The following is a 230686-nucleotide window of genomic DNA, read 5'->3' on the forward strand; positions in this document are numbered from 1 at the left end:
CCGCATTGCGCCAGTAAACCCCGAATAAATAGGCGTCGTTCGTTTCCAGCCGTTGATCGTATTGTCCCGCCGCGGTCTGCTGCCCCCAGAAGCACACCGCCAAAGCCAACAGAACCGTCTGCCAATGCCACACTCTTTTCATCATTCGCGTCCCCACTCGTTAGACTGCTTTTGTTGCTCTTCCCACTCGATAAAACGCTTATCCAAAAGATAAGCCGGCCGGACATCCTGCATCGAACGCAGCATCTGCTGCCGGACATGCGGAATCCGCTTTTCCAACCGCTCCAGCCAATTCCCGAAAAATGCCCGGTCCCCCCGCTCTTTCAGTTGTTCGGCATACCGGCAAGCTCCGGCTTCCGGCCAATCGAACCCTTCCGCCGCTTCCCGCACCAGCGACTCCGGAACCAGCGCCAGAGGACGGATCAACCGCAATGCCGCCTCATCCGCCGGAACATTCGGCCCCATCGTCGTCACCCCCTGCCCCCGGAACAAGCCGATCAGCAACGATACGGCAATGTCGTCCAGATTGTGCCCCAACGCCAGTTTATCGGCCTGCCAATCCGCTGCGGCACCATATAATTTGCCGCGGCGCAGCCGCGAACACAAAACACAGGGACGCCGTTCGGCCTGACACTCTTTCAGCAACGGCTCCAGCGCCATCGCCACAGTCCGATGTTCCCAGCCCCGTTCCCGGCAATATCCGGCCACCGCCGCCGCATTGAACCCGGCAAAGCCCGGATCGAAGGTCACCGCCAGAATGGCAAACTCCACCGGCGCCCGGCGCCGCAACTGCTGGAGCACCTCCAACAGCATCATGCTGTCCTTGCCGCCGCTGACGCCGACGGCAATCCGGTCACCGGGGCGAATCATCCGGTACTCGGCAACCGCCCGGCCGGCCAGCCGGCACACTTTCTTGAAGGCCGCGGCGCTCTTTGTCATAAAATCAGCCTATTCCCGAACTCGCCGACAAAAAAACCGCGTCCATCGAAGGGGACGCGGTTTTTTGCCTGCTCCATAAGCCGCAATCGCAGTTTACGGCATCTGCTGGTAATTGTCTTTCGTATAGAACGCATAGCGCAGGTCGAAGATGTCCTGCTGGCTCGACGGCAGGGAAGTCACTTCATAGTTGGCATCCTTGCGCGGCACCACCACGGCGGTCACATTGCCTTGCGCCAAACCAAATTTCGCCACATCGCTATTCATCACCGAGCCGAGCATGATCAGCTTCGGAGCGCCTTCCTTGTACTTATTCTTGATGAAGGAGACACCGGCCGGGCCGTTCATCGGCAGGCCAACCAGCGTGATCACCACGTTGCAATCCGAATGCTTCTTCACCGCCTTGTCAAAATCCTGCGCGCTCATCCGCATCATCACCGGCATCGACGGTCCCATCGGACGGCCGTCCGGACCGGAAACGTTGGCCGGCTCCAGCACCAGGTCAAAAACGATGTTGGACTCCGGAATGCCGTTCTCGATCAACATCTGCTTCAACGCCTGCGTACGGGAGTTGTCTTCATACCCTTCGTCCGCCAGGATCAAAATCTTTTCCTTGTCCATGTTGTTCTTCTTCAGGTGCTCGGCAACTTTGTACCCCTGGGAGGCATAGATCGCGGTTTCGATATCGCGGATTTTTTCCGTTTCGCTCTTGCCGATGCCGATCTCGCCGAGCCAGCCGGTATTATAGAGGAAGAAGCCGCCGCTGACCACGACAACCAACAGCAACAGCAACGCCAGCCCCTGGGCATTCGGATTGGTCGCCTGCTTCTTATTGCAGATCATCATACCAATCAGACCGCCCACCATCAAAACGATGAGTACGCCATTGAGCAATATTGACATCATTTTTTCAATCTCCTTTTGTGGTTTTTTAGGTTCACAGCATAAACAATATTCCCCTATCTGCGAAAAATCAACTCTTTTTCCGGGGATTTTACGGCTTATTCTTGAAAAAAAGAAGTTTTTTCACCATAAACCGGGATTTCATTCAAAAATTTTCATTTCTTTCTCAACATTCCCGGCCGACGGCCGGGCGCCCCCGACTGGATTCGCAGCGGAATATTGACGCTTTCCGCATGGACCGCCCCGGCCGCCTCCATCAGGCCTTCGGCCAGCGTCGGGTGGGCGTGAACGATTGCGCCGAGTTGCCGGGCGGACAATCCCGCCTGCATCGCCGTTGCCGCTTCGGCAATCAGCTCGGTGGCATGCGCACCGATGAGGTGAACTCCCAGGATGCGGTCGGTGGAAGTCTCGGCAATCACCTTGAAAAATCCTTCGGTCGAACCGGCCGCCGCCGCCCGTCCCAAGGCGGCAAACGGGAATTTTCCGACCCGGCAGTCGATCCGCCGTTCCCGGCATTGCGCTTCGGTCAACCCGACCATGCCGATTTCCGGCGCGGTAAAAACCGCCCCGGGCACCAGATCGCTCCGGCACGCCGCCGGAACCCCGGTCAGATTGTCCACGGCAGTCAACCCCATCGCCGTCGCCCAATGCGCCAATTGAACACCGCCGGTCACGTCACCGGCGGCATAAATGGACGAATTGCCGGTCCGGCAATGTTCATCCACCGGAATCCAGCCATGTTCATCGGTCGCCACTCCGGCGGCGGCCAGATTCAACGGATCGGCCGTCGACCGGCGGCCGACGCTGACCAGCAGATATTCCGCCTCGACCCGCTCTCCGCCGACCCGGCCGCCGATCAAACGGCCGGAGCTCTCCAGCGCTTCCAGAGGAGCGCCGGTAAATACGACAATGCCATCCTTCGCCATCCGCCGGCGCAACAATGCGGCCACGTCCGGATCGCCCGCCGGCAAAATCTGCGGCAACCTCTCGACGACGGTAACTTTGACTCCGAGCGCGGCGAACAGACAGGCGAATTCACAACCGATGACGCCGCCGCCCAAAATCAACAGACTCGCCGGCAATTGCGGCAGAGCCAGCAATTCGGTCGAAGTCAATACCCGCGGATCGCGCGGAAGAAACGACGGCACTGCGGCAGCCGAACCGGCCGCAATCAGGAAATGTCGCGCTTCGATCCGCTGCGCCTCGCCGTCCGGCGCGACAATTTCCAGCTGTTTTTCACTCAGAAACCTTCCCCGGCCCGCCAGCAACGTCACTCCGGCGTCTTTCAGCAATGCGGCCACGCCGGAACGCAGCCCGGCAGTCACCGCGTCCTTCCTGGCCTGCATCGCCGGCCAATCCACGGCCGCTTCACCGGCAAGGCGAATGCCGAAATCCGCGGCGCGGCGCAACTGGCGCCACACCTCCGCGCCGGCAACCAGCGTCTTGGTCGGAATGCATCCGACGTTCAAACAGGTTCCGCCCAGTTGACCGGCTTCCACCAATGCCACCTTCATACCGCGCCGGGCGGCGCGGATCGCCGCCGGATAGCCGCCCGGGCCGGCTCCGATCACCCCCAAATCATAATTGTCCGCCATTCGGCTTTTCCCTCCCATGTAGAATTTTTCCGGCCCGGCCTCGTTATTTTTCACCATTTTTCCGCAGACGGCTGCTCAGCGCCTGCGGCGTAATGCCCAACTGCTTGGCGGCCAGGCTCTGATTGTTGGAACTGCGCCGCAGCGATTCGGCAACCAGCTTCTGAGTCATCTCCTTGATGGTCGGCAAAGCCGGCAGCGCCTGCAGGAAATCTTCCACTTCCGCCACCGGTCCGACCAGACCGCCGGCATTTTCCGACGCGGTATTGCGTTTCATCTGCTCAAGAAAAGGCTGGAGCGGCAACGTCCGGCCGGCGCAGCGGCTGACCGCATCAATGACCATGCCTTCCAGTTCGCGCACGTTGCCGGGAAACGAATAACCGCGCAGCAGCAACAGCAGCTCGTCGGTATAAGCGGGACATTTGCGCCCCAGTTCCGAACAGATGCGCCGGATGAAGCAATCCAGCAGCAGCGGCAAATCGTCCAGCCGTTCGCGCAACGGCGGAACGTGAATGGTATGGGCGGCAATCCGGTAGTACAAATCGCGGCGGAACCGTTCGTCGCGCTGCAACTCAGACAGATTGCGCAGGGTCGACAACACGATGCGGGCCGAGGAAATTTTCACCTCGTCGGTACCGAGCGGCGAATACTCATGCTGTTGCAGCAATCGCAACAGTTTGACCTGGGACGGCAGGCTCATGTCACCGATTTCGTCGATCAACAAGGTGCTGCCCTGCGCTTTCTCCACCGCCCCGGGACGGCTGGACAACGCGCCGGTGTAAGCGCCCTTGACATGGCCGAACAAATTGTCGGACATCAGGTTGTCATCCATGCCGGCGATATTGATGGCCACCAGTTCACCGGAACGGCCGGAAAGTTCATGCAATGCCCGGGCAAACAGCTCCTTGCCGGTCCCGGTTTCGCCGGTGATCAGCACCGGCTGGTTGTACGAGGCAATCGCCATGCAGTATTCGAACAATTCGAACATGCGCGGATCGCGGGTGACGATCGGCGCGAACGCTTTCGGCCGCTCGTTGACGCTGCCCTGCAGCAACTGCTGCCGCAGCAATGAATTTTTCCGCCGCAGGTCCCGCAACACCAGCGTATCCCGGATGCGCCGCAACCAATTTTCCGTATTCAGGGGTTTCGGCAGATAATCGACGACGCCCAGCCGGATGCAATCGATCACCAGCTCGATATCCTGCCGGCTGGAGACGACGATAATCGGCACTTCGGCGTACTCTTTCAGGGTCTGGCGCAAAAATTCGATGCCGCCGGCGCCTTCCATCGCCACTTCCAGGACCAATAATTCAATCGGATGCGTTTTCAGGGCGGCACGCGCCTCCGCCAGCGTGGAACATTTGATCAACGAACGAATCCCGGCCGCGTTCAACTGCTGTTCGTAAAAATTCAGGACCGCTGTTTCGGCATCCACCAGCATCACCGGAAATTCCGTCGCCAATTCACTGATCATTCGCGTGTTCCCTCTTCAAAAAATTAACTTCAGCACCCTAATTCCGCCGATTCCGCCGGGCAAAATGCGGCGAGTCGCCCCATTGTCCATAGTCGATGGCTTCGCCGACCGAGGCGACACTTTTTTCCAATTTCTCCCGGCTTTCCGAGGAATTCTCATCAATTCCCGGTTTGCCGTTGTACAATTGATAGCTGGCCCGGTAACGCGTCGCCGTGACGTTCGGCATGATGACATTGCCGCCGGCCAGCAACCCCAGTTCCCGCCCGTTCGGCGCCAGCGCCTGCAGCGCGGTAGTCGAGGCGATATTGACGTCGCGCAGATAGAGACGGGTCACCGCGATCATCTTCAAGCCGGCCTGAAGCTGTTTGCCGCAATCATTGCCGACCTCCGGATAAGCCGCCGTCAACGGCGCCTGATCGTGCGGCAGGTACGGCCCCATGCCGATCATGTCCAAATCCGTCCGGCGGAAAAACTCCAGATCGTCCACCAAATCGTCCGTCGTCTGGGTCGGCAAACCGATCATCACGCCGCTGCCGACCTGATAACCGGCCTGCCGCAGCAAACCGAGACAGGCCAGCCGCCGGTCATAAGAGTGGTCCGCCGGAGGCAGCCGCCGGTAAAGTTCCGGATTGCTCGCCTCCAGCCGCAGCAGATAACGGTGCGCACCGGCGGCAAACCAGCGCCGATACACTTCCAAGCTCTGCTCACCCAGCGACAGCGTGATGCCGAGCCGCCCCCCGGAAATCCGTTTGATCGCCTCGACCGCCCCGGTGATGAAATCGACAAAAGCCGCATCGCTGCGTTCGCCGCCCTGCAAAACGACCGAACCGTAACGGAATTCATCCGCCTCCCTGGCCATCTCGACGATCTCCGGCAACGCCAGTTGAAACCGCTTGAGCCGGCGGTTGCCGCGGCGAATGCCGCAATAATAACAATTCTTGCTGCAGAGATTGCCGATCTCGATCAATCCGCGCAGATGAACCAGACAACCGACTTCCCGCCGCTTGACTTCATAAGCGGCCTCGAAAAGCTGCTGCGCGTCCGCCGGATCGGTCAATTCCAACAGCCGGCGCAATTCCGGCCGGGTCAAATCCCGCCCATTGTCCACCGCTTTGCGCAACAACTCCGGCAACCGCATCGGTCATTCTCCTTTGAAAAAATCCTGAATCCGGCGCACAATCTCTTCCACCGCCGCCAACCGGCCCACCCCGGCCGCCCCGCAGGCCACCGCCCCGGCGTCCGGCCCGACCAGCGCAACGCCGCGCGATTCCAGCAACCGGACATTGGCCTGCACGGCGGCGTTGCTCCACATTTTCGGATTCATCGCCGGCGCCAGCAAAACCGGTCCGGCATGGGTGACCGCATAAGTGCTCAGCGCATCATCGGCAAGCCCGTGCGCGAATTTGCCGATAAAATTGGCCGTGCACGGCACCACCGCCAGCAATTCCGCCCGGTCCGCCAGCGCCACATGCCCCGGCTGCCACTGCGGCAATTCCCACAACGAAGTAATCACCGGCCGCCGCGACAAGGTTTGAAAGGTCAGCGGCGTCACCAATTTACAGGCGCCGGCGGTCATCAAGACATTGACCTCGTAGCCGGCCTGGGTCAGCCGGCTGGTCAAATCCGCCGCTTTATAGGCGGCAATGCCGCCGGTCACCCCCAGTGCAATACATCTATTTTTCATCGAAATACCCGTCCGGCAATCTGGACGTCTTCCGCCGGAACGCTTCCAGCAGCAATTCCAGCTCGTCGACCGCCCGCTCCAACACTTCATTGATCACCAAATAATCATAACGCGGCCAGAACGCCAACTCTTCCCTGGCTTTGCCCAGCCGCAACGCAATCTGCCCGGCGGAATCGGTCGCCCGGCTGCGCAGCCGCCGTTCCAGCTCCGCCAGCGACGGCGGCGCCAGGAAGATGAACTCACAACAGCGCCGCAGCAGTTCCTCACGCTCCAACGCCTCACGAATCTGCATCGCCCCCTGGACATCGATATCCAGGCAGACATCTTCGCCAGCCAGCACCGGATCGAGCAACTCCCGCTTCAACGTCCCGTAGTAATGTTCAAAAACCGCCGCATGTTCAACAAATGCCTGTTCGGCCAGGCGGCGTTCAAATTCCTCCGGTTCCAGAAAATAATAGTGAACGCCATGCGTCTCCCCGCGGCGCGGCGGCCGGGTCGTGCACGAGATTGAAAAACGCAGCGCCGGATGGCGGCGGCGCAAGGCGGCCAGCAGCGTCGATTTGCCAACGCCGCTCGGCCCGGAAATGACCACCGCAGTTCCCAGGCGCGCGGTCCGCACTTCTCTTCCCTTTACCATATTCTTACTCTTATCCTTCCACACCATTGCGTCCGGAGACAAGCATAACACACTTCCCGGCAAATATCAACCTTCAACTGGATGATTTTACAAAATACTTCTTTTCAGTCAGCCAACCTTTTCCCATCCCGGAGCGGTTCTTCGTTTTCCTCCTCCAGGGAACCGGCGCAGACTTCACGCCACCCCGGGAAGTTCCAGCGCAATGGAAATTCCCGGCATTGCCGGGGCTTCACCGGTTCAATCCGGCAACCGGCCGGATTCTCTTCCAGAAAAATGCAACTGCCATTTTCCCGTTCGATCAGCGACAAACCGCCGCGATCGGCCGTCAACCGGCAATATTGTCCGGTAAACTCCAGCACCGTCATCCCCAGAAATGCGGCAATCCGGTCGATTTCCACCTCTTTCAGCCGGACGTATCCTTCCCAGCGGCAGCAACTGCCGCAACGCGCGCAATGAAAAATCATACCATCCCCGACCGTAAAAAAAACGGCGGAAGCCGTCAGGAGAATTGCCGCTTCCGCCTCAATTTTTCGAATTCGCCGAACAGCGAACCGCTTCAGTTCTGAAAATCTTCGAACGTAATATCGTCGCCCTTCAGATCGATAAAGAAGACCCCGGCCACGAAATCGGCAATTTCCACCGGATGAATGTAAACTTCCGCCTCGACGCCGAGTCCGAGCGCTCCGCCGATCTGCCAGAAGTCGCGTTCACCGGTGTAAAGGTCGTAAATGCGCAGATCCGGTGACGGACAGCCTTCGAAATTCTGCTGATAGTTCTTGACGTAGCGGGTGCATTTCGCCCGTTCCATATTCTCCTGGCCGATGCAGAGGAACGACCAGTACCAGCCGTTGTTGATGCCGATACCGTATTGGCGGTTGTAATCCTTGATCAATTTCGGGGAAATGCCGATACCGCCGCCGAACTTGCACACCTGCGTCGCCATCAACTCGATGCGCACCGACGGCCCGAGGCCGACGTCGCAGGTAAAAGTGTCCAGCGCGTCGATCAGCCGATTCGGGATGTAAAGCGCCAGTTTCTCCACCACCTCATTGGCCCGCACCGCGGAAACGCCGCAGAACATCAACGCCAACACCACCAATACGATCGTCTTCTTCATGCTCAATCTACCTCTCAGCTAAATTGATTGACCTTGTTCTTCCAAATCACCTGTATAAACTCAAGTTAAAGCCATACAATGTTACAATAAATGCCTCTTTCGGCTTTTCAAGTAGATAATAACGCTTTTTTCCAACCAAAAGCCGGTAAAATGCCCTCTTCCGATATCCCGGACGCCTTTTCCGGTGCCGCCGGCGGAAATTTTCCATCGGCGGAATCTTTTTGACCCGGCATGATTTTCCCATGTTGACAAAAGAACTCCGACCGATTATATTGTAAAATCATCCGTCGTCGGTTTAGGGTTTCATCGTGAAAAAAATCAATTCTGGAGTTGTTCACAAATGAAAAAATTGTTGTTGCTCGTCACCGTCGCTCTGACCGGAATCATCCTTTCCGGCTGTGCCTTCACTCCGGTTGCGCCCCCGCGCGGCATCTTCTTCACGGCTCAACGGGCGCCGCTTTTCCCGTCCAACCAGATCGGCCACGCCGTCGGCACCGCCTCGGCGCACAATGTGATGTTTCTGGTCGGCTGGGGCGACTGTTCGCTCGCCACGGCGGCTTACAACGGCGGCTTGACCAGCATCAAAAACACCGAATATGAATTGACCAACTATTTCATCTTCTACCAGTGTTTCACCACCGTCGCCTATGGCGAAAAAGGCAACGTGGCCCCTGACAGCGCCCGGCGTTAACCGTGAATGAACGAATAGTTTAAGGAAATCGCCATGATAAAAACACTCAAACTTTTCGCGGCGGCCGGCACGCTTTTCTGTCTGGCCTGCGGCTGCCAGACGCAGATGGGAGTGGGATTATCGCCGGCGCAGGGGCTGGATCTGTCCCGGGGCACCTTTTATACCGCCCCGGACATCGCCGAAACATTCAATTACGAAATGTTGGCGGCGCCGGCCGTTACCCGCGCCTATAAAATCACCGTGCCGTTTACCTTCGGTCTGCTCTCCTGCGGCTGGGGAAACGTCGATATGCACAACCTGATGGTGAAAAACCGGATGGAAAAGATCGAATACGCCGATTACGAGCGTTTCTGTTTCCTCGGCGTCGTCGAATATTACAAAATCCTGGCTTACGGTCCGCGCAAACCGCAACCGCTGTTGTAGCGCGCCACCCGACGCCCGACCATTCCAGCGCCCGGCCGCCGCCGGGCGTTCTTTTTTTTGGGGGGGATCGCTGCCGATGATGGCAGCCGGCAATAATTAAGCCAAATATTTTTTGTCCGAAAGATTGCAATCGGCCAATCTAACGCTATACTAAATTTAGTAGAAATTTCATCCATGACATTTCGTACCCCGGCAAAAGAATCTAATAAAATTGTTCGCCGCGGTCCGGACATTTTTCCAGAAAAAATGATTCGATATCGGGAATCGGACAAGGAAAATGGCCAAACCAAACGATTGGAAGACATTCCTCGGCGGCTCCGGAGCCGTGCTGGGCTATTTCGTCCTGCTGACGTTCTGGGGCGTCGACTGGACGGATACCGGCTATAATTTGGTATTGCAGAACGCGCTGCTGGATTCCGGCTGCACGTCATCGCCGATGATGTTTCTTTCCAATCTGGCCGGCGGCTTGTGGTTGCGCCTGTCCCCTTATCATCCATGGTTCTGGTGATCGACGCTGGCCGGCTTTCTGCCCGGGCTGCTGGGTTTCGGCGCCTTGTATTTCTTCCTGAAATACGGGGCGCCTCCGGACGAATTCACGCCGCTCGGCGACAATCTGCGCCTGGCCGCCGGAAATGTCATGATCTTTTCCCGGGCTTTCATCCATCAGCAATTGTACGGCATGGCCATCATCGGCTTATGGACCATCGCCTGGCAAATCACCGAAGCCAGGCCGCGCAGCTGGGAGCGTTACACTGTCACAGCCGGTTCGATTCTGCTGGAGTTGCTCCTGCTGTGCCAGGCCTGGCTTCAACAGGAACCGCTGGAAAACTGGCTGCTGGTCGTCATCAGCGGCCCGGTAGCCCTGCTCGCCGGCTTGCTGACCGACTTTCATCGTTATGCCGATACCGATTGCCGGCCGGCATCCGACCGTTTTCTGCGTCGCTTCAATACGAAAAAACGCAAAGCCTTTCTGGCCACCTTGTGCCTCACCGTTTTTCTATTCCCGCTCGGCACCAATACCGGCAGCATCAAGATGCACTACCTGACTCCGATCGTCATCGCCGTGATTTTCCTGCTGCTGAAGGCGATCGCCGGCGCCGGCCGCAAGTTCCGCTGGGTTTACGGCTGGCTGGCGATTCTGCTCGCCGCCGTTCTGTTCGTGCCGGTAGTCGCCTACCGGGAAGCCCGCCGGGTGGACTGCACAAAATTTTTCCAGGAGCCGGAATTGCGCTGGACGGCCACCTCGCCGGCGCATTACCGGGAACTTCATCAGGCCTTGCAGGAACTGCGCCGCTATATTTCTCCCGGGGAAAAAATTCTGCTGTGCAGTCCGCATGCCCTGCTGGTTTATCTGTTGGACGCGCGGCCGGCCTGGGGGACGACCACCGTGTATGAGAGTCCCGACGCCGTCAAGGGCCGCTACAACTATTACTGCCGGAAAAAGAAGGATTGGCCGAAATACGCGCTGGTCAGCCTGGAGTCGGAACGCCCCGGCACCATGTGGTTGATCGATCACTTTGTCAGGAAAAATTATCGACAGGTCTGGTGCAACGGCCAGGTCAGCCTCTGGCAGCTCGATACGCAGCACCGCAAATCGTCCCCCCGGCCATAAAAAAGCCAGGTTCCTTTTCGTGAAATGAACTGCCAAACCAGTTCCCTCTACCGTAAAACCGGCAGCCGCTGGTATTCCGAACCGCAGCCAGAGAAAATAACAGAACTTTCCTTACGGGCGAATCCGCTGACCGCCAGAAAACTGCGCAGGACTGTAATCAGTGCGGCAACTTGTGCAACCTTTCCCGGAATCAGCAAACGCAGATTTTGTTGAGTTATTTCAGCGGACATTCGACCAACTTCCAATAAATTTCAACCGCGTCACAATGGCACCATTTTCCGGTTCCTCAAGAGTTGGTAAAATAGATTCTATAACAAAAAGATTTACCAAACCGTTGACAGGAGAAAATAACTGCAGTTGGAGATGAAATTTTGCGGACGCCCCGGCCCCCTGACGCCTGAAAATGACGAAACACGATGGCGCACCTCCCCATCTCCGGGCAATAGCGCGGGAAACTTTTTGAGCCGGGTTCAGGTTTGGCCCGTATTCGGATCGGATTTCTGTTGCCGGCTATTGAATATCTGAAAATTTATCCTGAATCTTTTCGCGGAAAGCTTCGGCGGCTTTGGAAAAAACCTGATATTTTTTCCAGACGACGCAGGAACCGGATTCCAGAGCCGGCTTCAAGGGACGAAAGCAGAGTCGGCCGTGCGCGATATTATTGCCGGGTTCCAGCGTCAACGCGCAGCCGAGTCCCCGCTCCACCAGCAGCGAGGCGTTGTAAACCAGGTTGTGCACCGCCACCACATTCAGTTTGTCAAAGTGCCCGCCGAACCACTCGGCGTAAGGATTCCGGACCGACTTGTTGCGGAGGTCGCGCCGCGAACAGATCAGCGGCAGCTCCCGCAGCTCCTCCGGCGTGACGGATTCCTTTTCCGCCAAAGGGTTGTCCCGGCGCATCAGCACCCCCCATTGATCCCTGGCCGGCAGAACGATGCTGTCGTATCTGGCGATATCGACCGGCTGGAGAAGAATGCCGAAGTCAAGCAATCCGTTGTCGAGACGCTCCATCACATCGTCCGCCACTCCGGTATATAAGTGGCAGCGGATGTCGGGATACTCCCGATGGAGTTCACAGACCGCATCGGCAATCAGGTTCATCGCTTTGCTCTCCCCGCCGCCGATGTAGATATCCCCGGCGATGCTTTCTCCGATGGAGCTGAATTCGGCCTCGGTTTTCCGCACCATCGCCATGATCTCCTCGGCGCGCTTGCGCAGAAGCATCCCCTCCGGCGTCAGCGTGATATAGTGCGTCTCGCGATTCAAAAGCTTCTGTCCGAGTTCCTCTTCCAGATCCATCATCTGCCGCGAAAGCGTCGGCTGGGTGACATGAAGATACTTCGCCGCCCTGGTGAAGCTGTTCTCCCGCGCCACCGCCAGAAAATAACGTAACAGTCTGAGCTCCATGATACAGTCTCCTTCCGGCCCGGGGATACCATATCATTTGTCATTATGCTTTTCAAGCATTAATTACTATAGGAAGAAAGTATTTGCTATAATTGTTCTTCGCATTACATTTACTCACAGCATCGGAAATCAACCCAAGGAGGTGAACCGGGTGGCTGAACCTGACGAAAAGGCCGTTCTGCTCCTCCGCAATCTGAAAGATGCGGGCTGCGATACGGCAATGACGGAACAATTCCTGGCGTATGAACGCGAAGGAAGGTCCAAAGATCAGCGAAGACTCCTGTTCCGGCAGAGAAATTCGCTGCTGCAAACCGTCCACAAGAATCAGGAGCGGATCGACTGTCTCGATTTCCTGCTGCATTCCGTGGAACAAAAAATCAAATCATCAAGAGGAGAAAACTGAAATGATCAGAAAGGCAATGGTGTACATGATGGCAGGTGCGATGTTTTCGATGTTCGGCTGTTCGGCGGCGGAACCGGCCCCGGCGGCCAAAGTGACGGCGGAACCGGGCAAGATTCTGGTCGCGTATTACTCGTACAGCGGCAATACCCGGTTCGCGGCGGAACGGATTCAGCAGGCGACCGGCGGCAAACTCTTCGAGATCAAACCGGTCACGCCGTATCCGGCCGATTATGACGCCTGCGTCGATCAGGTGAAAAAAGAGATCAGCGACGGATTCAGGCCGGAACTGGCGGAGAAGGTGAAGGAGTTCGACCAATACGAGGTGATCTTCGTCGGCACGCCGAACTGGTGGAGCACGATGGCGCCGCCGGTGCTGACCTTTCTCGCCAGCTATGACTTCAGCGATAAGACCGTCATCCCGTTCGTGACGCACGGCGGCGGCGGCATGGCGCGCTGCGAAAGCGATATGCGCCAGGCAATCCCCAAGGCGAACTTCGGCAAAGGCGGCGCATTCTCCGGCCGGAACATCAAAGATTCCGAAGCGGCGCTGGCCGAGTGGCTCGATGAAGTCATCACCGTCAAAAAGTGAGGGATGGCATGAAAAAAATCACATTGTTTGGAATCATACTCTCATTCTTCTGCATCGTCAACGATTCGGAGGCAAGCGATAACATGGACGCTTTGAATCAGAAGGAACAAAAACTCGTCGCTATCTGCATGCACACCGCGCGCGGCGACCTGCCGGAATTGAAAAACGCCCTGAACGCCGGACTCGACGCCGGACTTGCGGTCAATGAAATCAAGGAAATTCTGACCCAGCTCTACGCCTATTGCGGCTTTCCGCGCAGCCTGAACGCGCTCGGCTACTTCATGGCGGTGGCGAATGAGCGCGAAGCCAGGGGAATCAAAGACGCCGCAGGCGAACTTCCCGGACCGCTGCCGGCCGGAAAACGCCTTGACTTCGGCACTGCCAACCAGACGAAGCTCTGCGGCGCGCCGGTTGCCGGGGCGCTGTTCGACTTCGCCCCGGCAATCGACGAATACCTGAAAGCGCACCTGTTCGGAGACATTTTCGGACGCGACAATCTCGACTGGAAAACCCGTGAAATCGCCACCATTGCCGCACTCGCCGCGCTGCCCGGCGTCGAAAGCCAGCTGAATTCCCACATTGCGATCGGCAGGCATAACGGCGTGACCGATGCGCAGATTGAAGCGATTCTGGCAACGGTGCGGGGAAATTCCCTCGGCGTACCGTACATCAGCGCGTTTCCGGTCGGAGCCGAAAACAGCGCCTACGCCGAATACTTCAGCGGCAAATCCTACCTCGCGCCGCTGGCCCAGGACAAACGGCTGAATGTTCCGGTCGCCAACGTGACCTTCGAACCGGGCTGCCGCAACAACTGGCACAGCCACACCGGCGGGCAACTGCTGATCGCGGTCGGCGGAGTCGGCTACTATCAGGAGCGCGGCCAGACGGCGCGGCGGCTGGTTCCCGGCGATGTGGTGGAAATCGCTCCGGACGTCGAACACTGGCACGGCGCGGCGCCCGACAGCTGGTTTTCGCATCTGGCGATCGAATGCAATCCCGGAACCAACCAAAACACCTGGCTCGAACCGGTGAACGACGCCGCCTACCAGGCCGCAACGGCAGCGGAGAGATCCGGAGGGCGGATACGAAAAAGTGTCGAGGCCGTCATGGGCGCATTGTTTATGCGTTATGACGGCCAAGAGCGGCGCGGGATCACACCAGAATCGGCTCGGAGGTAGACGTTTCGGATCAGCATGAGGGAAACTTCTCCTGAAGCTTTTCGAGGAAAATCCCGGCGGCTTCCGGGAATACCTGATACTTTTTCCAGACGATGTCGAGGCCGGATTCCAGACGCGGCGCGAACGGACGGAAACAGAGATGGCTCAGGTTCGTCGCGTTCACCAGCTTATCCAGGCCGATGGCGCTGCCGACTCCGGCCTCCACCATCAGCGCCGCGTTGTAGATCAGATTGTAGGTGGCGACGATATTCAGTTTTTCCACCTTGCCGCCCAGCCACTCCACGCAGGGATTCCATACTCCGCCGGGGCGCAGGATTTGTCTTGAACAGAGCAGCGGAATGTCCGCGAGGTCTTTTCGCTCGATTGCCTCCTGCGCCGCAAGCGGATTATCCCGGCGCATGACCAGACCCCAGACATCCTTGACCGGCAAAGCCAGATGATCGTATTTCGAAATGTCAACCGGTTGAATCAGCACGCCGAAATCCAGGATTCCTTTGTCGAGACGCTCCATCACATCGTCCGCATTGCCGCTGAACAGATGAAATTTGATCTCCGGATACTCTTCGCGCAAAGCTCTGATGATTTCCACGATCTGCCGCATCGCCTCGCTTTCGCCGCAGCCGATGTGGACGTCGCCGGAAACATTCTCGCCCATGGAACCGAATTCGGACTCGGTCTTGTGGACCATTTCCATGATTTCCTCCGCCCGCTTGCGCAGCAGCATCCCTTCCGGCGTCAGCGAAACATGGTGACTGCCGCGCCTGAAAAGTTTCTGTCCCAATTCGTCTTCCAGATCCTTCAACTGCCGGGACAGGGTCGGCTGGGTGACGTTCAGCGTCTGCGCCGCGCCGGTGATGCTGCCTTCTCTCGCCACCCCCAGAAAATAGCGCAACACTCTCAATTCCATAAGTCGGCCTCCCTGGTTGGTGGAATTACCATAGCATTATGTGATATGCATTTCAAGCATATCATGACATAGAAATAAAGTATTTGCTATTTGACAAGCAAGCGATACATTGAATTACAGAACCGAACCACAGGAGGTGACCCGCTTGAATAATACCACAGCATCGCCGGAAACTGCTTCAAACCTTGCACGGAAGTCAATCCGGAATCGACCTGTCTGGATTACCTGATTCACCCAATCAAACAAAAACAGTTGCTATGGTAAAAAGGAATGAGGTAGCGGTTATGAAATGAAAGAGGCTGATTCTCAAAGATGTGATACTGTAAAATAAGACATCGGCTCTGACGGACAGAGTCATGCAGACAGTTAAAACATCACAAAAGGAGACATCAGCCATGAGAAAATGTAGCACGGTATCGTTCGAAGGTCAAGTGATATTTGTCGGAATTGATGTGCACAAGGAAAGTTGGGTGGTGAATTTGCGGCATTGCCACCGTGAACTGGACAAGTTCAGCATGAATCCGAGCCCTGAGATGTTGGCGAAGTATCTGAAGATGAACTATCCGGGCGCCGAGTACCGGAGCGTTTACGAGGCAGGATTCAGCGGATTCTGGGCGCACCGGCGATTGTGTGAGCTCGGGATTGAGAATATCGTAATCAACCCGGCGGACGTGCCGACCAGCGGCAAGGAGCGCGACCGCAAGAACGATGCGGTGGACAGCCGAAAATTGGCGCGGGAACTGGAGAACCGGACATTGGAAGGGATCTATATTCCGCCTGAAGATAATTTGGAATTGAGAAACCTGGTCAGACGTGAAACGAAACTGACCGGCAATATAACCAGGGTCAAAAACCGGATCAAAGGACACCTGAATTTTATGGGGTTGAAGTTTGGAAGTTGGTCTGGAAGTTCTTTGAAAATGATGTATGCGGACGCGGCAAAGCGTTACGATTATGCCTTGCAGAGCATGTTGCGGGAACTGCGTTTTCTCAGAGAAGAGAAACTGCATGTGATCCGCGATGAACGGCGGTGTCTGAAGCGTTTGAAGCGCGACAAAGTACAGAAGCATCTACAGAGTATACCTGGCGTCGGGTTTCATACGGCGGTGATGCTGCAGGCCGAATTGTGGGACTTGCTGCGCTTTGAAGACAAGGATTCGCTGAGCTCGTATGTGGGATTCGCACCGAGGTTGGTCGGCAGCGGCGAACACGAGGCCGTCAAATCCGCCGGGAATCGCAAGAAAAAGCAACTGCATGCCATCCTGATCCAGTCGGCGTGGAGGTCGGTGTCGTACAATCTGGAGATTCGGGCCAGATATGGAGCCTTGCTTCATAAGGGGGCCAGTCCACAACGGGCTATTTCGATCATCGGCAAGAAATTGCTCTATGCGCTTCGGGCCGTGTGGCTCCAGGAACGTGATTACATGGTATCCGCAAGTGAATAAGATTTAAGTAGTTTCGGAGATTCTGTTTGCTGTGACTGTGAAATTCGGTTCTTTTTAGCACGTCGTTCGTTTGCTCCTTGATCCGAGGGGATCATGTAAAACAGTTTGCGAGTGCTATTTCAGAGTGGAACAGCAAAATGCGAAACCTTGAATTCATTCAAGAGTTGTCGTCAATAATAGTGTCCGATTTTTGCCCGAACCGCAACCAGAAGATAATCTTTAATTGGAAGACTGTAAAAATATTTACAGATGGAAGTCCTCTGCCCTTTGAGGCGGAGTTTCGCAAATAACAACAAATAACAGGAAAAATACAAACAAAGAAAGAGTCAGTCTCTTGACTTTTTCATAATAGGAGAAAAAATAATGAGTTTCAACATGTACGTGCCGACCCGCTTCCTTTTCGGAGCCGGGAAACGATGGGCAGACTCTTTCACGCCAATCCCAGTGAACTCGACCATGCCGGTTGTGTGGAAATTCTCAGAAAATCTTATCGCTGAAAGGAAATAATATCATGAAAAAAATCATCACGACAGCACTCGGAATCGCCGGAATCGCCGGCGCCGCGTTGGCGGCAGGCATCCCCGCCGACGCCGACAACTTTTACCAGAGCGACAAAGTGACGGCGAAGGAAGTCGCGTTCAACAACCAATACGGGATGAAGATGGCCGGAAACCTCATCGTGCCGAAAAGTTTGAAAGACGGCGAAAAACTTCCGGCGATCATCGTCGGGCATCCGATGGGGGCGGTCAAGGAGCAGAGCGCCAACCTCTATGCGATGAAGATGGCGGAATACGGTTTCGTCACACTGGCGGTCGACCTCGCCTTCTGGGGCGGCAGCGAAGGCAATCCGCGCAATGCCGTTTCCGTGGAACTGTATGCGGAGACCTTCAGCGCGGCGGCGGATTATCTGCGGACGCTGCCGTTGGTGGAAAAGGATAAAATCGGCGTGATCGGCATCTGCGGCAGCGGCAGCTTCGCAATCAGCGCCGCCAAGATCGACCCGAGATTGAAAGCGATTGCCACCGTCAGCATGTACAACATGGGCGACGCGGCCCGGTATGCGCTGAAAAAGTCGCAGACGCTGGAACAGCGGAAGCAGTTCATCGCGGAAGCCGCATTACAGCGCGATGCGGAGTTCGCCGGGGGAGAAAAGAAATATACCAGCGGCACAATTCACGAGCTCACCGAAAAATCCAATCCGGTCGAGATTGAATTTTTCGAGTTCTACCGCACGCCGCGCGGCGAAGTCACCCCGGAAGGCTCCTCACCGCTGCTGACCACCCATCCGACGCTGACCGGTATGGTCAAGTTCATGAACTTCTACCCGTTCAACGACCTCGACCTGATCTCGCCACGCCCGCTGCTTTTTATTACCGGGGCAAACGCCCACTCCCGCGAATTCAGCGAGGACGCTTATCAACGCGCCTTCGAGCCGAAGGAGCTTTACATCGTCCCGAACGCCGGACATGTCGATCTCTACGACCGCACCGGGCTGATTCCGTTCGACAAGTTGAATGAGTTTTTTTCCGAATATTTGAAATAAAGAGTGAATCCCATGAAAGGCCTGAATAGGAAGAATGTATTGATCATCTCCTCCACGCCGCGCAGCGGCGGCAACTCCGACGTGCTCTGCGATGAATTCGCCCGAGGAGCGCGCGACTCCGGCAATGCCGTGGAAAAAATCCGGCCCAAAGACCTGAAGCTGCATTTCTGCACCGGCTGCGGCGTGTGCAATCACACCCACAAATGCGTCCAGAACGAATATGATATCTAGCCTGATCTTTTACGGCGTCTTACCGCAACAAAGATCGGACCGGGAAAGACGTTGTCGTCAACAAACTCTTCCCGGCCCGATTTACTGCTGATTCGTTCCGTACCTGCTCAGCCCGTTTCGTTACCACTCGGATTCGGCTTGCAATTCCGGCCGCTCCGGTTTTATCGGAGCGGCCGGCGTTTCTCCGCCGGCGCAGGAGTGAACTGGCCTGCGCTGCGGCTCAAACGACCTTGAGCTATTTTAGGAATTTATGAAAAAAACGAAACAACCTTATTCCGCCAGCAATTTCACCACCGCACTGGACGGTTTTTCCGGGAAACGGAAGGCGATGCCTTTTTCCATCAGTTCCCGGCCGGAAAATACGCCGGGCGTGAAACGCGGTTCGTCGTCCGGATTGACCTCCGTCAAACGATACGTCCCGTTCGGATCCAACCCCTTCATCACCAGCGTTTCCGTCCTGGCTCCGCTGTCACGCTTGAACGCGAAAAAGACCGCTTCCTTTTTATCCGGCCCGACGAAGGTCAGCTCAGTGGTCTGCGAATCGAACGGCGAACGACCGCGATACAAGTCCGCACTGTGCAGAAAACCGCGCAATTCCTTATAGGCGGCGATGCCGCGCTTGACCACTTCATGATCGGCCTCCGAGAGCACCTCCGGATCCAGTTCGATTCCCAACCGGCCGGTCATCGACACATCGGCCCGCAATTTGAAGTCCCCTTCCCCGTAACGGCCAATGTGCGAAGCCATGGCATTGGACGGAAAGAAATGACTGACACCCCACTGAATCGGAATCCGTTTGATGGCGTTGGTTTCGTCGCTGGTCCAAAATTCATCGCTGTATTTCATCGCGCCGTAATCGATGCGGCCGCCGCCGGAAGAACACAACTGGAACATGACATCCGGGAAATCCCGCCGCAACCGTTCCATGATCCGGTAATAAGCCTGATTGTGCTTGTCGGACAACGCGCCCTGGTTGTCGCCGAGATGAGCGGCGCCGCCGTTGAGACCGGGCATGTTGTGATCCCATTTGATGTATTTGATGCCCGGATGCGCCTTCAGAATATCGCTGACAGCCCGATAGATGAACTCCTCGACTTCCGGCTTGCTCATATCCAGCAGATATTGGTTGCGTCCGCTATAGGTCTCCCGGTTCGGAATCCGCATCACCCAGTCCGGGTGCGCCTCATAAAGATTGCTGGCCGGATTGACCATTTCCGGCTCCACCCACAGCCCGAACTGCAGACCGCGCTGGTGCGCCTCCTCGATCAACTTTTCCAGCCCGCCCGGCAATTTGGATTTGTTGACCTGCCAATCGCCCAGGCCGGCTTTGTCATTGTTGCGCGGATGTTCGTTGCCGAACCAGCCGTCATCCAGCACGAACATTTCGGCGCCGAGCGCCGCCGCGCCATCCATCATATCGATCAGCTTCTTCTCGTCGAAAGTGAAATAGACGCCTTCCCAACTGTTCAGCACCACCGGGCGTTCCTTTTCGCCATTCATGATGCCGTAACGGCGGGCAAAACGGTGCAGATTGCGCGACGCCTGGCCTTTTCCGGCAGTGGAATAAGTCATGATCACCCGCGGCGTCCGGCAACTTTCACCAGGGGCCAGTTTGATCGGGTCGGCCACCGCCCCGCCGCTGAAGAAAATACGGTCGTCCGGCAGACGGGTCACCTTGTACTGCCAATTGCCGCTCCAGGCGATCGCGGCGGCAAAAACATCGCCACTGTCCTCTTCGGCCGGCTGCCCGAAACTCAGGAACATCCCCGGATAATCCGGCCAGGCAGTCTGATCCAGGCCGAAATGATGGTGCTCGACGATGCCGCGCGGCACCTTGTCCTCGCTCCAGCCGGTCAATTCCGCGCCCCAGGTGCCGTTGAAATTGGTCAGATAAGCCTCCCGAGCCGGAAAGGCGACAAAAACCGAGTCGCGGTCCATCACTTCGATCGGCCGGTCGCCGCGGTTGGTGATCGCCACCACCGATTCCAGCACATCTTCCCGCTGATAGGCGGTGACGATCAAATCGACCGCCACCGGATATTTCGGATCGACCAGGTGATAGGTCTGCCGCACGACGTCGTCGGATACATTCTCGATTTCCTGCGACTGAAACTGCAGCGACAGATTGTAGGAACCGTCCGCCTGGGCAACCTTCAGATTCGACGGCAGTATGAAGCCCTCGCTGTAGCGCGGCGGAAAAGTGACCAGCGCGTCGATCATTTTGATGCCGTTGTCCTGCATCTGCCCTTCCAGGCCCCACTGCAGCAACCCGCCGCCGGGAGTTCCTTTCAACATCCACTGCAGATGGTCCGTCGTCACCACCGTCTGGTCCGCCAGGGCCACCGGCGCCGCGCCGTCGTAATCAATCTTGACCTCCAGCCAATCGGCATGGTCGTAACCGTTGCCGTCGCCACCGTCGGCGGTCACCAGTTCCAGCTTGTTCACCCCGGCCAGCGTTACGTCGAAAGGCTCCGCCGCCATGCCGCTTTTCAGCAACCGGGATTGCCACAGCACCCGGCCATCATCGCCATTGACAATCCGGAAAATAACCGAACCGGAACCGGAACCGACCTCATCATCGACGCCGACCAGGCCGGAAATGCGGTTCGCCCGGCCATCCAGCTGCAAACCGATGAAACCGGCCGCATGGGTACCGATCCCATTCTCGTAGGTCACTCCGCCGACTTTCAACGGGTTGCCTTCCACCGACCGGTTGCTCCACGCTATGCCCCACTCCTGCATAATATGCTTTCTCGGCACCTCCGACAACAACCAACTGTCCGCATAGGCTCCGGAAGCCATTCCGGCCAGCAATCCACCAAACAGCGCCGACACGACAAAACGATTCTGCATCCTTCTCTTCTCCTACGTTTAACGATTGAAATATAAAAACAGGTCGTCCCTTCACTTCTCCAGCCGCAGCCGGCCCGGCAATTTCATCTGCACGTTTTCGCTTCGCCCCTCCACCAGCGCCAGCAACTGCCCCACCGCCAGTTCACCGATCTGCTCGTCATCCGGAACCACACAGCAAATGCCGTATTCGGCCGCATCCGCGTCGAGGCCGTCCAGCGCCGACACCGGCAGCTGCCGATTGCGTTCCCGCAGGCAACGCAACGCCCCGACCGCAATGTTGGTATCGGCCGCGATGACGGCATCCAGCGCCATCCCGGTTTCCAACAACCGGCTCATATTCGCGTAGCCGGCCGCCGGCTGATAATCGCCGTAAAACTTCGGCACCGCGGCAAAGTCAATACCGGCCGCCGCCAGGGTCCGGGCCATGCCCTCCTCCTGCCAGCGGGTCGGCGAAATTTCCGGCTTGCCGCCCAACCAGCCGAACCGGCGACAGCCCTGCGCCAGCCAAACCGCCAGCAGGCGGCCGGCATCTCCGGCAAAATCGCTGCCGATATAATTCCACTGCTTCCGGTCCCCCGGCAGATTGGTGAGGAACAGATAGGGAAATTGCGCCGCCGCCAACTCCGTCCATTCCTGCTCGTCCCCGTAAACGCCCCAGATCAGCAGGCCGTCGATATTGTGTTCTTGAAACAGGCTGATAAACCGCCTCCGGCGGCGAAAATTCTCATCGTTGAACAGCAGCAGCAAATCACAATCGCCCCGCGTCAGTCCGACTTCCATCCCGGCGAGAATACCGACCAGATGACGATCGTCGAACAGCCGGCTTCCCAGCCGGCGGTAGGAAGGCACCACCAGGCCGATCACCCCGCTATGCTGGCGAAACAGCCGACGGGCATGGACATTGGGCACGTAATTCAATTCCCGCGCCGCCGCCAGAATCCGATCCCGGGTTTGCGACGCGATGCGGGCATTGCCCAACCGGCAGCTCAATACTTTTGAAGCCGTACTCGGCGAAACTCCGGCCAAAGCCGCCACGTCACGCAGCCGCCCATTGCCGAATTTCGTCATTTTCCCGCCTCTTCGTTACCGATATCGTGCTTTTGTCATTTTATTTAAATAATGCAAGTCGCCGAATTATCCAATTATAAAATTGTTTTTTTTCAATAAAAAAACCGCCGACCGGCGTAGTTGTTTACGCCTTCGGGTCAAAAATTTTCCGCATGCCTTCCCCGGTGAAGTTGAAGGCGGAAACGGCAATGAACAACGCCAGCCCCGGCCACAGGGTCAAATGCCAGTAGGCGAACGGATCGTTGAACGCCTGGCGCAACAAACCGCCCCAGCTCGCGGTCGGCGGCTGAACGCCGAAGCCGAGGAAACTCAAACTGCTCTCCGACAGGATCGCCCCGGCCACCGCAAAAGAAAAGGAGATCAGAATCGGGCCGGAAACATTCGGCAGCAGATGGAACAGCATCGTCCGCCAGACCGGCAGCCCGATCGCCTCGCAACTGCGGATATAGGGCAAAGTCCGGTGCTTGAGCACCTCGCCGCGCACCAGCTGGCACAGTCCGATCCAGCCGGTCAACCCGAGGACGCCGATGATGATCAGAATCGATTGTTCGAACTTCCAGTCGCGAAAGATCGCCATCAGGATCAGCAGCAGCAGAAAAGTCGGAAAGCAGATGATGATTTCCACCATCCGCATCGTCACCAGGTCGAATTTGCCGCCGAAATAACCGGTACACAACCCCAGCGCCGTACCGATCACCAGCGCCACCACCGTCGCCAGAATGCCGACCGCCAGCGACACCCGGCCGCCGTACAGCATCCGGGCGGTGACGTCGCGGCCGATATCGTCGGTTCCCATCCAGTGTTTGGCCGAAGGCTTTTCATAGGGCGACGCCACCAGTTCATAAGGGCTGTACGGCACTGGCGCGAACAACGCCCAATTCGCCGGGTCCGCCGCCAGCACGGCCCGAAAATCGGTCTTGTCCATCACCGGTTTCGTCCAGACAAACGGCGCCAGGCACAACAGCGCCACCGCCGCCGACAGCCACCACCGCCGTTTCGGCCGCCGCCGGCTCAGCCGGCGGACCGCCAGCAGCAGAGGAATCAGCAGCAAGGCATAGTTGAACAACTGCTCGATCAACACTTCAGTCGTATCCGGCGCAAAAAAATAACGCAGGAAAGGCATACTCCAGCCCTCCGACGTCCGCAACAGCAACGGCCGGCCGTTGACCAGAAACGGCGCCAGCAGCGACGGCACGAAAAGGAGCAAAATTCCGGCGACCCCGATCCGGGCGACCGGATCGCTCCAGAAACGCCGCCAGGCCGTCCGCCGGAACGAAAACGCCTCTTCCGGCGGCGCGCTCCCCTCCTCCGGCGGCAATTCGCCATCGGCATCCGCCGGAACGGGCGGCCAGTTCGCCCATTCGAACAACAATTTCAATTCCTCAAGCAGATTCGGCGTCATCCGCTGCCGGTTGGCCGGATCAAGCAGCTCTTCCCGCGTCCAGAACCTCAGTTCGTCGATCTCCTCCGCCTGCGCTTCGAACGGCCCGGCATAAACCAAACCGAACACGCCGACCTCCTCGGTCTCCACCGGATTGGCGATGGTCAGCTCGAACAAGCGGAACAACGGCAGATCGGCGGCGATTCCCAGCTCTTCGTGCATTTCGCGGCGGGCGCCGGCCTCATAATCTTCGCCGGGCCGCAAATGCCCTCCGACTGCGGTATCCCATTTGCCCGGCTGAATGTCCTTCGTCCCCGCCCGTTTCTGCAGCAGCAGCCGGCCGTCCGGATGAAATACCGCGACATGGCTGGTGCGATGCCGCAATTCCGGATGGCCGTGACAATCGCGCCGCAACGCCCGGCCGACGACGTTGCCGGCCGGGTCATACACCTCGAAATATTCGTCGTTCTCCGCCACGGTCCGTCTCATTCCTTCGCGTCACCGCCGGCCGGTTTCCGCCGGGTCCCGCTGCGCCTGGCCCGCGGCTTTTTCTCCCCGGCCGGCGACGCCGGTTCACTCCCCTCCCGGAACAGCGGCTCATCCGCCGCCAGCGGGAAGAACAGCAATTTCTGATTGTCCAACGTCACCTGGATGCCGTTCGATTCGGTGAAACGCCCCTTGAGAATCTCCTCGGCCAGCGGATCTTCCAGATAACGCTCCACCGAACGGCGCAGCGGACGGGCGCCATATTCCGGCTCATAGCCTTTCTGGATCAGGAACTCCTTGACGTCGTCGTCCAGTTTCAGTTTCAAATTGCGGCCGGACAGCCGTTCCTTGACCTTTTCCAATTCGATGTCGACGATCGAAATCAAATCCTTCTTTTCCAGCTTGCGGAAAATGATCACGTCGTCCACCCGGTTCAGAAATTCCGGCTTGAAGAATTTGCGGGCCAGCTCCATCAGCCGTTCCCGGGCCTTGTCCTCGCCGCCGGAAACATCGCCGCCGAAGCCGAGCGACTTATTGCCCTTCACCAACAGTTCGGCTCCGACATTGCTGGTCATGATGATAATCGTATTGCGGAAATCGATCCGCCGGCCCAGCGTGTCGGTAATTTTACCCTCCTCAAGAATCTGCAACAGCATGTGCATGACATCCGGATGGGCTTTCTCGATTTCGTCGAACAGCACCACCGAATAGGGCCGACGCCGCACCCGCTCGGTCAATTCGCCGCCCTCGCCGTGGCCGACATAACCAGGCGGCGAACCGATCAGCCGGCTGACATTGAATTTTTCCATATATTCGGACATATCCACCTGGATCAACGCTTCGGAATCGCCGAACATGAACTCCGCCAGCGCCTTGGCCAGCAAAGTCTTGCCGACGCCGGTCGGACCGAGGAAGATGAACGACCCGATCGGCCGGGCCGGATTTTTCAAATCGGCCCGCGAACGGCGCAGCGCCCGGGAGATGACCGCCACCGCTTCATCCTGGCCGACCACCACTTTGCGCAATTCATCCTCCATGCGCAACAGTTTCTGCGATTCCCCCTCCTCCATCTGCTGCACCGGCACGCCGGTCAGCTTGGCCAGCACCTCGGCAATCTCCCGGCGGGTGATCAACGGCACCTTCTGATCGCAGGCTTCGCGGTGCGCTTCCAGCAATGCTTCCAGCTCCTGCTTCAACCGCCGCTCGCGATCGCGGCACTCCGCCGCATCTTCGAAATGCTGGTCGGCAATCGCCTCCTCCTTCGCCTTGCGGGCCGCCTCGATGGCGGTTTCCAGCTCAGTGGTATCCGGCGGCGGCGTCACATTGGCAATCCGCGCCCGCGCCCCGGCCTCATCCATGACGTCGATCGCCTTGTCCGGCAGGAAACGGCCGGAAATGTAGCGGTCGGCCAGTTTCACCGCCGTGATGATGGCGTCGTCGGTATATTTGACATGATGGTGCGCCTCATAAGTCGGCCGCAATCCCATCAGAATCTTGATCGCATCCTCAACCGACGGCGGATTGACGATAATCGGCTGGAAACGCCGCTCCAGCGCCGCATCTTTTTCAATGCCTTTGCGGTATTCATCCATCGTCGTGGCGCCGACGCACTGCAGTTCGCCGCGCGACAGCGCCGGTTTGATGATATTGGCGGCATCCATCGCCCCTTCGGCGCCGCCGGCGCCGACGATGGTATGCAGTTCGTCGATGAAGAGAATCACTTTCCTGGAGTTGCGCACCTCGTCGATGACCGCTTTGATCCGCTCCTCGAACTGGCCGCGGTATTTGGTGCCGGCCACCATCAGCGGCAGATCCAGCGCATAAATTTTCTTGTCGGCCAGAATTTCCGGCACATGATGCGCCGCGATCGCCTCGGCCAACCCTTCGAGAATCGCCGTCTTGCCGACACCGGCTTCACCGATCAATACCGGATTGTTTTTCGTTCGCCGGCACAGCACCTGGATCACCCGCTCGATCTCGTCCTGCCGGCCGATGACCGGGTCCAGTTCGCCGCGCGCCGCCATGTCGGTCAGATTCCGGCCGAACGAATTCAGGGCCGGCAATTCCTGATTGTCGCCGCCCGACTCGCCGGCGCCGGCATTCGCCTCCGGCTGCTCGTCGGATTCCGGGACGTAGTCGGCATCCAGCGCCCGGATCACTTCCTGGCGCACCTTGTCGACATCCAGCTTCAAATTGGCCAGAATCCGCGCCGCCGAACTTTCGCCGTCCCGCAGCAGAGCCAGCAGCAGATGCTCCGTCCCGATGAAATTGTAATTCATCGCCCGCGCTTCGGTCGCCGCCAGGATCAAAATCCGCTTCAGCTGCGGGGTGAAAGGAATCAGGCCGGCAGTTTTCGTCGGTCCGCCGACTCCGCAAACCTTTTCCACTTCGATGCGCAGCTTGTCGAGGTTGAGTCCCATCGCCTTCAGCACCGAGACCGCCACGCCCTCGCCGAGCACCAGCAATCCCAACAGCAGATGCTCCGAGCCCACTGCGTCATGATTAAATCGTTCCGCCTCCTTCTGGGCCAACACCAGAACGTGCCGCGCCCGCGGCGTGAAATTCTTCATGCCGCCAAATTCTTCCGATCCAGCCATGGTATTTTCCTCCTCGCAATGAACTGAATTGTCAATTTTTTATCCCATTGAAAAGTAATATATCTTGACACGCCGAAAAAGCAAAAGGCCGGCGATAAGTTTGAAAAATCATTCCCGGCCGGGACCTTTCAATTCGGGCAACTGCACTCCAAATTTCCGCATCCTGCTTGTTTTGCGCCGTTCCGTCGCCGGTCATGGAAACATAAGGGCCGATCCTCCGCCAGTCAAGCGCCGGATGAAAAATTCCCAGCCGAATCCACCGCGGAAGGTTTGATTTCGACGGCGGCAACGTTATATTATTCGATTTCGATAAACAGCCAAGCCAGGGTAGTTATGACGACAGCAGCAATCCAGACCACCGAAGAACTCGGTCACGATTCCATTTTCAAATTATTGTTGAAATTCAGCATTCCGGCCGCCATCAGCAATTTCATGTTCACCACCTACAACGTGGTCGACCGCATTTTCATCAGCACCGCGCTCGGCACCGAAGCGTTCGCCGGCGTCGGCATCACCTTCTATCTGTTCATGATCTGCATCGCCGTCGGACTGATGTTCGGCATCGGCGGCGGCACGCTGGTTTCGCTGCGGCTCGGGGAAAACGATCAACCGGCCGCCGAACGCATTCTCGGCAATGTAATCATGATTTTCCTGATCGGCGGGGTGCTGACCACCGCGCTCGGTTTTCTTTTTCTGAAGCCGTTGCTGTACTGGTTCGGCGCCGACGAAGCGACCTATCCCTACGCGGCCGCCTACATGAACGTGCTGTTGTGGTTCATGGCGCCCGATTTCCTGTCGCTGGGCGTCAGCAACCTGATCCGGGCCGAAGGCAGTCCGAAATTCTCGATGTGGAACATCGCCGCCGGTTGCCTTGCCAATATCGTGCTCGACTATCTTTTCATTTTCGTTCTGGACTGGGGCATCGCCGGCGCGGCCTGGGCGACCGGGATTTCCAAGCTGCTGTCCACCCTGCTGATGTTCTGGCATTTCACGCTCAGCCCGTTCCGGCTGCTGACGCTGCGGCTGCGCAACCTGCGCATCGACTGGCCGCTGGTCAAGGCGATGGCGGCCATCGGCCTGTCGCCGCTGATCCTGCAGAGCATCATCTCGGTCATCAACGCCCTGATCAACCAGTCGCTGCGCGCCCACGGCGGCACCCAGGCGGTTGCCGCGATGACCATCGTCTCAACCGTCATCATGCTGATGATGATCCCGACTTTCGGCGTCATCATGGGCTACCAGCCGATTGTCGGCTTCAACTACGGCGCCCGGCAGTTCCGCCGGGTAGCCGACACGCTGAAAGGCGCCTTTCTATTGAGCATCGCCTCCACGTCGGTACTCTATCTGCCGGTGATGATCTTCACCGCTCCGCTCGTCGCGTTGTTCAGCAAAGACGATCCGGCGGTGGTACAACTGGCGACGCACGGACTGCGGCTGTTCGTGCTGCTGCTGCCGCTGTGGCCGATCTTCGGCATCGGGTCCAACTTTTTCCAGGCGACCGGCCGGCCGCGCAATACCATCTGGCTGACATTGTTCCGCAATGTCTTCTGCTTTATCTCGCTGGTGCTGATTCTGCCGCACTTCCTCGGGCTGAACGGCATCTGGCTGACGGCGCCGATCGCCGATGCCAGCGCCGGCGCCGTCACCCTCTGGCTGCTGTACCGTGAATTCGGCAAATTACGGCAACTGGAAATCCGGGAACGCCGGGAAACCCGTTCGCTTCGCCGCCGGGAACCGCCGCCGTCCGCCGATTACGAACCGGAACTCGGCTTGCCGGACCTGCAACTTTAACTTCGATTTTTCAGGAATGATTTCATGAAACTGCTCATCGCGCCGGACTCCTACAAAAACGCCCTGTCCGCCCGCCAGGTCGCCGCGGCGCTCGCCGCCGGCTGGCGGCAAACCAGCCCGACCGCCGAAATCATCGAATTGCCGCTGGCGGACGGCGGCGAAGGGACGCTTGACGCCGCCGGCCGGATTCCCGGCGCGACCCGGCTGGAATTGCCGGCAACCGGGCCGGACGGCCAGAAGCGCGATGCCGCGGTACTGCTGCTGCCGGACGGCGTCACCGCACTGGTCGAACTGGCCAGTTGCGCCGGCCTGGAACTGTTGACGGCGGAACGGCGCAATCCGCTGCACACCACCACCTTCGGCGTCGGCGAACAAATTGCCAGTCTGCTCGATCGCGGTTACCGGAAAATCATGATCGGCCTCGGCGGCAGCGCCACCGTCGACGGCGGCGTCGGCCTGGCCCAGGCGCTCGGTTTCCGCTTTTACGACCGGCAGAACTGGCTGCTGCCGCAGCCGGCCACCGGCAGCATGCTGGGAGCCATTCACCGGGTCGATCCTTCCCGCCGCCATCCGGCTTTGGAAAATGCCGAACTGCTGATCGCCGGCGATGTCACCGCGCCGTTGTGCGGGCCGGAGGGAGCCGCCCGGTTGTACGGCCCCCAGAAAGGCGCCGACAATGCCGCGGTAGAACAATTGGAAAAGGCGCTGCACAGCTACGCCGCTCTGCTGGTCCGGCAGGGACTGGCCGACCGGGCGGACGCTCCCGGCGACGGTGCGGCCGGCGGAGTCGGCTTCACTCTGCGGACGCTTTGCCGAGCCCGGTCGGCTTCGGGAGCCGAACTGATGCTGCAATTGACCGATTTCGACCGGTATGCCGCTGCCACGGACCTGGTCATCACCGGCGAAGGCTGTTCCGACCGGCAGACCGGACATGGCAAACTGCCGAGCGTCGTCGCCGCCCACGCGGCCAAATTCGGCAAACCGACGTTGTTGATTTCCGGTGCGTTGAAAGAGCCGTTCAACCACACTCCGGCGCCGTTCGCCGGCGCGTTCAGCATCTCGACCGGCGCGGAACCGTTGGAAAATGCGCTCTCCAATACCGCCGTAAACCTGACCCGCCTGGCCGCCAGCCTGGCGGCGCTGACGCTCATTCCGGCGAACCGGAACCTGCCGCCGGACGCTTCGGCAGACTGACGTAGCAACCGGGCCGCCGTCGGCGCCACCCCAGCAGAGCAAACCCGGCGGCGGCGCAGACGCCCGGCAAAGTGACCAGGCCCCAGAACAACATGCCGTTCCGGCCGAATTGATGAACAAAACCGCCGCAAACAGCCAGAACGGCGCGTCCTGCCACGCCATCAGGGCCAGGACGACGAAAATGCCGCCGCGCCAGGAAGTGCCGCCGATCAGCACCCTGCGGCGGCCGAGACGGTCGACCAGCATGCCGGCGAACGGCGGCCGATCATCGCCCCGACCGCCATGCAGGGAAAGCTCAGGCCGACCAGTTTCATGTCGATGCCGTGGTACTGGTGCAGATACAACGGCAGAAACGGGTAGATGATCGAATAGGCCAGCGAATTCAGCAGCCAGCCGATCGACAGGTGAAAGATTCGATTGATCAACATTTTTTCAAGACAGGGAACTCCGTAATTTCGCGGCTGACTTTCGCCGGCCTCCGGGAAATCGTCATTATAGCCGCCACCGCCGAATATTCAGGAACGGATCGCCAAAAAACTGCCGCCGCCGGTCCAGAATCCATTTTTTTTCGATAAATCTAAATGATATCGGCCGGTCATAACTTGAAAAAGCCCCAACATGTGTATAACTTAGACATATTAAATGTGTAAAATACAGTTGACTCTGGAGCTGGGCAAATAAATGGAAAAGAAAACACTGCGCGATGTTCATGTCAGCATTCGCGATTTGTACACCCGGGCTATCGACGGCAGCAGTCACGGTAATTTCGATTATGCCGTCAAATTGATGAAGGAAGTGGTCAAGAAGGTTCCGGCTCTGGAAGAAGCGCGGACCAAGTTGCGGGAATTCGAAAAGGAAAAGACCAAAAAGCTCGGCCTTTTCGCCAAACTCTCCGCCAGCATGGGGGCCGGTGCCGCCAAGAAGAAGATCGCCGAAGCCCTGGAGAGCAATCCGCTGCAGGCGTTGAGCATGTGCGAGGAAGAGCTGGCCAAGAACCTCAACAATCCGGACGTGCTGAAACTGCTGGCCGATGCGGCGGAAAAGATCGATGCGCCTTTCATCGCCATCGAAGCGTTGAATACGCTGCTGGAATATTCGCCGAACAACGAGAATACCTTGCGCCGCCTGCTCGAGCTCTACCGGCAGGAAGACAATATCGTCAAGGTCGAGGAGATTCTGCAGACGCTGTCCAACCGCCATCCGGACGATCTGGCATTGCAGGCGGAATGGCGCACCAGCACCCTGCAGCTCAAGGCATTCAGGAGCGAACAGGAACGCCGGGAAATCAAAAAGCGGGTGAAAGAAAACAAAGACGCCGTCACCTTGCAATTGGAAGACGCCACCATTCACGACGAACGCCAGGCCAAAGCGCTGATTACCAAATACACCCGGGAATTGCAGAAAGGCGACTCGCTCGATGTCCGCCGGAAACTGGCCGAAGCCTATCTGGTGGCCCAGAATTATGATGCCGCGATCCGGGAATTGGAATATGTGGCGGAAAAACTCGGCGCTCTGGACCCGGTGCTGGACAAGAATATCGAACGGGGTTATCTGGCCAAATTCGACGCGGTGATCGCCGATCTGGAAAAACGGCCGGAGGCGTATGAAAACGCCGAGGCGCAGGTCGCTCAGTTCAAACAGCAGCGGGAAGAATACCGCATGGACCGCGCCTTGCAGCGGCGGCAGACGTATCCGAACGACACGATGCTGCGTTTCGACCTCGGCGTGCTCTATTTCGAACGCGGCCAATACCGCGAGGCCATTGCGGAATTTGCCGAAGCCGAACGCAGTCCGCAACGCAAGGGGCCGAGTCTGGTCTACATCGGGCGCTGCCATATGGCGCTGGAGGAATATCCGCAGGCGGTGGAGGCTTTCGAGCAGGGCGTCCAGGAGCTGTTCCGGATGGACAAGCGGAAACTGGAAGCGATGTATTTCCTGGCGGATGCGCTGGAGCACTGCAACGAGAAGGAACGCGCCATCGGTTACTTCTCCGAAATCCAGGAAATCAATCCGAATTTTCAGGATGTCGGGGAGCGTTTGATTCGGCTGAAATGATCGCGCGGCGGGCTTGACTTTTTAAAAAGTCGATGTTATATTCCGTGTTATGAATAGGTAAAATCGGTCTGGCAATTGGAAGGCATAGTCTTAAAATAGGGAAAAAAATATGGCTGATCAGGAAAATAAAGCGCCGGTCAACGAGGCCGGCAATGGCGGGTCTTCAACGGAAACCGGCAGCGTGCCGAAGGTCGAAGATACTCGTACGCGCAAAACAGTGAGACTTTCGGCCAACGGCATGATTCCATCGGTCAAACCGGGCGCGCCGATTCCGCCGCCGGTTTCCCGTCCGGGCGGGATGGTGCCGCCGCCGATTCCGGGCCGCCAGCCGGCTGTTTCCAGCGATACCGGCAACATTCCCAAAGTGACCGAAGACACTAAGACCCGCAAGACCATCAAACTCAAACCGATGGCTCCCGCCGATCATAAACCGATTTCCCTGGACAGCCTGACGGCGAAACCGGCCGCTTCGGCCCGGTCGACCGATACCGGCAGCGTTCCCAAAGCCGTCGAGGAAGATACCAGAACCCGGCGCACCGTTAAATTGACCAATGCGCCGGCGGTGGACGGCGTCCGTTCCAGCATCGGCACTCCGGTGGCGCCTCCGGTCGCCAAACCGGCCGCCTCGGCCCAGTCGACCGATACCGGCAACGTTCCCAAGGCGGCGGAAGACACCAGAACCCGGCGTACCGTCAAGCTGACGCCGGCCGCTCCGGCCGGTGGTTCCGGCAGCAATGACAGCACGGTGCGCCTGACCAAGCCGAGCGCCGCGCCTTCCGCCCAGCCGGCCGCCACGGAAGCGGAGCCGGCTACCATCAATTTGAAGATGCGGCCCTCGCAGCAGCAGCCCGCCAAACCGGCGGCGGCTCCGGCCGCCCAGGCCGCCAAGCCGGCAGCAACTCCGGCGACGCCGGCTGCCGCGCCCGCTCCGGCCGCCGCCAAGCCGGCAGCCGGAAAAACGGCTGGCGACAAAAAAGCCGTCGCGGTCAATACCAAAGCGATGGAAGGCGGTCCGAAAGGTCCGCCGTCGGCGGAAGCGATGAAAGACATGACCGCCAGCAAGCTGGCGGCGAAACCGGCCTCACAGGCCTCGCCGATTTATCTGGCCCTGGCGGTCGTCACGCTGCTGCTGCTGGCGGGCACGACGGTTTTCACCTTCTTCTCCTATACCAATACCTGGGAAACCGGCTGGACCGGAGGCAAGAAAGTGGAATTGATTTCCACCAAATAAAATGTGGAACGCAATGGAATCAACCGGAGGAATCGAGCCATCGATTCCTCTTTTCGTATTTTCGGCATGACATGCAGATTCAGGGCATCATCTTCGACATGGACGGTACGCTGACGATGCCGTTGCTGGATTTCAGGCCGCTCCGCCGGGAGTTCGCCGTTCCAACCGGCGCCGACCTGATCGAAGCGTTGAACCGGCTGCCGGAGCCGGAACGCTCCCGCGGTTGGGCCAAAGTCGATGAACTGGAGCGTTATGCGCTGGAGCACAACCAATTGCAGCCCGGCGTCGCCGAAGCACTTGAACAATTCAGCGCCGCCGGCCTCAAACTGGCGCTGTTGACCCGCAACAAACCGGCCAGCCTCGCCTGGCTGCACAGCCAGTTGCCGATTCATTTCGATCCCATCCTGACCCGGGATTTCCCGGCGGTCAAGCCTTCCCCGCTTCCGGCGCTGCATATCCTGCAGCAGTGGGACCTGCCGCCGGAGGCCTGTTTGCTGGTCGGCGACAACATCGATGATTTGACCTGTGCCCGCAATGCGGCGATCCCCGGAGTATTTTTCCGCAATCACCTCAACTGGCGCTGTGAGGAAATTGCCGACTACATTGTCGGCAGTTATGCCGAATTGGCCGAATTGGTATTCAAGGCCAACCGCGCGGCGGCGGATTAAGGCCGCCTCTCCCCTTCCCGGCTCCCGCCGGCGGCGGAATGCCGAATTTTCCTCTTTTCTTTTTTTGCTTTTTTCCATTTTACCAGTATCGTAACTTGTGAGGAATCAATATCCACTAAACTATGGAGGAAATAGAAAATGTTGAGCGAAAAATTAACCCAGGAACTCTGTGATCAAGTCCGTTTCGAGTATTACTCGGCCTATCTCTATCTCGGCTTGTCGGCGCAGTTGGACCGGATGAGCTATTACGGGATGTCGTCCTGGCTGCGGCTGCAGGCAACGGAGGAAGTGACGCACGGGTCGAAAATTTTCGATTACCTGCTGCGGCGCGACAAACCGGTGGAGCTCGGGCCGATCGACCAGCCGCCGATGAATTTTGCCTCCCCGCTGAAAGCGTTCGAAGCGGCGCTGGCCCACGAGCAGAAGGTCAGCGTCCGGATCGACAAACTGGCGCAGCAGGCCGAAGCGGACCACGATTACATGACCGGCAGTTTTCTGGAATGGTTCTTGGACGAACAAGTGGAAGAGGAGCGTACCGTCCGCCAGATCGTTGATCGTTTGAAGCTGGCCGGCGATTCGGTGCAAAGCCTGTTCATGATCGATGCCGACCTCGCCAAACGAAACGCCTGATTCTCCTGTCACCGCCCCGGTTTCCAAGCGCGGCAAAGCAAGCATTTTGCCGCGTTTTTTTTAATTGCAGCCGACAGGAAAATTTGGCTTCTGCGGTATGCACCCGCCAGCGCCAGCGGGATTTTGAAGGCGGCTTACAGGCAAAAAAAGAGGATGTCTTGCCGGAGCAGGCCTTGGCATCATCAATTGGTGAAAAGTGATTTTCCGCTAAAAAAATATCCCGGCAATTCCGGGATAAGCGAAGCCGGGACAAATCCGGCCGGATCATCGAGGTTTGACCGTTCAATTCTTCATTGCGCCGGTTCACCGGGAATCTCGATGATTTCGACCGCTTCCGCCCGGCCGCTGCGGGCCGACCGGATTGCCGCTTCGGCGAAAGCGACGGTCCGGGCTCCTTCCGCCGCATCGGTCGGGCAGGGCCGCCGGTGACTTAACGCGTCGACGAAGTCGGCCAATTCCGCCTGAATATTGTGGGAAGATACGGAAATCGGCACGGTGGCAAACTGCAGTTTTTCCGGCGTTTCACAAAGCGCCTCCTCGCAGAGCAGCAGGTGATCGCTGGTGTTGTCGCAGATGATGGTGCCGCGGGTGCCGTAAATGACCGTGCGCATCGAATAGGGACGTTTGGCGCCGGATGAGACCAGAACGCGTCCGATGACGCCGTTCGGAAATCTGGCGACGGCGATACCGGTGTCCGGCAGCGGCCAGTCCGGCTGCAGTTTGTGGTTGAAGTAGGCGAACACTTCGACCGGATCGCCGGCCAGATAACGGGTCAGGTCCAGGGCATGGCAGCCGCCGCCGAGAAAGCTGTAGCGTTGGCTGGCCGGATCGCGCCGCCAGTTGCGGTAACCCGGCGCCAGCCGGTAATCATGGGCGTATTCACTCTCCAGACAGGCAATTTCGCCGATATGACCGGCCAGAATCAGTTGGTGCGCCAACTTGAAGCCGGGAGCGTAACGGCAGACCTGGCCGGTCATGAAGGTACGGCCGGCCTGCCGGACGGCGGCAACGATTTGCCGGCATTCGGCCAGGGTGGGAGCCAGCGGTTTCTCGCAGATGACGTGCTTGCCGGCGTCTAAGGCTTTGAGGACCTGTTCGGTATGAAAATGGTCCGGCGAGGCGACGACGACGAAATCGGCAGCGGAACGGTAAATGTCCTCCTCGGCGGCGGCGACCGGAATCCGGTGGGCGGCGAACAACGCTTTGTTGATCGTTTCGTTTTCTTCATAATATTTGTCGTAAACCATGACCAGTTCGACCTCCGGGAGCGCCAACGCCGCCCTGGCCCAGGCTTCGCCGATTTTCAAGCCGATGACGGCTGCTTTGAATTTCATTTCCAGCCTCCTTCTTCTTAACGCAGTTTGCAGTCGGTGATTACTTCTCCGGCATCTTCCGTCCGGTAGATTCTGGCAGTGATATCATCGCCTTCGATGATGAACTTCACAAACATCTCGTGTTCGATCAATGCTTCGCCAATGCCCAATTGATACAGTCGGCCAGCCGGCAGGACGCCGAAGCTGTGGGTGTGACCGCAGACATAAGCGACCACCCGGTCGTCCGCTTTCAAACATTCCCAGAGGGCATTGCTTTCGCCGGCGGCGCAATTGATTTCACCGCATGACCGGGCTCCTTCCTGCCAGCGCTTGATGCCGTCGAACTGTTTGAGCGGTTCATGGGCGAAAACGAAGATATATTTCTGACCGGTTCGCCGCAGGTCCTCCCTGACCCATTCCAGCAGCGCCTGATCCACCTGCCCCTGCCAGCTCTGCTCCGGGGTCTGGGCGCTGTAGAGGTCCAGAATGATGAAGTGGCATTGTTCATAATCAAATGAAAAGGTGGTGCAGCCCGCCCGGTCCGGCTGGTATTCGGCAAGTCCGGAGCGGGATTGGGGACCGCGATTAACGATGCCGGGAACGGCGGAGTTGCGGGCGATAATCCGCCGGATGTTGCGTCCGGATCCATCGCAATTGCGTTGTTTTTCATTGGCGTTGCCTTCCGGTTCATGATTGCCGACGACGACATACCAGGCATACGTTCTGCCCTGCCGGGCCAGCGGTTCAAGCAAATAATGGCTGACAGCCGCTTCCGCTTCCGGAAAATTGTCATAATCGCCGCCGGTGATCAGAAAGTCGCCGGCTCCGATTCCCAGGATTCTCGCCGCCAGTTTCCGGAACCCTGCCTCCGGTACCTTATCCTGATAAAAGTGCAGGTCGGTCATGTAAAGGAACTCCAAACAGAAACCGGCCGGAGCAACCGCCAGCAGCAGGACTGCCAATAGAAATTTCAAGTGCTTTTTCATCATTTTTTCCTCTCCTGTTTTTCTTTGACTCGAAAAGCGACGCCATTTCGGGGCAAGTCCCCGGCCGGCGGGATTGCCGCGGCAACACTCGGCATTTGCTTGACCGGCAGATCGGAATACCAGGCCAACTGCTCGATGCTGAATTTTCGTTCGCAGCTCTGGCGCTGCAGCCAGAATTCCAGTTGTTCATAGTGGCCGGGCGTTATTTCGATGTATGCGGATTCCGTGCCGGCCGGCGGCAAAGCGATTTTATAAAGTTCAAAACTTTTGTCCCGGTCGTGCAGTTTGAGAAATATTTCGGTGAGCCGGGCGGTGTGATTGCGCAGGACGACATGGAGATAACGGCAGTTGGGACCGAGTGGAATGCGCAGATTCGGAAAGTCGCAATCGGCCGGAACGATCAGCTGCGGCGCTTCCCGGAGCGGACCAACCAACTCCAGATGATTCAGGCTCAGCAATCCGATGGTTTCCGGCGCATTCCAATCCAGGATATTTTCCGCAACCGGTTCAACCGAGGGAACGCTGAAACGCCGGAGCAATGCGGTGGAACCGGCCTGAATGCGTAACTCGGTCGGGCCGGGCGGCAAGGTCAGCTCAAACGTATATTTCCCATCGCCGCCGGACAGCGGCAACGATTGCCCGTTGACCGTTGCGGCCGGCCGGATTGCCGGCCGGGTATGGAGCTCGCCGGAAACGACGGTGCCGGCCGGCCGGGTTCCTTCCGGTTCCGAAAGGGTCAGCAATGCCGGTTCACCGTTCGTCAAGGCGGTCAATTCCCGCAACAATTCCTGCCGCAATTCCGTAATACCGGCGGCGGAACGGTCGAAGACGGTGAGCGAGGGAGCGATCCGGTTCACCGCCTGTTCGATGCGGCGGTCGGCGTCGTAATTGCAATGCAGCCGGTCCGCCGCGGCCTGCATGGCTTTCTTCAGCAGCATCAGCAGTTCAAAATCCTCATTGCCCTGCCGGATCATTTCCAGCCGCAGGCTGGGAACCGGCCGGGCCGCGGGAGAAGTTCCCGGATAGATCAGGAAGCCGTCGCCGTTGCCGCCCGGATAAGCGAGCGGATCGTTCCAGATATCGCGCGGCACGTAACGGTTCGATTGCCAGTCAAACTTCTGCCAGATGTTGACCGCCCAATAGAGGCTGCCTTCCACCCGGTACCGCGCCTGCAGCCAGCCAAGCAGCCGCGGCGCCGTCGCCGTGTCGTTGACAAGATAGGTCGGATAGGGCGGCGGCGGCCAGACACAGGTGTACCACCAGACTCTTTCGCCCAGTTGCTGGCGGGCCTGGAAATAGGCCGGAGAATAGTGGTTGAGATTGGGGCACCAGATGTCGAGCTGTTTTTCCAGCAGCGGAGCAACCGGGTGGTTGGTCGGAATGACGACCCGGGCATCCGGCGCCAGACGATGGATGGCTTCAATGGTCCGGACGCACATCTCGTAAGCGGACGGCTCGGGTTCGTCGACGGGATAGACGAATCCCCTGGACAACCATCCCCGTTCTCGAAGGTAATCACAGCAGGCGACGAATTGCTCCGGCCGCTGCAGGTCACAGGGTATCGAGAAGGTATTCACCCGGGGATCAGCCAGATAGGCTTCCGCTTCCGGCGATTCGAGCGGCACCGGCAAACCGCCGGCATTCAACCGGTAATCGAGTAAAAATTCATAGATATTTTCTTTCAACCGCTGATATTCCGGCGATTCTTCCGTCAACTCCGGGTAAGGGACGAGCAGCTGGTTATCCCAAATGGCAAAGGCGGATTGATAACTTGGCGTTTGCGGCAGAACGGGCGGATAGACGGTCAGCGTCAGCGGTATCTGCCATCGTTCCGCATCGATTTGCACCGTCACGCAGCCGGAATAAATTCCCGGCGGCGTTTCCGGCGCGATGAACCAGTCGAAGTAGAACGACTGGTTCTGGCCGGCGGCCACGGCAAACGGCGAGCCATCGTACGGCATCAGTGCGTCCGGCAATTCCACCGGCTCCGGTACCTGTTCGGTCAGTTTCAGATAACGGGCCTGCCGGACAGTGACGGCGGCGGCCGGAAATTCAGCGCCGTTCGCCTGCGTCAGCGCCTGAACCGTGATCGAAGCAGCCTCAATACCGGCGGAGCCGCCGGTGAAGACCAGTTGCGTCAGTTCATGTTCATTGCGCAACGCCGCCAATTGCCAGACTGCCGGCTCCCGTTTTTCAACCGGTGCCGAGCGGGCGATTTTTTCCATCGCCTCGACGACGGCGACTCCGCCGCCGAAGAGCGCCGGCCGGCAGCCGGCCAACAGTAATATTGCCAGAAATTTCATCATTCCAGAACCCAGACTTTGCCGCCGTCGTCATAATAGGGGCGGAAGTATTTGATATAGTCCAGCTTGCCCTCGGTCCGGGTGATCGACCGGGCGCTGCCGTCGATCAGACAGGCGTTGAACGCCATACTGTGGATCAGGTTGACCGGATACCAGGAATCCGGCTCCATCGTCCCGTTCATCCGGTAACCGCGGTCGGTGTAATTTTTGTTGAAGGCGCTGCTGTCGATGATGATGCCCCAGGTATGACCGCCATACGATTGAGGAACCGAATCGGCAGCCAATACTGTAGTGCTGCCGCTGGCGGCCGCCTGTTGGGAAATGGCACTCCAGCTCTTCGGCGGATTGGAGTGGCCGGCTTTGTTGGAAGAACCGGCAATTCGATAGTTGAGTCCGACGGAAACATCGGCATTCATGCCCCATTCCGAGGCGGTCCAGTCGCGGATGGATTCGCTCGGGCAATAAAAATTCTCCTTGGCCAGAGAGTAATCCCGATGCAGTTGCCAGGTCCAATCCCACCAGCCGCCGGTGGCGCCGTCCAGCGCGTAAGGAATACAGAAATCATCGTTATCCATGCCGTACATGACGATGCCGAGGTGGATCTGTTTCAGATTCGACAAGCAGGAAATCGCTTGCGCTTTGGCTTTGGCTTTACTCAACGCCGGCAATAGCATGCTGGCTAAAATAGAAATAATTGCAATCACGACCAGCAATTCAATCAATGTAAAATGTTTTCTGGCGCTCATGATCAATCTCCTGATGGTTGAAAGTAACGGTGAAAGAGGAAAGAAAAATGTTGCCGTTCCCAAAAAAAACGGCGCTGGAGAAGGAAAATTTCAGGTGGCGGAGAGTTCCTTTCTGGTTGGGTTGACGGGATCAAGGATATGGTTTTTCCGCGCGGATCGGTACGCTTATTTGAACCGGGCTCAGCGCCGGATTGCGAATTTTCGCCAGCAGCAGCCCGACGATCGAAGCGGCCACTTCCTCAATGTCGAGCTCGTAAAAAAAGACGTTGTCAACCGGCAGCAATAGCGGGATCTGGCGGTTGCGGAGCGCAAAGATGACCGGATGCCAATCGGCGTGGCACCGGACCAGTTGGCAGCAGAAATCGGCGGTAGTGGTGTCATCATAGAAAATCAGCGCATCCGGCCGCACCGCCTGCCGCAGATAGTGATTGACCAGTTGTTCGCCGGCCAGCGGCCGGTATTCCATCCCGACCGCCCGCAGGAAAGCCGAGGCGAAAGGATCGCGTTGCCGGGCCTGCTCGAAATAGCGCATTTCCGGGAAAATGGCTTCGGGCCGGCTCAAGCCGAGCCGGCGTATATCCCGAAGCGCAGCCAGAGTGTAGTCGGTGACGGCGGTAGTGACGGTCAACGGAAATCCTCCACTGTGGCCGCAATAGCAAACCTGCACGCCGGTCGTTTCCAACTGCTGCCAATCGTTCAAAGCAAGCCGTTCGGTAGTGATGAAGCCGCTGAGCTGACCATGCTTCAATGCATAATCCAAACCGGGAAACGAATGAATGGTGGCGTCTTCACTGCCGTAGTTGCAGAACAGCATCGCCCGGCAGCTCTGTTTCTGCAATTCGCTCTGCAGGTAATAGATCAGCATGCTGTTGTATGGACTGCCCTGGACCATGCTCAAACCGATGCCGATCAGCCGGGCGACCAGTTCGCCGGGTTCGTGGCGCCGGACGAAAATGCCGACTTTGTTGCGGACTTCCAGGATGCCTTCCTCCGCCAGAGCATGAATGGCGTTGGCAATGGTTTCGGTACCCAGCAGCAATTTGAGCCGCAGTTGATCCTGGGTCGGCAGGCGGTCGCCGGCTTTCAATTGGGAATCCAGGATATAACAGAGCAACTTCTGCCTGGCCTGGTCGGCTTTGCGGCCGAGTCCGTTGGTCAACTTGAGCATTGTCTGGCATCTCCGATATTTTTTATGTAAACGGAAAACTGTTTATATTGTAAGTATAGCAAAATTTTACATAAAAGTCAACCCTCCCGATGAAGAATTCATGTGCATTCTGCGAAATACATTAAATTATTTATTTTTAACTATTTACAATGCATTGAAATTTGAAAAATCCTCCAACTGAAATTATATTGTAATCTTCTAGCAATCAAAATCATAACTCCAGAAGGAGGAATAAAAACCAATGCAACTATCTTTATTCTGCGATTATCGCGGGTACGCCAACTCCAAATACGAGAGCCTGTTTCTTGCGCTGGAAGAATCTCATACTAGTGTCGCTAAGAAGAAAGGTCCTGGTCGTATCGGCTATGGAGATTTGGCTTACCTCAAAGCATACGTTTACAAGCACGCGGAGGAAATCAAAAGCATTCCGGAGCTCTTGCGCAATCTGCAACGGAATCCGGTGATCTGCGAAATGATCGGTTTCCAGTATGATTCGCTGCCGGACTCGTCCCGTTTTTATACATTCCTGAGCAAGACAAAAAACTCCGAAATCCAGGCGATTCATCATGCGGCGGTTCAGTCGCTGATCGGCGGCGGCGTGGTTTCGCTTGACGTCCTGATCGTCGATTCCAAACCGGTCATGGCCAATACCAAGCACAACAATCCCAAAAATCCGAGTCGCTCATTGGATAAAGAGGATAAAATCCCCCGCAATCCCAAAGCGACTCTCGGCTATTATTCTTACTTGAAACAGCCATTCGGCACGGGCAAGCAATTCAGCTTTTTCTGGGGCTTCCGGACGCACGTATTGGTCTCCGAAGAAGGCGTTCCGCTGGTCGAAATCACCAAGCCGAACAACATCTCCGACGAACAGATTGCGCACTCGCTCTTACGCAAACTCAAACGGGTCTACGGACAGAAGAAAGGCCGAGTTTTTATCGCCGATTCCGCCTATGACCACCGCCAATTCTACGACTTTATCAAGGACGAAATCAAAGGCCAAGCATGCATCCCAATCAATCCGCGCAACCAGCAAGCGGCCAAACTTCTCGGCGAAAAAGGCTGTCCCATCTGTCCCGGCGGACTCGAAATGAAATATTCATGCATCACCAAGAGCGAAGGCCGCACCCGCAAGAAATTCCGCTGTCCGATCATCGCCGGAACGCGCCCGGAAAAAGCCGAATTACCTGGCCAATGCCCTTGCAATCATCAACGATTCTGTACCGGCAGCCGCTATGGCTGTACCGCTTACATCGACGTTACCGATGATGCACGCGCCCAGGTCCCGCGCCAAAGCGCATGGTACAAAGAGACTTATACCAAACGTACCGGCGTCGAACGCTATTTCTCGCGCCTCGGCTCGCGCGAGGTCGAACAGACCACGCATTTCAATTACCGAGCCATCCGCAACCAGATGAGCATTGCACATCTGACGCTCGCGCTCACCGCCGTCGCCGCCGCATTCATTCTCGAACAGCCGGACAAAATCCGCTGTTACAAATCGTTTGCTGACGCCGCATAGCTTCGCGATAATCTCAAATTTTTCAATCAACCCCGGCGAATTCACATCCGCCTTAATTCTTCACGCCTTTTTTCAGCGATTTTTTACCCAATTCTGCACCAACTCGTACTGTTTGCTTGTTTTCAAAGCTTTTGCCGGTGGCTCAAACTGCTTCCTGTTCACTTTTCCTCTATTTCGCAGAACTCATAGAATTCATGGAATTCAAATCAAAGAAAAAAACTTTTTTTAATACGCAGCAGTAGCATAACGGCAGCGGCAAGCTCCGCGATGGGACAAATCCGCCGCTCAAAGCGGCATGATAAAAAAAATGTCCCGGCGATCGGCCGGGACAAAATTCGGCGAAGAAACCACTCCGGCTTCAGTCGTTGAAGCTGAACTGGAATGCGTGACGGGCTTTGATCACTTCCTTGATCTTGTCGACGATCAGCTCCGGCACTTCGACGCCAGTCTTGATGACCGCCAGCGACATGCCGCGCTTGACATCCTGCGGGGCCCGGATGTCGACGATATTGATGTTCTTTTCGCCGAGGATGCTGGCAATTTTACCGATAACGCCCGGTTCGTCGGCATATTCGACAAACAAATTGTTGCCGGTCGGCTCCAGGTAGAGGCTGTCGAAATTGTTGATCCGGGAAATCATCAGGTGGTTTTCGGTCAAGGTGCCGCGGACGCTGGCCTTGGAAACCGATTCGTTGCCGGCAAAGAGGTCGACGGTCATCGATTCACCGTAATGCTTGCTGTCATCGACGTCGCGGTTGATCAGTTCCACGCCGCGGGTCTGCAGAAAACCGGCCGCGTCGTTGATCGCATGGAACGCGTTGTAATCATCGATGATGCCGGCGGCGATCGGCGTGGTCAGCCATTTGGCGTATTTGTTGAGTTCGCCGTAAAAGCTGGTTTCGATCCGGGTCGGCTGGCTTTCCTTGCCGAGATAGCCGTGGGCGATGCTGGTCAGCACATAGGCCAGTTTCTGGTAATGCGGGTCCAGGCCGTCCGGCAGCTCCTTGTTGACGACATAGGTGGTAACGCCCTGCTCGAAATAAGCGATCGTCTGCTCGGCGGAACGCCTGGCGGCGACGAAATTGGCTTCCCTGGTGTTGGCGCCGATGTGCGGCAGCATGATGTCGGCGACATCGGCAACCGATTTCGGACCGGCCTCGTCCTTCGGGTAAACGTCGTTGCAGTAGATGATCTGCTTTTCCGCCTTGATGGTTCGCAGGTCGTTCTCGTTGAGGATGCCGGCACGGGCGCAGTTGACCAGCACGGCGCCGTCCTTCAGCAGCGACAGCAGCCGGTAATTGATCATGCCGCGGGTTTCGTCATTTTCCGGAATATGCAGGGTAATGAAATCGGCATTCTTGAAGATCTCTTCAACGCTGTTCAATTCGACACCGAGCTTGTCGGCCAGCGCCGGCGACATCATCGGATCGTAACCGAGCACTTTGACCTCAAAGCCGGCCAGCCGTCTGACCACCAGCTGCCCGATGTTACCGAGTCCGAGAATCCCGACCGTCTTGCCGGTCAGTTCACGGCCCATGAATTTCTTCTTTTCCCAGTTGCCGGCGCGCGTCGAGATGTCGCCCGGAATCAGGAAACGGACGGCGGCGAGCATCATTGCGATGACCTCTTCGGCGACGGCGTTGGAATTGGCCCCCGGCGTGTTCATCACATCGATGTCCCTGCTGCGGGCATATTTGGTGTCGATGGTGTTGAACCCGGCGCCGGCGCGGACGATCAATTTCAGGTTCGGCAGCGCGTCGATGACGGCCGGCGTGATTTTTTCACTGCGGACGATCATGCCTTCGGCGTCGGCGTTGGCGGCGACCAGTTCGGCCAGCGGGGTGTCGGCGTCCTGAACGACGGTATAACCGTTGTCGACCAGCAGGCCGGCGGCGAATTTATCCAACTTGGTGGGGATCAATATCTTTTTCATACTAGTTTCTCCTGATTCCAGGGTTCCGCAAAATAATGTTATTGAACTATTAAGATACTCCGGAAAAGCTCTTTTTCAATGGCCCGGCGGTAAAATAGTTCGTTTTTCGGACCGCCGGCGGAAGCTGCCCGGCAGGAACCGGGCGCGGCTCGAAGCGGAAAGCCGCCGGTTCAGCAGGTAGTTTTTTTATTCACTTCGATTGTAATTTTTTGAAAAAGCAATTTGCTTTCACGGCCGTTTTCTTCTATTTTAATTAAAATTCAGGAATAAAAAATTGGTAACCTTCGGGAGGATGAAATGAAACGGTTCCTGGTATGGATGTTGATGCTGGCAGTGTCGGCCGGCTCCCTGGCCGACGAGGCGGTGACGGCAGTGAAGGTGATGCAGTTGAACATCTGGCAGAGTGCCGCGAATGTGCCGGATGCCCAGAAGGGAATCATCGCCGAGATCAAACGTCTGAAACCGGAGATCGTTGTATTGTGCGAAGCGGGAAAGGACGGTACGATTGCCGAACTGACTGAAGCATTGGCCAGGGAGGGGCTGCATTATCAGGCGTCGAAAACTCAGAACGATTGCCAGGTGTTGTCGGTTTATCCTTTCATCGAGGAACAGAATATCTCCAATCACCAGAAAGTGGTGCTCGACGGCGGGGCGCTGGGGCGGCTCGTCGTCTACTCGGTTCATTTGAATTACCTGGATTACGCCTGTTATCTGCCGCGGGGTTATGACGGCAACACCTGGCAGAAATTGCCGGATGGCCCGGTTCATACGGTCGAACCGGTTTCCCGGATGAATCTGGCCAGCGGCCGGCCGGAGGCGATGGCGCAGTTGATAAAGGACGCCCAACCCTATCTGAAAGCCGGCGATATCGTTATTCTCGGCGGGGATTTCAACGAACCGTCCCATCTGGACTGGACCGAGGCGACCGCCGATTTATTCGGTCACAACGGCATCGTGATGCCGTGGCAGACGACCAAATGCCTGGAAGAGGCCGGCTGGATCGATACCTACCGCCAACGCTATCCCGATCCGGTAAAATATCCGGCCGCGACTTTCCCGTGCAACAATCCGCATGTCGAAGTGAGTGCGTTGACCTGGGCGCCCGAAGCCGATGAACGGGACCGGATCGACTTTATTTTTGTCGGCCCCTCCAGGCGGCTGACGGTGGAAAAGGCCGGTTTGATCGGCCCGGAGACGATGATCGTCAAAGGCCAGCGCAGTGATGAAACCACCGATGATCCCATTCTGCCGCCGGTGTCGATCTGGCCGACCGATCATCGCGGGACCTACGCCGTGCTGGCCGTTACCCCCCGCCGCTAGCGGATCCGGCTGCCGGACGGCCGGCAGCTGGCCCAATGCGGAAATGCGGAACTTCTTCGGGAATCGTTGAACAGGTTGGTGAGCCTCACCGTTCCGGCCGGAGCCATCCCTCTTTGGCTCCAGGCCGAAAAACCTGTCCCTGGCATCAATGAAGCGTCGCAAACAATTTGCGGCGCAGCGTATCGACCGCCGCCGGGTCATCCGGATATTGATACGGCGCCGGATAAACCTCGCGGACCGCCGCCAGCACCGTTTCGCGGCCGTCCTGTTCGGCACAGGCCTCGAACAACGCCCAGTCTTCCAGGCTGTCCCGCAACCGGGCCAGCCGGACCGACGCCAGCGGGGGCTGAAAGCCGCTGGCCGGAGGTGCGGCGATGAAATCTTCCGCCGGATAGAGCAGCACGCCGTCGCCGGCGGCAAAGGCCGGATTGAATGCCGGCAGGCCGCCGGGAACGGCCGCCCGGCCGGAGAAGGCATTCACCGCCCAGTAAAGAAAGCCGCTGGCATTCTCCTTCCAGGCGCGCCAGAGGACGAAACGGTGCTGTAAACCGGACATGCCCAGGAAATAATTCGGCGCCGGCTCGCCGGGACCGCAGCAGACGTAAGGCCAGACCTCCGGCCGGCGCGGTTGTCGGCGCAGCCGGTCGATGAAGCCTTCATCCTCGCCGATCGCCCAGTAACTCATGGAGTGAATGTCGCAATCCTCGCCGAAGGCGTCGTAGACCTCCCCGAGCGACTCCCGTTCCCTGTCCGGGCCGCAGAAGTAGGAAACCAGCACCGGAATGGCCGGGTCGATGGCCCGCAACCGGGCGGCGCGTTCATGGACGGCCGGATAATATTCATCGGTCGGCTCGTCGAATACGTAGCAGAAACTGCGGTCATGCCAGTTGCGGGCGGCCAGCAAATCGGCAAACCGGCGCAGTTCTTCGGCGTCCGGGTCATCCGGATTGCAGAACGGCACCGCGAAAGCGACCTGGCGCGGATCGGCCAGCAACGCAGCGGTGCGCGGGTCATCGGCCGGCCACGGCGACGGATAACAATAGTTCAACGGCGTTTGGCCTTCTTCATAGACCGGCCGCCAGAAATAGGGAGAAAGGCCGTATTCCAGACATTTTTCATGCCATTGCAGCAGAATATTGCAACCGGCCTCGCTGTCGAGCTCCCGGTGGTAGATGTCGGCAACCTGCCGGTCCATAATTCCGGCCGCCACCGCGATCGGCGGCGCCGCCGGCATCGTAAAACCGGTCACCTCGATTTGCAGCGGAACATGCAATGCCGTTTCCGGCGCCGTCACGGTCAAAGAGACCGGATAGCCGCCGGGCTCCGCATGGACGGCCGTTTTGACCGTCAGCCAGAAATAGGCCGGTTGACCGGCGGCCACTTCCACGCTGCCGCCCTCCGGCAGCGGCACCAGTACATCCGGCACCCCGCCGGCTTCGGCGATTCGAAACAATGAGAAAGTCAGCCCCGGCACTGCCGGCAGCGAAAAAGCCAACACGACCGGTTCCGAAGCGGCAACCGCCAGTTGCACGCTTTCATATTCATTGCGCGCCATCGTCAGCGCCAGCGTGCCGCCGGGAACCGCCTCGGCCGGGTCGCGCACGTCGGCCAGCGAATGGAACACCTTGATTTCAACGCCGGCCAGCGCCGAAGCGGTCAGCATGCCGGAGAGAAGGGTAGTCAGAACCGTCTTTTTCATGTCAGCAGAACTTTCTCTTTTGCTATGGAAGATTGATGGCAATCGCCGATGCACGGCTATTTCAACAATTCGGCGGCCCGGCGTTTGAATTGACGCAACGCCTCGGAACCGGGAAAGAACGAATTGGTTTCCGCCGGCGACCGGTAAAATTCATCCAGCAGCGCCCTGGCGGTTTCCCGGCCGTGCCTGCGCTCAACCTGGATCAGCAATTCGACATCTTCCGCTCCGTCCCGCCAGCGTTCCAGCCGGGTCGAGGCCAGAAGGCCGGGCACGCCGAAATACGGTCCCGGATAAACCAGGAACCCGTCGCCGTCCGGCAAGCCGGAATTGGAATGAATGCCGCCGTCCCGCAGCGTCTGGTAGTTGGCACTCCAATAGAGGAACCCGGTCGCCTCCTCCTGCCAGGCCCGCCACCAGACCGCCCGGTTCTGCACGCCGGTCATGCCGAACAGCAAATTGGGTTCGTCGCCGCCCGGCCCCATGCAGACATAGCTCCAATGCTGTTCCTTTTCCGGCCGCAGCAGCGCATGGAATTCCCGGGCGAAATCGCTCTGTCCCAGCCAGGCGTATTCGCCCCAGCAGAAAATCTGTCTTTCGCCGGTAAACGCTTCATGAACCTTGCGGAATCCTTCCGGCGTATGTTGTTCGCCGGCACCGATGAAAAAGGTGTTCAGCGTGTAACAATCCGGCGCTTCCCGGTCGATGACCGCCATCACCGCCTTGATCCGGCGATACATCTCCTCGGTGGTGGATTCATCGGCGATATAAAAAATACCGGTTTTGCCGGCCGCCCGGATCGCCGCCAGATTGCGCCGCAGCTCCTCCGGATCGTAATTGGCCGGGTCCAGCAACCGCGCCGAATCCCGGTAGAACGGCACCATCACATGGGTATAACGCTCGTCGGCGAGCAGTTCCCGGCTCCGTTCGTCGTACCACGGCCACGGCGAACCGGTCATCATCATCGGCCCGCCGCCTTCCGCATAGGGGCAGAACCGGTAATCCAGCAGAAAACGAATGTACTCCGCCACCTTGTCCGCCACTTCCGGCGAACCCGGCTCCAGCCACCAGAGCGGCGCCAGCGGAATCGAAGTGACGGTCACCACCGACGGATAGGTCGGCACCCGCGGCACCGCGGCATCAAGGACCTCCAGTTCGATCGGAATTTCTTCGGCGAAATCGTCGCCAGTCAAAGTCAGCGCGGTGCGATATAATCCCGGAACGGCGGATTCCGGCACTTTGACGGTAAAGTAATTGTCGGTCGGACGGTCATCGCGCAGCAGCACCCGGTCGACCGGAATCAACACGTCGCCGCCGACCGTCCCGTTCAATCCCACCGTCCGGAAGCTGCCGGCTTCCCGGGGCAGCATCACGCCGTCCGGACCGGTGAATTCTCCCCAGTCGACCTTGACGAACGGCATCGTCAGCAACGTGGTTCCCCGCGCCAGCCGTTCCGGCGTGATCGTCAGACGAATCTGCAGGTGCTCGGCCTCGCCGCGCGCCGCCACCAACACCGGCGGCGCCGCTTCGGCATGGGCCGCGATCTCCCGGTCCGACCAGACGCTGTCGGCAAAAACCGTGGTCCACTCCGGTTCCCCGCCGGGGAGCGCCCAGGCGCCGCCCAATAGCAGCATGCTCAAATTGAAAATTTTCATTCCATTCATTTTGTCATCACCAGCCGGTTCAGTTCTCTCAATAATATAGCACGCTCATCGGCCACTTGTAATCCTCATAGAATTTACCGTCCGGATCGTGGAACCACCCCTCCTCGTGGGCCCGGGCCGAACCGTCGAGATGGCCGCAATTCGCCCGCCGGCTGTGCCGCAGGCCGATAAAGCCGATCCACCAGTCCACCGTGTAATACTGCTTCCCTTCGTAAACGTCGCCGGAACCCGGCGCGCCGGTGGTGTCCAGATAGATCACGCAATCGGACGGATTGGTTTCGCTGCCGGTTTTGATGGTGCCGTTCCAGGCATCGAAACCATCGCGATTGGTCCGCAGCGGCATGCCGTAGCACTGCCGGCGGTATTCCCATTTCCAGTCGGACGGCATCTGGTCATTGGTGGTTTTCCAGGTGAATCCGGCGCCGGGCGGATTGTTCGCCGGACACATCAGGGTTCTCGGCGGATTGTCGACATAACCGAGGTCGACCAGGTAACTGCTCCATTCGCCGCCCCATTGATCCATCACCACCGGCGGACAGTTGTCGTCATAATCGTTGGCATACATCTGGGTGGACAGCATCAACTGTTTGAGGTTGCTGATGCAATTGACCGCGATCGCCTTGGCTTTGGCCTTCGACAACGCCGGCAGCAACATGCTGGCAAGAATGGCAATAATAGCAATAACTACCAGCAATTCAATCAATGTAAATTTCTTTTTCATCGGTTCCACCTTTCTTGGTTGGTTGAAATTTCAATAACTTTCCGCGATGATTTCAATCCGGTTGTCCTCGTCCCGCACCTTCGTTCCGGCCGGAACGCCGGCGGATTCGCGCCAGACCAGCGACGGCACCACCCGGCGGCAGCGCTGCTCCGGCGGCAACTCCTTTTTTTCGATCAAAGCCAGCAGAAGTTCAATCAGATATTTACTCTGGATTGCCAAATTTTCATCGATGGTCGCCAGCGCCGGAATCAGCAACCCGGAGAAGGGTTCATTGTCCTGGCCGATGACGGCGATGTCCTCCGGCACCCGAATCCGCCGCCGGTGAAGCTCCTGCAGCAGAAAGGCGGCGAAGAGATCGTTCTGCATACAGATCGCGTCGATCCGGTTCGGCAGCAGCAGCTCTTCTATCGCCCGCCGGACGATGCGGCGCGTCTCGTCCAGATCGTTGGAATAATCAATCCGGAAGACGAAAGCCTCCCGCCCTTCCCGGCAACCGGTGGCCGCCAGCGCTTCCCGGAAGCCGTCGACCCGGGTTTCGATCGAGTAATAGGGCAGTTTGTCGACCACCAGTGCGACCCGGCGCCGGCCGCATTTGATCAGATATTCCGCCGCCCGCCGGGTTCCGGCCCCCCAGTCGACATCGACATAGACCGCGTCCCCGACGATCGGTTTGCCGAGAAACACCACATTTTTCATTTCCGCAAACTGCCCCCGCAACTCCTCATTCTGGAGCGGAAAATCATGCTTCAGATAGACGACGCCAGTGACGCCGTATTCGCAAAAGGTCCGGTAGGACTGCAGCAGTTCATCCGAGCGGTCGGAATTCTCGTTGATCATCAGCCGGTAACCGTATTTTTTCGCCTCCCGTTCCATCATCGACAGCCGGCGGAAATAGGCCGGCCCGGAATGACTGTCGATGCTGACGCCGATGATCTGGCTGCTCTTGCCGACCAGCATTTTCGCCGCCCGGTTGGGCTGATACCCCAGCAGCTCGGCCGCCTGCCGCACCTTGTCCCGCGCCTCTTCGGAGCCGGTCCGCACCGCCGAATCGCTTAAAATATAACCGACCAGACTCTTCGACATGCCGCAATATTCAGCGATATCTTTGATGGTCACCCGCTTATCCGATGGCATACCGACTCCTGTTCCGTTTGATCCATTTTTCCCGTGGAACGTTCCACATAGATAATTATAGCGAAATTTTTATCAAAAGTCAATAGCCGGCCATAAAAAAAATAAAATTTTCCGGCGGATGAATTCGGCGGCAATTTCCGTCCGGTCAGAAAACCCGGCACTGCGGCGACTCATCGTCCGGGCGGCGGAAGAGTTCCCGGTTCCTCCACGCGTCCAACAGTTGGCGCAGCTTGGCCAGCGAGACCGGCTTCCGCAGGACGCCGTCGAAACAGACCATCGAAAAAGAGCCGTCCGTCTCGGTATCGGCGGTCACTGCAACGAGAACGAGCTGCCGCCCCTGCGGCAGCCGGCGGATTTCGGCAGCCAGTTGCGCGCCGTTCATCCCCGGCATCCAGAGGTCCGTCAACACCAATTCAGGCGAGAAATCGTCCAGCCGGCGCAACGCCTCCTCGCCCGACGACGCCATCAGGCATTCGGCGCCCAGTTGGCGCAACATGGCATTGAGCACCTTCAAATTCATCGCCACATCGTCGACCAGCAGGATTTTCGGCGGCTGCTCCACCGCGGCGGCGACCTCGACCGCCGGCCGGTCGATCCCGGCGGCCTCCTGGCGCTTTTCATAACGCACCCCGGTCAAGCGCATTGAAAAACAACTGCCCTTGCCCAGTTCGCTCTCGACGGCAAGCTCGCCGCCCATCGTCCGGATCAGGCGCTGGCAGATCGACAGCCCCAGGCCGGTCCCTTCATAGGCCCGGTTCCGGGCGTTGTCATCCTGAACGAACGGCTGAAAAATCTTCTGCCGATACTCCGGAGAAATGCCGATGCCGGTGTCGCGGACGTCGACAGTCAACTTTCCTTCGGTATCATTGCCCGGTTGGAAGTGCACTTCCAGCGCCACAGTGCCGCGCTCGGTGAATTTGATCGCATTGCCGATCAAATTGAGCAGGATCTGCCGCACCCGCTGGCCGTCCAGGCAGAGCAGCGGCAAATCATCCGGACAGAGCAACTGCAGCGTCAACCGTTTCTCGGTCGCTTTCCGGCTGAAGATCGCATTGATTTCGCGGCACAAGACGACGAAGTCCATCTTTTCCTCGACAATCTTCATCTGTCCGGCCTCAATCTTGGACAGATCCAGAATGTCGTTGATCAGCCGCAGCAGCGCCATCCCGGCAAAATTGATCGACTGCAGATATTCCAATTGTTCTTCCGGCGCCAACCTCTGATTCTGCAGCAACTCGCTGAAGCCGATCACCGCATTCAGCGGCGTCCGGATTTCATGGCTCATCGTCGCCAGGAAGAAACTCTTGGCCCGGTCGGCCGCCTGGGCATCCTCCATCGCCTGCTGCAACTGCTCCTGCTGCTGCCGCACTTCAGTGATATCGACGAAGCTCTGCAGCACGTTGACAATCTTGCCGTCAGCCAAAAACGGCAACGTCGCAATCCGGTAAATCCGCCCCCTGATCTTCCGCTCCAGCAACTGCGCCTGGCCGGTCTGCAGCGTCAGACGGACCGAACACTCTTTGGCGGGGCCGCCCTGCTGGCAGAAACTGCGGTAACAGGGCTCGGACATGATCTCCGCCTCGCTGCGTCCCACCATCCGGGCGGCGGCCGGATTGATCCGGACGATATTGTTCCGGCAGTCGAACAGCACCAGCGGGATTTCCAGCATATTGAAAATCAACTTCTTCTCCGCTTCGCTGCGGGCCAGTTCCTGCCCGACCCGCTCCCGTTCGATCAACACTTCAATGATGCGCGCCGCCGCATGCATCATCCGGGTTTCAGGCGCCCCGAACGCCTTTTCCGGCGCGATGAATTCCGCGCCGATATGTCCCCAGTAGCGCCCCTGATGGTAGATGCCGATCGCCAGCAGAGCGCCGGAACGGCGGCCGAGCAGATAATTCTGCAATTCCCGTTCCAGCGGCGTGGCCTCCGCCTCCCGGAACCGGTCGGTCCGCCAGGAAATGATGCCTTTCTGGTACAATTCGTTCCAGGACAGCGGCAGTGGAGCGATATCCAGCTCCATAAATTTCCGTTCCTCCCTCAACGCTTCGGTCCGGGCCCAGCCGGCCAGGGCAACCAGGCGGTGCCGCTCCGCATCCATCCGGAAAACGGTGGTGGTGTCCGTCCCGAGCTGTTGACCGATCTTGTCCACCACCTGCTGCAGAGCATCGGCGAAATCGCTGTTGAACACCAAAGTTTCCATACAGGCATTGACCGTTTCATCCTGTTCGATGTAAGTTTTCAGCAAATCGTTGCTCAACTGCAGTTGATTGCGGCTCTGCTCCAGCGCCTCCTGCTGCCGATAGGGGTCCGTCATATCCACCGCCGCCTCGAAAACGAACTGCACTTCGCCCCGACGGTCGAAGATCGGCTGGCTGGTCAGGCGGAAACTGTGGCCGCGCGATACGAAGTCCGCCGTTTTCGCCTGGCCGGTTTTCCACACCTGGACATGCGGGCACCACGGCGGCGGCTCCGACTGGCCGCAAAGCGTCTCATAACAGCGGGAACCGATCAACTCCTCCAGCGGCATCGGCACCGTCTCCGCCGCCGCCGCATTGGCGGTGACTACCCGGAAATCATGGTCGAAAATGGCGATCGGAATGCTGATGTTGTCGACCAACTGCTTGCGCAGCGAAACGCTGTCGGCGACCAATTCCACCTGCCGTTTGCGCTTCTCCGCCAGCAACACCAGGTTGCAGACATTGCGGAGCACTTCCCGGTCCATGCCGGAAATCGGATGCAGCGACCGCACGAAATCCATGCCGATAATCCCCCAGAGCCGGTCGCCGTCCCAGATGCCGCACAACAACAACGACTGGACATCCGGCGCTTCGTCCAGCTTCGCCTTCAGCAACTGCCGCCACTCCGCATTCCGGGCGACGTCGTCGATGGCGATCTCCTGCCGGGAGCAGATGATCTGCTGCAGTTTCCAATATTTATCGATTTCAAAATTCCGGAAAAACATCTTCTGCGACGCGATGCCGTCGCGCGTCCATTCATAACAATTGTCCAACCGCCGGTAATCGTCGGAATAACGGAAAACAAAACAGCGGTCGGCGCCGCGGTTGTCACAGACATTGGCCAGAATCGCTTCGATCGCCCGGTCGAAGTCGTTTTCAATGGTGATGATCTGCAGACAGCGGTTGAACATCTTCTCCTGCTGGATATGCGCATTCAACTGGGCGATCACCTCCCGCTGGTCACGCTCCAGCAGCCACTCTTTGGAAATATTGACGCACAGCCCGAGCAGATATCTCCGGCCGTCCTCGAATTCAAGCGGAATTTTATGGGTATGATAAACCACCTGGGAACCCAGGCAGGTCGGCAGCTCCTCGACGAACGTCAGCGCCGTCCCGTCCCGCAGCGCCGTCATATCCTCTTCGCGGAATTTCTGCGCGCATCCCCGGAAAGGATAAATGTCCGCTTCGAAATCGGTCTTGCCGATCACCTTCTCGGCCGGCACGCCGGAAATCCGGGCCAGCGCTTTGTTCCAGATGACATAACGGAACTCGCTGGCGGGATCTTTCAGCAGGATACCGACCGGCACATTGTCCAGAATCGCCTGCAGCAGCCGGCGGAATTCTTCCTCCCGCCGTTTGGCCTCCTCCATCTCGGTGATTTCGGCAGCTATGCCGCACAGCAGCAGCCGGCCATCCGGTTGGCGGACCACTTCTTTGACGCCATGCAGATAACGCACCCTGCCGTGGGAGTCGATGACGCGCTCAAGCGAATCGATCGGCCCGGAAGCGGCCATCGCCGCCGAATCATCCCGCCGGAAACGTTCCACCAGTTCCGGGTCGTTGAAAATTTCGCCATCGGTCTTGCCGACCATCTCCTCCGGCGTGCGCTGCAGGAATTCGGCGAAATAACGGTTGGCCACCAGATAGCGGCCCCGGTTGGACAAATCTTTGATGAACACCAGACACGGCAGCGCTTCGACCATTGTTTTCAACAGGGCGTCGGTATCCCGGCATTGCCGTTCCCGTTCGGCAGTGGCGGTGACATCCTGCAGGATGCCGAAAATCCGCGGCTTTTCGCCGGAGGGTTCCAACAGTTCGGCCGCGAGGCGGAAATAACGCAGCCCGCCATGAAAAGCGGAACGGTATTCAACCTGGACCTCCCGCCGACGGCCCGCCAGCAACGCTTCCTGCGCCTCCCGGAACCGCGGCAAATCCTCCGGCACAATCCAGCGTTCGGCGGCGATCGGCCGGCCATTTTCCCATTCCCAATTGCCCATCGCCGGACAACTGCCGTAAAACTCCGTCGCCTGCCGGTTGCAGCAGAAATAACTCAAGTTGGCCATCCTCGCCGCCGCCTGCAGCATTTTCAAGGCACCTTCGCAACGGTCGCGCCGCTCATATTCGCCGGAAACATCCCGGAAGACCACCACCACGCCGGACAACGCGCCGTCCGCTTCGTGAATCGGCGCCGCGCTGCCGGCAATCCGGCAACGGCCGCCGTCTCCGGAAGTCAGCTCGGTATGGCCGGCCAATTCGACGACCGTTCCGGTTTCCAGCACCCGTTCCACCGGAGAAACAACCAATTCATCGTCCGGTTCACTGACGATATGCCAAACCTCGGCGAATTTCCGGCCGAGTGCCGCCTCCACAGCGCAACCGGTCAGGCCTGCCGCCACCGGATTGATCAAAGTGATATTCATCTTCGCATCGGTGACAATCACCGCCTCGCCGATCGAATGCAGCGTCATCCGCAACTGCGCGGCAACCGTCTGCAGCTCGGCCAGTTGCTGCCGCTCTTCCTGCCGCCGCCGACGGGACAGCGCCCGGAGACGGACGGCGTAGACCGCCGCCGCCGCCAGCAATCCGATCAGCGCCGCCAGGCCCGCCGCCGCCGCAATCAAAGGCCGACGGTATTGTTCCCAGATCGTCGGCGGCCGGTTCACCACTACGACGTCATCCGGCAAACGGTCATCGGTCAACTGCTCCTGCCGCAGTTGCGGCCAATCGACGACCGCCTCCACGCCGCCGACGGCAAACGGCAACTCCGCCGCCGACGAACCGGCCAGAAGCCGGCCGACCAAGTCGGCCGCTTCGCGTCCATGCCGTTCCCCCCGGCACATGACGCCGCCCACCATCCCCCGGCCCAGCCAATTGTCCATCGTGGCGAACATCGCCCCGCGGTCCAGCGCCGCCAGTTGACTGCCCAGCCCGCGACAGGAGGCATAATCGCTCAATCCAGCCCGATACCAGCCGGTATAGACCGCCAGTGAATCCGCCGGCAATTGCTCCAGCGCGGTAAAAAGCTCCGCCGAACTGTAATCTTCGCCGCGCCAGAAGTCGACCGGCGGCAACGTCCGGCCCTTCAACCATTCGACCGTGTCACAGTAAATCCGTTCTCCGGCCGGTCCGCGATCGACGATCACGACGATGCGCGACGGCGGCGTATCGCAGCACTGCAAAGCCAGCTCGATCGTCCGGGCCACCGGCACCGGCTGGATCAGCCCGGTCGAATTGGGAAATTCCCGGCGGATTTCCGGATCGTACCCGACCCAGCCGAGAAACACCACCGGCACCTCAGCCGGAAGCCGGCGGGCATTCTGCCGGAACAGTTCAATGCCGTCGTCATCACAGACCGCGACGACATCGTAATCGCCGGCCTCAACCCGCCTGGCGATATTTTCAAACGTCGTCCGGGGGTCGGCGCCCGGACGGAAAAAATCCAGATAGGCGACCTCCACGCCGGCTTCGGGAACAAGCTCGGCCAGCCGGGCAAGAAACCCGCCGGTGACCTGATCGGTCCAGCGAAAACTGCTGGAATAAGAGTGCATCAGCAGGACCCGGCTTTCCGGCTCCCGGGCTTCCGAAGCCCGCCAGCCGCCGAAAACGATCACAACCGCCAACAGCCAGCTCTTTAACATCCATGCATTGAAGTTCATGCGTCTCCTCTTCCCAACCGTCGTCACGCTGTCACTTTCCCGTCCCGGAAGAGTCCCGCCGCGAATCGGCAATCGAAAAAGAAATGGCAACCGTCCATCCATCAACTTTATTGTTTATTGTCTTCGCCAAGCCCCCCACTGAAATCATCTCAGTCGCCGGGTTTTCAATAGTTTGGCAAAAAGCATTTTCGACATCGATAATTTATCCCGCCGAACCACCAATTGCAACCATCTGGTTTCCGGTTTGCTGAAAATATCTTTTCCCATCAATGCGCCGAATTTCTCCGGAGAACGCCGGGAGAGAAGATTTTAAATAATTTTTAACATTTTGTTATAAATACTATTGACTTTTGAAATTTTTTTTGATATAATAGTAACTATGATGAAAACGACGACCATTTTCAACAATTTCAAACCGGTCCTGCCGGCGACGGATCTGAGTCCGGCCCGCCAGAGAGAAATCCTGCGGCTGTTCTGGCGGCAGCCCGGCCTGTCCCGGAAGGAATTGGCCAAACAGTTGCACTGTTCGCTGGTCAGCGCCGGCCGCTATACCGACAGTCTGCTCGCCGCCGGCTGCCTGGAGGAACACAACCAGACGGTCACCGGCCCCGGCTGTCCGCCCGGTGCGCTTTATCTGCATTCCAGGCTGTTTTTGCTGGCCGGACTGCATTTTCACGACGGCGACAACATCACTGCGGTGCTGTTGAACACCAATGGCGCCACGCTGTTCCGCCGCACGCTGACCGTGCCGGCGTCGACCCCGGCCGAAGCCAAAGTCGACAGCGCCATCCGCCTGTTGGAAGAGCTGCTCGCCGCCGCCCGGGTTCCGCCGGAACGGCTGCCGGGCATCGGCGTCGCGCTCACCGGCATTTCCAATCCGGCCACCGGCGAAGTGGTCAACTCCTTCCAGTTCCGCGACCTGCGAGCGCCGCTGCCGCTGCGGGAACGGCTCAGCCGTCATTTTCACAAGCCCTGTGTTTTATGCAATATTTCCCATCTGCTCGCCTGGCTGGAAAAACGCCGCGGCGGCGCCGCCGGACTCGACGACTTCATCTATGTCCACGAAGGACTGGGCATCGGCCTTTACCTCAACGGCCGTCTTTATCAGGGGCATCAGGAGGGCGCCGGAGAATTCGGTTTAATCCAGATCGCCCGGGAAAGCGCACCACACCCTTATGACGGACGGCACGGCACGCTGGAAATTCTCGGCGGCATCAACCGGCTGCAGAAAATCTACCGGGCCATCCGCGGTCCCGGCTGGCAATTTACCGATTTTCTCCGGGAAGTCCGCCAGGGCGACCGGCAGGCAATCGAGCTGTTGCGCGACTGTTACGGCTATATTGCCCGGGGGGTGGTCAATCTGGCTTACCTGCTCAACCCGGAAGCTATTTTCCTGCCGCCGTGGACCGCTGAATTCCCGGAATACACGCTGCAGGTCGTGCAGGAGGCCATGGAACATTACGGCAATGCCGGCTGGGGATTGCGCTGTGCGGTCCAGCCGGCGCATTGCGGCGACGACCAGTTGCCGTTGGGCGCCGCAATGCTGCCGATGGAATACTTTTTCGAAAATGAATTGAATTGAGCCGGAGTTACCAAGCAATGGAACACGCATCCGTCAAGCAACAGGAAAGGATCACCTCATGCAACGAAAATTTTTCACACTGATCGAACTGCTGGTCGTCATCGCGATAATCGCCATTCTCGCCAGCATGCTGCTGCCGGCGCTCGCCAAAGCGAAAGCGGCAGCGCAGAACATCAAATGCGTCAGCAATCTCAAACAGATCGGCCTCGGCCAGGCGCTTTATCAGAACGACTATGACGACTGGGTGCTGTCGCCGACAACGCTGAAGGAAAATGACGTCTGGGTATTCTGGTGGGAAACGATGCTCGACTACGGGTTCGGTCCGGCCTCGATGTGCTGTCCGGCCGCGCCGGAAAACATCGGCGACCGCGACGGGCTGCTGGTCGACCAGCACGGCAGCTACGGGGTGAATATGACCAGCTTCGGCAATCTGGCCCAATTCGCCCCGGCGTTGACCGACGGCTGGACGAAAGTGCACAAGGCCGCCGAGTTCGACAAATTCGGCAAGACCTCCGACTTGATTTATGCCGGCGATTCGGTGCCGCAGGACCAGGCGCTCGCCGATGCCGTCCGTCTGCAATGGCATTCGCCGATTTACATCAAATGCGACGCGCCGGTCTATCCGCAGATCGACGGCATGCGCAGTTATCCGATCACCGCCCGCCACAACAACCGCGCCAATGCGGTACTCCTCGACGGCCATGTCGAAGGAATCCATTACCTCGACCTTGCGCCGTGGTACCTGCACTGGGCGCCGCTGAACAATGCCTCCGGCCTCTACATGCCGACCTGGTAAACCAACCGGAACAACTCCCATGACCGAATTCATCCTGTCTTTGAGCATCCTGCTGGCCGCCGCCGGAAGCGCGGCGGCGGTCGAACCGGAAACCGAAAATGCACGCCACGGGCAGACCCGGGAACCGCCTCTGGCCGTCCGCTGGGAATTCCAGGCGCCGGACAATGCCGGATTGCAGGCGGAGCAACAGCCGGACGGCACCTTGACCATCGACGGCGACATCGGCGACGCCCCCGCCTTCTGGCAGAGCGAGCCGCTGCCGCTGTCAGCCGGCCGCACCTACGGCCTGCGCTTCGAAGCGCGCGGCAACACCGGCGCCGGCTGTCTGATCGGCGGCACCGCGCTGGTTAACCGCGACCGGCGGCAATTGGGCGGGGAATGGCAGGAGTACGTTAACCGCTTCATCGTCCCGACGCCGGCGCCGGAAGCGGCGCGGCGGTTGCAGTTCGGCGGCTGGCGCACCGGCGACCGGCTGGCGTTCCGGAATCCGGTACTGTTCGAAAGCATCCCGGTTTTCGTATCCGCCGGCCAGCCCCTAGCGGAAGAGGAATTTTACGAAAACGGCGTTTATCATTTCGAGCCAAGCTGGAATCAGGAGAGTTCCGCCTGCAGATTGTCCGGCATCGCCGGCCGGGTTGCGTTCAATACAACCGTCTGGCGCTTCGAACCGAATGGCTCGCTCGAATATCGCTTCGACAACGGGCCGTTCACCGCGGCAGCCGTCAGCGTCGAATCCTCCTATGCCGCCGACGGCGGCGTCCTGCTCCTCGAAGCCGCCCGGAATGACGAAGCATTCCGACCGGTCGGCGAATTGAGCGGGACCGGCGCATTCTCCGCTCCGCTGCCCGCCTCGCTGCTGCCGGCCAAACAGCTCCGGCTGCGGCTGCGGGGCAAACAGGGCGTCATTCAACTCAGCCGGCTGGCGTTCACCGCCAGGCCGGCCGAACCGCCGGCCGACGACGCCGGGCGACAATGCGGCGAACTGGAATTCTCGGCCGTCGATCCGGCCATCCGGCTGCCGTCCCCCCTCTTCCTCAACCCCGAAACCCGGCAATTGCCGTTGCAGTTGCCGGACGGCCGAACCGGACCGTTCCGCTTTGAAATCGTTGTGTTGCAGGAAGAGGAATTGCAGCGGACGGAACTGCGGCTTGAAGCGGACGGCCCCCGGCTGGAACTGCCGTTGCCGGCACCGCTCAGTGAACTGGACGGCGTACTGATCCGTTCTGCGGAACTGGAACTGCAATTGGTTTACCGCAGCAAAACCTCTCCCGGCCTGCGGCGCGGCAACGCCACCGGCGGCGCGCTGCTGCTGGCCCGCCCCGACGAACTGGCGGTCTGGACGGCACCGTCAACCCAGAAAGTCGCCGTCGATTCGCCGCTGCCGTCACCGCGCACCGAATGCCTCCAACTGACCGCGGCAGCCAATGAAACCGAAGCGGTTCAATTGCTGATCACTCCGATCCGGCCGCTGGCCCGAGTCAAAATCACCGCCGATCCATTGCGGAATACGGCTGGAAGGCAACTGCCGGCGGAAGCGCTTTCGATCGACCGGGTCGAATACGTCAAAATCACGATGCCGACCGATTCCTCCGGCATGATCGGCGAATGGCCCGATCCGCTGCCGCCGCAACCGGCCGGCGGCAGCGACCTGCCCGCCGGACGGAACGCCGCCTTCTGGGTCAGGGCCAAAATTCCGGCCGGGACGCCGGCCGGCTTCTACCACAGCCGGTTGCACATCACCGGCGCGTCCCTGGAACCGATCGTCATTCCGCTGCAACTGGAAGTCTATGACTTCGCGCTGCCGGACCGGGCCAGTTGCCGGACCGCCTTCGGACTGGGCATCGACCGGCTGCTGCGCTATTACCGGCCGGTAACCGACGACGAACGGCGCGGCATCGCCCGCCAATATCTGCAACTGCTGGCCGACAACCGGATTTCCAGTTACGGCGGCAGTTTCAACCGGCTCGATTACCGGCTCGAGCTGTCAGACGACCCGCCGCAGTGTCCCCGCGTTCAGTTCGACTGGACGGAATTCGATGCCAATATGACCATGTTGTTCGATGAATTTCATGCCAACAGCGCCGTCGTGCCGGTCGAGGGCCTGGGCAGCGGCACCTTTCACGCCCGCCACCCCGGTTCGATCGGCGGCATCACCGCCGACGATCCGCGTTACGAGCCGGTCATCGCTTCCTATCTGGGCCAGCTCGACGCGCATCTGGTCGAAAAAGGCTGGGACCGATACTGCTACACCTATACGTTCGATGAACCGGAGGAAAAAGATTATCCGTTCGTCATGGAGCAGATGGCGCTGCTGAAAAAATACGCCCCCCACCTGCGGCGGTTGCTGACCGAGCAGCCGGAAGCGCCATTGTACGGCGGCCCGAACATCTGGTGCCTGCCGACTTATTATCTCGACGCCGAACGCGTCGCTGCCCGGCGTAATGCCGGCGACGAGCTATGGTGGTACATTTGCACCCAACCGCGGGCGCCGTTCGCCGGCGAATTCATCGACCACCCCGGCACCGCGCTGCGGGTCTGGCTGTGGCAGACCTGGCAGTACCGCCTCACCGGCATCCTGATCTGGGAAACCGTCTACTGGACCAGCGAAACCGCCTATCCGGACTCCCGGCAGAACCCCTACCGCGATCCGGTCGCCTGGATGACCGGTTACGGCACGACGCCGGGCACCCGCACCAGTTGGGGCAACGGCGACGGCCGACTCATCTATCCGCCGGAACCGGCCAGAAACGGCGAACTTTGCGAGCCGGGCGACCGGCCGGTGTCGAGCTTCCGGCTGGAAGCGCTGCGCGACGGGCTGGAGGATTTCGAATATCTGACGATGCTGCAGAAGTTGCTGGCGGAAAAGCAGGCGGTCCTGACACCGGACGAATACCGCGACTACCGGCAATTGCTGGCGGTTCCCGAATCGATCAGCCGGTCGCTGACGGAATACACCTTCCGCGCCGCGCCGATCGCCAGCCGGCGGGACGCCATCGCCCGCGCCATCGTCGAACTGCGCCGGCGTTAAAAAAAAACAGACGGTGCCGCCGCAACGACCGTCAAAGCATAAAAAGGCGACCGGATTGCCGGCCGCTTTTTTATTTTATCGCGAAACACCCGGCCGCTCACTTGTTTTTGTCGCGGAATGAAATTATATTCTAGAGGTAAATTATTTTAAGGCAATGGATCAGAAATCAAAAAAAGTTTCTAACGGAGGCTGAAATGATGAAGAATATTTGCATGGCAACTGGAGCGGCATTGCTCATCGGCATCGGCGTGGTCGGCTGCAGTCCGCAATTGGCACAGACCCCCTTGAGCCCACAGGAACAGCAGTGGGAAACGATTATCAAAGAGAATTATCCGAGCTGGCAGGCGCCGCCGACGGTGCCGCCGAGCCTGTACGACGTCGAACAGCAGCGTTACAAATCGACCGTCGTGCCGGTCGTGCCGGAAACTCCGCCGCCGGCGACGACCGGAGCGCAGGCGGCTCCGGCCGAGTTCGAAGAGGTGCCGGCCGGGTATATGATGGAAGCGGTTGAAATTGTCGAAGCGGATGTCGAGCCGCTCGACGAACCGGCAGTCAGCACCGCCGCGCCGGCGACCGAACCGGCGGCGGCCGCCGCGGTTCCGGCGACCGACACCAAATTCGAAATTTACACCGTCCAGCAGAGCGACAGCCTGAGCAAGATCGCCCAGAAATTCTACGGCCGGCAGTTGTGGCAGAAAATCGCCGACGCCAACCAGGACGTCTTGAAAGGTTCGACGGTCATCAAGCCGGGCATGAAGCTGAAAATCCCGATGCCGTAAGGAAATTGTCGTCACAGCATGAGTGTAAAAATTTACCTGGATTACGGTTTGACGCCGCATACGGTCTTTGCCGGTGATCCCAACCGTAATCTGCCGCTGGCCGAGACGGCATTGTCGGTCCGGCTGGTGGCGCGGGACAGTTGGGTGCAGCTCGACGGCAGCGAGGTTGATATCGAGCGGGCGCAACGCTTTTTCAGCGAATTGTCGACGCTGCACCAATTGCGCGGCGGCAATCTGGAACAGGCCGATTTCGAGCAGGTGCTGAAAGCCTACCGGGACCGGCGGGACGGCGAATTGCGCGCCCTGTTCGCGGAGCGGGTGCGGGTCAGTCCGAAAAAGCGGGAAATCCTGCCCCGGACCAGAATGCAGTTGGAATATCTGAACGCGATGCGCACCAGGGATGTCGTATTCGGCATCGGTCCGGCCGGCACCGGCAAGACTTACCTGGCGATGGCGATGGCCGTTTCGGAATTTCTGAAGGGCAATTATTCGCGGATCGTCCTGACCCGGCCGGCCAAGGAGGCCGGTGAAAATCTCGGTTTCCTGCCCGGCAATCTGGAAGAAAAGATCATGCCGTATCTGCGGCCGCTCTATGACGCGCTGTACGACATGCTCGACTTCGATGAAGCGGCCGGTTTGATTTCCCGCAATGTCATCGAAGTGGCGCCGCTGGCCTTCATGCGCGGCCGGACGTTGAATCACGCCTTCATCATCCTGGACGAAGCGCAGAATACGACCTGCGACCAGATGCTGATGTTTTTGACCCGCCTCGGTTTTCATTCGCGCTGCGTAATCACCGGCGACCCGTCCCAGGCGGACCTCGGCCGCAACGAGGCGTCCGGACTGCTGCATGCTGAAACGACCCTGCGGCAGATACCGGAAATCGGCTTCTGCCGGTTCGGTACCGCCGACGTCGTCCGGCACGCCCTGCTGGAGAAAATCATCAACGCCTACGCCGGCCAGCCCAATTCCCGGTGACGGTTCGCCGCCGGAGGAATGATCTTGAACTTTAGAATGCGGAGTTTGTCATGTTCACTTTTCTGATCAACTGGATCAAGCGTCAGGTGCATCTGCACCGGATGGAGCAGAAAGGCCAGATCGGCACCCGCAAACGCAAGACCGACAATGCGCTCATCACGGCGGCGGACAGTTCCAAAGTGCTGGGCATCTTCATGCTGGTGCTACTGTGGGCGGTCAGTGCGCTGCTGCTGACGCTGCCGTCGCTGCGGCCGGTCAAATTTCCGCTGATCGTCAACCAGCAGGCGCCGCGCACCATCTTCGCCGATTTCGATTTCGCTTATGAGGACACCCCCAAAACGACCGAACTGCGCAAACAGGCGGCCGAGGGCGAACCGGTCTATTTCAAAATGTCGGACAAAGCGAACAGCCTGATCCGGCAGAACGCCGACAATCTGTTTTCGGAAGTGACCAAACGGATCGGCCAGTTGAAGCTCCAGCAGCCCTATCAGTCGGACGGCAGCGCCGCCGGCAACCTGGTCGCCGGTCTGAACGACAACACGCTGAACGCGCTGTATGCGATGCTGCAGGACCAGCATTTGCTGCAGCTTTTTTACGAAGAACTCGATTCCCTGCTCGGCCAGGGTATCGTCGCGCCGCCGGAACAGGCGAAATACAAAGTCGGCCAGCGGGTCCGGGTCATCGACGCCCAGGGACGCGACCGCCTGCCCAAACCGATCGAAGACCTGCTGCTGCCGGACAAGGCGGCCGACCTGTTGACTGAAAGCGTTCTGAACAACTATTCCCCCGGCGGCGACCGCAACCTTTTCCGGCAAAACCTGCTGCAGTTGTCGCAATGGATCGTCGGCACCGGCAACCTGGAGCCGGACCAGGAGTTGACTGCCGCCCGCCGGAAGGCGGCTTCGCAGGCGATCGAACCGGTGATGGTCGGCATCAAGCAGAACCAGCCGCTGGTCATCAAAGACCAGACCGTCACCCCGGAAATCCTCGCCTGCATCAAAGCCTACGAATACGACTACCAGGCCCGGCTGAAAGAGACCAATACCGTTCAGAAGTTCTTCCAGAACACCATCTGGGGCCTGGTGCTGGTGCTGTTCGTCGGCCTCTACATGTATCACATCCATCCGGACGTGGTCAAGAGCAACCGGAAACTCAGCCTGGTCGGCATCGTCATCATCCTGTCGCTGTTCATCGATTATCTGAGCATGGAGCTGTTTTTCTTCGTCAGCGCCTCGATCGGCATCTCGCCCGGTTTGTTGATCGAAGCGCTGCCGATCGCCCTGCCGGCGGTACTGCTGGCGGTCATGCTCGGCTACCGGGTGGCGCTTTACGTCGGCTTTTACGTCTCCAGCATCGTCGCGCTGATGCTCGGCTATTCTTTCGACGTCGCGCTGGAAGGCATGGTGGTTTGTTCGGTTTCGGCCATCCTGGTCCGCAGCGCCACCAATTACCGTTCCTTCTTCGTCCGGACCCTGCTGGCCGCGGCGCTCTCGTTCTGGCTGCTGGATTTCAATCTGCTGCAGCACATCTTCCTGCAGGCCGAACTGCTGCCGTGGGCGGCGGTCCTGGCGATTTACAACGGCGTCATCACCGCAGTGCTGGCGCTGGTGCTGATTTTCGTCTTCGAACTGCTGTTCAACGTCAGCACCAACATGTCGCTGATGGTGCTCTGCGATTTCAATCATCCGCTGCTCAAGGAGCTGCAGCTCAAAGCGCCGGGAACTTCCCATCACAGCCAGAATGTGGCGATGCTGGCCGAAGCGGCCGCCAAGGAGGTGGGCGCCAATCCGATCCGGGCGCGGGCGGCGGCACTCTACCACGACATCGGCAAACTGAACAAGCCGGAATATTTCACGGAAAACAACATCCAGACGACCAATCAGCACGTCGGCCTGCACCCGCAGATGAGCAGCATGATCATCCGCGGCCATGTCAAGGACGGCCTGGACCTGGCGCACCGTTACAAGCTCTGCCGGCTGATCCGCGACACCATCGAACAGCACCACGGCACCGACCTGATGCAATTTTTCTACCAGCGGGCGCTGCAGGAGCAGACCAACGACGCGCCGGTGCTGGAAAGTCAATACCGTTATCCGGGACCGCTAGCCCACGAAAAAGAAGTGGTGATCGTCAGCCTGGCCGACGCCTGTGAAGCGGCCTGCCGTTCCCTGGAGAAACCGACCGCCTCCAAGATCGAAGCGATGGTCGATGAAATCTTCCGCAAGCGCATCCGCGACGGCCAGTTGAACAATGCCGACATCACGGTCGGCGACCTGGCCAAATTGCGCGAAAGTTTCATCCGCACCCTGACGACGATGTATCACGGGCGAATTGCCTACCCGAAAGGACCGGAAAAAGAAGATGAAGACGACCTGTTCCTGGCGCCTGCCAAACCGGCCGCGCCCGAACCGGAAGCTGTTGCGAGCGGCAACTCGGCTGGCGGCCCGGCTGGCCCGGCTGCCGATTGACCCCGGCCGGGAGTGGACGTTGAATCTGATCTTCGTCGACGACCGCGAAATGTGCCGCGCCAACAGCGATTACGTCGGGCACGAGGGTACCACCGACGTCATCACCTTCTGTTACCTGGCTGAGCCGGAATCGCTGTTTCCGGGCGACATCGGCATTGAACTGATCCTCTGCGCCGATGCGGCGGAACGCGAAGGCGCCAAGCGCCGCAATTCCTCGTACAGCCGCGAACTGCTGCTGTACCTGGTGCACGGGCTGCTGCATTCGGCCGGCGAAGACGATCTCGATCCGGTTTCGCGCCGCCGGATGCGGCGGCGCGAACGGGAAGTGATGAAAGTTCTGCTTCAACATTACGATCCGGCCGAACTTTTCCCGCCCCGGGAAACTCCGCCGCAAACGAAAGAGGTAATCTGATGTTTTTTCCTGCCCTGAAATCGGCCGGCCTGGCGCTGACGGCACTGCTGTTCGCCGGTTGCGCCGCCACCGGCCACCGCTGCGGCCACCGCCTGGAGCTGTCGTTGACGCCGCATGACGACGACACTTTCGGCTACACCTTTCAACTCCATTGCGATGCGCTTGGCGGCGACGGCCTCTGCAGTAGCGGTCAGGGTGACCGGCTCCCGCTCGGCCGGCCGGTTTTGCTGGACGGCAGCAATATCGCCAGCTCCAGTTGCGGCAACTGGGTGCTGCAGCATCCCGGCAACGAACTGACCGTCACGTTGACGCCGGTCGAGCCGGCGCCGTTTCTGCTCGACTGCACCTGCCTGGAAGGCGTCGGCTGCAGCCAGAGCTTGACCCGGCACAACCTGCCCGCCTGTACGGCGCTGACTGCCGGCGAAACGCCGAAACAGCTGAATGTCCATGTCCGCTGGCGGCAACTGGCCGTCGGCGGCGCACCGGCCGATTTGATTCTGGAATTCGACCGCGTCATCGGCTGGGGCGGCCGACTGAGCGCCGCGATCGACACCACCTGCCAGCCATTGCCCGAAGAACCGCAGGCCCCCGCTTCCGCCGAAACGGCGGCACAACCGCAACAGACCGGAGAAACACGATGAACTATCCGCCGACTGCCGAATCGTTACAGCAAATCCTCGAAAAGCTCCGGGCCCCGGACGGCTGCCCGTGGGATCGGGAACAGACCGCCGAATCGCTGAAGCATTATCTGGTCGAAGAATGTGCCGAACTGCTCGACGCGATCGACGAAGGCGATCCGCAGCACATCTGCGAGGAGCTCGGCGACGTTCAGATGAACCTGATCTTTCAGGCAGTCGTCGCGGCCGAACAGCACCAGTTCACCTACCGGGACGTGATGGCGGCGATCATCGCCAAAATGCTGCGCCGCCACCCGCACGTTTTCGGTGCAGTCAAGGTGAATTCCGCCGACGACGTCGCCGAAATCTGGGCGAAAGTGAAAGCGCAGGAAAAAGGCGGAGCGGCCGACCGACGCCCCGTCTCCGTCATGGACGATATTCCGCGGCAACTATCTGCCCTGATTACCGCGGAAAAGCTGCAGAAAAAGGCGGCGAAATGCGGCTTCGACTGGAGCGACACCGCCGGCATCGTCGACAAGCTGGACGAGGAGCTCGCCGAATTGAAGGAAGCCATCCGCAGCGGCGACGAAGCGCACATCGACGAAGAGCTCGGCGACCTGATGTTCGTAGCGGTCAACCTGGCCCGGTTCCGCCGGCGCAACGCCGAAGACATCATGCGGCAGGCCAATGCCAAATTCAAACGGCGTTTCCAGTTCATCGAAGCCAAATTACAGGAACGGCAACTGGCTTTCGATCAGGTTTCGATCGACCAGATGGAATGCTGGTGGCAGGAAGCCAAAAAACTGGAATAGCGGCGGAAAACGGAAGCGGACCAGTCTGGACGGGGCTTTCAGAAATAATACTCGATAATCGCTTCGGAACGCAATTTCCCGGTGTATTCCCTGAAGGCTTTCCTGCGGGCCTCCTCTTCCAGTTTCCGCTTCAGCTCCACCATCGCCTGCTCAAACGGCACCTCCTTCGCTTCGTGCCGACCTTCCACCCGCAAATAGGCGACGTCCCCGCCCAGGTCGACCGGCCCGTACCAGCGCTGCAAGGCCGGCGCCTCGCCGAGCGCCGCCGCGAATTCCGGCCGCAGACTGTCCTGGGCGATCCAGCCGAGATCGCCGCCGTTTTCCGCGTTCGGCCCGTTCGACCAACGGGCGACCAGGCCGATGAAATCCGCTTCGCCGGCCGCCGCCGCGGCGGCCACCTGCTTCAAAGCCTCCTCCCGGTCCGGATGCCGGGCGGTGATCAGCAGCAAATAGAGGTGCAGCTCCTCCGGCCGGTTGAATTCCGCCGGATGGGCCTGATAATATTCATAGAGCTCGCGCGGGGTCAGGTTGACCCGCACGTAATAACAGTAATCGATCATCCCGCTCAGAATCAACTGTTTCCTGGCATTTTCCCGCACTTCGGCCATCGTCATGCCGGAAGCGCGCACCAGACGTTCGAACTCCTTCCGGTTGCCGCTGGCCGATTCCATCACCATCGAATCGAGCAGATTCTCGATGTACTGATCCGGGATGTTGAACGGTTTGCGCTCGTATTCCAGCAGAATCAATTTCCGGTCGATCAAATCGTCGACGACCCGCTGCCGGATGGACCGGATCTTCTCCTCCAGCTCCTCGCCCCGGCTGACCGCATGCGCCACCGCTTCCTCGCGGCGGCTCTCCGGCAATACATCGCTCAACGTGATCGGATCGCCGTTCACCGTCGCCAATATCGAATCGACCATCACCGCCGCCGCAGTTTCCGGCTTCGCCGGCGTTGCCGGCCCTTCTGCCGCCCGGAGCACGCCGCCAGCCGCCGCCAGACCAATTGCCAAAATCGACTTCCACATCGTCTCAATCACCTCCGTTACCGACTCCATCAAGCCCGCAATGCGGTCGGCAACTGCATCAACAGATAACCGACCGGCAACCAATACCAGCTGCCGCCGGCCACCAGCAGCGCCATCGTCAACAATATCCCCAGCCAGGCGCCGCTCAGCAACAGCGGCACATTGGCCACACTCAGGCGCTGGCGGATGCCGTCGACGGCCAAAGCGCCCGGAATGATCGCCAGCACCAGATAACCGGGCTGAAACAACAACCACAACGCCAGCAGCAGCAATCCCAGGTTCACCCAGCTTCTGGTCCGCCTTCGCGGCAACGCCAGGGCGCCCAGGCCGAACAGCGCAGCCGGCAGGGCGCTCACCGGCAGCAGCTCCGCCGCCGTCAGACGCACCAGCACCGCCAATGCCAACAACGACAGCGACAAACCGCATTCGAACTCATTGAACCGGCCGTGCCACATGCCGTGGCGGCCGGCCACCACCCGGAGCGCCAGATAACCGGCCCAGAGCAGCGCCAACTGAACGACCCACCAGGAAATTTCCGGCAGCGGCTTCAAAACCGGATAAGCCGGAAAAGTGAAACGCGGCAGCAGTTCGACCGGCCGCGGCGGCGAAATCGCGTACAGAATGTCAAAGCAGCCCAGCAAATATTCATCCGCTTCCGGCGCCCGCTCCTTCAACCGCGCTCCCAGCGTCGCCAACTCCGTTTCCAACGGCCGCTTGCTGAACGCCCGCAGCGCATCCGGCCCCGGCAGCGGCATCGTATAGGAATAGGTCTCAAGCAGCGCCGGCTGCCACGCCTCCAGCTCGAACCAGGCTTCCGGCAGCACCAGCACCGCCTCCGGATAGCTCCGCGCCAGCCGCGCCAGCAAATCCAGGCTCGCCGTCAACCCGGCCGGATGCTCCAGCCAGACGATCAATTGATACGGACCGGCCGGCCACCGCGGCGGCCGGACCGGCTGCCGCGGCCAATAATGCAGCCGGGTTCCGGACTGCAATGTCAAAGCGTCGAACTGGTTCAGCAACCATTCCGCCGGGTTGAGCATCCAGTCCAATCGTTTCACCGCCGGCAGCCGGCCGTAAATCAGCGGCCAGTTGTTGTGCTGCGCCCCGATGAACAACACATCGGAAACCGTCTCTTCCGGCAGCAGCAGAGCCGGCAGCGCCGAACCGGTGACCACTTCAGTCGGCGGCACCGCCTCTTCCAGACCAAGCTGCCGCCAATTGCAATAGGCATTCAAGCGCAATTCCGGCAGCAGATTGCGCTGCTGACGCCAACGCCCGCCCTGCTGGAAACTGCTGAAGAGCAAAGGAGCGATTCCCAAAAGCGCCGTCAGTAGCAACAGCAAAATACCGCCCCGCCGCCAGCGCCGCCCTCCCCAGGCCGCCCAGCAGCTTTTCAGCAGGCCGATGGCCAGATAACTGAACGCGACCAGGTCGCACCACCACGGCGCCGCTTCGACAAAAGCCAGCGTCACCACGCCGGACACCAGATAGCCGGCGCCAAACCAACGCGCCAGCCGGCCGCCGGACGGCCGGGCCGCTGTCGCCGCCGCCCACAGCCCGACCAGCAAACCGCTGCTCATCGTCAGGCCGGCGGTCGCCAGCGGCAGCCAGTGACGCGACCACGAGTATTCACCGAACACAATGTAATCCAGAAAAAACTGCCAGAGCGCCAGATAAACGCCGAGGTACCACAGCAGATGGCCATAATCCCGGTCCGGCTTCCAGCAGCGGCGGCCCAGCACCCACCCGAACAACGTCCAGCCGAGGGAAGCGCTCAGACCGATGAAAAAACCGGGCAGCACACCGGGCAGCGGTGTCGTCAAATTGACCAGAGCGGCCAAAGCGGCGAAATGCAGACTGAACACCAAGGCTCCGGGCAAAAAACCGCAAGTGGTAAAACCGGGCCTGGCTTCGCTCAATTCCCCACCTCGAGACGATGAGCGGCCCGCAAGGCGGCAGTCCGGATGGCGGCAGAAAGGCTGCCGGAATCGGCAATGCCGCGCCAGGCGATCTCAAACGCGGTCCCGTGGTCGACGCTGGTCCGGATGATCGGCAGTCCCAGCGTCGAATTGACGCCGCACTCGAAAGCCAGCATTTTAAACGGTATATGCCCCTGGTCGTGGTACATCGAGACGATGCCGTCATACCCGGAACGGATTTTTTCGATGAACAGCGTATCCGGCGGGAAAGGCCCGTCGACGGCGATGCCCTCCTCCCGGAGCTGCTGCAGCGCCGGTTTGACGACCTGCTCATCCTCCAATCCCATGCAGCCGTTTTCGCCGGCATGCGGATTGATCGCCGCCGCCGCCAGTTTCGGCGCCGTCACGCCTTCGGCCTTGACGACCTCGTTCAACAACCGGGCAACCTTGACAATCCGCTCGCGGCTGATCCGGCCAGCCACCTCCCGCAGGGGAATATGGGTAGTGACGAACGCCACCCGTAAATTGCCGGCCGACTGCATCATTGCAAAATCCGCCGCGCCGCACAGTTCGGCGATCCGTTCGGTATGCCCGGTAAACGGAATGCCGGCCAAATTGACCGAATATTTGTTGACCGGCGCCGTCACCAGCGCATCGACTTTACCGGACAAGGCGTCCAGCGTCGCCGCCGTAATCGTCTCATAAGCCGCCAGACCGCAACAGCCCGCCGCCACGCCGCAGCGGAATTCGGCCGGTTGCAGGCGGCCGACCGGCCGCACTACCGGCCGCGACCCGGGCGCGAAACGCTCCGCCGCCTCGGCTATCACCGCCTCCGGTCCATAAATGACCAACTCCGCCAGCGCTCGAAACACCGGGTCGGCAGCCGCCCTCACCACCAGCTCCGGCCCGATACCGGCCGGATCTCCCATCGTCAGGGCGATGACAGGCAAGCGCTTTCGCATGAAAATCCTCCAGAAATGCTGTCGATGTTGCAAATATTGCACAATATATCATGGCAGCGACATGCCGTCAAGACGAAAAAAGCCGTTGCCGAAACCTTTCGGCCAATTATTTCCGTAAAGTTTGCCGATAAAAAAGACCGAATCGGCAAAAATCGATTTGCATTTTCACAATTGCCAACTAACTTAGCAAGTTAAAGGATTTTTGGAATTTTCGTAACCTCCCGTCTAAACGGGAGAAAATCATTCAACCCAATAAATAAACAGAACCAACAACACAAAACATGGTAACAGAAGCAAAAACTCAGGCCGCCGAATCGAAGTACGTTGATTTGGACAACATGCCCTCCATGGACGAGCTGCTGCAAGGCACCGTCAAAAGCGACTTCGTCGAAGGTTCCATCATTCCGGGTACGATCGTCGAAAAACGCAACGACGGCGCGCTGGTGGACATCGGCTACAAAGCGGAAGGCTTTGTGCCAGCCGGGGAATTCTCGAAATGGAACGACGTCAAGGTCGGCGACACGATCGACGTATTCCTCGAAGAAATCGAGAATGAGAACAGCATGCCGGGCATCAGTCTGTCGAAAGCCTGTGCCATCAAGGCCTGGAACCGGATCACCGACGAATGCGGCGAAGGCAGTGTCGTCAAAGGCCTGATGAAACATCGCGTCAAAGGCGGTATCATCGTCGACATCGACGGAGTGGAAGCGTTCCTGCCGGGTTCCCAGATCGATATCGGTCCGGTCCGCAACATGGATGATTTCATCGGCAAGGAGTTCGACGTCAAGATTCTCAAGATCAACAGCGAACGCCGCAATATCGTCGTTTCCCGCCGTGAGCTTCTGGAAGAATCGCTGCGCGACCGCCGCAGTAATCTGCTTAAAGAGATGGAAATCGGCCAACTGCGTAGCGGCGTGGTCAAGAACATCACCGATTTCGGCGCGTTCATTGACCTCGGCGGTGTCGACGGCCTGCTGCATATCACCGATATGTCCTGGGGCCGCATCAGCCATCCGTCCGAGCTGCTCGAAGTCGGCCAGCCGGTGGAAGTGGTCATCCTCGACATCGATTACAACAAAGAGCGCGTTTCGCTGGGTTACAAGCAGAAATCGCAGAATCCGTGGGAAGCGGTCGAAGAGAAATATCCGGTCGGCAGCCGGGTCAAGGGCCGGGTCGTCAACATTATGCCGTACGGCGCATTCGTCGAAATCGAAGATGGCGTCGAAGGTTTGATCCACGTTTCGGAAATGTCATGGACCAAACGCATCACCAAGGCCGGTGAAGTGGTCAGCGTCGGCGAAGAAGTCGAAGCCGTCGTGCTGGACATCGATAAGAACAATAAGAAAATTTCCCTCGGCCTGCGCCAGAAAGAACGCAATCCATGGGAAGTGTTGTTGGAAAAATATCCGGTCGGCAGCCGCATTCACGGCAAAGTCCGCAACATGACCAGCTATGGCGCTTTCGTTGAAATCGAAAACGACATCGACGGCATGATCCACGTTTCCGACATGTCCTGGACGCGCAAGATCAATAACCCGAGCGAAATTCTCAAGCCGGGCGATGAAGTCGCCGCGGTCATCCTGGATATCAATCCGGAACAGCAGCGCATCAGCCTCGGCCTGAAGCAGACCGAATCCGATCCGTGGGAAAATATCGATAAATTGTATGCGGTCGGCGACGTGGTCACCGGCAAAGTGACGAAGATCACCGCGTTCGGCGCCTTTATCGAACTGTCGCACAAGATCGACGGCTTGATCCACATTTCCCAGATCAGCAAAGAACATGTCGACAAAGTCAAAGATGTCCTGAACATCGGCGACGAAGTCGAAGCCCGGGTCATCAAAGTCGACAACGACGAACGCCGGATCGGCCTGAGCATCAAAGCCGCCAGCGAACATTTCTCGGAAGAGGAGTTGAAGCAGGCCGGCGAAGAGTATACCGCGGCTCTGAAGCCGGGCGATGAAATGGTGGCGATGGGCGAAGCCTTCGGCGACGTCTTCGGCAACAAATAATACCATCGTTCCCAATCGGTTTCTGACGACTGCCGGAAAGTTTCCGGCAGTCGTTTTTTTTGTTTATAAAAAATAGCGGCTCGACATAATCGGGGCATTCCGGCCCGCGGCACAGTCCAACGGTCGGAACCCGGTACTCCGGCACTCTCCGGAACGAAGCTGATATTCCCCATCGCGGAGCAATTCCATCCGAAGAGGCCGGAACGACCGTAAGGTAGGATATTGTCCGGAACCGGCAAGTTTACGAGTCAATTCCGGCCCCCCGGCTACGCCGAGTTCGAAAACGATTGACAAAAACACGCCTTATCCCAATGGAGCAAAATATCATTTCCCCCGACTACGGCCTCTCGATTTCATCGGACTGTAAAAAAAGGCAAAAAAAATGAGCACCGGAAATCCCGGTGCCCAATGTCGAAATCTCTATGCCCCAATCAGGCAAAACGCTTGAAAACAAGCGCGCCATTGTGGCCGCCGAAACCGAGGTTGATGTTGAGCGCCACATTGACTTCGCGCTCTCTGGCGGTATTCGGCGTAACATCCAGATCACACTCCGGATCCGGCGTTTCATAATTGATCGTCGGCGGCACGATACCGCTGCGAATGGCATTGATGCAGACGATCGATTCCACCCCGCCGGCGGCGCCGAGCGCATGGCCGGTCGCCCCTTTGGTGCTGCTGACCGCCACCTTCTTCGCCGCCGCTTCCCCCAGGCCCGCCTTGATCGACAGGGTTTCGTATTTGTCGTTCAATTCGGTGCTGGTGCCGTGCGCGTTGATATAATCGACCTCATCCGGCCGCAGGCCGGCATGCGCCAGGGCGACTTTGATCGCCCGCGCCATTCCATCGCCGGCCGGATGCGGCGCAGTCACATGATGCGCGTCTCCGGTGGCGCCATAACCGACGATTTCCGCCAAAATATTGGCGCCGCGCTTCCTGGCGTGTTCCAGTTCTTCAATCACCAGCACACCGGCGCCTTCGGACATGACGAAACCGTCGCGGCCCAAGTCGAACGGCCGGCTGGCATGCTGCGGGTCATCGTTGCGCTGGCTCATCGCTTTCAACGAACAGAAACCGGCGAAGCCGAGCGGCACGATGGAAGCTTCCACGCCGCCGCAGATCATCACGTCGGCATCGTCGCGCTTGATCATCCAGAACGCCTCGCCGATTGAATGGCAACCGGTCGCACAGGCCGTCACCAGTCCCAGATTCGGCCCGCGGGCGCCGTAACGCATCGAAATATTGCCGCTGGCCAGATCGCCGATCATCATCGGAATCAGAAACGGCGAAACTTTGTTCGGTCCACGCTCGAACAGGACTTTCGCCTGCTCGCTGATCGTCGCCAACCCGCCGATGCCGCTGGATACCAGCACCCCGACCCGGGTGGAATCGAACGGACTGTTGGCCAAATCGTGCGGCAGCCCCGCCTCGTCCATCGCTTCGTCGCAGGCGGCAATGGCATATTGACAGAAGAGATCCAGACGCTTCGCCTCTTTGACAGACACGTATCTGGAAACATCGAAATTCTTGACTTCGCCGGCAATCTGCGTTCGATACTCGCTGGCGTCGAAACGGGTCACTTTGTCGATGCCGCAGCGGCCGTTGATCAGTGAATCCCAGAGTTCCTTGACGCTGTTGCCCACGCAGGACAGCGCCCCGCTGCCGGTTACCACTACGCGTCTGTCATTCATATATCAACCTTGCAATTTTGTTCGATATTAACAAATAATGGGTCACCGCCACGACGGGCGAGACCCATCCCAATCTATACCGTACGCCAATGACGCCGGAGCTTATTCAGCTTTGCTTTCGATATAGCTGATCGCCTTGCCGACGGTGGTCAGCTTCTCGGCGTCTTCATCCGGAATGTCCGAACCGAATTCCTCTTCGAAAGCCATCACCAGTTCGACCAGGTCGAGAGAGTCCGCGCCCAGGTCTTCGATGAATTTCGCTTCTTCGGTAACCTGATCTTCCGCAACGCCCAACTGATCAACCACGATTTTCTTAACTTTTTCCGCAACTGAAGACATTTTTGTCATCCCTTAATATTTGTTTATACTGCTAGTTGAGTTTCTTTTCGATAAAAGCCAACTTCTCGTATTAAAATGTACCAATTTTCCAAAATTTCAAACGGAATTGTCGATATTGTCTAAAAAAACAATGCCATCCCAACCCTTCGAAGCCGCTTACATCAACATTCCGCCGTCGACGTTGACGACCTGTCCGGTGACATAATCGGAGTCCGGCGAGCAGAGGAAATAGACCACATTGGCGACGTCTTCCGGCTTGCCGCCGCGCTGCATCGGAATCACCTTCAAAAACGCCTCGGTCGCTTCGGCCGACAGCTTGCCGGTCATATCGGTGACGATATATCCCGGCGCCACCGCGTTGGCCTGGATGTTGCGCGATGCAAACTCCTTGGCCACCGTTTTGGTCAGGCCGATGACACCGGCCTTGGAGGCGGAATAGTTGGCCTGTCCGGCATTGCCCATCCGGCCGACCACCGAGGCGATGCTGACGATTTTGCCGGAACGGGCCTTCATCATCGGGCGGCAGACCGCCTTCGTAAAATTGAAAGTCCCTTTCAGATTGACGGCCAGTACGGCATCCCAGTCGGCTTCGCTCATCCGCATCAGCAGATTGTCGCGGGTGATGCCGGCATTGTTGACCAGAATGTCGACCTTGCCGAAATCATCCATCACCCGTTTGACGGTCGCTTCGGCATCTTCCAGCTTGGCGACGTTCGCCGCATAAGCCCTGGCGGTCACGCCGGCGGCGGCAAATTCATCGGCGGTCTGCTGAGCCACCTCAAGCATGATATCGACGATCGCCAGCGAAGCGCCTTCGGCGGCCAATCGTTCACAAATCGCTTTGCCGATGCCGCGCGCACCGCCGGTGACGATGGCGACTTTGCCATCCAAACGTTTTTCCAAACTCACTTTCGTTGTCCTTCCTGGTTTTACAATGTGATACTTTGAAGCGTTTCCATGCTGTTGACATTGAAATATCCGATATTGCCGTCGGTCCGCCGCAAGAGGCCGGTCAGCACCGAGCCCGGACCGAATTCGATCATCGTGTCGCCGCCGGCGGCGATCATCCGGCGCACACACTCTTCCCAGCGGACGGAACCGGCCACCTGGCAGGCCAGATTGTGCTTCAACTCTTCGACGCTGCCGGCCGGGGCGGCGGTATAATTCTGGTAAACCGGCACCTCCGGCAGCCGGATATCGCTCGCGGCCAGCACCTGTTTCAAGGCGTCACCGGCGGAAGCCATCAACCGGGAGTGAAAAGCGCCGGCCACATTCAGCGGAATCACCTTGCGCATGCCGCGCGCTTTGAGTTCATTGACCGCGGCGGTCACTTTGCTCTTCTCGCCGCTGATGACGATCTGGCCGGGACTGTTGTAATTGGCCACGTCGATCCCGCACGCCTGGCAGACTTCCCGGATGACCTCGGCGTCGCCGCCGAGCACCGACGCCATGCCGCCATCGGTGGAGCGGCAGGCGGCATCCATCAATTCGGCCCGTTTGGCCAGCAGCCGCAGGCCGGCTTCGAACGAAAAAGCCTGGCCGGCGTAGAGCGCGCCGTATTCACCGAGGCTGAGGCCGGCGCAAGCCACCGGCTCCACCGCCGGAAAAACCGTCCGGAACGCCGCCAGCGCCGCGCAGCTGGTCGTATAGATGGCGACCTGGCAATACCTGGTCTGGGTCAGATTTTCCTCGGGCCCGTTGAAACAGATATCGCTCAGCGCATAACCGAGCGTCCGATCGGCGGCGTCAAAAATCGCCCTGGCCGCACTGTTTTCGGCATAAAGATCGCGCCCCATGCCGACGGCCTGGGCGCCCTGTCCGGAAAAGACAAAAAAAGCTTTCAAATGGTTTTTCCTTTCCATTCCATCTCATCATGATAAAAATGCGCCGCCTCCCCGGCCGAACCGGGCTGAAAAACGGCGGCAATTCCAGCCAGGAATCCGATCCGACCGGAATGCACATATCTTTTATTATACAGCCCGAAGCCCTAAAAAGCAAATCTCCGGCGCAGTCCCGGCCGGCGCCGGAAGGCTTTTTCTGCCGTTGCGACGGTTTGAACGATTGAAAATTGCGCTCCGGAATGATAACTTATCAAATTATATATGTATTGTAACGATAAAACGTTGAAAGACGGAATGGAAAAATGAGAGTTCTATCAGGAGTACAGCCATCCGGAACGCCTCATATCGGCAATTATTTCGGTATGATGAAACCGGCTCTGGAACTGCAGCAACAGGGCGAAGCGTTCCTGTTCATCGCCGACTATCACGCGTTGACCACCTCGCCGGAACCGTCGGCGCTGCGCGAACGCACCATCGAGCTGGCCGTCGATTTTCTCGCCTGCGGGCTGAACCCGGACAAGACGGTCTTTTTCCGTCAATCCGATGTGCCGCAGGTGACCGAATTGACCTGGATACTGAACAACATCACGACGGTCGGCCTGCTGGAACGGGCGCACAGCTACAAGGACAAGGTGGCGAAAGGTTTCATTCCGAACAACGGCTTATTTTCCTATCCGGTGCTGATGGCGTCGGACATTCTGATCTACCAGAGCAACATCGTGCCGGTCGGCCGCGACCAGAAACAGCATCTGGAAATCACCCGCGACCTGGCGGTCCGCTTTAACAACACTTACGGCGACATCTTCACGATTCCGGAGGGATTCATCCAGGAATCGGTGGCGGTGGTCCCCGGCACCGACGGCCAGAAAATGTCCAAAAGCTACAACAACATCATCCCGATCTTCGACAAGGAAAAAGCCATCCGCAAGACGATCATGAACGTCGTCACCGATTGCAAGGGCCTGGAGGACCCCAAAGATCCGGACAGTTGCAATGTGGTGGCGCTGTACAAATTGATGGCGACGCCGGAACAGCTTGAGGAGATGCGGGCGAAGTACCGGGCCGGCAACTACGGTTACGGCCATGCCAAGCAGGCGCTGTTCGAAGTGCTGTGGGATTATTTCGCGCCGATGCGGAAACGCCGGGAAGAGCTGCTGAACAATCTCGATTTTGTCCATGCCGTGCTGCGGAAAGGCGCGGCGCGCGCCCGCGAGGAGGCCGACAAGACGATGGAACTGGTTCGACGGGCCGTCGGCCTGCGCTGAGGCGGAATTGCCCGGCGGAAAATTTCACTTTGGGAAACAGGAGTATTTTTACATGAGCAAAATCGTTGAGAAATTCACCGAACTGTACGGCCGGAAGCCGGTGGTGCGGTCGGCCGCCCCCGGCCGGCTGGAGATCCTCGGCAACCATACCGATTACAACCAGGGGTTCGTCTTGAGCTGCGCCGTCGGCCAGCATACCGAATTCGTCCTGGCGCCCTGCGAAGGGCGCCGGTGCCGGATGGCCGACTTCCGTGACGGCAGCCGGGTGTCGTTCGAGCTCGACGACATCGACACCGCCAAACCGCGCGACTGGACGAACTACATCAAAGGGGTCATCGTCGAATTGCGGAAGCGCGGCATTGAAATCGGCGCATTCGACGGCGCCATTTTAAGCAGCGTGCCGCTGTCGGCCGGCATGAGCAGTTCCGCCGCCCTGGAAATCGCCGCCGGATTCGCCTTCCGCGAAGTCTGGAACATCGACCTGCCGCTGGCAGACTGGGCGCGCGTCGGTCAGGGCGTTGAAAATCATTACATGGGACTGAAAAGCGGTCTGCTCGACCAGTTCAGTTCGATTTTCGGCAAACGCGACAGCCTGATCCTGTCCGATTTCCGGACGGTCGAAGTGGTTAAAAACGTCGCTCTGCCGCACGGTTACGTGCTGGCGGTGATCAACTCGATGGTCAAACACAACCTGGTCGATTCGGAATACAACACCCGGCGGCTGGATTGCGAAGCCGCCACCGCCAAACTGGTGCGGCGCTACCCCGGCGCGACGACTTTGCGCGATATTTCGACGGCGCAGTTGGAAGCCGCGAAGGAAGAGCTGACGCTGATGGAATACCGCCGCGCCAAGCACGTCGTCGGCGAATGCGAGCGGGTCATGCAGGGGGTGGCGGCCCTGGAGCACCACGATATCGCCACTTTCGGACGGCTGCTGTTCGAGTCGCACCAGAGTTCGATCGACAATTTCGAAAACAGCACGCCGGAACTGGACTACCTGATCGAACTGGCCCAGTCGCTGCCCGGCTGTATCGGCGCCAGATTGAGCGGCGGCGGCTTCGGCGGCATCACCATTCATCTGCTGAAAGCGGACGCCGCCGAGGCCTACTGCCGGCGCATCCGGGAGGGATTCCGGCTGAAGTTCAACGTCAATCCGGAAGCCATCATCTGCGATATCGGCGACGGCGCTTCCGCGCATCGGTTGTAACCGGCGAAAATTTTACAGCATTTCGATCGGTTTACCGGGAACAAACCGATCGAAATGCCGGTCAATGGGAAAATCGTGCGGAATGAAACCCGGAAAACGGCAAAAGCCGTTTATTTTTTTATGAGTCCGCCTTTCCCGTTGTCGCGACGGGATTTCCGGAAAGACCGGCAAACCTCCGGTTGACGGGGTTGCCCAAAGTGAAAAAATTTGACAAATCGGTGATTCACGTTAAATTATAGTGTCCGCGACACGGGATGGAAAGAGTGTTTTAATCCATAGGGTAGAAAAATGTGGAGAAAAAAGAAAATGGCTGAAGATAACATCGATCCGAAAGATATCGAAACGCCGGCCGATTTGCCGGCTGAGGAGCCCCGGCCGGCCGACGCCGGAGAGTCCGAAGCGCCAACGGCGCCGGAACCGGAAAAGAAGAAGGCGAAGAAACAGTCGGCCGAAGAGAAATTGACTGCCGAACTGGCGGAGTTGCAGGACAAATTTCTGCGCCTGCAGGCGGATTACAGCAATTACCGCAAGCGGATGGCCAAGGATCTCTCCGGCGCCAGAATGATGGGTGTCATGGAAACGGTGACGCCGTTTCTGCAGGTGTTCGACCTCTTTGCCATGGCGGTGAAGGCGGCGGAAACCAGTGACAATATCGCGGCAATCCAGCAGGGCTTGTCGATGATCGGCGTCGAATATCAGAAAGCGCTCGATGAACTCGGCATCATCAAATTCGATGCCGTCGATCAGAAATTCGATCCGGAACTCCATGACGCGGTCGCCAATGAAACGAGCGACATGCCGGAGGGCACGGTGATCAAACAGTGGAATTGCGGATATAAAATCGGCGACCGGCTGCTGCGGCCGGCCCGCGTGGTGGTCAGCAGCGGCCCCGCAGCGGAATGAGGTGAAAATCGGTTATTATGGCAAAAGACTATTATGAAATTCTCGGGGTCGCCAAGACGGCGACACCGGAAGAAATCAAGAAAGCCTATCGCAAACTGGCGGTAAAATATCATCCGGACAAAAATCCGGGCGATAAATCGGCGGAAGAAAAATTCAAAGAGGTGTCGCAGGCGTACGAAGTGCTCAGCGACGCCGGCAAACGTGCCCAGTACGATCAGTTCGGTCACGAGGCGTACACCTCCAGCGGTGGCCACGGTCCGGGCGGCGGTTATTCCGGCGCCGATCCATTCGATATCTTCAGCCAGGTATTCGGCGGCGGAGGTGGTGGATTCAATTTCGAAGACCTCTTCGGCGGCGGCGGTCACAGCCGGCGGCGGCAATCGCCGAACGGCGCGGTGGACGGGGCCGATTTGCGCTACGATATGGAAATCAATTTCGAAGACGCCGTTTACGGTGCCGACCGCAAGATCGTCATTCCGCGCCTGGTCGGGTGCGATGCCTGCAACGGCAGCGGCTGCGAACCGGGTTCCGGCCGCAAAACCTGCCCGAAATGCGGCGGTTCCGGCCAGGTTGCGATGTCCCAGGGCTTCTTCAGCATCCGACAGGCCTGCCCGACCTGCCGGGGCACCGGCCAGATCGTCGAAAAACCGTGCAAGAAGTGCCGCGGAGAAGGCCGGGTGCGGGTGGAAAAAACCCTGCAGATCCATATTCCGCCGGGGGTGGACACCGGTTCCCGGCTGCGGGTGGCCGGAGAAGGAGAAAGCGGCGTGCGTGGCGGCCGTAACGGCGATTTGTACGTGGTCATCCATGTCCGGGCCCATGAAATTTTTCATCGCGAAGGCAACGATGTCATCTGCGAACTGCCGGTCAGCTATTCGGTCGCGACGCTTGGCGGCGTCGTCGAAGTGCCAACCGTCTCCGGGGTCGCCAAAATGAAAGTGCCGGCCGGCACCCAGACCGGAACGATTCTGCGGATGCGCGGCAAAGGAATGCCGGCGCTGCGCGGCGGGGTGCGCGGCGACATGCACGTCCGCATTTTCGTCGAAGTGCCGGCCGGATTGAACCGGGAACAGCAACAGTTGCTCGAACAATTCGAGGCATCGCTGAAAGCGGACAAAAATTATCCGCTGAAGAGTGAATTTCTGAATAAGGCCAAACGTTTCATGACTTGACTGACCGGTTGGTGGTCACGGCTCCGGAACGGGTATTTGAGGTATTTTCATGGCAGATAAAAAAATGAAAGAGCATGGCAATGTGCTGGCGGACAACCGCAAGGCGTTGCATGATTACTCGGTGCTGGAGCGTTGCGAGGCCGGCGTGGAGCTGGTCGGTACGGAAGTCAAGAGCTGCCGGGCCAGGGCGATCGCCCTGGCGGATGCGTTCGTGCGGCTGGAACGGGGACAGGCGTTCCTCGAAAACGTCCATATCGCCGTTTACGATCACGGCAACCGTTTCAACCATGCGCCGAAACAGAAGCGGCGGCTGCTGCTGCATAAAAAGGAAATTTTGAAACTGTCGCAGCAGGTGCGGGAGCGCGGCTTGACCGTCGTGCCGTTGAAATTCCTGTTGAAAGGCGGGTTGGTCAAAGTGGAGCTCGGCCTTTGCAAAGGCAAGACGCACGAAGATAAACGCCAGACGCTGCGTGAACGGCAGGATGATCTCGACGCCCGCCGGGCGATGCGGGAACATTGAGTCCAAGCTTTTCAAAAAAGACAAACGTTCCAGGGCGTCCCCGGACGCAGTCCAGCGGGCCGAATCCGCTGGTCGCCCGGCTCCAACGGGTGAAGTTAACTCCAGCAAGCGCCGGTATTTCCGGCGCTTACCTCAAACAACTGGCTGGTCGCCGCAGCGACACTGGCCTTCACTGTCCGTTCCGGCAATTTCATCCTGTTGGCGGCACCGGCCCGCATCACCATCTTCCGGGGAAAAGAAGCGGCCGCCGGCATGCGGCACCCGATTGACGCAGGGCGCCACATCCTGCCGAGCACCTTCGATTGCTTCCGGTAAATGTTCCATTGAGCTTGACAGATCACCCGATGACGGTTATATTATGTGCATATGCACATAATGTAGGAATTAACGATGGCGCGTTGCCGAAAAGAACGTCAAATTTGTCTTGAAGTTCCCTGCCGCTGCTTCCGGACCGAAACCGAGGCACTCCCGGTCGAACTGCAACTGGAAGAGCTGGAAACGCTGCGCCTGGTCGATCTGGAAAATTTCGACCAGAGCACCGCGGCGGAGCGGATGGGCATTTCCCGGGGAACTTTGCAGCGCATCCTGTACCAGGCGCACCGCAAGGTCGCCCGGGCGCTGGTTTTCGGTCAAACCATCGTTATCGCCGAACAAGCGGCAGTCAACCGGCCAGCCGCTTGCCGGCGGCAGCAACGCTGCCGGCATTGTTGCTGTACAACAACCATCATGGAGGATCAATCGATGATCATTGCAGTCACCTGTCAGGACAACCAGGTTTTTCAACACTTCGGCCATACGCCGGCATTCGCGGTTTATGAAGTTGCCGACGGCAAAGTCGTGCAAAAACAACTGCTTTCGACCGGCGACAGCGGCCACAGCGCACTGGCCGGCGTTCTGGCCGACCGCGGCGTCAACGTGCTGTTGTGCGGCGGCATCGGCGCCGGCGCTCAACAGATGCTGGCGGCAGCCGGCATCAAACTGGTCGGCGGCGTCAGCGGCGACGTCGACGCCGCACTGGAGGCATATTTGAACGGAACGCTGGCGGCCGACCCGAATTTCAGCTGTCAACACCACCATCATGACGGCGAAGCCGAACACGAACACCATTGCCACTGCGGCAATCATTAAACCGAAAGGAAAACGATCATGAGTGAAGCCTGCTCCGGCAGTTGCGGCAGTTGCGCCTCGGGAAGCAATTGCAATGAGAAATTGAACCGCCGGCTCGATGCGGTCAAACACAAACTGCTGGTGATGTCCGGCAAAGGCGGCGTCGGCAAAAGCACCGTCGCCGCGGCACTGGCGGTGACGCTGGCCCGGCAGGGACTGAAAGTCGGACTGCTCGACGTCGACTTTCACGGGCCTTCCCAGCCGACACTGTTCAACCTGCAGCATCTGCGGCTGGAAGCCGGTCCGGACGGCGTCATTCCGGCCGAAGCCGGCGGCATTCAACTGGTCTCGCTCGGCTTGCTGCTGGAAAACAACGATCAGGCGGTCATCTGGCGCGGCCCGGCCAAGATGAGCGTGCTCAAGGAGTTGTTGGAAGAGAGCAATTTCGGCGAACTGGATTATCTGGTGCTGGATTTTCCGCCCGGCACCGGCGATGAGGTCCTCTCCGCCTGCCAACTGATTCCCGGCGACAAACAGGCGCTGGTCGTCACCACGCCGCAGGAAGTTTCGCTGGCCGACTGCCGGAAGTGCCTCGACTTCTGCCGGCAACTGGAAGTGCCGGTCGCCGGCATCGTCGAGAATATGGCCGGCTACGTCTGTCCGGGCTGCGGGGCGCGCCACGCACTGTTTTCCAGCGGCGGCGGCGCGGCGCTGGCCAGCCAGGCGCAAGTGCCGTTGCTGGCCAGCCTGCCGCTGGACCCGCAATTCCTGCAGGCCTGCGACCACGGCAATCTGCCGGAAGGCCTGGCGGCTTCGACCCCGATCCGGGAAGGCTTGGAACAGGCGGTCGGCGCGCTGCGGAATGGAACGCGATAAAATTGGCGGCGTTGAAACATTTGACCTTCATCCGGCACGGCGCGCTGCCGGAAGCGTTTGCCGACTGTTTCGCCGGCCGGCGGGATGTGCCGCTCAGTCCGGAGGGAGAAAAGGAAGCGGCGGCGCTGGGCAATTACCTGGCTTCCCGCCGCTTTGACCGCATCTATTCCGGCACGCTGCGCCGGGTGGTCGATACCCGGTGCCTGGCCGGGCGCCGGGCGCCGTTCCTGACGGACGCGGTCAGCGACACCCGGCTCGATGAACTGGATTTCGGCGACTGGAGCCTGCGGCCCTTCGCCGAACTGCGGCAGGCGTGTCCGGCCGAATTCGCGGCCTGGAATCTCGGCAATGCCGCTTTCCAGTTTCCGAATGGCGAAAGGATCGGTGATTTCATCCGCCGTACCCGTGCCTTCCTGGCGGAACTGCAAACCGGGTCTGCCGAAACGGTCGCCGTCTTCTCCCACGGCGGCGTCATCATGTCGCTGCTGGCCGACCTGGTCGGTTTGCCGCGCTCGCAGGCGTTTTCGCTGTGGGTGCCGCGCGGCGGGCTGGCGGAACTCAGGATCCGGGCGGACGGCGGCGGACAATTATTAAAACTGGTGCGGCCGGCCGAATTTCTCACCTGACTTCCGGTTGCGGAAAATATTTAAATATTTTTTCCGTTTTTTTCTCGATTGCCTATTGCCTTTTTGAGAAAATTTTGCTATACTTTTAATAACGCGCTCTATTAAGAGTTCCACGAATCGGGCAATTGAACAATAATAAATTGGAATTCAAATGGTTACCATGTCAGACATCGCCAAAGCCGTCGGCGTCAGCCGTTCGACGGTGTCCTTTGCTCTGAGCGACAAAAAATATTCCAATGTTCAAATTCCGGAAAATACCCGGCAGCGCATCCGCGAAACCGCCGTCAAAATGGGATTTCAGCGCAATGTGCATGCCGAATACCTCAGCCGCGGCCAGACGCCGACCATCGGCGTCTTCCTGCCGAACATCAACGACCGGCTGATCGCCGACCTGGTCATCGGCCTGTCCCGGAAAATCGCCAACAGCGGTTTTCCGCTCGAATTTCACTTCGATTTGAGCGCCACGCCGGAACGCTGCGTCACCGACGCCTACTCCGCCTACAGCAAATTCATCGAAAAAGCGCTGCGCGAACATCGCTGCGGGCTGATCACCTATCGCTATTTCTATTACGATCCGCAAATTGTCAAATTGATCGAGGAGTTCCAGAAACAAGGCGGCAAGATGCTGATGATCAATTCATTCGGCCACTTCCCGGAGGTACCGAGCGTCTGCATCGACGACGCCCGGGGAGGCGAGCTGGCGGCACGTCACCTGCTGGAAAAGAATTGCGATCACTTCATCTACTGCGATCCGACCGATGAACCGCGCAGCGCCGGCTTCATCGAAGCGCTGAGCACTGCCGGCCGGCGGCGGCAATTGAAGATCTTCGAGCAGCGCGATTATACCGCGGCGGTATTGACCTACCTGCTTTCGCTGCCTCGTTCGGCGCGTCCCGGCATCTTCATGCCGAGCGACGTCGACGCCATCCGTTTCCTCTCCGCCGCCCGCGAACGCGGTTTGGAAGTGCGCAAGGACTTCCTGCTGATCGGCTATGACGGCCAGTTGCTGACCGACATGCTGGCGACGCCGTTGAGCACCATCTTCCAACCATTCCTGGAGCTGGGGGAAAAGGCGGCGGAAACGATATTGCAATTGATTGAAGGAAAAAGTGTTAAAAACAGCCTGATCGAGCCGTACCTCATCGAGCGGGACAGCAGTCGGCCGTTGTAAAGTTTTTTTTCGCATTTTAATAACGCGCTCTATTAAAAAAGTTTCAGTCATTTCAACCAAGGTGAAGCATGAGTAAAACAGAAGCCATTCAACCAGCGCTTGAGGCCAATTTCCGGTGGTTCGAACGCTCCGGCATCATGGATCCGCCGGACGGCAGTTGGGGTGTCGCCGAACGCATCCTGCTGACCAGAAACAACACGGCGCTCAGCAAGACGCTGCAGGAATTTCCGGCCCGGCGCAATTTCGGCGATTATCTGGCCATCGAGCACCGCCGCCCGGACTGCAATTTCCAGACGGCGCTGGCCTACGCGCTCGACGGCGTTTTCGGCGATCATCCGGAACGCCTGAAAACCGCCGAGGAGCTGCTGACGTTTCTCTACTGCCGGACCGCGGCGCGCAACACCCATTCGCCGGCCTTCCCGTACGGCACCTGGCGCTGGTCGGACGACCGTTGGAACGTGCCGGTCTGGTACGACGACAACTCCTGGTGCACGTTGATCCCCATTCTGCTGGCCAACCTGGTGCCGGAATGGGATGAGAAATTCCAACTGAAGGAAAGCGCCGCCGTCACCGCCCATGAACTCTACCGGGCAATGATTCTGGCCGAAGACCGGTTCGGCAATTTCGCCCGGGCGGAATTCGTCCCGTTGTGGAACGGCTTCCCGCAGAAACCGCATTTCGGTTCGCTGGCCTGCATGGCGCTGGCCGCGGTAATGCTGCAGAACCCGCGCGACGATTACCGGCACTTGATCGAGAGTTACCACCGTTTCCTCGAACGCGACTACGGCGGCCTGAACACCAGCGAATGCTCTTACGCGCTGATCGGCGCAACCCTGAGCGCCGCCGCCGGCTGCGATACGCTGGATTTCGCCCGCCGCACCGCCAGAATGCTGCTGGGCCACGTCGTCGAAGCGACCGGCAATCTGCCGAGCGAGAACGGCCGGGAAGCGCCGGTCGGCAAACATCTGGTCGATTTGATCTACACATTCAACTGGGCGGTGCTGGGCTTCCAGATGCTCCAGACGCTCGAACCGGCGCCGGAGTATCAGCAGTTTCTCGACCGTTCCGTCGCTTTGCTGCTGGAAATTCAGGACCATACCGATTGTCCCGGCCTCAACGGCTGCTGGCGCGGCATGTTCGATCTTGAACAGCGCGCCTACGGCGGCGGCGACTGCTACGAAGGGGGAGCCAACAGCATCTATTCCGGCTGGACCAACGCGCCACTGAATTGCTTTTTGAATTTGTATCGGCAAAATAGTTCGTTTGTTTCCCTGGCTAACAAAACTTTATTCCAAGGAGTAAAAAAATGAAAAAGAGAAGATTCACACTTATCGAACTGCTGGTTGTCATCGCCATCATCGCCATCCTGGCCAGCATGCTGCTGCCGGCGCTCACCAAGGCCAAAGACGCCGCCATGACCATCAAGTGCGTCAACAACCTCAAACAGCTCGGCCTGGCCGAAATCATGTACGCCGGCGACAACAACAGTTACTACACGCCGTGCCTGGCGCCGAACGCCGCCGAATTCTGGTCCGGCATCCTGGCGGAAGGCGGTTACGTCTCCAAGGGCAGCGACGTGCTGTGGTGCCCGAACTGGGGCAGCGGCCCGCACGACAAAGGCCGGATCGACAATGACTTCTATGCCGGCTACAGTCCGGCGATGCTCTACAGTACCGAAAACAGCGGCCAATGGTACGACGGCGGTTTCTATTACCAGCCGATCAATGACGCGCTGGTCGCCAAAGCCGGCGCCTCCACGTTGAACATGCTCGCCGAAGGCAAGCCCGGCGGCACCGGCGACGTAGCCGGTTCGTTCGCCCATGAATACACCGTATTGATGATGCATGCGCCGGTCTATGAGCAGAATGTCCTCGACGGCATGCGCCACAAGAGCGGCAAGGGCTTCAATCTCGCGTTCTACGACGGCCACGTCGAAACCGTCACGCAGGGGCAGTTCCAGGCCTGGAATGACGACAACTGGTGGAACTGCCGCGTCAACAAGTAACTGAACCATCTTCCAGTGGAGTAACCTTTCATGAATCTCCTTCGTACCTCCTGCCTGGTGACCCTGAGCTGTCTGGCGCTGCGGCTGGCGGCGGCCGATCCCGTCGCCGCAACCGTCCTGCTCTGCGGCCCGCCAGATCAGATCGACGAATTCAAACGCGTTTACGATCACTGCGGCGTCAAGGTCCACAGCCTGAACGATCCGCTCCGGCTGGCGGAATTGCCCCTTGAGCAATTCAACGCCGTGACGGTCTGCTTCGACAACCTGGCGCAGTTGACAGCGCTGCCGGCCACGGCCGGCGAGGCGCTGAAAACTTATCTGGCCGGCGGCGGCACCGTCTATCTGGAAAGTTGCGGCAACTTTCAACTGCCCGGCTGGGAATTCGGCAGTGAAAGCCTGCTGATGAAGGATGAGCGGCTGCTGGTCACCACCGATGAATGGAGCCGGAACGGCTTGCCCCCGGACACTCTGCTGGAAGAGCAGAATTCCTACCGGCAGCCGGTCGCCTGCCCCGGCGGCGATCGGCTGCTGACCTACGGCCTGTGGCTCGGCACCGGCAAATTGTATCCGATCGAGATCAAGGATTATTATGAAATCAAACTGACGCTGCCGGAACCGGCGGCAATCAAAACGATCACTCAGTATTACGGCGGGCTGCAGCCGAATTACACGCCGGACAAAGTGGAACTGTTCCTCGGCAACAGATCGGAGGCGCAACGTTCCATCGGCGTGGTCGACAACGCCGACTTCGTCGACAACCAGTTGGTCTTCACGCTGCCGGAGCCGGTCGAAGCTCAAGTTGTCACCTTTCGCATCACCAAGCACCGGAAATCGGCGGCCACCGACTTCCTGGTGCTCAATTCGCTGCAAATCCTCGACGCCGACGGCAACAACCTTTCCGAAGGGCTGCCTTATGAATTCATCGTCCGCGGCACTTCGCAAGGCACCCACTACGGCACATTGACCCGCAGCAAATACCCGGATTCCTACGGTGTCGAACGGGATTATTTGCTCAGCGCCGGTCCGGCCAACCACCTCAACGAAATGGTGGCGCCCGGCCTGATCCGCGCCGCCGTCGGCAAAGGCACGCTCTATTACGCAGCGACGCCGCTGAGCCGTTTCCGGCTCGATCACTACCGGCTGACCTCGCAATGGGAAACCCTGTTCGAAGCACTCGGCTGTCAACTGCTTGGCCCGGCATTGCAGAAGCAGGCGGAAGCGAAATTCCTGCCGATGACGGCCCGCACCCGGCCGCGCCGCTGGACGCGGCCCGGCGAGACGATCACACTGCTAATCGACGCTCCGGCCTCTGCCGCCGTCACCATCGACGCTCCGTGGCAATTCACCGAACAAGCGCCGCGCGACGACGGCACCAGGGTGTTCACCGCCGCGGCAGCGGAAGCCGGCGACGGCCTTATCCGGGTCAAGGCAGCCGACGGCGGGAGCTGGCGGATGCGGGAACTGCCCTATTCAGTGGCCAGCCGCGCCGCTTATTACCGGCGGGTGCTCGACCGCAATATGCAGTGGTATCTCCAAGCCGGCGTCCTGCCGGCTCCGGACGGCAGCGAAGGAATCGACAACACCATTGAAATCGGCGCCTTCCGCGGCGGAGACGCCGAATACATCGGCGCCCAGCGGATCGACACCCAACTATTTTCCGCCAAAGCATTTTACCTGTATTATCTGTTGAACGGCGACCCAAGCTGGCGCGACCGGGCGCTGACGCTGGCCGACCGGGTGCTGAAGTTGCAGAATCTCGACCCCCGATCGGCCACCTACGGCGTCTGGCCGTGGCTGGTCGAGAACAACGACGGCTTTTATCCGCAGGACGACCACACCCGGATCATCGAAACCTACATTTTCCTTTTCGGCCAGACCGGCAATCGCGATTATCTGGCCGCCGCTTTACGGGCGATCGAACTGATCAACGACCTGGCCGGCGAGGACGGCAGCGTAGCCTGCTGGTGCACCTTTCCGGACCTGATCGAGCAGATCGGCCGCACCGGCATCCGGGAAATTTATGAAACCAACTGCGTCTACTGGAGCCTTTACCGGCTGGACGCCGGTTATCGCGGCACCGCCGATCCGCTCTACCTGAACCACCTGGACACGCTGCTGCGCTGTTACCTGCCCTATCCCGGCCCGGGCTGGGAGAACCTGGGCACAATGGGTCTGGCGGTCGCCGCCAAATACGCGAACCGCCTGACGCCGGAATTGCAGCAGGAGCTGCAGAACCGCATCCGGGCGCTCTGCCTGCCCTATCTGACCGATCCGGACGTCCAGGAGTACGGTTCCTTCCGCCAGAGTCACGACCTGGCCGGCGGCGATCTCGACCGGGTGTTCTACAACGATTCGACGATGCACACGCTGGCCGGCGAACCGATCTCCGATCTGCTGTATTCGGTCAGCAGCGAAGCCTACTGGCTGCTGGCGCTGCTGCGCAACGCCGACACTCCGGAGCTGCGGCAGGCAACGTTGAGCGTACTCGACTACCTGGCCGGCATCCAGTGCGAAGACGCCGATCCGCGCCTCGACGGCTGCTGGATGCGCGGTTACGATTTCGAGCACGACGAATACTACGGCACCCGCTACGATCCGAATTACGGCGCCTATCACGCCTACGTCGGCTGGACCAACACCCGGATCGCCGCGGCGCTGGCCTGCTATCTGCTGGATTTGAATCCGCTGGCCGATTACTGCGACAAACCGGACGCCGAGGCGGCGCTGCTGGACGACATTCGGAAAACCGGGCAATTCACCTACTTCCGGGAAAAAAATGAGCTGGCCGGCGTGCAATTCCACTGCGCAGCGCCGCCGACGCTCGGTTCCGCCACGGTCGCCACACTGACCGACGGCGTCATTGAAGGGGTCGTTTCCGATCAGTTATCCGCCGGCTGGCAATTGAATCCGGCCACAACCGAACAGACGCTGACGCTGGAATGCGACCTGCCCGAACAACCGGAAGCCAATTATTTCAGCATCCGGCTCGGCGGCCTGGAGCAGCGTTATATGGCGCAACTGGTCAAACTGTTCATCGACGATCGACTGGTGCTGGAAAAACCGCTGCGCGCCAACAACGGCTCCAACCAGTTCCGGTTGCCCGAAACAGTCAAAGCCGGCAAACTCAGGATTGAGCTGTTGAAAAATGATGTATCGCCGGACAACGACCGGCTCTATATCGGTGAAATCCGGCTGCTGAAAGCCGGCAAACCGGATACCGAATAACGATGGCAAAAGCCGGGCAACCGGCTCCTTTTCCCTGTCAAACAAATCACAAAACCGTGGAATCGACGATGAATCTCCTCCCAATCGCCGGATTGCTGTTCGCCGGCTGCCTGCCCTGGCAGTCGGCGGCCGCCGAAGCGCTGCTCTGTGGCCCGGCCGGACAAACGGCTGAATTCAAACAGCTTTACGACCACTGCGGGGTCGCAACCCACAGCGTGGCCGATCCGCACCAATTGGCGGAATTGCCGCTCGATCACTTCGACGCCATCGCAGTCTGTTTCGACAACCCGGGCCGGCTCTCGCCGCTTCCCGCCGCCAGCGCCGAAGCGTTACAGAATTACCTGGCCGGCGGCGGCACACTATATCTGGAAAGCTGCAGCGGTTTCAGTTTGCCGGGCTGGTCGTTCGGGACCGACAGCATGCTGATGAAAGACGAACGGCTGCAAGTCACCGGCGACACCTGGAGCCAGGCCGGCCTGCCGCCGGAGACCCTGCTGGAAGAGCAGAACTCCTACTGCCAGCGCGTTGACAGCCCGGACGGCGACATTTTGCTGACCTATGGCGTCTGGCTCGGGACCGATACGCTTTTTACGCCGGAGCAGCAGGATCAGTATGAAATCAGATTGGCTTTGCCGGAACCGGCCGCCATCAAGACGATCACCCAGTATTACGGCGGACTGCAAGCCAATTACACCCCGGATACCATCGAAATCCGGTTGGGCGATTCGCCGGAATCCCAGCATGCCGTGGCAACAGTCGCCAAGGCCGATCTGGTCGACAATCAAATGATTTTCACACTGCCGACACCGGAAACCGCCCAATACGTCACCCTGTGCATCAATAAATACCGGGACTCCCTGCAAACCGACTTCCTGATTCTCAATTCCCTGCAAATCCTGGACGCCGGCGGCAACAATGTGGCGCTGCATCTGCCTTACGAATTTTTCATTCGCGGCGTCTCCCAGGGCATTCATCCCGGCGTCCTGACCCGCGGCCTGCCACCGCAATCCTATGAGATTGAGCGGGACTACCTGTTGAGCGCCGGTCCCCGCGCCGACCTCAACCGGGCGGTGATGCCCGGCTTGATTCGAGCCGGAGTCGGTCAAGGGACCCTCTATTACGCCGCCACCCCGTTGAGCCGTTTCCGGCTCGACCACTACCGGCTGACCTCGCAGTGGGAAACCCTGTTCGAAGCGCTCGGCAGCCAACTGCTCGGCCCGGAGTTACAGGCTGAAGCGGCCGCGAAATTCCTGCCGATGACGGCCCGCACCCGGCCGCGCCGCTGGACCCGACCCGGTGAAACAATCACCTTGCTGGTCGACGCCCCCGCCGAGGCCGCCGTCAGCATCGAAGCGCCGTGGCACTTTACCGAGCAAAACCCGCGCGACGACGGCACCAGAGTGTTCACCGCGACCGCGGCAGCAGCCGGCGACGGCGTCATTCAGGTCAAGGCGGTCGCCGGCGAAGGCTGGCGCAGCCGGGAATTGCCCTATACGGTAGCCAGCCGCAAAGATTATTACCGCCGGGTGCTCGACCGCAATATGCAGTGGTATCTCCAGGCCGGCGTCCTGCCGCAGCCGGACGGCAGCGCGGGAATCGACAACACCATTGAAATCGGCGCCTTCCGCGGCGGTGAGGCCGAGTACATCACCGCCCAGCGGGTCGACACGCAATTGTTTGCCGCCAAGGCGTTCTATCTGTATTATCTATTGAGCGGCGACGAAAGCTGGCGCGACCGGGCGCTGGCGCTGGCCGACCGGGTGTTGAAGTTGCAGAACCTCGATCCGCAGTCGGCCACCTACGGCGCCTGGCCGTGGTGGATTGCCGGCAATGACGGCATTTTTCCGCAAGACGACCACAGCCGGATCATCGAAGCCTATCTCTTTCTGTACGGCCAGACCGGCCGCCATGACTATCTGGCCGCCACCTTGCGGGCGATCGAAATGATCAACGACACCGCCGGTGAAGACGGCAGCGTCAGTTGGTGGTGTGCGTTCCCGTCGATGATCGCCGACCGCGGCCGCACCGGAATGCGGGAGCTTTATGACACCAACTGCGTTTATTGGAGCCTCTACCGGCTGGATACCGGTTACCGGGGTACTGCCGACGCCGTTTACCGGCGCCAACTGGATACCCTGCTCCGCTGTTATATTCCTTTCCGGGGGCCCGGCTGGGAACTGCTCAATACGATGGGACTGGCGGTGGCGGCCAAATATGCGGACCGGCTGGAGCCGGCCTTGCGGCAGGAACTGCAAAACCGGCTCGACAGCCTCTGCGCCCCCTACCTGACCGATCCGGAGCTCCGGGAATCCGGCGCCCGGCGCCAGCCCGCCACCCTGTCCGACGGCGATCTGGACCGGGTTTACCTCGGGGACTCCGGCATTCATACCCGGGCCGGCGAACCGATCGCCGATCTGCTGTACACGACCAGCCATGAAACCTACTGGCTGCTGGCGCTGATGTGCAACACCGCTGACCCGGTCGCTGAAAAAGCCGCGTTACAGCAGCTCGACTTCATCGCCGGCATCCAGTGCGAAGACGCCGACCCGCGCCTCGACGGCTGCTGGATGCGCGGTTACGATTTCGAACACGACGAATATTACGGCACCCGGTACGATCCCAGCTACGGCGCTTATCATGCCTATGTCGGCTGGACCAACACCCGGCTGGCCGCCGCATTGGCGTATTATCTGCTCGACCTGAACCCGCTGGCCGATTACTGCCGCGAACCGGGCCGTGAAGCCGAGTTGCTCGCGGCAATCCGGCGGCAGGGAAATTTCAATTACTACCGGGAACACAATGAACTGGCCGGCTGCCGGTTCCGCTGCGAAACACCGCCGACGCTCGGCTCCGCCAGTCCGGCCACCCTGACCGACGGCGTCATCGAAGGCATCGCCGCCGACAACTTATCCGCCGGCTGGCAATTGCCGCCGACGCCGGCCGAACAGACCGTGGTGCTGGCGTGCAGCCTGCCGGCCGCGCCGGAAGTCAACTACTTCGCGATCCGGCTCGGCGGCCTGGACCGGCGCTATATGGCGCAACAGGTCAAGCTTTTCATCAACGATGAACCGGTTTTGACAAAACCGCTGTGGGCCGGCAACGGCTCCAACCGCTTCCGGCTGCCCGGAACAGTCAAGGCGCGAACGGTCCGGATTGAACTGTTGAAAAACGACGTATCATCCGACAACAACCGGCTTTACATCGGTGAAATACAACTCATGAAAGTCGGCGGAACCGACGGGGAATAATCTATGCATTGGATCGACTGGAGCATCGTCATCGGCATGCTGGTTCTGCTGCTTGTCATCGCCGTTTACTGCAAACGCTATGTGCGGAGCGTCGCCGATTTCCTGGCGGCCGACCGGCTGGCCGGCCGCTATCTGCTGACCGTCTCGGTCGGCTTCGGCGGCGCCATCAGCATCATTTCCTGGTGGGAGATGTACTACCAGGCCGGTTTCACCTCCTCCTGGTGGGGGATGATCAACCTGCCGATCGGCATGTTCCTGGCGTTGACCGGCTTTATCGTCTACCGCTTCCGCCAGACCCGGGCCTTGACGCTGGCGCAATTTTTCGAAATGCGCTACAGCCGCCGCTTCCGTTATTACTCCGGCATCCTCTGCTGGGTTTCCGGGGTGCTCAACTACGGTATTTTCCCGGCGATCACCGCCAAGTTCATCGTCGTCTTTTTCCAGTTTCCGACCGCCATCCAGCTCGGGCCGCTGTCGATCGCCACCGTCCAATTGATCATGCTGGCTTATCTGGCGCTGGCGGTTTACATCGCCGTTTCCGGCGGCCAGATCACCATCATGATCACCGATTTCATCCAGGGCTCGATCCTGCTGCTCGCCTTCGTCGCCTTGATGGCCTATCTGCTGCACGTCTTTTCCTGGGAAAGCATCGTCACCGGTTTGTCCGCCGCGCCGCCGGGCCAGTCGAAAATCAATCCGTTCGACAGCGGCGGCGAGGAAAATTTCAACCTCTGGTTCTTCCTGATCGGCGCGTTCAGCCTGATCTACAACGCCCGCTCCTGGCAGGGCGCCAGCGGTTACAATTCGGCGCCGCGCACTCCGCACGAAGCCCAGATGGCCGGCATCATCGGCACCTGGCGGAATTTCGTTTCCGGGCTGTGCTTCATGCTGATTCCGATCATCGCCTACGCGGTGCTGAACGGTTCCGGTTATCTGGAACTGGCCGCCAACATCAACGCCGAATTGACCACCCTCGATCCGCAGAGCCAGATCCAGATGACCGTGCCGATCTTCCTGCGTCACACGCTGCCGCCCGGCCTGCTCGGTATCGTCGGCGCCATCATCCTGGCCTGTGCGATCAGTTGCGACGACACCTTTCTGCACTCCTGGGGCTCCATTCTGATCCAGGACGTCATCCTGCCGCTGCGCGACAAACCGATCACCCCGGAAAAACGGCTGCGGCTGATCCGGCTCTCCATCGTCGGCGTCGCTTTGTTCGCCTTCGTCTTCAGCAGTTTCTTTGAACTGAAAAACTACATTCTGATGTATTTCGCGCTGACCGGCGCCATCTACCTCGGCGGCGCCGGCGTCGTCATCATCGGCGGTCTCTACTGGAAATACGGCACTACCGCCGCCGCTTTCACGGCGCTGACCGTCGGCACCGTCCTCGGCTTCGGCGGCATCGTCATCGAACAGCTCTGGCAGCCGATCGCCGTCAATCTGCTGAAATGCTTTCCTGATTCCGCCTGGCTGCTCAGCCATCAGGAACACTTCCCAATCAACGGCCAGTATGTTTATTTTTTCGCGATGCTCACCGCCACGATCAGTTATATCGTCATTTCGCTGGCCGGGCAACGCCGCAGCTTCAACATGGACAAACTGCTGCACCGCGGCGCTTATGCGGTCAGCGGAGACGTCGTCCACGGCGACGAACCGGAAACGGTCCGCCCGGGCCGGATGGCGAAACTGTTCAAGCTGCTCGGCCTGACCGAGGAGTTCACCCGCTTCGAACGCTTTCTCTTTTATGCGACGCTGGTCTGGACGCTCGCCTGGTGGCTGCTGTTCCTGGCCGGCTGCCTGGTGCGCTGTTTCCACGACATTGCCGATGCGAGCTGGAGCCGTTTCTGGTGGCTGCAAACAATGTTGAGCTTCGGGCTGGGGTCAGTCTGCTCGATCTGGATTTTCTGCGGCGGGCTGCGCGATTCGCTCCAGTTGTTCCGTGACCTCAAACACCGGAAAATCGACCGGACCGACGACGGCAGCGTGTAAGAAGAAATCCATGCCGTTTCATCCTCAATGTTGTCAGTTGACAGCTTCGTGCCATGCGAAGGCAACAATCTATGAGATCGCCTGGCGTTACGGCATTTCTCCGGCCTGAGTCCGGTCCGCCGGCAATTCAAGCAATTGCTCGATATCCGGCAGGTAAGGCAGGTAATTCCGCAAACAATAGGTGTTGGGCGGCCGGTCGAAATCAGCCGGGTCGGCAGTACAACTGCCGGAGCAGAACGCCAGGAACGGACAGTCGCGGCAAGGCCGGAACCGCCGCAGTTCGACCGACGACCGTTCACGCAACTGCCGCCAGACCGGGCTGTGCCGCCATAATACGGCGATATCGTCACGCAGCGCGTCGCCGGTCACCAGGTGCATCAGCGCCGTACACGGCGCGATCTTGCCGTCGGCCCGGATGACCATCCGGGTAAAATACGCCTGGCAGCTTCCCAGCGATCCGCCGGCGCCCCGGCCGGAATCGGCCGACCGGCATTTCCAATCGCCATAAATTCTGCGCCAGGACCGCAGGATTTCTCCGCAATTGCCGCCGAACCGCACCCGGTACCGCCGGGCGGCCGCGTCGATTTCGCGCAGTGCCGCCACCTGCTGCGCCGGAGTCAACTGCAGTCGCCGCAGGGTATCCCGCGCTCCGGGAACTGTTCCCAGCAACGAAAATTCCAGCGACGCTGCCGGAATGAACTCCAGCAGGTGTTCCATCGTTTCAGCCAGGCAGCTGCAATTATGCGGCCCGACCGTACAGCGTACCGCACAGGGAATCCGATGGCGGCGCAACAATGCCAGCGCCCGCACCGTCTGTTGGTAAGCACCGATGCCGCGCATGGCGTCATTGCACGCTTCCGGCCCGTCCAGCGACAGATGAACCTGTTCGCAACGGCCGGAAACGGCCAAAGCCGCCACGATTTCTTCGGTCAGCAACACGCCGTTGGTGGTCAGCACGAACCGCCAGCGGCCGTCCCCCACCCGCCGGAGAATTTCGGCAAACCCCTCGTGCAGCAGCGGTTCACCGCCGGTCAGGATCAGTTTGGCCACCTTCAGGCCGGCCAATTTATCCAGGATGGCAAGCCATTGACCGGTATCCAGTTCATACGCGGTTTTGCCCGGCCCCTGACTGTAATAGCAATACCGGCAAGCGAGATTGCAGCGGTTGACCAAATTCAGGTAAGCGATCAACGGCGTCCGCAACTTCAATGATTTATCCGGAACTTCCCGCGAAGCCACTGTATTCCCCTCCCCCGCACCGGCTCGCCGACCGGATGATCCGCTATTTTATACCACTGGCCAGCCAACTAAAATCACTTCTAAAAATCAGTTGGATCAGCAGCACAAATCATCGAATCTCCATGCAATATCTGCGCCCACGGCTGAAATTGTTCCAGTTCCGGTTTCTGGTAGACAATTTTTTCTTCCATCGCGACGGCATCCTCCCAATTGTTTCAAAATATTTTAAGCTAACATTCAAAAACAGGAAAACATCAAAAAGAAGCTTAATATCATTAAAACAAATAAAATAGCGAAATAATTCAAAATAAATTTTTCTTATTTCACTTAAAAATATCACCAAAATACGACAATGCCAAGTGGAGTAAAAAAATTATGGTGAAAAATTTTAATTGATAAGGTGGAGCAGCGCCGTCAATTTCCGGCCCGGGCAGTAAAGACGCTACATGCACGGCAAGTCACCCGGGAATACTCCGGACGGAATAAAACGACCGTAAAACGGTCTTGCAGGGAACAGTGGAATTTCAACCATGTGGAAATGGCATCCCCACGGGGATTCGAACCCCGGTTGCCGGGATGAAAACCCGGTGTCCTAGGCCTCTAGACGATAGGGACATACCGAAACGACAACGATTTCTTTCCGACCAAAAAAATGGCATCCCCACGGGGATTCGAACCCCGGTTGCCGGGATGAAAACCCGGTGTCCTAGGCCTCTAGACGATAGGGACGTCAGAAAGATTGGTTTTACAATACAGGAAAAAGATGAAATGTCAAATCGAAAGCCGAAGATTTTGACAGAAAGCCGGCAGCGGCCCGGTTGCGCCTGAAAAGAATTCCGGAACTGCAAAGCATCCATCTCTCCCAAAAAACACCGACCAATTGCTTTACAGTCCCGGAATTAAAAATTCCCTCTCTCTGGATCATTTTCACCTAATATGACGAGCCGGCGAATGTTTTTCTTGGCCGTTATTCAAGAAAAAATACTTTTTTTTCGAAAAACGGCAAATCCCGATGCTTTTTTCTTCGCCGTCTTTGACCGGTATTTCGGGAAACCGGCGGATTCAACCTTGTAAAAAAGCCATCCCCATGTTATATTCTTCAACGGCGAAATCATGGGGAAAATTCATAGGCGGAACGAGAGATGGCAGTACAGACTCGAAAAGCCGCACAACCGTTGTGGCAGGTGATTTTCTTTCTGGCGGACGGCCTGCGCGAATCGGCGTCGGAAGTTTTGAAGGACGATCCGCGCGGCATGTTGAATCAGATGACGGTAAATCAGGTTCGAATTATCGTCAAGCTGGGGCATTTGCTCAAGCAGCATCCGGAAGGCGTCAGTTTGAAACTGCTGGCCGCCAATTTGAAATTGAGTCCGGCCGCCACCTCTGAGATGGTTGACAGTTTGGTTCGCAAAGGTTGGCTGTCGCGGGAAGTGAACAGTGCAGATCGGCGTTCGATCGCCATCAAACTTTCTCCGTGCACCGAGAACACCCTGTTGTTGCGCAATCACTTTTTTGACCGGGTTACCGATGAGTTTCTGGCCGGTGTTCCGCCGGAAAAGCTGGCGCTGCTTCAGGAGCTCCTGGAGGATTTCCTGGCCAGAATCAGCCCGCGCTGATGCTCCCACCTTCCCCGTTCGGCGGGAAAGTGTCCTTTTTTCCGGGAATATTGCTTGCAAATATTTACGCATACTATATATTATGGTTTCCCTAACTATAATAAAACAAAGCAAGCTTTATTGAAGGATAACAAAATGGCCGCTCATCCGAGTCCCAACAGTTTATGGCAACTGTTGTTCACTCTGACCGACCGGTTGCGAGAGCTCGAGAACGGCGAATGCAGTCCGAAATTTCTGGAGGAAACATTCAGCTTGACGATCAACCAAACCCGGGTGATTCGCATGGTAAAAGAGCTCCAGGAAGCCCGGTTCGGCGAAATCACGCTGAAAATCTTATCGGAACATTTGAAAATCACCGCTGCAGCCGCATCGGAGATGGTTGAAAATTTAGTACAGAAAGGAGTTTTGAAACGAACTCCCAGCAGCAATGACCGCCGGGCGATTTCATTGGCCCTGTCCGATGAAGCGCAGGATTTCATCCGCCGCCGTCAAAACGGGTTCGACAGTGTGACCGCGGATTTTTTAAACAGCAACGGCAAGGAGGAAAACTTGCAGTTGTTCAACTTATTGGAAAAATTCAACAAACAACTGAGCCGGCTCCAGCCGGACTCGAAGTCGAATAGCAAGGAAGCCAAAGAAAAATGATGAAACGAGCGAATCTTGTGCAATTAACTCTCGCCGGACTGGTATTGGGCGCCGGTTCCCTCCAGGCGGCAGACAAAGCAACGGAAAAAACGCCGGCGGCGCAGTCGCAGGAAATACCGGCGGTAACCGTCTCAGAGGTCACCGAACTGGACCGGACGGAGCCGAAACGTTACGTCGGCGTCATCCGGGCAATCGAAGAAGTCTCCATCCCGGCCCGTATTTCCGGCTGGATTGAAAAAATCAATTTCACCGAAGGCAGCATGGTCAAAAAAGGCGATCTGCTGTTCGAGCTGGAAGATACCACCTATCAGGCCAACGTTTTGTCGGCCAAAGCGATTCTCGCCCAGGCCGAAGCGGAATTCGATTACGCCCAGAGCGAATTCGACCGGAAATCCGGACTGTATGAAAAAAACGCCGTCGCCAAAACCGAACAGGAAAATGCCTCCCGGCTGGTGAAATCGACCAAAGCGAAAATCGAAGAGGCCAAGGCGGCCTTGATACAGGCCGAAAACGAGTTGTCCTACACCAAGATCTATGCGCCGATCACCGGCCGGATCGGCAAGCGCACCTATAGCGAAGGCAATTACGTGACGCCGCAGAGCGCGGAACTGGCCGACATCGTCCAGATCGATCCGATCCACGTCAGTTTCTCGATCAGTGAACGTGATTTCCTGGACAGCTTCAACAAAGCCCAGGCCAGCACCACCGAATCGGTCATCACCATCGTGCCGGCCAACCACGAAGAATTCAAAGGCGACATCAAAATCGATTTCATCGACAACCGGGTCGACAAGGCGACCGGGACGATCACCATCTACCTGGAATGCACCAATCCGGACGAGCGGCTGGTGCCCGGCGGTTTCGTCACCGTGAAGCTGGCGGATAAATTCGCCGAGCCGGTTCCGGCGATCAACGTCACCGCCGTCATGACCGACCAGAAGAGCAATTACGTTTACGTCGTCGACGCCGACAATATCGTCGAACGCCGCGACATCAAACTGGGTAATGTCGTCGAAGGCATGCAACTGGTCACTTCCGGTTTGAAAGTGGGCGAGCAAGTCGTCATCGACGGCGTCCACAAGGCTGCTCCCGGCAGCAAGGTCAATCCGGTTCCGGTGGCCCAGCCGACTCAACAGTAAGGTGAAATAAGATGATTTCAAAAGTTTTCATCGACCGGCCGAAATTCGCCATCGTCATCTCGGTGGTGATGGTGCTGGCCGGAACGATCTGCCTCTTTAAAATGCCGGTGGCGGAATACCCGGAAGTCGCCCCGCCGACCATCGTGGTCAACGCCAGCTATCCCGGCGCCAGCGCGCAGGTCATCGCCGACACGGTGGCCGCGCCGATCGAATCGGAGATCAACGGCGTCGAAGATTTGATCTATTACTCGTCGCAGTCGGACAACTCCGGGAACTATTCGCTGTCGATCACCTTCAAATCGGGCATCGACAGCGACATGGCCCAGGTGAATGTGCAGAATGCCATTCAGCGGGCGGAGCCGTCGCTGCCGCAGGAGGTCAAGGCGCTCGGCGTCAACGTCTACAAGCGTTCCGGCGACATCCTCGGCATGCTGGCTTTCACCAGCGAAAACGGCAAACTCTCCAAGCTCTTCATGAGCAATTACGTCAGTATGAACGTCAAAGACGCCCTCGCCCGTATCGACGGCGTCAGCCAGGCGGTCATCTGGGGCGAACTCAACTACAGTATGCGCCTCTGGCTGGACCCGCTGCGGATGACGGCGCTCGGCGTCACCCATGAGGATGTCAAAAACGCGATCAGCACGCAGAATATCCAGGCGGCGGCCGGCGCGGTCGGCACCGAAGAGAGCAGCGAGTTCATGCAGTACAAGCTCAACGCCGAAGGACGTTTGAAGGAGGTCGGCGACTTTGAGCAGATCATCGTCAAATCCGGCAGCGACGGCCGGCAGATCCGTTTGAGCGACATCGCCCGCATCGAGCTGGGCGCCGAAACCTATAACGGCACCAACTATTTCAACGGCGAACCCTGCGTCATGATGGCGCTGTTCCGCAACAACGATGCCAACGCGGTGGCGGTCATCGACAACATCAAGTCCGAAATGGCCAAGCTCGCCCAGAATTTTCCGGAGGGGCTCTCCTGGCATCTCGGCTACGACTCGACCGAATTCGTCCGGATCACGATGGAGGAAATCGTCGTCACGCTGATCCTGACCTTCGTGCTGGTCGTGGCGATCACCTACATCTTCCTGCAGGACTGGCGCGCCACGCTGATTCCGTCGATCACCATCCCGGTTTCGCTGCTCGGCACGTTCATCTTCCTCTATCCGATGGGTTTCAGCGCCAACGTGCTGACGATGTTCGCCCTGATCCTGGTCATCGGTTCGGTGGTCGACGACGCCATCGTCGTCGTCGAGAACTGCATGCGACTGATCGAAGAAGAACACCTGTCGCCTTACGAGGCGGCGGTCAAGGGCATGGGCCAGATCACCGGCGCGGTCATCGCGACGACATTGGTGATCCTGGCGATCTACGCGCCGGTCGCTTTCTACGGCGGCATGGTCGGCACTATTTACAAGCAGTTCGCCGTCACGATGTGTATCGCCCTGGTGCTGTCGTCGGTCAACGCCCTGACATTGAGTCCGGCCCTGTGCGCCATCGTGCTGCGTCCGCAGAAGCAGGCCCGCGGACCGTTCAAATGGTTCAACATCGGGCTGAATTTTTCGCGGGACGGTTACGTGTCGCTCTCCGGCATTCTGGTGCGCCGCGGCCTGTTGACGGCCATCCTGTTCGCCGGCGTGCTCTACCTGAATTATCATCTGTTCAACAAAGTGCCGACCTCCTTCCTGCCAGACGAGGACAAAGGCGCCATCTTCTGCGATGTGCAACTGGCGCCGGGCTCCACGCTGTACCGGACCGGCCAGGCGCTCGGTAAAATTTCCGGCATCATCCGCGGCATCGACGGCGTCAAGGACATGCTGGTCATCTCCGGCCACAGCATGACCGCCGGCAGCGGTGAAAATGTCGGCATGGTCATCGTCGTCCTGAAGGACTGGAGCGAACGGAAAACGCCGGAGCTGCAGGTCAAATACATCCAGCAGCAGATCATGCAGAAGTGCGCGACCATTCCGGAAGCCAACGTCCGGGCCTTCCTGCCGCCGGCTATCATCGGGCTGGGCGCCACCGGCGGCGTCAGCTTTGCGCTGCAGGCCACCGGCGACCAAACGCCGCAGGAACTGGCGCAGGCGGTGCGCAGTCTGATCGGCCAGATCATGGCCACCGGCAAGGCGGTTTACGCCACCAGTTCGTTCGAAGCCAATACGCCGCAGTTGGAGCTGGTGATCGACCGGGCCAAAGCGGAAGCGCTGAACATTCCGGTCAGCCGGATTTTCGGCACCCTGCAGAGTCAGCTGGCGGCTTATTACATCAACGATTTCAACCTGAACGGTTATACCTTTCAGGTCAAGATGCAGGCGGACAGCGATTACCGCAAAAACATCAACATGATCGAACAGTTGAACGTCCAGACCGATGCCGGCCAGATGGTGCCGTTGAGCACCATCGCCCAATTGAAATGGATCACCGGCCCGCGCCAGATCGAACGTTTCAACCAGTTTTCGTCGGCCAGCATGAACACGCAGAGCCTGCCGTCGGTCAGTTCCGGCGAAATGATGAATACAGTCCAGCAACTGGTCAACGACACCCTGCCGAAGGATTACCAGATCAGCTGGACCGACATGAGCTACCAGGAGCAGAACAATCAGGGGCAGATCATCTACCTGATGGCGCTGGCGCTGATCTTCGGCTATCTCTTCCTGGTCGCGCAATACGAAAGCTGGACCGTGCCGATTTCGGTAATTCTGTCGGTCGCGGTGGCGACGCTCGGCGCCATGGTGGCGCTGCTGGTCACCGATATGCCGTTGAGCATCTACTGCCAGCTCGGCTTGATCATGCTGATCGGCCTGGCCAGCAAGAATGCGATCCTGATGGTGGAATTCTCCAAACAGGAACGGGAAGCCGGCCGGACCATCGAAGAGGCGGCGCTGAACGGCGCCCGCACCCGGTTCCGGGCGGTGATGATGACCGCGCTCTCGTTCGTCATCGGCGTGTTCCCGATGGTGATCGCCAGCGGCGCCGGTGCCGGCAGCCGGCGGGCGATCGGCGTGACGACTTTCTGGGGCATGGTCGCGGCCACCGCAGTCGGCATCTTCTTCATCCCGGCGTTGTACGCGTTCTTCCAGCGCGGCCGGGAAGCGCTGCAGCGGCTGCGCGGCACGCATCCGGACGGCAAAACGCAGCGGTAGCTGCCGGGAAAAACGGCAAACGGTCTTTGCCGTGGTCATTGAAATATCCGATTCCAACGATTATAGTGTGGAATCGGATATTTTTTTTCAACCGCAATTGGCAACAATTCCGGTTCAAACCATGAAACGAAACGCGAGGTAGAACGATGTCGGAAAAAGGAAAAGTGGCAATGCTGGTCGCTCCCGGTAAGTTTGAAATCCGGGAATATCCGCTCCCGCCGATCGGCGACGACGAGATGCTGCTCAAAGTCGAAGGATGCGGGATTTGCGGCACGGACGGACACGAATACAAGCGCGATCCCTTCGGACTCTGTCCGGTGGTGCTCGGCCATGAAGGTTCCGGCGCCATCGTCAAACTGGGGAAAAATATCACCGCCGATTCCGCTGGCGTGCCGGTCAAACTCGGCGACAAGATCGTCACCTGCATCATTCCGTGCGGCAAATGCAACGCCTGCAAAAATACGCCGGCTCGCACCAATCTGTGCGAAAACTGCGGCGTTTACGGCCTGTTTCCGGACGACGACATCCACTTCAACGGTTATTTCGGCGAATATTTGGTCATCCGCCCCGGCTCGACCTTTTTCAATGTCACCGGCATGACGCTGGACCAGCGCATGCTGGTGGAACCGGCCGCCGTGGCAGTTCACGCCGTCGAACGCGCCAAGAGCACCGGATTGTTGAAATTCAACACTGTCGTGCTGATCCAGGGCTGCGGACCGATCGGCCTGATGGTCATGGCGGTATTGCGGACGATGGGCATCGAAACCATCCTGGCCACCGACGGCAACGACAGCCGGCTGGAATGGGCCAAACGGATGGGGGCCAGTCAGACCTTCAACTTCACCCAGTACCCGGATTTCCCGGCGCTGCTGGCCGATGTCAAGGCCGCCACCGACGGTCTGGGCGCCGAATTCGTCTTCCAGTGCACCGGCGTCGGCAAGGCCGGCGGCAACGCCTGGAAACTGGTGCGGCGCGGCGGCGGCCTGTGCGAAGTCGGCTTCTTCATGGACGGCGGCGACTGCACGATCAACCACCATTATGACCTGTGCAACAAGGAAATTTCGGCGGTCGGCAGTTGGGTCTACTCGCCGCAGGATTATCCGACCACCTTCGCCTTCCTGAAACGGGCGGCCGGCATCGGTCTGCCGGTGGAAGAACTGGTCACCCATAAATTCCCGCTGTCCCAGATCACCGAAGCGCTGGAAACCAACGTGCAGATGAAGGGCATCAAGGTGGCGGTCATCGTCGAATGAGACGGTTCAGCCGGGCAGAAAAAATCTTTTGAGGGAAAATTTTCTCTGCTCGCATGCTTCCTTTTCCGAACCGTCTGGTCGCCTTTTTCCGTCGGTAACGCCAGGTGGAAAAAGGCGATGCCGGTCATCCCCAACCTAATGCCGATACCAACGCCGCGCTATTGAGGGAAAAGACTTGCATATGGCGCGAATTGAAAGAAAGAATGCTCCGCCGGCTTGAAACCGGCGGAGCATTCTTTTCTTCGTCAATGCGGCAAATCCGTCCGGATCTGCCGGGCCGGGGCGGCGGAAACCGTTTCCCGCCGCGCCGGCAAGGTCTGGCAAAACCGGCCCGATTAGGGCGCAGTGGTAACCCAACCGGAGTTGGTCAGCACCGGGCGGCAATACTTCGTGGCTTCCGCCTGCAACTGCCGGCCTTTGACGCTGTGGGCGCTGCCGTCGGACAGAGCGATGTTCGAAGATTCATTATGAACCAGATACATCGGATACCAGGCATTGGCCAGCGTCTTGTTCAACGGGTACAGACCGGTGACGTCCGACTCGCTGATCTGCGACGGATTGAGCAGGTGACCGGAGATCGCCGAAGCGCCGGTGAAGCCATTGTCGGTGGAGGTACCATCGCCGAAGACGAACGGTGTCGAACCTTCTTCCTGGGCGGCAGCCAATACCGTCGCCAATTTATGGGCACGCCGATCGCCGCTCTCGCCTGCAGAGTTGCCGAAAGTATTGTAATTCATACCGATAGAGACCGTATCCTGCGCATAGCTGTCTTTGTTGTAATGGCCGGCGCTGGCTCCGCAGAGGAATACATCCTCTCCCACGCCATATTGCAGATTATAAACCGTCGGCCAGTTGGCCTTGTTGGCAAATTCCGGAATTTGCACATGTGCGGCACAAACCCAGTCGTCATTGTCCATCGTGTACATGGTGAAAACCAGGCCGAGTTGTTTCATGTTGCTGCGGCATTTGATTTCCTGCGCTTTTGCTTTCGCTTTGCCCAACGCCGGCAACAACATACTGGCGAGGATGGCGATGATCGCGATGACCACGAGCAGTTCGATGAGGGTGAATTTCTTTTTCATTTTTTCTTCCTTGATTAAGGTTGTTTCGTTTCGACATCCGTTTTCTTTTACTTCATCCCGACACTGTAAAATGGTAAATCGATTTACTGTCATCACCATATAGTATAGTAAATCGGTTAACAAAAAGCAATAGGCAAACGAAAAAAAATCGAATTTTTTTTGAAAAAAGTTAGTTTTCGGTCGAAAAAACGTCAGTTTTCAAGAAAAAATCACTTTTTTACGGTGCGATATTGATTTTTTTTCAACATATGCTGTCCGGATCCAAAAAACTGGAATCCTCCGCTTTTTTGGCCGGATCGTAACCTTCGCCGTAACCTCTTTTGGGGATAAAATGAATCGAGAAAGTAACTGCTCCCAAAAAAGATTTTCTTCTATGCCCCCTTCTCTTTCAGTAGTCCGCCGGACTGAATCATCCATCGCGTTTTTCGTTTCCATTGCCCGGCCGGTTGCCGCTCCCCGACCTCGACTCCAACGGCAAAATTTCGCAAGCCGGCACCAGAAAGCCGCGGCCGTAACCGGAGAGACGATCCCGGCCCGGCAGAACGGCAGCTTCCGGAATGGCGGGATTGGAAAAAATCGGCGGCGGACCGGCACTTGCCGACAGTTGATTTCGTGCCGGCGCGATCGAAGCGGCCAGTGGAATCCGCCCGGCGGGACGCATTCAGAGACAAATCGGAATGTTAACTTTTTTTATTTTTCAGTGATGTTTGCCAACTACTCATTGTCTGCTATATTACTAAATGTATTATTGTAGAGCAAAACGATCAAGCAGATTGGTAAGCATTATTGATGAATAACTTATATACAGTGGAACTTGACAACGGTTCCCGTTATCAAGCGCAGGCGCCCGCCGAGCTGGAGCTGAAAGTCGGCAATTACTGCATCGTCCGCAAGGATTTCTATCTGGATTATGCCAGAGTCATCCACCGGTATCCGCCGGCGGAGGAAGAAAATACCAACAGCAGCCTGCCGCGCATCGAACGGGCCGCTACTGCCGCCGACCGGGAAACCGCCGCCGGCAATCAGGAGCGGGGCAAAAACGCGATCGCCACCGCATATCGTTTCGTCGAATTGCTGAAACTGGAAATGAAGCTGTTGAACGCCCACTATTCATTCGACTGCAAACAGATTGTCATCCAGTTTACCGCCGACGGACGAGTTGATTTCCGGGAATTGGTCAAAGAGCTGTCGCGGGCGCTCAGCGCCAGAATCGAATTGCGGCAGATCGGCGTGCGCGACGAGACCAGCATTTGCGGCGGCATCGGCATCTGCGGCCAGGAGCTTTGCTGCCGCCGCTTTTTGAAAGAGTTCAATTCCATCAACGTCCGGATGGCCAAGGACCAGGATCTTTCGCTGACGCCGAGTACGATTTCCGGCGCCTGCGGCCGTTTGAAATGTTGCCTGAAATTCGAACACGCCGGTTACCTGGAACTGGAAAAAGGAATGCCGCATCGCGGCGAATATTGCGAGTGCCCGGAAGGACGCGGCCGGATTTATGACCGAAACCTGCTGACGCAAAGCGTTTCGGTGCAATTGGAATCCGGCAATCTCGTTCATTATACCCGCGACGAAATCACCATCGTTTCGCAGGAAAAGCCCCGGCCGCCCAAACCGAAAAAAGCGCCGCCGGAAGCCGCTCCCCGGAAAGACGGCAGGAGCGACAACGCCGGCCGGCCGCCCAGAAACTCCGGCAACCGGAAAGCGGAAAATAATTCCGAGAAGCAATGAATGTGCTGAGCCGCAAATTTCTGGCTGCATTGACGCCGGATAATCCGGCGGCGTTGCTGCGTCTCGACGATAACGGCATTTTTCCGGCGCCGGAAGAGTCGCTGGAAGCATTCCGCGCCCGTCTGGAGGAATTGTTGCGGGAAAAAGAGGCGCTGGACCATGCTCTGCGGGACGAAGCGCCGGTGCCGGTACTCAGCGACCTGTACGTCAAACGCAGCGAGCAGATCGAACCGGATACGCTGGCTGAAGCCGCCGGTGTCACCGAGCGGCTCTATCAATTCCACATCGACTGGGTGCCCGGCTTCTTCCTGTCCGGGGAAGTCGGCTGGCTGTGGGGCGGCTGCGCCGTTTCCGAACCGGGCAGACAACTGCCGGCCATCTTCCTGAGGCGCAGTTTCCAGCGCCGCCGCCGCTGGTTCATCTACCGGCGGCAGGAGCTGGTCGCCCATGAACTCTGCCACGTTGCCAGAACGCCGTTGAACAATCTCCGCCTGGAGGAATTTTTCGCATATCAAACCAGCAACAGTCCGCTGCGGCGTTATCTGGGCAACTGTTTTATCGGCCGCTGGGACGCGCTCTACTTTCTGCTGCCGTCGCTGCTGGTGCTGGCCGCGCAAATCTGCCAGCTTTATTTCGCGCTGCCGCTTCCCGTCTGGCCGTTCTGGCTGCTGGTCGCCGCCGGTTTCGGCTGGCTGCTCGGCCGCAACCATCTGGCACGCCGCTGCTGCCGGCAGGCGCAACGGCGGCTGCGGCAGGCGCAGACCGCCCGGCCGCTGGCCGTCCTGTTCCGCTGCACCGATGCTGAAATCGGCGCCATCGCCAAACTGCCGGACGGCGATGGAGTGCGCGATTATGTCCGGCGAAAAACCCAAGAGCAATTGCGCTGGCAAATCATTGCCGCCAAATTTTTCCCGGGAGTTTCGGAACCATGATCACTTTGAAGGCGCTGACCAACTATCTGGATGAACAACTGAATGTTGCCGCATTCGGCCACGACTATTCCAACAACGGGCTGCAGGTCGAAGGCAACGCGTCCGTACGACGCGCCGTTTTCGGCGTCGACGCTTCGCTGGCCCTGTTCGAAGCGGCGGCCGAATTGCAGGCCGACTTCATCTTCGTCCATCACGGCTTGAGCTGGAGCGCCGAACCGCGCCGGCTGACCGGCCTGGTCGCCCGACGGTACCGGACGCTGTTCATCAACAATTTGTCGCTGTACGCGGTTCATCTGCCGTTGGACGCCCATCCGCGGTTCGGCAATAACGCCGTGCTGGCCGACCGGGTCGGACTCATCGACCGGCGGATGTTTTTTCAATACGCCGGCAGCGATATCGGCATCCTCGGCAGATTGCCGGAAACCGCCGCGGCCGAAGCGCTGGCCCGGACGCTGCAGCACCATCTGGGCGGAACTCCGCCGCAGGTGTTCGCCGGCGACCGGCCGGTCCGCCGGGTGGCGGTTATTTCCGGCGGCGCCGGCCTCGACGGTCTGCAGTGCGCCATCGACGCCGGGGCGGAACTGCTGATCACCGGTGAAATCGAGCACACGATGTTTCACCTCATCGCCGAAAGCGGAATTGCCGTCATCGGCTTGGGCCATTATCGTTCGGAGACCACCGGCGTCCAGGCCATCCGGCAACTATTGCAGCAGGAATTCGGGTTGATCGGTCATTTCGTCGATCTGCCGACCGGCCTATAGAAACACGGAAACAGAAAAGCATCCCCTGTCGGCGGAGTGAGTACGGCGGCGGCCGTAGCCAGGACATCGGCCCGGGGAATGTCCGGAAAGCGCTCGTCGCGTCAAGCCCGACAGCTTTTCGGAGAAACCAAAGGAGCGGAAATATGTCGTACAAATTGTTATTGCTTCTGGGATTCGTTGCGATCCTGACATGCGGATTTCTGGCTGGCGGCTGCGCGAGCGGTCAAACCGGCCCAAGCGGTCATGTCGAATTGACCGATTCGGAGGTGAACGAATTGATCGACATTGCCCGGCGCAATGTCAAAGGGACCGGCGTTCTGCAGAAAAATCAGTACAAGCAATATCAATTCATCATGACGCAGCCGCCGCAGATTACCAGTTATTACAGCGCCGACCGCTTCGGCAAGATCGTCATGGTCTGGAATTTGCCTGATACCAACAAAAATTTCAAAGCGGTTTTTCAAGGACAATTGATGACCGACCAGATGATAGTCCGCTTCTCCTCCACCCGGACCACGCCGCAGGTCAATTACGGCGATGTGCCGATCGAACGCGTCAAAAGCGATATGAATCTCCGCGACATCCTGCGCATCAAGGAACAGTTCTAATCCGAGCCGAACACCGCATTAGGCATTTGAAGAAATACCCGATCGAATGAAGGATATTTCTTCAAGTGTCCAATGCGGCCGACTCATCGGCGACCTCCAGGTTCAATTTTCGATAAGATAACTGGAACTAATTGTAAAAACGTTCTCCGCATCTCCACCACATTTTTCAAAGAATCGAAAGTTTCATGCTACATTCAGGTTAAAAACTCGATGATTCAATGATTTTTTTTGTCTATTTTGAGATTGCTATTTGTCCTCTTTGGTGATTTTTTTCCTAAAAATACAACTTGCCTTTACCGATCTGCGTTCTTATGTTACCAGCAATCAAATCGGATATGAAAATGCAATCTATCGGAGAATCGATCATGAGAAAAAGCATTTGTTTGGGGTGCCTGCTGAGCCTGTTCGGGGCGGTTGCCGGAGAGTTGCCTTTTGCTAATTTGGGAAATACGATCGACCCGGCGTGTGGAACGGTCCGAATTCCGAAAAATTGGACAGAATATGTCCATCCGGTATGGAATGGACCGGCAACGCCGACCAATGAGGATCGGACCAGCGGCTATCTGCTCTGGGCTCCCCACTATATGGAAACGTTGTCGCCGTATCAACAGCCGGATTCGTTACAGTTGTGTCCCGCGCTGCAGTTGTTCGCATCTCCCGGTGAATACGAGCCGGCTGTGCTGGCGGTACGGCCGGAAACGGAATTGACCGCTTTTCAAGTGGAATTGGCACCGTTGCGGTCCGCTTCGGGTGCCGAAATCCCAGTGGAACATCTGGAGATGCGGATCGCCTCGGAATTGGCACTGAAAAATTTCCGCGTGGAAAATTCCTACTTCTGGCGGCCAGAATTGCTGGAGTGCTTTAGCGATTTGACCCTGCGGGCCGGCCGGACCTCCTATTTTTGGCTGACTGTACACGTGCCGCCCAGCGCGGCACCTGGCGATTATCGGTCGGAGGTTGTTTTGCGGGCCGCCGGCAAACCGGATCGCCGGGTACCGTTGATACTACATGTCTGGCCGATTGAATTGGCGGAGCCGGAGATGGAATTGGGCATGTATCTGGGCGGTCATCAAAAAGATCTGGAGATGCGCCACCAGTTTTACAGGGATATGAAAGCGCACGGGATAAATACGGTGGCACCATGTAATTTTTCGTTTCCATTGAAGTGGGAGGATAACCACGTTGTCGTCGATTGCAGCCTGATCGACCGGGAGGTGAAGCTTTGTCGGGAAGTGGGATTCCAACGGCCACTAACCCTCGATATGCGGCCGGTCGAAGGCTGGTTGTCGGCGTTGCAGGACGAGATGGCGGCTTATCGGACAGCCGGCAAGGAATTTCCGGCGAATTATACCGTGGCAAGCTGGGAGTTCAACGTACCGCCAAAGTATTCCGAATTCGAAGTGGAGCAAACCAAAAATATCATCGCGCAGGTTGAAGCGTTTGCAGCAGCAAACAATTGGCCAGAGCTCTATTGGCTGCCACAGGAAGAAGCAACCAATGCAGCGGCGAAAATACAGCAACTGGAGCACTATGCCAGATTGTTTCATGCCAATGGAGTCAAAGTGGCCTCCTGGTCCAATGGCCCGTGGGGTGGCGTTGATGAACTACAGCCGTTGGACGAATTCATCGATGTGCGCTATTACAATTCAGTGACGCCGGAATTAATGCGGCAGGCAAAAGCGACCGGCGATTTCTGCGGTATTTACAACCATGGCGATCGAGCACAATTCGGTTTTTTTGCCGAGCGCGTCCAGGCGGACGGCGCTTTCCAATGGGCTTATATTTTCATGGATACCAAAGATGCTTTTAGTAACGGCACTCTTGATTATATCAACAGTGTAGTCTACCCGGGCGACACCGGGCCGATTCCGTCGCCGATGTGGGAACGGATTCGTGAAGGAATAGACGACCAGCGGTACATCACGACATTGAAAAAATTGTTGCAGCGGGCAGAAAATTCCGATGATGGGCAAGCGCGGCAACTTGCAGCCGAGATTCAGACGGAATTCAACATGATGCTGGCGGCAATGCCGGATGAAACAGCGAAGCTATACCGATGGCTGGCAGAAACCGACCCGGCATTGTTCGATCTGTGGCGCAACCGGATTGCGGCAATGATTCTGCGCCTGCAAGGACAATCTAGCCCAATTCTATTGATCCCTGCTGCGGCAACCGACCCGGAATGGCTGGTAACGGCGGTGCCCGCTCCGGCCGACGAAAAAAAAACCGGAATGCAATCTGCGCGTTCCGCAACTGCTGAAGTGGTAGTGCCGAAAGTTTCCGGCCTGACGGCCTGGCCGCTGGCGGAGGGCGATTGGGCAGCGGCAGCGGTGATTGATAATTTTCTGGAACGTTATTCTGACACTTGGAAAAAGGCGCAGGCGTTTGCCGCCGGTGCAATTGGCGAAATTGACGGCGTGCCGGCTCGGGAGCAGACCCGGGTACAGCTGATGTATGATGACGAATATCTTTATATCCGGGCGAAACTGGCCGAGTCGCAGATGGAACGGCTGGTGGCGATGGTTACCGAACGCAACGGCGCAGTCTATAGCGATGATTCATTCGAACTTTTCTTCGTCCCGGATCCATCCAGCATGAAATCGCTGCAGGTAGCAGTAAATGCATTGGGGACTCTGTCGACCATTGCTTGGGACGTCAAGGGTGACGACCGGCAGCGCGCTGGGGAATGGCAGCCGAACATTGCGGTACAGGCAGGGAAACTGGAGGATTCGTGGTATGCGGTATTGCGGATACCGTTTGCCGCATTCGGTCTAGCTGCCGCTCCGGTTCCGGGAAGCAACTGGCAAATCAATTTCGGACGGGAGCAGCAGCGGTTGCCGGAATTTTCAACCTGGAGTCAGGTCAACAATTCATTTCATGAGTTGCATAATTACGGGACATTGTATTTCGATATGAAACCGGCGGTGTCGCTACAGTTGCTGGATACTCCGCGTTTTTATCTGGGCAGCAATGTGTTGTCGCTGCAGTTGGAGCCGAATCGACCGGAGAAATTCGAAGGCGAACTACGCATCTCGGTGACGGCACCCTCCGGGACGTTGCCGCCGGTCACTGTCCCGGTGAAAATGGAGGAGGAAGGCGGGAAATTGCAGCCAGAATTTCCCTTGCATGAGACCGGCAGCCATGAAATCACCGTGTCTCTGACCAACCAAACGGCCGCCGAAGAAGGACATCAATTGCGGGTGGTCGGCGAGGTACCGCCGGTGCTGGAATTGCATCTGATGCAACAGGAACTGGCGGTTGGCAGTCGCCGGCTGCGGGCTAGGCTCCGGGTAAACCGGAGTCAAGCGGCTCTGGAGGGATGCCAGCTGCAGGTGAAACTCAATGGCCCGGCCGACCGGATGAATTGGATTGATGCGCCGTTGACTGGAGAACAGGAGTTGCGAATGGCCGTAGCGGATCTGCCGGCCGGGAAATATAGGTTGTCGGTAGAATTGGTCGATGCAACCGGCTGCGTTGCTGCCCGGGAATCCAAATCGTTGCTCATTGAAGATTTACAATAGCAAGAAATGGCGTGGGGGTATACCACTCGGCATAGTAACAATGTCTTTAACCGCAGATATGAGTATGTGCAATCGGCCGGAATGCAACGGAAAAGGCTCCGGAAAAAATCCATAAAAGCAAACTCTGGTGCGCCACCCGGAACTTCTGGCGCTATGCCAAAAGTTCCGAGAGCTGTCGCAGAAGGAGAGTAAGTTTCGGGAAAGATCCTCAAGAGGTGGGTGAAATGAAGTGTTTTGTGTATGGGCTGGCGGTACCGACGGTATTCTTCAGCGGTCTGACGGGCTGGACGGCGGAGGTAAAAGTAATGCAGTTGAATATTTGGCGCAGTGCCATGAACATAGCGGAGTCCCGGCAGGGTATCGTTGATGAAATCAAACGTTTGAAGCCGGAAATCGTCCTATTATGCGAATGCGCCGTGGATGGGACAATTTCCACCCAATTGGCCGAAATGCTGGCCGGGGAAGGCTTGCAATATCAGGTGCCGAAAATTCAGAATGACTGTCAGGTGCTATCGGTGTACCCGATCCTGGAGGAACAGGCCATTTCCAATCATTTGAAAGTAGTGCTCGACGGTGACGAATTGGGGCGATTGGTCGTTTATTCCGTTCATTTAAACTATAAGAACTATGCCTGTTATCTACCACGCGGATATGACGGCAATAGCTGGCAGAAGTTGCCAGACGGACCGGTCGATACGGTCGAACCGGTTTCCCGGATGAATCTGTCCAGTGGCCGGCCGGACAATATGGCGTGGCTGATCAGGGACGCTCAACCTGCCCTAGCGGCAGGAGAGCTTGTCATTCTCGGTGGAGATTTCAATGAACCGTCCCATCTGGACTGGACGACGGCGACGGCTGATCTATTCGGGCACAACGGCATCGCAATGCCGTGGCAAACGACCAAATGTCTGGCAGAGGCTGGCTGGCTCGACACTTACCGTTATCTTTATTCTGATCCAGTAAAATATCCGGGCTTCACCTTTCCGTGCAACAATCCGCATGTTGAGGTAAAAATCCTAACCTGGGCCCCCGAAGCCGATGAGCGGGACCGGATCGACTATATTTTCGTCGCCCCATCCGAACGAGTGACGGTGACGCAAGCTGGCTTGATCGGTCCGGAAACGATGATCGTCAAAGGTCAGCGCGATACCGAAACTACCGCTGATCCCATCCTGCCGCCGGTCTCGATCTGGCCGACCGACCATCGTGGAACCTATGCCGTGCTGACGGTTGCCGAGCCTCGGAGGTGACTGTGAAATCCCGGGAAGCACAAGAGTCGCTGTGGAGTCTGTGGCAGCGATTGAAGAATCAAAAAGTTTATGAGTGCGGCACATTGACTTATTCGCACGTCGGCATTTTTATGTTGTTCTTCTGGATGACCTTTGGCGCGGTCTGCTTTTCTCTGATGCAGCAGCTGTCGCCGCAGCTGTTGCCGATTGCGCTCCGGAATCTTGCGGCGACCAGCGCTATGATCGGGTTGTTGTGTGTTAGTATTCCGGCTCTGATCAATGCGATTGTCACGCCGATTGTCAGCTACTGCAGCGACCGGACACGCACTCGTCTGGGAAGGCGGATTCCATATATGCTGTTCGCCACGCCGCCGACGGTACTGTTTCTGATACTGATCGGCTGGGCTCCGAAACTGGGTATGCTGTTGGATGGCCTAAGCGGATATGGCGCCCAAACGCTCGGCTTGGGAATTCTCTGCATCGCCGTCGTCGGGTTCCAGTTCTGCAACATGTTTGCTGGTTCCATCTTTTACTATATTTTCGCCGATGTGGTGCCGGCTCCGTTGATGGGCCGTTTCATGGCGCTGTTCGGTATGGCGATAACGGCGGCCGGATTTCTGTTCATGAAATTCTTTTTCAAATATCATACCGACCATATGGAGTGGCTCTATACCGGTTTCGGCGTCCTGTATCTGTGCGGCTTTTCCTTGATGTGCCTGATGGTCAGGGAGGGCAGCTACCCGCCGCCAGCGATGGACCGGTACCGGGAATCGGTGTGGGGCAGTGTACTGGTTTTTTTCAAGGAGAGTTTCTCAAAACCGTATTATCTGATTTTCTTTTTCGGGACCAGTCTGAGTACCGCCTCGACCTTGTGTCGCAATTTGTTCAATTTCTTTTTCGCCGAAGGCAATCTGGGCATATCCAGCGTCGGTTACGGAGATATTATGGCGGCGGCCGGGGTGATGGTGTTTCTGCTGAAAATCCCGCTGGGATGTCTGGTGGACAAATTCCATCCGCTGCGTATTTATAACTTCGGTATGATTCTGGTAGTACTCACCAATTTGGTCAGCATCGTGGTATTCCGGAATCCTGCCGCCACCTGCGACGTGTTGAACCGCTTATTGCCGGCCTCGCTGGCACTCGGAGACGAAAACGCCGGTTATGTGCTGTTTTTCGCGGTGACGATGCTCCTGTCACTGGTTTATGCCATTCAGTTCGTGGCGGAACTGCCGATGTTTGTTGCTCTGCTGCCGCATGACCGATATGGCCAGTTCTGTTCAGCCCATGCGATGTTCCGGGCGGTCATGGTAATGATTTGCGGCTGGGGGGGCGGCAAATTTATCGAATGGACGGGAAACAATTATTTATATATGTATGTTTGGGATGCCGGATTTACCATTCTCTCTCTGGCAAGCATGTTATGGCTGTTCCGCCTCTGGAAAAAGCTGGGTGGCGATCAAGCCTATGTCGCACCGTAACATTAAAGAAAGTCAAAAAAATATGGAAATGACACAACAAACGGTATTGAAACTGTTTGCCGGCCCGGGTAATCCCAGGAATTCGGAAGGGGCTTTTCTGGCGTTGGACGATCAACGACTGATGTATGTCTATACCCGCTATTGCGGAACATCGTGGCATGACGCGGAAGCTGCGGATCTGGCCGTCCGCTATTCCAACGATGGCGGTTTTACCTGGAGTAACCGGAACGATATTCTGATTACGCATGGCGTCCATGCTAATGTGATGAGCGTATCGTTGTTACGGCTGCCGTCCAACCGAATCCTGTTGCTCTATCTGGCCAAGGATTGTCTGCGGGAGGAGGCGCAAGGAAAGGTCGGTATTCCGGAAGGGGATTTCTGCTGTATACCGCAGTTGCGCTACTCCGACGACGATGGCAAAAGCTGGTCACCGGAACAGCCGGTCATCGTGATCCCTGGCTATTATGTGGTCAACAATGACCGGTTGGTACGTCTGCGCAACGGCCGGCTGCTGCTGCCGGTAGCGCATCATCGTTACCGGCAGCAGCAGAACACCAGGGAGTTCGGCATTCAGGGAGTGGTGGACTTTTATTATTCTGATGACGACGGCGCTACCTGGAGTCAAGCGCCGGGAAGCCTGTTTCCGGCTCCGGATAACCGGAACGGCTTGCAGGAACCCGGCGTCGTAGAACTGGTTGACGGTCGGCTGATGGCATTCTGCCGAACCGACCGCGGGTGCCAATACAAAGCGTTTTCCGCCGATGGCGGCGAAAACTGGAGCAAGGCGGTTCCAGCTCCGGAATTTCCGAGTCCATTGTCGCCGTTGTCGATGAAGCGTGACCCGTTCAGCAACCGGCTGGTGGCGGTATGGAACGATATCGACCCGCGCTGGAAAATCCGGAATGAAGAACCGGAACACAACTGGGGTCGGTTGCCGCTGGTCATCGCTTTCAGCGGCGATGATGGGAGCAGCTGGACCAATCACACGATTCTCGGAGCGGACCCGCGGCGCGGCTATTGTTACAGTGCGTTGTTTTTTCCGGCGGCTGACCGGATTCTGGTCGGATACAATTGCGGCGGGCATGGCAAAAGCTGTTTGCAGGACCATTGTATCAAATCACTTACCATAAAAAAGAAGGTTGAACGATGAGTGTAATTTATTCGGCGGCTCCGACCGCGTTTCGGAAGGATTTGAGTATTGATGTCGAATCGTTTCGCCGCATGTTGCTAGCAAACCTTGCCGCCGGGGTAAAAGGTTTTTTCCTTTGCGGCAACATGGGCGAATGGAGTCAGTTGCGGTTGGCGGACCGTGAAGCGTTGACCGAATGCGCCATGGCAACGGCCGGCGGTCAGGCAGAAATCCTGGCCGGCTGTACCGCAAACAGTTTGCAGGAAACGCTTCTGACGATGAAAACCTTGGCCAGGTATGCACCGGATGCTTACGTGGTGATGAATCCGTTGCCGGCAACCAGCCAATACTGCCCGATGGATTATCTGCTGCATTTCCTAGATGCCGCCGACCGTCCGGTCTATTATTATTATTGTCCACCGGTAACTGCCTTCCGAATGGGAGTGGAGGACTTTCGTCATCTGGTGGCGCATCCGAACTTGAAGGGCATCAAAAATTCCGCCGGCGACATCGGGATTCGCAAAGAACTGCTAAAGTTGAAGAAAGAATATGATTTCCGATTGTTCGAAGGCCACGAATGGGGCATCGACGACGCCTTGATGGCCGGCTGTGATGGCGCGCTGTGCGGCTTGGCCGGCCTAGCAGCAAAGCCGATGACGCGTTTAGCTGCCGCCGTCGACGCCGGAAATTATGCCGAAGCGAAACAATGGCAGCTGAAACTGCTTGAACTCTATCACGGTATTTACGGCATTGATACGTCAACGGTTCAGAACGGGCACAAATATGCACTGTGGCGGCGTGGAATTTTCGACTGCTGGTACTGTCGGAATTCCGGGCCGGAACAGCTTTCGGAGATTCGCCGCCGGGAAATTGAGATATGCGTGGCACAATTCGATGCCTTGCTTTAAGTAGAAAGTCGGTCGCGAAACGGTGTCGGCAAGTGCCTTACTTATTTTTTAGATTCTTTTAATTGATTTTTTATAAATGCTTTATATTTTTGCAGCGGGGAGAAATATTTTTGGATAAAAAGTGTCCTTTTTTCATGTTAATATTGTCCTTTTTTGGCTGCCAAACATCGAAAAAAGGACTTGTTTTTTGACGGAAAATTTGCTATAATTATTTTAAAATTTGAATTATGGAACAAATAATGGACATGACAAAAAACAACGTTGTTGCCAAAAAATATTCACGCGCCGAGATTATTTCGATGTTGGAGCAGGAAATTACCGAACATGCGATGCTGCCTGGCGTCAAATTGCCGACCAGTACCCAGATTGCGAGGAAGTGCGGTGTTTCCAGCAAAACCGCCGACCGTGCGGTCCGCAAGCTGGTCAAGGACGGTCTGATTTCAAGAGTACGTGGCAGCGGCAGTTATGTGGTGCAGAATCGCAAAGGAATGGAAAAACCCTATATTGCCTTCTTTCACTGGCGTCAGCCGCTGGAAATGGCGGAACTCAATTATGCGGCTTACGACAGCGGTTTTGAATTGATGTCCCGGCAACTGGATGCGCACGGCTACCGTTTCGATCGCTTCGAGGACAACACGCTTGATAAAGTGCACAGCCGGATTTTTAAGGTTGAACTTGATAAATACGATGTCGTCATTGCCGTACCTGGATTGTTGGAAGTAGCCGCCGACATTCTACGTAATACCAAGGCGCAAGTCATTCTGATTTACGACGATGTCGTCCATCCGGGACCGTGGCACCAAGTCGTTTATGATTATCAGCCCGGCTTTGCCGCCGCGCTGGAGTATTTATTGAAGAAGGGATGTCGTAAATTCTTTATCGCCGGCAATGACGACGATACAAGTCAGACGCGCGTTGCCGCGATTCTGGCAGAAGGAGCTCGCTTAAAGATCGACTCGGAAAAGATTCACATCCATTATGGATCCTGTGAACTGTTGCCGTCGTCAATTCTAGCCGGCAGCAATTGTGCCGACTATTACATCGCCAACCGGTTGTTCGACCATGCCATTTTGGTTACCAGCGATTTTATCGCGTTCGGGATGCTCAACACGTTTGCCAAAGCCGGTTATCGTCCCGGACGTGATTTTCAGCTGATTAGTTATGACAATTTGGAAGCCAGGCTGCCCCGGCAAAGTCTGCCGCTCGGATTGACGTGTGTGACCCATCCGCTGGAAGCCGCCACAGAGGCGATCATCGACATGCTTGAGCATTTGACCAGAGTACAGCCCAGCGGTAAATATTATCATACTTATTTTATTCCAGCCCGCGAACTGGTGGTGCGTACGACCGCCTGACAGGAGATGGAATGCCCAAAAATAGGAAAATCAACCAATCAAGAAAAAAAGAGGTAAAGAAATGAAACAGCAAAAAACGAATTTTACACTTATTGAACTGCTTGTAGTGATTGCGATCATCGCCATTCTTGCATCAATGTTATTGCCGGCATTGGGTAAGGCGAAAGGGGCGGCACAACGGATTTCCTGCGTCAGCAACAACAAACAGATGGGGTTGTATTATGCCTTTTACGCCAATGACTTCGATGACTGGCAATGGGCCTGCAAGGACGGTTCCAATCGGCAAATCAAGCCACATTGGTTTGATGTGCTGTGGGAACTGGGATATTCCGGAGAACGCTACAATGATGTCGTGTCCTGCCCGGCCGCCGAGCATGCCAAGGATCACAACAATTCGCGGATGATTTCAACCGGCCCGAGTCGGCTGTTGATCCGGCCATGGAAAATCAGCAAAATTCCGTCGCCGACCACTTTTTTCACCTTTGGAGATTTTGCTTTCAAATCGGAGGATGTGGTAACATCCTTTTGGGGGTTCACATGGCGGGATGACCAGTCTGTCGATGTAACTCCCGGTTTCCGGCATCCAGGAAATACCTGTGTGCGAACGCATGGAGATGGGCATGTGGCAGTCTATCGAGAGAATGAACATACTAGCTACGATTCAATTGAATTGTATCCGCAGATGTGGCCGCACTACGATACCAACGGCAATATCATCATTCCGAGCAGCAGTTGGATGCCGTAAAATGTTCCGATGCCGTCCGGTTTCCGAAAATACGCAGATGATAGAACGGCAGGGCCGGCTGATTGCTCCGCCGGTTGGACCAGAAGTCTGATTTTCATATTGGCGTTACCGGAAGTATAGTATTCGAGTCTTGAGATTTGGGCAGCGGCAGATAAGCGGAAACCTCTTCTGATATTTGCCAGCCCCCCCGGGGATGATACATTGCGCCGGAGTAAAGTGCTTGGCATCGGCCGCAATAAAAGTAAAAGGAGTATTGAGGTGATAAAACGGTGGTATCATTTAGGGATTGGTATTGGAGCGGTATTGGTAATAATGCCGGGATGGGCCTTGGATATTGTTCGTGATCATCGGCCGGTGGCGACGATCGTCATTCCGGAACGTGACCGGATTTCCGGCCCGGCGGATCTTTCCAACCGGCAAGTCGCCAAGCAGTTGCAAGAGTATGTCAAACGGGCCACCGGCGCCGAATTGCCGATCGTCACCGAAAGCCGGAAACCGGAAACCGGTACAATCGTTTCGCTGGGTCACACGCAGATGGCGGCGGCGGCCGGCGTCGGAACCGACGATTTGAAATGGGACGAGGCCCGTTTGAAATGTATCGGCAATACGCTGTATCTGCTCGGCCGCGATACCGACCGGAAAGGACCGAGCCATAGCCAGGAAGGCGCCAAAGGAACCTGGCGGGCGGCCGGGCGTTTTCTGGAAAAATATCTGAATTATCGCTGTTTTTTGCCGACGCCGCCGGGTGAGCGTCTGGATGCGACCGCCAATATTGTTGTCGAACCGGAATTGGATGAAACCTTGACGCCGGCATTTGCCTATGCGTCGCCGGAATTGTACGGACGGACTTCGCCGGCGGCGATTTTGAATAATTTTCGTTATTCGATCCTGATTTTCAGCAAAGGCGGCCATACCTGGCAAGAATTCGTCCCGGTCAAAAAGTATTTTGCCGAACATCCGGAATATTTTGCGCTGAAAGGCGGTAAACGACTCGATGTCGAGCAAAACCATCTCTGCACCACCAATCCGGAGGTCAAACAACTGATCATCGACGGTATCCGGCAGAAATTCGACGAAGGATACGACTGGGTCGATCTCGGTCAATCTGACGGCTGGATCGGTTGCGAATGCGAGAAATGCCGGCTGCTGGATGAATATGAAGGAGCAGACTCCCTCGACCGTCGCGAGCTGGAAAAATTCCAGAACCATCCGGCCGAGCGCATTCATCTGATGCACAAAGCGATCATCGAAGCGTGCAAGACAAGCCATCCGGATAAGAAAATCCATTTACTGAGTTATGCGCCGACCACCTGGCCGTCGAAGCAATTCGAGCAGTATGGCGACAATGTCATCGTCGAATGCTGCCACCAACTGGATGAGGCGTTGCCGTTATGGAGTCCCCGGGTAAACGGAGTGAGCGTGTATGTCTACTCTTTCAACACCTGGGAAGGTGCCGGCATGGGGCCGAAAAATACGCCGCGCAATGTAGCCGACACGTTGCGGTTCTATCACAAAAACGGTGTAATCGGCATTTTTTTCTGTGTGATCGGCGAAAACTGGGGGCTGGAAGGGCCGGCCTATTATGTGCTGAGCCGGCTGCTTTACAACCCGGAGCTGGATTATCAGCCGCTGGTCAAAGAATATTGCCAATTCGTCTTCGGCAGGGCGGCGGCGCCGATGGAGCAATTCTTCAACAAACTGTACGGCCGAGTCGAAGGTTTTTTGAAGTTCATGACCGTCCCGGCTTACAACAATGCCGAAACCGCCTATACCGCGCTGTATCCGCCGCCGGTGCTGGAAGAGCTTGACCGCCTGCTGCAGCAGGCGGAAGCGGAAGCGAACAGCGAACGTTCGAAAAACTGGGTGCATCTGACCCGGGTCTGTTTCGACGCGGTGCGGCTGCAGGCGGAGATGTTCCATTTGACCCGTGCCTATCAGACCAATCCGACGCTCGCCAATCTCGATCAACTGGAGGTAGCAGTCAATACGTGGCTGTCGTATCGCGACAAGTTATTGAAAGAGGGAGAGAATGCGGAATACGTCAATAATTATTTCCCGGGCTGGGAAGGCTGGAACGGCTTGAAAGCCTACCTGACCTATCAGGGGCATTGCGGCAATAAAGTTGCTCCGTCCCGCTATGACAATCAACCGCCGATGACTTATGATTTTGCTGCATTACGCCGGGAATTGGAGAAGCGTAAGCCTCTGGCTTCGCCGGAAAGGTGAATGTGGGGCGCGGTCGACGCTGCGCGGCGTTATGGCCTTCTGCCGAAGCCGCGCGGCGCCGTCGCGCCGGGGCCGATTACTCCGGTTCTCTCCATCACGACTCAAATTGAAAAATAACTTCGATCGGCTTCCGGACCGCCCGGGAAATATCAATCGCCAACTTCAACGACGGATTGTATTTCGCCGCCTCCAGCCGGATGATCGTCTCGCGCCTGACGCCGACCAGCACAGCCAGTTCCTCCTGGGTCAGGCCGGCCAGTTGCCGGTACTTTTTCAAATGACAGACGAATTGTTCCATCGTTCCGGGTTCTCAATGCTTCTCGAAATAATAGAAGGCAACCGCGTAAGTCAGGAAGGTCGCCGCCCAGCCGAAGGCGCTGACCGCAACGGCGTAAGCCGGCGAGTAGCCAGGCGCCAATGTTCCGAGACCGACGGCCAGCAACGCCAGCGTCGGCACGATCATCGTTACCGCCTTCGCCCGCAGCCGGTTGGCCTCGTAACGCTCATCCGGCATTTCCAAAGCCAGTTTGGCAGTAAAATAAGTACTGAACATCGCAAAAAAACTGAAGAAAAATAGCGTCCCCGGCTCGTGGGTCGTAAAATACCGAAACCCCAAAAAGCCCAGAAACCCCAGCAGCCAACTGAAACGATGATATTTCGCTCTTCTCCGGGTCGTCAACATGGCATCTTTCCTTTTTATTGTGATATATTCATCACTTTCAGTTACAAATATATCACAATAAACATTGGCGTCAAGTCCCTTTCCGGAAAATTTCTATCCTTCTTCACGCCATGCCAGCAATGCCCCGATTACCAATGGCCTTTGCGCAAACGGTTCTCCGTTGGCGGGCCGCCGACAATTTCCCAATGCAGCGGGCAGAGCTTCCGTAAAAAGTGCTGATCGTGGCTGACCAGCAGCAAGGCGCAACGGCAACCGGCCAGCGCCGTTTCCAGACATTCGATCGACGGCAGATCGAGGTGGTTGGTCGGCTCATCGAGAACGATCAGGTTGACTTCCCTTAAAACGCCGAGGCCGAAAAACAGTTTCCGCCATTCTCCCGGACTGCAGCGGTCGGAATGCAACACCGCTTCCGGCCGGGAACCCAGCGACGCGACGACATTCATCACCCTGCTGAACGCTTCCCGCGGCAACCGCTGCAAAGTTTGAAAGATTTCCGCCCGGAACGCCGGCGGCAGCTCCTGCGGCATATAGAGGAATTTCTCCTCCGGCAACTGTAATTGTCCGACTATTTGCCGCAGCAGGGAACTCTTGCCGGCTCCGTTGTCGCCGGTCAGGGCGATGCGGTCCGCCGCACCGATGCACAATTCCGGAATCTCCAGCGTCCGGCCTCCGCCCAGCGCCAGAAACTGCGGCGGCAGTTCCAGCAGCAAATTCCGGCTGGAATAACAACCGTAGGGAATCGACAAACCAAGTTTAGGCGTTTTCACCACTTCCAGCCCGTCAAGCGCCTCCCGGCGGCGGACCACCACTTTCGCCTGCGCTTTGGCCAGGTCGCTCGCCGCCCGGCTGCGGCCGGAAACCCGCGCCAGATCGATTTTACCCTTGGCGTCGAAATCCTTCCGGGCAATTTTCCGTTTGGAATTCTTCCGCCTGGCGGCCTGTTCCTTTTCGCGGCGCCGCTGCAGTTCCCGGCAACTGTTCTGCCAGTCGCGCCGGAGCTGTTCGCGTTCATGCCGGCGGCTCTCGTTTTCCTGCCGTTCCTCCGCCAGCCCCTGCGTCACGCCGCCGGCGCGCAATTTCCACCGGCCGGCCGCCAGAAAAAGGCATTGACCGCAGAGCGAATCCAACAGTTCGCGGTCATGGCTGACCAATACACCGATGCCGCGAAACTCCCGCAGCGCCCGGCCGAGCGCCAGCCGGGCAGTCCGGTCCAGGTGGTTGGTCGGCTCGTCGACGCAGAGAATATCCGGCTCCTGCACCAATGCCGCGCCGATTTGAATCTTTTTCCGTTCCCCCATCGACAGCGTCTCCCAACGCGCCAGCATCGCCGGTTCGAGACGAAGGAGTTCCTGCAATCGAAAAGCCGGAGAGGCCGGCGAAGAGAACAGCGCCGACGCCTCCGGCGGCGGCACCAGAACCTCCTGGCCGCACCGGCAGATCCTGCCGGCGCAACGGACACTGCCGCGGTCGGGCCGCAGTTCGCCGGCCGCCAGCTTCAGCAGAGTACTTTTGCCGGAACCGTTGGCACCGATCACCCCGGTCCAGCCCGGTGAAAATGAAATGCTAAGATCGTGAAAAATAGCTCCGGCGGCGGATTCATAACCGAAATAAATATGCGATAAGGAAAGAAACAATGACATTCCCGGTAATTCCTCAACAGACAATCCGACGACAAATGTTCCGTATTTGCCGTCAACCAAAAACTTCCGCCGATCCGGTTTTCCGGACAGGCGACCGCTATTGTCCGATCAGTTACGCAATGGAATGCCCTCCGCAGTTGTTTACGGGTAAAATAAATCCTCTTTCCCCAAAAGTCAAACGTCATCCACTGAAGTTTTTTTCCGCCGCCGGTTGACAACGCAATCAACCTCTCTAGAAAATACAAAAACACCGCACCGTGAAGTTCCCTTCCGGAGCGGTGGCTGGCACAATGAATTTAAGTCTCAGCGGTCCACCGGCAATTCCGAAATTTCCAACTGCGGCGGATCGATCAACTCATAAAGTTTATTGTCGTCGAAAGCCGCCGCCGCCTCGCCGGCCGGAGGACTCACCGTCACGGTCGCGGCGGGATTTTCCGGTTCGGCCGGCTGGCTCCGGCGCGGCGCGATGAAAAAGAGAATCGTCAAAACCACCAGGACGACGAAAATGCCGACCGCGCTTCCCAGAATCCACAGCAGATGACGCAATTTCTGTTCATTTTCCTCGCATCCCTCCCGGTCGACGTCCAGCCGGTTGATGAACTCTTCCGGCAGAGTGTATTCCAGATGCTGCCGCAATTCCTCCACCATCTGCTCGACCACTTCCGGCGCAATGCGATAAAAATTGCTCAATTTCCGGGCATAGGCGATGATATAGACCGCCGGCGGCAGATTGCTGAAATCTTCCGACTCCATCGATTCGATGTAGCAGCCGCGGATCTTGGTCGCATCATCCACCTGGGCAATCGTCAAGCCGGCGCGTTCACGCGCCTCCCGCAAGTAACGCCCGAAAGCCGGTACCGGCGGCGCCGGACGGGCGCTGCCGGCGGGCTGTCCCGGCAGATTCTTGACCGTTTTATGCGGAGCGGCCGCCACATTCTGGCCCCGGTTCGAAGCCGGGCCGGGGCGGGACGGCGGCAACGCTGCCGAAGCAGCGCGCACGCCATTGCCGGCGGCATTGACGCGCGGCTGGCTGTCCGGCGGCAAAGGGGCTTCCGGCGCATTGGCGCCGGCTATGAAATCCAGCGGCAGATCGCCCTGGCCGTTGTTTTCGGGTTGTTCCATGGATTTGCTTCTCTCACCTTAACTGTGAAACAATATATTCTATTCTGCCGATTGCTTTTTTTCAATGCGGCAATTCCGGTTTTCAGCGATTTTACTCGGCGAACTCGTCGAAGATCAACACCTCGCGTTTATTGCCGCCCGGCTGGGCCGGCCCGACCAATCCGCGCTCTTCGAACAAATCGATCAATTCCGCCGCCCGGTTGTAACCGATCTTCAGCCGCCGCTGCAGATAACTCGTACTCGCCTTGCGGTCGACGACGATGACTTCCAGCGCCCGCGCCACCAGCGAATCGTCGCCCGGCTGCAGGTACCTTTCCACCAGCGGTCCATATTCCGGCGCATCGTCGATCGACGCCTCATCGCCGTCGCCGTCCTCTTTTTCCTCAGCCACCACCCGGGTATCGAACTGCTGGCTGCACTGGCTGGAAATAAATTCGACGATCTTGATGATGTCGGCGTCGTCCACCATCGCCCCCTGGATACGCTCCAGATCGGCGCAGCCCGGCGGCACGAACAACATGTCGCCGCGCCCGAGCAGCGTTTCAGCGCCCGGTTTATCCAGAATCACCCGGCTGTCGATCAGCGAACCGACCTGGAAGGCGATCCGGGTCGGCAAGTTGGCCTTGATCACGCCGGTGATGATGTTGGTCGACGGCCGCTGGGTGGCGATGACGATATGGATGCCGGCCGCCCGTCCCTTCTGGGCGATCTTGGCAATCGACGTCTCGACATCGCCTTTGGCCTCGCTCATCATCACGTCGGCCAATTCGTCGAGGATGATGATCAGCACCGGCATTTTTTCCGGAATCGGCTGCCCTTCGTCGTCCCACTGAATTTCCCCGGACTGCGGGCGCGAATTGAATCCCTTGAGATTCTTGACCCGGGCAGCGGCCAGCACCCGATAACGCCGCTCCATCTCATTGACCGCCCAGCGCAGCGCCAGCGGCACTTTGCTGGCGTCGTTGACCACCGGGGTGATCAGGTGCGGCAGGGTTTTATAGGCCTCCATTTCCACCACCTTGGGGTCGACCAGGATCAGACGGAGTTCATCGGGCTTGAATTTGAACAACAAACTCATGATCAGCGTATTCATGCAGACGCTTTTGCCGCTGCCGGTGGCGCCGGCGATCAGGAGATGCGGCGCCCGGGCCAGGTCGAGCACCACCGCCTTGCCGGAAACATCCTTGCCGAGCACGATCGGAATTTCGCCGCGGCTCTCCAACCACTCCTGGGATTCCATCACCGAACGCAGGAAAACCGCCTGGGCTTCCCGGTTCGGCACTTCGACCCCGACGACATTCCGGCCCGGAATCGGCGCCAGGATACGGACGTGCTTGGCCTCCAGGTCCATCGCGATATTGCGGTCGAGCTTGGAAATCTTATCGACTTTGACCCCCTCTTCCAGACTGACTTCAAAACGGGTAATCCGCGGGCCGGACAGGTGGCCGGTGACGGTGGCATCGACTTTGAAGCTCTGCAGAGTGCGCTGCAGTTTCGCTTTGGACGCTTCAATCGTCTCCGGGCTTTCACCGTTGGATTCGAAACCGCGGCTCAGCATCGAAGCCGGCGGCAGCACAAACTCCTTGCCGCGCGGCGCCGAAAGATCCTTGCCGCGCTCCAGCGGTTCGGTATTCGGAATCGGCGCAGTGGTCAGAATGTCGTCTTCACCGGCGGCGGATGCTTCCACGCTGCGGTTTTCCACTCTGGCAAACGGATTGGCGTACGGCCTGGCCGGCGGCGTCTTCGCCGCCATCGCCGGCTCCGGCTCCGGTTCCGCCTCATCCTCAACCGGCGCCGGAACCGGAACAGACGCCGGCGGCACAGGAGGAGGTGGCGGCGCGACCGGCGGCAGGGGCGCTTGCGGCGGCGCCGCCGGAATCGGCATATTGACCGGCAGCGCATCGGCGGCCGGCACAGCGGCCGCCGGTCCCGGCCGCCGGCACAGCTCCTTCAACGCCGCATTGACATTGTGAAAAATCGCCAGCCGCTCACTCAAAGTAGCCGCCGGTTTCGACGCCAATTCCACCGACTCGCGCCTCTGCAGCGCCCATTTGACAATATCCCGCCAATCGGTCAGATAAATCAGCAGCACGCCGAGCAGCGTCAAGGCCCAACCGACGATGGCGCTGCCGACCGGACCGATCAGTTGACGCAGGCAGCCGGGCGGCAACTGATCGGCCTGCGGCGCCACCAGTACCTGCCCGATGGTCCCGCCGGAAAGCACCGATTCCGGCCGGTTCTGCCGGCCGATGCCGAGCGCTTCGGTCTGTTCGACGAACATATTCGGATTGAGGGCGAAAAGCAGCGTGGCACCGAGCGTCAGCACCAGAACGCCGGGCCAGTAGCCGTGGCGGCGTTCGCCGCGCGGCAGGACGATGCGCAAAGCGCCGAGCGCCAGCACGACGACCAGGACATAAGAGCCCAGGCCGAACAGGTAAAACGCCAGGCAGGAAAGGTTGGCGCCGACGCTGCCGATCCAGTTGGACGGCGGACCGTCGCTGCCGCCCTGGATGACGGCATAGTCGCCCGGGGCATGGGAAAAAATCGCCAGCGTCAGCAGCAGCGTCGCCAGCAACAGCAGAAAATGGCGCAGTCGCAGAAAAGTACCGCCATGTTTCGGCGTTTTCGTCTCGGATTTGATTGTGGATACAGCCATAAATTTATATTGGACAAAGGTTTTGGTTTTTCATTCGAACGCACCGCCGGAAAGCGGCACAGCTATCCGATAATATATAACCGCCGGAAGTCAAATACAATGTTTTCGGCCGGGCTATTTCCCGAAAATCCCCCCGGAATTCTTCGCTTCCGCCGGTTCCGCCCCGGCCGCGGTGAAAAGCAGCTTTTCGAGCCGCGCGGCAATGCGCTGAAATCCCAGATCGTTGGGGTGGACTCCATCGACGGTACAGTCGTCAAAACGGCGCCCCAGCAGGGTGCCGCCGTCGATGAAACGCAAATGGCGGTCGCCTTCGCGCCGCAACTGTTCGACGATCCGCCGCTGGGCGTCCCGGCAATAGAGCCGGACGGCGCGGCTGACCACCGCCTTTGCCGGCGCGACCAGCGGATGATCGCCGGCAAAGGCGAGCCGGGAGAGGACGACGATCGGCACTTGCGGCGCCCGCCGCCGCAAAACCGCGATAAATTCCGGCAGCGTGGCAGTCAGATTTTCAAAACTTTCGGCATTGGCTTCATAATCCAGCAGATACATGGCCGGCGGCGGCAGCGTGGCGATCAGTTCCGCCATCGCCGCTTCGCCGCGGCCGTTGCCGGAAAAACCGAAATTGATGACCGGCTGGTTGAGCCGGCGGCTCAGGATGTTGCCATAAGCCATTCCCGGACGCGACGCACAGCCGCCCTGGGTGATCGAAGTGCCGTACAGAATGACCGGCAGCGGCTGACGCCAGGCCGGCGGCGCTTCAAACACGGTCTCCTCATCCAGCCGCAGCCGCAGCGATTCGACGCCGTTGTAAAGCGGGAAATGAAGCAGGAAATTGCGCATCCGCCGTTCGGAATGATTGAACAATTCACAGCAATACGCGGTGCTGCCGACGGCAAAACGGCTGACGCCGGCGAATTGCCATTTCAAATCGCCGCCGGCCACATAGAGATCGAAACCGCTGCTGCCGGTCTGCGGCATATGGTCCATCGCGGCCACGCCGGTCAACTGCACTTCGACGACGACCCGTCGCGAATTGCAGCGGAACCGCAACTGTCCGCCGGCGGTGTGGCCGGCCAGCTGATCGATCGCCGGATTCGGCGGAGTGAAAGAAGTCGCCGGCGGCAAGCGGCGGAAAAGCCGGTTGTCCGGCGCATACCAGGGAAAACCGCCGAGCCGGAAAAAACGCTCATCCCGGGAGTCGTACGACGCCAGGCCGGCAAGTGGTGCGGCTCTGGTGCCCATATTTTTATCCAGGCGGGCGACGGCGGTCGGTTTTTTCGGCATTTTTTCTCGCAACTTGGTTGGTTTTCCCTTAAAATAATGGTATTTTCTTTTATCTGCAAGTGATTGCCGGCAAATTTGCCGATTGCCGAAGGAAAAAAATGGATCACGGCGAAAGCCGTTCCTGTTTAACAAAGGTGTCAATGGCTTGAATATCAAAAGTATTTGCGTATTTTGCGGCTCGAATACCGGACGCGACGCCGAAGCCGCGGCGCTGACGGTGTCGCTTGGCGCCCTGCTGGCCCGCCGGCAAATCGAGCTGGTCTACGGCGGCGCGGACTGCGGACTGATGGGCCAACTGGCCGACGCGGCGCTGGCGCACGGCGGCCGGGTCGTCGGCATTATTCCGGAAGAATTGAACCGCCGGATCGGCCACCGGCACTTGAGCGAATTGATCGTCGTCGGGGACATGCGGCAGCGGAAACGGCTGATGCTGGAACGGGCCGACGCCCTGATCGCGCTGCCCGGCGGCATCGGAACGCTCGAAGAGCTGTTCGAAGCGCTGACGCTGCTGCAACTGGGCATGTCGGAGAAGCCGTGCGGCATTTTGAATGTCAACGGCTTTTATGACGACTTGCTGCGTTTTCTCGATCATCTGACGGTGGAAAAATTTCTGCGCAGCGAGCATCGCGACATGCTCCAGGTGGCCGCCGCTCCGCGGGAACTGTTGGAAAAACTTACCGCGTTTCAAGCGGTTCATGTGAACAAATGGTGTAATTGATGATGTGTGACGTGGATTGGGTGAATAATTTTGCCGAACTGGCCAAACAAGTCAGGCGCCATCTGGAAGAGGCGCCGGGCTGCCATGATTTCGACCATACCCAGCGGGTACTGCGCAATGCCGAGCTGCTGCTGCCGGAATGTGCCGACGCCGATGTCCAGGTGGTGCGTTTCGCCTCGCTGCTCCACGACATCGCCCGGCCGGAAGAGCTGGCGATGAAGGGGGAAATTTGCCATGCCGCACTGGGCGCGAAACTGGCGGCACAACTGCTGCGCAGATACGATCTGCCCGAGGCGTTCGTCTGCGCGGTGGCGGATGCGGTGGAACACCACCGCTACCGGAGCAGTTCGCCGCCGACAACGGTGGAAGCGCGGATCGTTTACGACGCCGACAAGCTCGATTCGCTCGGCGCCACCGGCGTCGGGCGGGCATTTCTGTTTGCCGGCCGGGTCGGAGCGCGGCTGCACAATACCAGCGAAGAAGCGTTCGACGGGGAAGCCTACGGCCGGGAAGACACCGCGTACCGGGAATTCCTGGTGAAATTGCGTTACCTGCCAAGCCAGATGTTGACGGCTCCCGGCCGGCGGCTGGCCGCCGAGCGTCTGAAAGTGATGGAAGCCTTTTTCGAACAATTGAACCGGGAGGTATACGGATGAAGAAATTCCGCTTGACCGGGCTGGTGCTTTTTCTGTTATTGTGCAGCCGGCTATGCGGCGGAGAATGGGATTTCATCCCGGACCCGGTGGCCAGTATCGGACCACGGCAGATTCACCGGGCGGAATTGCTGAATTATTTGACGCAGCGCTCCGAAGACGGCCGACTGCCGGCGCCGGAAAACGTCAAATCATCGCTGTTTCAGTGGACGGTCAACTACGTCGACCGGCTGTTGCTGCTGACCGAAGCGGCCAAAATCAATATTCTGCCGACGCCCGCCCGGGCGGAAGCGGCTCTGCGGCGGCAGCGGGAAACGATGTCGGAATTGGAACGGCGGCACATGGAGCAGAATCTGCTGCGCGCCGGCAATACGGTGGAAGCCTTCATCAAAAAACAGGCGGCAGACCCTTTTTTCCAGCAGACGGTCGCGGTGGACGACTACGTCGCCAGAACCTTCCGGGCCGGGGTGATGGTCGATTTCGAGGACTGTGTACTCTATTACGAGGAGAACCTGGAACAGTTCAGCCTGCCCGCCGAACCGGAAAGCCAGCTCAATGCCCAAGTCCTGCTGCTCACGTCGAAAGTTCTGGACGCCGCGTCCCTGCGGGAGTCCGTCACGGAAATTCGCACGAAACTGTTGAACGGCTTGAGCCTGGAACAACTGATGGCCGGGCTGAAGGATTACCCGCAACTGACGATCAACCTGGTGACCGATTATCAATTCGACCGGACGAAACCGGAAGCGGAAGACCCGCTGAACCAATGGATCGCGTCCCAACCGGAAAATACCATCAGCGCCCCCTATGAATATCAGAAAGGCTGCTGGCTGCTGTGCATTCCTTCCGGGCCGCGGCCGCAACGCCTCCTCTCCTACGCCCAGGCGCAGAGCCAGATTGCCAAGCTGCTGATCGCCAGGGAAATCGGGAAAAAAATGCAGGCGAAGCTGGACGAGCTTTTCAAACTTTACGACGTGAATATTTATGCGCCGCGGGATTGATTGAGGTAAAGAGCCTGCACTTCCGCCCGCTCCCAGAGGGGAACGTCCAGAAATTCCGCCAGACAGCCGGCATCGCGCCGCAACGCTTCAAGCTGGAGATGGCAGAACAGATTGACGCGATGGCCATCCGGTTTGACCGCGTTCAATTCATAGCAGCGGCTCTTCGCCAGCAGTTGCAGCGCGGCAATGTCCCGGAACGGCAACAGCTCTTCGCGATTCCGGCCATCGGTCCGATAACAGGCCGCCGTCCCGGCGTCGAAGAGCAGAGCGCGGGGCCGGATGAGACGCCGACGCCAAACCGGCCACCCGATGACCGCACTCAGGGCCAGCAGGCCGACGCCGGCGATACCGGAAAACCATGCGGACCGGTTCCAAAGAGAAAACAGAATGCCAAGCGTCCCGCCGCCTGCCAGGACGACGGCGGCCAGCCCAAGCAGCGAATTGAAACGTTCCAGCCGGTTCAGCGGTGCGAGGCGCCAGCCGCCCTCCGGCAAGGGAGTCAGCCGATAAACAGCGGCGTCGGTTCGCGGCGGACTGACCGGACACCAATTGATTTTCAGCGCGAGCGGGTGCTGACCGGCGGCAGGGATTTTCAAATGGTTTTTCTGCATAAAAATTTTCTCTACTTCTCATCAAATTTCCATCTTTACCAGCTACAATATTCCCCGTGACTGAACGATCACCGGAATTCCATCCGAACCAATAGCAGATTGTGTGCAGGCAGTATTGATCTTTTTGATAATTATAGATAAAAATTTACCATAAGTCAATATTTTTTAATCAAAATCGGGAAAAATATCCGTTTTTTTCAGTAATATTTTAACCATTCTTTTGTCGTCTGGCGTTTTTGCCCCGGGAAAAGCCGGTCTCAGCCGTTTTCCACCACCTTCCCCACCGCGGAAGATGACGTTTGTTCCACCTTCTTTCACACGGACCGCGCCTTCCTTTTCACCAGATCCGACAGTGACAGCAGAAAAGCATTTCGGAATCAACTCTACCGTGAAAGTATTTCGTCAAATCCCGGCGAACCGGCGAAAAAAAGTTGCATTTCCCGCCCCGGCTCCGTATATTAACGCCAGGTGCAGTTTGCTGCCTCAATGCCCGGCCGTCGGTTGAGCGCCCAACATTATAACAATCGTATAAAGAGTCCGAACCATGTTTGAGAAAACAGTCATCCTCAGCTTTGACGACGCGGTATCGAATCACGCCTCGTTCGTCGCGCCGCTGCTGAAACAACTGGGCTTCCATGCCACGTTCTTCGTCTGCGAATTTCCGCCGGATTTTGCGACGAATCAGGAACAATACATGACCTGGCGGCAAATCCGTTCCCTGTGCGATGACGGTTTTGAAATCGGCAATCATACGTTGAATCATACCGGAGTGGAAACACTCTCCGCCGAGGCATTCGCTGCAGAACTCGAAGCGCTGGAACGGAAATTGGCTGCCAACGGCATCCCCCCGGCCCGCACATTTGCCTATCCGGGCGGGCCGGGCGCTGCGCGGCTCCATCCGGTGCTGCACGCCAAAGGCTACCGATTCGCCCGGACGGCAGCCGGACGGCCGTGGCGATTCTTCACCGACGATCCCTATGATGTGCCGGCTTATGCCGTGCACGGCGAGGAGACGGAATTTTTCCGGGCGATCACCGAAGCGGAACCGGATTGTATGCCGGTATTGCTCTATCACGGCGTCCCCGAATTCTCTCATCCGTGGGTCAATACCGATCCGACAGTTTTTGAGCGGGAGATGCGTTATCTGGCAGACCGCCAATACCGGGTATTGTCCTTTGCCGATCTGCCAGCCCCAATATCGCCTAAAACGTCCGGGCCGCCACCGGAACAATAGACTTTTCATCACGGCACGGTCCATCGCCGTCGAGCGCGATGGCCATAAATCGATGATTGAGGCCAAGGCTGTTGAATGCCGGATCAAACGCCTGAGTTCAGGAAACCCTGCGGAACGAGTCGTTCCAGGCGAACGAATTCAACCTCCGACTGTCATAGGCCAGGTTAATCAAAAAAGTCCCCGATTCTTTCAAAATCGAGGACTTTGCCGATCCTCCGGCCCTCCATTCCTTTCAGAAATGGCAGGCAGGTTATTGACCCGGTCAATTCAAGGCTTGGAGGAGTTAACGATGAAGCTGGCGTTGTAATCCACCTTGTCGTTTTCATTGCCGCTGAAAAATTGCTGTTCCGGCTGCGGCTGCGACGACGATACCAATTGAAGCCCGGCGGCCGCACAGGCCCGCACCAACTCAACCAGTTGCCGCTTCGTCATTTTTCCATCCAGATGAATTTCCTTGTCATCCATCGTCAGACTCACCTGCGACTCCGGAATTTCCTCCCGGTTCAATTGCCGCCGCAAAAATTCAAAGTCTTTCGCCTGATTGTTCACCACCCAGACGTGCCTGACCCGCGCGTCGATGGCGACCGGCATCCGGGCCTGCTGATCATTGCGCAACGTCTCTTCAAAAGAAGAAAACGCCGGCTTGCCCGGATCGGTGGCGACATTCATCAGATTGATCAGCGGCATGGCGTTATAGGAACCATCTTCCATCCGCTCCAGACCGGGAAGATTGTCGGTGGTATAATACGGAAAATTGGGAACGATTGCCGCTGCTTTGTCGAGCATGGCTTGCGTTTCCGGATTGCGGCCTTCCCCTGAAGTTCCCCGCTCGGTGAACAGCAATTGGAAAGCCGCCATCCCCAATAAAAAGGCCGCCGCCAGCGGAACCGCCTGCCGTAAATAAAGCCAGTTGCGGCGCCGCGGCGCCGCGGCCGCCAGTTTGCGGTAAAAGCCATTCTTGATTTCTTCGGCGGAAAATGTCCGCATTCCCTCGCCGACGCGCTGTTTCAACAACTGATCCAACGTGCTGATCGCTTCCAGTCCGGCCGCACACCGGGAACAATTCCGCAAATGCTCGGCCGTCGCCGCATCAACTTCACGCTCTCCGTCGCACCATGCGCTCAAAAGCGTAAAATTCGGGCATTCACGTTGCCCATCGAGCTGTTCTGTCATGATAAACTGAACCCTGTTTGATTGTTATTGCACGGTTTGCACACATCCAATTTCATACAACTTCATGTTTTTTCAATATATTGATCAGAAGGTCGCGGCCACGCGCAATGCGGGATTTGACCGTCCCGACCTTGCAATGCAGCGCCTCGGCAATCTGCTCATAACTGAATTCCTGGATGTGGCGCAGAACCATCGTTTCGCGCACCGAATCCGGCAATTCATCAAATCCTTCATAGACGGCTTCTTCCGTCTCCTGGCCGCCGACCAGCCTGTCCGGCACCCGCGTCTCGTCCGGCAGCGCCACCTCTTCGTTGCGCCCCTCCTCCATATCGCTGACCTCACGGCTCAAGCTCTGATTGACCTCCGCGCCGCGCCGCCGGTTCCAGTGATACTTGTTGCGCGAAAGATTCGTCGCAATCCGCTGCAGCCAAGTCGACAAACTCGAATCGCCGCGGAAATTCGGCAACGCCCGATAGGCCCGGACAAAAGTATCCTGCACCACCTCCTCGGCATCGTGATGATCCGACAACAAAGCATAGCTGGTCTGATAAAGCCGCGCCGAGTAACGATCGACAATCTCATCGAACACCTCGACCTTCCCGGCTTTGAAGTCGGCAACCAGCTCTTCATCACTGCGCTGGGCGATATTTTTCTTTCCCGCCATTTCCTCTAGACACTTTCAAGCTAAAATTGTTCCGCTCCCGGAACGCCAATTACGTCGAAAAGAAATCTTTTTGGGTAAAAGTATATTTCCGACGGCAAAAATTACAGCAAACCGCCACACTGTCCCGCTCGGTGAACAATTGCTTCAAATCGTCCATCCCCAGCACCAGCATCGCCTGGCGCATTTTCTCCTCCGAACAACTGCAGCGGAATCCGGGCTCCGGCCCGAATTCATAATTGACGTCCGCCTCCTCCAGCGAATCCGGTGCCAGCAATTCGGCCAGAATCCGCCGCAAACGTGTTTCCAGCGGCGAACAGTTGTTCAGCAGCAACTCCTTCACTGCCGGCTGTCCCAACTTCCGCCGCATCACTTCAAAACGCTCAAGATCACAATCCGGCATCGCCTGCAACAGCATCCCTCCGGCAGTATGCACCGGATTGGCCGGGTCCGCATTGAACCGCGTCACCGTGACCATTTCGCTTTCCACCTGATCGCTGAGCGACAGAAAAAAAGCGATGTCCGCCGACGGCTGCGCCAGCGGCGCCTTGGTCTGGCCGGTATTGAGAACTTTGCCGGCCACCGACTTGGTAACGGCAATCATCCCGTCGCCGTCACCGAAAAGTTTTTCCTTGTCTGCCCGGTCGCCCTCCGCCATCAAATGCGGATTCGAAGGCAAACCGCGCACGTCGGCGGCGGCGTTGACATCGGCAAGCAGCCCCCCGGCCGTACCGGGATATTCCCAGCGGATCGTATAACGTTCCTCCCCGGTCAAAAGCGGCGCCAGCAGAGCCGCCGCCGTCAGCGCATCGGAAAAGATCTGGGCGGCAGCCGGGTCGGTATCGTGCGCAATAACCGCATCCTGCACCAGCCGGGTCGTCCCCGCCAGCACAAAACGCACGTTAAACGCTTTCAAAACCCCGCGTATCAGATAATCATTCACTGCCGGCCCCTTTCCCTCCGCCACGGGCGTCAGATCACCCGCTCGATCTCAATTTCCGGATCGATCTCTTCACGCAGAATACGCTCCAGACCATTTTTGATCGTCATCGTCGCATGCGGACAGCAGCCGCAGGCTCCCTGCAGGCGCAACTGAACCACCTTGCCATCAATGCCGATGATCTCCAAATCGCCGCCGTCGGCCTGCAGATGAATCCGCAATTCTTCCAAACGATCGGTAATTTTTTTATTCAAATCGTCCATTTTTCTCTCCAAAATTTTGAATTTTTCATTGAATAGTCACAATCAACCTATATTTTCTATGAAGATAACCGTTCAAAGGCAATTTTACAAGATTACTCTCATCTTTTTTGTGAGGTTTAGCATGGTTGAAACGATCAAAATCGACGGACACGAATTTACCGGCTACCAAATTCCGACGGAGCACGGTACCATTCTGTTGCTGCAGGGCGCCCGCGGCTTTCTCGGCTGCGGTTATTTCAACATCGAAACGGCCGATAAAATGCGGGAACACGTCGCCATCGTCCGCGGCGTCAAAACATTCGACGATATGCTTGCCGCGCCGGTGGCGGCCTGCAGCAGTGCCGCCGCAAACCTCGGCCTCCGCCCCGGCATGTCCGGCCGCGACGCGCTGTTGAAACTGGTTTGACGCGAAAGGAGCCGGCCGCATTTATGCTCGCCATCGTCGACGATAAAATCCCGTTCCTCGCCCAGGTTCTTGAACCCTGCGGGATCAAGGTGCGTTATCTGCCCGGCGCCGCCATCACTGCCGCCGATGTCCGGGATGCCGATTTATTGCTGGTCCGGACCCGGACCCGTTGCGACGCCGCGCTGTTGGCGGCCTCCCGGGTCCGTTTTGTCGGCAGCGCCACGATCGGCATCGACCACCTGGATACCGATTACCTCGACCGGCGGGGCATCCGGTGGTGCAATGCGCCGGGCTGCAACGCCGCCAGCGTCGCCCAATACGTCGTCAGCGTACTGGTCAACTACGCCGTCCACTTTCACCGGCCGCTGGCCGGGCTGACGTTCGGCATCATCGGCGCCGGCAATGTCGGCAGCCGGGTCGCAGCGGCGGCCCGCGCCCTCGGCATGCGCGTCCTGCTCAACGATCCGCCCCGGGCGGAACGGGAACAGGACGGCCGCTTCCTGCCGCTGGACGTCCTGCTGCCGCAGGCGGATGTAATTTCCATGCATGTGCCACTGGTCGACAGCGGCCGTCATCCGAGCCGTCATTTGGCCGGCGAGAAATTCTTCGAACAACTGCCGCCCGGAACTCTGCTGCTCAACTCCGGCCGCGGCGAAGTCGTCGACAGCGAAGCGCTGAAACGGGCTTTGCAGCGGCAGTCGCTGACCGCGGTACTGGATGTCTGGGAAAATGAGCCGGCGATCGACCGGACGCTGCAGGAGCTGCTCTGGCTCGGCACGCCGCACATCGCCGGGTATTCCCTCGACGGCAAAGCCAACGGCACCGCGCAGGTGGTCCGGGCGCTGGCGGAATTTTTTCAATTGCCCTTGCGGGATTTCCGGCCGGCGGACCTGCCGGCGCCGCCGCGAAGCATATTGCATCTGCCGGACGGCCTGCCGCCGGCGGAAGAATTGCAACGGGCGGTCAATTTTTCCTATGATGTCCGCCGGGACGACGCAGCATTGCGCCGGGATCCCGGTTGTTTTGAATTTTATCGGGGCAATTATCCGCGGCGCCGGGAATTCGGCGCATTTACCATTCACAACGCGTCGGCTGCGGTGGCCGGCGTATTGAGCGAATTGGGATTTCAAGGTTAAGGAAGGAGCTCTCCGGTCGTGAAATTTCTCGATTTCTGGGTTAAAAATCAGGAGCGTTATCAGGCGCTCCTTTTCGATATCGACGGCACTTTGATCGCCGGCCGGCACCTGATGCCGGGTGCCGACCAGATGCTCCGGTGGCTGCGGGAAAACCGCTACCCGTTTTTTCTGCTGACCAACGACGGCAACCATTCGACGCTGGAAAAAAGCATGCTGCTGGCCAGCAACGGGTTGAAAATCGCCCCGGAAGAGATCCTTTCCTGCGCCGACGCGCTCGTCGAAGTGGTCGAGGAACGACGGCTCCACGACCAGAAGTTTTTCATTCTCGGCGACCTCGGCAACCCCTGTTATGCGTTCCGCGCCGGTTTGCAGCCGACCCGGGAACTGGCGGAGCTGGACTCCTGTACCGGCGTTATTTGCGGTGAAGGCCGTTACGACTGGTACGATCATATCCAGGCAGTGTTCAATTTTTTCCGCCGTCATCCGGACCGCCTGTTCATCGTTCCCAACCCGGACGGCTGCTGGCCCGGCGCGCCGAACGGCGATTTCGGCATCGGCGCCGGCGGCGTCGCCCGGTTCATCGCCAGTTTGCTGGCGGAGATGAATCTTGACATTCCGATTCATTACCTCGGCAAACCCTATCCGGCCATTTACGATTATGCCCTGCACCGGCTGCGGCAGAAATTCCAGTTGCAACTCAACGACCGCCGCCGGGTCATGATGCTGGGAGATTCGCTGCTGTCGGATATCCGCGGCGCCAACTGGAGCGGGCTGGAATCGGGGCTACTGCTGACCGGCATCACTTCGCCGGAATTGGCGGCCGCCGCAACGGCCGAATTCAAACCGAACCTGCAATTCGAATCCTTTATCTAGGGCTTTACATCATGAACTGGTCCCAACTTTTATCGTTCCAACGGCTCGGCAAAGATCAGCCGAAACCGCTGCAGCCCGGCCGGTCGCCGTTCCAACAGGACTTCGACCGGATCATCTTCTCCTCCGCGTTCCGCCGCCTGCAGGACAAAACCCAGGTATTTCCGCTGGCCGAGCACGATTACGTCCGCACCCGCCTGACCCACAGCCTGGAAGCCGCTTCGATCGGCCGGTCGCTCGGCGCCGGGGCCGGCGTCTTCATCTGCCGCCACGGCGACCTGGCGCCTTTGCAGCCGAGCGATGTCGGCGCCATCTGCGCCGCCGCCTCGCTCGGCCATGACATCGGCAATCCGCCGTTCGGTCATTCCGGCGAAGAGGCGATCCGTCACTGGTTCACCCATTCCGCCGTCGCCGCCACGCTGCAGCAAACCATGACCGAGCACGAATGCGCCGATTTCCGGCGTTATGAGGGCAATGCGCAAGGTTTCCGGGTGCTGGCCCGCCTGCAGATGCCGGACAATTACGGCGGCATGCAATTGACCTGCGCGACGCTGGCCGCCGCCGCCAAATATCCGTATCCGGGCAGCGCCAATCACAAGAAATTCAACTTTTTCCAGGCTGACCGGGAGCTGTTTCGCCTGGTGGCGGAAGCAACCGGCATGCAGCCGAGGGCGGGAGAAGACTTTTCGTGGTATCGCCATCCGCTGGCGTTTCTGGTGGAAGCGGCGGATGACATCACCTACCGCATCATCGATTTCGAAGACGGCCACGCGTTGAAAATCATTCCATACCCGGAAATCGAACGGCTTTTTCTGGCCATCATCGACGACGGCGATACCCGGAACAAAGTTCAACAACTTCACGATCCCGAACGCAAAGTGGAAATGCTGCGCGCCAAGGCGCTCGGCACTTTGATCGACCAGATCATCAAGGCATTTGAGCGGCATCACGACGCCATTCTGGCCGGGGAACTCGAACAGCCGCTGATTCACCTGATTCCGGCGGCTCCGGTATTGGCAGAGATACTGCAACGCAGCATCGAAGAAGTTTACACCTTCCGACGGGCCGTGGAAATTGAGGCGGCCGGTTACGAATTGACGTTCGGGTTGCTGGATACTTTCGTGCCGGCGCTGGAAGAAGCCGCGTTCGGCCGCGCTTCGGACCGCAGCCGGAAGCTGCTGCAATTGCTGCCGAAGCGGTATTGCCCGGTCGATGACCCGGCGTGGAAAGGCAGCAGCTATCTGCGCTTGCTGATGCTGCTCGATTACCTTGCCGGCATGACCGATTCCTATGCGGTGTCATTGTTCAAGAAAATCAAAGGAATTTCATTGCCCGGCATGATGATGTAAAAAAATAACCGCTCCAGGTCGTACCTGGATGCGGTTCAGCGGGCGGCTACCGTTTGTCCTTATCCAAACAAGTTAACTCCCAAACAATACCGGGGCTTGAAACATGCTAACCAAAGTATCCAGCTTGAGGAAACGCCTCCACACCATCGGCGATATCACCAGATTTCGTCAAACGACGAGTCGGTCGGATTCGACAATCACTAATTGCCGCTTCGCCAGATAAAAATAAAAAATCAGTTTTATTTTTTCCCGTCATCAAACTCATTATCTTTCTGAAGAGATTGCCGCCGGGATTTACAATTGGAAGAAGATTTCAAATAGAACTCCTGTAGACCGTAACCACATTTCTTTTTGCACCAGCAATACCAAGCTCCGCCACCGCACAGAGCGCAAAGAAGGATCAAAACTTCTGTAATACTCATTGGGAAACCTTATGAAACCTGATTTTTTATTTTCTTGCAAAGAGGGAGATGATTCGAATATTTGAGGAAACGAAAAGCTCCGGTTAACAGCCCGGACTGCCGGCTATCTAGAAGATTTGAGAAAGGAAAACCTTTTGAAAAGAGGTTATTTCCTTCTCGAATGCTTCTTTTTCCAAACCTTTTCGTCACCTTTTCTGGTAAATAGCAAATGATGCTTTTTCAACTGCCACGATACCGTATCAGAAAATCAATCTTTTCCAATTGCTCGAAAACGATCCGTCAGTAAAAAATTCCGCGATCCGGACATTACCGGTTTTGTCAATCGTCAAAGCCGGCTTGTCCGGCACCTCTCTGGTAACGGTTATTTTTGTATCGCCGCCTGAAAATTGTCTGAGAACAAGTTCAAGCTTCGAATGATGAGTTTGCCCCTGAAGCCAATTGCAAAACGTGTGGCAGCGTCGGAACGTGCAGTCAGATCCAAAGACATCGTACTGCATCGATCGGCGGCAGGGAACTCCAATTCTTCGAAAGGAATAATCGCATTTTTATCCCCGTAGGTATAAAGAAACGGTTTGATAGTTCCCTCGCCTTCTGCCATTATTTCCAAACGGTAAATTTGATTGGAGGGAAGAGGCTGCTGGTTGTAAATGACAATAAAATCATTGCTTTCCAAAAGCAAGGAATTTTGTTCGGGCAGCAGCTCAAGTCTTGCCGGCCAAGCGTTTCCGGATGTCAGGTGTTGACGATTCAGTTTCCAATTCTGAGGACACTGTAAAACGTATTCCGTTTGCGCAGTCGGAAAAGTTTCCTGATGCAGCAAGTCTGATGTATTCAGTGAAAAAAGCAAATCCGCCGCAGGTGCGGGATTGGTATTGACAACACTTTCAATATTTACCGGTTGAATTTCCGAATTGTGGGCGGTATTGCGGCATGATACTTGAAAAGCGAGTGTAAGAATCGTCACACCTGCCAAGCAGAAAGGAAAAATTTGACGGCTTTTCATAAATAGCTCCTGTGATGTTATGGGGTCTGTGAAAGAGTTTTGTCGTCGATGACAGGGCCGGCAACGCCTGAAGTACTGCTGAATTTTCTTTGGTTATTTCCTCCTTCCATTACAAATGGTCAATTTTTCATCATGGGTGAATGCTGCGGGCCGGAATGCCTGCAACAGTGTCCTCATCGGTGACGTCGCGAATTACTACGGCCCCGGCACCAACGATACATTTTTTCCCGATGACTATTCCGGGAATCACTGCAACGCCGGTGCCAAGAAATGTTTCCTGCCCAATCGTTACGTTCCCTGCCAGATGAGTACCGGGTGCAAGGTGGACAAAGTCAGCCAGGCAACCCTCGTGATCAATTGTAGCGGCAGTATTGACGATGCAATGCCGTCCAAGCGAGCAGCCATATTGAATGACGGCATTCGCCATGATTACCGTACCGGGGCCGATTTGCACAGACGGGGATAGAATTGCGCGGGGATGAATCAAACGAACCCAATTCGCCTTGGGAAAACGTTCTGCCAATTTTTGCCGAATGGCATTTTTCCCGATTGCGATTACGGCCTGACCGACAAACGATTCTGATAAATCGGCGATGCAGCCGACGACTGGAGTCCGATTGATATAACTTCCCACAGGAATGTTATCGTCCAGGATGGCAAGTTCCTCCTGAGGCATTTGCAAGTGCAACAAATCAATGAGTACGCTGGCGTGCCCCCCTCCGCCCAATAGATAAATCATCATTTCTCCTCGCTGCCGAATTTCTTCATAGTCGCTTCTCCATCAGCGGAAATCCCTTCCTTTCTGATAATCCGGAACAGCGTTAACAGAAATATTTTGGCATCCAGTTGAAAACCGCATTTCTCGACATATTCCAAATCAAATTCGAATTTTTGGCTCCATGACAGGGCATTGCGCCCGTTAACCTGTGCCCAGCCGGAAATTCCCGGACGCACGTCATGACGCCGGTGTTGCCTATCGTTGTACAACGGTAAATAATCCGTCAGCAGCGGACGCGGTCCGATCAACGACATATCTCCTTTCAGGACATTGAACATCTGAGGCAGTTCATCCAGGCTGGTATGACGCAGCCAGTTGCCCAGAGGCGTTAACCGCTCCCGGTCGGACAGCAGCCGCCCGGTCTGGTCCCGTTGATCTGACATGGTACGAAACTTATATAAGAGAAATATTTTTTCATTTTTCCCCGGCCTGGGCTGACAGAACAAAACCGGGCGTCCCATCTTTCCGTAAATGACGACTGCAATGATCAGCCATAGGGGAAATGTGAGTAACAGAAGCAACAAAGCAACAGTAAAATCAAAAAAACGTTTGACGCCGAAATAAAAATATTTTGTCTTCCTCACTTTGATAACTCCCGATCGTCGCCGGTTATTCCACCGGACAAAGAAAGCTGTCCCGGCAAGGTGGCAGCCGGCTGTAATGCGATGCCATCCCAGAAAACTTCCCCCTGATGCAATGCCAAAACAATTCTAAACTGTTGACCGGTAGGAACCGATATCGGAATGGTACACTTTATAATGCCGAAAGTTCTCAATGGCAGAGAGCAAAGATTGCGATAACTTAGAAAACGCTTTTTGCTGTCGTAAAACGTAAGGAAAATTTCCGGATAAGACCCTGGCAATCCTCGAATGAGCAGATGCAACCGATAATCGCCGGCCGGAATAAAATCTTTGGTATAAATGGAAATTAAATTACGGCTGGCCATGCGTAGGGAATAATGTCCTGAGATGGCGTCGGAGCTGAGCTCAATTTCAGCCTTACAGTCAGGAGCAAAACCAAACGTGGAGCGAATACTCCAATGCTCCGGAAATTTCAAATTCGGCTGGAGAAAAAATTCCAGCCCGGCACCCCATTGATCGGCGGTTGGCAAACTGGACTGAGGCATTGGGTTTTCTTTTTCGAAATTACCGTTCAATGGCAGAGTTGAATTGCATTGTCCTGCCGAACCGTTAAAAAATTTTCCATTGAGAACGGTAAACTCTCCGCCGGGCATTTCCGGAGAATAGCGGTAGACGCTGAGTTTCTTGCGCTGACTCCGATTGCGGAAAAAAGACCCGACGAACTGCCATTGTTCCGGAGGAATTCCCAGCTCTTCAGCCAGGGTGGGAGAACGATCGCTGTTTTCGTTGACGACGACATAAACATGCCGATAAGCATTGCTTTGCTCCAGGATAAAATCCCGACACTGTTCCAAAGTCGCCTCCGGAAGTGCGACTGCTCCAATCTCGGCATAATACTCGATACGCCGGGCATCTTTGGCGTCTCCGAGAAGAATGGCTGCCCCGGCATGCTGTAGAGAATCCGCTCGAATACACTCGCCGATACGGGGAATACAATCGTCATAAGGGTTGAAATGAAAATCTTTTCCCAGGCAGATTATGGCCAGTATGAGCAGGAGGAACCGGGAAAAAGAACGCTCGAAAATATTGAAATAAAGCAAATATACCGTAAAGATGATTGCGGGAAAAAGCAAAATTGCAGTATAGCGGGATGAGGAAGAGGAACCGAGATATAATCGCCAGAGAATCAAAAAAAAGACGCCACCTGCAACCACCCAGAAGAAAGCGTTCCGCTTTTTCCATTGGCTAAAGCAGAGCAGAATCATTCCAGCCACTGCCGTAACCATCAGCGGTTCGAAAAGAATTCCGCTAAACGCCTGCATCAGAACGCTCCTCCGAACAGAAGAGAAAACAGTAAATCAACGCGGTTACGATAAAAAGCAACAACTTCCAACGGAAGTTGCATCAAAAGCGCCAACCAAAGGAAACAGCCAATCGTAGAAAACAAACAAATTATCAAAGCCTGTACCGCCTGCCATAGAGTTTGTTTTTGATAACAGAGATTGATCAAAATACCGAATATTGCCAGGGGAAGAAATTCCAGAGCTTCGTAACGTGTCCAGACAGCCAGAGCAATACAGAGACCAACAGGCACGAAATAGATATTTTTTCTTTGCTTTAGCGCAAGAAGCATAAACCAGATGACCAAACCGGAAAATAATAAATAAAGGCTTTCGCGCTGAATTTCGGTGGATAGTTCAACGGCTCCGGGAGCGACTGCGATAAGCAAAGCGCCTGCCAATCCCATTTCCTCTGTCGACGGGAAAACCCTGATGATGCGATAAATTACTGCCGGCAGTAGAGTTCCGGCTGAAATACTGATGATAATTCCGGCGGTTTCTGCCGCGAATCCCACGTGCATCAAAACCCGAATGAGATAAAGAAAAAAAGGAGGAATAAAAATATTTTGTCGGATTAGAAGTCGTAACCCCGCCGGACCTTTGTCATACCAGATTTCAGCCATGTTCAAATAAAGGATGCCGTCTCTGGAAACCGTGGATTCCATATACCAGCAGAAGATTCGTATCGCCAAGCTAAAAAGACAAATCGCCACCAAGCCCCACGGCATTGCCGACAGAGGAAATATTTTGTCCAAGCCGGGGATGGTGAACGAAAAACAGGAGCGGTTCGAATAATTCATAGAAAAAATGCTTGTAAATGTGCGTTGATTTCAATTATCTCCGAAAACAACGGAATGACTGCCACCAACCGAATCGGCTTTACCAATCGTTGTTCTTCATTTTTCCGATTGCAGAATTTGGGAATAAATAACTTCGATAAGGCCGGCTGTTCGGTCCAAATCAAGCAGCTCTCTAACTTCTCGTTGCCCTTGAAGGGCCATTTGCGTAGCTTGTTCTGGGTCAATCAACATTCTTTCAATCGCCTGAGCAAGCCGCCGAGGCGATTTGGCCGGAACGGTATATCCAGTCTTGCCGTCAATGACAATATCCGGAAAGCCGCCGACATCGGTGGAAACGGTCGGAACTGCCGCCGCTAGACTTTCAGCAGCTCCTCCCAGATTTTCACTGTGTGAAGGGTGGACCGCGACATCGAATTCCCGGTAAATCTGCAGCACGTCCTTCCGGAATCCGGTAAACAATATCTTATCGCCACATCGGCGGCGGGCATAAGCCTGTACCTGTTCCATATAACGTTGGCTGGTGCCGAAAGGCCCGCCGACAATGACTCCAGTTATGTCGGGATAATCATGCAGGAGCAGACGCATGGCATCAATGAAATCTTCATGACCTTTCAACCCGTACCTCTGTCCCAGATAACGCTTGGGTTTATAGAAATAACAAACCATTGCGACCAGCCGACTATCCGGAGAAAGCCCGAATTCCGAACGTAATTGTCCGGTTGTTTCGAATGTTTTCGCATAACTTTCACTTCCATAATAAGCTAAAAAAAGACGTTTCGAGCTGATGCCAGCCTGGAGATATTTCTGAAAACTCAACCGGCAGGCAGGAGCCCAATAATCTGCTGCAGTAGCGGACAAAACATCCAGTTTACGGAAAATACAACTTTCCAGATGCAGCGGTCCCGGAACCTGAAACAATCGCGGGATAGAAGAATTTCTCAACGCCAGACGCATCATTAAAATATTGGTCACAAAATGGCAATGAATAAGGTCCGGCTGTTCCGTTTCGACCATTTGTCGGATTGTCCTGATTCGACGGGATAAAAGCCATGGTTTGGAAACCGGTAACGAACAGTCTGCCCGGATAACTTTGATCCGGGCAGATCGATAGAGGTCGGCATAATCCCCGGACTCCTCCGGAATGACAACCGTCAAATCAAGCCCATGTCGAAACAGCCATAGAGCTTGTTCATAAGCCCATTTGGCGCCTCGATTGGTTTTTATCACATATAATATTTTCATCGTTTTTTCTACAAGGCCAGCAATTGTTTTAGTGCCATAATTTTTTGATAATTGACACAATTTTCTGCAATTCCTCCAAAGTCAGCTTGGTGTCCGAAGGCAGACAGACGCCGTTTTCGAAAATGCGTTGCGCAATACCGGCGTGATCAATATAGTCACAGTCCCGGAAAAAAGGCTGCAGATGCATGGGTTTCCAAATCGGACGGGATTCGATATTTTCCGCTTCAAGCGCCAACATGACATCAAGCGGCCTGACCCTGGATCCCGAAAGCGTGATACAGGAAAGCCAGCAATTGGAATAACTCCAATCATTGGCGGGCATCATTTTAATTTCCGCAACAGTGGAGAATGCTTGCGTATAAAATTCAAATATCTGCCGCTTTTTAGTTACACGCTGATCCAGCACCTTGAGTTGACCACGACCGATTCCGGCCAGAACGTTGCTCATTCGGTAATTGTATCCCAGTTCCGAATGCTGATAATGGCGCGCGGAATCCCGACTTTGCGTTGCCCAGAAACGAACTTTTGCAATTCGTTCGGCAGCCACCGCGGAATCTTTCTGATTGGCAACCAGCATTCCTCCTCCGGAGGTAGTAATTATTTTGTTGCCGTTGAAGCTGAAAACACCATAATCGCCAAAAGTTCCGGAGTATCGGCCCTTGTAAAGCGTACCAAGGCTTTCAGCCGCATCTTCGATCAAGCAAACTCCATGCTTCCTGCACAACTCCATAATCCGGTCCAAATCTGCAGCCAGACCATAAAGGTGTACGACGATGACAGCTTTGACGTTTGGATATTTTGCAAACGCTTTTTCCAAGGCATCCGGCGACATATTCCAAGTATCCGGTTCACTGTCAATGAAAACCGGTATGGCATTCTGGTAAATGATGGGATTGGCCGAAGCTGAAAAAGTCAAAGATTGACAAAAAACGATATCACCTTGGCCGACGCCGGCAGCTTTCAAGGCCATATGAATGGCCGCCGTGCCGCAACTCAGCGCCGCTGCATGGCTGGAACCGACTTTGTCTGCCAGTTCCTGTTCGAAACGGTCAACATTTTCTCCCAGCGGTGCAATCCAATTACTGTCAAACGCTGCTTGGATATACTGTTTTTCGAATCCTTCATCACTCATATGCGGGGAGGCCAGGTAAATACGCGGCAAAGTTTTCATCTTTTTCCTTTAGACTAAACATTGTTTTATTGAAATTAGTTAATGGGATGATAAGTCGATACAACTTCTTCCAGATAAATTCGCAAAGCAGCGTCGTCACCATTCTCGATAATCTCATGAAAATGAGGAAGCTGCCGAGCCAGCAAAGCCTCGCGATCAAAATGAATCGGATTGCTGATGAATATTTTCTGATGCCGAGTATTGGTCATACCCTCTTCCGCCAGTGAGAGCTCCTCAAAGAGTTTTTCACCCGGTCTCAAACCGATAAATTCAATATTGATATCTTCATAGGGCGTCAGGCCGGAAAGGCGAATCAAATTTTCTGCCAATGAGAGGATTTTGATTGGCTTACCCATATCGAGAATAAAAATTTCCCCGCCGCGAGCCATCGCTCCGGCTTGCAGCACCAGGCGGGAAGCCTCCGGAATGGTCATGAAATATCGGGTGATATCCGGATGAGTTACCGGAAGAGGCCGTCCTTCTCGAATCAACCGTTTGAAAAGAGGAACGACGCTGCCATTGCTGCCCAAGACATTTCCGAAGCGGACGGCGGCAAATTCAGTCTGGCCGGGTTCGTTCAACGACTGGATGATCATTTCGCACAGACGCTTGCTGGCTCCCATGACATTGGTCGGATTGACTGCTTTGTCAGTAGAAATCAAAATGAAACGCTTGACTTTGTGCTGCTTGGAAATGCTGGCCAGATGATAGGTCCCGAATACATTGTTCTTGATCGCTTCCTTCGGGGAATGTTCCATCAACGGCACATGCTTGTGAGCTCCAGCATGAAAAACGATTTCTGGGTGATATTGGCTGAAAACTTCTTCCAGCCGTTCCGGATCGCGTAGAGAGCCGATGAGCACCTCCAATTTTAACTCCGGGAAACGGCGACGAAGCTCCAATTCGATGTCATAAGCGTTGTTTTCATAAATATCGAAAATAATCAATAATCTGGGGTTGAAAGTGGCAATTTGACGGCAGAGTTCGGAACCGATGGAACCACCACCGCCTGAAATCAAAATGGTTTTCCCCGTCAAATACGTTTTTATCTGTTCCAGGTCCAGTTTATTTTCATCCCGTCCCAGCAAGTCGGTAATTTCGACATTGCGGATCTGATTGACGGTAACTTTTTCTTCGAGGATTTCGCGCAGGCTCGGAACTGTCAACAATTTGCATTTCGTCTGGCTGCAAATTTCCAACACTTTCTTGCGCTCTTCATTGCTGGCAGAAGGCATGACGACGACGATGATTTCCACTTTATACTTTTCCACAGCGGAAAGAATCATATCACGTCCGCCGGCAACCGGTATGCCATTGAGTTTCATACCGCGCTTTAGCGGATCATCGTCGATGAAAACGACCGGTTTGGCATGGAGATTATTATAATGACCGATTTCGGCAAGAAGTTTTCGGCCGGCGTAACCCGCTCCGATCAACATAGTCGGAGGCGACGAGGACTCTTCTTCATGAGCTTGAGGCAGAAGGGGCAACGAACGACAATAATTCCAATAAACCTTCAACAATCGTGCGATTCGGAGACTGAGCCGCGGTGCCACCAGGAAAGTAGTGTTAAAAAAGAAAACCAGCGGATAAATCCCCAACGGAATATTTTGAAGCGCAAAAGCCGAAATGCCCATGCCGGTAAAAAATGCACAATAAATGAAACTCCAGAATATGACGTAGAAAAATTCCGGCAAGCTGGCATAACTCCAAATTTTACTGTACATCCCGGAAATGGTGAAGAGAAAAATCTGGAAAAGGATGAAAGCCTGATAGTACTCCGTATAAAAGTGATAGCCATGTTCGAACTCACTAGAACCGGTCTGCAAATTACTGCAAATCCATAAAGCCCCCAAATAAGATACATTCAAAATGACAATATCTACCGGCAGCCACGCGAAACGCAACAGCATTGCTGTAACATTGAATTGTTTGATGTTTGATTGTGCCATACGACAATTCCCTCTTTTCTAATTTGGTAAAAGCTCTGATTCGACAATTTTGAAATTGTTGTCAGATAAAATGAATGGCCGAATAAAACGGCCGCATTTTACTTAAAAGATTGCTTATTCAATTTCAGCAAGTTGCTTTAGTCTCTGAAAAAACTGCCGGCGCCGTTGCTTCAATACCTCTTCCCTGTATTTCATGGCTTCGGCGAAATTACGTTGCTGCTGTTGATGGACAAATTCCGGATTGGCCAAAAAAGTACAGATTTTATCGGCAAGAGCATTGGAATCGTTAGGCGGAACCAGAGCGGCCGGCTCAAGCAGTTCCGGTATACCGCCGACCCGGGTGCCAATGCACGGCAAGCCGGCAGCCATTGCTTCGATGACGGCCCGCGGCAAACCTTCGGTTCTGGACGGATGGATGTAAAGATCGGTTTGGAGCAGTTGAGCTCTGACTGTTTCCGGATCGACACTCCCGTGAAAATCGACACAGTCGCTGATTCCCAGCGTTTCGCTCAATTCCTGCATCAAAGGACGAAATTTTCCATCTCCCAGCCAAACCAGTGTTATTGAAATACCGTGTTGTTTTAAAATTTTCACTGCTTGCAGAGCAATATCCGGTCCCTTATACAATTGCGCCAGGGAACCAATGCTCAGAAGACGATAAGTTCGTGACGGCTGAAAATACCGCAGAGAAAAATGCTCCAGATAACTGGCCGGAATGATAACATTGGAAACTGCAGTCGAGAAACAGCCGGACCGGACCGGATACGTTTTCTGCAATTTCTCCTGGGTCACATAAAGCGCCGCGGCACTGTTCCGTACAACTCGCTGAAGTGTGCGAGTACAAATCCGGCGGAACACAGGACGAAAAGGAACGGAAACCCCGCCTTTTGCAAAAACCTCCCAAGGGTCCCCGACGACTTCCACGCCATAAGGAAGCCCCTGGGCGGTCAACAGCCGAGCCGCAGTAGCCCCCAGAATGCCGGGCACCCGGCAGAGGTAAGCCCTGCCGGGCAAAAGGTTGCGGCGAATCATTTCCCGCAACTGGGCGCGGACCTCACAATATTGCCGAAGACCGACATAGTACGGCAATTCAATGAAGGAAATTCGTCCTTGGCCTGAAACGATTCCTGATGCTGCTGGCTCCGGACAATTATCGGCAACCCTCGCCATCACAAAGAGATGCTCGAATACATCCAGATAGCGTTGCCATAAGCATTCGGAAAAGCTGACCTCCAAGGGGTAGATCTTTCCCGTCGGCGACTTTTGAAATCTGGCTTCTGTAATAAAAACAAGATCCATTTGACTTTTTACTGCAATTTCGAAGCAGTCTTGGATTTATGGCGATTCAGTATTGTCACACCAGCATAAACCACCAGCAGGTAATAAAATACCGTTCTGACAATGGCAATGAACGAATTGCGCACCGTTGCCAAGCCCAATTGGCAGAACAGAATAACCAGCAGAAATTGTAACGGATGATTTTTACTGATCTCCGGAGTAATACTTCGGAAAATTCTGGCCAGGACAAACCCGTAGAGCAACATAAAGAAAAATCCGAATATTCCAAAATTCAAATAAGCTTCCGCCACGATGGAATAACCGGGGCCATAGCCAAGTTGCAATTCTCGCTGCAGCCAATCGCCCAGCGTGGCGTATTCCTTGCCCGGATGAATATCCCAGAATCCCAAATTAGGAATGATCGTTGTCAAGGAATAAAAAAAGGTACTGCCATAACGATGGGATCTGACCTGGGGTACAAGCTGCATCGTGGCGGCAAGCGGCATCATGGAACTCCCCATTTCACTGAAGGTCTCTGTAATTGGAGACGTGAAACGTTGAACCTCCCCTGTGTTGGAAAAATAATCACTGAAAGTCCTGTGGGAATTGCTTCTTACTTCGGAGATGACCGATAACAATCCCAGAAAAAGATAAGCGCTTAGACCAACGAACAAAAGCTCCTTCCATTTCAATGGACGAATCAGGTTGTGTTGAACCAGCAGCACAACACTTGCCAGGATGACGGCCTGCGTTCGACCACCGATAAACAGCGTAAAAATGATGTCAAGCAACAGAATACCCAGAAAAAAGAATTTTGCCCGTCGGGATGTATGGTATGCCACCAAAAGACATAAAATGGAAGGAATGAAATAACTGCTCAAAATGTAGTTGATATTCGCCAGCCCGATATGGACCTCCTGTTCATAAATAGCACCATAACCATAACTTTTTACCACGCCATATTCCGTGAAACTTTTGACGAAAAAAGGCAGGAACGATATGGCAAACAACCCCCAGCCGACCAGTTTTATTCCGTACAATTGGTGGAAGTGAGAGATTGGCGGTCGTTCCAAAGCAGAGTCGCCAGGATGCTCCGAGTTCAGTGAAACTTGAGAAGCCGGTTTCAAGGCACATATGGCACCAATGTGCATAAAATTCAGAAACAGTAGCGTCAACAACTGACTGTTGAAAATATCCTGAAATGAAAAAGGCAAAACATAAGAATTCAACAAATCCCTCTGGGGAGAAACCAGATCAAATGGATAGAGCAATGACTGGCCGAAAGTAAATAAGTAAGCGGCAACGACAAACAGGCAATAAGGATTGATCATGTTGCCCTGCAGCCGCTTCCAACTCCAACAGGTAAAAGCCAGTTGCAATAAACCGATGCTGCCCATTGTTTTTAAAGCAGGCATACCGGGCCGCTGGCAAAACAACCAGCCTAATGAGATAACGATCAGGAAAATGAATGCAACAAAGAAGTGAAAGGAACGTTTATTCATGGGTTGGACAATAGAGGTGATCCATTAGAAATTGAATGGTTTTACCGATGCCAAAACCGGAATCGACAATGATTTGAGAAACATCCCGACGTATGTATCCGTCATAATCGGAAGCGATGAAAGAAGCCCATCGCTCCGCAGGAGAAGCGATATCCAGAAATTTAATATTATCCGTAAGGGCTATATCCCGGGTGATTCGGTCGGAACAATAAACCTTCAACCCAGCACACTGCGCCTCCACCAATGCAACCGGCAATCCTTCGAAGAAGGAAGGAAAGAGGAAAATGTCCATTGCCTGCAACAATTCCGCCACATCGGAACGCAGGCCGAGGAAGGACACTTGTTTATCGATATTCCACTCCTGAGCCAATTGACGGCTGGCCGGCAGAAGAGGACCGGTTCCGACCAGCAACAAGTGCGCTTGCGGATTGATTTGAAGAAAACGTTCAAAAACTTTTAAAAGAAAATGATGATTTTTCATTTCACAGAAACGTCCGACATGGCCAAAGACTAACTTTCCATCCAATTTCAACTGTCGCCTGAGACGTTGCCGCGTCGTCTCATTGTAAGCAAATGCTGCTGTATTGATACCGTTATTCACCATTTGGGCCCCGGGAAATGCACTCGTATGTCCAAATACCCAACGCAATGCCAGATCGGAACAGCCGAGGTAGTGGGTTGCAACTCCGGCGATTCGTAACTTGTTGCAATAATGAAGTCCGCGATGCAGCAGCGATTTTGGCGCTGAACTGCTGTGTGAATGAGCGATACGAATGGGATAACCAAATTGGCAAGCGGCAGCCAATGGTTCTATCGAACTGAGGGAGGAAAGATGCTGGTGAATTGCAATATATTCACCTTGATGGTTTTTGAAAAATTGTTTCATGATGGTATGGTAACGTAAAAAACCGCAATGGCGTGGAAGGATGAAAAATATCTTCCCGCCCAGAGAAGCGATTTCCTCTGCATAGAAATTCTCTTTTTCATTCAATAGAAAGTCGAATTGTACACGGGAATGATCAATGTTTCGGAAAACATTCATAATAAATGTTTCTGCTCCACCGACATTCATGGAATTCAAAACATGCAATACTTTATTCATAAAATTTTATTACTTGAGATATTTTATAGAATAATCGAAGGCTGCCAATCAAAAACAGCTCTATCGATGGGTCAGTTGCTTTATAATAAAGTTTTTCCATGAACTTAGTATTCTTCGAAAAAGGGGTCTTACCAATCGGTATTTCCGCAGAAATTCCGCCTCTTCCAGACGATCGAAATCCCGGTAGAGGAGACCGCGTTCTTGTGGCCGGCGCGGAGGATGGTTCAATTGCCGGTTGGTTGCCTGTGCCGCGGAAAGATCACGGGCATAAAAGATAATTTTATCCTTTATTTTTGAAAAAAGTGACATCCCCTGTTCGGTATTGAGCATGACCATAGAAACCCCGGAACGCCCCGCCGGATGCGGCGATAAATCGGTTCCCCAAAAATCTCCCAGCGTGATATCGGCGGCCCGTTCGCAACAGGCGAAAGGGCAGAGGTAACAACTTTCCCGGAGATTCTTGGCGCCTAGAAATAATTTAAGATAGTAATTGGATCGCTCCGGCAATTCAAATTTCCGTCCATCTTGCCAACAGAGACAGGGACGATAGCCCCAGCCTTCTAAATCCCTGAATCGAAAATCCGCAAGTTTTCCAACCGCTCCGGCAGTCAAGCGTTGCAAGTAAGTTTGAAAAAAACGGGGTGACGGTACACCATGGCAAATCAAGTCGCAAGTGTACAACTGCTCATAGTCTTTGGTCAAAAAAGCGCGAAACCCGGCAATTTGACACGGCGTACCGGTAAATAAAAGCGGAACTCCTGCTTTCAAAAGCTTTTCACCTGCTTGGTAAATCATCCCGATGTCGCTTTGAATATATTTGCTGCCTCGCAGCGGCGGCAATTGTTCCGGCATGCGAACCAGCCGGTGACGCAAGACCATTTGATTGTCAAAAGCCGCTCCCGCGACAGCGCCATGGCGCCGGAGTATTTCCTGGGCGAGAATGGTAAAAATCCCCCCGGAGGAACTGCATTGTCGGATAAAATCATCCCGACCCCATGCCGCGAAAACCGTTTGAGCGGAAAAGAGGCGTATCGGTGTGAGAATCGGACAAACCTTACGACACAATCCACATTCAGTACAACGCTCCTGATCAATTTGCGGGTAATAAAAGCCCTCTTGATCCTGCAGCATGGATAAACATTGCCGTGGACAGCGGTTGACGCAGGCCATGCAGCCGGTACATGACAGCCGGTTACAAAGAGTAATCATTGAAATTCTTGAGGCGATGCCGTTTGTAAAACTTGTTTGAGATAATCCAATGACAATGCCCGGTATTTTCCCAGAATCTTTTCCGGCCGCTGCCAGTCAAACGACAGAGATCGGGCGGTAATATGATTTATTTCAGCAGGCAGAATCCCCCTGGACTGTACTTCGAACAGGTTCAGTAACGAGGAAACCCGATCATCACTGGTTTGACCAGGATTGCATAGAGTAAAAAATAACTTCCGATAATTGAGTGCAAACGCAGTACCGTGAAAGGAATTGGTGACGACCAAAGCGGCCTGTTCATAGAGTTGAAGGAATTCGGCAGGACCGACATCTGGAAGGACTTGATAACCTTTGGCTCCGGCAGCGCCATGAAAACCAATGAATACCACCTGATAGCCGGTGAGTTCTCTGATTTTATCGATCAATGTGAAAGCATAAGGATAAGGATTGAAAACACCGACCAGTAAATAACACAAAATATAAGGTTTTTGTACGATAACCGATTTATCTGCCACTTCCTGCCATTGTTTTCTGTTCAACAGGAAGATGGGATCCAGAACCAGAGGAGCTACACGTCCGGTCAGTTCCTCGGTCAGGCTGGAACCAGAAAGCTCCCGAACGGAAAACTGCCTGTATTGTTTTAAATACGTCGCATAGACTTGCCGATATTTATCAGGCAACCGGGATGCCCCGAAACTGGCGGCATAAGCAATTCGGGGCGCATGAATTGGAGCAAAATCCAGTAGAAATGAATAATCTTTTCCGAGATTGCGCGCTTTCCAGGTCTGATCACTGCCAGTCATGTAAATATCGAACAATGGCGGCCGGCGCAAGATGGCACTCCGACTATAAGGCTGGGTCCGATGCAGTAATTTTTGCCATTCCTGAAATTTCTTTTTTTGACGGTTACGGTTTTGAACATATTTATGATTCAGGAGAAATTGTTTCATCCAGCGGGATAATTGCAACAATTTTGATGCCGAAAGAAAATTTTTCCGGAATTCCCGAAAAATCGATTCCGACCCATCGTCCGCTTCTGTCGAACACTGCATATGATACTCTGTAGGATACAAGTAGTCGATGATTTGACAGTCATATCCCAGGCTTTCAACTGCCTGTTGAGTAGCGTAAGCTTGTAATGCGGACCCGATATTAATGACCCGGTGCATGGTAATGACGCCGACTTTTTTTCTGCTCATAGAAGATTTCCGGATATTTGATTGCATATATGATATTTTTTCCGCAGGCGAGCCAATAGAGAATACATGGTCTTTCGCTCTGCTTCGCTCAATCCCAAACGGAATATGAAAACAAAATTGATCAGTGAACTGGCGATGATCAAGACGATGCCACTGAGAAGCGGGTTAGGGATTAATGGTACCAGTACCCTTTTCAGCAACAACGAAAAAAGAAACGAACCGGTAAAGACGGCCAGAATTGGCAACATACTGCGATATAGATATTTCATGACCGGAAATTGGATTCTGCATTTCAAATAAACGATCCGGGCAACATGACAGAAAAGGTTGATGACGCAACAAACGATCATGACGCAAGACGGCGAATAATGCAAACGCAAAAACAAGTAGGAAAATAACGGAGAAAGCAAAATAAGACCGCTGATGATGAGTTGATAATTACGAATTGTTCCAATAGTCTGGGCGGCCATCCACAACGGAGCGGACATGGTGTCGATCAAAAAGCAGAGCATCGTTAATTGCGTAAAAATGACGACATAGTCCGGAACATTGCCCAACCATAATTTCAAGGCGAACTCCGCTTCCAGCCAGAATGGCAATACTAGAAGCCATAAGAGGAAAAAAGAGTATTTTGAGGTACTGAATACTAAATTGGTGAAATAATGACACTCTCCGGCCGCATAGGATTTGACGATTTGCGGATTGAAGGCAACCTGAAAATTGGCAACGAAAACATTGATGGCATTACCGACCTGATTGGCAATGCCGAGCGCCCCGCTTACCGCGACTCCACAGAAGATGTTGACGATCATGATGATCCCTTGATGCTTGGCAACATTAGCCAATGTTCCCAGAAGGCTCCAGCCGGAAAATGAAAAAATTTCTTTGATATAGTTCATTTTCAATCGGAAAGAAAATTGACACTGGGGAAACTTCCTGCGACAGTATCCGCGATAAAAAAGGAAGACAATCAAGCTGGTTGCACTAGTCATAAAAACATAAAGGATTAATTTGTCGCCGGAGAGAAAGAAAAGCAACCAGACATTCAGCAGCAGTAACAGAGACTCCAGAATGCTTATGAACGAATAAAAAGACATCTTCTCGTAAGCGATAATCAAAGCATTATAGGGAATTTGAATGACTTTGAAACAATAGCCGGCCAGCGTAAGTTGAAAAATCCAATTCGCGGCAGCAAGCCGGGCCGGAGGTATATTCAACCTGCCGTTCAGCAGCCACAAGCCCACCGTTTCTCCCAGCAGAACCGCCAGTGGAATCAAAAGCAGGAAGAAAACAACGCTGACACTGAAAACGCAGGAAACATTTTCCGGTTGCCCTTTGCCGATTTCAAAGTTCAGAAAGCGTTGTGTGGCTGCAACCATAGCCGTATTGAAGAAACCGAACATGACGACGATACCGGCCACGACGCTGAGAATTCCATAATCATCCACGCCCAACAATTTCAAGACGATCCGGGTGGTATAGAAGGAAACCCCCATAACCACAAACATTCGGATGTAAAGAAAAATCGTATTATGAGCGATCCGTTTATTATTTTCAGCGGTAGTGATTGGCATAATGACAAACAATTATAAGGGTAACCGGGAATAACATTACTATAAATTATCCCAATACCATTTTATGGCTTCTTTAAGACCCTGTCTGACAGTAAATTGCGGATCGTATCCCAACCGCTTCCTGGCCTTGTCGATGCAGGCCAGACTGTGCGGAATGTCGCCGGCGCGGTTGGGACCGTATTGCGGCTCGACTTTGGCAATCTCCGGATCGAATTCCGTCAGATATTCGCGCAGATATTTGAAAAGCTGATTCAAGGTCGTGCGTTCGCCGAAGGCCACGTTGTAAACCTGGTTGACCGCTTCCGGCCGATCCGCCAGCAACGCCAACTGATTGGCCTGGATCACATTATCGATGTAAGTAAAATCCCGGCTGTAACTGCCGTCCCCGTTGATCACCGGACTTTCATGTTTCATCAGACTCATCACAAACTTCGGAATCACCGCCGCATAGGCGCCGTACGGATCCTGCCGACGGCCGAACACGTTGAAATACCGCAGCCCGATCGTTTCAATCCCGTAAGTCTTACTGAAATTCTCGGCGAACAGCTCGTCGACATATTTGGTGATCGCATACGGGCTCAACGGCCGGCCGATCTTGTCTTCCACTTTGGGCAGGCTCTTGCTGTCCCCGTAAGTCGAAGAACTCGCCGCATAGACGAAACGTTTGACTTTCGCTTCCTGCGCCGCAAAGAGCAGATTGACAAAGCCGCTGATATTCACTTCCGTCGATGTCATCGGATCTTTGATCGAACGCGGCACCGATCCCAATGCGGCTTCGTGCAGCACATAATCGGCGCCGTCGACCGCCTGGCGGCACACCGCCATGTCCCGGATGTCGCCCTCGATCAAGGCGAAAGCCTTATGCGAGGCGAACGGAGCCAGATTTTCCCGCCTGCCGGTCATGAAGTTGTCCAGAACCACCACTTCGTTGTTCTGGGCCAACAGCGTTTCCACCAGATTGGAACCGATGAAACCGGCGCCGCCGGTCACCAGGATTCGGGAATTTTCAACTCGCTTTTTCATCATTTACAACCGTCCATCCACCGCTTCTTTGGGCAGCAGCCCCTTGATATCGAAAACCACGGCATGCGATTTCTGAAACCGGCGGAAATCGAGCGTCGCAAACTGGCGGTGGGAAACGGCCAGCACAATGGCATCGTACTCGCCGGGTTTCAGTGCCGACAGCTCCCGGACCGAATCCAGATCGTATTCGTGCCTGACCTCTCCCGGATCGGCCCAGGGGTCATAAATATCGACCCGGCAGCCGAACTCTTCCAGACCGCGCACCACATCGACCACATGAGAATTGCGGATATCCGGACAATTTTCCTTGAAGGTGATCCCCAGCACCAACACTTTGGCATTGGCCACCTTCTGTTCCTTTTTGATCATCAGTTTCACCACCTCGGTCGCCACATATTTGCCCATGCCGTCGTTGATGCGGCGGCCGGCCAGAATCACCTCAGGCAGATATCCCAGCGCCTGCGCCTTGTGGGTCAAATAATAAGGATCGACGCCGATGCAATGGCCGCCGACCAGGCCAGGCCGGAATTTCAGAAAATTCCATTTGGTGCCGGCCGCTTCCAGCACTTCGCTGGTGTCGATTCCGATCAGATGAAAGATTTTCGCCAATTCGTTGACGAAGGCGATGTTCAGGTCGCGCTGAGAGTTTTCGATCACTTTCGCCGCTTCGGCAACCTTGATGCAGCTGGCCCGGTGGGTGCCGCTCTGCAGAATGCGGTTATACAACGCATCGACCAGTTCGGCAGTCTCCGGCGTCGAGCCGGAAGTGATTTTCAAAATCCTGGTCAGCGTATGTTCCTTATCGCCCGGATTGATCCGTTCCGGACTGTAACCGCAGAAGAAATCGACATTGTATTTCAAACCGCTGAACCTTTCCAGGACCGGAACGCATTCCTCTTCGGTACAGCCGGGGTAAACGGTACTTTCGTAAACGACGACCGCACCCGGTTTCATCGCTTTACCGACCGTTTCGCTCGCTTTATACAGCGGCGTCAAATCCGGACGATTGTACTGATCCACCGGGGTCGGCACCGTCACGATGAAAACATCACGGTCTTTCAAATCCTCCGGATTGCAGGAATATTTCAAATATTTCGCGGCTTTCAGATCTGCGGGTGAAGTCTCCAGCGTCGTATCCACACCGTGGCGCAACGATTCCAGACGTTCCGCTTTCACATCGAAGCCCACCGTGTCGAACTTCTTGCCGAATTCAACCGCCAACGGCAAGCCGACATAACCCAGACCGATCAGCGCAACTTTGATTTCACCATTTTGGAGCTTCTGTAACATCTCAATCCCTTAAAGCATTTTTTATAGTTCAATTCTTTTTATAACTCGATAAATTCATAACACTTTTGAGACCAACAGGGATCTGAACTGGTATAATGTCAGATTAAATTTTATAATTTTTGCAATTGTTTTAAAATTGAAGTAAATTTGGGTAATATTTTCTTCCTCATTGCTCACAAAACGACAATCGCCAAAACCATCTATCGTCATTGGAGTCACTTTCCAAGCCGCCAATTGAGGGCATCTGAATTCTTTTTCAAAGGTAAAAGGATAAAAACGGCTGATGTGTTCCGCCATCGTCATGAAGCATATATCGGCGAAAATATGTTCTTCCGTTTCACTGTTCCGAATTTCCGGAATCTCCCTGACAAGAAAATTTTCATTCATTATTTTCCGGTCTTCGGCGGTCAATGCGGCAAAAACGACTCCGGGGAAAAATGGTTTATTCTCATATTTTCGATTGGATATGATTGAACATATTCTGGGATAATAATTGGAAATATGATTTTGCCTTAATGTATCGGCCAACCGCTTTTCACTTCCTGAAACCGTATAAATCGGGGTCCAGATCTTATCTGCAATTTTTCGTAATATGGGAATACCGGGGTCCGGCAACAATTTTTTTATATAGAGCCCCAAATAGGGATCGTAAATCCGGTCTGCTGTTTTCGTATCTGCCGTTCGCGTATACATAATATCAATGACAAAGAGCCGGTTGAAGAATCAAACGGTGATTTTCTTCAATGTTTCCGCCGCAATAGGATATTCGATATGTTTATTGAGAATAGTAATATTGACAATAATCATATCATGTTTATCATCGCGCTTTACAACATCAGTTACCAGGCCAGCCAAAGCTCCCGAGGTGACCAATACCTTATCTCCTGTTATGATGTCCGGATTGATTCGAATAGGTTCTTGACGGGCTAACAATTCACATTGCCGAAGAGAATTCAATTCCTGTATCAGGATATTCTCATAATACTCTTCACGCAAAAGCTCGATTTGAACAAACTTCGCTTCCTGCCGTTTCAAATTCTGCCGTTCCACATCGTCGATACACAAAAAAATATATCCCGGAATCATTGGAATCTCGGTGATAATCTTTGTGGAATGATGCATTCTGGCTTTGGGAATCATCGGGAGATAATGAAATATCCCGGCAGCAAGCAACTTTGCTCTGATAACCTTTTCGGTACGCGGCCGCAGGTAGGCGAAGCCCCAGAAGCGTCCTGAAATTTTTTGTATCGGGTCTATAGTCGTTACTTAGAAAAAATAAATTTTCCCATGCCGCAGCCCCGTCGCGGGATTTTTCATTCCAACGACGAAGCTATCGGATGAGTCTTCCGTAATGTCTGGCAAAACTTAACTTCGACTCAAAACAATAAAAAACCGTAAACTTCAGTTCTTACTCTGAAGCTTACGGTTTCCCAAAATATCTTCCATGAAACAGGACACAATGGTCCCCTGAATGGAATCTCTTGCAAAAATATACGGAAAAAGAGCCAAGTGACACAGTATCCCAAAAACTCTTTTCAGGAAATAAAATAAAAGATTTTGCCGAATTAATTTTCCAAGGCAAAAACTGGCATAATGCTTGCTTGCTTGCTTGCTTGCTTGCTTGCTTGCTTGCTTGCTTGCTTGCTTGCTTGCTTGCTTGCTTGCTTGCTTGCTTGCTTGCTTTAAAATTTCAGCTTGATGATGTAATACATCATCAAGCTTCGTCGTGCCACGCACGCCGAATAACGGAGACTGTGAAGGCGACGACAACACATTATCGAATAACATATTTACAGCCAACATCTGCGTCATCGTTCTTTCATTATCCAAGTTCAACACTAAAAGTCGAAATTAAATATACTGCCGATTAAATAAATGTCAAGATGTCAAGACAATTTTTACAAACTAATAAAATATCATCTTAATTCAAATAAGACGAAAGCAATAAGCACATATATATTTTTGCAACATTAAAAGAAGCATATATATACTTCATATTTCAAAATGCTTTTTCATGAAAGAGAATGATTCATTCCGATTCGTCAAATCCAAATAATTTACCACCCCAAAGCCACAGAAGCTGATGGCCGATGATCAACCGATGGCCTGACCGTAAGCACTGAAATACTGGCGCCTTTAAGATTTGGCTTCGCCTTGCCCGGACACGAACGGCGGAATCCGAACCCGCCGGGCCGCGACCGGGTACAACGCCCCGGAGCGGCCTGTTGCACATGACGTTTAATCTTCCTGTTCAGCCAGGTTCTTGACCGCCTGCGTCGCCAGCTTCACGTCGCACAGACGACACGGCCCGCCGACACAGCCGCCCTCGCAAGCCATCACTTCCAGGAAATTGCCGGGCAATTTCCCCATGCCGTACATCTGCAGCAGCTTCATCGACTTGCGATCCAACCCATTGATGAACTTGGAGTCCAGCTCCGGCACTTCCTGATCCGGACACTGCCCCGCCGCTTCGTTGAGAATCGCCGCCGTCACGCCGCAACTGGTGGCAAACCCGCGCGCGTGTCCGCCGACCTTGCGAGTCAGCTTCACCCCCGGCAGCGACGCGACATCGATTTCCAGCGCGACGAACAACGCCCCGAGCTCCTCGAACGTCATCACCCAGTCGACATTGCCATCCTTCAACGCCTCCTTGCGCTTGGCCACACAGGGACCGATGAAAACGGTGACATAGTCCGGATTTTCCTTCTTGACCTCACGGGCAATGAAACTCATCGGCGTCGGCGTCGACGACACAAACGGCTGCAACGCCGGCACATGGCGTTTCACCGCCTCGGTGTAAGCCGGACAACAGGACGACGTCATCAATTTGTCGCCGCGCGCCATCCGTTCGAAAAATTCTTCGGTCTCATGTTCGGTCGTCAGCTCCGCGCCGCGCGCCACCTCTTCCATATGGTCGAACCCGGCCAACTGCAGCGCTTCGGCAATCTGTTCGAGCGAACCGGCGAACTGCCCGACGACCGCCGGCGCCACCATCGCCACCACTTTTTTGCCGGCTTTGATCTCCCGCAGCACGTCGATGACCTGCGAGCGCTCCAATACCGCGCCGAACGGACAGGCCCGCAGACATTTGCCGCAGGAAATACAGGCCTCGAAGTCGATGTATTCCTTGCCGTCCGGATGCTTGTGGATCGCGTTGACCGGACAGGCCTCCTCGCAGGGAATCGGCACCCGGATCACCGCGTGGTATGGGCAAACCTGCGTGCATTTGCCGCAGTCGATGCATTTGCGCTGATCGATTTTCGCCTGGCCGTCGCGCACTTCGATCGCCTGCTTCGGACAGTTGAAAACGCAGGGCCGGGCAAAGCAGCCGCGGCAGGCGTTGGTCACCAGATACTGGCTCTGCACGCAACCGTAGCAGGCGACATCCAGAACGCTCAAAATATTCTCATCCGGCGCCGTCCGCGTCAACGCATCGTCCACATAAGCGGCCAGCGTCTTGCTCTCATCGCTTTCGTCCTCGACGCCGAATCCCAGCAGGGCCATCAGCCGGTATTTCAGCACCGCCCGGTCCTTGTAGACGCAGCAGCGCATCGCCGGCAATTCACGCGGCCGCATTTCGACCGGAATCCGATCGATGATCTCGCGCAAATTACCGTCGACAAAACCGCGAATCGTCCGGATCATCAATTCATTTTTGATTCGAACCGCATTGTTTTTATCCATTCCTCAGTATCACCTTTCGTTGGCCGTCAATTCCTGGAGCTTGGCGATGACGCTCTCGATCGTCGCATGAGACACCACCGTATCGTGGTTGATCCGCACGAACGGCGCCTGCCCATCGTTGCGCTGGCGGCAGAATCCCAGACAGGGACTGCCGCAAATTTCCACCCGATCCCTCAAGTCATCCGGCAGAAACTGCTCGATCTCCTGCAATTCGGAAGCGCCCAGAATGAAACACGTGGTACCGACACAAATTTCAACTTTTATCTTCGAACCGGCGGTCATTTCCTACTCCGTTGCTTAAAAATATTTGATATAAACTTTTTTGCGATATTTCTCTTCCAGCAACTGCTTCAGCCGCTTGACGATGTTGCGCCGGATTTCCAGGTCGACCGGCAAATTGGGATCCTGATGCGCTTCGTTGACTTTGGTGCCGACGATCAATTCGATGACGTCGCTCTCCGCCAGCAAAGTCATAATCTGGCGCACCGCCGGCAGATTCCGCGCCTTGCAGTCCCCGTCCAGCGCCCGGGCCACTTCGGTCAGGGTCAGGATTCCCTCGGTCCCCAGATCGACGCCCTTCATCTTCGACGTCGGCGGCAACCCCCCGCCCAACTGCTTCCAGTCCGTGGTAATTCCCCGCCGCAACTCCCGCGACACGATATTGGCGGTCGTGCCGCCGCTGATGATGACCTTGCCGTCGAAACTTTCGACCATTTCGGCGAAATCCCGGTCGTTCTCCTTCTTGAACGGCGGACCGGTCAACAGCCGCAGCCGGCGCGGCCGCCGGAAATAGATCACCACGCAACTGATGTCGTCGATGCAACTGTAGTTCGGGTTTTTCATGCAGGCCTGGGCCACCACCATCTGCGATAATTCGCGGGCGGAAATCTGCGGCTGCCGCGCCACCGCTTCCTGCACAAAGGCCAACAGCCCCTCCCGGCGCCAACCGAATTTGAACGGCGCATGCCCCAGGCCGGCCTGGGTCACGCCGTCCGAACAAAAGATGATCCGGTCGCCCGGCACCGCCCTGAATTCCGCCACCGCCAGCTTCCGGTCCGGCCAGCGGGCCGACACCAGGCTCTGCTTCTCCCACTGCAAATCCCTGCCGTTGCGCAGATGGATCAGCGGCGGATTGTCCATCTCGATCGTCCTGATTTTGCCGCCGGACAACACATCGACGATGGTAAAAGTGGCATAGCTGATTTTACGATATTCGCACACCGGCAGCGTATCCATGATGATCTCCGCCGACTGCAGGATTTCCATGTTGCGGGCGATAAACTCCAGCGCCATCGTCGTCGTCATCGTCGACAACAGCGACGCTTTGATGCCGCTGCCCAACCCATCCGACAGCACGGCGATGACGCGGTCCTCATTTTCCAGCCGGACGCTCTTGAAATCATCCCCGCAAACGCTCTCGCCGTCTTTGATCCGCTGGCAGCACTCTACCTCGACAAAGGTTTCGTCAATGTTCATCGCGGCCATCCGCCCCCTCGCCGGCCCCCCGGTTGTTTTTGGTCTGGTAGCCGCTGGCCACCTCCCGCAGCAGGATTTCGGTTTCCGCCATATGTTCGCCGAGGTACTTGGCAATCTGCTGAACGGTCATGACATTTTTCTGGATCACCTCACGGGCCTTTTCGGCAATGTGCTCCCGGTGCAATTCCGACTGGGTGACATCCTGCACAATCGCGCCGACAATCTGATGCGGCTCAATCGTGAAGACATTGACATTCATTATCTTATCGCAAACCATCTGATTATCGCGCGCCAGATCTCCGCCGGAAGCCAGCGCCGCTTCGAACAATTCGGTGAAATCGACGATATTGGCCACTTCGACCCCGGCCAGTCCCGGCGTCGCCTGGTAGGCCAGCAGCGTGCTCTCATCGAACAACCGGGCGAAACATTCGTTGCACTCGATGATCCGCAGATTCCGGTCGACCATCACCACGCCGGCCGGAATGTAACGAATCAGCGCATTGCTCTTCTTCTGCGCCATCCGCCGCAAATTGGAAACGCACATCGCGGTTTCCGCTTTGCCGACCACCAGTGCCCGGGCAAAAGCCCGGCAGGTCGGATACCCGCAGCCGCCGCAGTTGAGTTCATCCGCCGGCGACTGTTTGCCGACCGACATCAGCGCCTGCTTCAACTGCAGATCGGAAATCTCTTCCGGCGGCAGGCGGTCGGGCAGGATGCGATCCTCGATTTTCACTTCAACCGGGCGGTCCAGGCTGTTGCGGTGCTCGAACAGCCGCGCCGTCGCCAGCAACGCCTCCAAATCGCTGCCGTTCTCCGGCATCGCCGGCCCGTTGACGCAGCCGCCGTCGCAAGCCAGGCATTCGATGAACAATTTCATATCGGCATATCTGGCCGCCGAAGCCTGGCCGAGCACCCGCTGGACATTCAGCAACCCGGAGACCGCCAGATAATAAGTCCGATCCCCGGCGGCGCCGCGCAACGTCTCATTCATGCCGCCTTCCAGCGAATACACCCGCCCCTCGCTGGCGGTTGCCGGCACGAACTGCTGCCCCGCCCCGGTCAACGTTTCCAACTTGATATTATCCTGGGCCAGCCAGCTCTCCAAATCTTCGAACGTCAGCGCCAGGTCCAGCCACTCCGGATGGCGGTCGGCTTCCTGCTTTTTCGCGGCGCACGGGCCGATAAAGATCACGCCGATATCGTCGCCGAATTCGCGGCGCAGCAACCGGCAATGGCTGAGCAGCGGCGACAGGACCGGGGTAATCCGGTCGGCCATCGCCGGAATGTATTTCCGGATATAGTCGACGGCGGCCGGGCAGGCCGAGGAGATGAAAACCCCCTTGTTTTCCTGCTGCAGCAGTTTGCCGGTTTCCGAACTGACCAATTGGGCGCCCAGCGCCGTTTCGCTGACGCCGGCAAAGCCCAGCTTTTTCAAAGCTTCGACCAGCACTTCCGGCGCAACGCCCCGGAAATAACTGACGAAACTGGGCGCCAGCGACGCATACACTTTATGTTTGCGGGTCATCAGGAAACGCGCCCGCGACAAATCCGGCCGGATCCGCTTGGCGCCGGCCGGACACACCCGGACGCAGCGGCCGCAGGCGATACACAAATCGGTCATCACGCTGGCGCTGCCGTTGACCACCTTGATCGCCTTGCAGGGACAATGGCGCACGCATTTATAACAATCCTGACATTCGGTCTCCACGGTGAAGACCGGAAAATTATGATTCATGGCCTCAGGCTCTCCCGATAATTATTGTTTTTCGAAACAACTTTTCAGCAGTTCCAGCATCATACCGGGATCGACATTGCCGTAACGCTGATTGTTCACTATCACATTGGGGCCTTCGGCACAGCGTCCCTGGCAGAGCGAGCAGCCCAGTTCCAGATCGACCTCATCCTGCAAATGGTGCTCTTCCAGGTATTTTTCAATCACCTGCAAGTTTTTCTCATTGCCGCGGGCAAAACAGGAGCTGCCGAGACAAATTCTGATTGTCGGTTTGTCACTCATTCCACACCCGTCCCTTCGTCAGCCTTTGCTCTTGCCGGCGACATTGATCAGCCGCACCGCGCAAATCCGGTCGTGCAGCGCCCGCTTCGTAAAAAACACGCACAGCGGCGAAAAAATCCCCAGCACGACCATACCGACCGTCCAGGCGAAGGAACGCAGGAAATACACCTCCTGCAACTGCTCCTCCCTGACCAGGAAAATGCCCCAGAACCACATGCCGAAACTCTGGGCAAAATAACCGACCGTCAGGCCGTAATACAACAATACGGCCGGCACCAGCAGCAGGATGCTGAAATTCATCGACAGCCACAGACTGCCGCTCGGAATCAGAATCGAATTTTCCGCTCCCCGGTACCAGACGATACCTTCCGGGGTGCGCTGCACGGTCGAAATCTTCCGCGCCGGACCCGCCGCTCCGGAATCGTTCGCCTGGATCATCTCCGGCGGCACGGCATAGGGCCTGGCATTGTCAACCGAACGCCGCAAACCGACGCCGAACAACATGATCGCCACCGCGCCGATCAGAATCAGGTCGAAAGCGAACGCCGACAGCCGGCGGCCGACCGTCGCATCCTCGGGATCGTACTTCCGGACGAACGCGGTGCTTTTCTCCTTCTGCGGCGTCAACAGCGTTTTCGCCTGCTCGATATAGTTCCGCCAGGATTCGTCCTGCATCAGTTCCGGATTTTCCTCCCAGCGCTTCAACTGCCGCGCCAGAGCGTGCTTCAAGCTGGGAATCTTGGCGGCCGGACGCCATTCCGACATCATTGAGTTGCGGATTTGCGTCGTCGGATTGATCAAATCGTCTTCCACGCACTTCACAAGGGCGCTCAACGCCAGCGGCCCCACTTCGTTGCCTTCCTGATCCAAATAGATAAACTTCATATGCCGTTCCGCTCGCTAACAGTTCTACAGTTCTCGAATTCCCGTCAATCTGGTTAATAAGATACATTCAACTTGCAAGAACTCAAATAATCGCATTTGATTTTTCCGGTTTTGCGCTGTATTTTCTCCTATGCCGACCAGCAGCCGGCCAGGCTGCTTCCGCCGGAGTTTCGACCGCCGCTGCCCGGCCGGCCGGAAATGTGAAAATCAAAGTGCCAACGAACATTTTCACCGCATTTGCGTACGATAAACACAAGGAGGATTATGATGAGCAATGCGACAGAATTGAAGAAAGATACGTTCAAGGAAGCCATCGCCGGTAAAGTCGCCCTGGTCGATTTCTGGGCGACCTGGTGCAATCCGTGCAAGATGCTCGGCCCGATCATCGATCAGGTGGCCGCCGAAATCGGCGACGCCGCGCTGGTCGCCAAAGTCAATATCGAGGAGGAACAGGAGTTGGCCGCCGAATATAACGTCCGGATGTTGCCGACCATTCTGATCCTGAAAAACGGCGAAATCGTTCAACAGTTCGTCGGCGTCCAGAGCAAAACAAAACTGCTCGACGCCATCCGCAATGCCTGAACCGCCTTTCCGATTGCTGCCGGCCGCATGGCCGGCGGCAATTTATTTTCCCCGGCCGCAGCCCGATTCCGCCGCAAAACATAATTATTCTTTACATTTATTCCCGAAACAAACTTGCGCAAATATAATTCATTGATATATTAACGGACGCTTATTTAAAAATAATAAATGAAAATAGAATGAGAACGTTTTTTCTATGAATTTTGCATTTCTTGATCAGTTGAAGAACAATTCCGTCCCATTGGCCGCGTTGCTGCGCGGCGTGCAGAAATATTGGCTGATCATGTTACTGGCCGTCCTGGTCATCGGGGTGGGAACTTTCTACGTATCGACTTATCTGGTGCAAAAAACGTATCAGGCTACCGCTTCCATTCTGGCGCTGAACAACAAGGAAGACAGCTCCGACGGCAAGGATTCTTCGTCGATGACCTACACCACGCTGATGATGGCCAATCTGCTGATCAACGACTACAAGGAAATTCTCAGTTCCCGGCGCGTGCTCGACAAGGTGGATGCCAAAGTCTGCGAAGCCAAAAACATTACCGAACCGCCCAAATACAAACTGAGCGTCAATTTCAAGCGCAATACCCGCATTCTCGAAATCAGCGCCACCAGCAATGACAAGGACCTGTCGCTGCAGGTCGCCACGGCGACCACCGATATTTTCACCAGCGAGATCAGAGATTTGTTGAAAATGGACAATGTCGTCACCCTGGACGATCCGAAACTCGAGGATGCGCCGGTCAGTCCCCGGCCGTTGCGCAATACCGCGATCGCCATGGTGCTGGCGCTGCTGCTCTCCGGCGGCGTCGTTTTCCTCAAAGAAATTTCCGACGATTCGGTCAAAACCCCGGAAGACATCACTGAAACGCTCAAACTGCCGGTCATCGGCACCATTCCGGAAGCCGGCAGCAAAAAATCCCGGCGGCGCAGTGCCGACGATGCCAAGCAGCCGCGCCACAAACGCCTCGATTTTGTCGGCCTGTTCAGCATCGACGAGAAATACCGCCACATTTCCGAAGCTTTCCGTTTGCTGCGGACCAACCTGCAATATCTGACACCGGAAAATGCCGAGAAAAACGCCAAGGTTTTCACGATCACCAGTGCGATGGCTTCCGAAGGAAAATCCAGCTGCTGCGCCAATATGGCGCTGATCACGGCGCAATCCGGCAAACGGGTGTTGCTGATCGATACCGACCTGCGCAAGCCCAATGTGCAGAATTTCTTCGAATTGGACCGCCGGGTCGGCCTGGTCAATTATTTGAGCGGCGACGCCAAACTGGAAGAGATCATCAACCGCCAGGTCGTCGACGAACACCTGGATGTCATCCTGTCCGGGCCGATTCCGCCGAATCCCTCCGAACTGCTGATGTCCGAGACTTTCCAGAAGATGGTCAAGACGCTGGGAACAGATTACGATTTCATCTTTTTCGACGCGCCGCCGTGCCTCAATATGGCGGACGCCACCATCGTCGCCAGTAATTCTGACGGCGTCATTTTCGTGCTGCGGCACGGTTCCACCCGGATGGGGGCGGTACAGCGTGCAATCCGCCAGTTCCAGCAGACCGGCATCAAGGTGCACGGCGTGCTGTTGAACCGCTTCGATATGAAGCGGGTCGGTTACGGCTATTACAATTATTATAACTATTACAACTATTATTCTTATTATCAGACAGATGGAAATAAGGAAGCATGATTGACCTGCACTGTCACATCGTCCCGGACGTCGACGACGGGGCCCAGACGGAAGCGGAAAGCCGCGCCATGCTGGCGCAGGCCGCTTCCATCGGCATTACCGAACTGGCAGCGACCAGCCATTATTCCGGCGACGCCTGGCGGCGTTACCCGGAAGCGCTGGAAAAATTGCGTCAACTGGCCGAAGAACACCACATCAAAATTCATGCCGGGGCCGAATATGACTTTTCACGCCTCGAAGAAGCCGAACAATTGCAGACGCTCGGCGACAGTTCTTACGTACTGATCGATTTCGTCACCCCCTATATCAGTCCCAACGCCATCGCGCAACGCTGTGAAGATTTGCTGAACCGCAAATACAAGCTGTTGATCGCCCATCCGGAACGGCTGTTCCCGGCCGATAAACTCAAAGTACTGCAATCGCTGGCCGAACAGGGCGCTTATTTCCAGCTCAATGCCGGCAGTTTCCTCGGCAATTTCGGCCGCGGCGCCCAACGCCAGGCGGAGCAACTGCTGAAGCTGGGCCTGTGCCACTGCGTGGCATCCGACGCCCACAACGCCGGTTCCACCCGGGGGTTCTGCCTGAAAAAATGTCACGACTACCTGATCGAGCATCATAACTGCAATATCGCCGACAGACTGGTGTTAATCAATCCGCAGCGCATCCTGGCCGATCAATATCCCTTCCCGGTGGTGGAACCGGCCGCCGGCGCCGAAAGCTCCTGGTGGGGCAGATTGAAAAATCTTTTCCGGCCCCGGAATTAGAAAATCCGACAACTTCGGCGGGGTGCCGTTTCTGGAACCGCGCGATGCCTTTTCACGAAGCGTACGTCAGGCCGGGCAGGAATTGCACGATGATTTTCCGGTCGCGCGGGCCATCGAATTCACACAGGTAAATCGACTGCCAGCGCCCCAGGAGCAGTTGGCCGTTGCGGACCGGAATGGTCTGCGATGCCCCGAACAGAGAGGCTTTGAAATGCGCCGCACTGTTGCCGCCCTGGTGCTGATACAGCTCATCCTTCCAAGGCGCCAGACGATTGACCACGCTCAAAAGATCGTGCCGGACGGCGGTATCGGTGTTGACGTTGAGTGTCAGCGCCGCCGTCGTATGCCGGACGAACAGCTGGCAGACGCCGTCGGTCAGCGACGACGGCACCAGCTCCCTGACCTGATCGGTAATATCGATCATCTGACTGTGCTGCAAAGTCTGTATACTGATTTCGCGCATAACACACCTCCTCTGTCGGTCAGCGTTTCTTGAAAATATCCCGCAGCGAACCGCCGGCCGGCGGCTTGCTGCGGTCGCCGGCACCGGAATTTTTCTCCGGTTCCGGCTTCAGAATATTGATGACGCCATCCAGCAGGCCCGGCGAAGAAGAATCGGAATCGGGCACGGTGCCGTTGTCCTGGCCCTTCTGAGCCGGCGACAGGATGTTGACGACACCATCCAGCGCATTGCGCCACTCGGCCGGCTGGCCGTCCGAACCGCTGGTAACGCCGGTGACGTCCAGAATGGAAAGGATATTGGCCGCGTTGCCGGTGATGAATTGCGTCACCGTTTTCTGGATGTTGACTTCCGGCTTCTGCAGCGTTCCATCGATCTGCACCGGCATCAGCACGCCGACGACATTCAGCCTGGAATCCAGGTCCAGCGCCTGCCGGCTGCCCAGTCCCAAACTGCCGCTGAACGCCAGTTCGCGCACCAGCGGACCGGTGAAGCTGCACCGTTCGATATGGATTTGACCGTCCCGGCTGGCCAGCTTGATGCCGCCGTTTTCGAAGCTGATCGTCTGCGTCTGTTTGAAAAATGAACCGATGACGCCCACCGCTTTGTCCAGATCGGCGACCGTCTCGGTGGCCGGCAGAAACTCCTGGATGGAGCGCATCACCTCCAACGGCAGCAGGAACAATTTTCCAAGCGTCGTATATTGCAGACTGTTCGGAATTTCCAGGTCGCTGAACGCCAAAGTGACATCGCCATTGAGATTGTCCCACAACCGCGGCGGTTTCAGGCCATTGCCCCTGACCGCCACCTGCAAAGATTTCATCTTGCCGCTGAATGCGGAAAATTCTTCCGGCAGGAACGGCGCCAGCAACGGCTTCAAATCCACCTCGCCGGCCTGACTGGCCAGTTCGTAATCGACATCGGCGTCGGTACTGACCAATTTTCCGCGGGTATTGATCTGCGCGCCGTTGAAGGTCAGCAGCAATTCGTTGAGCAGCAGCTCACGACCGTGAAAATCGACGTTGCCGGCAAAATTCGCCTGGACCGCCGGTCCCCAGGAAATCGAATCGCATTGAATCGACAGATGCACCGGCCGCGGACCGAAATTAAACTGGATCGGCGTCGGGTCCGCTTCGGTCGGGAACGGGTTGCTCTCGGGAGCGTTTTCGGCGGTCCGGACCGGAGCTTCGGGACCGCGGAACAGTTCCATCAGCGCCTCGACATTCAACGCTTCCGAGCGGATGACGACATTGCCATTTTCCGTGCTGGTTGCCGCCAGCGGCCAGAAGGCGTTGGCTTCGAGATTGGCCAGCAAGGTTTCCGCCTGATGCAGCGCTCCGGACAGTTGACGGCAGCGGAAGGCTTCCGGCGTCAGCTCGGCGATCAGTTTCAGGTCGCCCCGGATCGCCTGCGGCTGGTTTTCCGGCTGAAATTCCGGAATGTTCACGGTACCGTCGACTTTCCAGTCGCGCTGTTTGAAATTGCCGCCGGCATTCAACGCTCCGTTGACCGACAGTTTCTGCAACTTGTTCGGCCAGAAAGGCGCGACCAGCGCTTCATTCAACTGCTCCAATTGCAGCGTACCGGCAACTTCGCCGCTGTCCAAAGCGGTTTTGCCGTCGAACGAAAGCTGCAGCGCCTCCGCCTGGCCGGCCCTGGCCGCCAGCTCCCCCTTCACCTGCCAGCGCTGGAATTTTTCCTGCCCGGCGGCTGCCACTTTACCGGAGAACAGCCAATCCGCCGTCGCCAACTTGTCAACCCAGAGTGCCGGCAGCTTTTCCGTCAATTGCAGCAGCTGCAGAGTCAAATCGGTCGCCCCGGCCGTCAAATCGGCTTCGCCGGTCAATGACAGCGACAGCGCCGGCTGCTCCTGAACCGCGGCCTGAACATCGAACCGGCCGATCTTCACCCGGTCCGGCAACGTCATGGCGACGTCGAACTGCTGCTGCGCCGCCAATCCGGCCAGCCGCTGGCCGGCGGCAATCAAATCGAGATTGTCCTGCCGGCTTTCCCCGGCAATCCGGAACGACTTCAAATCGGCCGCGGCGTCGACTTCACCGGACGTGGACAAGGTCCCCCGGAAAATGCGCAACTGTTCCGCCGGCAGCAATGATTGCAGCCGGGTCAACGCGAAGTTCTGCAACAGGAATTTCGCCTTCACCGGCTCCGCCAGTTGGAACGGCTGGAACGTGCCGCCGAACGGCGACGCCGTCAGGCGCATCAGCAATTCCTGCTGCTGGAGTCCCTGTAAATCCAGGGCGGTCAATTGAAATGATTTGCCGGTCAAATCGAAATCGGCGCCGAGCGACAGTTGCAACGACAAAGGATCGAGGATTCGCGCATAGGTATTGAGCTTGGCGCACTGGTCTTCCGGCAACGGCAGCAGCGGAATCAACTGCAGCGTCGCGTCGGTAATTTTGACGGCGGCGGAACCGCTCCTGTCGGCAAAATGATAATCGCCGCCGGCGACAACCTGCAGCAACGTCTGGTCCTTCTCCTTCAGCGTCACCGTCAATTTGGCCAGTTCGGCGGTCTTCCCCAGCGCCACCCGGGCGGCATAGGCGGCGGTCAAATTGAGATTCTGATACAGACACTGCGGCAGTTCCAGCTCCAGATTGCTCAATTGCGTCAAGCCGGACAATTGAATCTCTTCGCTGTCCGGCTCCACCGTCGCCAGCAGATTGCCGTTCCACACCCCGCCGTTCAGTTTGACCGGCAAGGCCGGCGGCAGGAATTTCCGGACCGGCGCCAGATTGAATTGATCGACCGTCAAACGCAATTGCGGAGCGGCGCCCGGAAAATGCCGCCCCTCCGGCGCATAGCTGATCTCGGCCGGCTGCTGCAAAGCACAGTCCACCACCGGCCGGCCATCTTCAGTCAACGTCAACTGAAATGCGCGCAAGTCGGCTAATTTTCTGGCCGGCTCAATGCTGAAAGCGTGTTTCAGATCCAGCTTCAGCTCCGGCACTTCATAATTCTCCCGGCCGATGACCACCAGTCCGGAACGGACCAGCGAAACCGTACCGACGCCGCTGATTTTTTCCGGCGTCACCGACCAGTCGCCGGCACAAGCGAACTGCAACCGGCCCGGATTGAACTTCAGCGCAAACGCCGAAGCGATCGCGGCAATCTCCTCCGACAGCGGGTTCAAGACGACATGGAGCTGCGCTTCCAGCGGATCGAGGCCGACCGAACCATTCAATTCAAAATTGGTCCGCAACTGGTCGCCTTCCAGCTGTTTAAACTGCAGTTGCTCGATCGCATAATGCTCTTTGCTGCCCCTGGCGGCCAATCGCAACAGCAACGTTCCGTCCTGCATCGCGATATCGCCGGCCTGGCCGTCCAGTTGCCCGATGCGATTTTCCAGCGTCACTGCCGTCGGGAACAAATCGTCGGCCAGCGCGGCTTCCGCGGTCAGCGCCAGAGCGCCATGTCGAATCGCAATCGTCTCGCCGGCGGAAATGTCGGCAATGTCACTGGAAATCCGCAACTGGGCGGTAGCGCCGTTGGCCAGGTGCGGCAATTCGATGGAGATATTCGGCAACTCGATGACCGAATCCTGATAAGTCGGATTGGCCAGCTCCAATTTGAACGCCAACTTGTCCAGCTTGATGTTGTTCAAATCCAACTGCAGCGGCCGGCTGCCTTTTTCGCCGGCGGCGCGTTTCGGTTTGCCGGCGGAGGCGGTCGCCAGCTTATCCGGAATACAATTCCACCGGCCGGCCAGATCGCGTTTCAACGTGACGCTGCCGCCGTTGAGCGACAGGTGATCCAGGACGATCCGGCCGTCCAGCAGGGCGCCGACGGCAATTTCGGCGTCGAGCGAATCGACGACGGCAATCGGCTCGGCAGCCGATCCGGCCCGCAATTTGACCACCTGCAGCGTCCCGCCGAACAACGAGACCCTGATCTCCTCGGCCGCCAATTCCATACCGATCGCTTCGCCGGTCCGCGGCAGCACAATGCCGGTCAAGAACCAACTGCTGGTGGCGATCAGATAGACGACAACCAGCAGAACGGCCAATCCGCCCAGCAGCGAGCCGCTCCAGATTAAAATTTTCTTCTTTCTGCTCATCATGACTCCTCCGTGCCGGTTCAGCGGCCGGAGGCAAACAGATTTTGCAATTCGGCCTGGAACTCCTTGATATCGTCTTCGGTATATTCGCCGTTGACATTGTCCAGCCCCAGCCGGCCGTAGGAATCGAGGATCCATTCGGCAGTCGCGCCGGAAGCGAACTTCACCGTGCCGTTGGCCATCGCCCCCGGACGCACCAGTTTGCTCTTTTCAACGACGGTTTTACCGGCGACCGGCACCGCTTCCTTGGCCTTTTCGGCCTCTTCCGCCGCCGGCTTGACCGGGTCCTGTTTGCTCCAGTCGATATTCTCAAGTTCGGCCGCCAGCAGCCGCAATTCCAGGAAGGTCATTTTGCAATTGAACTTCTCCACCAGTTCCTTCTGCAGGTCGGACAGCGAAACTCCTTTGTTGAGTTCGGCCGCCATAAATTTTTTCATTTCCAGATTGTCGTTGTTCATGGGATTTTCTCCTGTTTTATTATTTTCAAGTTTTTAAGACCGTAAACGAATCCGCGGGTCCGCCCAGGCATAGGCGATATCCGCGAGCAAATTCAAGACGACGAACAAAAGCGCGCTGATGATGACCAGCGCCTTGAGCAACTGCAGATCGGAGTTGTTCAACGCGTCGATGCCGGTATATCCCAATCCGGGAATGCCGAAAAACGTCTCCAGCAGCAGACTGCCGGTGAACAGAAACGGCAATACCGAGGTGGCCCGGGTGATGATCGGAATCGCCGCGTTGCGCAACAGATGCCGCCCGAAAATCACCACGGGATGACATCCCTTGGCCCGGGCGGTCCGCAAATATTCCTTGTTCAATTCGTTGACGAAAACCGTCCGGTAAAAACGGACGCCGCCGCCGAGCCCGCAAACGATGCCGATCAACACCGGCAGCAGCAGATGTCGCAGGCCGCCCCATCCCCAGACCGGGAAAAAATTGTAATAGTAACCGAGCACCCATTGCCCGAAAATAATCATCACCAGATAACTGACGCTCATCGCCGCAATCGCCAGCAGCAGCAGCAACCGGTCGACCCAACTGTCTTTGCGGGCCGTCGCCAACAGCGCCAGGACGATTCCGAGCAGCAGTTCGCCGAGAAAGATCGGCGTCATCACCCACAGCGACGGCCAAACCCCCCGCCACAGAATGTCGCGGATCGGCTCCCGGGTCACCACCGTTTTGCCGAAATTGAAAAAGCTGACATACGGAAAAGCCGGCTTGATCGTGAAAATTTCATGCAGCGCATTGAAAAATTGCGAGTCGAACGGCGACGCCTGGGCCCGAAAACAAGCACTCGAAGCGATCACCCCCTCGCCGCCGATGTTCAACTCCGCCGCATTCGCCGGTACCTCCAGAACGGCGGTCCGCAAAGTTTCATGCTCAAAGACTTTCCCATTGACCACCAGCCTGCCGCTGAAACGCAGCTCCAGCCGCACCGGTTCCGCCAGCCGGATATTGCGTTTCAGCGTCAACTGATTTTCCGCATCGATCTGCAACCCTTCGGCCCGGAACGGCGGTTCGGCGCTTGAACTCTCGACGCCGGGCAGCAGCCGGCCTTCGGTGAAATCGACGTTGCTGAACACTTCCGAGCGGCGCCAGTCGCCGTAGAACAACGGCAAATCGGAGCCCAATTCCAACCGCAGCGCCTCCACTTCGGCCGCCGACGGATTTTTGCCGAGCACCGCCGCCGCCGGGTCACCGGCCGCCAAACGGAACAACAGAAAAGTCAGCAGCACGACGCCGAGAATCACCAGTGCGGAATAACAGACTCGTCTAACAATAAAACTCAACATATTTTCCGATTCATTCACACAAAAAAACGGCACCTTCGCCGCTTTGTATTATTATATATGATAAACGATGGTCGGCAAGTAAAAATTGTTATTTTTTGTTGATAAATGGCAAAAGATGGCATACATTGTGCAAGAAAAAATGTTTGGGAGTCAAAGATGTCCATCCTACCGGAAAAAATATTGCTGCACTGCTGCTGCGCGCCTTGTGCAGTCGCCTGCGTTGAACGGCTGCTGGCGCACGGCCGCCAGCCGGGACTGTGTTTTGCCAATTCCAACCTGGACAGCCGCGAAGAATACCGGCGCCGGCTGGCCGCGGTGGAGCAGTTGGCGACCCACTTCCAACTGCCGTTGTTCGTCGTGCCGTACGACCACGAAAGCTGGCTGGCCCAAACGGCAGCGTTGGCCGCCGAACCGGAACGCGGCCGCCGCTGTCCGGTCTGTTTCGCCTGCAATCTGGCCGATGCCGACCGGGTCAGGGCAGCAAACGGCTATGAGTGTTTCACCACCTCCCTGACAGTCAGCCCGCATAAAAACTCCGCGGTCATTTTCGAAGCGGCCGCGGCGTTTCCGGCTTACGAACGCTGGGATTTCAAAAAGCAGGACGGCTTCAAACGGAGTCTGGCGTTGACCGAGCTGTTCGGTTTCTACCGGCAGAACTATTGCGGCTGCGAGTTTGCCAGAAACCGCTGAACAGGCCGGACAGTGGCGAAACACTTCCTGCCATGCGCAAGTGTCCTGGCACGCGGCAGTTGTGCCGACCGAAAACGGCCTTCCCGACTGCGGCCGGCTACCTCCCGGCGCGGACGCTCGCGATACGAGCGATTTATATAAAAAACTCCCCGATGGCCTGCTTTTTCAAGCACGCCGGACAAATTTATCCAGCGGCTGCCGTATTTTTTCCTTCGGCGCATCGGCCGGAAAACCCAGCGTAAACAAGGCGATCACTTTGTAACTGCGCGGCCAATGCAGCAGGCGCCGGACCGCTTTGCCGTCGATCCAGCCGATCCAGCAACTGCCCAAGCCTTGAGCGGCGGCGGCCAGGACGAAATGTTCACCGGCGATGCCGCCGTCCACCAGCGAATAATCCACCTTCGACAGCCACGGCGCCGCCACATGCGTCAACAGGGAACGTTCCAACGCCAGCGCCACCAATACCGGCGCCTGCCGCATCCAGGTCATCGACAAGCCCGGCAGGACGCCCCGTTCGCAAAGTGCCCGGCGCAAACCGGGCTCCTGCACGACGGCCAGCCGCCAGGGCTGCCGGTTGCAGGCCGACGGAGCCAGCCGGACCGCCTCCAAACAATACGCAATCATCTCTTCCGGCACCGGGTCCGGACGATAACCGCGACAACTGTAGCGGTCGCGCACCAATTCGCCAAAACAATCTTTCCGTTCCAACTTTTCTCCTCCCCAAGTTCAACCTTCACCGTCATTCCAGACAAAAACGCTGCGGCATCCGAACAGACACCGCAGCGCCGACCTCCAGTCAACAATCACCGGGCAATCGTCAGTCGAGATAGCGGATGTCCACCACTTTCAACTCGTTGTTGGAAGGATTGCGAACGACCGTCGCCAGCAGCCGCACTTCCCCGGTAATTTCATCATAATAGACATCGTTTTTCGCATCGTAATCGAAGGTGCCCAGCACACACCCACGGGTACGCTCCCGCCCGGTTCGGTCAAAGCGCGTGACATCGATCGGACGGCCGTAAATGCCGCCGACGTCGAGGATGGACTGCGCCACCACCAGAACCTGGAATTCAGTCGGCAATTCGCCGGTCTGCACCAATCCCATCACCTTGACGACGCTTTCCTCTTGCTCTTTGTCGTTGTCGCCCTGCCAGTAATCCCTGAGCGTCTCATCGGTCGCCTTGCCGTTGGAATCTTTCAATTTCATCGCCAAAAGCCCGGAAGGATTCAACAGGAACTGCCGGCCGGCGTAACTGCAGGTAAATACGGTTTTGTTGTCGACGTTGTCCCCGCGTTGGAAATCATCCTCATCCTTGATCAGGGAAACCAGAGAAACCGCAAACTCCCGGCCTTTTTCATTCTTGCTGTCGTTCTTCAGAACATCTTTGAACAAAGCCTGATAGAGATACGGCGTCATATCCGCATACTTCTCCACGTCATCGCCGTCGTAAAGTCGGCCGCCACTCGCCCAGGCAGTGCCATATTTGTCTTCCATCGTAAAAATCTTCTCTTTATCATCCCGTTCGGCATACAGCACCGGCGCCGGGAAATCGATGGACAGGCGCTTTTTGCTGCCACCCAGCGTCACCTGGTCCAGCAAAGCGCCATCACCGTCCTCATAGGCAACGCCTTTGAAACTGCCGCCGTCACTCTGGTAATTGAAATCCGGTTTGTAATAATCCGCACCAATTCCGGAGCCTTTCAAATTGATCGTCTGCCAGGGAGCGCCCCGGCTGATCCGTCCCAGCAGCACCAGGTCATCGATCTTACCGTTCGCCGGCCATTCTCCCGACGAGGAATTTTCCAGCGATTTCTGCATCGACCTGAACTCGTCTCTGGCCGCGTCGTCTGACAACGCGAACCAGTTATTCAGCTTGCCGATGGAATGCTGATTGCTGACCTCAAAAGATGCATTGTCCAACGTCGCAACCACGTCACTGCGCATATCTCCCCAGTCTCCCGGATTCAAGTTCTGCCGGGCATCCTTGGCTTCACAGGAAATCAGACGCGGCTGCATGGAAATTTCCGAACTGCCGGTAAAATAATGCTCCAGATTGCGATAATAATCATCCGTCAGATTCACCCATGCCGTCGTCTGGCGATTGATTTTGGCAGCATCCACGCCCACGCCGGCTTCATTGTCCGCATCACCGACCGTCCGCCGCAAAATCGCATTGTCCAATTTCAGCGAACAGCTCATCGACAAAATCGGCAACGGGCTCCAATCGCCCGAGGTATCCTGGACGAATTCCTGAGAAATAACTTTATCCAAACTGGTAGTTCCGGTTTCGATATTATAATACCCATAGGGATGATCGCCGGCTACCCAGTTTGTAAAGTCCTTCGCCTCAAAGCGCAGCTCCTTGGTTTCATTTTTCCCGCCCAAATTGGCGGTGACGGTCAGCGTGCCGGAAAGCTGTAAATCATAGGTTCCGGTGGACGCCCGGAAATAGTCGCATAATTCTCCGATAATCCGCAGAGTTTCAATCCGGGCAGTCACTTCATAACTTACCCCTTCGTCCGTTTCGTTCTTCTTGATTTTCAACGCGGGAACGATATCCATCCGGAATTCACTGATATAGGGAGTCTTCTCGTTGCCGGTATAGCTCGGCATATTGGTCAATGACCAACTTGCCGGCGCAATATTGCTGTGCGGCGTGTTGTCTTCGTCGGTGAAGTCGAGGAAATTGGCCACCACCTGGCGCCGGAAATCGGCCAGACTGTCAAACGATCCCTTATCGTCGCCGATCATCCGGAAAAACTGGATGACATTGCGGTCCGCCGGATTGTTGTGGTCGTTGTCGACGTCCTCCTTCTCTCCTTTGTGAATCGGCTCCGCGGTCAAAAACTGTTCGACACACTGCCCGGAATTCGAACCGCTGCATTGATGCGGCTTGCTCAGATTATAACGCTTGAAAAAACGTTCGTCATCCTTCTTCCATTGCGACGAACTGCCGTCGGCATAGAAGTAATATTTCTGCGGCGTCTCCTGCTGATGAAAGCCGAGATAACTCCAGAGATTCCCCCGCACCGCGTCGTATTGGGCAACCTGCTCATTCAGCTTCTCTTCCGAAACATTTTCATTGATCAATCCTTCGTCCACCAGCGAAGCCACGGCCAACATCTGCTCCAGGCCGCTGTTCTGCTTCGTGAATTTCTCAAGATCGACGAATGCCGTGCCGCGCCATTTGAAACTGTCGTCCAGCTCATCCAAATCGATCGCTTTGCCGTCGGCGTCTTCCTCCACTTTAAAAACCGATAAATCAAGCTCTTTCAACGATTTGCCCTGACGGGAGGCGGAGCCGGCCATCTCTTCCAAATCCACCTTGACGGTCGTCGGCAAAACCAGATAGGCAATCCGGCCGATAATCGGACTGTCATTGCGGTCACCCGTTTTAATGTAGCTATAACTGAACCGGCTGTCGTTGTCCGCGTTGCGTTTGAAAGCATCCCCGACGCTCAAATCTTCTTCCTCGAAGGAATAGACGGTACGATCCCCCACCTTCAATTTGAAGGCGTCGAGAAAACGGGCGTAATCCGGATTGGCTTTGCGGTTATCTTCCAGCTTCCCGCGGTCCTCGCCGCTCCAACCCCATTTCGCATAATTGTAACCGACCGACATGTCGGAATTCCAGTCCGCCGTATAAGCATAATAAAAATCCCGCGGCATAACCGGAAATTCAGTACCTTCGCTCATCACCTTCAGGGTCGCCAGAGCACGAGTCAACCCCGCTTCCGCCAAATATTTGGCCTGGGTACGGGCATTGTTGTTCGCGGCAATTTTGCGCTCCACCAGCGAATTGGCGGCAAACCCCAACGCCAGGAACATCAGCAAAGTCAAGAAGCCGAGCGCGAAGATCAACGCGATTCCCTCTTCCCCACGCCATTTTACAATATTTTTCATCTTACATCCTCTGCATAGTTGCTTCATTACCGCTGTTTCCAATAGACTGTCCGGCTATAGGTTTGCTCGCGCGACACCAGAAATGCCGCCGCTTTCGTCTCATCCTCCTGGCTCCCGGCCCGTTCCACCATCGTCTTCCAGCGCCGGAAATCCGCTTCGCTCAACAACGACAACTCAACCCGCAACGCTTCCGGGCGGGAATCCCAATAATCGATCGCATTGCTGTAGCCGGACGGCACGTCTTTCAAATTGGCATTGGTCTTGGCCGGATCCACCTCTTCCCAGACTTCATCGTCCTCATTCCATTTCAAAGGTACAAAATTCAGGTTGGTGATGAAAGGCACCACTTCATAGGTTTCACCGTAGATGGCCCGAACCTTGTCACGCACGTTGAAAAACTGGGTCTGATCCTCGGCGGAAATGCCGTCTTCCTTGACGAAGATATTCGGTTCGGGGACATTATCGCCGATCGCGCTGATCATCAGATAATTGTTGATGTCATAGACATCCTCCTCCCCGTCGTCGTCCAACCCCTCGAACCAGGTATCCACCCAGAACAGCACCAGATAAGTGTTGGAACGGGCATCCTGATAAATTTTGCTCGGCGCATTAGTGACGAACCCGATCCGGTTGTTCATGATCTGCCCGTCCCTGGAGCGGATGATGAAGAACGGCAGTTTGCTGCCCTGGGTAACCACGTTGTCCAGCATGCCGGTAATCAAATCCAGCGCCACCCGGGCATCGCTCGCCCGGGTCATTTTCCGATCCGCGTTGACCCACAATACCTGGGCGCTGTTGAAAAACTGCACCGTCATCAACAGCAGCACGGAGAACACCCCCATCGCCACCATCAGTTCAACCAGCGTGAACCAACGGCATCTGCGTAAATTTTTACCGTATTTCATGACCATTCCTACTGATTGAAGTATTCAAAATAATAGACCCGTTTTTCCCGGTTCTTATAAGGTTTCTCCGCCGGCCAGCTCACTTCGACAAAAATACCGGCGCCATATTGATAATCCAGGTAATCGGTCGTATAGTTTTCCACCTTCAAGCCGCTGATCTTCTCCGTCCACACCCGGATAATCGCATCGAAATCGAGGCTGTAGTTGCCGACATCGTCATAAGTGACCTTCCAGAAACGGTAAATTCCCTGCTGGTCATAATCCCCGGCAAACAGATAATTTTTAATCGGCTCAACCTGCAGCGGATCTTTTTCATGCTCTTTCCAGGCACCGTCAATTGCCTTTTCCGCCCCGTCGATATCCCAACCATTCATCATCTCGGAGCGCTTTTCCGTGAAGAACGCATTCGGAGCATCGGCGTCGATCAGCACCTTCAAAAATTCATTGTTATAACTGCCGTTCCGTTTCGCCTTATCCAACCGTCCCCGCAGATACGGGATAAAGCTGTCGGCAATGTCGCCGGCCAGATTGTCGCCCACCGCATTGCTCGTCGCATTCAATCCAACCGGGAACAATACCATGATCGCCGAAATTCCCAGCACCAACACCGCGATGGCCAGCGCCACCTCGACAATCGTAAACCGGCGGCAAAATTTTTTCCATTCAGTATTCATCTGCCAGCACCTTCGTTTTACCGGTAAACTTGTTGATCATGATCTCCCGGCAATTCATCGGATAGCCCTCCTCGTCGCGGTTTCGGAACAGGAACGTCTTCGTCCGCTCGTTATCGGGATCGGTCCGCACCGATCCTTCGGCCACCACGATGTAAGCCTCGCCGTTCGCCAACTGTCCGGTCGGCGAAAACACCAGAGCGCCGACCTCTCCCCGGCCGTTCGAAGAGCCGTAATAGTTGTCCACCGAATTGTCCGTAACACCGATGTAGAGCAAACCGCTGTTGCCATTGCGGTCCCAACCGTCAAAATAGGACGACTCATTGTGCTTTACAAAAATCTTGCGGTCATCGCTGTTGTCTTTATTGAATTTGTCGGCGCAAAAAACCTGCGCGACCACCGCTTTGTCGGCCAGTTCCAGCCAGTTGGAATCCGGTCCCCAGTCATCGAAAACGAAATTATCACCGTCTTTCAACACGTAACACAGCCGGTAGCTGCGCATCGGCGGACCGTAGGGCCGATTGTCCTGGTCCACTTGATTCGAGCTGCCGTCCGGCAACAGCAGCGCCACATAACGCCGGGTTGCCGCGGCCTTGGCGCGTGCCTGGGCAATCGCCGTCGTCAACGACCGCGTCGTCCGGGCGACGGCATCGCCGCGCATCAGATTGTCGAACGACGGCACCGCCAGGGTCATCAGAATCGTCATGATCCCCAGCACCACCATCAATTCCACCAGGGTAAACCCCCGGATTTTCAATTTCACGTTCATCTTCAACCCCAGTATTTCAAACGGTTACCACCCCAACACGTCGTCATCGTCTTTGTCATTGCTGTTCACGCCATACAAATGTCCGCCGTTGTCAACGCCGTTGGGGCCGCAGGAGTAGACCATCACGGTTGCATTGTACTCCTTGCCATCCAGCACGATGATATCGTCATAATCGGAATCCAGCAAGATGACATAACGCGACCCCCACGGATCGAGCATGCCTTCCTCGGTAAAATCCGGCGGCGCATCCAGAAATTTCAAGCCGCGCCCGTTGCGGCGCTCCTTCTTGGGCCGATTGTTCAGATAATTCGGCGCATCGGTATTGTTGCCGTCGGTAATATTCATCTGGGTCAGCAGCTGCAGCAATTTATCATATTCGACCATCTCATCGTCATTCTCAACACTGCCCAGCGCAGTAAATTTATTCGAATCGCTATTTTCCGTAATCCCATTCAAGCTCAACGGCAGCGGCAACTCATTGTAATCCATTTCATAGCGTTTGACTGCGTTGAGGAGATTGGCGACATCCGCCTTGGCCTTGACCTGTTCCGCTTTGTTCTGGGCGATCGTCAGTCCGGCCAGCACCAGACCGGCCAGCACCACGATAATGCTGATCACCACCATCAATTCCACCAAAGTAAATCCGCGCTTCTTCATTGTTCTGCCTTTCTATACAATAATGATACAAATAAATAACCGTTTTTGTTCAATTACAGCCGCTCAATTGATGATATCATCGGAATCAACGTCATACTGGTCTTCGAATTTTTCATTCGGTCCAGCCGATTTCAGGTCAAACGTCCGGCGATTCTTTTCACCCGGCACCTGATAACGAATCGCATTGCCCCATTCGTCCCGCAGGACCACATCATCCTCACCATACTCCTCCAGCATGGCTCCGTAGTTGATTTTCTTTTTATATTCATCGATGTACTCATCCGGAATGTTGCGCCAATTGCGCATATCGCAATTCCAGGCAAAACAATTCTGGTCCTCCGCGGCATACGGCGGCGGATAAAAACCGTATTTGGTCTTCAAATCATCCAGCACCGTCGCCACCCGGTTGATCAATGTCTGGGTCCGGCTGATCGCCATCCGCTCCTGAACGACCACATAAGCGCCGCCGGTAATGCCCAGGATGGCGATGATGATCGCGATGACCACCATCATTTCAACCAGCGTAAAATGTCTCCGGCGCAACCGGCCGCCAACCGTTCGGAATCCCATCGTGAAAACCTCCTGTAAATTTTAATTACAATGCCTTCCCATCACCATAAAGTATAATAATTGCAAAACGAAAAATCAAGCATGTCAAGCCGTCATAATTATTTTTTTTCCGTCAAAATGCCGTTATTCGGTACTTTTTTCCGTCACTTTTCCATTTATCAAGATTTCTTCCCTCCCAACTCTCCGGCCTGGCCGGCCCAATAAAAAAAGAGACCCGGATCGCTCCGGATCTCTTCGCAGTCCCGGCGGTTGCCGGCCGGACCGGTCTTCAGAGGTCGACGGTCACTTTGCCGGCGGCGGTCCAGAAGGTAATATTCGTTTCCCAGTCCGGGCGCCACTGCGCATCGCGGAATTTCACCAGTTCGCGCCCCAGGTTCGACTCGGCATGGCCATCGACGAAGGACAGGTTCACCCGGTTGTCATGGCGGGCGGCAAACACCTGCGTGCTGGTTTCGTAATAGGTGATTTCCGCCATCTGCTTACCGTCACTGAGGCGGGCCGAATCGGCCGTCAGGTAAAAAGTGGTCGGCGTGTTCACATTGGTCGTCTTGAAAGTCAGCGGCGTAAATCCCTTGATATCGTTATAACGAATATTAAAAGCGCCGCCATCGGCGGTTGAGGCGGATTCCAGCGGCGTCGGCGCGGCAAATCCCTGCCAATTGATATCGCCTTCCACCGCCGGAGCGCTCGGACACTGAAAAACCGGTGAATTTTTGTCGGTGATCGGCAGGTAGCCGAGTCCCATGCAATCGCCTTTTTCACCCAACACCTTGCCGTTGCCGTCCGGCGTGCCGTAGATTACCGGCCACATGAAAGTCGGACTCCAATCGCCGTTGCGGGCCTGGGTGGAAATGTTGTCGTCATAATCATTGGCATATAAATTCATCGCCAGCGCCGCCTGCTTCTGTCGGGAAAGGCAACTGATGGCCTGCGCTTTGCCCTTGGCCTTTCCCAACGCCGGCAGCAGCATCGAAGCGAGAATGGCGATGATCGCGATCACAACCAGCAGTTCGATGAGAGTGAAAGTTTGTTTCATTTTCCGGTTTTCCTTTTCTATTACTATAACTTTGGTTTAGCGGTTGGCAAAACTGTTTCATCGCTTAAAGTATAGAATATTTTTCAAAAGAAAACAATAGCACAGCTCTTGATTTAATGATGTTATTATAGCATTAATCGACTTTTACAAAATCCAGCCGTTTCCTTCAAGTTCAAATCGCTTCCTGATTTCAGCCGTCCACAGAAAACCTTTCCAAATAAAAAAATCCGCCGCAGTTTCAAGCTGCGGCGGATTCCGGATGAATCGCCTGATTCAAATTCCCAAATCGATCATCGCATCGGCCACCTTGCGGAAACCGGCAACGTTGGCGCCGAGCACATAATTGTCCGGTTCGCCACATTCCGTCGCCGCCTGGCGGCTGGCGGCATGAATGTTGATCATGATATTGTGCAGCCGCTCGTCGACTTCCGCGGCCGACCAGTTCAGGCGCATCGCGTTCTGGCTCATCTCCAAACCGGAAGTCGCCACGCCGCCGGCATTGGCGGCCTTGCCGGGGCCGAACAGCAGGCGGTTGGCGTGAAACACTTCGATCGCCTCCGGGGTCGACGGCATGTTGGCGCCTTCCGACACGCAGCAGCAACCATTTTTGACCAGCGCCCTGGCGTCCTCGCCATCCAGTTCATTCTGCGTCGCGCACGGCAACGCGATATCGGCGGCGGCCAACTGCCACGGACGAGCGCCGGCATGGTATTCCACCCCGCTGAACGCCTCGGCATATTCCTTGATACGGCCGCGCTTGACATTCTTCAATTCCTTGATGAAAGCAAGTTTTTCGGCATTGATGCCTTCCTGGTCGATGACCGTACCGGCGGAATCGGACATCGACAGCACCTTGCCTCCCAGTTGAATGGCTTTCTCGACCGCAAATTGCGCCACGTTGCCGGAACCGGAAACCAGCACCCTGCGCCCCTCGAACGACGCCTTGCGGGTCGCCAGCATCTCGGTCGCGAAGTAAACATTGCCGTAACCGGTCGCTTCCGGGCGCATCAGGCTGCCGCCCCAGTTGAGTTTTTTGCCGGTCAAAACGCTCTCATTGGCGTTGACGATCTTCTTATACATGCCGTACAGGTAGCCGATTTCGCGGCCGCCGACCCCGATGTCGCCGGCCGGCACATCGGTATCCGGACCGATGTGGCGGTAGAGTTCACGCATGAAATTCTGGCAGAAACGCATCACTTCCAAATCGGATTTGCCCTTCGGATCGAAGTCGCTGCCGCCTTTGCCGCCGCCCATCGGCAGCGTCGTCAGGCTGTTCTTGAAAATCTGCTCGAAGCCGAGGAACTTCAGGATGCTCAGATTCACCGACGGATGAAAACGCAAACCGCCTTTGTACGGACCGATCGCGCTGTTGAACTGAATGCGATAACCGGTATTGATCTGGATCTCGCCCTTGTCGTCCACCCACGGCACCTGGAAAATAATCGCCCGCTCCGGCACGGCTATCCGCTCGAGAATCCGGTTTTTTTCATACTTGCGGTCACGCTCCAACAACTTGCCGAGCGACTCGAACACCTCGGTGACACTCTGGATAAACTCTTTTTCCCACGGCGCTCTGGCAATAATCTGATCCAGGGCACGCTGCGCATAAGCATTCATCATTCCAATCGACCTTTCCTGTTTTTCAAGTTCTGTCCATCAGTAAAATATTTGAATATTTAGCAAAATTCATGCCAAATCGCGGAAAGCCACAGTTATCTCTTCAATGCAAATCAGTTATTGTTATCCGGCATTGCGGCCCGCTTCCAGCCAGAAGCTGACAAATTTGTCAGAAACAGCATAAAATAACATTTTTGTCATTTTTATTACCGCGCTTTCGCTTTCCTGCTGAAAACAGCCGGTAAAAATGAATTGGCAATGACATTTTTGTCATTTTCGAATATCAGCCTTTGGTCAAACGACCTTCCGCCGGGAATGTTCCGGACCGCCTTTCTGGGTAATTTACGCCGGGCGCGTTGTCGGATGACGGCAAGCAGCGATTGTCCGGACAGCCCCGGCCGGCGTCTTACGTAAATTTTCAATTGTTCCGGCTGAATTCATCCCTTTTTCAAGACCATTCAAAATTTTTTTTGATTTTTTAAGATTAGGGGATTGACATTTTGTCAGAACTTTGCTAAACTATTGATTGTCGATACGTATTAGCAAAAGCTTTTATTTTTTTTGGACAAATTGCAAATACGAATTATCAAAACGAAGCGAAAGCCAAAATTCAGGAGACACGGAAATGAAAACCAACCGGATCAAATGCTTTACATTGATCGAACTGCTCGTCGTCATCGCGATTATCGCCATTCTTGCCAGCATGCTGCTGCCGGCGCTGGGCAAAGCCAAAGCCAAAGCGCAGGCGATCAAATGTCTGGCCAACACCAAGCAGTTCGGCCTGGGCATCGCCATGTACAACAACGAAAACGACGACGCGATGCCGTTGCTGGAACCGGATTTGACTCAATCGACCAAACAGACCGAAAGCGGCAAGCCGGGTTATTATTTCAAAGGCGGCCTGCACGATGACGGCAACAACATCACCTGGATGGACATGATCGACATCGGCGGCAAGGACGTCTTCCGCTGCCCGTCGGCGGCGCAACCGGAATGGTGCCCGTCTTACGCCTACAACAGCGACCTGGGCGGCGGAACTTATGCCGCCGGCGTCAAGGTCAGCCGGGTTCCGAATCCGTCCGAATTCATGGCGGTCATCGACTTCGAATCGGTCTACAACAAAATGGAGCCCTACTGGTTCTACATCGTCGTCAGTCCGCAGGACGGCAATTACAAGGACTTCAATCCGCGAACCTTTCACAATGGCGACAACACCTGCAGCGTCCTGATGGTCGACGGCCATTCCGAGAGCATGAGGGAAGTCGGCTCCAGACTCTATTCCGAAGCCATTCAGTGGGGCAGTTATTCCACCCATTACAACTTGGCGGAAGCCATCATGAAATACAATAAAAGATGAAAAAATCACTTTTCAGTATTTTAGGTTACACGTTGTTCGTTGGCGCGCTCTGCTGCGCCAACGAACAGTCGTTACAGAATTCCACCGGCACCTGGAAAACCGGGGCGGCCAACGGCATGCCGATCGCGTTGACCGTTGAGCCGGATCGCACCTTCTGCGTCGCCGTCGAAGCCGACGGCGGCTCGGAGAGCTTCCCGCACCTGACCCTGGAGCTGAAACAACCGGAGGATTGGCGCAACTTCAACCGTTTGCGCATGGAGATGAAACTGACCAGTTCCAATCCGGACATCCAGGCCAACGGCAAGGAAATCGCCTTCTGCGTCTACGACCGGAATTTGCGTCATGAAAATCTCGCCGGCAATCCCCCGGTCCAACAGTTGTTCGCCCGCTCCAAAGTGACGGCCGGCGCCTGGCAGACCGTCGAAGTCGACCTCTCCGGCGCCGAACGCGGCGCGGTACAGGGGCTGGACATTCATTTCTATGAAATGCCCTACTCTTATCCGCATGAATTCCAATTCGAAATCAAAGATGTCGCGCTGGTCGGCGAGGATACCGGCAAAACCGTTTTCGACGGCGCCGGATTCCAGCCGGAGCTGCTGACCGGCAAAGCCGGAAAAACGGTCGGCAAGCTGACCGGCAATGACGGTTTGAGCATCGAGCTCGGCAGCAATGGCGGCATCGTTTCGCTGTCGCAAAACGGCCGGCTCATCGGTCAGGCCCAGCAGGGCCCGTCCGGCATCCTGATCCGCGACGCCGCCGCCAATACCGCGCCAGTCATGGCCGGCGGGACGATTTCCGCCGACGGCAACCGCATCGAACAAACCGCCGAACTGCCGGAATTGGCCCTGCAACTGAACGCCAGCTACTCGATGCAGGACGACCGGCTGATCGTCAGCGGCACGGTGGAATCGCTGAACGATGCCGACCGGGCGGTTACTATTTACGTCGCATTGCCGGTCGCACCGGGCGACTACGATTTCTTCCAGAGTTTAAGCCGCAGCGTCAAACCGTTCCAGGAATATGCCGCCTTGCCGCAATACGAGAGCAAGTTGACCCGTTACCCCTTTGCCGCCCTCGCCGACCGCAGCGGCGGCAAAGCGCTGGCGGCGGCGGTCGATCTCGGCAAGCCGTGCACCTACCGCCTGGCCTTCAATCCGGCGCTGCAGTTGTTCTATATCGCTTTCGACGTGGCGCTGGTCGATATCGAGAATATCGCCGGCCGGTCGTTGAAACAGGGCAGTTTCGAAGCGGTGTTCTATACGACCGATCCGGCCTGGGGCATGCGTTCGGCCGCCGAACGGTATTACGGTTTTTACCCGGAATATTTCGCCGACCGGGTCGGCCAGGGCGGCGGCTGGGAAATTCCGTGGTACCGCAGGAAATCCGGTCAGAGCCGGCCGGAAATCATCTATGGCGGTTACCGGTTCGTCTGGGGCGCCGAAGAGCTGGAGGTCGAAGAGTGGAACTGGGACAGCGACAACGGCATCTTCAATTTCATCTATATCGAACCGGAATTTTTCCAGTTCAGCATGGGAGACTATCAGTCGCCGACCACCGGAGAAACCTTCGAGCGGATGAAAAAACTCAGTGAAAACGATGAGGCGGAATGGGAAAAATTCCTGCCGCTGCATTATTCGCAAGCATACAACTGCAATCCGCATGCCCGGAGCGTCGACCGGCAGGAATTCCTGCATTCGCTGATTCAGGCGACGTTCACCAGCGGCATGTACGACCAGAACGGCGAGCCGGTGCTCGGCCTCGGCAACCGGGTGGCCTGGATCGGCGACAGCGGCTTCGGCGCCATGGTGCCGTGCAACATCAACCCGGCCATTCCGAACGGCCGCGGCCAGGCGGCTTTCGAAACGATGCTGCAGCCGCTGATCGACGAAATGGTCCAGGCTGGACGTTCGCTGCCGCGCGGCTTCGGTCTGGATTGTTTCATGGATGTGCCGCCGGACTACCGCCGGGACAATTTCCAGTACGCCGCCCTGCCGTTGACTTTCGACCCGGAAACCAAACAGCCGATGGTGCAGCGCGGTTTCGGTTCGATCGAATGGCTGCGCGCCGCCAGCGCCAAATGGCGGCCGCAGGAGATGTTGTTTTTCGCCAACGCCTTCGGGCCGATGACCTTTGCGTCACCCTATCTGGACATTTTCGGCATCGAAGGAACGATGGTTTCCGACCCGGAATTTCTGCGGACCATCGCCGGGCCGAAACGGCCGATCACCTACCTGCCGTACGATCCGCAGCCGAAGCCGGGCATTGAATACCATCTGTTCTGGGGCATCTATCCGGGCCGCAACGTCACGGTGGATATCCTCCGGCCGATGATCCCGGTCCTCGACCGGATGTACCAGGCCGCCTGGCAGCCGGTAACCCATGCGCGGGCCGACGGCATCAAATTGGAGCGTTACGGCCAAGCCGGCGATGAAACGATCTATTTCACCGCCCACAACCCGGCGGTGACCGATACGGCCGCGGCCGTCGAGTTCGATTTTGCCGCACTGGGAATGCCGGAATCGGCGGAATTGCGCCGGATCTATCCGGACGACGCCGCGATTTCCGGCGCTTTGAAACTCAACGGGGGCGAAACAGTCGTCCTGACTTTAAGCAAGGGAGTGACAGAAAAATAACATGTTACCAGAATCTATTATCGCCGGCTCCGGCCGCGGGTTATTTTTCGCCGAAATGCTGATCCGCGACCTGAAAATGCCGGTCGTCGCCATGGTTGAAACCAATACCGAAATCCATCCGCAAGTCCGGCAACGGCTGGCCGAATACGGCAGCCCGGATACGGTGTTGTGCCGAACGCTGGCGGAAGCGCACGAGCGCTTCCCGCGCGCAGACCGGGTCTTTATCGCCACGCCGAATACCACGCACGCCGACCTGTTCGAAGAGGCGTTGCAGGCCAATTTCCACGTTATGCTGGAAAAGCCGGTGGCGGCCCATCCCGCCGATGTCGACCGGCTTGAGCGGCTTGGACAGGCGACCGACCGGGTAATTCAACTGGGATTCGTATTGCGCTATTCGAACTTTTACCGCCGCATCGCCGCGGCGGTGAAAGCCGGGCAGCTCGGACAAATCCTGATGATTCAGATGAACGAACGGCTGGGCGCGCTGCATGGCACCTGTTACCGGCGCGGCTGGCGGCGGCTGATCGCCAACACCGGCGGTTTTCTCAATGAAAAATGTTCGCACGACCTCGATTTGATGTGCTGGTTCAAATCCGGCCAGGCCCGGCCGGTCAGCGTCTATTCGGTCGGCGGCCGCCAGCTTTTCGAACGCGACAATACGCCGGAATCCTGCCCGGTGTGTGCCGACCGCGATTGCCCCTTCCGGGCGATCGACCGCAAAATCCACGGTCAGCAATACCAGCAATATGTCGATGAAGCGGCCGAACAGCGCTGCGTCTACCGGACCGACGCCGACGTCCTGAACCACCAGCACGTCACCGTTAATTTTTCCGACGGCACCCACGGCCATCTGGGATTGATCGCCGAAAGCGGGGCGGAAGGCCGCGACATCATGATTCACGGCACTCGCGGCTTCCTGGCCGGCGACCTCGGCAAAGGGCAGTTGACGCTGGTTGAATACGGCGCGCCGGACCGCACCGTCGATCTGTCGATGGAGGCGAACAACATGCACGGCGGCGGCGACCTGGCCATCCTGCAGGAGTTCTTCGACTGCATCGCCGACGGCACCCATCCGGCCGCCACGCTGGCGGACGGCATTCTGGCCACCCGGATTGCTTTCGCCGCCGACCGCAGCGTCGCAACCGGACTGCCGGTAGCTCTGTAAGTGTTCTGTTTTTTTCTCAAAAGAAATTGAAAAGTTCCCAACCGGAAATTATCTTGTGGGAACTTTTCGCTTTTTCAGCCTCGCCAGGCGAGTCAATCGATCAAAACAGGGAAAGGCGCTCTGAAAAAAATGCGAAGACAGCGATCTCATTTCATGCTTCGCCGTTTGTTGTTCGGCAATCTATTATGGATCAGTACGATGTTACACGGAATCGACGATCTGCCGCCGGCAGAATTGAATCTGCACCTGGCCGCGCCGGTGAGCGCCTGGGATGAAGCCCTGCCGCTCGGCAACGGCACATTGGGCGGCCTCTGGTGGGGAGAAGGCCTGTCGTTGCGCCTGTCGCTCGACCGCGGCGACCTGTGGGATGAACGCCGGCCGCGCGGTTTCGAGGCGGCAAACTTCAATGCCGCGACGTTGCGCCGCTGGGTTGAAGCCGGCGATCATGAAAGCGTCACCCGCTGTTTCGACGCCATTTACGGTTCGCCCTGGCCGACCAAACTGCCGGCCGGCCGGCTGGAATTCAGCCTGCCGGCCGCGGCGCTCAGTGAGTTGGAACTGAATCTGGCCACGGCAAGCGCCCGCTTGAAACTGGACGACGGCGGAACGGTCGACAGTTTCTTTGCCGCCACCGCGCCGGTCGCCCTGCTCCGGTTTCCGGCCGGAGTGACGCCGCAAATTCACTGGCGGCCGCCGGCCGCCGTCGCACAACTGGAATATCCGCCGGCGGTTGAATTCCGAGAAAATTCCGCCTGTTATCTGATACAGGAGACCGCTGACAAAAACTTTTACTGCTGCTATCTCGCCGGCCGCAGCACGCCGGATGGCGAACTTTACGCCGTCACCGTCACCGCACTTCATGATTCGGCCGATGCCGCGGTGGCCGAAGCCCGGATGCAAACCGACCGCGCCCTGAAGGAAGGCTACCCGGCACTGTATGCCGCCCATTGCGACTGGTGGCAGACCTTCTGGCGGCGTTCCGCCGTCGAAATTCCGGACCGCGCCTTGCTGCGTCACTATTACCTGGTCCGTTATTTCTACGGCGCCGCCTCCCGGCGGGGAGCGCCGCCGATGCCGCTGCAGGGCGTCTGGACCGCCGACGCCGGCGGACTGCCGCCGTGGAAGGGCGATTACCACAATGACCTGAACACGCAGATGACTTATATGGCCTATCAGGCGGCCGGCCATTTCGACGAGGGGCTCGCTTATTTGGATTTTCTTTGGAAGGAGCGGGAAACATTTCAACGCTTCGCCCGCGAATTCTACGGCGTCGAAGGCCTGCTGGCGCCGGGAGTGATGTCGCTGGCCGGCCAGGCGCTCGGCGGCTGGCCGCAATATTCGCTGTCGCCGACCAATTCGGCCTGGAGCGCTCATCTGTTTTATCTGCACTGGCGCTATACGCAGGACGAGGAATTTCTGCAGTCGCGCGCCTATCCGTGGTGCGCAGCAGTCGGCCGGGCGCTGGAAGAATTGCTGAAGCCGGATGAAAACGGCAGGCTGGTGCTGCCGCTCTCCACCTCGCCGGAGTTCGACGGCGCCGCACCCTCCTCCTGGCTGACGCCGAACAGCAACTACGATTTGATGTGCCTGAAAATGCTCTATCTGGCCTTGGCCGAAATGGCCGAAGCCCGGCAATCCGAAGCCGAGGCAACCCACTGGCGCCATCTGGCCGAAGCACTGGGTCCTTATCATGTCGATGCCGACGGCGCGTTGCTGATCGCCGCGGACTTGCCGTTGCCGTATTCCCATCGCCATCTCTCCAACCTGATCGGTCTCTACCCGTTCAATCTGCTGCAGCGCGGCAATCCGGAACAACGGCAAACCATCGACGTTTCGCTCGAACGCTGGCAGCAACTGGGAACCTCCGGCTGGGTCGGCTACAGTTTCGGCTGGGCGGCCGCCTTGCTGGCGCGCCAGGGTGATGCCGAAGGCGCTCTGAAAAATCTGGGCATCTTCATCAAAGCATTCATTTCACGCAACGGTTTTCATCTGAACGGCGACCAGACCCGGAGCGGTTTCAGCGGCTTCACCTATCGGCCGTTCACGCTGGAAGGCAATTTTCTGGCGATGGCGGCATTGCAGGAAATGCTGCTGCAGAGCTGGAGCCCGACGCCGGGAAAATGGAATTCGGAGATCATCCGGATCTTCCCGGCAATTCCGGCCGCCTGGCAGGAGGCCGAATTCAAAAACCTGCATGCCGAAGGCGGCTGGCTGATTTCGGCGCAGCGGCGCAACGGTGCAACGACGGCCTTCCGGATTACCGCCACCAGCGACGGAATCCTGCGGCTCGCCGACAATTTCGCGGGCGAAGTTCGCTGGAACCGCACCGGCGTCGCACAAACGGACGGTTGTTTCGTCGTCCGGCTGGCGGCCGGCGAAACGCTGGAGGGAGAAATTCTCCCGGCGGCCGTTTCCGCTGAAACGGTCCGCTGAACAAGCCGGCATTCCGATCTTCGCCGATACCTGCGCCGCCTCCGGCGCCCATATGGGAGAAGGATTTTACGGCTTCTATCCGTATGCCACGGCGGAAAATTCAGCCGCCAGCACCAACCACGGCAGCACCGGCAATGTCGCTTTCGGCGACGGCCACGCGGCGGCGCTGACGATTGGACAATTCCGCGACCTCGACTTCACGACGCTGGTCGTTGACGGTGTCGTCAAGACATACACCAATTAATTGACCGGCGGAACTCCGAGGCAGGTTTTCCGAACTTAAAAAAACACTGCTCCGGGTTGCCGGAGCGAAATGAAATCCGCCGGCGTCCTTCCGTCGCGACGCCGGCGGCAGCACCGCCGATCGGCGACGGCCGGAGCGGCGGGCGGCTTGCCGGAAAAGCGGCGATGGGCAGGAGGAGGAGGGGGTGCTGATAAATTGCTGATAAATTAAAAAAAATTGAATTATTGTTGTCGAAGGGGTTGACTTTGGGATTTAAATTTGCTATAATACTCTTATCGGAAATCAATTTTTAGATTACACATAAAGCAAAGTACTATCATGATCTTCGGCAACAACCTCGGCAAGCGGACCGAAACCGCCAAACAGGCGCTGCTGGCCTATATCTGGGACCAGCGGCTGGAGGTCGGCGACCGGCTTCCCACCCAGGTGGAATTGTGCCGTCGCTTCAATGTCGGCAGCGCCACCGTCGACCGGGCGGTACGGGCGCTGGTCAAGGAGCAGGTGCTCGAGTCGCGGCGCGGCATCGGCGTGTTCGTCAAAACCTCGCGGCCGACCGGTTATCCGGGGCGGGCAGTCGGCCTGGTCGGCCTGATCGACGATCGGCTGCACATGTTCAACTGGACGCTGGCTTACTCCGTCCAGAATTGGCTGCAGCAGGAAGGCTGCCAATGTTTTTCCTTCCCCTACAACACCCAGGCCTACGAAGGACCGGGCGTTTCGCAATTTCCCGGGCTGGAATCCAACGTCCGGCGCGGCGTGCTGCAGGGCATCATCACGCTCTCTTCGCTGCAGCCGGCAGACTGGACCGACCTGGCCGAAGCCGGCGTCCCCACCTGTTATGTCGGACCGCCGATCGCGGTGCCGCGCGGGGTCATCATCGATACGCCGGAATTTATCCGGCTGGCTCTGAAAGAATTGCGGGAGCAGGGTTCGTGCCGGCCGGCGATGCTGATCGGCCCGACGCCGGAATCACTGCACCGTGACATTCAAATTGTTCTGACCGAAACGCTGGCGCAGCTCGGCATTCAGTCGGCGGCGGCGGACATCTGGTTCGAAGGTTACGGCATCCCCTGCGGCCGCGAAAGCGCCCGGCGCTGCCTGGCCAAACCGGCGGCGGAACGGCCGGACGGCATCGTTTTCTGCGATGACCTGATCGCCCAGGGCTTTTTCGCCGAACTGGTCAGGCTGCAGAAACCCCACCTGAAATACCTGCCGCCGGCAGTCTGCATGCGGAACAAGCAATGCGATTTCGACTTTGCCACCGATACGATGGTCGAGTATCTGGTCGACATCGATCGTTTGAGCAGCCTGGCCGTCCACATGCTGCTCGATCTCCTGAAAGGCAACACGCCCGAAAATCAGTTGATCCGCTATGTACCCGAACGCGTCAATAGTCCGACCAATTTTTCCGGAAAAAATTTGACCTCTTAATAAAGAAAGGATGATCGAAAATGAAAAAGCACTTCTCCAATTTCACACTGATTGAACTGCTCGTCGTGATCGCTATCATTGCGATTCTTGCCAGCATGTTGCTGCCGGCTCTGGGCAAAGCCAAGCAGAAGGCCGTCGGCATCACCTGCGTCAGCAATTTGAAGCAGAACCTGCTCGGCGCCCAGCTTTATGCCAACGACAACAAAGACCTGATGATGGCCTATTACTACGACGGCAAGATCGAGCTGACCTGGAGCAAGGCCCTGGATGAAAACAAGTATGTCGACCGGGCGGTGTTCTTCTGCCCGTCGGTCAAGCAGCTCGACTACAACAACGGCAACATCGACTGGACGTTTCGAACTTACGGCGTCATCAATTTGAAGGACGATTTGACCTTTTATAACGATCACAAGGAAGAGTGGGGCGATTTCGCCACCTTCGGCAACCCGAGCTGGTATTACGGCTTCTACACCTTCTCGCGGATGAAGCAGCCGACCAACATTCCGATTCTCGCCGATACCTGCGCCGCCTCCGGCGCCCATATGGGAGAAGGATTTTACGGCTTTTATCCGTATGCCACGGCGGAAAATTCGGCCGCCAGCACCAACCACGGCAGCACCGGCAATGTCGCTTTCGGCGACGGCCACGCGGCGGCGCTGACGATCGGACAATTCCGCGACCTTGACTTCACGACGCTGGTCGTCGACGGTGTCGTCAAGACATACACCAATTGAGCAAGGCGATGAAGATGAAACTTGCCGGTACCCTTTTGACCGCCATTTTGGCCACTGCCGCGGCGCTGGCGGCCGCGCCGCTGGTCGACAACGGCCGGAGCGACTACCGGATCGTCGTTCCGGCGGATGCGATTCCGGCGGAACGGACCGCTGCCGAGGAACTGCAAACCTTTCTGGCCGAAATCGGCGGTGTCGAACTGCCGATCGTCGCCGAAACCGACGGGCCGGCCATCCACGTCGGCCAATCGCCGGACGCCGCCCGGGCGCTCGGCATTGCCGACTGGCAGGAGTTGAAGCCGGACGAAATTTGCCTCAAGACGGTCGGCCTCGACCTCTATCTGGCCGGCGACCGGCCGCGCGGCTCGCTTTATGCAGTCTATGAATTTCTGGAACAAAATCTCGGGGTCCGTTTCTGGACCGCCGAAGTGACCGAGGTTCCCAAGCAATCGACCATCGAACTGCCGCTGCTCGATTACCGCTACGCGCCGCCGTTCGAAGTTCGGGCGGCCGGTTACGATCTGGCCCGTTCCGATCCGAAATTCGCCGCCCGGCTCCGCAACAACGGCCACGGCGTCGCCAATCCGCCGGAATGGGGCGGCGACGTGCAGTTGCTCGGCGGCGTTCATACGTTCAGCGACAATTCGCCGCTGATTTCGGTCCAGGAGTATTATGACGCGCACCCGGAATGGTTTTCGGAGCGCAACGGCAAGCGGTTGAACCGGCACGTCCAGCTCTGCCTGAGCAACCCGGAACTGCGCCGGGAATTGACCCGCAAAGTACTGGCCTGGATCCGGTCCAACCCGAACTGCCAATACGTCTCCGTCTCTCAGAACGACAACCAGAATTACTGCCAGTGCGCAACCTGCACCGCTTTCGTCGAGGAGCACGGCAACCAGGCCGATCTGCTGATCGACGCGGTCAACGAGGTGGCGGCGGAAGTCGCTCCGGAATTTCCGCACGTTCTCATTGAAACGCTCGGTTACAATTATACCCGCACTCCGCCGGTAACCGTCCGGCCGCTGGACAACGTCATCGTCCGCTACTGCACCATCGAAGCGCAGAGCTTCCACTGCCTGACCGACCCGGCAAACCGGCAACTGGAAGAGGATCTGACCGGCTGGCGGCAGGTCGCCAGGCAATTGATGATCTGGAATTACGTGACCGATTTTCACAAATATTACCAGCCGCACCCCAACTGGCTGACGGTGGCGCCGGATCTGCAGTTGTTCCGCGACTGCGGCGCCATCAACGTCTACGAACAGGGTTCCTGGAATGGCGGCGGCGCCGCCGCCGACCTCGGCGACCTGCGCGCCTGGCAGATCAGCAAACTGCTGTGGAATCCCGACCTCGACCCGGAGGCGCTGGTCGAAGAGTTCGTCGCCGGTTATTACGGTCCGGCGGCAGGGTACGTCCATGTTTACCTCGACTCGATGATCGAATCGGTCAACCGCCATCCGGAAAATATTGAAGGCTGTTACGCCCGCTCAACCAGCAGTTGGCTCGACGCGGATCTGCTGCTGCAAGCCTACTTCGCCATGGACGAAGCGCAACGGAAATTCCGGGACGATCCGGTTTACGGTCCACGGGTGGCCACCGCCGCCATCCCGGTCAATTGCACGTTGCTGGAACGGCCGGAACTGTTCGACAATGCCGCGCTGCGCGGCGTCGATTACCAGCAATTGCTGCAAACTACCGTGGCGGCCGTCAAGGCGGCCGGCGTCGACCGGTTGACCGAAGGCGGCCTCAGCCCGGAAGAGTGGCAAAAGAAGCTGGAGTGGCAGCACAAGCTGCGGACCGGCAACCTGGAAAATGATGGCAGCGCGCCGGCGGTGGCGGCCGGAAAAGCGTGCCATGCCTGGAGCGTCGAACGGGTCGCCGAACTGCATTCGCTGGGCAATGAGCTGTTCTGGGAAACCGATCCGGCCGCCAGCGTCGGGCGGGCGGTCCGGATGCCGAACACCCACAATGAATGGCATCTTCAGAGTTTCGACTTCCCGCACGGCACCTTCGACCTCTACATGGAAGTGCGCTGCGACAGCGCCAAACCGTCCGGCAACGCGATCCGGATCGGCACTTACGACTGGAACAGCCGGATCGAAGTGCCGAAGGATTTCCCGGCCGGAGACATCGCCGGCAAGGAGTACCGGACCGTCAAAGTCGGCCGGGTCGATTTGAAGGACAACATGTGTATTTTCATCGCGCCGATCATCAATCCGGCCGTTGAAAATATCTGGATCGACCGGCTCATCCTGGTGCCGGTCCAGCCCTAGAACCGCATTTTCGCGTCACCGGAAAGACGGGCAATAATCAACCCTCGAATTACCCGTCTTTCCGGTCTTTGCTGTATCGCTCTGGCGGCGATTTGATTTCCCGTCAACCCATTCGGCGGACTTCCATGCGTTTTATCGCTTTTTATCGCAAGCGGACCGGAAAAGTAGTTGTTTTTCGTACCATTTTTCACTATATTTATCTTCAAACCGATTTCAAAACCGGAAAGGAAAGAAGATGATCGAACTAGTGATGCTGCTCTATTGTTTCTCCTCCGTTCTGCCGCCGACCGCAAGCCTGACAAGCGACCGGCCGCAAGCCTGCCTCGCCGCCGCGCCGACCGAAGCGGGGTTCTCCATCCAGTTGACCGCCGCCCTCTCCGACGCGCCCGCTTCGGCAGTGCTGCTGGAAATTCCGGACGCCGTCGTCCTGCGGCTGCGGCAGGCCGGCACCGATCCGGCCGAGAATGCCGAAGACCGGCGGCAGAATTACGTCAACTATCAACTGCCGGACGGCAGTTGTCCGGTACTGGAAGCCGTCCTGACGCTTCACTCCGAGGCGCATCCGGATTGGCGCGAAATGCGCATCGGTTTTCCGCTGGCCCGGCTGGAACGGCTGGACGGCGTACGCCAAATTACGCTGCAATTCACCGGCGCGCGCTGGCAGATATTTGCCGACGGCAAATTGATGGACGAAGATTTTCCGGTCGGCTTCCCACGGTGGCAGCAGTCCGCCGAATGGCGCATCGATCCGGCGCTGGTCTCCGGCGCCGAACTCCGGCAGCCGTCCGTCCGGGCCGAATCGCGGCCGGCGGCGGGCGCCCCGCGAAAAGGCATTCAGTATTTCACGCCGGAGGGCCACAACACCTGGGTCGGCGATGTCGTCACCTTTTTCCATGCCGGCCGTTATCACATCTTCTACCTGCTCGACCGGCGGCATCACTCCAGCAAATTCGGCCAGGGCGGCCACTATTTCGCCCACCTGTCCAGCACCGACTTGCGCCACTGGACCGAACACGAACCGGCCATCGACCTGACCGAACAGTGGGAAACCTGCGGCACCGGCACCGTATTTTTTCACCACAATCAGTATTACTTTTCCTACGGGCTGCACACCACCAGGATGGTTCCCTATGAAAAAACCGCCCTGCCGGCACAGTGGGATTATCTGGAAAAGCACGGCGAAACCGGCATTTTCCATCCCGGCGAATACGACGGATACCCGGCCGGCTCCACCTATGCGGTCAGCGACGACGGCATCCACTTCGAAAAGACCGGCATCCTGATGCATCCATGTGAAAATCCAAGCATCTATACGCTGCCGGACGATTCACTGCTGCTGTTCGCCGGTTACGGCGCCAGCGGCTCCTGGCGGGCCGCCCGGCAGCCTGGTCACTGGGTTTGTGAAAATCCGGATTTTCCTCCGTACGGCAAACAATCCGTCATGCGCAACTCGACCGAATGCCAATGCTATTTCCAGTGGAACCAATACCATTACCTGCTCGGCGGCTTCAGCGGTTTCTGGATCAGTCCGACCGGCGAAGCGGGCAGTTACATCGATTCGGCGGCGGCCGGGTCCGATCCTTACGACGGGCTGGGCGTTCCAATGGTCGCGGAATTCACCGGCAACCGGCGGATCATGGCCGGCTGGCTCGGCGGACTCGGCTGGGGCGGTTATCTGGTGCTGCGGGAACTGGTTCAATACCCGGATGGCCGGCTCGGCCTCAAATGGCCGCCGGAGGTGGTGCCGCCGACCGCCGAACCGATGTCGCTGGCCACCCGTCTCTCCCCGGCCGAATTACACGGCGACGGCCGGGCTTTCGGTGAACTTCCGGCCCAATCCTTCCGGCTGGACCTGGACATCGACCCCGGCAAAACCGCCGCCGGCCGGTTCGCCATCCGGCTGACCGGCGCGGCAGGCCAGCCGGGTTGTGAATTGCAACTGCGCCTCGGGGAACGCTACGCCCAGTACGGCAGCGCCGACGGCAACCGGTTCGCCGCGGCGATTCCGAGCGCCCGGGAACTGATCGCGGCGGAGTGTCCGGAACTCGAAGCCGCCACCCATTTGAAAAATCCCAATCTGCACCAGCGCGGCGGCAATTTCGCCATCGAACAAGTCGACGGCATGGACCGGCCGTTCCATTTGAGCCTGCTGGTCTATCATGATCCCAAAATGAACGGTTCGATCGTCGACGCGGAAATCGCCGGTCAAAGAACGCTGATCAGTTGCCGGCCCGGCCTGACGGTTTCGCAACTCGTCCTGGCAGCCGACGCGCCGGACCTGGAGGTCCGCAATCTGCAACTGGCGCCGCTGCAGCCGGACTCCGACTCGATAAGCACGGCCGGGCGGAGGTAGATCGGTTGATCGCCGGCGTCAACCGCGTCCGGCTCTGCGACGCCGGCCCGGCTGCGCCACTCCGTCATTTTCCCGGTCAGTGCGCCAACAGGCGCAGAATCGCACTTTTCCACTCGGTAAACGGCGGATAACGCAACGGCCAGTCGAACCAGGCCCCTTTGACCATCACCGACTTGATATGGCTGAAGGTATCGAAGCTCGCCTTGCCGTGATAGGCGCCCATGCCGCTGTCGCCGACGCCGCCGAACGGCAACTTCGGATTGACCAGCTGCATGACCGTATCGTTGACCACCAGCGATCCGGACGAGGTCGCCGATGCGACAAACCGGCGGGTGGCGCGGCGGCGCGAAAACAAGTACAGCGTCAACGGCTTCGGACGGGCATTGATCGACGCCACGGCCTCTTTCAATGATTCGTAACTCAACACCGGCAGGATCGGGCCGAAAATCTCCTGGGCCATCAGCGGATTGTCCCAGTCGATATCGTCGATAATCGTCGGCGCGATGTACAAGCTGTCCGGCTCTTTTTCGCCGCCGCAGATCAACCGTCCTTCGCCGAGCAGCCGGCACAGCCGGTCATAATGGCTGTTATTGACGATCCGGCTGAAATCCGGACTGTCCTGCGGATTGTCGCCGAAAAATTCCCGGACATACCGCCGCAGCAACCGGGTGAGCTCGTCCTTGACCGAACTGTGAACCAGCAGGTAATCCGGCGCAACGCAAGTCTGCCCGGCGTTGAGGAACTTGCCCCAGACGATGCGCCGGGCCGCCAATTTCAAGTCGGCATCCGGTTCGACCAGGCACGGGCTTTTGCCGCCCAGCTCCAGGGTGACCGGGGTCAAATTGCGCGACGCCTTTTCCAGCACCAGGCGGCCGGCCGTCATGCCGCCGGTAAAGAAAATATAATCGTAGTTTTCGGCCAGCACCTCGTCCCACGGCGCCACCGTCACCGTCACATGGCCGGGCTCGAAACACTCGCCGAGCAGCCGTTCCAGTTCATGCGCAGTCACCGGCGCCTGATCGGACAATTTGACGATCGCCGTATTGCCGGCGGCCAGCGCGCCGATCAGCGGCTCCAGCGCCAGCAGAAACGGATAATTCCAGGTCGCGCCGATCAGGACCGTGCCGTAAGGCTCCGGCAGCAGGCGCCCTTTGCCCGGCCAGTTGAACGACGAAAGTCCGACCCGCTTCGGACGGGCCCAACGCGTCAAATGCCGCAACGTATATTTCAGGCAGTTCAGAATCGGCAGGTATTCCGACAGCGTCGCTTCGAAATCATTTTTGTGCAGATCGGAAGCCAACGCATGCAGAATCCGTGCCCGGTTCTGCCGGATCGTCTGCTGCAGCGCCTTCAGCGTCCGGCGCCGATAGACGAGGTCGCGGCTGCGGCCGGAAGCAAAAAATTCCCGCTGGGCGGCAACAATTGTACTGATTTTTTCCATCTATTTTTCCACATAAATTCTGGCGCAGCGCGTTCCGAACGAACACAACAAATCGTAGACATGCGTTCCCTTGAGCCGCGCCCACTCTTCCAACGTAATCTGCCGGTCGCCGTCCCGGCCGATGCAAGTAACTTCATCCCCCCACTCCGCTTCCGGCACCGCACTCAAATCCACCGTCGTATAATCCATCGACAACCGGCCGAGAATCGGGCAGAGCCTGCCGCGCACCAGCACGGCGCCGGTATTCGACAGCGCCAGCGGCAGCCCGTCGGCATACCCGGCAGCGATGGTTCCGACCCGGGTTTCCCGCGGCAAAACGCAAGTCCGGCCGTAACCGACCGAATATCCTTCCGGCAGCACCCGGACCGCCGCCAGCCGGGTCTTCAGGGCGACCACCGGCTGCAGGCGCATCGACCGCCGGACATCGTTGTCATAATATCCGTACAGATTGAAACCGGCCCGGACGCAGTTGAACGGCGGCTGCCGGGTTTCCGCGAAATTGTTCAAGGCATCGCTGGCCGCCATATGGATCTCCTCGAAACCGATGCCATCCAGCGCCAACTCTTCCAGCAGCCGTTTCATCTTCTCCACCTGGCCGACCGTAAACGGGTCCTGCCCGTCGAACGCCGATGAACAATGCGAATAGATTCCGGTCAACTGCAGATTGGGCAACCGGCTGATCGCGACAATTTCCCGGCGCGCCCGCCCGGCCAGCATTCCCAGCCGGCCCATGCCGCTGTCGATCGTCAACTGGCCGTAGACGACCCGGCGCTGCCGGACCGCCTCGGCGCTCAACAGCTCGGCCATCGCCAGATCGTTGACCGGACAGATCAAGCCGGCGTTCACCGCCGGCATCACTTCCGCCGGCAGCAGGTTGCCGAGAATCCGGATCGGCAGTCCCAGTCCGACCAGTTGCAGCGCCTCATTTAGCTCCGCCACTCCGAACCCGTCGGCGCCGGCCTGTTTCAGCGCCCGGGCGATCGGCAGCACGCCAAGCCCATAGGCGTTGGCCTTCAGAATCGCGATGACCTTGCACGGCGCCACGTATTGTTTGACGGTGCGGAAATTCTCCCGCAACGCCTTCATATCGATCTCCAGCCGCACCCGGCTCTCATGATCCACGTCGAAAAACATCTCCGCCTCCGGCGGTCCGCTTCGCCAAACCGGACCGCTTTTTGTATTTTCTTTTCCTTATAAATTACAATCTCCGGCCGATAAATGCAAGTCCCGCCCCGCAGGCCGCCGCTATAGATTTGTCAATCCGCCCCGCGCAGATCCCCGCTTTCCGGCCGGCGGCTGGCCGCCATCCATTCCCATCGGTAATTTTCCTCAATGCCAATATCATACCCTGTCTGCACCTCCCGGCGGGCGTCCGGGGGCATCCAATGTTAAAAATATCCGTTTTTATGATACTTTTATCCATTGTTTATTTCGCTTTTTTCCACTATAATATTATTATGGTAAACATCGGAATGAACGAAACACAACCCATCCAGGAAGGAAGGATCGAAATGAAAAAATTCACGCTCATCGAATTGCTCGTTGTCATCGCCATCATCGCCATTCTGGCCAGCATGCTGCTGCCGGCGCTTTCCAAAGCCAAAGCGGCGGCCCAGAACATCACCTGCGTCAACCACCTCAAGCAGCTCGGCCTGGCCTGCATCATGTATGCCAACGACAACAACGATTACCTGCCGGACAACGGCCAGGACAGTTCCGGCAACTGGTGTTCCTATGATTTCAGGCAACCCAATGCCACGGCATCGCTGCGCGATTACATCGGCCGGCAAAAGCTGGATACCGACGGCCAGGTCGGCAACAATCCGGCCATCTTCTATTGTCCGGTGATGCTGGGCAACACCTGGAACACCGGCATCGACAGCACCGACGACAATGTGTTCGGTTATTACTACTTCGGCTGGAAAGAAAATTATCCGCCTTACAGTCAGAGCTCGGTCCGGACGACGGAAACCGAAACCTTCTGGTACAAATCCAACTGGTTTGCCAGCGAAGGCCCGCGCGATGTCATTTTCATCGACCTGTTTTTCGTCCAGGGGGATGTCCATGCCGAAGTTCAGCAGGTTCACCAGCCGGGCCGCAACGGCACCACCGTCGCCGGCTCGAACATCCTGCGCCTCGACGGTTCGGTCCACAAGCAGGCGCCGTACGAAGGGAAATAAAGAACGCGACTCAATTCCTTATCAACGGAGCAAAATATCTTGAAAAATAATTTACTCTGCCTTCTGCTGATCATGGTGACAATCACTCCATTGCGGGCGAAAACTACCACCCCCATCGTCCTCGCCAACCGGGATCTGCAACTGACCTTTGCCGATGCTTCGAAAGGCTTCGGCTGCCTGGAATTGCGCAATTGCCGCGATGGTGCGGTCTTCGGGCCCGGCGACGACGCCGATGCCCCGTTGCTCTGGCAAATCAAACTCTCTTCCGGCGGACGGCTCGAAGGGCAGACGGTTTCCCGTTATACCGAAGGCGGCATTCTGGTCTCCGAAACGCTCAATTCCGACCAGGGGCTTCTGACGGTGTCCAATCTCGACGACTGCCGGCGCAGTTGCACCCGGCAGACGATCGACGGCATCCGGCAATTGACTTTCCACTGGAACGACATCGCCCTCCCCGGCGGCGCCGGCACGCTGCAGGTCAGTTGCACATTTCGCCTGCCGGCGGAGCACGGCATGGCGACCGGCACGCTGACCGCGGAACTGCAGTCGGATACCTACGCCTTTGAAAGCTCGGTTTTTCCGATTTTATCCGGTCTGGCCGCGCCCGGCGATTACGATCTGCTGGCGCCCCGGCTGACCTTCGGCGCCCAGTTGTTCCGGGCCAACCGGCAGGCCTTTTCGCTCACCTATCCATCGATTATGGCCCAGGTCGAATATCTCGCCTTGTTCCGGCCGGAACAAGGTGGCTTGTATTTCGGTCTCCATGATCCGGCCGGTTCCACCAAGACCATCTCGGTCGGCAGCGATGCCGGCATCGCCGTCGAAGCGATGGCATCCGACGCCGGACGGCCCGGCCATTCCAGGCTGATCGACTACCAATTCGCCGTCGCGCCGGCCGACGACGCCTGGGAAGCCGGCCGCCGTTACCGGCAGTGGGCCGTCACCCAACCGATGCTCTCCAAAGGCAAACTGAACCAGCGAACCGATCTGCCGGCCAATTACCGGGACATCGACCTGTGGCTGAACGTCTCCGGCTCCCCGGCGGAGCTGAAAGCCATTTACGACCGCGCCAAAACGGAGGTCGACGGCATTCTGGCGATCCACTGGTACAATTGGAACGAACACAAATTCGACACCAATTATCCGTTCTTCCTGCCGGCCCAACCGGGATTCGAAGCGGTAACGCGGGAAATTACCGCCAACGGCGATTTCGTCGTCCCCTATCTCAACGGCCACCTCTGGGACAGCACACTGCCGAGCTATGCCACCGACGGCACCGCCGCCGCGGTCAAGAACCGTTCCGGTCAAATTCATCTGGAGGACTACCACTCCGGCGTAGCGCTGGCGCCGATGTGCCCGGCTTCCGCCATTTACCAGCGGGCGTTGCAGCAGCAGTGCCGCCAGTTGATTGCGATGGGCGTCAACGGCATTTATCTCGACCAGATCGGCCAGTTGATGCCCGGCCAATGTTTCGATGCCACCCACGGCCATCCGCTCGGCGGAGGCAATTTCTGGGTGGAAGGTTATCGCGAATTGCTGACGCCGCTGCTGGAAGAGGCGCCGGGCAGCATATTTTTCGCCACCGAAAATGCGGCGGAACCTTACGGCGATGTCATCACCAGTTGCCTGGTCTGGACCGAAATCACCGGCGAAGATTTCCCGGCGCTGTCCCAGGCGTATTCGGGTTATATCAATTATTTCGGCGCCCTCTCCTTCGCCGATGACGATCTGCCCAGCTTCGCGGCCGCCCAGAAACGCGGCGTGCTGTGGGGACTGGTCCCCGGCTGGCTCAGTTGGCTGCACGGCCGGAAACCGGAGGACCGAACGCCGGAATCGGCGGCGATGCTGGCTTACCTCAACCGGGTAATCGCCTGGCGTCGGACGCTGGCCGATCACGTCAAATACGGTCAATTGCTCGACGGCGTCCACTTCAGCGACCCGGTGCCGGAAATCGTCGTCAAATGGAACCGCATGGGCGGCGAAACCCATTCCGAAGCGTTGTTGTCCGGGACCGTATGGCTCGCCGACGACGGCAGCCTGGCGGTGCCGCTGGCCAACATCGGCGCCGAAGCGCGCGTGGCGAAATTCCGCTTCCGGCCGGAACGTTACGGCTTGACCGCCGGTCCATACCGGCTTTACAGCGTCGCGCCGGACGGGCGGCGCACCCTGCTGACGTCCGACGCCTCAACTCCGCTGGAAGCCGCATTGCCGGTGCCGGCCTACGACTTCGCGGCAGTCATCGCCGAACCGGTTGAAGCGCGGTAGCCCGGCTCCGCCCGATGGCCCGGCTGGTTTCAGCCGGGCTGTTTTTTTGTCGTGACGATTTTCCGCGCCGCAGAATTGCAAAAACGCCGGGCCGCATTATGGTATGGCAAGACAAACAACGATTGCGAGGAGCCGGCTGGTCATGAAATTGAAAATCACTTCGAATATCTGCAAACTGATGGACATCGGCAACCGGGGCTGCCTGTTCGGCGGACGGATGCTCTGCTGGCTGGACGAGGCCGCCGCCATCTACGCGATGGAGATCACCCAGTGCCGGGACCTGGTCACCTACCGGCTGGCCGAAACGGTGTTCAAACACCCGGTCCAGCACAATGACGTGCTGGAATTTTTCGGCGACAATCCGCGGCCGGGCCGCTGCAGTTTGACTTTCGACCTTTACGTCATGGTCAACGAACGCGAATGTCTGCGTACCGAGTGCACGTTCGTCGCAGTCGACGAAAGCGGCCGTAAAAAAACGATCGACTGGCGGAAATCGCGCCTGTCGCAGTGACCGCTCTCCCGTTGCCGGAGCAAAAAAAAGACCGGATGTAAAAAACATCCGGCTTTTTGCAGCGGCAACCGACTCAGGCTTTGGAATAATTTCCGTTGCGGATACAGGCGGTACACATTTTGACCGTCTTCACCGTGCCGTTGTCGTTGATCCGAACATTCTGGATATTCGGTTCGAAAGTACGCTTGCCGTTTTTGACGACGTGCAAACCGATACCGCCGGCCTTTTTGGCCAAACCTTTGTGGATAATGCGGCCGCCTTCGGCTTTGCCTTTTCCACACATCTGACAAACATTGCTCATTTCAGTCCCTCACAATCCGGACGGCTTATCACATGAGTTGTTTCACGCCGGTCCCAACTATTTATTTGACTTGTTCTTTCAAAAAAAATGGTGGGTTGACGGGGACTCGAACCCCGGACCACCGCCTTAAAAGGGCGATGCTCTACCGACTGAGCTATCAACCCACCAGAATCAACTGATGATTTCTTAAAATACTCTGTACGTGAAATTTTTCAAGTTTGCCACTTCAAAAATTCCGCATTTTTTCACTGCGCCGGATAACCGTTTTCTCCGGCCGAACCGGAAAACAATGGCGCTTACTATAGCAGGCCTTCCCGGCTTCGCCAGCCGGCAACCACTTTTTTTCGGAAAAAAACTTGCATTCCGGCCAAACGGTTCTATGTTCTCCGCAACAGCCAATTCCAAATGCGGTTCAGGACTATGTCAACGCCATTCCCAGCCGGCCCGCCGGTTCATATCGTCGAAAATCACCATGAGGTCCTGCCATTCTGGTCAGCGCTCCGCCGCCGGCTGGGCCTTGCGCCGGTTGTCCTGACGCTCGACTTCCACACCGATACGCTGCCGGCTTTTGATCACTGCCGGCAACACGGCCGTCCCCATCCGCCGGTCGGCGCCGCGCTGACCGAGGTGTTGCCGCTGTTGCGCCATGACGAACACCTCGATTACGCGCTGCAGGCCGGTTTCATCCGGCAGGCGTTCGTCTGCTCTCACGTCAACTTCTCGCGGGATGTCAATCCGGCCATCCAGATCCTTCACGACCCGGCGACGCCGTCCTATCCGCAATCCGCCGACGCCGACGCCGGCTACCGCCGTTACGCCGACCGGGTGCTGGAAACGGATTACCTGTCCCGGCGGCTGCGCCGGGCGGAAGCATTCCAATTCCGGCCCGGCGCGACGCCGTTTATCCTGGACATCGACCTGGACTATTTCCAGACCGCCGCCGGCATGAAGCCGCAGACGCCGCAACTGTTTCACCATTTGATCCGCCAGGCCGCCGCCGTCACCATCTCCCGGGAAACGATCTGGGTGGAACTGCTGCGGCTCGCCGGCGAAACCATCGACGCCGACAACTTGCTGGCGCAACTGCGGCAGCACATCGACCAAGCCGGTTCCGGCGAGGCCTGAAAGCCGGCCGGTCCCATGATCCATCCCTTTCTCCGATGCACTTGGACCGGCCTGTTTCCAGACGGTCAAAATTCCCGCGGCGGCAAACCGCGAAAGATGCGCCGCGGCCGGCCGCGTTCCAACCGCAGATGTTCCCGGCGCAATGCCGACTTCCCGGCGGCCTCCTCCACTGCTTCCAGCGCCTGCAGCCGTTCCGCCAGGCGGGCGAGCGCCAGCTGCCGGTTGCGCAGTTGCGAGCGCTCTTCCCTGGCGACGGCGACGATTCCGGTCGGCAAATGGGTTACCCGCACGGCGGAATCGGTCCGGTTGACATGCTGTCCGCCCGGCCCGGAAGCCCGGAACGTATCAATCTTCACCGCCGCAAGATCGAATTCGACGGCGGAATCGCCCTCACGGCAGGAAACTTTGACAAACCAGTTTTTGCGGGAATGTTCCGGCCGGAGCGTGCTTTTCCAGATCCACTGGACGGTTCCTTCCCAGGCGCGCCGAAACGCATCGAGGTTGGCGCCTTCCAATTGAAAAGCCACCGACGGCAACGCCGCCGCCGATCCGAATTCTTCGGTCAAACTCAGGCAGGTCAATCCGCAACGCAACGCATCCCGGCCAATCAATTCCGCCAGCAGAACGACAAATTTCCGACATTCCGCCGGCCCCTGACCGGCACTGATCTGCAAAATCATCCGTTTCATCCTCCATCTCCTCACGGTTTGCAATTCAGCACCGGACGCAGGGCGGCGACAACGTCGATCAGGCCGAATGCCGTCAAATCTTCGATCACCCGGTCGATGTTCTTATACGCTTCCGGCGCCTCTTCGTAAAGCAGCTCCCGGTCCGGACAGACCACCCGGGAACCGATTCCGGTCTTCAGCAGCGCCTGGTGTTCATATCTGGCCTTGAGCCGGGCCCGGGCGTGCTGGCGCGTCCATTTGCGGCCGGCGCCGTGCGCCAGTGAAAACAGATGGGTCTCCGGCGCCGCCTTCGGCATGACCAGGAAGCTGTGCGCGCCCCGCGAACCGGCAATCAGGACCGGTTCTCCGGGACGCACTTCGGCCGCGCCCTTGCGGTGAAGCCACCGGTCCGGCCCGCATTCGGTGATGCTGTTGTGCGTATTGTCCAGAATCTCGCGCCCTCCGCAGCCCAGCAAAGCCAGAAAGACAGCCGCCAGCAACCGCCGGTTGAACGAGGCCCACAGCCGCAGCCGGTCATGTGCTTCGAGATAAGCCCGGCCGGCCGGCGAAGCGGCTTCCACGCCGCCGTCGCCATGGACGGCGGCAAATTCCGTCCATAACGTCTCACCGTAACCGCGCGACCCGGCGTGAACCAGCAGCAGCAAGCCGTTGTCCGGCAGATTCAGTGCTTTCCATCGTACGGCATCGCGGATGTCGTCGACAGCCAACAATTCCACAAAATGGTTGCCATGGCCGATCGTCCCCAGCAGATGGCGCGGGTCGGGAACGGAAGACTCCCGGTTTCGCAACAATTCGCCGGCAGTCTGGCGCAATTTCGCCTCCGGCTCGTCGGTCAACGAGCGGATCAGGCGGTCGATCTTCAGCTTACGCGGTGGTAAATCCAGCGCCCAAAGGGTCATGCCGCAACCGATGTCGCCGCCGATCAGTGCCGGCACAATCCGTTTCTCGAACAGAAAGGCGGCGCCGACCGGCACGCCGCGTCCGGGATGAAGATCGGGAAACGCCGCGCCGGCAAGAAGGTTCGGGAAACGCATGATTCGCCTGAACTGTTCCACGGCATCGCCTTCGAGCCAGATTTTGTCGGAACAGAACAGACGGAAAGGTTCGGAAATATCCAAAATAACTCTCTCCTGAAAGAAGGTTCAAATACCACGATCCGTCCGAAGAGAATAAGAAGCAATGCGGCATCACTGCCGTCTGGAAGGCCGCTTATTTCTTCAGCGGATAAAAGTGAAAACCCGGTTGGATTGAAGAACAGACATCGCACACCTCCCGTATTGATATTGCAGACTGAGTTTCAATTCTCTTTTATACTATTGACCCGCAAATATTTTTTGCAATCCTCGTGTTTTATAAAATCGCCAAAATTTCCGCCGCGCGGCCGCAGCTCACCGGTGACAGGAAGTTGCCATCATCAGCATCGCGCCGGACGCATCGCTGCCGGCCACCAGTTTCCGGACCGACCGCAAACAGCTTGTTGAAGACTGTGTTTCCACCCGGCCGTTTGAAGAGGGAACCGAATTGCAGGAGTTCCGCTGCCGCGCAAGCGGTAATAACCGCCGTCCGGGAACAGGATGACGCGATCAGTGCGCTAACCTGAATGTTGCATGAAACTTTCGAATCGTCGAGAAATGTTCAGAAGATTCGGAAGTTTTTATTTTCAGAGTCGGATATTGTCGTTTTTTTGCAAATTGAGCATATTCCCCCTTTCCCCCGTTGTTGTTCGGCGAGCCGGGGACAGCTCTCCAAGGTTTTATTCCCAAGCGATGATTTTCGCAGCGATCAAGCGGAGGAGTTCCTGATTTGGACAAGCACTTGAAAGAGCAACATAAATTTTTCTGGTATTCCGCCGAATAATGGCACCGATTTTCACCAGGTATAAGCGAATGCTGCCGCAGGTAGCCTCGGCAAATTGAGTTCCTGTCAACAACAATGCCCGAAACCGTTCCATGAGAATATAAGCCAAACTTGAAAGCAGAAGCCGGAATTGATTTGCCGCAAAGTCATGGCAGCTCGTCCGATCAGCGAAAAGATCCAGCTGCTGTTCCTTGATCCTGTTTTCCATCTCACCTCGGGCGCAATAGACTTTTTCATAAAGATATTGTCCATCATCATCAAGATTGGTGACGATAAAACGATTATTCGGTCCGGGGGAGTTGAATTCCGCTTTGGCAATCACCCGGCGCGGGTATTTCCAAGTTCCTGCCGCATATTCGAACTGAGTAAACAGTTTTGCTTTTTCATGTGTTTCGTTGTAAAGTGCTTCCGCTTTCACTTGAAGATCTTTTGATAATTCCAGCAAACGTGGATTTTTCGCCAATCCGACAATATATTTGACCTCATTCTTATCACACCAGTTCAGCATTTTCTGCCGGCAAAAGCCACTGTCTCCCCGGAAAATAATCTTAACCTTCGGCCATTTCTGCCGAAAGCGCTTTACCAGTAGCGAGAGAATCGCCCAAGCATGCTTGGCCGCATCAATTTTTGATGGACGCAAATAAGCCACAAGCAATTGATCCCCGCAGAAAACATACAACGGCAAAAAGCAATAGTGGTCATAATAGCCATGAAAAAAGCGATTTTCCTGCATCCCGTAAGTGAGGTCATCGGTAGCATCGAAATCAAGAATCAATTCTCGAGGCGGCGTGGAGAAACTTTCGATAAAGAATTCGACAAACAATCGGCTCAAATCTACGCAAGCACGACGATCGATTCCATTTTCGAATCGACATAAAGTGCTTGGAGTGGCGAGTTGACGATCACGACCGGCAACAGTTTGAATCAGCGGATCAGTTCGCAATTCATGATGGTCATTGAGATCTTCATGGCCGGCAACCAAACCAAAAACTCGTTGACGAAGCATGCTCAGATAGGAATGTTCAACTTTTCCGGGCTGTCGAATATCAAAAGAATCCAGCAGTTTACCGGCGCGCCGGGTCAAACCGAGTTTGCGGTCGAATTCTTTCACGAAAAGCAACCCGCCGTCACTGCTGATATCTCCACCGGCGAAATTGAATTCAATTTTTCTGCTTTTCGGACCTTGAAAGACCGGAATCGAAACATTACATTTTGTCATTGGCAGACCTCGGCGTTATATTGTGATGTAAGATATTACAATATAATACGTTAGTCGAGAATCTGCCTCTTTGTTTTTGAAAATTTACGCAATATTCAGGCTAACCGGCTCGCGCCAAAGTCCGCGCCTGAAAATCGAACGGATAGTTCAGCAGCCGAATGTTTCCGGGCATATTTCCGAATCCCGGCCAGCCAAGTAGTATTGCCACCTTCAGAATCGCGCACCGGGCAACGGAGAAAAATTCACCGGCAAGCGTCCCGGCTTCAATCCGTTTTGCGGGTATCGTTGAGCAGCGCCGGCGACGGCAGCACCAATCCGGAAGTATCGCTGCATTGCTGGAAGACGCGCAAATCGAACACCGGCAGAATGGCCAGCAGATGATCGAAAATATCCGCCTGCACCTTTTCATGCTCCACCCAGCGCACATCGCTGGTGAAACAGTAAATTTCCAGCGGTAACCCGGTCGCGCCGGGCTGCAGTTGCCGGACCAGCAGCATCATATCCTGATTGATGTTGGCATTGCTGCGCAAGTAATGCTCCACATAGGCGCGAAACGTTCCGAGGTTGGTCACCCGGCGCTCATTGATCGGTTTGGCCCCCTGTTTCTCCAAATCGGCATTCCATTCCGCCAACTCCCGCCGCTTGCGTTCCAGATAATCGTCAAGCAGCACGAACTCCTCCAGGCGTTTGATCTCGGCGTCATCCAGGAAACGGACGCTGCGCTGGTCCAGATAGAGCGACCGCTTGATCCGCCGGCCGCCCGACTCGAACATGCCGCGCCAGTTTTTGAAGGCATCGGTGATCAGCTTGCGGATCGGCAGCGTCGTGATGGTTTTGTCCCAATTCTGCACCTTGACCGTATGCAAGGCGATTTCAATGACGTACCCGTCGGCATCCTGGCTCGGCATCTCAATCCAGTCGCCGATCCGGACCATGTCGTTGGACCCGATCTGCATACTGGCCACCACCGACAGAAGGGTATCCTGAAACACCAGCATCAACACCGCGGCCATCGCCCCCAGCCCGGAGAGCAGAATCAACGGATTACGGTTGATCAAAGTCGCGACGACCAGAATCAGCGCCACCGCGAAAATAAAGATCTTCAAGAGCTGCAGATAGCCTTTGATCGGTTTGTTGGAGGCGTCCGGCCGGCGGCGGTAAACGATATCGATCCAATCGAGGAGCTTCGCCGCCGCCAGAGCCGAAGTGAGGATGATAAAGGCGCTGCAGACATTGCGGATCACCGCCGCCAGCACTTCGTGAATATCAGGAATGGTCACCACGCCGACGGCCAGCACCACCGCCGGTACGATATTGGCCAGCCGCGAGACAATCGCCAACTGCACTGCGTTGTCCTCGCTGTTGGCCGAAGGGCGCGAATGCAGCAGTTTGTGCAGACCGCGCAGCAGAATACATTTGGTAAGCCAGTTCACCGCGATCGCCACCAGAATCAAAAAAATCGCCGCCAGCGTGCTGTAAGCCCAGGGATAGGGCGACAGAACATTCTGCAAATCCTCCAACCATGTCTGCATCAATGCTATCCTTTCCGAAAACGATCGCATGCGACCGTCTCTCCGCTATTTTTTCAAGTTATCCGCCGGGTTACCGACGTCGGCACAATATCGCAATAAGATAACCGAAAAAAAGCCGGATGCAAGCCCATTATCCGGCCGGGCTTCCGCTTCGCGGCAAAAAAAATACGCCCGACCTCTCCAAGCCGGGCGTACTCTCCTCTGCATCCTCTTCATTTCATAGTATAGCAAATTTTTTAAGAAAAGTCAACAGGCAATAAACAAAACATGTTTATTTTCTTTATAAAAATAGTATTTTCTAAATCCAATCCGGAAAGATCAGGGTTCCCGTGTCAACTTCACCTGTACTTTCGGCGGATAAATGCTGACGATGCTGCAATCCGGCGCATTGTTCAAATAGCAGGCGACATCCAGCGTATACGTCCCCGGGTCGGAGAGATTGTTGAGGTCGATATAAGGCCGGATCACCTCCGGCTTCAAACTGCCGATCAGTCCTTTCGGGCCGTTCAGCGTCACTTCCACCGACGGCGCCGTCAGCAACTCCACCTTCATCTTCGCTTCACTGCCGGATGGATAGAGCACCCGCAGCGGAATCGACTTGAACACCCGGTTGGTGAAGAGCTTGACGATTTCCACCTCGGCCGAAATCTTCGTCGGCGAAACATTGACCCCCTCCGGCACCACCGCTTCGGTGGAATATTCAAAACTGTCGATAATCCGCCGGTCCAGCGGGATCGGCTGGGTCGACACGCTGTCAATGTTGTCGACCAGCGATTTCGGCCCGCGGATCCAAACTTCTCCCGGCATGAATTTCACCTGCCCGACCGAGTAATCTTTTTCCAGATAGTCCTGGGAATCGAAACGGGCCACCACCGGCACCTTGCGCGATTCCAGCGGCTCCAGGTTGACGACGATATCCTTCGGATCGATGCCGACCACGCTGGTGCCGAACGGCGCCTTGACGTTGTCCGGCGTCAGGCGGATGACATAGGGAACGCCGGTGTAGTTCGAAGCCAACACCTGCGCCTTGACCTTCAAGGCCGACACATTGACTTCCGCCAACGCTTTTTTGCTGCCCTTGACCGTCACCGTGACCCGCTGCGGCGCCTTGTCCAAGTTGATCAGGCCGGCCGGAATATCCAGCGTCACCGGCACATTGGAAATCTTTTCCTCCGTGCCGATGCGGGTGGCAATGGTGAAATAAAGCAGCAGCGCAAAGGAAAAGGCGATCACTTTGCGAATGAAATCCCGCCGAATGATCTCCGGCACATAGCGCCAGGGTCCGCGGTTGTTGTCACTGTTGTACATCGTCCGAATTCTCCGTACCGGCGGCGGGCGCCTCCAGCTTTTCCTCGTCTTCCATCGAATTGAGCAGATCGGCGAAACTCTCCTTGTTCTGCAGGATCAGCAAATCGTTCAACCGCTTCTGCAAATTGTCCGCGGTGATGTCCCGGTGGATGACGCCGCGGCAGGCGATACTGATGTTGCCGGTCTCCTCGGAAACGACGACGACGACCGCGTCGGTCTCCTCGGTAATGCCGATCGCCGCCCGGTGCCGGGTTCCCATCGTCCGGGAAATATTATCGTCCCGCGACAACGGCAGAATCGCCCGGGCCGCCACGATCCGGTCATTCCGGATGATCACCGCGCCGTCGTGCAGCGGCGAGTTCGGATAAAAGATCGATTCGATGATCAGGGCGTTCAGTTTGATGTCCAGCTTGACCGCATCCTCGACAATGGACCGCATGCCGATCTTCCGTTCGATGACGATAATCGCCCCGGTCCGCCGCCGCGACATATTCAACACCGCGGCAACCAGCTCGGTGATCGTCTCCTTCTTGCGGCTGCGTTTCAAAAAAGCATAACTGCCGACCTGGGCGAAAGCCCGCCGCAGTTCCGGCTGGAAAATGACGATCAGCGCCACCGCCAGCAGCGACCAGACTCCGTTGAGCAGATAGTTGATCACCTCGAATTTCGCCCAGTCGGAAAGAATCGTCAGCAGCAGCAGCACGACGACAATGCCGGCCAGCACATTCGAACCGCGCGTGCCGCGCAGATAATGCAACGTCACATAGATGATGTAAAAAATAATGAATACTTCCAGCGCCGGCCCCAGATAGGCCCAGCCCTGATTGAAGTAATTGCCGATTTCCTCGTATGACATCGCAGTCGCCTTTTATTTCATCCGCATTCCGGAGAATTTTCCCGCCGGTCAGCCGGCCGCATAGGCCGTCATCGCCTCGCGATGCAGTTTCACGGCATGAACCCGCAGAATGTCGCAGTTGCGCTCCATCAGTTTCAGTGAAATGCCCACCGTTCCGATATCCCGCTGCCGCGGATCGCTCTGCCGCAGCAATTCGCCGATGAAACGTTTTCGCGAATGTCCGACCAGCAGCGGGTACCCCAGACTTCCGAACTCCTCCAAACGCCGCAGCAGCGTCAAATTCTGCTCCAGCGTTTTACCGAAACCAATCCCGACATCGAGAATGATCCGCCCCGCCGGCACTCCGGCTTCACGGGCCTGACCGGCCGCCGCCAGCAGAAACGACTTGACCGTTTCGACGACATCGCCGTACTGCAAAAATTGCGGCTGCTGCATGACATCCGGCGTCGCCGGCGAATGCATCAGCACCAATCCGGCCCCGGACGCCGCCGCCAAACCGGCAATTTCCGGCGCATACGCCAGGCCGCTGACATCGTTGATGATATCGCAACCGGCTTCCAATGCCGCCGCCGCCACCGCCGCCTTGCGGGTATCCACGCTGATGATGCAGCCGGGACGCGCCCGGCGCAACGCTTCGACCACCGGCACCACCCGGCGGCACTCCTCGTCGTCGGGGACGGCGGCCGAACCGGGCCGGGTCGATTCCCCGCCGATATCGATCAAATCCGCCCCGTCATCCAACAACGCCAGCGCATGGTCCAGGCCGCGTTTCGGACCGTCAAAACAACCGCCGTCGCTGAAAGAGTCCGGCGTCACGTTGACGATTCCCATCAAAAGCGGCCGATTGCCGCTTTTGACCAGCGAACCGTGAGGAAGCCTCAACTCAATCATTCATTTTCATCCGCCGTCGGCGGTTCCGGCGGCAGCTCCGTTTCCGCCGCCGGCGGCTCCTGTCCGGCGGCCGCCGCATTGTTCCTATTCAATTCCGCCTCAACCTCGACCAGCTTGGCGACTCCGGTAATCCGGTCGCCGTCGTTGAGATTCATGATCCGTACGCCCTTGGCCGCCCGGCCGGTCAGCCGGATTTCATGCACCGGAATCCGCACCAGTTGACCGCGTTCGGTGGTCAGCAGCAGTTCATCGCTGTCGCCGATCTGCAGAGCGGTAACCACCTGCTCGTTCTGCCGCAGCTTGATGCTGACCACGCCTTTGGCGCCGCGGTTCGTCTTGCGGTAAGTGCTGACGAAGCTGCGCTTGCCCATGCCGCCGTCGGACACCACCAGCAACTGCGGACCGCTGCCGAAGGCGATTTCTTCCTCATTGTCTTCCCCCGCCTGCTCGACGGCATCCTCTTCGCCGTCAGCTTCGGCTTCCAATTCATCGATGTGCTCATGGATCACTTCCATGCTGACCAGGTAATCGTCCGCCAGCTTGAACCGCATTCCGGTCACGCCGCGGGCGGTGCGGCCCATCGGACGGATCTGCTCGTCGCACTGCTCGAACCGGCATGCCATCCCCTGCGCGCTGGAGAGGAGCACTTCGTTGCCGTTCTCCGACACATCGGCGGCGATCAGATCGTCGTCCTCTTCGATGACCAGAGCCCGGATGCCGGTGCGCCGCAGATTGCGGAACGCATCCAGCGGCGTCTTCTTGATATAACCGCTCCGGGTGGCCATGACGATGAATTTATTCGGATTGTCGAAATCCTCGCGTTTGACCGTCAACATCGTCTTGATCTTCTCGCCGGGCTCCACTTTGATCATGTTGACGATCGCCTTGCCCTTGGAAATCCGCGAGCCCTCCGGAATTTCATAAACATTGAGCCAGTACATGAAACCTTTGTCGGTGAAGAAGAAGATCAAATCGTGGCTGTCGGCGTTGAACAGATGCTCGACATAATCCTCTTCCTTGGTCTCCATGCCGATGATGCCTTTGCCGCCGCGGTGCTGCGTCTTATAAGTGTCCGCCGGCACCCGTTTGATGTAACCGGTATTCGAAACGGTGATCACGCAACTGTGGCGCGGAATCAGGTCGGCGATGTTCAAATCGCTGTCGTCGCCGACGATTTCGGTCCGGCGCGGCGTGGCATACTTGTCGCGCACCTGGATCAATTCCTCGCGGATTACGCCCAACCGCATCTCCCGGCTGGCCAGCAGCGCTTTGTAATAATCGATGCGCTTGCAGATTTCATCGTATTCATTCTGGACATCTTCCATCGCCAGGGCGGTCAGTTGATGCAACCGCATCTCCAGAATCGCATTGACCTGGATGGTGCTGAAACCGAACCGTTCGCACAACCGGTCGGCCGCTTCCTGTTTGGTGCGCGATTCGCGGATCAGCCGCACCACTTCATCGATGTTGGCGATGGCGATCAGCAAGCCCTGTAAAATATGCGCCCGCGCCTCCGCCTTCTTCAAGTCGAACCGGGTCCGGCGGGTGATCACCTCCAGCCGGTGGTCGAGATAGGCCTGCAGCACCTGCGGCAGGTTCATCACCCGCGGACGGTTGTGGTCGACGACCAGCATCGTGCAGCCGAAAGCCGTCTCCATCTGGGTATGCGCGTACAATTGGTTGAGCACCACCGTCGCCATCGCGCCGCGTTTGATTTCGACGACGATGCGGATGCCGGTCCGCTTGCTCGATTCGTCACGCAGCCCGGAAATGCCGACGATCTTCTTCTCGTTGACCAGCTCGGCGATGCGTTTGACCATCATCTCCTTGTTGACCGCATACGGAATTTCGGTGACGATGATCTGTTCGCGGTTGTCTTTCTCGATGATTTCGGCCCGGGCCCGCATTTTGATGCTGCCGCGGCCGGTCAGATAGAATTGCCGGATCGAATAACGGCCGCGGATGATCGCGCCGGTCGGCAGATCCGGACCGGGCAGATGCTCCATCAAATCATCGACCGTCGCCTTGGGGTCATCCAGCAGCGCGATGGTCGCATTGATCACTTCGGCCAGATTGTGCGGCGGAATGCTGGTAGCCATCCCGACGCCGATACCGGTCGTGCCGTTGACCAGCAGTTGCGGAAAACGCGCCGGCAGAACCACCGGCTCCTCCGCCGATTCGTCGAAGGTCGGCATCATATCGACGGTGTCCTTGTCGATATCGGCCAGCATCTCCTCGGACAACCGTTCCATCCGGCATTCGGTATAACGGTAAGCGGCGGCCGAGTCGCCATCGATACTGCCGAAGTTCCCCTGTCCGTCGATCAACGGCTCGCGCATCGAAAAGTCCTGCGCCAAACGCACCATCGCATCGTAAATGGACGAGTCGCCGTGCGGATGGTATTTACCGATCACTTCACCGACCACCTTGGCGCTCTTGGTATAAGCGTGGGATTTGGTCAGGTTCAACTGCTTCATCGCATAGAGGATCCGGCGGTTCACCGGTTTCAGTCCGTCGCGGACATCCGGGATCGCCCGGCCGACATTGACACTCAGCGAATACTGCAGGTAAGCAGTGTGCATGATGTCTTCGATGCTGATCGGAAAATCTTTGTGTTCGAGTTCGCTCATCGTCTTTCCATTCGTCGAAAATTAGGCCGGCCAACCACCGCCGGTAGTGATTCCTATACTATTATATTCAGTAATATACCTCCTTCCGGCCGTTTTAACAAGTTTCCGGTATCATTTTTACTTAAAATACCGTTTCCTGTTCAGCCGCTCTTTCCAGCCTGACGCCACGATTTCGTTCGTATTCCGCCGGCTGGCGATTGCCGCCGCTGCTAAAATTTTTATTTTTACGGCATCGGGCCTTGGGATTCGGACATCGGCAGATTATATTACCGATGAAATCAAGCAAACCGCAAACCGGATGGGTAGCCATAAAGCCATGAGTGAAGATGTCATGTCGGCCGATTCCGCCGCCTGCTTTGCCGCGGCGGCGGACAGTCTCGACTTCCTGTTCGCCGAAGCCGGACCGGCCGGACCGGTCCGCATCGCCGACGGCAGGCGGCGCGGCTTTCTCGAGCAGCTGCAGCGGCTGTTGCGGCAGGCCGGCAGCGGACAGCTTCCCGATCCGGCCCGCCATCCCGACACCGTCATATTGCTCAACACGCTGCTGCAGAATTGCAACAGGCTGTCGCTGGCCGGCCTGTTCGAACAATTGCTGTTCGAACGGCTGCTGGCGCAGGGGTTCCGGCTGCCGGAGAGCGACGATGCCGCCGACTGGGCAATCTTCCGGCTGTTCTTCACCCATGCCAACCGGGTGCTCGCCGCGCTGGAACGCTTGAAAACCAACGTCGAGACGCTGGAGGCGCGCCGGCCGGCGGCGGAACCGAGTCCTTTCTGGCCGAACTGGCCGGCGGCGCTGAGCGAAGCCAATCCGTTCCCCGACCTCGGCACCCCCTCGGCGATCCGGGCGATGGCCATTCGTTGCGACCGCTTCGCCAATGCGCGGGCGTACCGTTATGAACGCGGTGAATTCGGCGTCGCCGAATTACAGGCGACCCGGTCGGCGGATAAATTTTTCGGCTACCGTTCCGTCCAGCAGATTTTCCAGCAATTTTTCGAAGCGTTTTCCATCGGCGCCCCCATCCTGCCGCTGTTGATTTCCAGCCTGCCGGGCCTCGGCAAAACCCAGATGACCATCGCCCACACGTTGAAGCACCCCAATCTGACGCTGATTTTGCCGGAAGTCGCCGCGCTGGATCAGGGGCTGGAGGAGCTGCTGCGCAATCTGGAGCGCCATCCGAACCACCGGTTCGTCGTATTTTTCGATGACATCGACCCGGCCGGCGTCAACTGGTATTTTTTCCGCACCCATATCGGCGGCAGTTTCACGCTGGCGCGCAACATCGCCATCGTCATCGCTTCCAACTATGAATTTCCGGTCAGCATCCTCAGCCGCGGCCGGGTCGTTTCCTTCCCGACCTTCGACGAAATTCAATGTCAGGAGATGATCGCCGATTTTCTGGCCGCCCGCGGCATGCGGCGCATCAACAACAACCTGGTGGCGGTCATCGCCGCCGACTACACCGAGGAGTTCGGCCAGAAGAAGTTCAGCGAACTGAGTCCGCGGACGCTGATGCACTATCTGGAAGTGTACGAGCGCGATATGACGAAGCGGCGGCGAATGCTGGAACTGTCGCAGCAGGAGTTGATCCAGCGTCCCGACGCGCAGCTTTTTTACGAGTTCAATATCAAGCTGCTGCGGACGCTTTACGGCGATGCTTACATCGAAAATCTGCTGAAAGAGAAATTGCGCAAACTGGAAGAGGGTTAACGGCACGCTCCGGCGTGCGTTTTCGGAGAAAAATCATGTGGTTATATCTGGCGAAAAGACTTCTGCTGGCCATCGGCACGCTGCTGGTGATTCTGGTGATCAGTTATGTCATGCTGCGGCTGGCGCCCGGCGATCCGACCAAAAGCAATTTGTTCGGCAGCGACGCCGGCGCCGGCACCGCCTCGGCGGAACGCAATGAATTCGTCCGCAACGATGCCCTGCGCAAGCAATTGCATCTCGACGAACCGATCTATATCGGATTTTATTACTGGTTCAAAGCGGTGCTGCTCCACGGCGATTTCGGCACTTCAGCCACCGTCGATCCCGGCCGGCCGGTCACCGATCTGATCCTGTCGCGGCTGCCGGTGACGCTGAAACTGAACTTCTTCGCCGTACTGATCACCTATCTCCTGGCCATTCCGCTCGGAATTTACGGTGCGGTCTACGCCGGAAGCTGGTTCGACCGCCTGACGACGATGGGGCTGTTTTTTCTCTATTCGCTGCCGGTCATCTGGGTCGGGCTGATGCTGCAGGCGGGGCTGTGCGAGGGCGGCTGGTGGCCGCTCTTTCCGCTGAAAGGCCTTTCGGTCGCGCAGCCGGACCGCCTGAATTCCTGGGAATTGTTGTGGGAAACGGCCAAATGTTACGTATTGCCGGTCAGTTGCCTGGCCTACGCCGGCTTCGCCGGGCTGTCCCGCTACGCCCGCAACGGCATGCTGGAAGTCATCCATCAGGATTACATCCGCACCGCCCGGGCCAAAGGATTGCCGGAATCGGTTGTCATCTTCAAACACGCCTTCCGCAACGCAGTCATCACACTGATCACCCTGTTCAGCGGTCTGCTGCCGGGGTTGGTGGCCGGCAGCATCATCATTGAGCATATTTTCAGCATTCCCGGCATGGGTTCCCTGTCGCTGCTGTCGCTGTCGAGCCGCGATTATCCGCTGCAGATGGCCTTGTTCGCCTTCGCCGGCGTCCTGACGCTCGGCGGCATTCTGCTGTCGGACCTTCTCTACGTCGCCGCCGACCCGCGGATTTCGTTCAACAAACGGTAGCGTTCACGGCGCCGTTTTCGAGACGGCGCCGCATACCGTCCAATATTCAATCGGCATCTTTACCCGGAACGGCCAGTTGCAATGACGTTTCATGCTCCGTCACACTGCCGTCGGGACGAATCGAAAAATGATCGAATACCTTGCCGTCGCGTTCCATGCTGCGGATTTCAATCCGGTCATCATTGAATTCCAGCAGGACGGCGCTGAAATCAGGGCCAGCGCCGCCGCCGGGACCATCGTTGACCAGAACCACATAGGGCAGCGTCTCCGGATACGGCAGGACGGCGCCGCGGTCAAAAACCCGTTGCGAATTGCCGTTTCCGGTACTGCGGGAATAGCGATGGGTATGGCCGCAAAGCCAGAGATGAATCCTGTGTGCCGGGGCATCGCCGGTCAGAATGCCGTCGGCGATGGTTTCAATGGATTTGGCCATATAGGACTCGCCGTAGCCCGGGGAGTGAGCGAGAACAACGCGGAAGGTCGCCTCCTGAAAGAGCTCGCTTCCAACCACTTTTTCCAGCCAGGCCCGCTGTTCGGCCATCAACGGCGCATCGTAGGTGCGGGCATACCAGCGCATGGTCGCCCAGCGCGGCTTGTCCTCGCCGGAGTCAAGGACGATAAAACAAGTGTTGCCGTGACGGAATGCATAATAACTTCGATGATCCGGGCCGCCGAAATAGCCGAAATAATCGCCGCTGCGATCGCCCCGGTATTCATGATTGCCGCGCAGCGCCACCAGCGGCTGGCTCATTTCGCGGTCCGCGGTCAGCACGTCGACAAAAGAATCAAGGAACAGCGGTTCGGAAACATCAAAGATATTATCCACATCACCGCCATGAACAAAGAGATCGGCAGTGGCGGCGCCGCAGTTTTTAAGGAAATCCTCAAGCAACGCGACGCGGCGGTCCGGCGGCATCTGGGTATCACTGGTGAAAAAAACTTTGAAATTCTTTTTCGCCGGCGAAAAGGTACGGAAAGTATGGACCGGACCGGGACATTCCCGGCCGGTAAACGGCTGGGGCACCAGCACCGGGCGGTATTCATAAACGGTATCATCCTTCAAACCGTTCAGCGGAATCGTATGTTCGGCGCGGTCGTCCCGGGCCTGGCCGCCGAGAAGTTCATAGGCCCGCTGCCACTCCTGCGTTCCTTTTTCACGATAATCGACAAAGGCGACAATCGGGTTCGCGGTAGGGAAATTCACCGTCACCGTCCCGATTCCGGCATGGGTGATCCACGGCTGATGGGTAACTTCAGGCTGGAAACGCTCCTGCAGCTCAGGCGTCGGCTCAAAGGAATCAAGCGCGACGCACCAGCCGCCCCCCTGCCAGCCGGACAGCAGATAGATGGCGATATGATTGACGCCCTTGTGCACCCGGACCGGGAAAATATGGTTGTCGGCGGCAAATTCCCTGGTGCGGTTGCCATCCCAGAGGGTTGAATAAACCATCTGTTCATTGACATAGCATTCAAAGGTCCAGTTTGCTCCCACGCCCAGATAGACTTCGCCGTCCTCTTCGGCCGTCAGGGTCGCGGTCAGGATAGCCGGATTCTGGGTCTGGAGCTTGAATTCGCCGCCGTTGGCGACAATCTCCACCAGACCATTGTCATCAGCCGAAACCGTGCGAGGAGCGACGGCCATCGCATGGGCGGGATCTTTGGCCAATGCGGCGGCATCCTCGCGTGAAATCTCGCCGTTGACATAAAGTTTGAACCCGGGAGCGAGTTTCCCGACCGTTGCGGCGGCACTGCACAGAGAACAGAACAGGCAGAAGACGGCTGCAAACCCCAAAAACCGTTTCATATCATCTTTCCTTTCCTGGTGTATGGTATCTCATCAGAAAAATCGGGAACCACCCGAATACGATGAACTCCAATATAGCATTGGTCGATAAAATTGTCAATCCCTCCCGGCGTTATTCAACATTCGATCCCGACACTTGTGCCTCTGATTCGATGATCAATTCTCCCAGTAAATTGACGCCACCGTGTTTTTCGGTATCGGCCAGAAAGGAAACATCGCCGTTGGCCAGACGGATGGCGTAATCGCTGCGCTGGCGCAAAGCGGGCGCGGCATCCGGCCGGCTCTTCTCTGCGCCGCCGCCCCGCGGATTTCGTTCAACAAACGGCAGCGTTCACGGCAAAACCGCCGGCAACGGACCAGGCGCCCCAAGCGGCACCGCACGGCCGGCAATTCCGGCGTCGTCAAGCCCCGGCGAAACCGCCGTCAACGTGAAACGCCCGACCTCTCCGGTGGACTGGAGGATGACCAGCGCTTTGCCGTTGAAAGCCCGACGCCGCCAGATTCCGCCGTCGGCCTGATAACGTTCCCAACTGGCGGCATTGCCATTATCCACGCCGACGATTTTCGCGGCTCCGGCGACCGAAAAAACGACCGGATTATCGGCCGTCGGCACCGGATTCCCCCCGGCATCGAGAATTTCAACGGTAACATAAGCCAGATCACGGCCATCGCTGTCGATTTCGGCCCGATCAATCGTCAAACCGATCCGTCGGGCTTCGCCGGCCGTCGCCACGGCATCGCGGGCAATTTCCTGACCGGCCGCATCGAAAGCCACGGCGGTCAAACGGCCCGGCCGATACGGCAGCAGCCACTCCAAATACAATTTATCGGGCTCTTCGCCGTTCACCTGATAGACGACATTTTCCCCCCTTTCGTTCCGGTACGGCATAATTTCTGCGAAATGCTTCCTGCCCAGCGATTCCCCCAAGCCTGCGGCGGCATTGCCGGCCGGTTGGAAAAATAATTCCACTGCGGCGGCGTTGGAATAAACGCGCACCGGTATTTTTCCGTCCACCAGCAGTTTGGCCCGCAGTTTTTCATCCTCCCAGTTCCAATGCGGCAGAATATGCACCATCGGATTCTTTCCGGCACTGGTCCATTGACTCTGGTACAAGTAATAATCATCCTTGGGAAAACCCGCCGTGTCGACAATGCCGAAATAAGAATTCTTCGGCAGCGATTCGAACGACTGATTCCATGGCGTCGGTTCTCCGAGATAGTCGAAACCGGTCCAGACGAACTGGCCGGCGACGAATTTGCGATCCCGATCGTAAATCCAGGATTCGCCGGCAGTCCGCCCCCATTCGACGGCCGAATTGTCGTAAGATGAAAGCTGGTAAGGATCAATGCCGGAGGCGTTATCGCTCTTTTGCGGATCCGAGTAAAATCCCCTGCTCTTGACAGCCGACGAGGTTTCCGAACCGTACAGGCACATTGCCGGATAAGCGGCGTGAAGCGCATCGTAACGATTCTCCGAGTAATTCAACCCGACGACATCGAGCTGCTGAAGAGTTTCCAGAAGAGCGCCGCCCAGATTGTCGGTCCGGTCGGCCCCGTCGCCGCGCAATTTATCCTCCGCCAGCGTAACCGGCCGCGTGGGGTCCGCCGCCCGGGCGACAGCAACAAGCAATCGCGCCGTTTCGGTTCCCCCGGCCGTAGCCGTACTGATGTCGTTGTTGATTTCATTGCCGATCGACCACATGATGATCGAGGGGAAATTTTTTCCCCGCGCCACCATCGCCGCCAAGTCGTATTCGGCCCAGGTTTCCCCGGCGCGGGCAGCCGGCACACGGGCGCGACAATCGGGAACCGGCCGGCTGAAAAAACGACCGTAATCGTAGGCTTTTTTCCCCCGTTCCACCCCCCAGCAGTCAAATCCCTCTTCGACCATCAGCAGACCGAGCCGGTCGCACGCCTCGTGCAGTTCCTCCGAAGCCGGATTGTGCGTGGAACGAATCGCGTTGACGCCCATCTGCTTCATAATCTGCAATTGGCGTTCGACCGCCCGGTAATTGGACACCGCCCCCAGCGCCCCCTGGTCGTGATGCAGACAAACGCCATGCAATTTCAGCCACTTCCCGTTCAGCGAAAAGCCGTCATCCGGGTCGAATTTGAACCACCGGAAACCGAAACGGCTGTCACAGGCA

General features: G+C 57.0%; 193 protein-coding genes and 3 tRNA genes (2 of these 196 only partly in view). 86 read left to right on the forward strand and 110 right to left on the reverse strand.

Features of this window, described 5'->3' with window-relative positions; translation table 11 throughout:
- The 11 genes from HWX74_RS03385 to HWX74_RS20420 form a co-directional block, all read right to left on the reverse strand.
- A protein-coding gene (locus HWX74_RS03385) for a hypothetical protein (protein ID WP_176012200.1) crosses the window boundary here: on the reverse strand, window positions 1–145 show its 5' portion. The gene continues 299 nt to the left of window position 1, outside the view; 145 of the gene's 444 nt are visible here — the first part of the coding sequence; its start codon is at window positions 143–145; its stop codon lies beyond the left edge, outside the window.
- The gene (locus tag HWX74_RS03390; protein WP_176012201.1) at window positions 142–939 is read right to left on the reverse strand and encodes an ATP-binding protein; all 798 of its coding nucleotides are present in this window, start codon (window positions 937–939) and stop codon (window positions 142–144) included. The genes HWX74_RS03385 and HWX74_RS03390 overlap by 4 nt, the downstream gene beginning before the upstream one ends.
- Before the next feature lie 93 nt (window positions 940–1032).
- The gene (locus tag HWX74_RS03395) at window positions 1033–1842 is read right to left on the reverse strand and encodes a hypothetical protein (RefSeq protein WP_176012202.1); all 810 of its coding nucleotides are present in this window, start codon (window positions 1840–1842) and stop codon (window positions 1033–1035) included.
- Window positions 1843–1994: 152 nt separating this feature from the next.
- Complete coding sequence (lpdA, locus tag HWX74_RS03400; protein ID WP_176012203.1) at window positions 1995–3434, reverse strand: dihydrolipoyl dehydrogenase; 1440 nt, start codon at window positions 3432–3434, stop codon at window positions 1995–1997.
- Window positions 3435–3477: 43 nt separating this feature from the next.
- A complete protein-coding gene (locus HWX74_RS03405) occupies window positions 3478–4905 on the reverse strand; it encodes a sigma-54 dependent transcriptional regulator (protein WP_176012204.1) in 1428 nt (475 codons plus the stop codon).
- A 37-nt stretch (window positions 4906–4942) separates the two neighbouring features.
- Complete coding sequence (hydE, locus tag HWX74_RS03410) at window positions 4943–6043, reverse strand: [FeFe] hydrogenase H-cluster radical SAM maturase HydE (protein WP_176012205.1); 1101 nt, start codon at window positions 6041–6043, stop codon at window positions 4943–4945.
- A 3-nt stretch (window positions 6044–6046) separates the two neighbouring features.
- Complete coding sequence (locus HWX74_RS03415) at window positions 6047–6589, reverse strand: flavoprotein (protein WP_176012206.1); 543 nt, start codon at window positions 6587–6589, stop codon at window positions 6047–6049.
- Window positions 6579–7226 carry a guanylate kinase gene (gmk, locus tag HWX74_RS03420; RefSeq protein WP_176012207.1) on the reverse strand — a complete coding sequence of 216 codons (648 nt, stop codon included), beginning with the start codon at window positions 7224–7226 and terminating at the stop codon, window positions 6579–6581. The genes HWX74_RS03415 and gmk overlap by 11 nt, the downstream gene beginning before the upstream one ends.
- A 104-nt stretch (window positions 7227–7330) precedes the next feature.
- Window positions 7331–7690 (reverse strand): YkgJ family cysteine cluster protein, encoded by a 360-nt coding sequence (locus HWX74_RS03425; RefSeq protein ID WP_176012208.1) that lies wholly within the window; start codon window positions 7688–7690, stop codon window positions 7331–7333.
- A 92-nt stretch (window positions 7691–7782) separates the two neighbouring features.
- Complete coding sequence (locus tag HWX74_RS03430) at window positions 7783–8343, reverse strand: hypothetical protein (protein WP_176012209.1); 561 nt, start codon at window positions 8341–8343, stop codon at window positions 7783–7785.
- Window positions 8344–8450: 107 nt separating this feature from the next.
- Window positions 8451–8576, reverse strand: a complete 126-nt coding sequence (locus HWX74_RS20420; RefSeq protein ID WP_303048083.1) for a hypothetical protein — start codon at window positions 8574–8576, stop codon at window positions 8451–8453.
- Between the two features lie 107 nt (window positions 8577–8683).
- Between HWX74_RS20420 and HWX74_RS03435 the strand changes: the two genes are divergently transcribed.
- From HWX74_RS03435 to HWX74_RS03450, 4 genes are all read left to right on the forward strand, one after another.
- Entirely contained in the window at window positions 8684–9034 is a 351-nt protein-coding gene (locus tag HWX74_RS03435) for a TRL domain-containing protein (protein ID WP_176012210.1), read from the forward strand.
- Between the two features lie 33 nt (window positions 9035–9067).
- On the forward strand, window positions 9068–9457 hold the full coding sequence (locus HWX74_RS03440) for a hypothetical protein (protein WP_176012211.1): 390 nt from the start codon (window positions 9068–9070) through the stop codon (window positions 9455–9457).
- Window positions 9458–9734: 277 nt separating this feature from the next.
- On the forward strand, window positions 9735–9965 hold the full coding sequence (locus HWX74_RS03445; protein ID WP_176012212.1) for a hypothetical protein: 231 nt from the start codon (window positions 9735–9737) through the stop codon (window positions 9963–9965).
- A 45-nt stretch (window positions 9966–10010) separates the two neighbouring features.
- Window positions 10011–11069 (forward strand): hypothetical protein, encoded by a 1059-nt coding sequence (locus HWX74_RS03450; protein WP_176012213.1) that lies wholly within the window; start codon window positions 10011–10013, stop codon window positions 11067–11069.
- Between the two features lie 47 nt (window positions 11070–11116).
- Here the strand turns inward: HWX74_RS03450 and HWX74_RS03455 are convergent, their stop codons facing one another.
- Together HWX74_RS03455 and HWX74_RS03460 are read right to left on the reverse strand one after the other, a co-directional pair.
- Window positions 11117–11299 (reverse strand): hypothetical protein, encoded by a 183-nt coding sequence (locus HWX74_RS03455; protein ID WP_176012214.1) that lies wholly within the window; start codon window positions 11297–11299, stop codon window positions 11117–11119.
- A 280-nt stretch (window positions 11300–11579) separates the two neighbouring features.
- Entirely contained in the window at window positions 11580–12476 is an 897-nt protein-coding gene (locus HWX74_RS03460; RefSeq protein WP_176012215.1) for a LysR family transcriptional regulator, read from the reverse strand.
- Window positions 12477–12627: 151 nt separating this feature from the next.
- Here HWX74_RS03460 and HWX74_RS03465 point away from each other — a divergent pair, with 151 nt between their 5' ends.
- From HWX74_RS03465 to HWX74_RS03475, 3 genes are all read left to right on the forward strand, one after another.
- Entirely contained in the window at window positions 12628–12879 is a 252-nt protein-coding gene (locus HWX74_RS03465) for a hypothetical protein (protein ID WP_217704837.1), read from the forward strand.
- 1 nt (window position 12880) lies between these two features.
- Window positions 12881–13468 (forward strand): flavodoxin, encoded by a 588-nt coding sequence (locus HWX74_RS03470; protein ID WP_217704838.1) that lies wholly within the window; start codon window positions 12881–12883, stop codon window positions 13466–13468.
- Between the two features lie 83 nt (window positions 13469–13551).
- Entirely contained in the window at window positions 13552–14646 is a 1095-nt protein-coding gene (locus HWX74_RS03475; RefSeq protein WP_176012217.1) for a carboxymuconolactone decarboxylase family protein, read from the forward strand.
- Between the two features lie 10 nt (window positions 14647–14656).
- Here the strand turns inward: HWX74_RS03475 and HWX74_RS03480 are convergent, their stop codons facing one another.
- The gene (locus tag HWX74_RS03480) at window positions 14657–15553 is read right to left on the reverse strand and encodes a LysR family transcriptional regulator (RefSeq protein ID WP_176012218.1); all 897 of its coding nucleotides are present in this window, start codon (window positions 15551–15553) and stop codon (window positions 14657–14659) included.
- Between the two features lie 395 nt (window positions 15554–15948).
- On the opposite strand from HWX74_RS03480, the gene HWX74_RS03485 reads away from it, so the two are divergent.
- The 3 genes from HWX74_RS03485 (at window position 15949) to HWX74_RS03495 (ending at window position 18772) form a co-directional block, all read left to right on the forward strand.
- Window positions 15949–16998 (forward strand): IS110 family transposase, encoded by a 1050-nt coding sequence (locus HWX74_RS03485; protein WP_176011898.1) that lies wholly within the window; start codon window positions 15949–15951, stop codon window positions 16996–16998.
- Window positions 16999–17509: 511 nt separating this feature from the next.
- A complete protein-coding gene (locus tag HWX74_RS03490; protein WP_176012219.1) occupies window positions 17510–18541 on the forward strand; it encodes an alpha/beta hydrolase in 1032 nt (343 codons plus the stop codon).
- A gap of 12 nt (window positions 18542–18553) precedes the next feature.
- On the forward strand, window positions 18554–18772 hold the full coding sequence (locus HWX74_RS03495; RefSeq protein WP_176012220.1) for a flavodoxin family protein: 219 nt from the start codon (window positions 18554–18556) through the stop codon (window positions 18770–18772).
- Window positions 18773–19042: 270 nt separating this feature from the next.
- Here the strand turns inward: HWX74_RS03495 and HWX74_RS03500 are convergent, their stop codons facing one another.
- The 4 genes from HWX74_RS03500 to HWX74_RS03515 all read right to left on the reverse strand — a co-directional run bounded on the left by HWX74_RS03500 (window position 19043) and on the right by HWX74_RS03515 (window position 27157).
- Complete coding sequence (locus HWX74_RS03500) at window positions 19043–21625, reverse strand: alpha-galactosidase (RefSeq protein WP_176012221.1); 2583 nt, start codon at window positions 21623–21625, stop codon at window positions 19043–19045.
- A gap of 51 nt (window positions 21626–21676) precedes the next feature.
- The gene (locus tag HWX74_RS03505) at window positions 21677–22693 is read right to left on the reverse strand and encodes a LacI family DNA-binding transcriptional regulator (RefSeq protein WP_176012222.1); all 1017 of its coding nucleotides are present in this window, start codon (window positions 22691–22693) and stop codon (window positions 21677–21679) included.
- Window positions 22694–22817: 124 nt separating this feature from the next.
- On the reverse strand, window positions 22818–24563 hold the full coding sequence (locus HWX74_RS03510) for an ABC transporter permease subunit (RefSeq protein ID WP_176012223.1): 1746 nt from the start codon (window positions 24561–24563) through the stop codon (window positions 22818–22820).
- Window positions 24560–27157, reverse strand: a complete 2598-nt coding sequence (locus HWX74_RS03515; protein ID WP_217704839.1) for an ATP-dependent Clp protease ATP-binding subunit — start codon at window positions 27155–27157, stop codon at window positions 24560–24562. Before HWX74_RS03515 ends, HWX74_RS03510 begins: the two co-directional genes overlap by 4 nt.
- A gap of 333 nt (window positions 27158–27490) precedes the next feature.
- On the opposite strand from HWX74_RS03515, the gene HWX74_RS03520 reads away from it, so the two are divergent.
- Entirely contained in the window at window positions 27491–28948 is a 1458-nt protein-coding gene (locus HWX74_RS03520) for an MATE family efflux transporter (RefSeq protein WP_176012224.1), read from the forward strand.
- A gap of 24 nt (window positions 28949–28972) precedes the next feature.
- On the forward strand, window positions 28973–30142 hold the full coding sequence (locus HWX74_RS03525; RefSeq protein WP_176012225.1) for a glycerate kinase: 1170 nt from the start codon (window positions 28973–28975) through the stop codon (window positions 30140–30142).
- On the opposite strand, the gene HWX74_RS03530 is transcribed toward HWX74_RS03525, so the two are convergent.
- Window positions 30096–30299 (reverse strand): hypothetical protein, encoded by a 204-nt coding sequence (locus tag HWX74_RS03530; protein WP_176012226.1) that lies wholly within the window; start codon window positions 30297–30299, stop codon window positions 30096–30098. The two genes, HWX74_RS03525 and HWX74_RS03530, sit on opposite strands and share 47 nt — an antisense overlap.
- Window positions 30300–30351: 52 nt before the next feature.
- Window positions 30352–30570, reverse strand: a complete 219-nt coding sequence (locus HWX74_RS03535; RefSeq protein WP_176012227.1) for a hypothetical protein — start codon at window positions 30568–30570, stop codon at window positions 30352–30354.
- A 253-nt stretch (window positions 30571–30823) separates the two neighbouring features.
- On the opposite strand from HWX74_RS03535, the gene HWX74_RS03540 reads away from it, so the two are divergent.
- The 4 genes from HWX74_RS03540 (at window position 30824) to HWX74_RS03555 (ending at window position 34726) form a co-directional block, all read left to right on the forward strand.
- A complete protein-coding gene (locus HWX74_RS03540) occupies window positions 30824–32197 on the forward strand; it encodes a tetratricopeptide repeat protein (RefSeq protein WP_176012228.1) in 1374 nt (457 codons plus the stop codon).
- Between the two features lie 109 nt (window positions 32198–32306).
- A complete protein-coding gene (locus HWX74_RS03545; RefSeq protein WP_176012229.1) occupies window positions 32307–33428 on the forward strand; it encodes a hypothetical protein in 1122 nt (373 codons plus the stop codon).
- A 71-nt stretch (window positions 33429–33499) separates the two neighbouring features.
- Entirely contained in the window at window positions 33500–34096 is a 597-nt protein-coding gene (locus HWX74_RS03550; protein WP_176012230.1) for an HAD family hydrolase, read from the forward strand.
- 138 nt (window positions 34097–34234) lie between these two features.
- The gene (locus tag HWX74_RS03555) at window positions 34235–34726 is read left to right on the forward strand and encodes a ferritin (RefSeq protein WP_176012231.1); all 492 of its coding nucleotides are present in this window, start codon (window positions 34235–34237) and stop codon (window positions 34724–34726) included.
- A 290-nt stretch (window positions 34727–35016) separates the two neighbouring features.
- Here the strand turns inward: HWX74_RS03555 and HWX74_RS03560 are convergent, their stop codons facing one another.
- The 5 genes from HWX74_RS03560 to HWX74_RS03580 form a co-directional block, all read right to left on the reverse strand.
- A complete protein-coding gene (locus HWX74_RS03560) occupies window positions 35017–36060 on the reverse strand; it encodes a Gfo/Idh/MocA family protein (protein WP_176012232.1) in 1044 nt (347 codons plus the stop codon).
- Window positions 36061–36077: 17 nt separating this feature from the next.
- A complete protein-coding gene (locus tag HWX74_RS03565; RefSeq protein ID WP_176012233.1) occupies window positions 36078–37028 on the reverse strand; it encodes a metallophosphoesterase in 951 nt (316 codons plus the stop codon).
- Window positions 37025–39331, reverse strand: coding sequence for a DUF4091 domain-containing protein (locus tag HWX74_RS03570; RefSeq protein ID WP_176012234.1), 2307 nt, complete (start codon window positions 39329–39331; stop codon window positions 37025–37027). The genes HWX74_RS03565 and HWX74_RS03570 overlap by 4 nt, the downstream gene beginning before the upstream one ends.
- A complete protein-coding gene (locus HWX74_RS20425; protein WP_176012235.1) occupies window positions 39328–40074 on the reverse strand; it encodes a type II secretion system protein in 747 nt (248 codons plus the stop codon). Before HWX74_RS20425 ends, HWX74_RS03570 begins: the two co-directional genes overlap by 4 nt.
- Before the next feature lie 130 nt (window positions 40075–40204).
- Window positions 40205–41242, reverse strand: coding sequence for a GntR family transcriptional regulator (locus HWX74_RS03580; RefSeq protein WP_176012236.1), 1038 nt, complete (start codon window positions 41240–41242; stop codon window positions 40205–40207).
- 241 nt (window positions 41243–41483) lie between these two features.
- Here HWX74_RS03580 and HWX74_RS03585 point away from each other — a divergent pair, with 241 nt between their 5' ends.
- The gene (locus HWX74_RS03585; protein ID WP_176012237.1) at window positions 41484–42764 is read left to right on the forward strand and encodes a transposase; all 1281 of its coding nucleotides are present in this window, start codon (window positions 41484–41486) and stop codon (window positions 42762–42764) included.
- A 358-nt stretch (window positions 42765–43122) separates the two neighbouring features.
- Here HWX74_RS03585 and HWX74_RS03590 read toward each other — a convergent pair whose 3' ends face one another.
- The gene (locus tag HWX74_RS03590; protein WP_176012238.1) at window positions 43123–44697 is read right to left on the reverse strand and encodes a 3-phosphoglycerate dehydrogenase family protein; all 1575 of its coding nucleotides are present in this window, start codon (window positions 44695–44697) and stop codon (window positions 43123–43125) included.
- Window positions 44698–44994: 297 nt separating this feature from the next.
- On the opposite strand from HWX74_RS03590, the gene HWX74_RS03595 reads away from it, so the two are divergent.
- Window positions 44995–46017: an endonuclease/exonuclease/phosphatase family protein gene (locus tag HWX74_RS03595; protein WP_176012239.1), complete on the forward strand. Its 1023-nt coding sequence runs from the start codon at window positions 44995–44997 to the stop codon at window positions 46015–46017.
- 145 nt (window positions 46018–46162) lie between these two features.
- Here the strand turns inward: HWX74_RS03595 and HWX74_RS03600 are convergent, their stop codons facing one another.
- The 5 genes from HWX74_RS03600 to HWX74_RS03620 all read right to left on the reverse strand — a co-directional run bounded on the left by HWX74_RS03600 (window position 46163) and on the right by HWX74_RS03620 (window position 57128).
- Complete coding sequence (locus HWX74_RS03600; protein WP_176012240.1) at window positions 46163–47716, reverse strand: DUF4091 domain-containing protein; 1554 nt, start codon at window positions 47714–47716, stop codon at window positions 46163–46165.
- Between the two features lie 56 nt (window positions 47717–47772).
- Complete coding sequence (locus HWX74_RS03605; RefSeq protein ID WP_176012241.1) at window positions 47773–49377, reverse strand: DUF4091 domain-containing protein; 1605 nt, start codon at window positions 49375–49377, stop codon at window positions 47773–47775.
- Between the two features lie 28 nt (window positions 49378–49405).
- A complete protein-coding gene (locus HWX74_RS03610; protein ID WP_176012242.1) occupies window positions 49406–50098 on the reverse strand; it encodes a type II secretion system protein in 693 nt (230 codons plus the stop codon).
- Window positions 50099–50128: 30 nt separating this feature from the next.
- Window positions 50129–51232 (reverse strand): LacI family DNA-binding transcriptional regulator, encoded by a 1104-nt coding sequence (locus HWX74_RS03615; RefSeq protein ID WP_176012243.1) that lies wholly within the window; start codon window positions 51230–51232, stop codon window positions 50129–50131.
- 145 nt (window positions 51233–51377) lie between these two features.
- Window positions 51378–57128 carry a PAS domain-containing protein gene (locus tag HWX74_RS03620; RefSeq protein WP_176012244.1) on the reverse strand — a complete coding sequence of 1917 codons (5751 nt, stop codon included), beginning with the start codon at window positions 57126–57128 and terminating at the stop codon, window positions 51378–51380.
- A 379-nt stretch (window positions 57129–57507) separates the two neighbouring features.
- Here HWX74_RS03620 and HWX74_RS03625 point away from each other — a divergent pair, with 379 nt between their 5' ends.
- The 9 genes from HWX74_RS03625 to mazG all read left to right on the forward strand — a co-directional run bounded on the left by HWX74_RS03625 (window position 57508) and on the right by mazG (window position 68600).
- Window positions 57508–58710 (forward strand): ROK family transcriptional regulator, encoded by a 1203-nt coding sequence (locus HWX74_RS03625; protein ID WP_176012245.1) that lies wholly within the window; start codon window positions 57508–57510, stop codon window positions 58708–58710.
- Between the two features lie 58 nt (window positions 58711–58768).
- Complete coding sequence (locus HWX74_RS03630) at window positions 58769–59506, forward strand: prepilin-type N-terminal cleavage/methylation domain-containing protein (RefSeq protein ID WP_176012246.1); 738 nt, start codon at window positions 58769–58771, stop codon at window positions 59504–59506.
- A 19-nt stretch (window positions 59507–59525) separates the two neighbouring features.
- Window positions 59526–62534: a DUF4091 domain-containing protein gene (locus HWX74_RS03635; RefSeq protein ID WP_176012247.1), complete on the forward strand. Its 3009-nt coding sequence runs from the start codon at window positions 59526–59528 to the stop codon at window positions 62532–62534.
- 194 nt (window positions 62535–62728) lie between these two features.
- Window positions 62729–63313 (forward strand): LysM peptidoglycan-binding domain-containing protein, encoded by a 585-nt coding sequence (locus HWX74_RS03640; RefSeq protein ID WP_176012248.1) that lies wholly within the window; start codon window positions 62729–62731, stop codon window positions 63311–63313.
- A gap of 18 nt (window positions 63314–63331) precedes the next feature.
- Window positions 63332–64291, forward strand: coding sequence for a PhoH family protein (locus HWX74_RS03645; protein ID WP_176012249.1), 960 nt, complete (start codon window positions 63332–63334; stop codon window positions 64289–64291).
- A gap of 50 nt (window positions 64292–64341) precedes the next feature.
- On the forward strand, window positions 64342–66759 hold the full coding sequence (locus tag HWX74_RS03650; RefSeq protein ID WP_176012250.1) for an HD family phosphohydrolase: 2418 nt from the start codon (window positions 64342–64344) through the stop codon (window positions 66757–66759).
- Entirely contained in the window at window positions 66710–67171 is a 462-nt protein-coding gene (gene ybeY / locus HWX74_RS03655) for an rRNA maturation RNase YbeY (protein ID WP_176012251.1), read from the forward strand. The genes HWX74_RS03650 and ybeY overlap by 50 nt, the downstream gene beginning before the upstream one ends.
- Window positions 67171–67812: a hypothetical protein gene (locus HWX74_RS03660; protein ID WP_176012252.1), complete on the forward strand. Its 642-nt coding sequence runs from the start codon at window positions 67171–67173 to the stop codon at window positions 67810–67812. The genes ybeY and HWX74_RS03660 overlap by 1 nt, the downstream gene beginning before the upstream one ends.
- Window positions 67809–68600 carry a nucleoside triphosphate pyrophosphohydrolase gene (gene mazG / locus HWX74_RS03665; protein ID WP_176012253.1) on the forward strand — a complete coding sequence of 264 codons (792 nt, stop codon included), beginning with the start codon at window positions 67809–67811 and terminating at the stop codon, window positions 68598–68600. The genes HWX74_RS03660 and mazG overlap by 4 nt, the downstream gene beginning before the upstream one ends.
- Before the next feature lie 38 nt (window positions 68601–68638).
- On the opposite strand, the gene HWX74_RS03670 is transcribed toward mazG, so the two are convergent.
- From HWX74_RS03670 to pdxA, 3 genes are read right to left on the reverse strand one after another with little or no spacing between them, the layout of a single operon-like run.
- Complete coding sequence (locus HWX74_RS03670; protein ID WP_176012254.1) at window positions 68639–69628, reverse strand: SurA N-terminal domain-containing protein; 990 nt, start codon at window positions 69626–69628, stop codon at window positions 68639–68641.
- A 29-nt stretch (window positions 69629–69657) separates the two neighbouring features.
- Window positions 69658–71493, reverse strand: a complete 1836-nt coding sequence (locus HWX74_RS03675) for a hypothetical protein (RefSeq protein WP_176012255.1) — start codon at window positions 71491–71493, stop codon at window positions 69658–69660.
- 50 nt (window positions 71494–71543) lie between these two features.
- Window positions 71544–72509, reverse strand: a complete 966-nt coding sequence (gene pdxA, locus HWX74_RS03680; protein ID WP_176012256.1) for a 4-hydroxythreonine-4-phosphate dehydrogenase PdxA — start codon at window positions 72507–72509, stop codon at window positions 71544–71546.
- Window positions 72510–72790: 281 nt separating this feature from the next.
- Between pdxA and HWX74_RS03685 the strand changes: the two genes are divergently transcribed.
- On the forward strand, window positions 72791–74521 hold the full coding sequence (locus HWX74_RS03685) for a 30S ribosomal protein S1 (protein ID WP_176012257.1): 1731 nt from the start codon (window positions 72791–72793) through the stop codon (window positions 74519–74521).
- A 431-nt stretch (window positions 74522–74952) separates the two neighbouring features.
- Here HWX74_RS03685 and fabF read toward each other — a convergent pair whose 3' ends face one another.
- The 4 genes from fabF to fabD all read right to left on the reverse strand — a co-directional run bounded on the left by fabF (window position 74953) and on the right by fabD (window position 78392).
- Window positions 74953–76209 (reverse strand): beta-ketoacyl-ACP synthase II, encoded by a 1257-nt coding sequence (gene fabF / locus HWX74_RS03690; protein ID WP_176012258.1) that lies wholly within the window; start codon window positions 76207–76209, stop codon window positions 74953–74955.
- A 102-nt stretch (window positions 76210–76311) separates the two neighbouring features.
- Window positions 76312–76548: an acyl carrier protein gene (locus tag HWX74_RS03695; protein ID WP_176012259.1), complete on the reverse strand. Its 237-nt coding sequence runs from the start codon at window positions 76546–76548 to the stop codon at window positions 76312–76314.
- Between the two features lie 156 nt (window positions 76549–76704).
- A complete protein-coding gene (gene fabG / locus HWX74_RS03700) occupies window positions 76705–77451 on the reverse strand; it encodes a 3-oxoacyl-[acyl-carrier-protein] reductase (RefSeq protein WP_176014527.1) in 747 nt (248 codons plus the stop codon).
- A gap of 26 nt (window positions 77452–77477) precedes the next feature.
- Window positions 77478–78392, reverse strand: a complete 915-nt coding sequence (gene fabD, locus HWX74_RS03705) for an ACP S-malonyltransferase (RefSeq protein WP_176012260.1) — start codon at window positions 78390–78392, stop codon at window positions 77478–77480.
- A gap of 299 nt (window positions 78393–78691) precedes the next feature.
- Between fabD and trpS the strand changes: the two genes are divergently transcribed.
- The 5 genes from trpS to smpB all read left to right on the forward strand — a co-directional run bounded on the left by trpS (window position 78692) and on the right by smpB (window position 83456).
- Window positions 78692–79654 (forward strand): tryptophan--tRNA ligase, encoded by a 963-nt coding sequence (gene trpS / locus HWX74_RS03710; protein ID WP_176012261.1) that lies wholly within the window; start codon window positions 78692–78694, stop codon window positions 79652–79654.
- Window positions 79655–79706: 52 nt separating this feature from the next.
- A complete protein-coding gene (gene galK, locus HWX74_RS03715) occupies window positions 79707–80861 on the forward strand; it encodes a galactokinase (RefSeq protein WP_176012262.1) in 1155 nt (384 codons plus the stop codon).
- Window positions 80862–81167: 306 nt separating this feature from the next.
- Window positions 81168–81764 carry a nucleotide exchange factor GrpE gene (locus HWX74_RS03720; RefSeq protein WP_176012263.1) on the forward strand — a complete coding sequence of 199 codons (597 nt, stop codon included), beginning with the start codon at window positions 81168–81170 and terminating at the stop codon, window positions 81762–81764.
- Window positions 81765–81781: 17 nt separating this feature from the next.
- Entirely contained in the window at window positions 81782–82936 is a 1155-nt protein-coding gene (gene dnaJ / locus HWX74_RS03725; RefSeq protein ID WP_176012264.1) for a molecular chaperone DnaJ, read from the forward strand.
- 49 nt (window positions 82937–82985) lie between these two features.
- Window positions 82986–83456, forward strand: coding sequence for an SsrA-binding protein SmpB (smpB, locus tag HWX74_RS03730; RefSeq protein WP_254872299.1), 471 nt, complete (start codon window positions 82986–82988; stop codon window positions 83454–83456).
- Window positions 83457–83588: 132 nt separating this feature from the next.
- On the opposite strand, the gene HWX74_RS03735 is transcribed toward smpB, so the two are convergent.
- Window positions 83589–83780: a hypothetical protein gene (locus HWX74_RS03735; RefSeq protein ID WP_176012265.1), complete on the reverse strand. Its 192-nt coding sequence runs from the start codon at window positions 83778–83780 to the stop codon at window positions 83589–83591.
- Between the two features lie 66 nt (window positions 83781–83846).
- On the opposite strand from HWX74_RS03735, the gene HWX74_RS03740 reads away from it, so the two are divergent.
- From HWX74_RS03740 to HWX74_RS03780, 9 genes are all read left to right on the forward strand, one after another.
- On the forward strand, window positions 83847–84584 hold the full coding sequence (locus tag HWX74_RS03740; protein ID WP_176012266.1) for a NifB/NifX family molybdenum-iron cluster-binding protein: 738 nt from the start codon (window positions 83847–83849) through the stop codon (window positions 84582–84584).
- A gap of 18 nt (window positions 84585–84602) precedes the next feature.
- A complete protein-coding gene (locus tag HWX74_RS03745) occupies window positions 84603–85439 on the forward strand; it encodes an Mrp/NBP35 family ATP-binding protein (protein ID WP_176012267.1) in 837 nt (278 codons plus the stop codon).
- A gap of 2 nt (window positions 85440–85441) precedes the next feature.
- Window positions 85442–86065: a histidine phosphatase family protein gene (locus HWX74_RS03750; protein WP_176012268.1), complete on the forward strand. Its 624-nt coding sequence runs from the start codon at window positions 85442–85444 to the stop codon at window positions 86063–86065.
- Between the two features lie 151 nt (window positions 86066–86216).
- Window positions 86217–87236 carry a LacI family DNA-binding transcriptional regulator gene (locus HWX74_RS03755; protein WP_176012269.1) on the forward strand — a complete coding sequence of 340 codons (1020 nt, stop codon included), beginning with the start codon at window positions 86217–86219 and terminating at the stop codon, window positions 87234–87236.
- Between the two features lie 68 nt (window positions 87237–87304).
- Window positions 87305–88546 (forward strand): hypothetical protein, encoded by a 1242-nt coding sequence (locus tag HWX74_RS03760; RefSeq protein WP_176012270.1) that lies wholly within the window; start codon window positions 87305–87307, stop codon window positions 88544–88546.
- Window positions 88543–89241 (forward strand): type II secretion system protein, encoded by a 699-nt coding sequence (locus HWX74_RS03765; protein ID WP_176012271.1) that lies wholly within the window; start codon window positions 88543–88545, stop codon window positions 89239–89241. The genes HWX74_RS03760 and HWX74_RS03765 overlap by 4 nt, the downstream gene beginning before the upstream one ends.
- A gap of 30 nt (window positions 89242–89271) precedes the next feature.
- The gene (locus HWX74_RS03770) at window positions 89272–92466 is read left to right on the forward strand and encodes a hypothetical protein (RefSeq protein WP_176012272.1); all 3195 of its coding nucleotides are present in this window, start codon (window positions 89272–89274) and stop codon (window positions 92464–92466) included.
- Window positions 92467–92534: 68 nt separating this feature from the next.
- On the forward strand, window positions 92535–95714 hold the full coding sequence (locus HWX74_RS03775; protein WP_176012273.1) for a hypothetical protein: 3180 nt from the start codon (window positions 92535–92537) through the stop codon (window positions 95712–95714).
- 3 nt (window positions 95715–95717) lie between these two features.
- Window positions 95718–97703, forward strand: coding sequence for a sodium:solute symporter (locus HWX74_RS03780; protein ID WP_176012274.1), 1986 nt, complete (start codon window positions 95718–95720; stop codon window positions 97701–97703).
- 87 nt (window positions 97704–97790) lie between these two features.
- On the opposite strand, the gene HWX74_RS03785 is transcribed toward HWX74_RS03780, so the two are convergent.
- The 3 genes from HWX74_RS03785 to HWX74_RS03795 all read right to left on the reverse strand — a co-directional run bounded on the left by HWX74_RS03785 (window position 97791) and on the right by HWX74_RS03795 (window position 99671).
- Window positions 97791–98942: a radical SAM protein gene (locus HWX74_RS03785; protein ID WP_176012275.1), complete on the reverse strand. Its 1152-nt coding sequence runs from the start codon at window positions 98940–98942 to the stop codon at window positions 97791–97793.
- A 539-nt stretch (window positions 98943–99481) separates the two neighbouring features.
- Window positions 99482–99557 (reverse strand) — tRNA-Glu (locus HWX74_RS03790).
- Between the two features lie 38 nt (window positions 99558–99595).
- A tRNA-Glu gene (locus HWX74_RS03795) sits at window positions 99596–99671 on the reverse strand.
- Window positions 99672–100084: 413 nt separating this feature from the next.
- Between HWX74_RS03795 and HWX74_RS03800 the strand changes: the two genes are divergently transcribed.
- The 5 genes from HWX74_RS03800 (at window position 100085) to HWX74_RS03820 (ending at window position 106735) form a co-directional block, all read left to right on the forward strand.
- Window positions 100085–100558, forward strand: coding sequence for a MarR family winged helix-turn-helix transcriptional regulator (locus tag HWX74_RS03800; RefSeq protein WP_176012276.1), 474 nt, complete (start codon window positions 100085–100087; stop codon window positions 100556–100558).
- Between the two features lie 135 nt (window positions 100559–100693).
- Complete coding sequence (locus tag HWX74_RS03805; RefSeq protein ID WP_176012277.1) at window positions 100694–101203, forward strand: MarR family winged helix-turn-helix transcriptional regulator; 510 nt, start codon at window positions 100694–100696, stop codon at window positions 101201–101203.
- Entirely contained in the window at window positions 101200–102342 is a 1143-nt protein-coding gene (locus tag HWX74_RS03810) for an efflux RND transporter periplasmic adaptor subunit (RefSeq protein ID WP_176012278.1), read from the forward strand. Before HWX74_RS03805 ends, HWX74_RS03810 begins: the two co-directional genes overlap by 4 nt.
- 11 nt (window positions 102343–102353) lie before the next feature.
- Window positions 102354–105482 carry an efflux RND transporter permease subunit gene (locus HWX74_RS03815; RefSeq protein ID WP_176012279.1) on the forward strand — a complete coding sequence of 1043 codons (3129 nt, stop codon included), beginning with the start codon at window positions 102354–102356 and terminating at the stop codon, window positions 105480–105482.
- Between the two features lie 146 nt (window positions 105483–105628).
- A complete protein-coding gene (locus HWX74_RS03820; protein WP_176012280.1) occupies window positions 105629–106735 on the forward strand; it encodes a zinc-binding dehydrogenase in 1107 nt (368 codons plus the stop codon).
- Window positions 106736–107070: 335 nt separating this feature from the next.
- Here HWX74_RS03820 and HWX74_RS03825 read toward each other — a convergent pair whose 3' ends face one another.
- Both HWX74_RS03825 and HWX74_RS03830 read right to left on the reverse strand, forming a co-directional pair.
- Window positions 107071–107817 carry a type II secretion system protein gene (locus HWX74_RS03825; RefSeq protein ID WP_176012281.1) on the reverse strand — a complete coding sequence of 249 codons (747 nt, stop codon included), beginning with the start codon at window positions 107815–107817 and terminating at the stop codon, window positions 107071–107073.
- 409 nt (window positions 107818–108226) lie between these two features.
- Entirely contained in the window at window positions 108227–108478 is a 252-nt protein-coding gene (locus HWX74_RS03830) for a hypothetical protein (protein WP_176012282.1), read from the reverse strand.
- 128 nt (window positions 108479–108606) lie between these two features.
- Between HWX74_RS03830 and HWX74_RS03835 the strand changes: the two genes are divergently transcribed.
- From HWX74_RS03835 to HWX74_RS03890, 12 genes are all read left to right on the forward strand, one after another.
- Window positions 108607–109545: a regulatory iron-sulfur-containing complex subunit RicT gene (locus HWX74_RS03835; protein WP_176012283.1), complete on the forward strand. Its 939-nt coding sequence runs from the start codon at window positions 108607–108609 to the stop codon at window positions 109543–109545.
- The gene (locus tag HWX74_RS03840; RefSeq protein WP_176012284.1) at window positions 109542–110477 is read left to right on the forward strand and encodes a hypothetical protein; all 936 of its coding nucleotides are present in this window, start codon (window positions 109542–109544) and stop codon (window positions 110475–110477) included. The genes HWX74_RS03835 and HWX74_RS03840 overlap by 4 nt, the downstream gene beginning before the upstream one ends.
- Window positions 110474–111238 carry a Nif3-like dinuclear metal center hexameric protein gene (locus HWX74_RS03845; protein WP_176012285.1) on the forward strand — a complete coding sequence of 255 codons (765 nt, stop codon included), beginning with the start codon at window positions 110474–110476 and terminating at the stop codon, window positions 111236–111238. The genes HWX74_RS03840 and HWX74_RS03845 overlap by 4 nt, the downstream gene beginning before the upstream one ends.
- A gap of 143 nt (window positions 111239–111381) precedes the next feature.
- The gene (locus HWX74_RS03850) at window positions 111382–111846 is read left to right on the forward strand and encodes a hypothetical protein (protein ID WP_176012286.1); all 465 of its coding nucleotides are present in this window, start codon (window positions 111382–111384) and stop codon (window positions 111844–111846) included.
- Between the two features lie 365 nt (window positions 111847–112211).
- Entirely contained in the window at window positions 112212–115367 is a 3156-nt protein-coding gene (locus HWX74_RS03855) for a carbohydrate-binding family 9-like protein (protein ID WP_176012287.1), read from the forward strand.
- Window positions 115368–115591: 224 nt separating this feature from the next.
- Window positions 115592–116617: an endonuclease/exonuclease/phosphatase family protein gene (locus HWX74_RS03860; protein WP_176012288.1), complete on the forward strand. Its 1026-nt coding sequence runs from the start codon at window positions 115592–115594 to the stop codon at window positions 116615–116617.
- Window positions 116618–116619: 2 nt separating this feature from the next.
- Window positions 116620–118074, forward strand: coding sequence for an MFS transporter (locus tag HWX74_RS03865; protein WP_176012289.1), 1455 nt, complete (start codon window positions 116620–116622; stop codon window positions 118072–118074).
- A gap of 22 nt (window positions 118075–118096) precedes the next feature.
- The gene (locus tag HWX74_RS03870; RefSeq protein WP_176012290.1) at window positions 118097–119224 is read left to right on the forward strand and encodes a sialidase family protein; all 1128 of its coding nucleotides are present in this window, start codon (window positions 118097–118099) and stop codon (window positions 119222–119224) included.
- Entirely contained in the window at window positions 119221–120111 is an 891-nt protein-coding gene (locus tag HWX74_RS03875) for a dihydrodipicolinate synthase family protein (RefSeq protein WP_176012291.1), read from the forward strand. Before HWX74_RS03870 ends, HWX74_RS03875 begins: the two co-directional genes overlap by 4 nt.
- Window positions 120112–120356: 245 nt before the next feature.
- Window positions 120357–121466: a substrate-binding domain-containing protein gene (locus HWX74_RS03880; RefSeq protein ID WP_176012292.1), complete on the forward strand. Its 1110-nt coding sequence runs from the start codon at window positions 120357–120359 to the stop codon at window positions 121464–121466.
- A gap of 61 nt (window positions 121467–121527) precedes the next feature.
- Window positions 121528–122211, forward strand: coding sequence for a type II secretion system protein (locus HWX74_RS03885; RefSeq protein ID WP_176012293.1), 684 nt, complete (start codon window positions 121528–121530; stop codon window positions 122209–122211).
- A 327-nt stretch (window positions 122212–122538) separates the two neighbouring features.
- Window positions 122539–124437: a DUF4838 domain-containing protein gene (locus tag HWX74_RS03890; RefSeq protein WP_176012294.1), complete on the forward strand. Its 1899-nt coding sequence runs from the start codon at window positions 122539–122541 to the stop codon at window positions 124435–124437.
- A gap of 94 nt (window positions 124438–124531) precedes the next feature.
- Here HWX74_RS03890 and HWX74_RS03895 read toward each other — a convergent pair whose 3' ends face one another.
- The 6 genes from HWX74_RS03895 to HWX74_RS03920 form a co-directional block, all read right to left on the reverse strand.
- Window positions 124532–124735, reverse strand: coding sequence for a helix-turn-helix transcriptional regulator (locus HWX74_RS03895; protein ID WP_176012295.1), 204 nt, complete (start codon window positions 124733–124735; stop codon window positions 124532–124534).
- 12 nt (window positions 124736–124747) lie between these two features.
- Window positions 124748–125119, reverse strand: coding sequence for a DUF3796 domain-containing protein (locus HWX74_RS03900; RefSeq protein ID WP_176012296.1), 372 nt, complete (start codon window positions 125117–125119; stop codon window positions 124748–124750).
- A 128-nt stretch (window positions 125120–125247) separates the two neighbouring features.
- The gene (locus tag HWX74_RS03905) at window positions 125248–126759 is read right to left on the reverse strand and encodes an ATP-binding cassette domain-containing protein (RefSeq protein WP_176012297.1); all 1512 of its coding nucleotides are present in this window, start codon (window positions 126757–126759) and stop codon (window positions 125248–125250) included.
- A 303-nt stretch (window positions 126760–127062) separates the two neighbouring features.
- On the reverse strand, window positions 127063–127881 hold the full coding sequence (locus tag HWX74_RS03910; RefSeq protein ID WP_176012298.1) for a RodZ family helix-turn-helix domain-containing protein: 819 nt from the start codon (window positions 127879–127881) through the stop codon (window positions 127063–127065).
- Between the two features lie 91 nt (window positions 127882–127972).
- Window positions 127973–130537, reverse strand: a complete 2565-nt coding sequence (locus tag HWX74_RS03915; RefSeq protein WP_176012299.1) for a DNA translocase FtsK — start codon at window positions 130535–130537, stop codon at window positions 127973–127975.
- 114 nt (window positions 130538–130651) lie between these two features.
- Window positions 130652–131821: an SGNH/GDSL hydrolase family protein gene (locus tag HWX74_RS03920; RefSeq protein ID WP_176012300.1), complete on the reverse strand. Its 1170-nt coding sequence runs from the start codon at window positions 131819–131821 to the stop codon at window positions 130652–130654.
- Between the two features lie 145 nt (window positions 131822–131966).
- Between HWX74_RS03920 and HWX74_RS03925 the strand changes: the two genes are divergently transcribed.
- Genes HWX74_RS03925 through HWX74_RS03935 form a run of 3 tightly spaced genes read left to right on the forward strand, consistent with a single transcriptional unit; the run spans window position 131967 to window position 134190 of the window.
- Window positions 131967–132539 (forward strand): TIGR00730 family Rossman fold protein, encoded by a 573-nt coding sequence (locus HWX74_RS03925; RefSeq protein WP_176012301.1) that lies wholly within the window; start codon window positions 131967–131969, stop codon window positions 132537–132539.
- The gene (locus HWX74_RS03930; RefSeq protein WP_176012302.1) at window positions 132539–133195 is read left to right on the forward strand and encodes an HD domain-containing protein; all 657 of its coding nucleotides are present in this window, start codon (window positions 132539–132541) and stop codon (window positions 133193–133195) included. The genes HWX74_RS03925 and HWX74_RS03930 overlap by 1 nt, the downstream gene beginning before the upstream one ends.
- On the forward strand, window positions 133192–134190 hold the full coding sequence (locus HWX74_RS03935) for a hypothetical protein (protein ID WP_176012303.1): 999 nt from the start codon (window positions 133192–133194) through the stop codon (window positions 134188–134190). Before HWX74_RS03930 ends, HWX74_RS03935 begins: the two co-directional genes overlap by 4 nt.
- On the opposite strand, the gene HWX74_RS03940 is transcribed toward HWX74_RS03935, so the two are convergent.
- A complete protein-coding gene (locus HWX74_RS03940; protein ID WP_176012304.1) occupies window positions 134172–134801 on the reverse strand; it encodes a hypothetical protein in 630 nt (209 codons plus the stop codon). The genes HWX74_RS03935 and HWX74_RS03940 overlap by 19 nt on opposite strands.
- A 165-nt stretch (window positions 134802–134966) precedes the next feature.
- Window positions 134967–135119 (reverse strand): hypothetical protein, encoded by a 153-nt coding sequence (locus tag HWX74_RS03945; protein ID WP_176012305.1) that lies wholly within the window; start codon window positions 135117–135119, stop codon window positions 134967–134969.
- Window positions 135120–135345: 226 nt separating this feature from the next.
- Between HWX74_RS03945 and HWX74_RS03950 the strand changes: the two genes are divergently transcribed.
- Window positions 135346–136035: a polysaccharide deacetylase family protein gene (locus HWX74_RS03950; protein ID WP_176012306.1), complete on the forward strand. Its 690-nt coding sequence runs from the start codon at window positions 135346–135348 to the stop codon at window positions 136033–136035.
- A gap of 267 nt (window positions 136036–136302) precedes the next feature.
- Here HWX74_RS03950 and HWX74_RS03955 read toward each other — a convergent pair whose 3' ends face one another.
- The 4 genes from HWX74_RS03955 to HWX74_RS03970 are packed head-to-tail and all read right to left on the reverse strand — an operon-like array spanning window position 136303 to window position 139072.
- Window positions 136303–137208, reverse strand: a complete 906-nt coding sequence (locus tag HWX74_RS03955) for a hypothetical protein (protein ID WP_176012307.1) — start codon at window positions 137206–137208, stop codon at window positions 136303–136305.
- A gap of 52 nt (window positions 137209–137260) precedes the next feature.
- Window positions 137261–137872 carry an RNA polymerase sigma factor gene (locus HWX74_RS03960; protein WP_176012308.1) on the reverse strand — a complete coding sequence of 204 codons (612 nt, stop codon included), beginning with the start codon at window positions 137870–137872 and terminating at the stop codon, window positions 137261–137263.
- Window positions 137873–137921: 49 nt separating this feature from the next.
- Window positions 137922–138812, reverse strand: coding sequence for an Hsp33 family molecular chaperone HslO (locus HWX74_RS03965; protein WP_176012309.1), 891 nt, complete (start codon window positions 138810–138812; stop codon window positions 137922–137924).
- A 29-nt stretch (window positions 138813–138841) separates the two neighbouring features.
- Complete coding sequence (locus HWX74_RS03970) at window positions 138842–139072, reverse strand: NifU family protein (RefSeq protein ID WP_176012310.1); 231 nt, start codon at window positions 139070–139072, stop codon at window positions 138842–138844.
- Window positions 139073–139193: 121 nt separating this feature from the next.
- On the opposite strand from HWX74_RS03970, the gene HWX74_RS03975 reads away from it, so the two are divergent.
- The 4 genes from HWX74_RS03975 to HWX74_RS03990 are packed head-to-tail and all read left to right on the forward strand — an operon-like array spanning window position 139194 to window position 142833.
- On the forward strand, window positions 139194–139478 hold the full coding sequence (locus HWX74_RS03975; RefSeq protein ID WP_176012311.1) for a YunC family protein: 285 nt from the start codon (window positions 139194–139196) through the stop codon (window positions 139476–139478).
- Between the two features lie 23 nt (window positions 139479–139501).
- Complete coding sequence (pdxB, locus tag HWX74_RS03980; protein WP_176012312.1) at window positions 139502–140614, forward strand: 4-phosphoerythronate dehydrogenase PdxB; 1113 nt, start codon at window positions 139502–139504, stop codon at window positions 140612–140614.
- An 18-nt stretch (window positions 140615–140632) separates the two neighbouring features.
- Window positions 140633–141487: an HAD-IIA family hydrolase gene (locus HWX74_RS03985; protein ID WP_176012313.1), complete on the forward strand. Its 855-nt coding sequence runs from the start codon at window positions 140633–140635 to the stop codon at window positions 141485–141487.
- A gap of 11 nt (window positions 141488–141498) precedes the next feature.
- On the forward strand, window positions 141499–142833 hold the full coding sequence (locus HWX74_RS03990; RefSeq protein WP_176012314.1) for a deoxyguanosinetriphosphate triphosphohydrolase: 1335 nt from the start codon (window positions 141499–141501) through the stop codon (window positions 142831–142833).
- 106 nt (window positions 142834–142939) lie between these two features.
- Here HWX74_RS03990 and HWX74_RS03995 read toward each other — a convergent pair whose 3' ends face one another.
- The 26 genes from HWX74_RS03995 to HWX74_RS04120 all read right to left on the reverse strand — a co-directional run bounded on the left by HWX74_RS03995 (window position 142940) and on the right by HWX74_RS04120 (window position 170358).
- Window positions 142940–143098, reverse strand: a complete 159-nt coding sequence (locus HWX74_RS03995; protein WP_176012315.1) for a hypothetical protein — start codon at window positions 143096–143098, stop codon at window positions 142940–142942.
- Between the two features lie 518 nt (window positions 143099–143616).
- A complete protein-coding gene (locus HWX74_RS04000) occupies window positions 143617–144258 on the reverse strand; it encodes a hypothetical protein (protein WP_176012316.1) in 642 nt (213 codons plus the stop codon).
- Window positions 144259–144388: 130 nt separating this feature from the next.
- Entirely contained in the window at window positions 144389–144997 is a 609-nt protein-coding gene (locus HWX74_RS04005) for an acetyltransferase (RefSeq protein WP_176012317.1), read from the reverse strand.
- Window positions 144997–145620 carry a sugar transferase gene (locus tag HWX74_RS04010; protein WP_217704841.1) on the reverse strand — a complete coding sequence of 208 codons (624 nt, stop codon included), beginning with the start codon at window positions 145618–145620 and terminating at the stop codon, window positions 144997–144999. Before HWX74_RS04010 ends, HWX74_RS04005 begins: the two co-directional genes overlap by 1 nt.
- The gene (locus HWX74_RS04015; RefSeq protein WP_176012318.1) at window positions 145617–146939 is read right to left on the reverse strand and encodes a hypothetical protein; all 1323 of its coding nucleotides are present in this window, start codon (window positions 146937–146939) and stop codon (window positions 145617–145619) included. The genes HWX74_RS04010 and HWX74_RS04015 overlap by 4 nt, the downstream gene beginning before the upstream one ends.
- Entirely contained in the window at window positions 146939–147757 is an 819-nt protein-coding gene (locus tag HWX74_RS04020; protein ID WP_176012319.1) for a glycosyltransferase family 39 protein, read from the reverse strand. Before HWX74_RS04020 ends, HWX74_RS04015 begins: the two co-directional genes overlap by 1 nt.
- Before the next feature lie 96 nt (window positions 147758–147853).
- Window positions 147854–149059: a glycosyltransferase family 4 protein gene (locus HWX74_RS04025; protein ID WP_176012320.1), complete on the reverse strand. Its 1206-nt coding sequence runs from the start codon at window positions 149057–149059 to the stop codon at window positions 147854–147856.
- Entirely contained in the window at window positions 149028–150170 is a 1143-nt protein-coding gene (locus tag HWX74_RS04030; protein ID WP_176012321.1) for a DegT/DnrJ/EryC1/StrS aminotransferase family protein, read from the reverse strand. The genes HWX74_RS04025 and HWX74_RS04030 overlap by 32 nt, the downstream gene beginning before the upstream one ends.
- A gap of 35 nt (window positions 150171–150205) precedes the next feature.
- Complete coding sequence (locus tag HWX74_RS04035; RefSeq protein WP_176012322.1) at window positions 150206–152122, reverse strand: nucleoside-diphosphate sugar epimerase/dehydratase; 1917 nt, start codon at window positions 152120–152122, stop codon at window positions 150206–150208.
- Between the two features lie 114 nt (window positions 152123–152236).
- Window positions 152237–153421, reverse strand: a complete 1185-nt coding sequence (locus HWX74_RS04040) for a glycosyltransferase (protein WP_176012323.1) — start codon at window positions 153419–153421, stop codon at window positions 152237–152239.
- Between the two features lie 8 nt (window positions 153422–153429).
- Window positions 153430–154902: an O-antigen polysaccharide polymerase Wzy gene (gene wzy / locus HWX74_RS04045; RefSeq protein ID WP_176012324.1), complete on the reverse strand. Its 1473-nt coding sequence runs from the start codon at window positions 154900–154902 to the stop codon at window positions 153430–153432.
- Window positions 154895–156004 (reverse strand): glycosyltransferase family 1 protein, encoded by a 1110-nt coding sequence (locus HWX74_RS04050; protein WP_176012325.1) that lies wholly within the window; start codon window positions 156002–156004, stop codon window positions 154895–154897. Before HWX74_RS04050 ends, wzy begins: the two co-directional genes overlap by 8 nt.
- A gap of 60 nt (window positions 156005–156064) precedes the next feature.
- A complete protein-coding gene (locus HWX74_RS04055) occupies window positions 156065–157213 on the reverse strand; it encodes a Coenzyme F420 hydrogenase/dehydrogenase, beta subunit C-terminal domain (RefSeq protein ID WP_176012326.1) in 1149 nt (382 codons plus the stop codon).
- Window positions 157210–158412: a polysaccharide pyruvyl transferase family protein gene (locus HWX74_RS04060; RefSeq protein ID WP_176012327.1), complete on the reverse strand. Its 1203-nt coding sequence runs from the start codon at window positions 158410–158412 to the stop codon at window positions 157210–157212. Before HWX74_RS04060 ends, HWX74_RS04055 begins: the two co-directional genes overlap by 4 nt.
- Window positions 158409–159875, reverse strand: coding sequence for a lipopolysaccharide biosynthesis protein (locus HWX74_RS04065; protein ID WP_176012328.1), 1467 nt, complete (start codon window positions 159873–159875; stop codon window positions 158409–158411). The genes HWX74_RS04060 and HWX74_RS04065 overlap by 4 nt, the downstream gene beginning before the upstream one ends.
- 150 nt (window positions 159876–160025) lie before the next feature.
- Window positions 160026–161009, reverse strand: a complete 984-nt coding sequence (locus HWX74_RS04070) for an SDR family oxidoreductase (RefSeq protein WP_176014530.1) — start codon at window positions 161007–161009, stop codon at window positions 160026–160028.
- Window positions 161010–161012: 3 nt separating this feature from the next.
- Complete coding sequence (gene tviB, locus HWX74_RS04075; RefSeq protein WP_176012329.1) at window positions 161013–162299, reverse strand: Vi polysaccharide biosynthesis UDP-N-acetylglucosamine C-6 dehydrogenase TviB; 1287 nt, start codon at window positions 162297–162299, stop codon at window positions 161013–161015.
- Between the two features lie 54 nt (window positions 162300–162353).
- Window positions 162354–162992 carry a transcription termination/antitermination NusG family protein gene (locus HWX74_RS04080; protein WP_176012330.1) on the reverse strand — a complete coding sequence of 213 codons (639 nt, stop codon included), beginning with the start codon at window positions 162990–162992 and terminating at the stop codon, window positions 162354–162356.
- A gap of 30 nt (window positions 162993–163022) precedes the next feature.
- Complete coding sequence (locus HWX74_RS20620; protein ID WP_368506814.1) at window positions 163023–163556, reverse strand: transcription termination/antitermination NusG family protein; 534 nt, start codon at window positions 163554–163556, stop codon at window positions 163023–163025.
- A gap of 144 nt (window positions 163557–163700) precedes the next feature.
- A complete protein-coding gene (locus HWX74_RS04090; protein ID WP_176012332.1) occupies window positions 163701–164111 on the reverse strand; it encodes a hypothetical protein in 411 nt (136 codons plus the stop codon).
- Window positions 164112–164537: 426 nt separating this feature from the next.
- Entirely contained in the window at window positions 164538–165983 is a 1446-nt protein-coding gene (locus tag HWX74_RS04095) for a monomeric [FeFe] hydrogenase (protein WP_176012333.1), read from the reverse strand.
- Between the two features lie 9 nt (window positions 165984–165992).
- Window positions 165993–166265 (reverse strand): (2Fe-2S) ferredoxin domain-containing protein, encoded by a 273-nt coding sequence (locus HWX74_RS04100; protein WP_176012334.1) that lies wholly within the window; start codon window positions 166263–166265, stop codon window positions 165993–165995.
- A 15-nt stretch (window positions 166266–166280) separates the two neighbouring features.
- Window positions 166281–167459: a SpoIIE family protein phosphatase gene (locus tag HWX74_RS04105; protein ID WP_176012335.1), complete on the reverse strand. Its 1179-nt coding sequence runs from the start codon at window positions 167457–167459 to the stop codon at window positions 166281–166283.
- The gene (locus tag HWX74_RS04110; RefSeq protein ID WP_176012336.1) at window positions 167449–169194 is read right to left on the reverse strand and encodes a [Fe-Fe] hydrogenase large subunit C-terminal domain-containing protein; all 1746 of its coding nucleotides are present in this window, start codon (window positions 169192–169194) and stop codon (window positions 167449–167451) included. Before HWX74_RS04110 ends, HWX74_RS04105 begins: the two co-directional genes overlap by 11 nt.
- A 21-nt stretch (window positions 169195–169215) precedes the next feature.
- Entirely contained in the window at window positions 169216–169473 is a 258-nt protein-coding gene (locus HWX74_RS04115; protein ID WP_176012337.1) for a (2Fe-2S) ferredoxin domain-containing protein, read from the reverse strand.
- A gap of 18 nt (window positions 169474–169491) precedes the next feature.
- Window positions 169492–170358 carry an RDD family protein gene (locus HWX74_RS04120; protein WP_176012338.1) on the reverse strand — a complete coding sequence of 289 codons (867 nt, stop codon included), beginning with the start codon at window positions 170356–170358 and terminating at the stop codon, window positions 169492–169494.
- A 267-nt stretch (window positions 170359–170625) separates the two neighbouring features.
- Between HWX74_RS04120 and trxA the strand changes: the two genes are divergently transcribed.
- The 3 genes from trxA (at window position 170626) to HWX74_RS04135 (ending at window position 173400) form a co-directional block, all read left to right on the forward strand.
- Window positions 170626–170940, forward strand: a complete 315-nt coding sequence (gene trxA / locus HWX74_RS04125) for a thioredoxin (protein WP_176012339.1) — start codon at window positions 170626–170628, stop codon at window positions 170938–170940.
- A 196-nt stretch (window positions 170941–171136) separates the two neighbouring features.
- Window positions 171137–172636 (forward strand): polysaccharide biosynthesis tyrosine autokinase, encoded by a 1500-nt coding sequence (locus tag HWX74_RS04130; protein ID WP_176012340.1) that lies wholly within the window; start codon window positions 171137–171139, stop codon window positions 172634–172636.
- Window positions 172633–173400, forward strand: coding sequence for a tyrosine-protein phosphatase (locus HWX74_RS04135; RefSeq protein WP_176012341.1), 768 nt, complete (start codon window positions 172633–172635; stop codon window positions 173398–173400). Before HWX74_RS04130 ends, HWX74_RS04135 begins: the two co-directional genes overlap by 4 nt.
- Window positions 173401–173452: 52 nt before the next feature.
- On the opposite strand, the gene HWX74_RS04140 is transcribed toward HWX74_RS04135, so the two are convergent.
- Genes HWX74_RS04140 through HWX74_RS04155 form a run of 4 tightly spaced genes read right to left on the reverse strand, consistent with a single transcriptional unit; the run spans window position 173453 to window position 179725 of the window.
- Window positions 173453–173863 (reverse strand): secondary thiamine-phosphate synthase enzyme YjbQ, encoded by a 411-nt coding sequence (locus HWX74_RS04140; protein ID WP_176012342.1) that lies wholly within the window; start codon window positions 173861–173863, stop codon window positions 173453–173455.
- 19 nt (window positions 173864–173882) lie between these two features.
- The gene (locus HWX74_RS04145; RefSeq protein WP_217704844.1) at window positions 173883–177935 is read right to left on the reverse strand and encodes a hypothetical protein; all 4053 of its coding nucleotides are present in this window, start codon (window positions 177933–177935) and stop codon (window positions 173883–173885) included.
- A 20-nt stretch (window positions 177936–177955) separates the two neighbouring features.
- Complete coding sequence (locus tag HWX74_RS04150) at window positions 177956–178393, reverse strand: hypothetical protein (protein ID WP_176012344.1); 438 nt, start codon at window positions 178391–178393, stop codon at window positions 177956–177958.
- A gap of 33 nt (window positions 178394–178426) precedes the next feature.
- Window positions 178427–179725, reverse strand: coding sequence for an ABC transporter permease (locus tag HWX74_RS04155; RefSeq protein ID WP_217704845.1), 1299 nt, complete (start codon window positions 179723–179725; stop codon window positions 178427–178429).
- Between the two features lie 159 nt (window positions 179726–179884).
- On the opposite strand from HWX74_RS04155, the gene HWX74_RS04160 reads away from it, so the two are divergent.
- Entirely contained in the window at window positions 179885–180418 is a 534-nt protein-coding gene (locus tag HWX74_RS04160) for an epoxyqueuosine reductase QueH (protein ID WP_176012346.1), read from the forward strand.
- Window positions 180419–180583: 165 nt separating this feature from the next.
- On the opposite strand, the gene HWX74_RS04165 is transcribed toward HWX74_RS04160, so the two are convergent.
- The 9 genes from HWX74_RS04165 to gdhA all read right to left on the reverse strand — a co-directional run bounded on the left by HWX74_RS04165 (window position 180584) and on the right by gdhA (window position 190547).
- A complete protein-coding gene (locus HWX74_RS04165; protein WP_176012347.1) occupies window positions 180584–181126 on the reverse strand; it encodes a nitroreductase family protein in 543 nt (180 codons plus the stop codon).
- 109 nt (window positions 181127–181235) lie between these two features.
- Complete coding sequence (locus tag HWX74_RS04170; RefSeq protein WP_176012348.1) at window positions 181236–184322, reverse strand: PilX N-terminal domain-containing pilus assembly protein; 3087 nt, start codon at window positions 184320–184322, stop codon at window positions 181236–181238.
- Window positions 184323–184348: 26 nt separating this feature from the next.
- Window positions 184349–185227, reverse strand: coding sequence for a type II secretion system protein J (locus tag HWX74_RS04175; RefSeq protein ID WP_176012349.1), 879 nt, complete (start codon window positions 185225–185227; stop codon window positions 184349–184351).
- Between the two features lie 8 nt (window positions 185228–185235).
- The gene (locus HWX74_RS04180; RefSeq protein WP_176012350.1) at window positions 185236–185901 is read right to left on the reverse strand and encodes a hypothetical protein; all 666 of its coding nucleotides are present in this window, start codon (window positions 185899–185901) and stop codon (window positions 185236–185238) included.
- Window positions 185891–186667 carry a Tfp pilus assembly protein FimT/FimU gene (locus HWX74_RS04185; RefSeq protein WP_176012351.1) on the reverse strand — a complete coding sequence of 259 codons (777 nt, stop codon included), beginning with the start codon at window positions 186665–186667 and terminating at the stop codon, window positions 185891–185893. Before HWX74_RS04185 ends, HWX74_RS04180 begins: the two co-directional genes overlap by 11 nt.
- A 24-nt stretch (window positions 186668–186691) precedes the next feature.
- Window positions 186692–187324, reverse strand: a complete 633-nt coding sequence (locus HWX74_RS04190) for a type II secretion system protein (protein ID WP_176012352.1) — start codon at window positions 187322–187324, stop codon at window positions 186692–186694.
- Window positions 187325–187387: 63 nt separating this feature from the next.
- Window positions 187388–187894 carry a type II secretion system protein GspG gene (locus HWX74_RS04195; protein WP_176012353.1) on the reverse strand — a complete coding sequence of 169 codons (507 nt, stop codon included), beginning with the start codon at window positions 187892–187894 and terminating at the stop codon, window positions 187388–187390.
- A 268-nt stretch (window positions 187895–188162) separates the two neighbouring features.
- Entirely contained in the window at window positions 188163–188930 is a 768-nt protein-coding gene (locus HWX74_RS04200) for a prepilin-type N-terminal cleavage/methylation domain-containing protein (RefSeq protein WP_176012354.1), read from the reverse strand.
- Between the two features lie 273 nt (window positions 188931–189203).
- The gene (gene gdhA / locus HWX74_RS04205) at window positions 189204–190547 is read right to left on the reverse strand and encodes an NADP-specific glutamate dehydrogenase (protein WP_176014531.1); all 1344 of its coding nucleotides are present in this window, start codon (window positions 190545–190547) and stop codon (window positions 189204–189206) included.
- 625 nt (window positions 190548–191172) lie between these two features.
- Here gdhA and HWX74_RS04210 point away from each other — a divergent pair.
- The 9 genes from HWX74_RS04210 (at window position 191173) to HWX74_RS04250 (ending at window position 205167) form a co-directional block, all read left to right on the forward strand.
- On the forward strand, window positions 191173–191904 hold the full coding sequence (locus tag HWX74_RS04210; protein WP_176012355.1) for a type II secretion system protein: 732 nt from the start codon (window positions 191173–191175) through the stop codon (window positions 191902–191904).
- Window positions 191901–194537 carry a hypothetical protein gene (locus HWX74_RS04215; RefSeq protein ID WP_176012356.1) on the forward strand — a complete coding sequence of 879 codons (2637 nt, stop codon included), beginning with the start codon at window positions 191901–191903 and terminating at the stop codon, window positions 194535–194537. The genes HWX74_RS04210 and HWX74_RS04215 overlap by 4 nt, the downstream gene beginning before the upstream one ends.
- A gap of 1 nt (window position 194538) precedes the next feature.
- Window positions 194539–195702 (forward strand): Gfo/Idh/MocA family protein, encoded by a 1164-nt coding sequence (locus tag HWX74_RS04220; RefSeq protein WP_176012357.1) that lies wholly within the window; start codon window positions 194539–194541, stop codon window positions 195700–195702.
- Window positions 195703–195900: 198 nt separating this feature from the next.
- A complete protein-coding gene (locus HWX74_RS04225) occupies window positions 195901–198135 on the forward strand; it encodes a glycoside hydrolase N-terminal domain-containing protein (RefSeq protein WP_176012358.1) in 2235 nt (744 codons plus the stop codon).
- A gap of 52 nt (window positions 198136–198187) precedes the next feature.
- Entirely contained in the window at window positions 198188–198379 is a 192-nt protein-coding gene (locus tag HWX74_RS04230; protein WP_176012359.1) for a hypothetical protein, read from the forward strand.
- Between the two features lie 318 nt (window positions 198380–198697).
- Window positions 198698–199810 (forward strand): GntR family transcriptional regulator, encoded by a 1113-nt coding sequence (locus HWX74_RS04235; RefSeq protein WP_176012360.1) that lies wholly within the window; start codon window positions 198698–198700, stop codon window positions 199808–199810.
- A 20-nt stretch (window positions 199811–199830) separates the two neighbouring features.
- Window positions 199831–200544, forward strand: coding sequence for a type II secretion system protein (locus tag HWX74_RS20430; RefSeq protein ID WP_176012361.1), 714 nt, complete (start codon window positions 199831–199833; stop codon window positions 200542–200544).
- A 14-nt stretch (window positions 200545–200558) separates the two neighbouring features.
- Window positions 200559–202814 carry a DUF4838 domain-containing protein gene (locus tag HWX74_RS04245; protein ID WP_176012362.1) on the forward strand — a complete coding sequence of 752 codons (2256 nt, stop codon included), beginning with the start codon at window positions 200559–200561 and terminating at the stop codon, window positions 202812–202814.
- Window positions 202815–203049: 235 nt separating this feature from the next.
- On the forward strand, window positions 203050–205167 hold the full coding sequence (locus HWX74_RS04250; RefSeq protein ID WP_176012363.1) for a hypothetical protein: 2118 nt from the start codon (window positions 203050–203052) through the stop codon (window positions 205165–205167).
- Window positions 205168–205243: 76 nt separating this feature from the next.
- Here the strand turns inward: HWX74_RS04250 and HWX74_RS04255 are convergent, their stop codons facing one another.
- A complete protein-coding gene (locus HWX74_RS04255) occupies window positions 205244–206608 on the reverse strand; it encodes an aldehyde dehydrogenase (protein WP_176012364.1) in 1365 nt (454 codons plus the stop codon).
- A complete protein-coding gene (alr, locus tag HWX74_RS04260) occupies window positions 206609–207742 on the reverse strand; it encodes an alanine racemase (protein ID WP_176012365.1) in 1134 nt (377 codons plus the stop codon).
- Between the two features lie 377 nt (window positions 207743–208119).
- Between alr and HWX74_RS04265 the strand changes: the two genes are divergently transcribed.
- The 3 genes from HWX74_RS04265 (at window position 208120) to HWX74_RS04275 (ending at window position 211564) form a co-directional block, all read left to right on the forward strand.
- On the forward strand, window positions 208120–208788 hold the full coding sequence (locus HWX74_RS04265; protein ID WP_176012366.1) for a DUF1559 domain-containing protein: 669 nt from the start codon (window positions 208120–208122) through the stop codon (window positions 208786–208788).
- A 39-nt stretch (window positions 208789–208827) separates the two neighbouring features.
- Window positions 208828–211053, forward strand: a complete 2226-nt coding sequence (locus HWX74_RS04270) for a DUF6259 domain-containing protein (RefSeq protein WP_176012367.1) — start codon at window positions 208828–208830, stop codon at window positions 211051–211053.
- A 142-nt stretch (window positions 211054–211195) separates the two neighbouring features.
- Window positions 211196–211564, forward strand: a complete 369-nt coding sequence (locus tag HWX74_RS04275; RefSeq protein WP_176012368.1) for a hypothetical protein — start codon at window positions 211196–211198, stop codon at window positions 211562–211564.
- A 73-nt stretch (window positions 211565–211637) separates the two neighbouring features.
- On the opposite strand, the gene rpmB is transcribed toward HWX74_RS04275, so the two are convergent.
- Both rpmB and HWX74_RS04285 read right to left on the reverse strand, forming a co-directional pair.
- Window positions 211638–211865 carry a 50S ribosomal protein L28 gene (rpmB, locus tag HWX74_RS04280; RefSeq protein WP_176012369.1) on the reverse strand — a complete coding sequence of 76 codons (228 nt, stop codon included), beginning with the start codon at window positions 211863–211865 and terminating at the stop codon, window positions 211638–211640.
- Window positions 211866–211953: 88 nt separating this feature from the next.
- Window positions 211954–212029: transfer RNA gene (locus HWX74_RS04285), tRNA-Lys, on the reverse strand.
- A 256-nt stretch (window positions 212030–212285) separates the two neighbouring features.
- On the opposite strand from HWX74_RS04285, the gene HWX74_RS04290 reads away from it, so the two are divergent.
- Window positions 212286–212990, forward strand: coding sequence for a UPF0489 family protein (locus HWX74_RS04290; protein WP_176012370.1), 705 nt, complete (start codon window positions 212286–212288; stop codon window positions 212988–212990).
- A gap of 65 nt (window positions 212991–213055) precedes the next feature.
- Here HWX74_RS04290 and prfH read toward each other — a convergent pair whose 3' ends face one another.
- The 8 genes from prfH to gyrA all read right to left on the reverse strand — a co-directional run bounded on the left by prfH (window position 213056) and on the right by gyrA (window position 223972).
- Window positions 213056–213679 (reverse strand): peptide chain release factor H, encoded by a 624-nt coding sequence (prfH, locus tag HWX74_RS04295; protein WP_176012371.1) that lies wholly within the window; start codon window positions 213677–213679, stop codon window positions 213056–213058.
- An 11-nt stretch (window positions 213680–213690) separates the two neighbouring features.
- Entirely contained in the window at window positions 213691–214797 is a 1107-nt protein-coding gene (locus tag HWX74_RS04300) for an RNA ligase RtcB family protein (protein WP_176012372.1), read from the reverse strand.
- A 635-nt stretch (window positions 214798–215432) separates the two neighbouring features.
- Window positions 215433–216755 (reverse strand): IS1380 family transposase, encoded by a 1323-nt coding sequence (locus HWX74_RS04305; protein WP_176012373.1) that lies wholly within the window; start codon window positions 216753–216755, stop codon window positions 215433–215435.
- Between the two features lie 263 nt (window positions 216756–217018).
- Window positions 217019–218287, reverse strand: a complete 1269-nt coding sequence (locus HWX74_RS04310; protein ID WP_217704846.1) for a mechanosensitive ion channel family protein — start codon at window positions 218285–218287, stop codon at window positions 217019–217021.
- A 318-nt stretch (window positions 218288–218605) separates the two neighbouring features.
- Window positions 218606–219595, reverse strand: coding sequence for a YbbR-like domain-containing protein (locus HWX74_RS04315; protein WP_176012375.1), 990 nt, complete (start codon window positions 219593–219595; stop codon window positions 218606–218608).
- Window positions 219582–220451 carry a diadenylate cyclase CdaA gene (gene cdaA, locus HWX74_RS04320; RefSeq protein ID WP_176012376.1) on the reverse strand — a complete coding sequence of 290 codons (870 nt, stop codon included), beginning with the start codon at window positions 220449–220451 and terminating at the stop codon, window positions 219582–219584. Before cdaA ends, HWX74_RS04315 begins: the two co-directional genes overlap by 14 nt.
- A gap of 48 nt (window positions 220452–220499) precedes the next feature.
- Complete coding sequence (folP, locus tag HWX74_RS04325; RefSeq protein ID WP_176012377.1) at window positions 220500–221342, reverse strand: dihydropteroate synthase; 843 nt, start codon at window positions 221340–221342, stop codon at window positions 220500–220502.
- Window positions 221339–223972: a DNA gyrase subunit A gene (gene gyrA, locus HWX74_RS04330; RefSeq protein ID WP_176012378.1), complete on the reverse strand. Its 2634-nt coding sequence runs from the start codon at window positions 223970–223972 to the stop codon at window positions 221339–221341. The genes folP and gyrA overlap by 4 nt, the downstream gene beginning before the upstream one ends.
- A gap of 316 nt (window positions 223973–224288) precedes the next feature.
- Between gyrA and HWX74_RS04335 the strand changes: the two genes are divergently transcribed.
- Window positions 224289–225680 (forward strand): hypothetical protein, encoded by a 1392-nt coding sequence (locus tag HWX74_RS04335; RefSeq protein ID WP_176012379.1) that lies wholly within the window; start codon window positions 224289–224291, stop codon window positions 225678–225680.
- Between the two features lie 35 nt (window positions 225681–225715).
- Entirely contained in the window at window positions 225716–226735 is a 1020-nt protein-coding gene (locus HWX74_RS04340) for an ABC transporter permease (protein WP_176012380.1), read from the forward strand.
- Window positions 226736–226781: 46 nt separating this feature from the next.
- Here the strand turns inward: HWX74_RS04340 and HWX74_RS04345 are convergent, their stop codons facing one another.
- From HWX74_RS04345 to HWX74_RS04355, 3 genes are all read right to left on the reverse strand, one after another.
- Complete coding sequence (locus HWX74_RS04345; RefSeq protein WP_176012381.1) at window positions 226782–228539, reverse strand: metallophosphoesterase; 1758 nt, start codon at window positions 228537–228539, stop codon at window positions 226782–226784.
- A gap of 112 nt (window positions 228540–228651) precedes the next feature.
- Window positions 228652–228798, reverse strand: coding sequence for a hypothetical protein (locus HWX74_RS04350; protein ID WP_176012382.1), 147 nt, complete (start codon window positions 228796–228798; stop codon window positions 228652–228654).
- A gap of 72 nt (window positions 228799–228870) precedes the next feature.
- Window positions 228871–230686, reverse strand: the 3' portion of a protein-coding gene (locus HWX74_RS04355; protein WP_176012383.1) for a glycoside hydrolase family 2 TIM barrel-domain containing protein. The gene runs 974 nt beyond the window's last position; only the last 1816 of its 2790 coding nucleotides appear in the window; the start codon falls outside the window, past its right edge — the gene reads right to left on this strand; its stop codon occupies window positions 228871–228873.

Source organism: Victivallis sp. Marseille-Q1083 (genome assembly GCF_903645315.1).
In the GTDB taxonomy this organism is placed as follows: Bacteria; Verrucomicrobiota; Lentisphaeria; order Victivallales; family Victivallaceae; genus UMGS1518.

Excerpts from the sequence above, each read along its gene's own strand:
- HWX74_RS04290 (WP_176012370.1), top strand. The coding sequence starts at position 212,286 with ATGTCAACGCCATTCCCAGCCGGCCCGCCGGTTCATATCGTCGAAAAT.
- HWX74_RS03990 (WP_176012314.1), top strand. The coding sequence starts at position 141,499 with ATGAACTGGTCCCAACTTTTATCGTTCCAACGGCTCGGCAAAGATCAG.
- HWX74_RS04195 (WP_176012353.1), bottom strand. The coding sequence starts at position 187,894 with ATGGGATTCCGAACGGTTGGCGGCCGGTTGCGCCGGAGACATTTTACG.
- HWX74_RS04215 (WP_176012356.1), top strand. The coding sequence starts at position 191,901 with ATGAAAAAATCACTTTTCAGTATTTTAGGTTACACGTTGTTCGTTGGC.
- HWX74_RS03425 (WP_176012208.1), bottom strand. The coding sequence starts at position 7,690 with ATGATTTTTCATTGCGCGCGTTGCGGCAGTTGCTGCCGCTGGGAAGGA.
- lpdA (WP_176012203.1), bottom strand. The coding sequence starts at position 3,434 with ATGGCGGACAATTATGATTTGGGGGTGATCGGAGCCGGCCCGGGCGGC.
- HWX74_RS03740 (WP_176012266.1), top strand. The coding sequence starts at position 83,847 with ATGGCGCGTTGCCGAAAAGAACGTCAAATTTGTCTTGAAGTTCCCTGC.
- HWX74_RS04030 (WP_176012321.1), bottom strand. The coding sequence starts at position 150,170 with ATGAAAACTTTGCCGCGTATTTACCTGGCCTCCCCGCATATGAGTGAT.
- HWX74_RS03735 (WP_176012265.1), bottom strand. The coding sequence starts at position 83,780 with ATGGAACATTTACCGGAAGCAATCGAAGGTGCTCGGCAGGATGTGGCG.
- HWX74_RS04200 (WP_176012354.1), bottom strand. The coding sequence starts at position 188,930 with ATGAAACAAACTTTCACTCTCATCGAACTGCTGGTTGTGATCGCGATC.
- HWX74_RS04095 (WP_176012333.1), bottom strand. The coding sequence starts at position 165,983 with ATGGATAAAAACAATGCGGTTCGAATCAAAAATGAATTGATGATCCGG.
- pdxB (WP_176012312.1), top strand. The coding sequence starts at position 139,502 with ATGCTCGCCATCGTCGACGATAAAATCCCGTTCCTCGCCCAGGTTCTT.
- HWX74_RS04135 (WP_176012341.1), top strand. The coding sequence starts at position 172,633 with ATGATTGACCTGCACTGTCACATCGTCCCGGACGTCGACGACGGGGCC.
- HWX74_RS03955 (WP_176012307.1), bottom strand. The coding sequence starts at position 137,208 with ATGACAGAACAGCTCGATGGGCAACGTGAATGCCCGAATTTTACGCTT.
- HWX74_RS03805 (WP_176012277.1), top strand. The coding sequence starts at position 100,694 with ATGGCCGCTCATCCGAGTCCCAACAGTTTATGGCAACTGTTGTTCACT.
- HWX74_RS03585 (WP_176012237.1), top strand. The coding sequence starts at position 41,484 with ATGCAACTATCTTTATTCTGCGATTATCGCGGGTACGCCAACTCCAAA.
- HWX74_RS04345 (WP_176012381.1), bottom strand. The coding sequence starts at position 228,539 with ATGAAACGGTTTTTGGGGTTTGCAGCCGTCTTCTGCCTGTTCTGTTCT.
- HWX74_RS04275 (WP_176012368.1), top strand. The coding sequence starts at position 211,196 with ATGAAATTGAAAATCACTTCGAATATCTGCAAACTGATGGACATCGGC.
- HWX74_RS03830 (WP_176012282.1), bottom strand. The coding sequence starts at position 108,478 with ATGCGTCCCGCCGGGCGGATTCCACTGGCCGCTTCGATCGCGCCGGCA.
- HWX74_RS04250 (WP_176012363.1), top strand. The coding sequence starts at position 203,050 with ATGATCGAACTAGTGATGCTGCTCTATTGTTTCTCCTCCGTTCTGCCG.
- HWX74_RS03835 (WP_176012283.1), top strand. The coding sequence starts at position 108,607 with ATGAATAACTTATATACAGTGGAACTTGACAACGGTTCCCGTTATCAA.
- HWX74_RS03430 (WP_176012209.1), bottom strand. The coding sequence starts at position 8,343 with ATGAAGAAGACGATCGTATTGGTGGTGTTGGCGTTGATGTTCTGCGGC.
- HWX74_RS03490 (WP_176012219.1), top strand. The coding sequence starts at position 17,510 with ATGAAAAAAATCATCACGACAGCACTCGGAATCGCCGGAATCGCCGGC.
- HWX74_RS03520 (WP_176012224.1), top strand. The coding sequence starts at position 27,491 with ATGACGACAGCAGCAATCCAGACCACCGAAGAACTCGGTCACGATTCC.
- HWX74_RS04090 (WP_176012332.1), bottom strand. The coding sequence starts at position 164,111 with ATGACGCAGATGTTGGCTGTAAATATGTTATTCGATAATGTGTTGTCG.
- HWX74_RS04130 (WP_176012340.1), top strand. The coding sequence starts at position 171,137 with ATGAATTTTGCATTTCTTGATCAGTTGAAGAACAATTCCGTCCCATTG.
- HWX74_RS03745 (WP_176012267.1), top strand. The coding sequence starts at position 84,603 with ATGAGTGAAGCCTGCTCCGGCAGTTGCGGCAGTTGCGCCTCGGGAAGC.
- pdxA (WP_176012256.1), bottom strand. The coding sequence starts at position 72,509 with ATGCGAAAGCGCTTGCCTGTCATCGCCCTGACGATGGGAGATCCGGCC.
- HWX74_RS03595 (WP_176012239.1), top strand. The coding sequence starts at position 44,995 with ATGAAACGGTTCCTGGTATGGATGTTGATGCTGGCAGTGTCGGCCGGC.
- HWX74_RS04055 (WP_176012326.1), bottom strand. The coding sequence starts at position 157,213 with ATGATTACTCTTTGTAACCGGCTGTCATGTACCGGCTGCATGGCCTGC.
- HWX74_RS04035 (WP_176012322.1), bottom strand. The coding sequence starts at position 152,122 with ATGGCACAATCAAACATCAAACAATTCAATGTTACAGCAATGCTGTTG.
- HWX74_RS04115 (WP_176012337.1), bottom strand. The coding sequence starts at position 169,473 with ATGAGTGACAAACCGACAATCAGAATTTGTCTCGGCAGCTCCTGTTTT.
- folP (WP_176012377.1), bottom strand. The coding sequence starts at position 221,342 with ATGATTGAGTTGAGGCTTCCTCACGGTTCGCTGGTCAAAAGCGGCAAT.
- HWX74_RS04110 (WP_176012336.1), bottom strand. The coding sequence starts at position 169,194 with ATGAATCATAATTTTCCGGTCTTCACCGTGGAGACCGAATGTCAGGAT.
- HWX74_RS03445 (WP_176012212.1), top strand. The coding sequence starts at position 9,735 with ATGGCCAAACCAAACGATTGGAAGACATTCCTCGGCGGCTCCGGAGCC.
- HWX74_RS04315 (WP_176012375.1), bottom strand. The coding sequence starts at position 219,595 with ATGTACAACAGTGACAACAACCGCGGACCCTGGCGCTATGTGCCGGAG.
- HWX74_RS03695 (WP_176012259.1), bottom strand. The coding sequence starts at position 76,548 with ATGTCTTCAGTTGCGGAAAAAGTTAAGAAAATCGTGGTTGATCAGTTG.
- HWX74_RS03390 (WP_176012201.1), bottom strand. The coding sequence starts at position 939 with ATGACAAAGAGCGCCGCGGCCTTCAAGAAAGTGTGCCGGCTGGCCGGC.
- HWX74_RS04050 (WP_176012325.1), bottom strand. The coding sequence starts at position 156,004 with ATGAATAAAGTATTGCATGTTTTGAATTCCATGAATGTCGGTGGAGCA.
- HWX74_RS04175 (WP_176012349.1), bottom strand. The coding sequence starts at position 185,227 with ATGAAATACGGTAAAAATTTACGCAGATGCCGTTGGTTCACGCTGGTT.
- rpmB (WP_176012369.1), bottom strand. The coding sequence starts at position 211,865 with ATGAGCAATGTTTGTCAGATGTGTGGAAAAGGCAAAGCCGAAGGCGGC.
- HWX74_RS03880 (WP_176012292.1), top strand. The coding sequence starts at position 120,357 with ATGACAAAAAACAACGTTGTTGCCAAAAAATATTCACGCGCCGAGATT.
- HWX74_RS03540 (WP_176012228.1), top strand. The coding sequence starts at position 30,824 with ATGGAAAAGAAAACACTGCGCGATGTTCATGTCAGCATTCGCGATTTG.
- HWX74_RS03660 (WP_176012252.1), top strand. The coding sequence starts at position 67,171 with ATGTTTTTTCCTGCCCTGAAATCGGCCGGCCTGGCGCTGACGGCACTG.
- dnaJ (WP_176012264.1), top strand. The coding sequence starts at position 81,782 with ATGGCAAAAGACTATTATGAAATTCTCGGGGTCGCCAAGACGGCGACA.
- HWX74_RS04150 (WP_176012344.1), bottom strand. The coding sequence starts at position 178,393 with ATGAACAACGACAATCTGGAAATGAAAAAATTTATGGCGGCCGAACTC.
- HWX74_RS03630 (WP_176012246.1), top strand. The coding sequence starts at position 58,769 with ATGCAACGAAAATTTTTCACACTGATCGAACTGCTGGTCGTCATCGCG.
- HWX74_RS04340 (WP_176012380.1), top strand. The coding sequence starts at position 225,716 with ATGTGGTTATATCTGGCGAAAAGACTTCTGCTGGCCATCGGCACGCTG.
- HWX74_RS04000 (WP_176012316.1), bottom strand. The coding sequence starts at position 144,258 with ATGAAAAGCCGTCAAATTTTTCCTTTCTGCTTGGCAGGTGTGACGATT.
- HWX74_RS04230 (WP_176012359.1), top strand. The coding sequence starts at position 198,188 with ATGGGAGAAGGATTTTACGGCTTCTATCCGTATGCCACGGCGGAAAAT.
- HWX74_RS03590 (WP_176012238.1), bottom strand. The coding sequence starts at position 44,697 with ATGAAAAAGATATTGATCCCCACCAAGTTGGATAAATTCGCCGCCGGC.
- HWX74_RS04060 (WP_176012327.1), bottom strand. The coding sequence starts at position 158,412 with ATGAGCAGAAAAAAAGTCGGCGTCATTACCATGCACCGGGTCATTAAT.
- HWX74_RS03570 (WP_176012234.1), bottom strand. The coding sequence starts at position 39,331 with ATGATGAAATTTCTGGCAATATTACTGTTGGCCGGCTGCCGGCCGGCG.
- HWX74_RS04335 (WP_176012379.1), top strand. The coding sequence starts at position 224,289 with ATGAGTGAAGATGTCATGTCGGCCGATTCCGCCGCCTGCTTTGCCGCG.
- HWX74_RS03640 (WP_176012248.1), top strand. The coding sequence starts at position 62,729 with ATGATGAAGAATATTTGCATGGCAACTGGAGCGGCATTGCTCATCGGC.
- mazG (WP_176012253.1), top strand. The coding sequence starts at position 67,809 with ATGAACTATCCGCCGACTGCCGAATCGTTACAGCAAATCCTCGAAAAG.
- HWX74_RS04180 (WP_176012350.1), bottom strand. The coding sequence starts at position 185,901 with ATGAATACTGAATGGAAAAAATTTTGCCGCCGGTTTACGATTGTCGAG.
- HWX74_RS04020 (WP_176012319.1), bottom strand. The coding sequence starts at position 147,757 with ATGAATTATTCGAACCGCTCCTGTTTTTCGTTCACCATCCCCGGCTTG.
- HWX74_RS03855 (WP_176012287.1), top strand. The coding sequence starts at position 112,212 with ATGAGAAAAAGCATTTGTTTGGGGTGCCTGCTGAGCCTGTTCGGGGCG.
- HWX74_RS03900 (WP_176012296.1), bottom strand. The coding sequence starts at position 125,119 with ATGTTGACGACCCGGAGAAGAGCGAAATATCATCGTTTCAGTTGGCTG.
- HWX74_RS04160 (WP_176012346.1), top strand. The coding sequence starts at position 179,885 with ATGTCCATCCTACCGGAAAAAATATTGCTGCACTGCTGCTGCGCGCCT.
- HWX74_RS03930 (WP_176012302.1), top strand. The coding sequence starts at position 132,539 with ATGATGTGTGACGTGGATTGGGTGAATAATTTTGCCGAACTGGCCAAA.
- HWX74_RS03760 (WP_176012270.1), top strand. The coding sequence starts at position 87,305 with ATGAGTAAAACAGAAGCCATTCAACCAGCGCTTGAGGCCAATTTCCGG.
- HWX74_RS03610 (WP_176012242.1), bottom strand. The coding sequence starts at position 50,098 with ATGAAAAAGAAATTTACATTGATTGAATTGCTGGTAGTTATTGCTATT.
- HWX74_RS03755 (WP_176012269.1), top strand. The coding sequence starts at position 86,217 with ATGGTTACCATGTCAGACATCGCCAAAGCCGTCGGCGTCAGCCGTTCG.
- HWX74_RS03440 (WP_176012211.1), top strand. The coding sequence starts at position 9,068 with ATGATAAAAACACTCAAACTTTTCGCGGCGGCCGGCACGCTTTTCTGT.
- HWX74_RS03535 (WP_176012227.1), bottom strand. The coding sequence starts at position 30,570 with ATGTTGATCAATCGAATCTTTCACCTGTCGATCGGCTGGCTGCTGAAT.
- HWX74_RS03455 (WP_176012214.1), bottom strand. The coding sequence starts at position 11,299 with ATGTCCGCTGAAATAACTCAACAAAATCTGCGTTTGCTGATTCCGGGA.
- HWX74_RS03770 (WP_176012272.1), top strand. The coding sequence starts at position 89,272 with ATGAATCTCCTTCGTACCTCCTGCCTGGTGACCCTGAGCTGTCTGGCG.
- HWX74_RS04255 (WP_176012364.1), bottom strand. The coding sequence starts at position 206,608 with ATGGAAAAAATCAGTACAATTGTTGCCGCCCAGCGGGAATTTTTTGCT.
- HWX74_RS03875 (WP_176012291.1), top strand. The coding sequence starts at position 119,221 with ATGAGTGTAATTTATTCGGCGGCTCCGACCGCGTTTCGGAAGGATTTG.
- HWX74_RS20425 (WP_176012235.1), bottom strand. The coding sequence starts at position 40,074 with ATGAGCGCCAGAAAACATTTTACATTGATTGAATTGCTGGTCGTGATT.
- HWX74_RS03975 (WP_176012311.1), top strand. The coding sequence starts at position 139,194 with ATGGTTGAAACGATCAAAATCGACGGACACGAATTTACCGGCTACCAA.
- trpS (WP_176012261.1), top strand. The coding sequence starts at position 78,692 with ATGAGAGTTCTATCAGGAGTACAGCCATCCGGAACGCCTCATATCGGC.
- HWX74_RS03435 (WP_176012210.1), top strand. The coding sequence starts at position 8,684 with ATGAAAAAATTGTTGTTGCTCGTCACCGTCGCTCTGACCGGAATCATC.
- HWX74_RS04015 (WP_176012318.1), bottom strand. The coding sequence starts at position 146,939 with ATGCAGGCGTTTAGCGGAATTCTTTTCGAACCGCTGATGGTTACGGCA.
- HWX74_RS03550 (WP_176012230.1), top strand. The coding sequence starts at position 33,500 with ATGCAGATTCAGGGCATCATCTTCGACATGGACGGTACGCTGACGATG.
- HWX74_RS03545 (WP_176012229.1), top strand. The coding sequence starts at position 32,307 with ATGGCTGATCAGGAAAATAAAGCGCCGGTCAACGAGGCCGGCAATGGC.
- gdhA (WP_176014531.1), bottom strand. The coding sequence starts at position 190,547 with ATGAATGCTTATGCGCAGCGTGCCCTGGATCAGATTATTGCCAGAGCG.
- HWX74_RS03800 (WP_176012276.1), top strand. The coding sequence starts at position 100,085 with ATGGCAGTACAGACTCGAAAAGCCGCACAACCGTTGTGGCAGGTGATT.
- HWX74_RS03775 (WP_176012273.1), top strand. The coding sequence starts at position 92,535 with ATGAATCTCCTCCCAATCGCCGGATTGCTGTTCGCCGGCTGCCTGCCC.
- HWX74_RS03500 (WP_176012221.1), bottom strand. The coding sequence starts at position 21,625 with ATGCAGAATCGTTTTGTCGTGTCGGCGCTGTTTGGTGGATTGCTGGCC.
- HWX74_RS03845 (WP_176012285.1), top strand. The coding sequence starts at position 110,474 with ATGATCACTTTGAAGGCGCTGACCAACTATCTGGATGAACAACTGAAT.
- galK (WP_176012262.1), top strand. The coding sequence starts at position 79,707 with ATGAGCAAAATCGTTGAGAAATTCACCGAACTGTACGGCCGGAAGCCG.
- HWX74_RS03505 (WP_176012222.1), bottom strand. The coding sequence starts at position 22,693 with ATGACGAAATTCGGCAATGGGCGGCTGCGTGACGTGGCGGCTTTGGCC.
- HWX74_RS03895 (WP_176012295.1), bottom strand. The coding sequence starts at position 124,735 with ATGGAACAATTCGTCTGTCATTTGAAAAAGTACCGGCAACTGGCCGGC.
- HWX74_RS03485 (WP_176011898.1), top strand. The coding sequence starts at position 15,949 with ATGAGAAAATGTAGCACGGTATCGTTCGAAGGTCAAGTGATATTTGTC.
- HWX74_RS03850 (WP_176012286.1), top strand. The coding sequence starts at position 111,382 with ATGTCGTACAAATTGTTATTGCTTCTGGGATTCGTTGCGATCCTGACA.
- HWX74_RS03510 (WP_176012223.1), bottom strand. The coding sequence starts at position 24,563 with ATGAGACGGACCGTGGCGGAGAACGACGAATATTTCGAGGTGTATGAC.
- HWX74_RS04310 (WP_217704846.1), bottom strand. The coding sequence starts at position 218,287 with ATGCAGACATGGTTGGAGGATTTGCAGAATGTTCTGTCGCCCTATCCC.
- HWX74_RS03970 (WP_176012310.1), bottom strand. The coding sequence starts at position 139,072 with ATGGACGATTTGAATAAAAAAATTACCGATCGTTTGGAAGAATTGCGG.
- HWX74_RS04235 (WP_176012360.1), top strand. The coding sequence starts at position 198,698 with ATGATCTTCGGCAACAACCTCGGCAAGCGGACCGAAACCGCCAAACAG.
- HWX74_RS04220 (WP_176012357.1), top strand. The coding sequence starts at position 194,539 with ATGTTACCAGAATCTATTATCGCCGGCTCCGGCCGCGGGTTATTTTTC.
- HWX74_RS03605 (WP_176012241.1), bottom strand. The coding sequence starts at position 49,377 with ATGAATGGAATGAAAATTTTCAATTTGAGCATGCTGCTATTGGGCGGC.
- HWX74_RS03810 (WP_176012278.1), top strand. The coding sequence starts at position 101,200 with ATGATGAAACGAGCGAATCTTGTGCAATTAACTCTCGCCGGACTGGTA.
- HWX74_RS03940 (WP_176012304.1), bottom strand. The coding sequence starts at position 134,801 with ATGCAGAAAAACCATTTGAAAATCCCTGCCGCCGGTCAGCACCCGCTC.
- HWX74_RS03720 (WP_176012263.1), top strand. The coding sequence starts at position 81,168 with ATGGCTGAAGATAACATCGATCCGAAAGATATCGAAACGCCGGCCGAT.
- HWX74_RS04105 (WP_176012335.1), bottom strand. The coding sequence starts at position 167,459 with ATGAACATTGACGAAACCTTTGTCGAGGTAGAGTGCTGCCAGCGGATC.
- HWX74_RS04225 (WP_176012358.1), top strand. The coding sequence starts at position 195,901 with ATGTTACACGGAATCGACGATCTGCCGCCGGCAGAATTGAATCTGCAC.
- HWX74_RS03905 (WP_176012297.1), bottom strand. The coding sequence starts at position 126,759 with ATGTCATTGTTTCTTTCCTTATCGCATATTTATTTCGGTTATGAATCC.
- HWX74_RS03935 (WP_176012303.1), top strand. The coding sequence starts at position 133,192 with ATGAAGAAATTCCGCTTGACCGGGCTGGTGCTTTTTCTGTTATTGTGC.
- HWX74_RS03625 (WP_176012245.1), top strand. The coding sequence starts at position 57,508 with ATGATGAAAACGACGACCATTTTCAACAATTTCAAACCGGTCCTGCCG.
- HWX74_RS04265 (WP_176012366.1), top strand. The coding sequence starts at position 208,120 with ATGAAAAAATTCACGCTCATCGAATTGCTCGTTGTCATCGCCATCATC.
- HWX74_RS03650 (WP_176012250.1), top strand. The coding sequence starts at position 64,342 with ATGTTCACTTTTCTGATCAACTGGATCAAGCGTCAGGTGCATCTGCAC.
- smpB (WP_254872299.1), top strand. The coding sequence starts at position 82,986 with ATGGCAGATAAAAAAATGAAAGAGCATGGCAATGTGCTGGCGGACAAC.
- trxA (WP_176012339.1), top strand. The coding sequence starts at position 170,626 with ATGAGCAATGCGACAGAATTGAAGAAAGATACGTTCAAGGAAGCCATC.
- HWX74_RS03405 (WP_176012204.1), bottom strand. The coding sequence starts at position 4,905 with ATGATCAGTGAATTGGCGACGGAATTTCCGGTGATGCTGGTGGATGCC.
- HWX74_RS03635 (WP_176012247.1), top strand. The coding sequence starts at position 59,526 with ATGACCGAATTCATCCTGTCTTTGAGCATCCTGCTGGCCGCCGCCGGA.
- HWX74_RS03995 (WP_176012315.1), bottom strand. The coding sequence starts at position 143,098 with ATGAGTTTGATGACGGGAAAAAATAAAACTGATTTTTTATTTTTATCT.
- HWX74_RS04140 (WP_176012342.1), bottom strand. The coding sequence starts at position 173,863 with ATGCGCGAAATCAGTATACAGACTTTGCAGCACAGTCAGATGATCGAT.
- HWX74_RS03470 (WP_217704838.1), top strand. The coding sequence starts at position 12,881 with ATGATCAGAAAGGCAATGGTGTACATGATGGCAGGTGCGATGTTTTCG.
- alr (WP_176012365.1), bottom strand. The coding sequence starts at position 207,742 with ATGTTTTTCGACGTGGATCATGAGAGCCGGGTGCGGCTGGAGATCGAT.
- HWX74_RS04005 (WP_176012317.1), bottom strand. The coding sequence starts at position 144,997 with ATGATTTATCTATTGGGCGGAGGGGGGCACGCCAGCGTACTCATTGAT.
- HWX74_RS04185 (WP_176012351.1), bottom strand. The coding sequence starts at position 186,667 with ATGAACGTGAAATTGAAAATCCGGGGGTTTACCCTGGTGGAATTGATG.
- HWX74_RS03415 (WP_176012206.1), bottom strand. The coding sequence starts at position 6,589 with ATGAAAAATAGATGTATTGCACTGGGGGTGACCGGCGGCATTGCCGCC.
- HWX74_RS04170 (WP_176012348.1), bottom strand. The coding sequence starts at position 184,322 with ATGAAAAATATTGTAAAATGGCGTGGGGAAGAGGGAATCGCGTTGATC.
- HWX74_RS03860 (WP_176012288.1), top strand. The coding sequence starts at position 115,592 with ATGAAGTGTTTTGTGTATGGGCTGGCGGTACCGACGGTATTCTTCAGC.
- HWX74_RS03560 (WP_176012232.1), bottom strand. The coding sequence starts at position 36,060 with ATGAAATTCAAAGCAGCCGTCATCGGCTTGAAAATCGGCGAAGCCTGG.
- HWX74_RS03475 (WP_176012217.1), top strand. The coding sequence starts at position 13,552 with ATGGACGCTTTGAATCAGAAGGAACAAAAACTCGTCGCTATCTGCATG.
- HWX74_RS20420 (WP_303048083.1), bottom strand. The coding sequence starts at position 8,576 with ATGCCGGGTCAAAAAGATTCCGCCGATGGAAAATTTCCGCCGGCGGCA.
- HWX74_RS03825 (WP_176012281.1), bottom strand. The coding sequence starts at position 107,817 with ATGAAAAAGAAATTCACCCTCATCGAACTGCTCGTGGTCATCGCGATC.
- HWX74_RS04210 (WP_176012355.1), top strand. The coding sequence starts at position 191,173 with ATGAAAACCAACCGGATCAAATGCTTTACATTGATCGAACTGCTCGTC.
- HWX74_RS03780 (WP_176012274.1), top strand. The coding sequence starts at position 95,718 with ATGCATTGGATCGACTGGAGCATCGTCATCGGCATGCTGGTTCTGCTG.
- HWX74_RS03565 (WP_176012233.1), bottom strand. The coding sequence starts at position 37,028 with ATGATGAAAAAGCACTTGAAATTTCTATTGGCAGTCCTGCTGCTGGCG.
- HWX74_RS03600 (WP_176012240.1), bottom strand. The coding sequence starts at position 47,716 with ATGAAAAAGACGGTTCTGACTACCCTTCTCTCCGGCATGCTGACCGCT.
- HWX74_RS04120 (WP_176012338.1), bottom strand. The coding sequence starts at position 170,358 with ATGAAGTTTATCTATTTGGATCAGGAAGGCAACGAAGTGGGGCCGCTG.
- HWX74_RS03685 (WP_176012257.1), top strand. The coding sequence starts at position 72,791 with ATGGTAACAGAAGCAAAAACTCAGGCCGCCGAATCGAAGTACGTTGAT.
- HWX74_RS03555 (WP_176012231.1), top strand. The coding sequence starts at position 34,235 with ATGTTGAGCGAAAAATTAACCCAGGAACTCTGTGATCAAGTCCGTTTC.
- gyrA (WP_176012378.1), bottom strand. The coding sequence starts at position 223,972 with ATGAGCGAACTCGAACACAAAGATTTTCCGATCAGCATCGAAGACATC.
- HWX74_RS03915 (WP_176012299.1), bottom strand. The coding sequence starts at position 130,537 with ATGGCTGTATCCACAATCAAATCCGAGACGAAAACGCCGAAACATGGC.
- HWX74_RS03950 (WP_176012306.1), top strand. The coding sequence starts at position 135,346 with ATGTTTGAGAAAACAGTCATCCTCAGCTTTGACGACGCGGTATCGAAT.
- HWX74_RS03620 (WP_176012244.1), bottom strand. The coding sequence starts at position 57,128 with ATGAACTTCAATGCATGGATGTTAAAGAGCTGGCTGTTGGCGGTTGTG.
- HWX74_RS03395 (WP_176012202.1), bottom strand. The coding sequence starts at position 1,842 with ATGATGTCAATATTGCTCAATGGCGTACTCATCGTTTTGATGGTGGGC.
- HWX74_RS04080 (WP_176012330.1), bottom strand. The coding sequence starts at position 162,992 with ATGTATACGCGAACGGCAGATACGAAAACAGCAGACCGGATTTACGAT.
- HWX74_RS03480 (WP_176012218.1), bottom strand. The coding sequence starts at position 15,553 with ATGGAATTGAGAGTGTTGCGCTATTTTCTGGGGGTGGCGAGAGAAGGC.
- HWX74_RS04245 (WP_176012362.1), top strand. The coding sequence starts at position 200,559 with ATGAAACTTGCCGGTACCCTTTTGACCGCCATTTTGGCCACTGCCGCG.
- HWX74_RS04145 (WP_217704844.1), bottom strand. The coding sequence starts at position 177,935 with ATGAGCAGAAAGAAGAAAATTTTAATCTGGAGCGGCTCGCTGCTGGGC.
- HWX74_RS04190 (WP_176012352.1), bottom strand. The coding sequence starts at position 187,324 with ATGAAGAAGCGCGGATTTACTTTGGTGGAATTGATGGTGGTGATCAGC.
- gmk (WP_176012207.1), bottom strand. The coding sequence starts at position 7,226 with ATGGTAAAGGGAAGAGAAGTGCGGACCGCGCGCCTGGGAACTGCGGTG.
- wzy (WP_176012324.1), bottom strand. The coding sequence starts at position 154,902 with ATGAATAAACGTTCCTTTCACTTCTTTGTTGCATTCATTTTCCTGATC.
- HWX74_RS04070 (WP_176014530.1), bottom strand. The coding sequence starts at position 161,009 with ATGAAAAAGCGAGTTGAAAATTCCCGAATCCTGGTGACCGGCGGCGCC.
- HWX74_RS03460 (WP_176012215.1), bottom strand. The coding sequence starts at position 12,476 with ATGGAGCTCAGACTGTTACGTTATTTTCTGGCGGTGGCGCGGGAGAAC.
- cdaA (WP_176012376.1), bottom strand. The coding sequence starts at position 220,451 with ATGTCATACGAGGAAATCGGCAATTACTTCAATCAGGGCTGGGCCTAT.
- HWX74_RS03885 (WP_176012293.1), top strand. The coding sequence starts at position 121,528 with ATGAAACAGCAAAAAACGAATTTTACACTTATTGAACTGCTTGTAGTG.
- HWX74_RS03615 (WP_176012243.1), bottom strand. The coding sequence starts at position 51,232 with ATGCCATCGGATAAGCGGGTGACCATCAAAGATATCGCTGAATATTGC.
- prfH (WP_176012371.1), bottom strand. The coding sequence starts at position 213,679 with ATGAAACGGATGATTTTGCAGATCAGTGCCGGTCAGGGGCCGGCGGAA.
- HWX74_RS03525 (WP_176012225.1), top strand. The coding sequence starts at position 28,973 with ATGAAACTGCTCATCGCGCCGGACTCCTACAAAAACGCCCTGTCCGCC.
- HWX74_RS03645 (WP_176012249.1), top strand. The coding sequence starts at position 63,332 with ATGAGTGTAAAAATTTACCTGGATTACGGTTTGACGCCGCATACGGTC.
- HWX74_RS04305 (WP_176012373.1), bottom strand. The coding sequence starts at position 216,755 with ATGACAAAATGTAATGTTTCGATTCCGGTCTTTCAAGGTCCGAAAAGC.
- HWX74_RS03495 (WP_176012220.1), top strand. The coding sequence starts at position 18,554 with ATGAAAGGCCTGAATAGGAAGAATGTATTGATCATCTCCTCCACGCCG.
- HWX74_RS20430 (WP_176012361.1), top strand. The coding sequence starts at position 199,831 with ATGAAAAAGCACTTCTCCAATTTCACACTGATTGAACTGCTCGTCGTG.
- fabF (WP_176012258.1), bottom strand. The coding sequence starts at position 76,209 with ATGAATGACAGACGCGTAGTGGTAACCGGCAGCGGGGCGCTGTCCTGC.
- HWX74_RS03515 (WP_217704839.1), bottom strand. The coding sequence starts at position 27,157 with ATGGCTGGATCGGAAGAATTTGGCGGCATGAAGAATTTCACGCCGCGG.
- HWX74_RS03580 (WP_176012236.1), bottom strand. The coding sequence starts at position 41,242 with ATGCTCAAGTTGACCAACGGACTCGGCCGCAAAGCCGACCAGGCCAGG.
- HWX74_RS03920 (WP_176012300.1), bottom strand. The coding sequence starts at position 131,821 with ATGCCGAAAAAACCGACCGCCGTCGCCCGCCTGGATAAAAATATGGGC.
- hydE (WP_176012205.1), bottom strand. The coding sequence starts at position 6,043 with ATGCGGTTGCCGGAGTTGTTGCGCAAAGCGGTGGACAATGGGCGGGAT.
- HWX74_RS03820 (WP_176012280.1), top strand. The coding sequence starts at position 105,629 with ATGTCGGAAAAAGGAAAAGTGGCAATGCTGGTCGCTCCCGGTAAGTTT.
- HWX74_RS03960 (WP_176012308.1), bottom strand. The coding sequence starts at position 137,872 with ATGGCGGGAAAGAAAAATATCGCCCAGCGCAGTGATGAAGAGCTGGTT.
- HWX74_RS03840 (WP_176012284.1), top strand. The coding sequence starts at position 109,542 with ATGAATGTGCTGAGCCGCAAATTTCTGGCTGCATTGACGCCGGATAAT.
- HWX74_RS03670 (WP_176012254.1), bottom strand. The coding sequence starts at position 69,628 with ATGTGGAAGTCGATTTTGGCAATTGGTCTGGCGGCGGCTGGCGGCGTG.
- HWX74_RS04040 (WP_176012323.1), bottom strand. The coding sequence starts at position 153,421 with ATGGATCTTGTTTTTATTACAGAAGCCAGATTTCAAAAGTCGCCGACG.
- tviB (WP_176012329.1), bottom strand. The coding sequence starts at position 162,299 with ATGTTACAGAAGCTCCAAAATGGTGAAATCAAAGTTGCGCTGATCGGT.
- HWX74_RS03870 (WP_176012290.1), top strand. The coding sequence starts at position 118,097 with ATGGAAATGACACAACAAACGGTATTGAAACTGTTTGCCGGCCCGGGT.
- HWX74_RS03765 (WP_176012271.1), top strand. The coding sequence starts at position 88,543 with ATGAAAAAGAGAAGATTCACACTTATCGAACTGCTGGTTGTCATCGCC.
- HWX74_RS03815 (WP_176012279.1), top strand. The coding sequence starts at position 102,354 with ATGATTTCAAAAGTTTTCATCGACCGGCCGAAATTCGCCATCGTCATC.
- HWX74_RS04100 (WP_176012334.1), bottom strand. The coding sequence starts at position 166,265 with ATGACCGCCGGTTCGAAGATAAAAGTTGAAATTTGTGTCGGTACCACG.
- HWX74_RS03910 (WP_176012298.1), bottom strand. The coding sequence starts at position 127,881 with ATGGAACAACCCGAAAACAACGGCCAGGGCGATCTGCCGCTGGATTTC.